The organism is Gilliamella sp. B14448G11 (assembly GCF_016101765.1).
In the GTDB taxonomy this organism is placed as follows: domain Bacteria; phylum Pseudomonadota; class Gammaproteobacteria; order Enterobacterales; family Orbaceae; genus Gilliamella; species Gilliamella apicola_N.
The window spans coordinates 1-230,686 of sequence record NZ_JACFPX010000001.1 but is presented as its reverse complement, the minus strand read 5'-3'; the positions used below and the strand labels follow the sequence as shown (position 1 = coordinate 230,686).

At 33.2% G+C, this 230,686-nt stretch carries 197 protein-coding genes and 5 tRNA genes (1 of these 202 cut by a window edge); 133 read left to right on the top strand and 69 right to left on the bottom strand.

Going from position 1 to position 230,686, the window contains the following annotated elements:
- From surA to pcnB, 3 genes are all read right to left on the bottom strand, one after another.
- Positions 1–721: the 5' portion of a peptidylprolyl isomerase SurA gene (gene surA, locus H3S88_RS01010; RefSeq protein WP_198226333.1), read on the bottom strand. 593 nt of this gene lie to the left of the window's left edge; only the first 721 of its 1,314 coding nucleotides appear in the window; it begins with the start codon at positions 719–721; the stop codon falls past the left edge of the window.
- A gap of 85 nt (positions 722–806) precedes the next feature.
- The gene (gene lptD, locus H3S88_RS01005) at positions 807–3,164 is read right to left on the bottom strand and encodes an LPS assembly protein LptD (protein ID WP_198226335.1); all 2,358 of its coding nucleotides are present in this window, start codon (positions 3,162–3,164) and stop codon (positions 807–809) included.
- A gap of 74 nt (positions 3,165–3,238) precedes the next feature.
- Positions 3,239–4,573: a polynucleotide adenylyltransferase PcnB gene (gene pcnB, locus H3S88_RS01000; RefSeq protein ID WP_256925579.1), complete on the bottom strand. Its 1,335-nt coding sequence runs from the start codon at positions 4,571–4,573 to the stop codon at positions 3,239–3,241.
- Between the two features lie 437 nt (positions 4,574–5,010).
- Here pcnB and oxyR point away from each other — a divergent pair, with 437 nt between their 5' ends.
- The 3 genes from oxyR (at position 5,011) to H3S88_RS00985 (ending at position 7,816) form a co-directional block, all read left to right on the top strand.
- The gene (gene oxyR, locus H3S88_RS00995) at positions 5,011–5,937 is read left to right on the top strand and encodes a DNA-binding transcriptional regulator OxyR (protein ID WP_086327616.1); all 927 of its coding nucleotides are present in this window, start codon (positions 5,011–5,013) and stop codon (positions 5,935–5,937) included.
- A gap of 2 nt (positions 5,938–5,939) precedes the next feature.
- Complete coding sequence (fabR, locus tag H3S88_RS00990) at positions 5,940–6,584, top strand: HTH-type transcriptional repressor FabR (RefSeq protein ID WP_198226337.1); 645 nt, start codon at positions 5,940–5,942, stop codon at positions 6,582–6,584.
- 194 nt (positions 6,585–6,778) lie between these two features.
- Positions 6,779–7,816 (top strand): hypothetical protein, encoded by a 1,038-nt coding sequence (locus H3S88_RS00985; protein WP_198226339.1) that lies wholly within the window; start codon positions 6,779–6,781, stop codon positions 7,814–7,816.
- A gap of 60 nt (positions 7,817–7,876) precedes the next feature.
- Here H3S88_RS00985 and pntB read toward each other — a convergent pair whose 3' ends face one another.
- Together pntB and pntA are read right to left on the bottom strand one after the other, a co-directional pair.
- Positions 7,877–9,265 (bottom strand): Re/Si-specific NAD(P)(+) transhydrogenase subunit beta, encoded by a 1,389-nt coding sequence (gene pntB / locus H3S88_RS00980; RefSeq protein ID WP_198226341.1) that lies wholly within the window; start codon positions 9,263–9,265, stop codon positions 7,877–7,879.
- A 15-nt stretch (positions 9,266–9,280) separates the two neighbouring features.
- Complete coding sequence (gene pntA / locus H3S88_RS00975) at positions 9,281–10,813, bottom strand: Re/Si-specific NAD(P)(+) transhydrogenase subunit alpha (protein WP_086308484.1); 1,533 nt, start codon at positions 10,811–10,813, stop codon at positions 9,281–9,283.
- Positions 10,814–12,102: 1,289 nt separating this feature from the next.
- On the opposite strand from pntA, the gene H3S88_RS00970 reads away from it, so the two are divergent.
- Together H3S88_RS00970 and H3S88_RS00965 are read left to right on the top strand one after the other, a co-directional pair.
- Positions 12,103–12,372, top strand: coding sequence for a hypothetical protein (locus tag H3S88_RS00970; protein WP_198226343.1), 270 nt, complete (start codon positions 12,103–12,105; stop codon positions 12,370–12,372).
- Entirely contained in the window at positions 12,366–13,754 is a 1,389-nt protein-coding gene (locus H3S88_RS00965; protein WP_198226345.1) for an MFS transporter, read from the top strand. The genes H3S88_RS00970 and H3S88_RS00965 overlap by 7 nt, the downstream gene beginning before the upstream one ends.
- A 122-nt stretch (positions 13,755–13,876) precedes the next feature.
- On the opposite strand, the gene H3S88_RS00960 is transcribed toward H3S88_RS00965, so the two are convergent.
- From H3S88_RS00960 to H3S88_RS00950, 3 genes are read right to left on the bottom strand one after another with little or no spacing between them, the layout of a single operon-like run.
- Positions 13,877–14,131 carry a hypothetical protein gene (locus tag H3S88_RS00960; protein WP_198226347.1) on the bottom strand — a complete coding sequence of 85 codons (255 nt, stop codon included), beginning with the start codon at positions 14,129–14,131 and terminating at the stop codon, positions 13,877–13,879.
- Entirely contained in the window at positions 14,100–14,273 is a 174-nt protein-coding gene (locus tag H3S88_RS00955) for a hypothetical protein (protein ID WP_198226349.1), read from the bottom strand. Before H3S88_RS00955 ends, H3S88_RS00960 begins: the two co-directional genes overlap by 32 nt.
- A gap of 30 nt (positions 14,274–14,303) precedes the next feature.
- Positions 14,304–14,600, bottom strand: a complete 297-nt coding sequence (locus H3S88_RS00950) for a hypothetical protein (protein WP_198226352.1) — start codon at positions 14,598–14,600, stop codon at positions 14,304–14,306.
- Positions 14,601–14,920: 320 nt separating this feature from the next.
- On the opposite strand from H3S88_RS00950, the gene mukF reads away from it, so the two are divergent.
- From mukF to H3S88_RS00915, 7 genes are all read left to right on the top strand, one after another.
- Positions 14,921–16,243 (top strand): chromosome partition protein MukF, encoded by a 1,323-nt coding sequence (mukF, locus tag H3S88_RS00945; protein ID WP_198226354.1) that lies wholly within the window; start codon positions 14,921–14,923, stop codon positions 16,241–16,243.
- Between the two features lie 43 nt (positions 16,244–16,286).
- Positions 16,287–17,009 (top strand): chromosome partition protein MukE, encoded by a 723-nt coding sequence (mukE, locus tag H3S88_RS00940; RefSeq protein WP_198226712.1) that lies wholly within the window; start codon positions 16,287–16,289, stop codon positions 17,007–17,009.
- A 2-nt stretch (positions 17,010–17,011) separates the two neighbouring features.
- Positions 17,012–21,430: a chromosome partition protein MukB gene (mukB, locus tag H3S88_RS00935; RefSeq protein WP_198226356.1), complete on the top strand. Its 4,419-nt coding sequence runs from the start codon at positions 17,012–17,014 to the stop codon at positions 21,428–21,430.
- Between the two features lie 376 nt (positions 21,431–21,806).
- On the top strand, positions 21,807–22,025 hold the full coding sequence (locus H3S88_RS00930; protein WP_086326965.1) for a hypothetical protein: 219 nt from the start codon (positions 21,807–21,809) through the stop codon (positions 22,023–22,025).
- 573 nt (positions 22,026–22,598) lie between these two features.
- Positions 22,599–22,820 carry a hypothetical protein gene (locus tag H3S88_RS00925; protein ID WP_198226358.1) on the top strand — a complete coding sequence of 74 codons (222 nt, stop codon included), beginning with the start codon at positions 22,599–22,601 and terminating at the stop codon, positions 22,818–22,820.
- 310 nt (positions 22,821–23,130) lie between these two features.
- On the top strand, positions 23,131–24,423 hold the full coding sequence (locus H3S88_RS00920) for an HlyD family secretion protein (protein ID WP_198226360.1): 1,293 nt from the start codon (positions 23,131–23,133) through the stop codon (positions 24,421–24,423).
- Positions 24,416–26,527, top strand: a complete 2,112-nt coding sequence (locus H3S88_RS00915; RefSeq protein WP_232352480.1) for a peptidase domain-containing ABC transporter — start codon at positions 24,416–24,418, stop codon at positions 26,525–26,527. Before H3S88_RS00920 ends, H3S88_RS00915 begins: the two co-directional genes overlap by 8 nt.
- 667 nt (positions 26,528–27,194) lie before the next feature.
- Here the strand turns inward: H3S88_RS00915 and lepA are convergent.
- On the bottom strand, positions 27,195–28,991 hold the full coding sequence (gene lepA, locus H3S88_RS00910; RefSeq protein ID WP_232352479.1) for a translation elongation factor 4: 1,797 nt from the start codon (positions 28,989–28,991) through the stop codon (positions 27,195–27,197).
- 132 nt (positions 28,992–29,123) lie between these two features.
- Here lepA and H3S88_RS00905 point away from each other — a divergent pair, with 132 nt between their 5' ends.
- Complete coding sequence (locus H3S88_RS00905; RefSeq protein ID WP_198226366.1) at positions 29,124–29,549, top strand: MerR family transcriptional regulator; 426 nt, start codon at positions 29,124–29,126, stop codon at positions 29,547–29,549.
- Between the two features lie 207 nt (positions 29,550–29,756).
- On the opposite strand, the gene H3S88_RS00900 is transcribed toward H3S88_RS00905, so the two are convergent.
- The 3 genes from H3S88_RS00900 to secG all read right to left on the bottom strand — a co-directional run bounded on the left by H3S88_RS00900 (position 29,757) and on the right by secG (position 31,338).
- Complete coding sequence (locus H3S88_RS00900; protein ID WP_198226368.1) at positions 29,757–30,245, bottom strand: hypothetical protein; 489 nt, start codon at positions 30,243–30,245, stop codon at positions 29,757–29,759.
- 625 nt (positions 30,246–30,870) lie between these two features.
- Positions 30,871–30,956, bottom strand: a tRNA-Leu gene (locus tag H3S88_RS00895).
- Between the two features lie 7 nt (positions 30,957–30,963).
- Positions 30,964–31,338: a preprotein translocase subunit SecG gene (secG, locus tag H3S88_RS00890; protein WP_086326976.1), complete on the bottom strand. Its 375-nt coding sequence runs from the start codon at positions 31,336–31,338 to the stop codon at positions 30,964–30,966.
- A gap of 424 nt (positions 31,339–31,762) precedes the next feature.
- Here secG and thiI point away from each other — a divergent pair, with 424 nt between their 5' ends.
- From thiI to trmL, 4 genes are all read left to right on the top strand, one after another.
- Positions 31,763–33,214: a tRNA uracil 4-sulfurtransferase ThiI gene (gene thiI / locus H3S88_RS00885; protein WP_198226370.1), complete on the top strand. Its 1,452-nt coding sequence runs from the start codon at positions 31,763–31,765 to the stop codon at positions 33,212–33,214.
- A gap of 131 nt (positions 33,215–33,345) precedes the next feature.
- Positions 33,346–34,056 (top strand): response regulator, encoded by a 711-nt coding sequence (locus tag H3S88_RS00880; RefSeq protein ID WP_198226372.1) that lies wholly within the window; start codon positions 33,346–33,348, stop codon positions 34,054–34,056.
- Positions 34,057–34,097: 41 nt separating this feature from the next.
- Positions 34,098–35,477, top strand: coding sequence for an envelope stress sensor histidine kinase CpxA (gene cpxA, locus H3S88_RS00875; protein WP_198226714.1), 1,380 nt, complete (start codon positions 34,098–34,100; stop codon positions 35,475–35,477).
- A gap of 22 nt (positions 35,478–35,499) precedes the next feature.
- The gene (gene trmL / locus H3S88_RS00870; protein WP_198226716.1) at positions 35,500–35,985 is read left to right on the top strand and encodes a tRNA (uridine(34)/cytosine(34)/5-carboxymethylaminomethyluridine(34)-2'-O)-methyltransferase TrmL; all 486 of its coding nucleotides are present in this window, start codon (positions 35,500–35,502) and stop codon (positions 35,983–35,985) included.
- 154 nt (positions 35,986–36,139) lie between these two features.
- Here the strand turns inward: trmL and efp are convergent, their stop codons facing one another.
- A complete protein-coding gene (gene efp / locus H3S88_RS00865; protein ID WP_034882790.1) occupies positions 36,140–36,706 on the bottom strand; it encodes an elongation factor P in 567 nt (188 codons plus the stop codon).
- A 32-nt stretch (positions 36,707–36,738) separates the two neighbouring features.
- On the opposite strand from efp, the gene epmB reads away from it, so the two are divergent.
- The 6 genes from epmB (at position 36,739) to nudC (ending at position 41,386) form a co-directional block, all read left to right on the top strand.
- Positions 36,739–37,767, top strand: coding sequence for an EF-P beta-lysylation protein EpmB (epmB, locus tag H3S88_RS00860; protein WP_198226374.1), 1,029 nt, complete (start codon positions 36,739–36,741; stop codon positions 37,765–37,767).
- A gap of 330 nt (positions 37,768–38,097) precedes the next feature.
- Positions 38,098–38,238, top strand: coding sequence for a 50S ribosomal protein L34 (gene rpmH / locus H3S88_RS00855; protein WP_025314679.1), 141 nt, complete (start codon positions 38,098–38,100; stop codon positions 38,236–38,238).
- An 11-nt stretch (positions 38,239–38,249) separates the two neighbouring features.
- Entirely contained in the window at positions 38,250–38,606 is a 357-nt protein-coding gene (gene rnpA, locus H3S88_RS00850) for a ribonuclease P protein component (RefSeq protein WP_198226376.1), read from the top strand.
- Between the two features lie 14 nt (positions 38,607–38,620).
- Positions 38,621–38,896: a membrane protein insertion efficiency factor YidD gene (gene yidD / locus H3S88_RS00845; protein ID WP_198226718.1), complete on the top strand. Its 276-nt coding sequence runs from the start codon at positions 38,621–38,623 to the stop codon at positions 38,894–38,896.
- Positions 38,896–40,524, top strand: coding sequence for a membrane protein insertase YidC (yidC, locus tag H3S88_RS00840; RefSeq protein ID WP_198226378.1), 1,629 nt, complete (start codon positions 38,896–38,898; stop codon positions 40,522–40,524). The genes yidD and yidC overlap by 1 nt, the downstream gene beginning before the upstream one ends.
- A 58-nt stretch (positions 40,525–40,582) precedes the next feature.
- Complete coding sequence (gene nudC / locus H3S88_RS00835) at positions 40,583–41,386, top strand: NAD(+) diphosphatase (protein ID WP_198226380.1); 804 nt, start codon at positions 40,583–40,585, stop codon at positions 41,384–41,386.
- A gap of 37 nt (positions 41,387–41,423) precedes the next feature.
- On the opposite strand, the gene H3S88_RS00830 is transcribed toward nudC, so the two are convergent.
- The 3 genes from H3S88_RS00830 to hemB all read right to left on the bottom strand — a co-directional run bounded on the left by H3S88_RS00830 (position 41,424) and on the right by hemB (position 44,477).
- Positions 41,424–42,224 carry a hypothetical protein gene (locus H3S88_RS00830; RefSeq protein WP_198226382.1) on the bottom strand — a complete coding sequence of 267 codons (801 nt, stop codon included), beginning with the start codon at positions 42,222–42,224 and terminating at the stop codon, positions 41,424–41,426.
- An 87-nt stretch (positions 42,225–42,311) separates the two neighbouring features.
- A complete protein-coding gene (locus tag H3S88_RS00825) occupies positions 42,312–43,082 on the bottom strand; it encodes an IS1 family transposase (protein ID WP_198226384.1) in 771 nt (256 codons plus the stop codon).
- A 381-nt stretch (positions 43,083–43,463) separates the two neighbouring features.
- Positions 43,464–44,477, bottom strand: a complete 1,014-nt coding sequence (gene hemB, locus H3S88_RS00820; protein WP_198226386.1) for a porphobilinogen synthase — start codon at positions 44,475–44,477, stop codon at positions 43,464–43,466.
- A 184-nt stretch (positions 44,478–44,661) separates the two neighbouring features.
- On the opposite strand from hemB, the gene rpsU reads away from it, so the two are divergent.
- From rpsU to H3S88_RS00750, 14 genes are all read left to right on the top strand, one after another.
- Positions 44,662–44,877 carry a 30S ribosomal protein S21 gene (rpsU, locus tag H3S88_RS00815; RefSeq protein WP_034882800.1) on the top strand — a complete coding sequence of 72 codons (216 nt, stop codon included), beginning with the start codon at positions 44,662–44,664 and terminating at the stop codon, positions 44,875–44,877.
- A gap of 130 nt (positions 44,878–45,007) precedes the next feature.
- Entirely contained in the window at positions 45,008–46,789 is a 1,782-nt protein-coding gene (gene dnaG / locus H3S88_RS00810; protein WP_198226388.1) for a DNA primase, read from the top strand.
- A gap of 84 nt (positions 46,790–46,873) precedes the next feature.
- Positions 46,874–48,715, top strand: coding sequence for an RNA polymerase sigma factor RpoD (rpoD, locus tag H3S88_RS00805; protein WP_065737728.1), 1,842 nt, complete (start codon positions 46,874–46,876; stop codon positions 48,713–48,715).
- Between the two features lie 67 nt (positions 48,716–48,782).
- Positions 48,783–49,754: a bile acid:sodium symporter family protein gene (locus H3S88_RS00800; RefSeq protein WP_198226390.1), complete on the top strand. Its 972-nt coding sequence runs from the start codon at positions 48,783–48,785 to the stop codon at positions 49,752–49,754.
- Positions 49,755–49,823: 69 nt separating this feature from the next.
- Positions 49,824–51,338 (top strand): inorganic phosphate transporter PitA, encoded by a 1,515-nt coding sequence (pitA, locus tag H3S88_RS00795; protein WP_198226392.1) that lies wholly within the window; start codon positions 49,824–49,826, stop codon positions 51,336–51,338.
- Between the two features lie 65 nt (positions 51,339–51,403).
- Complete coding sequence (uspA, locus tag H3S88_RS00790) at positions 51,404–51,856, top strand: universal stress protein UspA (RefSeq protein WP_039129723.1); 453 nt, start codon at positions 51,404–51,406, stop codon at positions 51,854–51,856.
- Between the two features lie 190 nt (positions 51,857–52,046).
- Positions 52,047–52,799 carry an SDR family oxidoreductase gene (locus H3S88_RS00785; protein WP_198226394.1) on the top strand — a complete coding sequence of 251 codons (753 nt, stop codon included), beginning with the start codon at positions 52,047–52,049 and terminating at the stop codon, positions 52,797–52,799.
- A gap of 139 nt (positions 52,800–52,938) precedes the next feature.
- A complete protein-coding gene (locus H3S88_RS00780) occupies positions 52,939–53,268 on the top strand; it encodes a hypothetical protein (protein ID WP_025314694.1) in 330 nt (109 codons plus the stop codon).
- Between the two features lie 359 nt (positions 53,269–53,627).
- Positions 53,628–56,084 carry a bifunctional aspartate kinase/homoserine dehydrogenase I gene (gene thrA / locus H3S88_RS00775; protein ID WP_198226396.1) on the top strand — a complete coding sequence of 819 codons (2,457 nt, stop codon included), beginning with the start codon at positions 53,628–53,630 and terminating at the stop codon, positions 56,082–56,084.
- Complete coding sequence (gene thrB, locus H3S88_RS00770) at positions 56,085–57,023, top strand: homoserine kinase (protein WP_086326973.1); 939 nt, start codon at positions 56,085–56,087, stop codon at positions 57,021–57,023.
- A gap of 109 nt (positions 57,024–57,132) precedes the next feature.
- A complete protein-coding gene (gene thrC, locus H3S88_RS00765) occupies positions 57,133–58,422 on the top strand; it encodes a threonine synthase (protein WP_198226398.1) in 1,290 nt (429 codons plus the stop codon).
- 616 nt (positions 58,423–59,038) lie between these two features.
- Positions 59,039–59,491, top strand: coding sequence for a transcriptional regulator NrdR (gene nrdR / locus H3S88_RS00760; protein ID WP_039129891.1), 453 nt, complete (start codon positions 59,039–59,041; stop codon positions 59,489–59,491).
- A 9-nt stretch (positions 59,492–59,500) separates the two neighbouring features.
- Complete coding sequence (ribD, locus tag H3S88_RS00755; protein WP_198226400.1) at positions 59,501–60,610, top strand: bifunctional diaminohydroxyphosphoribosylaminopyrimidine deaminase/5-amino-6-(5-phosphoribosylamino)uracil reductase RibD; 1,110 nt, start codon at positions 59,501–59,503, stop codon at positions 60,608–60,610.
- A 69-nt stretch (positions 60,611–60,679) separates the two neighbouring features.
- Positions 60,680–61,129, top strand: a complete 450-nt coding sequence (locus tag H3S88_RS00750) for a hypothetical protein (protein WP_198226402.1) — start codon at positions 60,680–60,682, stop codon at positions 61,127–61,129.
- A gap of 116 nt (positions 61,130–61,245) precedes the next feature.
- Here the strand turns inward: H3S88_RS00750 and H3S88_RS00745 are convergent, their stop codons facing one another.
- Genes H3S88_RS00745 through H3S88_RS00730 form a run of 4 tightly spaced genes read right to left on the bottom strand, consistent with a single transcriptional unit; the run spans position 61,246 to position 64,955 of the window.
- Positions 61,246–61,683, bottom strand: a complete 438-nt coding sequence (locus tag H3S88_RS00745; protein WP_086326905.1) for a PTS sugar transporter subunit IIA — start codon at positions 61,681–61,683, stop codon at positions 61,246–61,248.
- A gap of 57 nt (positions 61,684–61,740) precedes the next feature.
- Positions 61,741–63,156, bottom strand: a complete 1,416-nt coding sequence (locus H3S88_RS00740) for a PTS fructose transporter subunit IIC (protein WP_198226404.1) — start codon at positions 63,154–63,156, stop codon at positions 61,741–61,743.
- Positions 63,157–63,168: 12 nt separating this feature from the next.
- The gene (gene pfkB / locus H3S88_RS00735) at positions 63,169–64,089 is read right to left on the bottom strand and encodes a 1-phosphofructokinase (protein WP_198226406.1); all 921 of its coding nucleotides are present in this window, start codon (positions 64,087–64,089) and stop codon (positions 63,169–63,171) included.
- An 11-nt stretch (positions 64,090–64,100) separates the two neighbouring features.
- The gene (locus H3S88_RS00730; protein ID WP_086326902.1) at positions 64,101–64,955 is read right to left on the bottom strand and encodes a tagatose bisphosphate family class II aldolase; all 855 of its coding nucleotides are present in this window, start codon (positions 64,953–64,955) and stop codon (positions 64,101–64,103) included.
- Positions 64,956–65,296: 341 nt separating this feature from the next.
- Here H3S88_RS00730 and H3S88_RS00725 point away from each other — a divergent pair, with 341 nt between their 5' ends.
- A complete protein-coding gene (locus H3S88_RS00725) occupies positions 65,297–66,124 on the top strand; it encodes a DeoR/GlpR family DNA-binding transcription regulator (RefSeq protein WP_086326901.1) in 828 nt (275 codons plus the stop codon).
- Between the two features lies 1 nt (position 66,125).
- Positions 66,126–67,091 (top strand): sugar kinase, encoded by a 966-nt coding sequence (locus H3S88_RS00720; protein WP_198226408.1) that lies wholly within the window; start codon positions 66,126–66,128, stop codon positions 67,089–67,091.
- Between the two features lie 251 nt (positions 67,092–67,342).
- Here the strand turns inward: H3S88_RS00720 and hemW are convergent, their stop codons facing one another.
- Positions 67,343–68,476, bottom strand: a complete 1,134-nt coding sequence (gene hemW / locus H3S88_RS00715) for a radical SAM family heme chaperone HemW (RefSeq protein ID WP_232352475.1) — start codon at positions 68,474–68,476, stop codon at positions 67,343–67,345.
- Between the two features lie 197 nt (positions 68,477–68,673).
- On the opposite strand from hemW, the gene H3S88_RS00710 reads away from it, so the two are divergent.
- The 21 genes from H3S88_RS00710 (at position 68,674) to yfbR (ending at position 91,406) form a co-directional block, all read left to right on the top strand.
- A complete protein-coding gene (locus tag H3S88_RS00710) occupies positions 68,674–69,546 on the top strand; it encodes a D-hexose-6-phosphate mutarotase (protein ID WP_198226412.1) in 873 nt (290 codons plus the stop codon).
- 181 nt (positions 69,547–69,727) lie between these two features.
- Entirely contained in the window at positions 69,728–70,012 is a 285-nt protein-coding gene (gene rplY / locus H3S88_RS00705) for a 50S ribosomal protein L25 (RefSeq protein WP_198226414.1), read from the top strand.
- 184 nt (positions 70,013–70,196) lie between these two features.
- Positions 70,197–71,657, top strand: coding sequence for a glucose-6-phosphate dehydrogenase (gene zwf, locus H3S88_RS00700; RefSeq protein WP_198226416.1), 1,461 nt, complete (start codon positions 70,197–70,199; stop codon positions 71,655–71,657).
- A gap of 13 nt (positions 71,658–71,670) precedes the next feature.
- Entirely contained in the window at positions 71,671–72,369 is a 699-nt protein-coding gene (pgl, locus tag H3S88_RS00695) for a 6-phosphogluconolactonase (protein ID WP_198226418.1), read from the top strand.
- Positions 72,370–72,780: 411 nt separating this feature from the next.
- Entirely contained in the window at positions 72,781–73,227 is a 447-nt protein-coding gene (mraZ, locus tag H3S88_RS00690) for a division/cell wall cluster transcriptional repressor MraZ (protein ID WP_198226420.1), read from the top strand.
- 18 nt (positions 73,228–73,245) lie between these two features.
- The gene (rsmH, locus tag H3S88_RS00685) at positions 73,246–74,184 is read left to right on the top strand and encodes a 16S rRNA (cytosine(1402)-N(4))-methyltransferase RsmH (RefSeq protein WP_198226422.1); all 939 of its coding nucleotides are present in this window, start codon (positions 73,246–73,248) and stop codon (positions 74,182–74,184) included.
- A complete protein-coding gene (ftsL, locus tag H3S88_RS00680; RefSeq protein WP_198226424.1) occupies positions 74,174–74,551 on the top strand; it encodes a cell division protein FtsL in 378 nt (125 codons plus the stop codon). Before rsmH ends, ftsL begins: the two co-directional genes overlap by 11 nt.
- On the top strand, positions 74,551–76,329 hold the full coding sequence (gene ftsI, locus H3S88_RS00675) for a peptidoglycan glycosyltransferase FtsI (RefSeq protein WP_198226426.1): 1,779 nt from the start codon (positions 74,551–74,553) through the stop codon (positions 76,327–76,329). Before ftsL ends, ftsI begins: the two co-directional genes overlap by 1 nt.
- 13 nt (positions 76,330–76,342) lie before the next feature.
- Entirely contained in the window at positions 76,343–77,893 is a 1,551-nt protein-coding gene (murE, locus tag H3S88_RS00670; protein WP_198226429.1) for a UDP-N-acetylmuramoyl-L-alanyl-D-glutamate--2,6-diaminopimelate ligase, read from the top strand.
- Positions 77,890–79,245, top strand: a complete 1,356-nt coding sequence (gene murF, locus H3S88_RS00665) for a UDP-N-acetylmuramoyl-tripeptide--D-alanyl-D-alanine ligase (protein WP_198226431.1) — start codon at positions 77,890–77,892, stop codon at positions 79,243–79,245. The genes murE and murF overlap by 4 nt, the downstream gene beginning before the upstream one ends.
- 18 nt (positions 79,246–79,263) lie before the next feature.
- The gene (mraY, locus tag H3S88_RS00660) at positions 79,264–80,346 is read left to right on the top strand and encodes a phospho-N-acetylmuramoyl-pentapeptide-transferase (protein ID WP_065737704.1); all 1,083 of its coding nucleotides are present in this window, start codon (positions 79,264–79,266) and stop codon (positions 80,344–80,346) included.
- 21 nt (positions 80,347–80,367) lie between these two features.
- Positions 80,368–81,702: a UDP-N-acetylmuramoyl-L-alanine--D-glutamate ligase gene (gene murD / locus H3S88_RS00655; protein WP_198226433.1), complete on the top strand. Its 1,335-nt coding sequence runs from the start codon at positions 80,368–80,370 to the stop codon at positions 81,700–81,702.
- A complete protein-coding gene (gene ftsW, locus H3S88_RS00650) occupies positions 81,699–82,850 on the top strand; it encodes a cell division protein FtsW (protein WP_198226435.1) in 1,152 nt (383 codons plus the stop codon). Before murD ends, ftsW begins: the two co-directional genes overlap by 4 nt.
- A complete protein-coding gene (murG, locus tag H3S88_RS00645; protein ID WP_198226437.1) occupies positions 82,850–83,902 on the top strand; it encodes an undecaprenyldiphospho-muramoylpentapeptide beta-N-acetylglucosaminyltransferase in 1,053 nt (350 codons plus the stop codon). Before ftsW ends, murG begins: the two co-directional genes overlap by 1 nt.
- Positions 83,903–84,050: 148 nt before the next feature.
- Positions 84,051–85,499, top strand: coding sequence for a UDP-N-acetylmuramate--L-alanine ligase (murC, locus tag H3S88_RS00640; protein WP_198226439.1), 1,449 nt, complete (start codon positions 84,051–84,053; stop codon positions 85,497–85,499).
- Positions 85,500–86,408, top strand: a complete 909-nt coding sequence (locus tag H3S88_RS00635; protein ID WP_198226441.1) for a D-alanine--D-alanine ligase — start codon at positions 85,500–85,502, stop codon at positions 86,406–86,408.
- Positions 86,409–86,570: 162 nt separating this feature from the next.
- Positions 86,571–87,251 carry an FtsQ-type POTRA domain-containing protein gene (locus tag H3S88_RS00630; protein ID WP_198226443.1) on the top strand — a complete coding sequence of 227 codons (681 nt, stop codon included), beginning with the start codon at positions 86,571–86,573 and terminating at the stop codon, positions 87,249–87,251.
- Positions 87,252–87,272: 21 nt separating this feature from the next.
- Positions 87,273–88,526, top strand: coding sequence for a cell division protein FtsA (gene ftsA / locus H3S88_RS00625; protein ID WP_198226444.1), 1,254 nt, complete (start codon positions 87,273–87,275; stop codon positions 88,524–88,526).
- Between the two features lie 81 nt (positions 88,527–88,607).
- Positions 88,608–89,747 (top strand): cell division protein FtsZ, encoded by a 1,140-nt coding sequence (gene ftsZ, locus H3S88_RS00620; RefSeq protein WP_065737696.1) that lies wholly within the window; start codon positions 88,608–88,610, stop codon positions 89,745–89,747.
- Between the two features lie 67 nt (positions 89,748–89,814).
- Complete coding sequence (gene lpxC, locus H3S88_RS00615; RefSeq protein ID WP_065737695.1) at positions 89,815–90,729, top strand: UDP-3-O-acyl-N-acetylglucosamine deacetylase; 915 nt, start codon at positions 89,815–89,817, stop codon at positions 90,727–90,729.
- An 83-nt stretch (positions 90,730–90,812) separates the two neighbouring features.
- Positions 90,813–91,406 carry a 5'-deoxynucleotidase gene (gene yfbR, locus H3S88_RS00610; protein ID WP_025314730.1) on the top strand — a complete coding sequence of 198 codons (594 nt, stop codon included), beginning with the start codon at positions 90,813–90,815 and terminating at the stop codon, positions 91,404–91,406.
- Positions 91,407–91,494: 88 nt separating this feature from the next.
- On the opposite strand, the gene H3S88_RS00605 is transcribed toward yfbR, so the two are convergent.
- The 11 genes from H3S88_RS00605 to H3S88_RS00555 all read right to left on the bottom strand — a co-directional run bounded on the left by H3S88_RS00605 (position 91,495) and on the right by H3S88_RS00555 (position 103,242).
- Entirely contained in the window at positions 91,495–93,942 is a 2,448-nt protein-coding gene (locus H3S88_RS00605; RefSeq protein WP_198226446.1) for an autotransporter outer membrane beta-barrel domain-containing protein, read from the bottom strand.
- A 123-nt stretch (positions 93,943–94,065) separates the two neighbouring features.
- Complete coding sequence (locus tag H3S88_RS00600; RefSeq protein WP_065737692.1) at positions 94,066–94,737, bottom strand: response regulator; 672 nt, start codon at positions 94,735–94,737, stop codon at positions 94,066–94,068.
- Positions 94,715–96,358, bottom strand: a complete 1,644-nt coding sequence (dcuS, locus tag H3S88_RS00595) for a DcuS/MalK family sensor histidine kinase (RefSeq protein ID WP_198226448.1) — start codon at positions 96,356–96,358, stop codon at positions 94,715–94,717. Before dcuS ends, H3S88_RS00600 begins: the two co-directional genes overlap by 23 nt.
- A gap of 117 nt (positions 96,359–96,475) precedes the next feature.
- Complete coding sequence (locus tag H3S88_RS00590) at positions 96,476–97,639, bottom strand: NADP-dependent malic enzyme (protein WP_370528580.1); 1,164 nt, start codon at positions 97,637–97,639, stop codon at positions 96,476–96,478.
- A gap of 114 nt (positions 97,640–97,753) precedes the next feature.
- On the bottom strand, positions 97,754–99,049 hold the full coding sequence (locus tag H3S88_RS00585) for a 2-hydroxycarboxylate transporter family protein (RefSeq protein WP_198226452.1): 1,296 nt from the start codon (positions 99,047–99,049) through the stop codon (positions 97,754–97,756).
- Between the two features lie 158 nt (positions 99,050–99,207).
- Complete coding sequence (locus H3S88_RS13470) at positions 99,208–99,435, bottom strand: substrate-binding domain-containing protein (protein WP_198226720.1); 228 nt, start codon at positions 99,433–99,435, stop codon at positions 99,208–99,210.
- Positions 99,436–99,544: 109 nt separating this feature from the next.
- A complete protein-coding gene (locus H3S88_RS00575; RefSeq protein ID WP_086327327.1) occupies positions 99,545–100,210 on the bottom strand; it encodes a DUF799 domain-containing protein in 666 nt (221 codons plus the stop codon).
- A 3-nt stretch (positions 100,211–100,213) separates the two neighbouring features.
- On the bottom strand, positions 100,214–100,573 hold the full coding sequence (locus tag H3S88_RS00570) for a DUF4810 domain-containing protein (protein ID WP_198226454.1): 360 nt from the start codon (positions 100,571–100,573) through the stop codon (positions 100,214–100,216).
- A 34-nt stretch (positions 100,574–100,607) separates the two neighbouring features.
- Positions 100,608–101,279 (bottom strand): CsgG/HfaB family protein, encoded by a 672-nt coding sequence (locus tag H3S88_RS00565; RefSeq protein ID WP_198226456.1) that lies wholly within the window; start codon positions 101,277–101,279, stop codon positions 100,608–100,610.
- Between the two features lie 486 nt (positions 101,280–101,765).
- Positions 101,766–102,353, bottom strand: a complete 588-nt coding sequence (locus tag H3S88_RS00560) for a hypothetical protein (protein ID WP_086327326.1) — start codon at positions 102,351–102,353, stop codon at positions 101,766–101,768.
- A gap of 184 nt (positions 102,354–102,537) precedes the next feature.
- On the bottom strand, positions 102,538–103,242 hold the full coding sequence (locus H3S88_RS00555) for a lipopolysaccharide core heptose(II) kinase RfaY (RefSeq protein WP_039127007.1): 705 nt from the start codon (positions 103,240–103,242) through the stop codon (positions 102,538–102,540).
- 565 nt (positions 103,243–103,807) lie between these two features.
- Here H3S88_RS00555 and H3S88_RS00550 point away from each other — a divergent pair.
- From H3S88_RS00550 to H3S88_RS00510, 9 genes are all read left to right on the top strand, one after another.
- Positions 103,808–104,542 (top strand): GntR family transcriptional regulator, encoded by a 735-nt coding sequence (locus tag H3S88_RS00550; RefSeq protein WP_039127009.1) that lies wholly within the window; start codon positions 103,808–103,810, stop codon positions 104,540–104,542.
- Between the two features lie 9 nt (positions 104,543–104,551).
- Positions 104,552–105,400 carry a class II aldolase gene (locus tag H3S88_RS00545; protein ID WP_025314740.1) on the top strand — a complete coding sequence of 283 codons (849 nt, stop codon included), beginning with the start codon at positions 104,552–104,554 and terminating at the stop codon, positions 105,398–105,400.
- Positions 105,401–105,420: 20 nt separating this feature from the next.
- Positions 105,421–105,879, top strand: a complete 459-nt coding sequence (locus tag H3S88_RS00540; RefSeq protein ID WP_198226458.1) for a PTS sugar transporter subunit IIA — start codon at positions 105,421–105,423, stop codon at positions 105,877–105,879.
- Positions 105,880–105,890: 11 nt separating this feature from the next.
- Positions 105,891–106,178 (top strand): PTS sugar transporter subunit IIB, encoded by a 288-nt coding sequence (locus H3S88_RS00535; protein WP_025314742.1) that lies wholly within the window; start codon positions 105,891–105,893, stop codon positions 106,176–106,178.
- Positions 106,179–106,180: 2 nt separating this feature from the next.
- Positions 106,181–107,527, top strand: a complete 1,347-nt coding sequence (locus H3S88_RS00530; protein WP_039127019.1) for a PTS galactitol transporter subunit IIC — start codon at positions 106,181–106,183, stop codon at positions 107,525–107,527.
- Between the two features lie 190 nt (positions 107,528–107,717).
- On the top strand, positions 107,718–109,226 hold the full coding sequence (locus H3S88_RS00525) for an L-fuculokinase (protein ID WP_198226460.1): 1,509 nt from the start codon (positions 107,718–107,720) through the stop codon (positions 109,224–109,226).
- Between the two features lies 1 nt (position 109,227).
- Complete coding sequence (locus H3S88_RS00520; protein WP_198226462.1) at positions 109,228–110,262, top strand: zinc-dependent dehydrogenase; 1,035 nt, start codon at positions 109,228–109,230, stop codon at positions 110,260–110,262.
- A 74-nt stretch (positions 110,263–110,336) separates the two neighbouring features.
- The gene (locus tag H3S88_RS00515) at positions 110,337–110,708 is read left to right on the top strand and encodes a hypothetical protein (RefSeq protein WP_025314746.1); all 372 of its coding nucleotides are present in this window, start codon (positions 110,337–110,339) and stop codon (positions 110,706–110,708) included.
- A gap of 222 nt (positions 110,709–110,930) precedes the next feature.
- Complete coding sequence (locus H3S88_RS00510; protein ID WP_025314747.1) at positions 110,931–111,227, top strand: GIY-YIG nuclease family protein; 297 nt, start codon at positions 110,931–110,933, stop codon at positions 111,225–111,227.
- Between the two features lie 81 nt (positions 111,228–111,308).
- Here the strand turns inward: H3S88_RS00510 and H3S88_RS00505 are convergent, their stop codons facing one another.
- From H3S88_RS00505 to H3S88_RS00495, 3 genes are all read right to left on the bottom strand, one after another.
- On the bottom strand, positions 111,309–112,298 hold the full coding sequence (locus H3S88_RS00505) for a serine/threonine protein kinase (protein WP_198226464.1): 990 nt from the start codon (positions 112,296–112,298) through the stop codon (positions 111,309–111,311).
- A gap of 16 nt (positions 112,299–112,314) precedes the next feature.
- A complete protein-coding gene (yihA, locus tag H3S88_RS00500; protein WP_039127030.1) occupies positions 112,315–112,926 on the bottom strand; it encodes a ribosome biogenesis GTP-binding protein YihA/YsxC in 612 nt (203 codons plus the stop codon).
- 67 nt (positions 112,927–112,993) lie between these two features.
- Positions 112,994–114,205 carry an aspartate aminotransferase family protein gene (locus H3S88_RS00495; RefSeq protein WP_039127032.1) on the bottom strand — a complete coding sequence of 404 codons (1,212 nt, stop codon included), beginning with the start codon at positions 114,203–114,205 and terminating at the stop codon, positions 112,994–112,996.
- Between the two features lie 216 nt (positions 114,206–114,421).
- Between H3S88_RS00495 and H3S88_RS00490 the strand changes: the two genes are divergently transcribed.
- The 5 genes from H3S88_RS00490 to pflA all read left to right on the top strand — a co-directional run bounded on the left by H3S88_RS00490 (position 114,422) and on the right by pflA (position 120,202).
- On the top strand, positions 114,422–114,691 hold the full coding sequence (locus H3S88_RS00490; RefSeq protein WP_039127035.1) for an oxidative damage protection protein: 270 nt from the start codon (positions 114,422–114,424) through the stop codon (positions 114,689–114,691).
- An 8-nt stretch (positions 114,692–114,699) separates the two neighbouring features.
- A complete protein-coding gene (mltC, locus tag H3S88_RS00485; RefSeq protein ID WP_039127038.1) occupies positions 114,700–115,770 on the top strand; it encodes a membrane-bound lytic murein transglycosylase MltC in 1,071 nt (356 codons plus the stop codon).
- A 198-nt stretch (positions 115,771–115,968) separates the two neighbouring features.
- The gene (gene focA, locus H3S88_RS00480; protein WP_039127041.1) at positions 115,969–116,817 is read left to right on the top strand and encodes a formate transporter FocA; all 849 of its coding nucleotides are present in this window, start codon (positions 115,969–115,971) and stop codon (positions 116,815–116,817) included.
- Between the two features lie 68 nt (positions 116,818–116,885).
- Positions 116,886–119,168 carry a formate C-acetyltransferase gene (gene pflB / locus H3S88_RS00475; protein ID WP_039127042.1) on the top strand — a complete coding sequence of 761 codons (2,283 nt, stop codon included), beginning with the start codon at positions 116,886–116,888 and terminating at the stop codon, positions 119,166–119,168.
- Between the two features lie 275 nt (positions 119,169–119,443).
- Complete coding sequence (gene pflA, locus H3S88_RS00470) at positions 119,444–120,202, top strand: pyruvate formate lyase 1-activating protein (protein ID WP_039127059.1); 759 nt, start codon at positions 119,444–119,446, stop codon at positions 120,200–120,202.
- 48 nt (positions 120,203–120,250) lie between these two features.
- Here pflA and rarD read toward each other — a convergent pair whose 3' ends face one another.
- From rarD to recA, 10 genes are all read right to left on the bottom strand, one after another.
- The gene (gene rarD, locus H3S88_RS00465; RefSeq protein WP_144091834.1) at positions 120,251–121,147 is read right to left on the bottom strand and encodes an EamA family transporter RarD; all 897 of its coding nucleotides are present in this window, start codon (positions 121,145–121,147) and stop codon (positions 120,251–120,253) included.
- A gap of 79 nt (positions 121,148–121,226) precedes the next feature.
- On the bottom strand, positions 121,227–122,519 hold the full coding sequence (gene serS / locus H3S88_RS00460) for a serine--tRNA ligase (RefSeq protein WP_086326723.1): 1,293 nt from the start codon (positions 122,517–122,519) through the stop codon (positions 121,227–121,229).
- 156 nt (positions 122,520–122,675) lie between these two features.
- Positions 122,676–122,752: transfer RNA gene (locus H3S88_RS00455), tRNA-Arg, on the bottom strand.
- A gap of 19 nt (positions 122,753–122,771) precedes the next feature.
- A tRNA-Arg gene (locus H3S88_RS00450) sits at positions 122,772–122,848 on the bottom strand.
- 18 nt (positions 122,849–122,866) lie between these two features.
- Positions 122,867–122,943 (bottom strand) — tRNA-Arg (locus H3S88_RS00445).
- 19 nt (positions 122,944–122,962) lie between these two features.
- Positions 122,963–123,055: transfer RNA gene (locus H3S88_RS00440), tRNA-Ser, on the bottom strand.
- Positions 123,056–123,180: 125 nt separating this feature from the next.
- Entirely contained in the window at positions 123,181–123,381 is a 201-nt protein-coding gene (gene csrA / locus H3S88_RS00435) for a carbon storage regulator CsrA (RefSeq protein WP_025314757.1), read from the bottom strand.
- A 152-nt stretch (positions 123,382–123,533) separates the two neighbouring features.
- Positions 123,534–126,167 carry an alanine--tRNA ligase gene (gene alaS, locus H3S88_RS00430; protein ID WP_198226466.1) on the bottom strand — a complete coding sequence of 878 codons (2,634 nt, stop codon included), beginning with the start codon at positions 126,165–126,167 and terminating at the stop codon, positions 123,534–123,536.
- A gap of 212 nt (positions 126,168–126,379) precedes the next feature.
- Positions 126,380–126,880, bottom strand: a complete 501-nt coding sequence (locus H3S88_RS00425; protein ID WP_198226468.1) for a regulatory protein RecX — start codon at positions 126,878–126,880, stop codon at positions 126,380–126,382.
- A complete protein-coding gene (gene recA, locus H3S88_RS00420; protein WP_025314760.1) occupies positions 126,880–127,926 on the bottom strand; it encodes a recombinase RecA in 1,047 nt (348 codons plus the stop codon). Before recA ends, H3S88_RS00425 begins: the two co-directional genes overlap by 1 nt.
- A gap of 549 nt (positions 127,927–128,475) precedes the next feature.
- On the opposite strand from recA, the gene H3S88_RS00415 reads away from it, so the two are divergent.
- The 3 genes from H3S88_RS00415 to H3S88_RS00405 are packed head-to-tail and all read left to right on the top strand — an operon-like array spanning position 128,476 to position 131,958.
- Complete coding sequence (locus tag H3S88_RS00415) at positions 128,476–129,729, top strand: PqiA/YebS family transporter subunit (RefSeq protein ID WP_198226470.1); 1,254 nt, start codon at positions 128,476–128,478, stop codon at positions 129,727–129,729.
- Positions 129,730–129,736: 7 nt separating this feature from the next.
- Positions 129,737–131,374, top strand: coding sequence for an intermembrane transport protein PqiB (pqiB, locus tag H3S88_RS00410; RefSeq protein WP_198226471.1), 1,638 nt, complete (start codon positions 129,737–129,739; stop codon positions 131,372–131,374).
- Entirely contained in the window at positions 131,374–131,958 is a 585-nt protein-coding gene (locus H3S88_RS00405; protein ID WP_198226473.1) for an ABC-type transport auxiliary lipoprotein family protein, read from the top strand. The genes pqiB and H3S88_RS00405 overlap by 1 nt, the downstream gene beginning before the upstream one ends.
- A 52-nt stretch (positions 131,959–132,010) precedes the next feature.
- Here the strand turns inward: H3S88_RS00405 and pabB are convergent, their stop codons facing one another.
- Complete coding sequence (pabB, locus tag H3S88_RS00400) at positions 132,011–133,750, bottom strand: aminodeoxychorismate synthase component I (protein WP_198226475.1); 1,740 nt, start codon at positions 133,748–133,750, stop codon at positions 132,011–132,013.
- 7 nt (positions 133,751–133,757) lie between these two features.
- A complete protein-coding gene (locus tag H3S88_RS00395; protein ID WP_086300788.1) occupies positions 133,758–134,327 on the bottom strand; it encodes an aminodeoxychorismate/anthranilate synthase component II in 570 nt (189 codons plus the stop codon).
- Between the two features lie 495 nt (positions 134,328–134,822).
- Between H3S88_RS00395 and yiaK the strand changes: the two genes are divergently transcribed.
- The 8 genes from yiaK to yccX all read left to right on the top strand — a co-directional run bounded on the left by yiaK (position 134,823) and on the right by yccX (position 144,261).
- Positions 134,823–135,836, top strand: coding sequence for a 3-dehydro-L-gulonate 2-dehydrogenase (gene yiaK / locus H3S88_RS00390; RefSeq protein WP_198226477.1), 1,014 nt, complete (start codon positions 134,823–134,825; stop codon positions 135,834–135,836).
- An 87-nt stretch (positions 135,837–135,923) separates the two neighbouring features.
- Positions 135,924–137,432, top strand: coding sequence for an MFS transporter (locus tag H3S88_RS00385; RefSeq protein ID WP_198226478.1), 1,509 nt, complete (start codon positions 135,924–135,926; stop codon positions 137,430–137,432).
- A gap of 380 nt (positions 137,433–137,812) precedes the next feature.
- Positions 137,813–139,027, top strand: a complete 1,215-nt coding sequence (manD, locus tag H3S88_RS00380) for a D-mannonate dehydratase ManD (RefSeq protein WP_198226480.1) — start codon at positions 137,813–137,815, stop codon at positions 139,025–139,027.
- A gap of 15 nt (positions 139,028–139,042) precedes the next feature.
- Positions 139,043–140,059 carry a Zn-dependent oxidoreductase gene (locus H3S88_RS00375; protein WP_198226482.1) on the top strand — a complete coding sequence of 339 codons (1,017 nt, stop codon included), beginning with the start codon at positions 139,043–139,045 and terminating at the stop codon, positions 140,057–140,059.
- Between the two features lie 52 nt (positions 140,060–140,111).
- Entirely contained in the window at positions 140,112–141,452 is a 1,341-nt protein-coding gene (locus H3S88_RS00370) for an MFS transporter (RefSeq protein ID WP_370528579.1), read from the top strand.
- 19 nt (positions 141,453–141,471) lie between these two features.
- Positions 141,472–142,953 carry a mannitol dehydrogenase family protein gene (locus tag H3S88_RS00365; RefSeq protein WP_198226486.1) on the top strand — a complete coding sequence of 494 codons (1,482 nt, stop codon included), beginning with the start codon at positions 141,472–141,474 and terminating at the stop codon, positions 142,951–142,953.
- 183 nt (positions 142,954–143,136) lie between these two features.
- Positions 143,137–143,820 (top strand): GntR family transcriptional regulator, encoded by a 684-nt coding sequence (locus H3S88_RS00360; RefSeq protein ID WP_198226488.1) that lies wholly within the window; start codon positions 143,137–143,139, stop codon positions 143,818–143,820.
- 162 nt (positions 143,821–143,982) lie between these two features.
- Positions 143,983–144,261, top strand: a complete 279-nt coding sequence (yccX, locus tag H3S88_RS00355) for an acylphosphatase (RefSeq protein WP_198226490.1) — start codon at positions 143,983–143,985, stop codon at positions 144,259–144,261.
- A gap of 105 nt (positions 144,262–144,366) precedes the next feature.
- Here yccX and H3S88_RS00350 read toward each other — a convergent pair whose 3' ends face one another.
- Positions 144,367–144,960, bottom strand: a complete 594-nt coding sequence (locus H3S88_RS00350) for a CHAP domain-containing protein (RefSeq protein WP_198226492.1) — start codon at positions 144,958–144,960, stop codon at positions 144,367–144,369.
- A gap of 281 nt (positions 144,961–145,241) precedes the next feature.
- Between H3S88_RS00350 and lptC the strand changes: the two genes are divergently transcribed.
- From lptC to H3S88_RS00330, 4 genes are read left to right on the top strand one after another with little or no spacing between them, the layout of a single operon-like run.
- Positions 145,242–145,805, top strand: coding sequence for an LPS export ABC transporter periplasmic protein LptC (gene lptC, locus H3S88_RS00345; protein ID WP_198226494.1), 564 nt, complete (start codon positions 145,242–145,244; stop codon positions 145,803–145,805).
- Positions 145,806–145,809: 4 nt separating this feature from the next.
- Positions 145,810–146,361, top strand: a complete 552-nt coding sequence (lptA, locus tag H3S88_RS00340; RefSeq protein ID WP_198226496.1) for a lipopolysaccharide transport periplasmic protein LptA — start codon at positions 145,810–145,812, stop codon at positions 146,359–146,361.
- 1 nt (position 146,362) lies between these two features.
- On the top strand, positions 146,363–147,088 hold the full coding sequence (gene lptB, locus H3S88_RS00335; protein ID WP_198226498.1) for an LPS export ABC transporter ATP-binding protein: 726 nt from the start codon (positions 146,363–146,365) through the stop codon (positions 147,086–147,088).
- A complete protein-coding gene (locus H3S88_RS00330) occupies positions 147,088–148,503 on the top strand; it encodes an RNA polymerase factor sigma-54 (RefSeq protein WP_198226724.1) in 1,416 nt (471 codons plus the stop codon). The genes lptB and H3S88_RS00330 overlap by 1 nt, the downstream gene beginning before the upstream one ends.
- A gap of 48 nt (positions 148,504–148,551) precedes the next feature.
- Here H3S88_RS00330 and H3S88_RS00325 read toward each other — a convergent pair whose 3' ends face one another.
- The 5 genes from H3S88_RS00325 to leuA form a co-directional block, all read right to left on the bottom strand.
- Entirely contained in the window at positions 148,552–149,322 is a 771-nt protein-coding gene (locus tag H3S88_RS00325) for a class I SAM-dependent methyltransferase (protein ID WP_370528578.1), read from the bottom strand.
- Positions 149,323–149,359: 37 nt separating this feature from the next.
- Positions 149,360–149,962 (bottom strand): 3-isopropylmalate dehydratase small subunit, encoded by a 603-nt coding sequence (gene leuD, locus H3S88_RS00320; RefSeq protein ID WP_198226502.1) that lies wholly within the window; start codon positions 149,960–149,962, stop codon positions 149,360–149,362.
- Positions 149,963–149,973: 11 nt separating this feature from the next.
- The gene (gene leuC / locus H3S88_RS00315; protein ID WP_198226504.1) at positions 149,974–151,374 is read right to left on the bottom strand and encodes a 3-isopropylmalate dehydratase large subunit; all 1,401 of its coding nucleotides are present in this window, start codon (positions 151,372–151,374) and stop codon (positions 149,974–149,976) included.
- A 159-nt stretch (positions 151,375–151,533) separates the two neighbouring features.
- Positions 151,534–152,613: a 3-isopropylmalate dehydrogenase gene (leuB, locus tag H3S88_RS00310; RefSeq protein ID WP_065737645.1), complete on the bottom strand. Its 1,080-nt coding sequence runs from the start codon at positions 152,611–152,613 to the stop codon at positions 151,534–151,536.
- A 62-nt stretch (positions 152,614–152,675) separates the two neighbouring features.
- Positions 152,676–154,223 (bottom strand): 2-isopropylmalate synthase, encoded by a 1,548-nt coding sequence (leuA, locus tag H3S88_RS00305; RefSeq protein ID WP_065737644.1) that lies wholly within the window; start codon positions 154,221–154,223, stop codon positions 152,676–152,678.
- A 606-nt stretch (positions 154,224–154,829) separates the two neighbouring features.
- On the opposite strand from leuA, the gene nfsB reads away from it, so the two are divergent.
- Entirely contained in the window at positions 154,830–155,474 is a 645-nt protein-coding gene (gene nfsB / locus H3S88_RS00300) for an oxygen-insensitive NAD(P)H nitroreductase (protein WP_198226506.1), read from the top strand.
- 259 nt (positions 155,475–155,733) lie between these two features.
- Entirely contained in the window at positions 155,734–157,401 is a 1,668-nt protein-coding gene (gene ettA / locus H3S88_RS00295) for an energy-dependent translational throttle protein EttA (protein ID WP_065737642.1), read from the top strand.
- Between the two features lie 166 nt (positions 157,402–157,567).
- Here the strand turns inward: ettA and H3S88_RS00290 are convergent, their stop codons facing one another.
- The 4 genes from H3S88_RS00290 to H3S88_RS00275 form a co-directional block, all read right to left on the bottom strand.
- Positions 157,568–159,196 carry a DUF2813 domain-containing protein gene (locus H3S88_RS00290; RefSeq protein ID WP_198226508.1) on the bottom strand — a complete coding sequence of 543 codons (1,629 nt, stop codon included), beginning with the start codon at positions 159,194–159,196 and terminating at the stop codon, positions 157,568–157,570.
- Between the two features lie 14 nt (positions 159,197–159,210).
- Positions 159,211–160,014, bottom strand: a complete 804-nt coding sequence (gene rfaP / locus H3S88_RS00285) for a lipopolysaccharide core heptose(I) kinase RfaP (RefSeq protein ID WP_198226510.1) — start codon at positions 160,012–160,014, stop codon at positions 159,211–159,213.
- Positions 160,007–161,128: a glycosyltransferase family 4 protein gene (locus tag H3S88_RS00280; protein ID WP_198226512.1), complete on the bottom strand. Its 1,122-nt coding sequence runs from the start codon at positions 161,126–161,128 to the stop codon at positions 160,007–160,009. Before H3S88_RS00280 ends, rfaP begins: the two co-directional genes overlap by 8 nt.
- Positions 161,129–162,164: 1,036 nt before the next feature.
- The gene (locus H3S88_RS00275) at positions 162,165–163,091 is read right to left on the bottom strand and encodes a TIGR01212 family radical SAM protein (RefSeq protein ID WP_198226514.1); all 927 of its coding nucleotides are present in this window, start codon (positions 163,089–163,091) and stop codon (positions 162,165–162,167) included.
- 1,047 nt (positions 163,092–164,138) lie between these two features.
- On the opposite strand from H3S88_RS00275, the gene H3S88_RS00270 reads away from it, so the two are divergent.
- From H3S88_RS00270 to H3S88_RS00225, 10 genes are all read left to right on the top strand, one after another.
- Positions 164,139–164,777 carry a nitroreductase family protein gene (locus H3S88_RS00270; RefSeq protein ID WP_198226516.1) on the top strand — a complete coding sequence of 213 codons (639 nt, stop codon included), beginning with the start codon at positions 164,139–164,141 and terminating at the stop codon, positions 164,775–164,777.
- 15 nt (positions 164,778–164,792) lie between these two features.
- Entirely contained in the window at positions 164,793–165,992 is a 1,200-nt protein-coding gene (locus H3S88_RS00265) for an FTR1 family protein (protein WP_198226518.1), read from the top strand.
- A 214-nt stretch (positions 165,993–166,206) separates the two neighbouring features.
- A complete protein-coding gene (locus H3S88_RS00260; RefSeq protein WP_198226520.1) occupies positions 166,207–166,770 on the top strand; it encodes an iron transporter in 564 nt (187 codons plus the stop codon).
- A 98-nt stretch (positions 166,771–166,868) separates the two neighbouring features.
- Positions 166,869–168,119 carry a Fe-S-containing protein gene (locus H3S88_RS00255; RefSeq protein WP_198226522.1) on the top strand — a complete coding sequence of 417 codons (1,251 nt, stop codon included), beginning with the start codon at positions 166,869–166,871 and terminating at the stop codon, positions 168,117–168,119.
- A 21-nt stretch (positions 168,120–168,140) separates the two neighbouring features.
- The gene (locus tag H3S88_RS00250) at positions 168,141–169,427 is read left to right on the top strand and encodes an ABC transporter permease (RefSeq protein ID WP_198226524.1); all 1,287 of its coding nucleotides are present in this window, start codon (positions 168,141–168,143) and stop codon (positions 169,425–169,427) included.
- Between the two features lie 17 nt (positions 169,428–169,444).
- Positions 169,445–170,587 carry an ABC transporter permease gene (locus H3S88_RS00245; protein WP_198226526.1) on the top strand — a complete coding sequence of 381 codons (1,143 nt, stop codon included), beginning with the start codon at positions 169,445–169,447 and terminating at the stop codon, positions 170,585–170,587.
- A gap of 10 nt (positions 170,588–170,597) precedes the next feature.
- Entirely contained in the window at positions 170,598–171,257 is a 660-nt protein-coding gene (locus H3S88_RS00240; protein ID WP_039130581.1) for an ABC transporter ATP-binding protein, read from the top strand.
- An 18-nt stretch (positions 171,258–171,275) separates the two neighbouring features.
- Positions 171,276–171,743 (top strand): DUF4418 family protein, encoded by a 468-nt coding sequence (locus tag H3S88_RS00235; protein ID WP_086326597.1) that lies wholly within the window; start codon positions 171,276–171,278, stop codon positions 171,741–171,743.
- 37 nt (positions 171,744–171,780) lie between these two features.
- Positions 171,781–172,992 (top strand): ABC transporter permease, encoded by a 1,212-nt coding sequence (locus tag H3S88_RS00230; RefSeq protein WP_198226528.1) that lies wholly within the window; start codon positions 171,781–171,783, stop codon positions 172,990–172,992.
- The gene (locus tag H3S88_RS00225) at positions 172,992–173,657 is read left to right on the top strand and encodes an ABC transporter ATP-binding protein (RefSeq protein WP_198226530.1); all 666 of its coding nucleotides are present in this window, start codon (positions 172,992–172,994) and stop codon (positions 173,655–173,657) included. The genes H3S88_RS00230 and H3S88_RS00225 overlap by 1 nt, the downstream gene beginning before the upstream one ends.
- A 63-nt stretch (positions 173,658–173,720) precedes the next feature.
- Here H3S88_RS00225 and H3S88_RS00220 read toward each other — a convergent pair whose 3' ends face one another.
- Positions 173,721–174,302 (bottom strand): nucleoside triphosphate pyrophosphatase, encoded by a 582-nt coding sequence (locus H3S88_RS00220; RefSeq protein WP_198226532.1) that lies wholly within the window; start codon positions 174,300–174,302, stop codon positions 173,721–173,723.
- Entirely contained in the window at positions 174,299–174,709 is a 411-nt protein-coding gene (locus H3S88_RS00215) for a GNAT family N-acetyltransferase (protein WP_065737628.1), read from the bottom strand. Before H3S88_RS00215 ends, H3S88_RS00220 begins: the two co-directional genes overlap by 4 nt.
- Before the next feature lie 220 nt (positions 174,710–174,929).
- On the opposite strand from H3S88_RS00215, the gene H3S88_RS00210 reads away from it, so the two are divergent.
- Positions 174,930–175,358, top strand: coding sequence for a universal stress protein (locus H3S88_RS00210; RefSeq protein WP_086326599.1), 429 nt, complete (start codon positions 174,930–174,932; stop codon positions 175,356–175,358).
- Positions 175,359–175,488: 130 nt separating this feature from the next.
- Here H3S88_RS00210 and rlmKL read toward each other — a convergent pair whose 3' ends face one another.
- Positions 175,489–177,609 carry a bifunctional 23S rRNA (guanine(2069)-N(7))-methyltransferase RlmK/23S rRNA (guanine(2445)-N(2))-methyltransferase RlmL gene (rlmKL, locus tag H3S88_RS00205; protein WP_198226534.1) on the bottom strand — a complete coding sequence of 707 codons (2,121 nt, stop codon included), beginning with the start codon at positions 177,607–177,609 and terminating at the stop codon, positions 175,489–175,491.
- 545 nt (positions 177,610–178,154) lie between these two features.
- Here rlmKL and H3S88_RS00200 point away from each other — a divergent pair.
- The 14 genes from H3S88_RS00200 to H3S88_RS00135 all read left to right on the top strand — a co-directional run bounded on the left by H3S88_RS00200 (position 178,155) and on the right by H3S88_RS00135 (position 193,969).
- Complete coding sequence (locus H3S88_RS00200; RefSeq protein ID WP_198226536.1) at positions 178,155–180,569, top strand: type VI secretion system Vgr family protein; 2,415 nt, start codon at positions 178,155–178,157, stop codon at positions 180,567–180,569.
- Positions 180,569–181,126 carry a DUF4123 domain-containing protein gene (locus H3S88_RS00195; RefSeq protein WP_144093123.1) on the top strand — a complete coding sequence of 186 codons (558 nt, stop codon included), beginning with the start codon at positions 180,569–180,571 and terminating at the stop codon, positions 181,124–181,126. The genes H3S88_RS00200 and H3S88_RS00195 overlap by 1 nt, the downstream gene beginning before the upstream one ends.
- Before the next feature lies 1 nt (position 181,127).
- Positions 181,128–181,961 (top strand): hypothetical protein, encoded by an 834-nt coding sequence (locus H3S88_RS00190; protein WP_198226538.1) that lies wholly within the window; start codon positions 181,128–181,130, stop codon positions 181,959–181,961.
- A 100-nt stretch (positions 181,962–182,061) separates the two neighbouring features.
- Positions 182,062–183,570, top strand: a complete 1,509-nt coding sequence (locus H3S88_RS00185; RefSeq protein ID WP_198226540.1) for a hypothetical protein — start codon at positions 182,062–182,064, stop codon at positions 183,568–183,570.
- A 15-nt stretch (positions 183,571–183,585) separates the two neighbouring features.
- On the top strand, positions 183,586–184,527 hold the full coding sequence (locus H3S88_RS00180; protein ID WP_198226543.1) for a hypothetical protein: 942 nt from the start codon (positions 183,586–183,588) through the stop codon (positions 184,525–184,527).
- A gap of 19 nt (positions 184,528–184,546) precedes the next feature.
- The gene (locus tag H3S88_RS00175; protein ID WP_198226545.1) at positions 184,547–185,038 is read left to right on the top strand and encodes a hypothetical protein; all 492 of its coding nucleotides are present in this window, start codon (positions 184,547–184,549) and stop codon (positions 185,036–185,038) included.
- Positions 185,039–185,150: 112 nt separating this feature from the next.
- Entirely contained in the window at positions 185,151–186,650 is a 1,500-nt protein-coding gene (locus H3S88_RS00170) for a hypothetical protein (protein WP_198226547.1), read from the top strand.
- A gap of 296 nt (positions 186,651–186,946) precedes the next feature.
- Complete coding sequence (locus H3S88_RS00165; protein ID WP_198226549.1) at positions 186,947–188,101, top strand: hypothetical protein; 1,155 nt, start codon at positions 186,947–186,949, stop codon at positions 188,099–188,101.
- 289 nt (positions 188,102–188,390) lie between these two features.
- The gene (locus tag H3S88_RS00160) at positions 188,391–189,383 is read left to right on the top strand and encodes a hypothetical protein (protein WP_198226551.1); all 993 of its coding nucleotides are present in this window, start codon (positions 188,391–188,393) and stop codon (positions 189,381–189,383) included.
- Entirely contained in the window at positions 189,358–189,924 is a 567-nt protein-coding gene (locus tag H3S88_RS00155; protein ID WP_198226553.1) for a hypothetical protein, read from the top strand. The genes H3S88_RS00160 and H3S88_RS00155 overlap by 26 nt, the downstream gene beginning before the upstream one ends.
- A gap of 3 nt (positions 189,925–189,927) precedes the next feature.
- Entirely contained in the window at positions 189,928–190,920 is a 993-nt protein-coding gene (locus H3S88_RS00150; RefSeq protein ID WP_198226555.1) for a hypothetical protein, read from the top strand.
- 11 nt (positions 190,921–190,931) lie between these two features.
- The gene (locus H3S88_RS00145; protein WP_198226557.1) at positions 190,932–191,240 is read left to right on the top strand and encodes a hypothetical protein; all 309 of its coding nucleotides are present in this window, start codon (positions 190,932–190,934) and stop codon (positions 191,238–191,240) included.
- A gap of 286 nt (positions 191,241–191,526) precedes the next feature.
- Positions 191,527–193,032 (top strand): hypothetical protein, encoded by a 1,506-nt coding sequence (locus H3S88_RS00140; RefSeq protein ID WP_198226558.1) that lies wholly within the window; start codon positions 191,527–191,529, stop codon positions 193,030–193,032.
- Positions 193,033–193,042: 10 nt separating this feature from the next.
- Positions 193,043–193,969, top strand: coding sequence for a hypothetical protein (locus H3S88_RS00135; protein ID WP_144093096.1), 927 nt, complete (start codon positions 193,043–193,045; stop codon positions 193,967–193,969).
- Positions 193,970–194,506: 537 nt separating this feature from the next.
- On the opposite strand, the gene H3S88_RS00130 is transcribed toward H3S88_RS00135, so the two are convergent.
- The 6 genes from H3S88_RS00130 to glmU form a co-directional block, all read right to left on the bottom strand.
- On the bottom strand, positions 194,507–195,058 hold the full coding sequence (locus H3S88_RS00130; RefSeq protein WP_086326003.1) for an MltR family transcriptional regulator: 552 nt from the start codon (positions 195,056–195,058) through the stop codon (positions 194,507–194,509).
- A 7-nt stretch (positions 195,059–195,065) separates the two neighbouring features.
- Positions 195,066–196,226 carry a mannitol-1-phosphate 5-dehydrogenase gene (locus tag H3S88_RS00125; protein WP_086326002.1) on the bottom strand — a complete coding sequence of 387 codons (1,161 nt, stop codon included), beginning with the start codon at positions 196,224–196,226 and terminating at the stop codon, positions 195,066–195,068.
- Between the two features lie 83 nt (positions 196,227–196,309).
- A complete protein-coding gene (locus tag H3S88_RS00120; RefSeq protein ID WP_198226560.1) occupies positions 196,310–198,184 on the bottom strand; it encodes a PTS mannitol transporter subunit IICBA in 1,875 nt (624 codons plus the stop codon).
- 882 nt (positions 198,185–199,066) lie between these two features.
- Positions 199,067–200,377 (bottom strand): AbiH family protein, encoded by a 1,311-nt coding sequence (locus tag H3S88_RS00115; RefSeq protein WP_198226562.1) that lies wholly within the window; start codon positions 200,375–200,377, stop codon positions 199,067–199,069.
- Between the two features lie 272 nt (positions 200,378–200,649).
- Positions 200,650–202,482: a glutamine--fructose-6-phosphate transaminase (isomerizing) gene (gene glmS, locus H3S88_RS00110; RefSeq protein ID WP_198226564.1), complete on the bottom strand. Its 1,833-nt coding sequence runs from the start codon at positions 202,480–202,482 to the stop codon at positions 200,650–200,652.
- A gap of 3 nt (positions 202,483–202,485) precedes the next feature.
- The gene (glmU, locus tag H3S88_RS00105; RefSeq protein ID WP_370528577.1) at positions 202,486–203,865 is read right to left on the bottom strand and encodes a bifunctional UDP-N-acetylglucosamine diphosphorylase/glucosamine-1-phosphate N-acetyltransferase GlmU; all 1,380 of its coding nucleotides are present in this window, start codon (positions 203,863–203,865) and stop codon (positions 202,486–202,488) included.
- Between the two features lie 610 nt (positions 203,866–204,475).
- Between glmU and hemG the strand changes: the two genes are divergently transcribed.
- Positions 204,476–205,009 carry a menaquinone-dependent protoporphyrinogen IX dehydrogenase gene (gene hemG / locus H3S88_RS00100; RefSeq protein WP_086325998.1) on the top strand — a complete coding sequence of 178 codons (534 nt, stop codon included), beginning with the start codon at positions 204,476–204,478 and terminating at the stop codon, positions 205,007–205,009.
- Between the two features lie 155 nt (positions 205,010–205,164).
- Entirely contained in the window at positions 205,165–206,991 is a 1,827-nt protein-coding gene (gene typA / locus H3S88_RS00095; protein WP_025314826.1) for a translational GTPase TypA, read from the top strand.
- 61 nt (positions 206,992–207,052) lie between these two features.
- Here typA and H3S88_RS00090 read toward each other — a convergent pair whose 3' ends face one another.
- Both H3S88_RS00090 and H3S88_RS00085 read right to left on the bottom strand, forming a co-directional pair.
- A complete protein-coding gene (locus H3S88_RS00090; protein WP_198226568.1) occupies positions 207,053–207,472 on the bottom strand; it encodes an RnfABCDGE type electron transport complex subunit B in 420 nt (139 codons plus the stop codon).
- Positions 207,472–209,172 (bottom strand): formate--tetrahydrofolate ligase, encoded by a 1,701-nt coding sequence (locus H3S88_RS00085; RefSeq protein ID WP_198226570.1) that lies wholly within the window; start codon positions 209,170–209,172, stop codon positions 207,472–207,474. Before H3S88_RS00085 ends, H3S88_RS00090 begins: the two co-directional genes overlap by 1 nt.
- A gap of 153 nt (positions 209,173–209,325) precedes the next feature.
- Between H3S88_RS00085 and sohB the strand changes: the two genes are divergently transcribed.
- The 6 genes from sohB to H3S88_RS00055 all read left to right on the top strand — a co-directional run bounded on the left by sohB (position 209,326) and on the right by H3S88_RS00055 (position 219,023).
- The gene (sohB, locus tag H3S88_RS00080) at positions 209,326–210,381 is read left to right on the top strand and encodes a protease SohB (protein WP_198226572.1); all 1,056 of its coding nucleotides are present in this window, start codon (positions 209,326–209,328) and stop codon (positions 210,379–210,381) included.
- Positions 210,382–210,611: 230 nt separating this feature from the next.
- Positions 210,612–211,628 (top strand): hypothetical protein, encoded by a 1,017-nt coding sequence (locus tag H3S88_RS00075; protein ID WP_198226574.1) that lies wholly within the window; start codon positions 210,612–210,614, stop codon positions 211,626–211,628.
- A 434-nt stretch (positions 211,629–212,062) separates the two neighbouring features.
- Positions 212,063–213,763, top strand: coding sequence for an aspartate-alanine antiporter (gene aspT, locus H3S88_RS00070; RefSeq protein WP_198226576.1), 1,701 nt, complete (start codon positions 212,063–212,065; stop codon positions 213,761–213,763).
- 28 nt (positions 213,764–213,791) lie between these two features.
- A complete protein-coding gene (locus H3S88_RS00065) occupies positions 213,792–215,393 on the top strand; it encodes a bifunctional aspartate transaminase/aspartate 4-decarboxylase (RefSeq protein ID WP_086301680.1) in 1,602 nt (533 codons plus the stop codon).
- Positions 215,394–215,603: 210 nt separating this feature from the next.
- Positions 215,604–217,622: a TonB-dependent receptor gene (locus H3S88_RS00060; protein WP_198226578.1), complete on the top strand. Its 2,019-nt coding sequence runs from the start codon at positions 215,604–215,606 to the stop codon at positions 217,620–217,622.
- A 186-nt stretch (positions 217,623–217,808) separates the two neighbouring features.
- On the top strand, positions 217,809–219,023 hold the full coding sequence (locus H3S88_RS00055; RefSeq protein WP_198226580.1) for an MFS transporter: 1,215 nt from the start codon (positions 217,809–217,811) through the stop codon (positions 219,021–219,023).
- Positions 219,024–219,577: 554 nt separating this feature from the next.
- Here the strand turns inward: H3S88_RS00055 and H3S88_RS00050 are convergent.
- The gene (locus H3S88_RS00050; protein WP_198226582.1) at positions 219,578–220,273 is read right to left on the bottom strand and encodes a helix-turn-helix transcriptional regulator; all 696 of its coding nucleotides are present in this window, start codon (positions 220,271–220,273) and stop codon (positions 219,578–219,580) included.
- 316 nt (positions 220,274–220,589) lie between these two features.
- Between H3S88_RS00050 and H3S88_RS00045 the strand changes: the two genes are divergently transcribed.
- The 9 genes from H3S88_RS00045 to H3S88_RS00005 all read left to right on the top strand — a co-directional run.
- A complete protein-coding gene (locus tag H3S88_RS00045) occupies positions 220,590–220,934 on the top strand; it encodes an antiterminator Q family protein (RefSeq protein WP_086327768.1) in 345 nt (114 codons plus the stop codon).
- 1,026 nt (positions 220,935–221,960) lie between these two features.
- The gene (locus H3S88_RS00040; RefSeq protein ID WP_198226584.1) at positions 221,961–222,269 is read left to right on the top strand and encodes a phage holin family protein; all 309 of its coding nucleotides are present in this window, start codon (positions 221,961–221,963) and stop codon (positions 222,267–222,269) included.
- 233 nt (positions 222,270–222,502) lie between these two features.
- Positions 222,503–222,940, top strand: a complete 438-nt coding sequence (locus tag H3S88_RS00035) for a lysozyme (RefSeq protein WP_198226586.1) — start codon at positions 222,503–222,505, stop codon at positions 222,938–222,940.
- Between the two features lie 20 nt (positions 222,941–222,960).
- Positions 222,961–223,308, top strand: coding sequence for a DUF2570 domain-containing protein (locus H3S88_RS00030; RefSeq protein WP_144093075.1), 348 nt, complete (start codon positions 222,961–222,963; stop codon positions 223,306–223,308).
- Positions 223,309–223,870: 562 nt separating this feature from the next.
- Positions 223,871–224,710, top strand: coding sequence for a hypothetical protein (locus tag H3S88_RS00025; protein WP_198226588.1), 840 nt, complete (start codon positions 223,871–223,873; stop codon positions 224,708–224,710).
- Positions 224,711–225,416: 706 nt separating this feature from the next.
- A complete protein-coding gene (locus H3S88_RS00020; RefSeq protein ID WP_086336721.1) occupies positions 225,417–225,734 on the top strand; it encodes a hypothetical protein in 318 nt (105 codons plus the stop codon).
- Between the two features lie 214 nt (positions 225,735–225,948).
- Positions 225,949–227,409, top strand: a complete 1,461-nt coding sequence (locus tag H3S88_RS00015; protein WP_198226590.1) for a sialate O-acetylesterase — start codon at positions 225,949–225,951, stop codon at positions 227,407–227,409.
- 92 nt (positions 227,410–227,501) lie between these two features.
- On the top strand, positions 227,502–228,344 hold the full coding sequence (locus H3S88_RS00010; RefSeq protein ID WP_198226592.1) for a hypothetical protein: 843 nt from the start codon (positions 227,502–227,504) through the stop codon (positions 228,342–228,344).
- A 1,368-nt stretch (positions 228,345–229,712) separates the two neighbouring features.
- Positions 229,713–230,686: type VI secretion system Vgr family protein (locus H3S88_RS00005; protein WP_198237255.1), on the top strand; the 974-nt coding region annotated here is incomplete at its 3' end.

Genomic DNA, 230,686 nt, shown 5'->3' with positions numbered 1-230,686 from the left:
TGAGTTTATTCCAACCCATATCGCCACCTTTTAAAGCGAAATCATCATTTGAATATGTCGTTGCTAATTTTGCAAAACTTTCACCTTTTTGTGCCCGATTTATAATATCATTTGCTTTGTTAATTGCAGTGTCAATTTGTTGTTTAGATGCTTTTTCTGGTACTGATATTAGAATATGACTAATTTTGACATCTTTATTGTTGGCTGGTTGTTCAGCAAGATTTTTAGTCAATGTTTCAACTTCTTTTTCTGAGATTTTAATTCTAGGTCTAACCTCATTCATTCTGGTCTGTTCAATTAACATGTCATTATGAATTCGCTCCCGATAACTGCTATAACTAATACCCATTATTGAAAGTTGACTTCTGAGTTCATCAATCGTCATACCGTTTTGATCTGCAATTCTGGCAATAGCATTGGTGACATCATCATCATTGATTGTGATCTTGGCTTTCGCTGCTTTTTGTAAAATTAAATTTTCAATAATTAAGCGATCCAGAATTTGTTCTCTTAATACTTTATCATTAGGTAGATTGCTCGCATCTGTACTGGCCTTAATAGTTTTTAACATGTCGTTAATATCACTTTCCAAAATGACATTATTATTAACTACTGCAGCTACTCGTTCAATAACCTTAGGTGCGGCAACGGTTGATAATGGAGTAAGTAGTCCTATGGTTAAACTTAAATTTAAAGTAATCAATAGTTTTGTTAGTTTCATATTTGCGCTACTCATATTGTTTGTTACAGTATAAATATTACTGTATTAATTTAATTAGTTATATTAAGTAAAATTAATATATTCATTAAAATGTTGTTGTGTATGGTAGTTTACCAAAGTTTAACATTTTTGCTTTCGCATCACGGTTACGCCCTAAACCTTGTAATTCAAAATTAACCGAGAGTTTATTTTCGTATTTACTACTACGCGTAATTGAGTCCCAATCTGTTAACTTCCGCCCATATTGTATGGTCATTCCCCAGCAACAATCACTGTAATGTAACCCTATTGAGCTATCGGCTGTTTGCCCTAAATTGATGTCGTAATAGTATGAACCTACTGCATTGATGGTTTGTGACAATGGCCACGCCGTAACAAATCCAGCTTGTGAGATATCTTGTTTATAATTCTTATATAAAGAGTTTAAATCAACCGTATTGATATAATTATGGTTAGCATAACGATAAGATAGCTGTAATAATTTTTCACTTGATGGGCGATATTCAAATATTGCATTAGCTAAGGATACGGTATCAATTCGAGTATCATACTGTATCCCACTTCTGAAAATCATATCATTAGTAATCCGCCAAAAATTATCTGAAGCCCAAGTGATACTACCAGTATCCGAATTCTCGTCTAATCCAGTATTATGTTCACTGGTTTTTGATTTAGTAAAATAAGTAATCTGTCCTATGGATAAATTAAACTTCTCAACTTTATTGTTATCGTAAAAACGAGTTGTTACCCCTGTGGCTATATTATTAGCAGAAGCAATTCGATCTAATCCACTGTATGGTTGATCTCTAAACAGACCTACATAATCAAATTGTAATAAGGTGGAATCATAAGTTCCTATATTAGACTGATTTCGGTATGGAATATAGATATATTTTACGCGCGGTTCTAATGTCTGGGTATAACCATTAATGAAATTGAAGTCACGTTCAAATATAATTTTACCGTCAATACTAAATTTAGGTATAAAGCGGTTTACATTTTTATCTAACTGTTTATATCGATCAATATTTCTTTTTATATTATCTTGATTATAATGGGTTGCCATTATACCGGCTGAAGTTGTTAATATTGTCCAAGAATTAGTTAAAGTATAATTAATTGATGGCTCAATATGAGTGCGCCAAGCTTTAGGATTATTCTTTCCAGAGCTTATAAAATGAGATACTTGGGAAAATGTTTTAAATTTTAGCGGTCCAAAATCATAATTATAATAATTAATATTTAGTTGTGGTTGAGTTTGATACAATGAATCTTTCACGCCATCTTGAAAGGCTTGAAAATGTCTATAGCCCAAGGTAATATCCCAGTTAGGATCATTATAACCCAGTTTATAAAACTGAGTGAGATATCCTGCTGTTTGGGATGTATATCTAGAATCTAAATCTGCTAAATATTGATTATCACTTACACGTGTCGAATCAACAGTAAAACGCCAATTGTAATTAATTAATTCATCGTTTTTCCAATAGAATAACCAGCGATGACGATTGTCGTCATAGTTATCACCGTTTAATAACCTATCCCTATCTTCATCATATTTTGCATCATGTTGTAACCAATCGAATGCAAGTGTACCTAAACCAAGCTCATTTAAATAACGGAATTCAGTTTGCAATTGAATACCTCGACGTTGCAATACCCTTGGAGTGAATGTAACATCATAATTAGGTGCAATATTCCAATAAATAGGTAAAGCAAAATCAATACCACTGACGCTGTCATAACTTATATTAGGAATTAATAAACCAGAGCGACGCTTATTACCTGTAGGTAATTGTAAGTAAGGCGAATAGAGCACGGGAACTTTACCAATACGAAATACTGCATTCCATACTTCAAGTAATTCTTCTTCATTATCGTGAATAATCGTTGAACCTTTAATACTCCAAGTACTGTCATCGACAGGGCATGAGGTAAAACTGCCATTTTTTAGAATTATCAATCGATTTTTCTCAAGTTTCATCTCATCAGCATCACCACGACCAAGACGATTGACAAGATGGTACTCACCAGGGCTAATTTGAGTATCATTATTATTAAGATTCATTGATGCATTATTGCCTTTTATATTGATCAAATTATCTTGATAATTAATGTTACCTTGTAAGATTGCCATACGATTATTTTTATTCGTTGAGTCAATTGTAACTTTATTCGCTTGTACTGTGCGGTTTCCTTGTTCTATTGAAACATCACCTTGATAAATGACTGTATTTGGATAAATAGCTTTAAATTGGTTTGCTTCGGCATTAACTGGTAATGTGTTAATATCACCTTTAACTAAAGGCCGATCAAATTTAGGAACATTGGCAAGACATTGTGGATTATTACTTTCAGCTTTAGGTAAACCTATAGCGTAACAGCTATTAGACAATGAAAGGGTAACGGTAATTGCAATAAATGACGGCGTTAATTTTTTCATCAATGATTAAAGGTAGTTATGATTATTATATGCTAAACATTATAACGATTATTTACAAAAGTGCGAACGAAAAATTAATGTTTGGCTCTTCGCTTATTTGTTTTACTCAATTGCTTAACCATTACTATTCTTTTGTCAACAGAAGTATGCTGAAATTCATCCCACCATTTAGCCAGAGCTAAAAGCTCACCTTTTTCGATGGATGCACGCATTTCTAATAAGTCATAAGCTGCACGGAATTTAGGATGTTCCAAAATTGCAAATGCACGTTTACCTTCACGTTTTTTCATTCGTAATTGTAAACGCCAGATATCTCCCATTATTGTTGTCAACCTTTTAGGTATTGCAATAATTCGGCATTGTTCACTTAGTACATCATTAATAGCCATTGAAAATGCATCATGAAATAATAAACCACTTTCAACGCAAGTTAATTGTGCCTGTTCAATAATTGGATACCAAAAAAAAGCGGCAAATAAAAATGCTGGATTAACACGTTGCTTATTAGTTATGCGGTAATCAGTATTTTTTAAAACTTGCTCAATCATTTTTTCTAAATAGCTATTATTATTTTGAGTAAATAGCCGTTCAATGACAGGAAATAGCTGCTCAAAAAGATGATATTTTCTTAATAATAAATAAGTGTTATAACCATTGCCTGATTGTAATAATTTTAGCGATTCATCAAAAAGTCTTGCTGACGGAATATTTTTTAACAAAGGTGCAAGATGTTTAATTGGTTCAGAGGTTGATGGCTCAATTTGCATATCAAGTTTAGCGGCAAAACGAATCGTTCTTAACATCCTAACTGGATCTTCTCGATAACGAACTTTTGGATCACCAATTAAACGAATGATTCCATTTTGTAAATCTTTTAAGCCACCACAATAATCACGTAATGTAAAATCTTTTATACTATAATAAAAAGCGTTCATTGTGAAATCACGACGAACGGCATCTTGTTCAATTGTTCCGTATACATTATCACGCAGTAACATTCCCGATTGGGAACGTTTGGCGATATTGTTTTGTTCATCTTGGTTGCTGTGTTCACCACGAAAGGTTGCTACTTCAATAATCTCTTTACCAAACATAATGTGTGCCAAACGAAACCGTTTTCCCACTAAACGGCAATTGCGGAATGTTTTTTGCACTTGTTCTGGTGTCGCATTGGTTGCGATATCAAAATCTTTGGGTGTTTTACCAAGTAAAAGATCACGAATACACCCACCAACTAAGTAAGCTTCATACCCTTGTTTGTTTAATCTATAAAGAACTTTTAATGCATTTTCACTAATATCTTTACGTGAAATATTATGTTCATTGCGAGAAATGGAAATATACCGAGATTTTTTTTGTTCTTCAATGTGAAACATTTTACGGCAAAAGCGAGAGACATGTTTAAAAATAGTGCACCTCTGAAAGTGTATTTACTCAAGTGATATTGCGCGAAATTATATCTCAATTACTTATAACTTTCCATTTTTCTTCATTTGTTAACTTTAACTATAGTAAAATTAAATATTTTATGATTTTAGTTTAATATTGTATTTAAATTTTTAAACATAATTATCAACAATAGCACTTTATATAGTACAATTAGCAATATTGCTGTAGAAAGCAACATTATCTATTTACATGTATTTTATGTGTAATTTTACTATCTAATTATGATTAACTAACCTATATTCAAAGATTTTTAATTTATTGAAAGAAATAGTTTGTATAAATAACATGATAAATATGTGAGTTATATTTTTAATATGTTAATTTTTTCAAAACAGAATTAGTCAATAAAAATCGTTTGAGTATATACCATTAACTGATAACTTATTTTGGGGACATTATGAATATTCGTGATTTGGAATATTTTGTTTCGTTAGCTGAATTTCGTCATTTTCGTAAAGCTGCTGATGCTTGCAACGTGAGTCAACCAACTTTAAGTGGGCAAATCAGAAAATTGGAAGATGAACTAGGCGTAATGTTACTAGAACGTACTAGTCGCAAAGTTTTATTTACTCAAACAGGAATGATGCTTGTTGAGCAAGCAAAAGAGATATTACGCAATATTCAAATCCTTAAAGAGATGGCTAGCCGCCAAGGTGAAGAGATGTCTGGGCCGATGCATATCGGTTTAATACCAACTATTGCCCCTTATTTATTACCACATGTAATAACGGTACTACATGAATCTTTTCCTCAACTAGAGCTTTATTTACATGAAGCACAGACTGCTAATATTGTCGCTCAACTTGAAAGTGGTAAGTTGGATTGTGCGATAATTGCGCAAGTAAAAGAAACAGCGCAATTTATAGAATTACCGTTATTTAATGAGCCAATGTTTTTAGCTGTTCCAGCAAATAATGAGTTAGCAAATAAACAAACAGTTAAACTCTCTAATTTAAAAGGTGAAAAATTCTTAATGTTAGAAGATGGGCACTGTTTACGTGAACATGCTATGGGATATTGTTTTCAAGTAGGTATTGACGAAGATAAACAATTTAAAGCAACCAGTTTAGAAACCTTGCGTAGTATGATTTCTGCTGGTCGAGGAATAACCTTGTTTCCTGAGCTAGCAGCTCCAAATGAAAGAATACGAGATAATATATGCTATATTCCATGTACTGACCCTGTTCCAGTACGTAGTATTGCTTTGATTTATAGACCTGGTTCACCTTTGCGTTCACGTTATGAAACAATAGCAAAAACGATTCGTGAACATATGCCAAAAGTATTTGCTGAAAAAGAACGTTTATTAACATCAACAAATTAAAAATGAAAAATATTAAAACCAGTGGTGTACGCGCACAGCAGAAACAGAGAACTCGTCGGTCACTAATTGATGCAGCTTTTAATCAATTGAATGCAGAGCAGGGATTTGCCAGTTTGAGTTTGCGTGAAGTTGCTCGAGAAGCAGGTATTGCTGCAACATCATTCTATCGACATTTCCGTGATATGGATGAATTAGGTTTAGCAATGGTTGATGAAAGTGGTTTAACTCTTCGCCAATTGCTGCGCCAAGCACGAAAACGTATTGAAAAAGGTGGTAGCGTGTTGCGTACTTCAGTAACAACGTTTATTGAGTTTATAGATAAAAATCCCAAAGTTTTTTTACTATTACTTCGTGAAAAAGCTGGGACTTCATCGGCCTTTCGGTCAGCCATTGCGCGTGAAATTCAACATTTTATTGAAGAATTGGTTGACTATTTGGATAATGCTAACCAAATGCCTCATCATTATAACGTAGCACAAGCAGAAGCAATGGTAACCATTGCTTTTAATGCAGGAGCAGAAGCGATTGATTTTGATATCATTCAACGTCAAAAATTAATCGAAGATCTTATTTTCCAGCTTCGAATGGTTTCACGTGGTGCCTATTATCTTTATCACAAAGAATTAATTAAAGAAGGAAAATTTTAATTATAAGTTTTTATACTCAAACGTATAGTTAACCTGAAACTTTTTGACAAGAATTAAATTACCATTCTGTTTATTCATTGCGTAGCCTAATAAAATAAACTATTGATTAACAATTTGTTAAATTTATTATATCGTTAATTAAGCGTAATTGTTAAAGTTAAAAATAGCTGCATATTTTAATAGGAATTAATTTAATGGTTAAACTATACTTTTTGCTTAATTTTCTTATTTTATTTTTTCCATTTATCTGTTCTGCATCAGAAAATATAGGTTTTAAGAAAATTCATTATGATAAACAAGATGGTAGACCTATAGATATTGCCGTTTGGTATCCTACTAACAATAACCATGGCGCTGTTACTATAGCTGAAAATGCTATTTTTTATGGTCATGAAGTTATTCCTGATGCTGTACCGAAAATCAGTACGACTAAATATCCATTAGCTTTGCTTTCACATGGTTATGGTGGAAGTTGGCAAAATCTAAGCTGGCTTGCTAATGAACTTGCTTTAAAAGGTTATATTGTTGCTGCTCCCAATCATCCAGGAACAACAATATTTGATCGCAATATTGAACAATCATCTAAACTATGGTTACGTCCACAAGATTTAAGTAAAACAATTGATGCTTTAATTAGCAATCAAACATTTTCAAATATTGTTAATTTTAATCAGATTGCCGCTATAGGGCATTCTCTCGGTGGTTGGTCTGTAATAGCGCTTTCTGGCGCTAGATTTTCGACTAATTCCTTTAATCAGGATTGTAAGATACATTCTTATTTGAAAGGTTGTCATTTGCTATCTGAACTTGGTTTAGCAAATTCAGATCTGAATAAAAGTATGTTAGACCCAAGAATAAAAGCTTTCATATCTTTAGATGCTGGTTTGACAAGAGGATTTACAATTGAAAGCTTGCAAGAAATTAAAATACCTTCACTTATTATTGGTGCAGGCGTTGATCTAGATGATACAAATGCTCAACTTGAATCGGGCTACTTTCAACAATTTTTAGTAAAGTCATCTTCCACTTATATTACTATTCCGGATGCAATGCATTTTAGTTTTATCCAAATGTGTAAAACTAATGCAATAGAGATATTAAACCAAGAAAAACATGGTGAAGGAATTATTTGTAAAGATGGAGGAATTCGCCAAAGAAGTGAAATACATAGTGAAATCACACGTCTTGTAGTTAACTTTTTGTCAGATATATTTTCAAATAATAAAAATTAATGCTCAAAAAAACTGCGACAAAAGTCGCAGTTCATTTAGCATGTTTATAATAGTTAATTATTATAAATTTTGTAATACTTTCTCAACACTATCTTTGGCATCGCCAAATAACATATAGCTATTTTCTTTAAAGAATAGTGGGTTTTGCACGCCAGCATAGCCGGTATTCATTGAGCGTTTAGAAATAATCACTGTTTTTGCTTTCCAAACTTCAAGAACAGGCATACCTGCTATAGGGCTATTAGGATCTTCTTCAGCCGCTGGATTAACAGTATCATTTGCACCAATAACCCACACAACATCGGTATCAGGGAAGTCGTCATTGATTTCATCCATTTCAAGAACGATGTCATAAGGTACTTTTGCTTCTGCTAATAATACATTCATATGACCCGGTAAACGACCAGCAACAGGATGGATACCAAATCTTACTTCAATACCTATTGCACGCAATTTTTCAGTAATATTACTTACTGCACCTTGTGCTTGAGCTACAGCCATACCATAGCCAGGAACGATGATAACAGAACGGGCTTCTTTTAATGTTTGTGCAACTTCAGCAGGTTGCATTTCACGATACTCACCTTGTTCTTCATCAGATGAACTCGCTGCGCTACCATCGCTCCCAAATCCACCAGCGATAACACTGATAAATGAACGATTCATTGCTTTACACATGATATAAGAAAGAATTGCACCAGAAGAACCCACTAACGCACCAGTTACAATTAGAAGATCGTTTTGTAACATAAAGCCTGCCGCTGCTGCCGCCCAACCAGAATAGGAATTAAGCATTGATATAACAACAGGCATATCCGCACCACCAATTGATGCTACAAGGTGGAAACCGAATACTAGTGCAATAATTGTCATGATAAGTAAACAAACTAGGGCGCCTGCACCAGTTTGTGCATTGATAAATGTAAACATCAAGATAACTGATACAACTATTGCCGCTAGATTTAGATAGTGTTTATTTGGAAGAGATAATGGTTTTGAACTAATTTTACCATTTAACTTTCCAAAGGCTACAATTGATCCAGAGAAAGTAACTGCACCGATAAATACACCTACAAAAATTTCAACTAAATGAATTGTTATTTCATTCGCTGCAACTGTGTGTGGATCTAAAAAGCTGTTTATACCAACAAGAACGGCTGCCATACCCACAAAGCTATGTAACAAAGCAACCAATTCAGGCATTTGTGTCATTTCAACATTTTTCGCTAGATACAAACCAATAGCAGCACCGATAATCATGGCAATAATGATCCAGTGTAATCCACCATTTATGCTGGCAATTGCTGCGATAAGAGCTATTGCCATACCGATCATACCGTAGATGTTTCCTGATTTAGCTGATTCTTGATTGGAAAGACCTCGTAAACTGAATATAAAAAGTAATGCAGCAATAACATAGGCTGCTTGAATAATTCCGTTACTTAACATTATTGATTCTCTCCTTTATTTGCCGCGTTGGAACATTTTTAGCATTCTTTGGGTAACAAAGAATCCACCAAAAATATTAATACTAGCAATCAAAATAGCAATAAATGCAATTGCCGTAGTTAAGCCATTATCATCACCGACTTGTAATATAGCCCCAACTAATATAATTCCGGAAATAGCATTGGTTACAGACATAAGTGGTGTATGTAGAGAATGGGTAACATTCCAAACTACGTAATAACCAACAACGCAAGATAGCGCAAATACAGTAAAATGTCCTAAAAAGCTTTCAGGTACTGAGTTTGCTAACCAGAAGTAAGCAATAATGATTAACGCTAAAATCCCATATTTTTTCTGAGGATCCATTGGTTTTGGTTCTGGTTTTGCAATAGGTTCGGCTGCTTTTTTCTGAGGCTGAGCCGATACTTGAATTGGTGGTGCAGGCCAAGTGATTTCTTTATCTTTGACTACCGTTACACCACGGATAACCACATCTTCAAAGTTAATATCAATGCTGCCATCTTTTTCTTTAGTAAGCAGTTTTAATAAATTAACGATGTTAGTCCCATAAAGTTGAGATGCTTGAGCTGGCATACGATTAGCTAAATCAGTATAACCAACAATTTTTACATTATTGTCTGTTTCAAATACTTCGCCTGGTTTTGTTAACTCGCAGTTGCCTCCCGTTAAGGCTGCTAAATCAACGATAACGCTACCAGGTTTCATTGATTCAACCATTTCTTTCGAAATAAGTTTTGGTGCTGGTTTTCCAGGGATTAATGCTGTAGTAATAATGATATCTACGTCTTTTGCTTGTTCAGCAAATAATGCCATTTCAGCTTCAATAAAGGCAGCAGACATTTGTTTTGCATAGCCGTCACCAGAACCGGCTTCTTCTTCGAAATCTAACTCTAAGAAGTCAGCACCCATACTATTAATTTGTTCTGCAACTTCTGGGCGTGTATCAAATGCACGAACAATTGCACCTAAACTAACTGCTGCGCCAATTGCTGCAAGGCCTGCAACTCCTGCACCAATTACCAAAACTTTTGCTGGCGGTACTTTACCTGCAGCCGTTACTTGACCAGTAAAGAATCGACCGAATTGATTTGCTGCTTCAATAACAGATCGATAACCAGCAATATTAGACATTGAGCTTAATGCATCAAGGGACTGAGCGCGTGAGATACGTGGAACACAGTCCATAGCCATAACAGTTATATTTTTAGCTGCAAGCTTTTCTAAAAGTTCTTGATGTTGGGCTGGATAAATATAGCTAATGAGAGTTAATCCCTCTTTCATTAGTAAAATTTCTTCATCTGTTGGTGCATGAAATTTTAAAATAAGGTCATTTTGCCAAATATCATGATTATTTTGAATTGTTGCTCCAGCATCAATAAATGCTTGATCTTCAAAATGAGCAGCGTGTCCTGCGCCTTGTTCTACAGAAACTGTAAATCCAAGTTTTAACAGTTGTCCAACTGTTTGGGGAGTTGCTGCAACTCTAGCTTCATTGGCTAACCGTTCTTTGGGTATACCTATATGCATTGCATTTCATCCTTATGTTAAAGTGAGTTGGTAATAGTACTTTGATTCTAGCATAAAATAGCGTCAGAGCGAGTAAGTAATTTATTTTTTATCATTCAATCCACATTATTATTTTTTATAATATTATATGATTATCTCGATAAATACGTTAAATAGTAAAAAAGCAATTGTAGATATAAAATATCTGTTTGTTTATTTTTAAGTCAAAATTGTTACTTTTTTAAGATGTTTTTCTATTTTTAAAGCAATTAACCATATTTAAGCTTTGTTCTGTTTGCTTCTGTTTTACTTCATAAGATATGATAATTAATATTCTTTTAATGATTCAATTCAGATCTAATCTAAATTAGATATTTAGAAGAAAAACAAAAAACGAAGTGAAAATATGAATAATAGCATGTGTGTTTTGAGGCATTTAATTAATATTAGCATTGTCGCTCTAATATTTAGAGCCATTAAAAGGTAGTATGGTAATATTAGTTAAACAAATATGACAAACCAAGCTGGTAAAGCATACTAATCTATCTTTTGTTATTAGTTATGTTAAAGAGAAAGTTTATTTTGTTATCTAAATTGAAACAATTTAATTTATTTAATTTGGACATAATCTTCTCATACTAGCAAAAATTAATACGTTTAATTTATATCAATCTAAGAAAGAATCGATAAGTAATGCAGTTATTTATATTTCAGATGAAAGTATGATTGCCATTTATCTTAGGGGAATTTAACAATTACTAATAAAAAAATTGTAATCTTAGAACCTTATTTAAAAAAATCTGATATTTTATTAGTTCAACTTGAAAATATTATTAATACTGTTTTTAATGCAATGAAATTACCTAAATCTGTAGGAGAAAAAGTTGTATTTAATCCTACTCCACACTCTAAAAATATCATTCAACTATTATCCCAAAACAGCACCGAGGCGAGTTTAATGTGACTAATTTAGATACAGTAAAACTTGTTGCTTAAAAAATATATTCAGTAGGTATTCAACCCATTATTTTTACTTTAGTTAGTAAAGATTCACTGATTTTTAATGGTAAAGATCATCAATACATTAACGCTTTTTAGCCATAACTTTAGATATAACAGGTGCAAAAGATACTTTTTATGGAGAGCTTTGTGTCTCACTAGCAAAAGGCGAATCACTTTACTACTCAGCAAGTTATGCTTCTGTTTTTGCTTCTTTGACAATAAATAGTGAAGAAGTTCTCAATATGCCGTTTCATCAAAGTTTACTTTAAAAAATGGCTAATAAATAAATTTACTAGAGGAAACGATTTATGACAAATCAGCCGAAAAAAATTATTTTAGATTGTGATCCCTGTCATCATGATACTAACGCGATTTTATTGGCACAGGGTAATCCTAATATTGAATTAATTGCTGTTAAACCCTTTGTCAGAAAAGTCGACAGAACACTAAATATTAATAATGATTCAGTATTAGATGTTCAAGTACGACCAGAAGCATCTATACAATTAGGCTCAAAATATTCAATTGATTTAATTCTTGATTCTTTAGAACGCTCCTGTGAGGTAAATGTATGTTAGATCAAAGTAAGGAAAAGAAAAATATTATAACATTAATGGTTGCGTTACTTGCAGCTTGTGTTGCATTTCAACTTAATGCAAGCATGTTAAGTCCAGTATTAGTAACAATAGCTAAAGAATTAGGAACCAATGATGCAGCTGTTGGTTTATCGCAAACCTCTTTTTTTACTGCTGCCGCTTTATTTTCACTATTCTTACCTCGTTTGAGTGATATAAAAGGTCGTAAAAAAGTATTAACCTTTATGTTGCTTATTATGACATTAGGTACCATACTTGCAGCACTAGCACCCAATATAGAAGTATTGTATGCAGCCCGAATCATACAAGGTGTATCAGGTCCTGTTGTACCACTCTGTTTATTAATGCTTAGTTATGAAGTTAAAGATGCCAAACAATATGGTATGTTAATGGGAATTATTACAGCTGTAAATGGTGGTATTGCTGGTGTTGATGCAATTGCAGGTGGCTTACTTGCTACTTATTTTGGTTTCCGTTCAGTATTTTGGGTTATTGCTGTCGTTGCTGCTATTTCTACCTATTTTGTCTATCGTTTTGCTCCAGAATCAAAACCGTCAGCTGGAACTAAAATGGATTGGATAGGTGTTCTATTCATTGTTCTTACTATTGCAGCTTTGCTATTAGCACTTAATGAGGCTGGTAATATTGGCAATGCCAATTGGCTTTATGTCACTGGACTCACATTGTTTGCTATTGTTTGTTTTATGTTATTTTGGCGTACCGAAAAACGCAATAAACAACCTTTGGTTACAATCGAACATTTAAAAAGAAGAGCGACGTGGGCTTTATTATTAACCACAACATTAACCATGACAGGTATTTTTGCGATAGTAAATGGTTTAGTTATGTCAATAGCACAAAATCATGAAATAGGTTTTGGACTTGATCCTGATTGGGCTTCACTTATTCTTCTTACTCCATATGCATTAATTGGTTGGTTTATTGGCCCATTCTCAGGTCGTTTAGCTCCAACGATGGGATATAATAAAGTATTAAAACTAGGTTTATTGGGTTGTATTATTGGTATTTTAGTAATCATGTTTTATGGTATTCATTCCTTAACAATTTTATCTATTTGCGTTATAGCATTAGGTATTTTTTATGCAGGAATGGCTAATATTATCTTAAATGGATTAGGTATCGTTTTATCGCCATCAAATAATCCAGGGTTTTTACCGGGTATGAATGCTGGTGCATTTAATCTAGGTGCAGGTTTAAGTTTTGCATTGTTACCCGCTATACAAATGGTAAATGCAAATACATTAACTGGTTATTTCAACGGTATGTTATTGGGATTAATTATTACCATTTTAGCTTTACTTTCTAGCTTTCTAATTCCTAGACCTATTAATGCAGAGTTATAAAAAATATTAAACTTTCAGCGAATCCTAGATAATACTATCTAGGATTTTTAACTCTGAGTGCATTTAATAAATAGTCTCTTTATTGGTTTACTGCTGTTTAATGTTTTTCGAAAACTTATATTCTACTCTTCTGATATTAAAGTAAAAACTAATGTTGTGAAGAATTTATCTTGGGTAGCTAACTTGCTATTTTTAATTGGAAAACCAATTTCAACACCAATGACATTTAAACCTTGGTTAGGAACAATAATATCAACTTCTCCGTTATTATCGGTTTTTATAGTTTGATCTAAATTATTTACTACATCAATAATTACAGGAACATTTGCAAGAGGTTGACCGTCTTTATAAACAGTAATAGGTAATGTGTCCCCCACGTTTTAATTTAGTTGGATCAATTTTAGGTACAATTTGTAATGGAATATTTTTAATGATTTTAGGATTAGTAACAGATGATAAATAATTTACACTATATTTTATGGTATGAGTACCAGTAGTGGCACCTTGGACTTGATTCATGGGTAAATTAACATACTTTCCATCTGCATTTTATGTCCAGTATCCATAATCAAAATCAATTGTCACAACTGATATTTTGTCGGATGGCTCAATGGTCACATAGTTACTGTGTTCTTTTTTTATGATAGATGATGGCATCCAATCGTTTGTGTAGGCATGAATTTGTTTTACCGTATCTGGGTTATAACCGTTATCCAATGGGCCTTCACCTAAAATAATCTGTTTTTGATCAACTCGATTGGCAATCCAGATACCATGGGCAGAGACTGTTTGAGTTATAAAGCAAGTAGCAAATCCTACTAGAGTTAAAAGAAATATTTTACGCATATATTCACCTTTATTTTAAATATAAGTGATAATGATTATCATTATTTTTTTGATGTTTGGTAATGTTAAGCTGAGTATGGGTGATGGATAGGATAAATTTGATAAAAGCAATATAGAATCTAAAATGAAGCTAGATAAATAAATGTTCACTTACTGTTTATATTCAATCACCTAATGATAAATCTTAAGTTTGGTTATTTTTAACTATTACAAATTGTTATATAATCTGTAATATTTTGTCTTTAAAACTATATATTGCGTTTATTAAACTTTTTAAGGTACTTTTACATAAAACGATACGTTAATCTAAGGAAACCTCTATGATGGATTTTTCCCAATCAGTACCTGAACTGGTCTCTTGGGCAAAAAAGAATGATTTTTCAATTACGTTACCTGTTGAAAGGTTAGCTTTTTTATTGGCTATTGCTGTATTAAATAGCGAGCGTTTCGATGGTGAAATGACTGAGTCGGAATTAATTGATGCTTTTCGGCATGTTTCACAGATTTTTGAACAAAGTGAAGATACTATCACTGTAAGAGCCAATAATGCCATTAATGATTTAGTGCGTCAGCGTTTAATTACACGTTTTGCAAGTGAAATGACTGATGGTTATTCGATTTATCGTTTAACTCCCCTTGGAATAGGGATCTCTGATTATTATATTCGACAGCGTGAATTTTCGTCACTCCGTTTATCCATTCAATTATCTATTGTGGCACAAGAATTGAAACGTGCTGCAGATGCAGCAGTCGAGGGAGGAGATGATTTACATTGGCATCGAAATGTCTTTGCCCCTTTAAAATATTCGGTTGCTGAAATTTTTGATAGTATTGATATAACACAACGAGTTATGGATGAGCAACAAGCTGAAGTTAAGCAAAATATATCTGCTTTATTAAGCCAAGATTGGCAAGCAGCAATTAGTAGTTGTGAAGAATTGTTAACAGAGACATCACAAACACTTCGTGAGTTGCAAGATACTTTAGCTGCAGCAGGCGATAAACTACAAGCCAGTTTGTTATTAATTCAAGATGCAACGCTTGATAATCCTGAACTTGATAAAATTAACAATGTAGTACTAGATTTACAAAGTAAATTAGATCGAATTATTGGTTGGGGGCAAAAAGCGATAGACCTTTGGATAGGTTATGATAGACATGTTCATAAATTTATTAGAACAGCGATTGATTTAGATAAAAACCGTGTATTTTCTCAACGATTACGTAAATCAATTCAGAGTTACTTTGATTTACCATGGTCTCTTACGTTTGCAAATGCTGATCGTTTACTTGATATGCGTGATGAAGAACTCGCATTACATGAAGCAGAAGTTACAGGTGAATTACCTTCAGAACTTGAATTTGAAATGATTGAAGAGATTCAAGAACATATTATTAAACATATTGAACAAAATTTATTGATTTTTAAACAAGAAAATAAACCACTTGATATTGGTATTGCAATTTGTAGCTATTTAGCACAATTTCCACGCGAACAACATTTTGATATAGCAAGGTTATTTATCGATCAGGCTATTCGACTTGGTATTGCCGAAGATGATTTGCTCGGTATACCTAACGAATGGAAACCTATTAACGATTATGGAGCTAAGGTACAAGCACATGTCATCAACAGATACTAAAGATTTTGAAACACAACAAACAGCACATCATCTTGATGAAGTTATGGGACGCATAGCGGCAAGTTCACAAGCATCCATTGATAAATATATGCCAGTTAAATTGGCGCAAGCAATTGCAAACCCAATTTTTCCTGAGCTTGATAGTACTTTGCGTTCTGGGCGTCATATTGGCATTGATGAGCTTGATCATCATGCATTTTTAATGGACTTTCAACTAGAACTTGAACAATTTTACCAACGTTATAATGTTGAATTAATAAGAGCACCAGAAGGTTTTTTTTATCTCCGACCTCGCTCAACAACGTTAATTCCTCGCTCGGTATTATCTGAGTTAGAAATGCTAGTTGGCAAAGTGCTTTGTTACCTTTACTTAAGTCCAGAACGATTAGCTCATGAAGGGATTTTTACGTTGCAAGAGTTGTTTGATGAACTGATATCATTAGCTGATGAAAGTAAATTGCTTAAATTAGTTAATCAGCGATCTACTGGATCTGATTTAGATCGTCAAAAGTTATTTGATAAAGTCAAAACTGCTTTAAATCGATTACGTAGACTTGGTATGATTTTCTTCATTGTTGGTAATGACAGTAGCCGTTTTCGCATTAATGAATCAATTTTTCGTTTTGGTGCAGAAGTTCGTAGTAGTGATGATGTGCAAGAAGCTCAATTGCGTTTAATCCGTGATGGTGAAGCAATCAAGATAGAATCATCACTTACCTTAGATGATAATAATGAAGACCAAGATGTTAATGAGGAGATAGAATAATTATGATTGGGCATGGTAAATTTCACTCATTGACACTGATAAACTGGAATGGTTTTTTTGCTCGAACCTTTGATTTGGATAAATTGGTTACAACTCTTTCTGGTGGTAATGGTGCGGGTAAATCAACCACAATGGCAGCTTTTGTTACTGCTTTAATTCCTGATTTAACTTTATTACATTTCAGAAACACAACTGAAGCAGGGGCAACATCTGGTTCACGAGATAAAGGTTTACACGGAAAATTAAAACCTGGTGTCTGTTATTCTATGCTTGATGTAATTAATTCTCGTAATCAACGTATAATTTGTGGAGTACGTTTACAGCAAGTAGCTGGTCGAGATAAGAAAGTCGATATTAAACCTTTTTTGATACAAGGTTTATCTGTTGGTATTACTCCAACAGAATTAGTCACTCAACGTTTAAACGATAAACAAGCACGAATCCTTTCATTACCTGAGTTAAAAGAAAAAATTGAGGGAATGGATGGCGTAATTTTTAAACAATTTAACTCAATTACTGACTATCATTCGGTGATGTTTGACTTTGGTATATTACCAAAGCGTCTGCGTACATCGTCCGATCGTAGTAAATATTATCGCCTGATCGAAGCTTCTCTTTATGGTGGTATTTCAAGCGCTATTACCCGTTCACTACGTGATTATCTATTGCCCGAAAATAGCGGTGTACGTAAAGCTTTCCAAGATATGGAGGCCGCACTACGTGAAAATCGAATGACATTAGAAGCTATTAGAGTTACGCAATCTGATCGAGATTTGTTTAAACATCTTATTACCGAATCGACTAACTATGTAGCTGCTGACTACATGCGTCATGCTAATGAACGTCGTGTGCACATTGAATCCGTGCTAGGCTTACGCCGAGATATGTTTAAAACACAAGATCTGCTTTTAAGTAATCAATTCCGCCAAGTTGAAATGGCGAAAGAGTTGAAAGAATATCAAGAAGCACAAAGCGATTTGGAAACTGATTTACAAGCAGCCAATGATCATCTAAATCTTGCACAAACGGCATTGCGTCAACAAGAAAAGATTGATCGCTATCAAGCAGATTTAGATGATTTAAATGTAAAGCTTGAAGAACAAAATGAAGTAGTACTTGAAGCTAAGGAACAATATCAAATTTATCGTGATCAATTTGAACACACAGAACAAGAAGTTGATGAAATAAAAACACAACTGGCTGATTACCAGCAAGCGCTTGATGTTCAACAAACCCGAGCTATTCAATATCAACAAGCACTGCAAGCTCTTAAAAATGCGCAGTCTTTATGCCAATTACCTAAATTAGGTCTTAGTAATATTGAAAATCATTTTGAGGAGTTTGATGAAAAACAAAAAGAGATAACTGAACAAGTATTAGAACTTGAGCAAAGACTCAGTGTTTCTGATGCTGCGATCAATCAATTTGATAGAGCTTATCAACTTGTTGTCAAATTAGTAGGTGATGTGGTTCGCAGTGATGCATTTGTTGCAGCCAAAGAAGCATTAAGGATATGGCCGTCACAATGTTATCAAGCTGATCAAGCTGAACATTTACAATTACAACTAGATGAATTAGAACAACGTTTTTTTGAGCAAAAAGAAGCAGAATCATTATTAACCCAATTTTGTAAACGTATTGGACGTCAAGTTAATTACGATGATCTGGATGAATTAAAACAAGCGCTTGAAGTACAATTAGAAGAAAGTGCGGAGCTGGCTCATGAATCAAGTGAAAAACGAATTGAATTTAGACAAGAACTGGAACAAATTCAAGCGAAGATTACTGAATATCGGCAAAAAGCACCTACATGGTTAAAAGCGCAAGATGCTTTAATTTCTTTGCAAGAACAAACTGGTCAAACATTTACTCATAGCCAAACGGTCACACAACATATGCAGCAATTGCTTGAACAGGAACGCATACTTGTTACTGAACGTGATCAAATCAATTCTAGACGTAATCAACTGGATATACAAATTGAACAACTTAATCAACCAAGTGGGGTTGATGATGGACGATTATCGGCATTGGCAGAACGATTTAATGGTGTATTACTATCTGAAATTTATGAAGATGTCACTATTGATGATGCCCCTTATTTTTCAGCAGTATATGGTCCATCAAGGCAAGCTATTGTGGTGCCCGATTTATCCTTAGTAAAAACACAACTTGAAACTCTTACTGCAAGTGAAGAAGATTATCCTGAAGATATCTATTTTATTGAGGGTGACCCATCATCATTTGATGATAGTGTATTTGACTGTGAAGAAATGGATAAAGCAGTATTGGTTAAAACGGGGGAGCGCCAGTGGCGTTTTTCTAGCTTTCCTAAAGTACCATTATTTGGCCGGGCTGCGCGCGAGGTTCATCTTGAAAAATTATCAGTTGAACGAGACCAACTGCATGAACGTTATGCAACTGTATCATTTGACTTACAAAAGTTACAACGAATTGAGCAAAATGTTGGGCAATTTATCGGTCAGTATTTAGCGGTAGCTTTTGATATTGATCCTGAAGCTGAAGCACAAAAATTAGCAACTAGGCGTACTGAAATCGGACGTCAGTTATCATCACAAGAAAGTATTGATAAACAAAATCAGCAACAAGTATCAAGCCTTAAAGAACAATTAACTATCGTTAATCGACTTGTTGCACAAATGCATTTATTGGCTGATGACGATCTTGCAGATCGAGTTGATGACTTGCGTGAACAATTAGCAGAAGCACAAGAAGCAGTACAATATGTCAGTCGGAACCATAATACAGTTTCAGAGCTGGAGCCAATTGTTGCAGTTTTACAAAGCGATCCTGAACAAAATGAAGCTTTACGCGAGCAATACAACACCGTAAAAGCGCAACAACAAACTATTCGCCAACAAATATTTGCGTTAACTGAAGTGATGCAGCGTCGATCTCACTTTAGTTATGAAGACTCGGCTGGTATGTTAGGTGAAAATACTGATTTAAATGAAAAATTGCGTTCTCGATTGGAAGTGGTTGAAGCACAAAGAACTGAATCTCGTCGTCAAATGCAGCAATATCAAGATAAATATAATCAGTATAATCAGACATTTGCCTCATTAAAAAGTGCTTTTGAAACTAAGCGAGATATGCTTAATGAACTACAGAATGAGATAGAACAAATTGGTGTAAAAGCCGATGCGATTACCGAAGAGCGTGCCAGAATACGACGTGATGAAATTCATCAAAAACTTAATAATAATCGTCAGCAATGTATCTCACTTGAAAAACAATTGATTGTTTGTGAAGGCGAAATGACACAAATGCAAAAACGTTTGACCCAAACATTACGTGATTACAAGCAATTACGTGAACAAGTGGCACAAGCTAAAGCTGGGTGGTGTTTAGTATTAAGATTAGTCAGAGATAATAGTGTTGAACGTCGATTACATCGCCGGGAACTTGCTTATCTAAGTGCTGATGAGCTACGTTCTATGTCGGATAAGGCATTGGGTTCACTACGTTTGGCTGTGAATGATAATGAACATCTGCGTGATGTATTAAGGCTATCCGAAGATCCAAAACGGCCTGAGCGTAAAATTCAATTCTATATTGCAGTTTATAAACATCTGCGAGAACGAATTCGTCAAGATATAGTGAAAACTGATGATCCAATTGAAGCTATTGAACAAATGGAAATCGAATTATCTCGCTTAACTGAAGAACTTACTTCGCGTGAGCAGCAATTAGCGATAAGTTCCAAAAGCGTGGCAAATATTATACGTAAAACTATTCAACGTGAGCAAAATCGTATCCGCATGTTAAATCAAGGTTTACAAGCAGTGGCATTTGGTCAAGTTAATGGTGTACGTTTAAACGTAAATGTTCGTGAGGCCCATTCTTCATTATTAGCTGCTTTGTCTGATGAGCAAAGTGAACATCAAGATCTGTTTAGCAACAATCGAATCACTTTCTCAGAAGCTTTAGCTAAACTGTATCAACGCTTAAATCCACATATTGATATGGGGCAACGTACTGCGCAGAATATCGGTGAGGAGTTGCTTGACTATCGAAACTATTTAGAGATGGACGTTGAGGTTAATCGTGGCGCTGATGGCTGGTTACGTGCCGAAAGTGGTGCTTTATCAACTGGTGAAGCGATTGGTACTGGTATGTCAATTTTATTGATGGTAATTCAAAGCTGGGAAGAAGAATCTAAGCGCCTGCGTAATAAAGATATTTCACCATGCCGACTATTATTTTTAGATGAAGCCGCTCGTCTTGATGCTAAATCAATTGCAACGCTTTTTGAGCTATGTGAACGATTAGAAATGCAGCTCATTATTGCAGCACCTGAAAATATCAGCCCAGAAAAAGGGACTACATACAAATTAGTTCGTAAAGTTATTAATAATCAAGAGCATGTTCATGTTGTTGGATTAAAAGGCTTTGCTTAATAATATTGCTGGTGATTGCCAGCAATATTTTATTTTTTAAGAAATTTAGTCGTATATGATGTATGCTAAAGTAGAAAAATATTTTATCGTTTAATTTTGTATTTATGCAAAAAATAGTTCTATTTTTGTCAAAAAATATATTTTTTTTATTTAAAAAAGTTAAGGTTAAGTAAAAAAAATATCATTTCCCTTAAAATACTTATAATTAATCAAAAGGTTATTTATTTTCATGTGAAAATTAACTGTAATCATAATTGACTTGATTCAAATTTTATTTTCTGTTTAAATATTTATGAGTTTAAACAGTACCATGTATTAATGGTATTTTTTAGATTCTAGTATTGAAAATAACTATTGTGGAAAAAAGGAACACATTATGAAAGAATTAAATTTAGTAGAAGTAGAACAAGTTTCTGGTGCTGGCTGGATCGCTGATGCAGGCGGTGCTTTAGGTGCTGGTATTGGTGCTGTTGTTGATGCAGCTCATCATAACGTAAGCACTGCTGGACAAGATTCAGGTAGATTATTAGGCCAAGGTATCGGTCAAGTTGTTGAAGCTATTATCGGCTTACCTTTCCCAACACTTCGTCCTTAATTAATGTCTTAAACGGGAAGCGATGATTCGCTTCTCGTTTTATTGTTAAAAATCATATAGGAATGAAATATATACCTTAAAGGTAAAATTTAGCGTTTTTATTTTGAAATCATTAATAATTGTTAAATTAAAATATCAACTAACATGTTAAATGGTTTATTTCTATATGGATTTTATTAGATATAAATTATCCATGAATATGAAAGTAAAAATTTTGTCATTATTTCCTTATTTATCATCAATTAATTTGAAAAGGAAAACATGTATATGAAATTATTTTTCTTGTTTACCTTCATACTATCAAAAAAATAACAACCTCCTTTTGTGCTTACCTAACATTAATTTTTTATCTATAAAAAGTTAATATTAAGTAAAAATAATCATTAATTTTAAAACATTTATGCTCAATTAAACGTTCATTTTTTTCATGTGAAAATTATGCGTAATAATAATTGACTTGATCGATATTTTATTTTCTGTTTAAATGATCATGAATTTAATTGATACCATGTAATAATTGGTGTTTTTTAATTCAAATTTGCAAAAAATTATTATGGAAAAAAGGAACATATTATGAAAGAATTAAATTTAATTGAAGTTGAACAAGTTTCTGGAGCTGGTGCTATTATGGATGCAGCAGGTGCTTTAGGTGCTGGCATTGGTGCTGTAATTGATGCAATCAATAATGATTTAACTCAATCTTCCCAAAATGCAGGCCAAATATTAGGCGAAAATATTGGTAAGATTGTAGAAACTCATTTAGGTCTACATTTTCCAGGTTCTGTTCGTTTTTAATTAATATTGTTTAATATAGTTAAACGAGAAGCGATTGTTCGCTTCTCGTTTTGTTTTAAAAAATGATCTAGTTATTTGAAAATAAACAAAAAGTTAATTAAGAACTTATTTTATTTGGTTGGTCATATATTATGGAATCGATCTGATTTTTAAGTAAATTATATTCAGTAATAGACTTATTAATATATTTTAAACGTGATTTTTTTATCAAAATTAAAACTCATATAATTGAATAATTTATTGAAATAATTAAATAATAAAAATTATTATTAACAACTAAGTATAAAAGTACAAACAGGTAAAATATTTTATGGAAAATAATGGATTGTTTCGTCAAGAAGCTATTAATTACCAGAAAGCAAAATGGATGGGAAAAGCATTATTAATAAAAGGGTATTCTGCATGGTTTGTCTTTTTATTATCGATTGTTTTTATTATCGTTTTAGTACTTGCTGCCATATTCGGTACTTATACTAGACGAATTAATGTACCTGGTGAAATAACTACACAACCAAGAGCGATTAATTTATTTTCAACACAGCAAGGTTTTATTATTAACTCTCATGTAAAAGTAGGCGATAAAGTTAAAAAAGGTGACCCCATTTATGATTTAGATGTTAGTCAAACTACGCAGTTAGGTAATGTCACTCAAAACACAATCGAATCAATTAATAATCAAATCAATAATATATACGAAATTATCGAAACTCTAAAAGAAAATAAACTAATCACATCAAATGCATTGAAACAACAAATAGATGAATATAATAGATTTCATCAAGATTCATTATTACTCGTCAAAAATGCAGAAAAAGGTATGAGTGAAATGTTTGAAAGCATGCAAAACTATGCTGATTACCAAAAAAAGGGACTTATTAATAATGAACAATTCAATAATCAAAGATATTTATATTATCAGCAACAAAATTCTTATCAATTTTTACAAAATCAAATAATACAAGAGAACTTAAGTATCATACAACTCAATAGCGAATTAGTTACAAAAATAGCTGATTTTGATAACAAAATATCTGAATACCAATTTCAATTAAATGCTCTACAACGTCAATTAACAGAAGTAAATGCTAAAGGAACATTAATTATTAGCGCTCCTAGTGATGGGCGAATTGAATCACTTAGTGTAACAGACGGTCAGATGGTAAAAACAGATGATAGTCTAGCACAACTTATCCCAGCTAATGCTGATAGTTACTATTTAGTTCTTTGGGCACCTAATGAAAGTGTTCCTTATATTTCAGTTAATGATAAGATTAATATTCGTTATGAAGCTTATCCTTATCAAAAATTTGGGCAGTTTTCAGGTGAAATTATGTCAATATCCAATGTGCCTGCCTCTAGCCAAGAAATGTCAACGTATAGTAGTTCGCCATTATCTCAAAATAATATTAATTATCAAGCTTACTACAAAGTAATGGTTTCGCTGGATAAACAACAAATGGTTAAATTTAATAGTAAAATTAAATTAACAAATGGAATGAAAGCTGACATTACTCTATTTTTAGAAAAAAGACCTATTTATCAATGGATGCTATCACCTTTTTATGATATTCAGAAAAGTATTACAGGACCAATCAATGAATAGAAATCAGTTTCAGCATATACTTCAAAGTTTACATTTTGGTTGGAAAAGAAAATTACCACAAATTATACAGACAGAAGCAGCTGAATGTGGTCTTGCATGTTTAACTATGATTTGCCGTTATTATGGGATGAACGTAGATTTATTTAGTCTAAGGAATCAAATTGGCGTGTCATCACATGGAGTAACTCTTGCTACATTAATTAATATGTCAGCTTCTGTACATTTAAGAAGCCGTCCACTTTCCTTAGATTTAAATGAGATAAAACAGTTAAAAACCCCTTGTATTTTACATTGGGATCTCAATCATTTTGTTGTATTAGTTGCGGTTAAAAAAAGTAAATTTATTTTACATGACCCTGCATTTGGTCGCCGTGAAGTAGGTCTTAATGAAATGTCAAAACATTTTAGTGGGATAGCGCTTGAGTTGTGGCCAGATAAAGAGTTTAAACCTCGCACAGAACGCAGTCAACTTAGTTTGATTAAAATGCTCTTTCAAATTGATGGTTTAAAAGGGTTTTTAGTTAAAATTTTATCACTATCTATCATTATAGAATCCATTAATTTATTGCTACCCGTTGGAACTCAATTGGTCATGGACCATGTAATTATGGCAAAAGATCATAGTTTACTCGGATTAATCTGTGTAGGATTACTGTTTTTTATATTATTTAGAACATTTATTGCTATGTTACGTTCTTGGTCATCATTAATTATGGGATCTTTAGTCGATATTCAATGGAAAGCAGGTCTTTTTGGTCATTTAATGAAGTTACCATTAGCTTATTTTGAAAAAAGAAAACTTGGTGATATTCAGTCTCGTTTTTCATCCTTAGAAATAATTTGTAAAACACTAACTAATAATATAGTAAAAAGTATTATTAATATTTTGATGTCAATTGGTGTTTTTATCATGATGTTTTTGTATGGGGGCTGGTTGGTATGGATTGTCTGTGGTTTTACTCTAATATATATAATATTACGTGTGGCAACCTATCAGCGTTATCGACAAGCATCAGAAGAAAAAATAGTGAAAGAGGCAAAAGCTAATTCCCATTTTATGGAAAGCTTATATGGTATTGATACCTTAAAATCACTGAAACTCACTGAGTCAAGGGCTCAATATTGGCTCAATATGAATATTGATACAACTAACGCAAATATTCGTCTTACTAAATTAGAAATGATATTTAGTGGTGTTAACACATTGATTATGATGATTGAGCAAACGTCAATATTGTGGATTGGTGCTGCACTTGTTATGGATGATAAGATGACGCTAGGTATGTTTATCGCATTTACTGCATATCGAGCTCAATTCTCAGAACAGGCTGCAAATTTGATAAATATGGTATTAGATTTGAAAATGCTAAATTTACATACTGAACGACTAACCGATATTGTGTTAACTGATACTGAAAATGATATTGAATCAAAATACTCATTCCCTAAAGATATTCCTGTTGAATTTGAATTGCGCGATATAGCGTATCAATACGATAATCTTTCTAAACCTATTTTTACTAATATAAACATGAAAATTCGAGCAGGTGAAAGTGTTGCAATTATTGGTCCATCAGGTGCGGGTAAAACAACATTGATGAAAGTTATGAATGGATTGCTTACACCTACACATGGTGAAGTTCTTATAAACGGAATTGATATTTATAAATTTGGTGTCAATAATTATAGAGATATTATTGGTAGTGTATTACAAAATGATAAACTTTTTGCTGGTTCTATATCTGATAATATTTCAAGTTTCGATACTGAAAAAAATTATGAATGGCTTGTTGAATGTGCAAAATATTGCAATATTCATAACGAAATTATGAGTATGCCTATGGGATACGAAACGTTAGTGAGTGAGTTAGGAAATAGCTTATCTGGTGGGCAAAAACAACGGTTGCTAATTGCAAGAGCATTGTATCGTAAACCTTGTTTATTATTTCTTGACGAAGCAACAAGTCATCTAGATGAAGATAATGAATTTACAATTAATAAGGCAATATCTTCATTAAAAATAACGCGTATTATTATCGCTCATCGAAAATCAACAATAGAAAGTGCTGATCGTATTGTTGATATTGGTTCAGTAAACCGTTAAAAATTAGCAAGTAAAATAGACAAAAATAAATAATGAGAAGCAAAAATTTTCACATATAAATAGGTAATAAAGTTTTTTAAAATTAAAGAAGTAGTTTGAGATGATAAAATACTTCAATTTATTAACAATAATATGTGATTTATAATTTTGGATGACAAAAGAATTAAAGCTAGTATAAACATTGTTACTACCATGTTTAATTAGAAAATTTTCTGCAATAGTAATATTCCTGATATTTTTCGCTTCTCATTTTCACTTCTCTATTTGCAGAAAGTTGCACATTAAAATTAAGAGTAAAAAAATTATTTAAGTTAGTTTATTCTGAATATTGAGATTCAATAATTAAAAAAATAGTTATTTAAGTTTTTTTGTTTTAGTTATGTTCAGAATACTAAGTCTATAGAATATGATAATTATATAAATACAAAAATAAAGATATAGTAAGAACACAGTAGCTAATACCACAGGTATATAATGTCATCATTAATTTTCTGTTATCGAGAACTTTATATTGTTGTGTTAAGTGGGATTACATAAAAAATAATTTATATTATGTACGATAAAAAGTTTTGCCAACGATTGTCAGCAAAACTTTCTTTATCCGAGTTTATTAGAAAATAACAAAATATTAAATTATATACAATTAATACAGCAACTATTAGTATTATCAATGAATATCCAATACCGCATGAAATGCTTCTTGTGGGATATCAACACCGCCAAACTTACGTTGCCTAATTTTATTTTCCTTAATATTTTTAGCTATCTTTTTCTTTTTGGATGCAGATCCGGAATAGCCACGTCCTGTTACACTTTTACGTAATGGTGGAATGTCTTCCCTTGCAATGACTTTATTTTCAACTACTGATTGTACTGGCATTGGGTAGAGTTTACGAGGTATAACATGTTTCATTTTTTGAACTATTTGTTTACCGCGTTCAAAGCTCTTATCTCTTGGCAAAATAAAGGAAAAAGCATCGACAATTTCATCATTCAGCCAAATATCCATTTTAACCAAATCAGTTACAATATAACATCGGTCTCGATAATCTATTGATGCATATCCATGAGTAATTGATTTAAGTGAATCATAAAAATTATAAGCAATTTCTGAAATTGGCAGTTTAAATGTCAACTCGGCCATTTTATTATTCAGATAAATCATATCGACATAAATACCGCGTTTTTCCTGACAGAGTTCCATAATCTCGCCAATATTTTCCATAGGAATAATAATTGCTGCATCAATAAATGGTTCTTCAATATACTCGATCTTTTCAAAACTCGGCAGTAACATAGGGTTGTTAACGCTAATAATTTCACCATTTTTTAACGTTACACGATATTCAACGCTAGGAAATGTAGATAGAATTTCGATTCCATATTCTCGTTCAAGTCTTTCTTGAATAATTTCCATATGCAAAATACCTAGAAATCCACATCGAAATCCCGCTCCAAGTGCCATTGAATTTTCTTGTTTATAAATGAATGCTGAATCGTTAAGCGATAATTTTTCAACGGCATCTTTCAGTTTTTCTTGATCTTCATTTTTTATTGGAAATAGGCCGGCATAAACCATTGGTTTAACCTCTTTATAACCAGGCACTGCATTGGTATCAGGTTTATTGGGTTCAATTAATGTATCACCCACTTTTACATTTGACACAATTTTAATATTTGTAGAAATAAATCCTACTTCACCAGTCATAAGTTCTTCGACCGATTTCATGGCAGGTAAAAATACCCCTACTTGTAACGCTTCAAATTCAAGCTCACTTTTGAGCATTTTAATTTTCATTCCCGTACGAATTGAACCATTAAAAATGCGAACATGTAGCACAACACCTCGGTAGACATCATAATGGGAATCAAATATTAATGCCTGAAGAGGTTTATCTTTGTTGCCTTCAGGTGCAGGAATATTTTCAATGATGGATTCTAAAATGTTGTCAACTCCAATCCCAGTTTTAGCCGAAGCTAAAATAGCATTGTCTAAATTTATACCCTCAAGTTCTTCAAGTTCCTTAATTACACTTTCAGTATCAGCATTTGGCATATCAATTTTATTAATAACAGGAATGATAGTTAAATGTTGTTCTTGAGCTAATTTCAAATTTGCAATAGTTTGTGCCTGCACGCCTTGGGTAGCATCAACAAGTAACAATGCACCTTCACAAGCAGCTAAACTCCGTGAAACTTCATAATTGAAATCTGTATGGCCAGGGGTATCAATTAGATTTAATTCATATTCAATACTATCAGATGCTTTATAATACATACGAACAGTTTGAAGCTTAATAGTTATACCACGTTCTCTTTCAAGATCCATGTTATCTAATAATTGCTCTTTCATATCACGTTCAGAGACCGTATTTGTCATCTCAATTAATCTATCAGCTAGAGTCGATTTACCGTGATCGATATGGGCAATTATACAAAAATTTCTTATATTATTTGGGTTCATTTTAATTTCTCCCATACTTTTATTAAATATTGGCGTGAACTATAATGGTTAGAGTAACTCTAAGTCAAGTTTATCAAATCATTATGATTAATAAGCTATTTAATTGATTTTTATGAATACATGGGTATAAATATGGTAAATATAAATGACTGTATTGCATCAATAGCTCAAAATGGTGAACTAAACCAAACACCTAAGTATACAGTGACTAAAGCAGCTAAAATGTTAGGCCTATCAGTACATACACTAAGGTATTATGATTCATTGAAATTATTTCCATTTCTACAACGCGATCAGAACGAAAAGCGACTTTTCTCTGATGCAGATTTGCAATGGGCAAAATTGATTGAATGCTTACGTAATGCGAATATGTCAATTAAAGAGGTACAACATTATGTTAAGTTATGCTTACAAGGTGATGAAACATTGGATGAACGTCTAACTATCATTAATCAACAAGAAAAGATTTTAATCGATACCATAACTGAACTAAATGAGCAATTAGCATTATTAAGGTTTAAGAAAAGTTATTACAAAAAGAGTAATAGTCTTAAATAAAAAAATAAGTTATTATTGATAAAATTTATAACTAAAAAGAGACGAGACCTTTTATATTGTATCTTTAAGTATAATTGGTTAAGAATAAATAATTTTTAGTTTTTTAAAAGGTATAAGCTAATATAATTGATAAAAATCTGCTTAGAACTCAGTCATTATCTCAATTATATTAACTTATTTATCTTATTCGAGAATCATAAGGTAATTTTAGAAATTACTTAAGTCAGATTGCCAAAGAATATAAGGATCATAGTCGTCATCACCATTTGGTAAAGCTCCTGTTTTCGGAGGAAGCATAAAATCAGTAGTGACTAGTTGATTGTTATCAATATAATCTATTTTCCATTCTAATAAATCTTTTTTATTTTCTGGTTTATCAAAGTTAAAGGTAATTTTGGAAAGTGAATTATGATAAAGGAATTGTCGCCAACATTCATCAGAATCTTTAACACAAAATTCAACACTCAACGGTTGATATTTTTTACCATCTTTAAATAATACAGGTATTGCCTTTTGCTCTTGGTTATCGACAAAAAATGATAAAAAAACATTATCAGCCAACTGAGCTTTATACTCTATGTATTGGTTATTATTTTGTGACTTAGGTTGTTTTTGAAAACTACTTTGGTTTTCATTAGCATAACTATGACTGCAAAATAAACTACTTAACAATAATATTGATATTAATTTTTTCATAATATATTCCATTGATGAGTTTAGTAATTATTTTGATAAAAAAAGAGAATAAAGACTAATAGAAAAACTATTAAATGAACTTTTATAGCATAGCCGAAAATAGAGGTGATATATACTTTTTTATATTTTTCTTTCGTTTTTTTAATAATAATTGATTTCTTATGATTTAAACAAAAAAATAAACCTTCATAAAAAGTATCATCAATTTATATCTAAAAATAAGGGTAGGTCATATTTCAAAAATTTACTAATGGTGGTTTATATTCTAAAAATTAATTATTCTAAATAAAATAATTTTTAGATATTATGTTTTATTAGTGAGAATTGCTAAGTAAAAAATATAATAGTATGTTTAATAACATGATTAATTTAGTATTATATATTTTTATTTGTTGACAAAATAACGTTTTGATTTGGATATTAATTAACGAGGTGATTATACGTACCATAGTTACACGATTTTTAGTTATATTGCATCCGTATAACTATTCATATACCTAAAAAATTTGGTTGTAAATGTGTATTTTACTGATGCTTAATGAATAACAAAATAGACGTTAAGCCTTGTGTTTGTTAGTTTTGATGTGTTTTAAAGAATTTAAAAGAATGTTGCTGTTTATTGATTTGGTGCCGTGGGCGGGACTTGAACCCGCATGCCCTTAGAGCACTACCCCCTCAAGATAGCGTGTCTACCAATTTCACCACCACGGCGCCGTTTTTATTCAGGAATATCTGATGTTGGATTTATTTGTCCAGGTTGAACAACAGGATCTGTTGTTGGAGTAATGCCACTCTCGCTTTGCTGAGTTGTTACCGGAGCAGTATCTTCGAGATTATCAAATTCACCAGTTGAGGTGATGTGAGCACGACTACCTAAATTAGATAAAACAATACTTATCACAAAAAATAATATACCTAATAAAGTTGTTGTGCGAGTCAAAAAGTTCCCACTTCCTGATGAACCAAATAAAGTTGCTGACGCACCCGCACCAAAAGAAGACCCCATATCGGCGCCTTTTCCTCGCTGAATTAAAACTAATACGATTATTGCTAGTGCAATGATCAAATAACTTATAATTAAAAGTCCGTACATTTCAACCTGTCAATTTTATGTTTTATACAACAGAATTTATTGAAGCGAAATATTAACGAAAGACAGAGCAACAAGCAAGTAAAATTTAAGGTATTGTTGGTATAATTTGAGTTTCGACGTTTTAAAACTATTATCAATATTAATTTTTATACAAAAAAATTATATTCGTTTACTGTTTTTAATCGGTAGGGTAGTTGATTTATAGAAATTCTTTATTTTAGATACAAAATAAAACTTTATTACATCAATTATGATCAAGTTACAGTAATAAATATCATTTTAAATTAATATTTTCAAATGATTTGATATAACAAATTGTTTTTCTAATCCATTTTAGATTCAATATTTGTTGGATTAAATTGTATGTTTTTTTAGAAAAACAGTATAATGACCGCTATTTTTATTTAGAACATATCTTAGTTTTATGAAATTTATTGTTAAACTCTTTCCTGAAATCACGATTAAAAGTGATTCCGTTCGTTTACGTTTTATCAAAATATTAACTAGCAATATTCGTAATATATTAAAACATCATATAGAAGATGTTGCTGTTATTCGTCATTGGGATTTTATTGAAGTTCGTCCAAAAATAGCAAATAGTGAAACCTTAATTCTAGAACTACTAACCCGAATCCCTGGTATTCATCATATTCTAGCTGTCGATGAACTAACTTATGTCGATATGCATGATATTTTCGAAAAAGCTTTAAATTACTATGCCCCTTTAATTGAAAATAAAACTTTTTGTGTAAGGGTTAAACGCAGAGGAAAGCATGACTTTACTTCAATTGATGTTGAACGTTACGTTGGTGGTGGACTTAATAAATATGTGCCTTCAGCTAAGGTAAAGCTAACACGCCCTGAGGTTACGGTTAATTTAGAAATTGACAATGATAAGTTATTACTTGTTAAAGGTCGACATGATGGTATTGGTGGTTTCCCAACTGGTACTCAAGAAGATGTTATCTCACTTATTTCTGGTGGATTTGACTCAGGTGTATCAAGTTATATGCTGATGCGACGAGGTAGTCGAGTTCATTACTGTTTTTTTAATCTTGGAGGAAAAACTCACGAAATTGGTGTAAAACAGATGGCTCACTATTTATGGGAACGTTTTGGAAGTTCACATAAAGTACGTTTTATTGCTATCAATTTTTCAGATGTTGTTGGTGAGATTTTGGAAAAAATTGATGATGGACAAATGGGTGTAATCTTAAAAAGAATGATGATCCGTGCCGCATCTAAAATAGCTCAGCGTTATAATGTACAAGCTCTTGTGACAGGTGAAGCTCTTGGTCAAGTATCAAGTCAAACATTAACTAATTTACGCTTAATTGACAATGTTAGTGATACATTGATTTTACGTCCACTAATCACTCACGATAAAGAAACCATTATCAATCTTGCTCGACAAATCGGCACTGAAGATATTGCTAAAACCATGCCTGAATTTTGTGGTGTAATATCTAAAAGTCCAACTGTCAAAGCCATTAAAGAAAAAATTGAAGCAGAAGAGTTGAATTTTGATTTTTCAATACTTAATAAAGCTATAGAAGATGCAGAAAACATTGATATTCGTGAAATAGCTAAACAATCAGACACAACAATTCAACAGGTTGAAACCGTATCGACTCTTAATAACGATCATATTATTATTGATATTCGCCCATCAGATGAACAAGAGGATGATCCTTTACTATTAGGCGATAATGTTGAAATTAAAATAATTCCTTTTTATAAATTAGCCTCCCAATTTGGTGATTTGGATCAAAGCAAGCAGTATTTGCTTTATTGTAACCGTGGAGTGATGAGTAAATTACAAGCACTTTATCTTATTGATCAAGGTTTTTCTAATGTTAACGTATTAAAATTGTAGAACTTAACAATTATTTACTATATTGTTAGTATTGATAGCATTTTTTGCATATATAATAATTTGGCAAAGTGTGAAACCTTGATGTAATTCGATAAAAATAAATATGATATATGAGTAAACAGAGGATTGTAATGAACAAATTACTTGTAGTGGATGATGATCCAGAAATCGCCTCGTTGTTATCCGAGCTTCTTGAACTAGAGGGGTTTGAAGTTGAAACGGCGAATAATGGCGTGCAAGCTTTAGAGAAGTTTGATATGTCATTTGATTTGGTTCTGCTCGATATAATGATGCCTGAAATGAATGGATTAAATGTGTTATCTCAACTTAGAAGCAAATTTACTGTCCCTGTTATTTTTTTAACGGCTAAAGATAATGAATATGATAAAATTATTGGGCTTGAACTTGGTGCTGATGATTATATTTTAAAACCTTTCAATGATAGAGAACTTATAGCTAGAATCAACGCGCTATTACGTAGAACGCGCTGGGATAATTTAGTTAATGAAACAGATGATCTTCCTCAACAGTATACAGTTGATAAATTGGTATTAAATCGAAAACAGCAGTCAGTTTATTATGATAATAAGTATATAGAATTAACTGGTACGGAATTTCAAGTATTACTTAAATTTCTTGAAAATGGTGGTAAAATCATATCTAGAGATACGTTGAGCGAAACAGTCTTAGGTAAGGAATTTATTCCGCTTGCTCGCTCAATTGATGTCCATGTATCTAATTTAAGGAAAAAACTTCCTCCTCGTAGTGATGGTTTACCGTGGATTAAAACCTTACGTTCTAAGGGATATTTATTTGTTATTGATAATCATGATGATGTATAACGAAATCAGTATAGTTTTAAATTAGGTGTGGTGATATGTGGATTTTTGATCGTTTAACTGTTCGAATTTTCACTATCTTCCTTTTGACGATAGCTTTTTTTTTAGCATTAATCATTTTATTACCAAATTTAGATTCTAGAAACTTAACTTACATTGCAAATAAAGAGCGAGAAACCGGTAACGAGTTAGCTAAACAAATAGAAAAAGATCTATCCAATGTACCTAAAGATAGCTTTCGTTGGTGGATGCGTTTTATTGTTGTAATGGATACTTACCAAAAATCTGGTCAATTTTTATTTATTGTCACTCCAAATGAGCAATATATTACTGCCGACACCAAGAATATTGATTTAGTTAGAAATTTTAGCGAAATATCACATAATATTTCAGATCCAGCTAAGAAGATTTATGATTTCCAAGAAATTATAGGACCATTTTTGGTTCATTATGCTGATGAACCATATCAATTATATGTTTTACAACCAGCATCCGATGTTCAATCTCAATTTGTTAATTTACTTTTTGATCATCCTCTATTGTTATTAACACTAATGATGTTAATCAGTTCTCCTTTTTTACTATGGTTATCATGGAGTATCGCTAAACCTGCAAGAGGATTAAAAAAAGCGGCAGATCAGGTTGCTAAAGGTAATTTACAAGAGTGGCCTGAGCTAGAAAAAATAGGATCTACTGAATATAAAGCAACAGGCGCTAGCTTTAACCATATGTTAAGAGAACTTAAACGGATGCAAGAAGTACAACAACGTCTATTTTCCGATATTTCCCATGAACTTCGTACTCCTTTAACACGTTTACAACTTGCAACTTCTTTATTACGACGTAAACAAGGCGAAAGTAATGAAGTTATACGTATCAATAATGAAGCATTAAAGCTTGATTCTATGATTGGTGATTTATTGTCATTAGCAAGACAGCAATATGATAATAATGAAATTCGTCAATTTAAGAAAATTAATCTATTATTCAAACAAGTACTTGATAATGCTACATTTGAAGCAGAACAAATAGGGAAAAAGTTTTTAGTGACTAACTTTCCAACTAGTCATACTATTTTATGTTATCCTATGGCTTTATGTAGTGCTCTTGAAAATGTTATACGTAATGCATTCCGCTATTCTAATCATGAAATCGTTGTTAACTTTATTGCGCAGCAAAATCAGATAATAATTAGTATTGACGATGATGGAATTGGTGTAGCTGACAAGGAACTTGAGCAAATTTTTAGACCATTTTATCGTACTAGTGAAGCGCGAGATCGTCAATCCGGAGGAACTGGTTTAGGGCTAGCTATTGTTGCTAATGCCATCATGCAAGATCATGGCAATGTTAAAGCAGAGAAAAGTCATCTTGGAGGACTTAGAATTGTGATAGTATTACCAATTCAGAAATATAAACAATAGAAGAGAAAGTATTGTGTCAAACATTGCCTTAAATATCGTTTTATTTGAGCCAGAAATTCCAGCTAATACTGGTAACATTATCCGTCTTTGTGCTAATACAGGTTTTAATTTGCATATTATAGAACCAATGGGATTCTTTTGGGATGACAAAAAGCTGAGAAGAGCAGGTCTTGATTATCAAGAATTTGTCAACGTAACGCGTTATAAAAATCTTACTCATTTTTTAGAGATAAACCAACTTAACCTAATCACACAAGTTTATGCATTAACGACTAAAGGTCAAAAATCTCATAGTGAAGTGAATTTTAAGTATAATGATTTTTTGATGTTTGGTCCCGAAACTAGAGGTTTACCTGCATCAGTTCTTGATGCATTACCACAAGATAAAAAGATTCGTATTCCTATGTTAGCTAATAGTCGAAGTATGAATTTATCTAATTCTGTTGCGGTGGTGGTTTATGAATCATGGCGCCAATTAAATTATTTTGGTGCAAAACAATTTAATTAATTCATTATTAACAATGAAGTTATCACAATTAATATAAAGATTAATCTGTTGTCATTGAATTAAATGTATACCATTTAAAACTACTTAAAACAAAAAAGAGGTTAACGTAACCTCTTTTTTTGGTTAATAATATTTTTGTATAAAACCACCATCATTATTTAACACGTGATACATATTCACCTGAACGAGTATCCACTTTAAGCACTTCACCAATTTGCACGAATAATGGTACACGAACAACCGCACCAGTTGATAAAGTTGCTGGTTTTCCGCCTGTTCCTGCAGTATCACCTTTTAAGCCTGGATCGGTTTCAATAACTTCTAATTCAACAAAATTTGGAGGTGTAACAGCGATAGGTTGACCATTCCACAATGTTAAGATACATTCAGCTTGATCAACTAACCATTTTGCATTATCACCAACGGCTTTAGCATCGGCAGATAGTTGTTCAAAAGTATCATTATTCATAAAATGCCAGAATTCACCATCAGTGTATAAATATGTTAAATTCATATCAACAACATCAGCGGCTTCAACTGATTCACCTGACTTAAAAGTTTTATCAACTGTTTTGCCTGAAAGTAGTTTTTTAATTTTTACTCGGTTAATTGCTTGTCCTTTACCAGGCTTATAAAATTCATTTTCAACAATTACACAAGGCTCGCCATCTTGCATTATTTTAAGACCAGCTTTAAACTCATTTGTACTATAAGATGCCATAAAAGCTCCAACTATCATTCTGAATTACAAAAATGAGTCATATTATACAGCAAAAAATTGAACAACCAAATAATAAAGATGAATGGATATTAGATCTAAACAATGTCGTGACAGATATCAAGGAACTTTATTCTTATTTAGAATTAGATCCTAATTCCATTTCAATTACTATGTTACAAGCGAAAAAACAATTTCCGCTTCGTGTTCCTATAGCTTTTATAAATCGAATGAAAAAGGGGAATTATAAAGATCCATTGTTATTACAAGTTCTTTGCGATGATCATGAAATGATTAATGTAGATGGATACAGTAATGATCCTTTGGATGAACAACAAAATACTATTCCAGGATTACTACATAAATATCATAATCGTGCTTTATTAATTACTAAAACAGCTTGTGCCATAAATTGTCGTTATTGTTTTAGGCGACATTTTCCTTACCATGAAAACCAAGGAAATAAAAAGAATCTTAGCATTGCGCTTGATTATATTACCAATCACCCAGAACTTGATGAAATTATTCTTTCTGGAGGAGATCCTTTAATGGCTAAAGATCATGAGATTGAATTTTTGATAAAAGAATTAGAAAAGATACCTTACATCAAACGGTTACGAATTCATACTCGTTTAGCCGTTGTGATACCATCACGAATTACATCAACACTTTGTCAGCTATTTGCTAAAAGCCGATTACAAATTATCATGGTTACTCATATCAATCATCCAAATGAAATTGATGAAAATGTAGCTAAAGCTATTTCACTGTTAAAACATCAAGGTGTAACTGTGTTTAATCAAAGCGTTTTATTAAAAAATGTTAATGATAAAGCCGAAACATTAGCGCAATTATGTAATAAACTATTTGATATTGGCATTTTGCCTTATTACATCCATTTACTTGATAAGGTGCAGGGGGCCGCTCACTTTATGGTAAATGATGAGAAAGCCAAACAAATAATGAAACAACTAGCAGCTCAAGTTTCAGGATATTTAGTGCCTAAATTAGCGCGTGAAATCGGTGGTGAAAAAAGTAAACGTGTCATTGCATTTAATAATTAAGAAATTTAATTTTCGTATCTCTTTTTTGGAGTTGTTTTTGATACATGATATCAGCCTATAAAGAAGATAAATTAATCTCATAAACTATTATTTTGCTGATTATTTATCGACAATAAGGATTAAAATATATGCTTAAATTAATAGGGTATGTATCAGTTTTTTATATAATTGTATCTTAATCAGGAGTTAATGGATTTCTTAAAAATTTATCTGTTAAAATCTCATTGACGACAAAGGAAATAAACACTATAATTCCGACCTCTTTAATTAATGCTGTGGAGTTTACACTCTACAACCTTGTTGATAAATTAGATTTGGATATAAATCGTCATGAAACGCACATTTCAACCATCAGTATTAAAACGCAATAGAACTCACGGTTTCCGTGCTCGTATGGCAACAAAAAACGGTCGTCAAGTTCTTGCTCGCCGTCGTGCTAAAGGCCGTGTTCGTTTAACTGTTGCTAGCTGATTTAAAGTTGAGTGATTAAATTCACTTATCCTCGGGAGTTGCGATTGTTAACTCCCTTTGATTTCAGTTATGTTTTCCAAGAATCCATCAGAGCTGGATCTCCTTTCCTTACGCTTGTTTCACGTAAAAATAATTTAGCACATGCTCGTTTGGGATTTGCCATAGCTAAAAAGCAGGTAAAGCGTGCCCATGAACGTAACCGTATCAAACGGCTTGTGAAGGAATATTTTCGTTATCATCAACATCAATTCCCTAATATTGATTTTATTCTAATGGCTAAATCTCCTGTTATTGACTTAGATAATCAACAAATAGTTGAGATATTTGATAAACTATGCCAACGAATCATAGCCAAGCAAAAAATTTAAATAAATTAAAATTAATGATAAAAAGGCATGTTTGTGCATTTAATTTATTGATAATTAATATTTTTATATTTTTTATTCGGATATATCAACGTATCCTTAGTCCCTTATTTGGTCCTAAATGCCGTTTTACGCCGTCATGTTCACAATATGCTGTAATTGCATTAAGACGCTTTGGAATAATAAAAGGTGGTTGGCTAATGGTTAAACGTGTATTAAAATGTCACCCTTTACATGAAGGAGGAGAAGATTTTGTTCCTCCTAAAATTAAAACCAATAGAGAAAAACACTAATGGGATCTCAACGTAATATTTTAGTCATTGCTTTACTTTTTGTATCTTTTTTTATTTGGAAAGCGTGGGAAGAAGATCATGCTCCCAAGCCGCCTGTGATTAACCAGTTAACACAACAGCTAGGGGAAGATAATTCAACTAATAGTGCCGTGCTTGGTAAAACAATCACTGTAAAATCAGATGTATTATCACTTACTATCAATACTTATGGCGGCGATGTGCAAGCTGCTCAATTATTAAAATATGAGCAAACACTTCATTCAGGTACTCCTTTCCAATTATTAACATCAAGTCCTGATTTTGTTTATGTTGCTGAAAGCGGCTTAACTGGTAAAGATGGCCCTGATAATGCAATTCAAGGATCAAAACGACCAGTATATCAAACAGAACAAACCGAATACGTATTAGCTGATGGACAAGATGAATTGCGTGTACCACTGACTTATCAGGTTAATGGTGTTAGCTATACTAAATATTATATATTACATCGAGGTAATTATGCTATAGATGTACAATATGACATAAATAACCAAAGTGGAAGTCCTATTGATGTTTCGATGTATGGTCAATTAAAACAAACTATAGAGTTACCTAAAGGTACTGTGACTGAAGGTGGCGGAGGGTTAGGCCTAAATGCTTTTCGCGGTGCGGCTTATTCTAGTTCTAACACTAACTATAGTAAATATAGTTTTGATGATATAAAAGATAAAGCTTTAGATGTAAGTACCCAAACAGGTTGGGTTGCAATGCTACAGCACTATTTTGTAACGGCATGGGTGCCAGCTCAGGATCAAAACAATTTATTTTATTCTCGGGCTACAGCTAACAAATCTCAAGCAACGATTGGTTTCAAAGGTGAATCAACTATTATTCAACCAGGTAATAGTCAAACTATTGGTGCAAAATTATGGTTGGGACCTGAAATTCAAGACCAATTGAAAGAGACAGCCAATCATCTTGATTTAACCGTTGATTATGGTTGGTTATGGTTCTTATCACAACCACTATTTTATTTGTTAAAATTTATTCATAGTTTTGTAGGTAACTGGGGCGTTGCAATTATTATTATTACTTTTATTGTCCGTGGTATTTTATTCCCATTGACACGTGCACAATATCGTTCAATGGCAAAAATGAAGTTATTACAACCTCGTATAGAAGCATTGAAAGAACGTTATGGTGATGATAAACAAAAAATGAGTATGGAAACCATGGCGATTTATAAACAAGAAAAAGTAAATCCATTAGGTGGTTGTTTGCCAATATTTATTCAAATGCCAATTTTCTTATCACTATTCTATATGTTAGGTAATGCTGTAGAGCTACGTCATGCCCCATTTGCGCTTTGGATTTATGACTTATCCGCACAAGATCCTTATTATATTTTTCCTTTATTAATGGGCGGTACCATGTTTTTAATTCAGATGATGTCTCCAACACCAGCGGCTGACCCATTACAAAAAAGGTTAATGACTTATATGCCATTAATCTTTACGGTATTCTTCTTATGGTTTCCAGCAGGTTTAGTTTTATACTATATCGTAAGTAACTTATTTACAATTGCCCAGCAACGCATCATTTATTGGGAACTTGAGAAAAAAGGACTTCACGAGAAGAAAAAGAAATAATATTGATAATAAAGGAGGTTAAGACCCTCCTTTTTCGTTGTTTTTGGTGTAAATTGATATGAATATACAGCAACAAATAAATTTGAATGGTAATGAAACAGGTTATTGGTTTGTCAGTAAAAATGGACGACTATGGTTACCAAATGGTGAAGTTCCTGTTGGAAATGCCAGACAATTAGGTTTTACAAATCTAATTGCCCAACCTATTGGTGAGTGGAATGGTCAAACAGCTTGGCTTATTTGCCGAGAAATGAAAACAGCAATGAGTTCAATTCGAACTTTGCTTGGTAATAATGAACAATCATTATTTTATATGGCTGGACGAGCCGTTCAATTATCAGAGTTTTATCGTTCTCATAAATATTGTGGTTATTGTGGGCACGAAATGCATATTAGTACAACAGAATGGTGTTGTATGTGTCGCAACTGTAATGAACGCTATTATCCACAAATTTCGCCATCTATCATTGTCGCTATTCGCAATAAAAATAAAATATTATTGGCAAAACATGTTAGGCATAATCAAGATAGTTTATACACTGTTTTAGCTGGTTTTATTGAAATTGGTGAAACGATGGAAATGGCAGTTAAGAGAGAAGTATTTGAAGAAGCAAAAATAACAATTAAAAATATTCGTTATGTAGGTTCGCAGCCTTGGCCATTTCCTAATTCATTGATGATGGCTTATTTGGCAGACTATGAAAGTGGTGAAATTCATGTAGATACTAGCGAGTTAGTTGAAGCAAATTGGTATCATTACTCTCAGTTACCTAAGATTCCCGAATATGGGACTATTGCTCGGCGCTTAATTGAAGATACCATTATACTTTGCCGAGAATATGATGAGTATGGTAATGATTAATCATATTCTCTTTAGTATTAAAAAATAATAAATAAATCTATTGATATTCAATGGTTCTTATTAAATTAACGGTTTTTGACTCATTACCAGTCGTTACACAGATTGCTTTTGTCCAATCTCGGTTTTCATTATAATCAGAATAAGTACAAGTTTCAGTTATTTCAACTTCTTGTTCGTTTTTGTTATTAATTATGATGTCACCATTCGATGATAGTTTAAATGACTTAGTGATAGTTTTTTCTAATTGATTATTATCATTGTAAATAATATCTTTTTCTTGTACTAACACAGGAAATTTGGTTTTTTCATTAACTGGAATATAAGCATTATATAAAACCATCTCAACTCGATCTTGTTCATAAATTATTTTGCTATTAAAAATAATATTATTTTCTGCAAAGTGAGATAAAGTTGTTTCTACTAAATGGCCTTGCTCATCAAATTCAGAAATAGCAACGATATCTCCATTACTATTTTTCATGCCAAGAATGTTTTTTGCATTGTCAAAGGTAATTCCATATTCATTTCTAGTTTCTTTCATCCCGTAAATGTATTTGGCTTTATCATAATTGATTTCACCATATAATCCTTCTAAATTATAATTATCTACATAGCCTAAATTATTATAGTTAATTAATTTATTCGATGAACCTTCAATTTTTTGCTGTTTAAATAATTTGTTATCTGGTAATAATTCTGGTTCTGTATGAAAAAGATAACTGTTAATAACCGCAATTTGAGTTGGGTTTCTATTAGTTAGTTTTTTGTCATCACAACCACTAATTAATAATATACTGCTACATAAACTTATATTTAAAAGAGAAATATATTTTTTCATAACATTATCTTCCATTATTAGTATTATTGTTTAAAAATATTTAGAGTAGAACATCAAACTATAACTCATCGTACTATGTTTACTGTTTTAATGACCTTTACACCAAATAGATAGGGCTTCACAATTCCAATTTATCATCATTTCACACCATACAGCTCGCCATCGCCTTACGGTATTGTTCGTTAATTTTAGTTTTTTTTCTATTTGTGTATTGTCTTGCCCATCTATAAGTAAATCAATAAAGCTCAACCATAATTCAGATTTGGGTAAACGGTTTAGTTTAGTATTGCTTAAAAGATTAAAACTATGTCGACATCGTTTACACCGGTAACATGTTCGTTTGCCTATTTTGACCGTTTCTGTTGAGTTACAGTGTAAACAAGGGGGCGTTTGTGTATTAAGTAAAGTATTTATTTTTGATTTGATATAATTATGTTGTTCAATTAAGATTGGATTTAAGGTTGTCTGTTGTTTATTGATATACCATTTATATAATGGTAAATAATGTAGCTTTAAGTGATTAATTATTGCATGGTCACGGCGCATTATTTTCTCAGTTGAACATTCAAATATATTTGCTATTGCCTGATAACTGTAATTTTTTATACGGCTAACAAAAATGGTATCTAACCAATTAAAAGGTGTTAGACGGTTAAAAGGTGTATTCGTTGCTGCCGTAAAATATTTATAGCAAGCTTTACAACGGTAAGTGGTAGTTGGTTTTGAACGGATTAAATAAAATTCCTTTTTATCACAAAAAGGACAAACCTCAACATGTTGTGAGGCTATTCTCTCTAAATCATTACGAAAATCATTAAGCTCTTTATGTAATTCATTCGGTATGAGTTTATAAATCATTTTTCATTCCTTTGTAACTAATCTGATGAAATATTACCAAATTTTTACATAAACATATAGTTTTCCTGAAACTTTTTTACATGCTTTATGAAACACAGGTTGTTAATTTTATATTGGCATTAAATCATTTTAATTATTAATATTTACAATTGATAGACAAAATAATTATGAAAAGAGTGAAGCTATAAAATTCAAGCCATGATAATAAAATTGAAATACCATTAGTCATTTGGGGAAACTTGAAAATTTTTTTGTATTTAATAGCTAATTTTGTAAAAAAATAGAATGAATAAATCCGATAAAATAAATGAATTCTTTTACTTTTTTGATAAATATCCCCACTATATAAATATGGGGACTTTATTGTGAGTTCATTAAATTTTATTGTTTTTGAACTAACCATTCAGCTACTTGTTTAGCGAAATAAGTTAATATTCCATCTGCACCAGCGCGTTTAAAGCAAAGTAAGGATTCCATAATTACGGACTGTTTATCTAACCAACCGTTTTCAATTGCTGCGCACAGCATGGTATATTCGCCAGAAACTTGATAAGCAAATGTTGGAACGGCGAAGCTCTCTTTTACTCTTCTAACCATATCAAGATAAGGCATACCTGGTTTTACCATGACCATATCAGCCCCTTCGCTAAGATCTTGATAAATTTCTTGCAAAGCTTCATTACTGTTGGCGGGGTCAAGTTGGTAAGTTTTTTTATTACCGCCTTTTATATTTGGAGCGGATCCAACGGCATCACGAAACGGACCATAAAAACTTGAAGCATATTTTGCTGAATACGCCATGATTTGAGTGTTAACAAAATTATACTTTTCTAACTCATCGCGAATTGCGCCGATGCGTCCATCCATCATATCACTTGGCGCGATAATATCTGCACCAGCTTGGGCTTGAATTAACGCTTGTTTAACAAGAATTTCGACAGATATATCATTTTGCACATAACCATGTTCATCAATAATACCATCTTGTCCGTGCGTTGTGTAAGGGTCAAGGGCTACGTCAGTTAGAATACCTAACTCAGGAATTTCTTTTTTTAATGCTCGAATCGCTTTGGGTACTAATCCATTTTCATTATAAGCTTCCTGTGCGAGTAATGATTTTTTTGCTGGTTCAATGGCTGGAAATAATGAAAGAACAGGAATACCTAGTTTAGCTACATATTCAGCTTCTTTTAATAGTATATCAATACTCATTCGATCAACGTTTGGCATGGATGAAACGGGTTCAATGATATTGTTTCCTTCAACGATAAAAACAGGATAAATTAGATCATTAATCGTTAGCTGATTTTCTGCAACTAAACGGCGACTAAAATCATAAACACGATTGCGGCGTAAGCGGCGCTTGGGGTACTGACCGGTAATAAACGATGACATAAAAATACCTATCTATATTAATAAAAATGGTTTTATTATCTAATTGAGTAGGGAGATTAGCAAATTAATTTGTTATGATACAATAATTGGATATTTTACTTTACAACATATATCCATTAGAGGTAAAATTGCGCACTAATTTTTAGTCCTTTGTGATATTAAACAAATTTGAGGTGAGAGGCACATGCCAGTAATTAAAGTACGTGAAAATGAACCTTTCGATGTAGCGTTACGTCGTTTTAAACGTTCTTGCGAAAAAGCAGGAGTTTTAGCTGAAGTCCGTAATCGTGAATTTTACGAAAAACCAACTACTATTCGTAAACGCGCAAAAGCAGCTGCTGTTAAACGTCATGCTAAAAAATTAGAAAGAGAAAACGCTCGTCGCACTCGTCTATATTAATATTTATACTAAAAGTTTAAATTGATATAAAATTCAATTTTATCTATTTTTTATAAAAAATTTTTACAAGCCGTACATATACATACGGCTTGTTGTCTTTGCGTATAGTGCCAATATCGGTTGAATTATCATGAAAGGTCTTATTCCTCGCGATTTTATTTTAGACTTGATTGCTCGCACAAGTATACTTGATGTGATCAGCAAACGTGTCAAAATGAAAAAAAAGGGGAATAATTACTTTGGTTGTTGTCCTTTCCATGATGAGAAAACTGCCTCTTTTTCATTGAATGAAAAAAAACAGATCTACTATTGTTTTGGTTGTGGGGCATCTGGTTCGGTTGTAAATTTTTTAATGCAATATGAACGTTTGTCTTTTCCTGAAGCTATTGAAGAATTAGCCAGTATGCAAGGAATTCGAGTTCCTTATACGGATAATGAAAATAACCAAATAGATCAATCAAAACAGATTGAATCACGAAATATTCGCCGTGATCTGTATACGTTAATGGCTAAAATAACCAATTTTTACCAACAGCAATTAGCATTATCAACCTCGATTGATGCACATAAATATCTAGAACAACGTGGGCTAAATACGGAAATTATAGCTAGGTATAAAATTGGTTACGCACCTAATTCAAGCCAATTAGCTTTTCAAACTATTGTAAAGACAAAAAACGAAGCAGAGTTATATGATAAAGCAGGGATGTCAGTTAATAATGATAGAGGTAATCGATTCGATCGCTTTCGCGGGCGAATCATGTTCCCAATTCGTGATAGACAAGGTAATGTGATCGCCTTTGGGGGAAGAACTATTATTAATGACTCAGCAAAATATTTAAACTCACCAGAAACGCCTATTTTTCATAAAGGTTTTCAGTTATATGGACTTTATGAAGCTTTGGAAGCCAATCGTAACCCGAAACAATTAATAATTGTAGAGGGTTATATGGATGTTGTATCTCTGGCCCAATATGGTATTGATTATGCGGTAGCAGCTCTAGGGACAGCAACATCAGAAGAACATATTAAACTTCTATTTAGAGCTACAGATTCTGTTATCTTTTGTTATGATGGAGATAATGCAGGAAGGAATGCTGCTTGGCGAGCATTAAATGTTTTATTACCCTGCTTGATTGATGGTGAAGAGATAAGCTTTGCTTTTTTACCTCAAGATGAAGACCCAGATAGTTTTGTACGTAAAGTCGGTAAAACAGGTTTTGAAGATTACCTGAAAACCGCACCAAACTTGTCTAAATTTTTATTTGATGAATTACTAAAACAAGTTGATTTGAAAACACCGGAAGGGAAAGCTAAATTAAGTTCATTGGCGCTTCCTTTACTTGATCAAATAAAAGCAAAGGCTTTCCGATTAAATTTATTACAACAACTTGGGCGTTATTTAGGATTACTTGATTTGTCTCAAATAGAGCAATTGATGCAATCTAATCGCCAAAAATATGAAAGTAAGGTTCCAGAAACTGCACCAATAGCACAAATGAAGTTAACAACAATGCGTATTTTGATCGGTTTATTACTTCAATATCCTAATCTTGCGCAGCTTGTTTCCGATATTAATGCTATTGGTCAAGTGAAAATGGCTGGTATTGATATTTTTATTGAACTACTTGAATTATGCCAGCGCTATCCTAATATAACTACTGCACAAATATTAACTGAGTGTTTAGAAAGGCCGTTTTATAAGCAAATTAGTCGTTTATCAACCTGGGAGTTTCATTACCAAGATGATGATATAGAATCTATTTTTAAACATACTTTAAAAGAGTTATATGATAATATACTCGCCCAAAGACAAGATGAACTAATCGCAAAAGAGAGAGTCTCCGGCTTAAGTACCGCAGAGAAAAAAGAATTAGCGACATTAATACTTGTTTTATCAAAAAAAGACTAAATATATAGGGTATACGTAGATAACAGCTAATGTTCTACATATATAATATACACATGACCAAATAACTAAAAGTGGATACCTTTTATGGAGCAAAATTCTCAATCACAGCTAAAACTCCTAATTATTCGTGGTAAGGAGCTAGGATACCTAACCTATGCTGATGTCAACGATCACTTGCCTGAAGAGATTATTGATTCAGATCAGATTGAAGATATTATCCAAATGATTAATGATATGGGGATTCAAGTTCTTGAAGAAGCCCCTGATTCTGATGAGTTATTACTTTCAGATAATGTCCCTGATGAAGAAGCCGTTGAAGCAGCAACAGCATTAGTATTATCTAATGTTGAGTCAGAAATAGGTCGAACAACCGATCCTGTTCGTATGTATATGCGAGAAATGGGAGCGGTAGAACTTTTAACTCGTGAAGGTGAAATTGATATTGCCAAACGTATTGAAGATGGCATTAATCAGGTTCAAACTTCAGTGTCTGAATACCCAGAGGCGATTACTTATCTACTTGAGCAATATAACTTAGTCGAAAGTGGAGAAGTTCGTTTATCTGATTTAATTACCGGTTTTGTTGATCCAAATGCGGAAGAAGTAACAGAAGAATTACCTGAAGATTTAGAAGATAGTGAAACCGAGATCGAAATCGACGATAGTGACGATGAAAATGAAGATGAGGATGGTGATTCATCTGCAGATGAAGATGTTTCGATTGATCCTGAAGTAGCTAGAGCAAAATTTGCTGAATTACAAGAACAGCATAATAAAACTTCTGAAGCTATTAAAAAATATGGAAGAGGTCACAAAAAAGCACAAAAAGAGATCGAAAATTTATCAGAGATTTTCAAACAATTTCGTTTAGTTGCTAAACAGTTCGATATACTTGTCAACAATATGAGAAGTATGATGGATCGTGTAAGAGCACACGAACGTGTAATTATGAAGATCTGCGTTGAACAATGTAAGATGCCGAAAAAACAATTTATGAATTATTTCACTGGAAATGAAAATAATATGGATTGGTATAATAAAGCATTAACTTCGAAAAGTGCTTTTGCGGCTAATTTAAAAGATTTCGAGGAGCAAATTGCTGCACAAGTTAACTTGTTGCAACAAATTGAAACGGAAACTAATCTTTCTATTGAGCAAATTAAAGATATTAATCGTCGTATGTCTATTGGTGAAGCAAAAGCACGACGCGCTAAGAAAGAAATGGTTGAAGCAAACTTACGTTTAGTTATTTCTATAGCAAAAAAATACACTAACCGTGGATTACAGTTCTTAGATCTGATTCAAGAAGGTAATATCGGTCTAATGAAAGCTGTAGATAAGTTTGAATACCGTCGAGGTTATAAATTCTCAACTTATGCAACTTGGTGGATTAGACAAGCTATCACACGTTCAATTGCCGACCAAGCAAGAACAATTCGTATTCCAGTACATATGATTGAGACGATTAATAAGTTAAATCGTATTTCACGCCAAATGTTACAAGAAATTGGTCGCGAACCGACACCAGAAGAGTTATCTGAACGTATGCAAATGCCAGAAGATAAAATTCGTAAAGTGTTGAAGATTGCTAAAGAACCAATTTCAATGGAAACACCAGTTGGTGATGATGAAGATTCACATTTAGGTGACTTTATTGAAGATACCGCACTAGAGCAACCATTAGATGCAGCAACATCTGAAAGCTTGCGCAGTGCAACACGTGATATCTTATCTGGTTTAACGCCACGCGAAGCAAAAGTATTACGTATGCGATTTGGTATTGATATGAATACCGATCATACGCTTGAAGAAGTTGGTAAACAATTTGATGTAACACGTGAACGTATTCGTCAAATTGAAGCTAAAGCGTTACGTAAATTACGTCATCCAAGTCGTTCGGATGTTCTTCGTAGCTTCTTAGAATAAGTGTTCTTACACGTAAACTATATCGCCACTATTGTGGCGATTTTTTTAGCAAAAAAGATTGGTAACTATGAATATACTCCAACGTTTGAAGATTGATCCATTCTTATTGACTTTAATTTGTGTTGTTATTACTGCAAGTATTTTGCCTTGTAAGGGACAAACTAAAATATTCTTTGAGCACCTTACAACTTTTGCCATTGGATTGTTATTTTTTATGCATGGCGCTAAACTTTCTTTTCAATCCATTATTATTGGCATAAAAAATTGGCGATTACATTTGTTAATATTTGCAACGACCTTTGTGGTTTTTCCTATCTTAGGCGTTATGATGCAATTTTTAGTGCCAACTTTTTTATCGCAAGAATTTTATTTAGGCTTTGTGTACCTTTGTGTTTTACCTGCAACAGTACAATCAGCAATAGCATTTACTTCGATAGCAAGAGGGAATGTAGCTGCTGCAATTTGTAGTGCCTCAGCATCAACATTATTGGGTGTTTTTATTACTCCTATTTTAGTTGGGTTACTAATGAATACTCAAGCTGTTGCTTCAATGAATATAGTCGATGCAATTACCTCAATAATGTTAAAATTGATGTTACCTTTTATTATTGGTCATTTATCTCGTCGCTTTATAATAAAATGGATAGAAAAATACAAAAATATCATTTCTAAAACTGATCGTTTATCAATTTTATTAGTGGTTTATGTTGCTTTTAGTGATGCAGTTATTAATGGCATTTGGGCACAAGTTGGCTTTTTATCATTATTAAACATAATATTTTTCTCAATTGTATTATTAGTTATTGTTTTATTGATTACGACCTATAGTGCAAGACTATTTGGTTTTAGCAAAGAAGATGAAATTACAATCGTATTTTGTGGTTCAAAAAAAAGTTTAGCTAGTGGTATTCCCATGGCCGGTGTTATTTTTCCAATGTCGATTATGGGGATTATGATTTTACCTTTAATGATCTTTCATCAGATACAATTAATGATCTGTGCTTTTTTAGCTGCCCGCTATGCTAAACGAAAAATGTAAAATTTGTTTTGCTCATTATCCTATTCTAAAGGATAATAGAGTCGTTAATTAACAACAGAAAGATCTATTATGTTTCATCTATTTTCTGATTTAGAATTTTCAACTATTGTATTATTAGTCTTCGCATTGTTATTTGTGCTTTTTTACGAGGCTATAAATGGATTTCATGATACAGCCAATGCTGTTGCAACGGTTATTTATACCAGAGCATTAAAAGAGCAACTTGCCGTTTTTATGGCAGGAGTATTTAATTTCTTCGGTGTGTTGCTTGGTGGCCTTAGTGTTGCTTATGCGATTGTGCACTTATTACCAACCGATTTATTACTCAATGTAAGTTCTACACATGGGCTTGCAATGGTATTTTCTATTTTATTCGCAGCAATTATTTGGAATTTAGGAACTTGGTATGTTGGCATCCCTGCATCAAGTTCTCATACCTTAATTGGTTCCATTATTGGTGTAGCACTTGCTAATGCATTTATTATGGATACATCAATTATTGATGCGCTTAATATTCCAAAGATGATTCAAATCTTTTTATCATTAATTATTTCACCAGTAATTGGTCTTGTTGTTGCTGGTTTGATGATTTTTTTACTACGTAAATATTGGACACGTAAAAGTCAAAGCAAAAAAAGTAGTAAAAAAAGAGAACGTATTTTCATGACACCAGAGCAGCGTGAAAAACTCTATGGTAAGAAAAAGCCTCCATTTTGGATTCGCATAATGCTTATTATATCAGCAGCCGGTGTAAGCTTTTCACATGGTGCTAACGATGGGCAAAAAGGAATTGGTTTATTAATGTTGGTGCTAATGGGCATTGCTCCCGCAGGTTTTATTGTTAATATGAGTGCTTCAACTTATGATATTACCAATACTCGCAATGCTATCCACAATATTGAAGACTATTTTGTTACTCATAATCAAGATTTAACGACTGTAATTGGCTCTCAATCTACAGTTGACTCTAACGTGCCTATCAGCGATTTAAATCAATATCATTGTGATTATTCGCGTTCTTTTATTACATTAAATATTGCTAATAATCTATTTAATAAAATGAATGATTATGAATCTCTTACTGTTGAGCAACGCTCACAAGCTAGACGTATTCTACTTTGCTTGTCCGATACTGTTTCACATGTTGCTAAACAACCAAATGTTTCGTCAGAAGATAAACAATATTTAAATTCGGTCAATAAGGACTTACTTAAAACAATTGAATATGCACCTATTTGGATCATCATCTCAGTGGCTTCAGCGCTTGCTATTGGTACTATGATTGGATGGCGTCGAGTTGCTGTTACCATTGGTGAAAAAATTGGTAAAAAAGGGATGACTTATGCTCAAGGTGTTTCGGCGCAAATTACCACAGCACTTTCAATTGGTATTGCTAGCTATACGGGTATGCCAGTATCAACTACTCAAGTCCTTTCATCATCGGTGGCTGGAACAATGATTGTTGATGGTGGTGGTGTACAAAGCAAAACAATTAAAAATATTGCATTAACATGGATTTTGACATTGCCGATTTCAATTTTGTTATCTGGGTCACTTTTTTGGCTTGCTCAAAAATTAATTTAGTAGTAAAAAGAGAGTATAAATTCAAAATTTAACCTGAGCGTCAAAATAGGAAGGAGTAAAATATCATGGCTTATAAACATATATTAGTCGCAGTGGATTTATCACCTGAAAGTGAAGTTCTTGTCGAGAAAGCGGTCTCTATGGCAAGGCCATATAATGCTCAAATCTCTTTGATTCATGTTGGTATTAACTATTCTGATCTATATACAGGGTTGGTTGACATTAATATGAATGATATGAAAGACAAAATCACAGAAGATGCACACATTGCTTTGAATAAACTGGCTGATGATGCAGGATATCCTATTGCACACACACTTTCAGGAAATGGTGAATTTGGTCAAGTATTAATTGAAGCAATTCACGAATATGGCGCAGATCTTGTTGTATGTGGTCATCATCAGGATTTTTGGAGCAAGTTAATGTCTTCTGCTCGTCAATTAATCAATAATACTCATATTGATACACTGATTGTTCCATTAAAAGACGAAGAACCATCAGAAGAATCTGCTAAATGAAATTTAAATATTAGCCCGCTTTTTTAGCGGGTTTTTTATAAAAGTTATTTTGCATTATTGTCAAGAAGTTTCAGGTTAACTATACGTTTAAGTAAAATTATTTATTTACCACTTTTTGCATATTTATCATATTGATTATGAGAATATACTCGTATCTATATTGTCTTTAAGCCTATAAGGAGTTTTTACTATGAATATTACTTTAGTTACTGGCGCTTCCTCTGGATTTGGACAAGCTATTTGCTGCAAGCTAATAGCAGATGGCTATAAAGTTATTGGTGTCGCTAGGCGAACCGATAAACTACAAAAGATAGCTGATGAATTAGGTTCAAACTTCTTACCATTGTCTTTAGATGTAACAAAAAAAGATGCGGTGGAATCAATTTTGTTACAACTTCCTAAAGAGTTCCAACCAATTGATATTTTAATTAATAATGCCGGATTAGCTTTAGGATTAGAACCAGCATACCAAGCAGACTATAATGATTGGGAAACCATGATTGAAACCAATATAATAGGCTTGGTACATTTAACCCACCAAATTTTGCCAGGAATGGTCGAACGTAATTTTGGATATATTATTAACCTTGGTTCAGTAGCTGGTAGTTATGCTTATAAAGGCGGTAATGTTTATGGTGCATCGAAAGCATTTGTTAAGCAGTTTAGTGCAAATTTACGAACAGATCTTTTAGGAAAAAAAATTAGAGTTACCAATATTGAGCCTGGTTTGTGCGGTGGTACAGAATTTTCAAATGTACGGTTTCATGGAAATGATGAACAAGCGGCGGAAGTATATAAAGGTGTAGATTATATCACGCCCGAAGATATAGCAAATACCGTATCTTGGTTAGTTAATACACCAACGCACTTTAATGTTAACTCAATTGAGATAATGCCTGTTGCACAAGCTTCAGCCGGATTATCTGTTTGCAAGGATTTATAATAATAAACTTATTAGGTATTAATTGGTATATGCTGTTTATTAAAAATAAAAAACTATGTTTAATAAACAAAATACACTTGCACTTCTGCTGACGGGTTGCTATCCTTTCATCTTGTGATTTTGATTGGGGTTTATTGCAATGACATTTTCTGAAGTAACGAAAACATTTGCGACAAGTTTGCCGGGTACGGATAGCTATGTAAAACTACGCAAGGCAATGAGAGCATTAATTCAAGAAGATCCGAAAAATGCATCGGTCTATTTTTTGATCTTTGGGTTTGCCCGTACTTATGTCATGTTATATGAAGATCAGGAAGTATCACCGCAGTTTGCCGAAGACAATCAGAAATTAATGTTGTCGTACCTCAATATTCTTGATGAAGCGTTAAATAAACAAGATGCGCAAAGTATATATCAAGCTTTGAATAAAGTTGTTAATGAGTACGAAAACAGCAAAAAAGTTTTTTAGAATTACAGCCTGACATGAAAATGTCGGGCTGTTTTGTTTAGAGTTTAAGTGAAAAAGTTTTAGGAAAAATAATGATTATTTCAATCCGTATGACAGGCATTATTGGCACCTTAGGTACTATTACGCGATCTAGGGCGGGTTGATTTTTCCCAAAAAATATAAAAAACCCGCCCCTAAAAGGCGGGTTTTTTTATTGTGTAATAAATATTTTTATTAAAATTTAACTATAGTTTGAAAATAAAATTATAACTAATGTTATAACACTAAAGGGTTTTCATAATACCTATCGATGTAAAAAAGTCGAATAATTGTATTTTGAATCGTAATGGCATAAATAAAAAAGATAAGTAAGGTGTGATATGAAAGTTTTAAAATTTGGAGGAACATCTGTTGCTAACGCAGAACGTTTTTTGCGAGTAGCGGAGATAATTGAAAATAATGCTAAACAAGAACAAACAGCGACTGTTTTATCAGCACCTGCTAAAATCACTAATCATTTAGTTGCAATGGTTGAAAAAACAGTTGCCGGACAAGAAATCAAAAACAATATTTATGATGCGGAAAAAATTTTTGCTGATTTATTAGCGGGGCTTGCAAAAGTACAACCTAATTTTGCTTATGAAGAAATGAAACGTTTTGCGTTAAATGAATTAAATCATATTAAGCAATTGCTGGAAGGAATTCGCTTATTAGGTCAATGCCCAGATAGTATTAATGCATCAATTATTTGTCGTGGTGAAAAACTGTCAATTACTATTATGCAAGAGCTGCTTAAGGCGAAAGGTCACACCATTACCGTAATCGATCCTGTTGCAATGCTTATTGCTGAAGGTGGCTACTTAGAATCTACGGTTGATATTCCCGAATCAAGTCATCGAATTGCACAGATGTGCATTCCACAGCAAAATATTATTTTAATGCCTGGATTTACAGCGGGTAATGACAAAGGGGAGTTGGTTGTACTTGGTCGTAATGGTTCTGATTATTCGGCTGCAGTTCTTGCAGCTTGTTTAAGAGCCAATAGCTGTGAAATTTGGACCGATGTTGATGGTGTTTACACTTGTGATCCTCGCACTGTTCCTGATGCCAAATTACTAAAAACTATGTCATATCAAGAAGCGATGGAACTTTCTTATTTTGGCGCTAAAGTTCTTCATCCTAGAACCATTTTACCTATTGCACAGTTCCAAATTCCATGTTTAATAAAAAATACCAATAACCCTGATGCACCAGGTACACTTATTGGCGCCAATGTTGTTGATTCAACCACTCCTGTAAAAGGGATTACTAATTTAAATAATATGGCGATGATTAACGTTTCTGGTCCTGGTCTAAAAGGCATGGTTGGTATGTCGGCTCGGGTTTTTTCGGCGATGTCTTACGCAGGTATATCTGTTGTTCTTATTACACAATCATCATCTGAATACAGTATCAGTTTTTGTGTACCACAATCTGAACTTTATCGTGCAGAAGAAGCTTTAAGTGATGAATTCTTCTTAGAATTAAAAGATGGATTACTTGAACCGATTGAAATTATTGAAAGACTGGCTATTATCTCAGTTGTGGGCGATGGTATGCGCACATTACGTGGATTATCAGCCAATTTCTTTACTGCATTAGCTAGAGCAAATATTAACATTGTCGCTATTGCACAAGGATCATCTGAACGTTCAATTTCAGTTGTGGTTGATAATGATGTTGCGGTAATGGGCGTACGAGTTGCTCATCAAATGCTATTTGGAACAGATAAAATGCTTGATGTTTTTATAATTGGTGTTGGTGGTGTGGGTGGCGCACTTGTCGATCAAATTGGTCGCCAACAAAAATGGCTTAAAAACAAACAGATTGATTTACGGGTATGCGGTTTATTTAATTCAAAACATAGCGTGCTTAATCGAGATGGTATTATTCTTGATAATTGGCGTGAACAAATCAAACAGAGTGAAATGAAATACACATTAGATAGTATTATTGAATTTGCCAAAAATAACCGACTGCTTAACCCAATTCTAGTCGATTGTACTTCAAGTAGCGAAGTATCCGACAAATATGCTGACTTTTTAGCTAATGGTTTCCATGTGGTTACTCCAAATAAAAAAGCAAATACCAGCTCTATGGCCTATTATTTACGCTTACGCCAAGAAGCTGCAAAAAGTAAACGCAAATTCCTATATGATACCAATGTAGGTGCAGGCTTACCGGTAATTGAAAACTTACAAAATTTACTAAATGCGGGTGATGAGCTTATTAAATTTTCAGGGATATTATCAGGTTCGCTTTCTTTCATTTTCGGTAAGCTTGATGAAGGAATGTCATTGTCTGAAGCAACTAAACTAGCTAAAGAGAAAGGTTTTACTGAGCCAGATCCTCGGGATGATTTATCTGGAACAGATGTTGCTAGAAAATTACTTATTTTAGCGCGAGAAGCTGGATTACAACTTGAACTCGATCAAATTAATGTTGAATCTGTTTTACCCGCTGAATATTCCCAAGGCAATATTGATGAGTTTATGACTAAATTACCGCAATTAGATGCTGAATTTAAAGCAAAATCTGAACAAGCAGCCAAAAACGGAAAAGTATTACGATATGTTGGTAGTATCGAAAATAATCAATGTAGTGTTAAAATTGAAGCAGTTGATAGTGAAGACCCTCTTTATAAAGTTAAGAATGGCGAAAATGCTTTAGCATTTTATACTCGTTATTATCAACCAATTCCATTAGTACTACGTGGTTATGGGGCGGGTAATGACGTGACTGCAGCGGGTGTTTTTGCTGATATTTTACGCACTACATCAGGTAAAATCGGAGGTTAAATGAGTCATAAATCTTTAACAGTATATGCGCCAGCATCAATGGCGAATATCAGTGTTGGTTTTGATATTTTAGGTGCTGCCATTAATCCGATTAGTGGTGTGATGTTGGGTGATCTGATCACAGTTGAAACCGCAACAGAATTCTCTCTTACTTGTAAAGGAATATTTGTTCAAAAGTTACCACGCGATCCTAAATACAATATTGTATATCAATGCTGGCAGCGTTTTTGTGAAGCGATGGGTAAAACGCTCCCAGTTAGTATGACACTTGAAAAAAATATGCCTATTGGTTCAGGATTAGGATCCAGTGCATGTTCAGTAGTAGGGGCATTGGTTGCTTTAAATGAATTTTTTGATAAGCCATTTAGTGAGTTTGAAATGCTTTCTATGATGGGAGAACTTGAAGGTCGGATTTCTGGAAGCGTTCATTACGATAATGTTGCACCTTGTTATTTGGGAGGAATGCAACTTATCCTTGATGAAATGGGGATTATTAGTGAATCCATTCCACATTTTGACAATTGGTATTGGGTGATGGCCTATCCAGGTATAAAGGTATCGACAGCTCAAGCACGAGCTATTTTGCCTGCACAATATCAAAAAGCGGATTGCGTCGCTCATGGTCGATATGTTGGTGGTTTTATTCACGCTTGTTACACAAATCAACCAAAACTTGCTGCAACAATGCTGCGCGATAATATTGCAGAACCTTATCGTAAACAACTATTACCTAACTTTGATGAAACGCAAAATCGGGTAAAACAACTTGGTGCTTTAGCATCGGGTATTTCTGGATCAGGACCGACCATGTTTGTCATTGCTGACAAACTTGAAACAGCGCAGCAAATTGAATTGCTATTAAAAAATTGCTACTTACAAAATGAGGAAGGTTTTACGCATATTTGTAAGATAGATAACCAAGGCGCAAGAGTTATATAACTCTATCTACGATATAAAGCATGAAAGTTTCCAGAGCGTTATCAATAGGTCAATAAATGACTAACAGATAAAGTAAACAATATAAGCATAAAGATAATCGGAAAATATTATGAAATTGTACAACTTAAAAGATCACACACAGCAAGTTAGCTTTGCACAAGCAGTACAACAAGGATTAGGAAGAGGACAAGGTCTATTTTTTCCTCAAGATTTACCAAAATTTTCGCTAAATGAAATTGATGCATTATTAAAACTAGATTTTGTAAGTCGTAGTGCCAAGATTTTATCCGCTTTTATTGGTGATGAAATTGGTGATACTGATATGCATAGATTGGTAAAAAATGCATTTCAGTTTCCTGCTCCAGTCAAATCAGTAGAAAAAGATATAGGTTCATTAGAGTTATACCATGGCCCAACATTAGCCTTTAAAGATTTTGGTGGTCGCTTTATGGCCCAGGCTTTGGTGCAAGTTGCGGCTGATAAAAAAATTACGATTCTAACTGCGACATCCGGCGATACTGGAGCAGCGGTTGCTCATGCATTTTATCATTTACCGAATATTCGAGTAGTGATTTTATATCCAGAAGGAAAAATTAGTCCATTACAAGAAAAGCTATTTTGTACGCTTGGCGATAATATTCATACTATTGCGATACAAAGTGATTTTGATGCTTGCCAAGCGTTAGTTAAAAAAGCATTTGATGATGAAGATTTAAAAACAGCCATTGGCTTAAATTCAGCTAATTCTATTAATATAAGTCGATTATTAGCACAAATTTGTTACTATTTTGAAGCTTTTGCTCAGTTAACCCCAGCACAACGTGAGCAATTAGTGATTTCGGTACCAAGTGGCAATTTTGGTGACTTAACAGCAGGTCTACTTGCTAAGACAATGGGATTACCAATTAAACGTTTCATTGCTGCAACCAACGCCAATGATACTGTGCCACGCTATTTGGAAACAGGTAAGTGGGAACCTCATGCAACGGTAGCAACGCTATCCAATGCTATGGATGTTAGCCAACCTAATAATTGGCCTCGTATTGAGGAGATTTATAAAAGAGAAAGGTGGTCGCTTAAATCACTTGGTCATGCTGCAGTCTCTGATGAAGTATCCAAAAAGACGGTACAGGAACTTGACAAAAAAGGTTACCTTTCTGAACCTCATGGTGCAATTGCTTATCGTGCACTGCGTGATCAGTTACAAGAAGGGGAATATGGACTATTTTTAGGTACTGCACATCCAGCTAAATTTAAAGAAGTGGTAGAAGACATTCTTGGTAAATCAATTCCTTTACCGAAAGCACTCGCAGAACGTGCAGATATGACATTGCTTTCCCATTATATGCCAGATGATTTTGCTAAATTGCGTGATTTTTTAATCAAATTAGATTGGTAAATCTTTATTTCCGTCGTTAATTTGGCGACGGAATTTTTGTTTTATTATTTTTTTATTAACTTAATCTATTGGATTATTGTTTAGTTTTCTTATAATTGGTGAGTCCTTAATACCTTTCTAATATTAATATTGAAGCTAAAAATTTTTCCTTAATAGTTTAGATTAGGTAATGCCAATTTCGACTTACCACAAGTTTTTTATTTTAAGAAAATTATGATTTAATGTGTCTGCGTATTTTTCGTTTCTGTTGATGTGTTTACCGTCAATTATTATTGTTGATCTAGATTATAATTATTTGATTTCTTATTCTTTCTAGCTTTTCTTGTTATGCGACCTTAAAACTATAACTAAAAAACGTTAGAATTTTTAAACATTTATCAATGTTATAGCATAGTGGCAATAAATGTAATGAAATGATAAGAATAATAATGTATATATTCATTAATTTAATAGTTTTTTTAATAAATTAATGAGGATTATTTCTTAATTTTAGTTATGTTTAAAATGAATAGAATCATAAATTTATTAATGTAACAACCATTCATTATTGAAACCTTGTTTTAATTGATATTTTCAGCTATTGTAGTGTTAGTTGTGACATTATTAGGATAATTTTATGCACTGTCCGTTTTGTAATGCTGATGATACCAAGGTGATTGATTCACGTCTTGTTGGTGAGGGTTTTCAAGTTCGTCGCCGTCGACAATGTGTAGAATGCAATGAACGTTTTACTACATTTGAAGTTGCTGAATTAATTATGCCTAATGTTATCAAAAGTAATAAAGTTCGTGAGCCGTTCAATGAAGATAAATTACGCAATGGTATAAAACGCGCATTAGAAAAGCGCCCAGTTGGTCTTGATGCAATTGAAGACGCAATTACGCGTATAAAATCAAAAATTAGAGCAACCGGTGAACGTGAAATACCAGCTAAACTTATCGGTAATTATGTTATTGAAGAACTAAAAGATCTAGATAAAGTTGCCTATATCCGTTTTGCTTCAGTCTATTTTAGTTTTCATGATATTGAGCAGTTTAGTAATGAAATTGCTAAACTACAACAAAAATAATTACGTGATATGATAAGAGATAAAGATCAATTTTATATGCAGCAAGCAATTGAGCTTGCTAAACTCGGACGCTTTACTACCCCTCCCAATCCTAATGTCGGTTGTGTTATTGTTAGAGATGATCAGATAATCGGCAAAGGTTATCATCAAAAAGCTGGTGAACCTCATGCAGAGGTTTATGCGCTAAAAATGGCTGGCAATAAGGCACAAGGAGCAACCGCTTATGTGACATTAGAACCATGTAGTCATTTTGGTCGAACTCCTCCCTGTGCTGATGCATTGATAAAAGCAGGTATAACTCGTGTTGTTGTTGCTATGCAAGACCCTAATCCCAATGTTGCGGGTAACGGTATTAAACGATTAAAAGATGCTGGAATTGAAGTTATTGTTGGTGTTTTATATGAACAAGCTGAAGCCATTAATAAAGGTTTTTTAAAATGTATGCGTACAGGCATACCTTATGTCCAACTTAAACTCGCTTCTTCGTTAGATGGTAAAATTGCTATGGCATCAGGCGAAAGTAAATGGATCACTTCAAGTACAGCAAGACAAGATGTACAACAATATCGAGCTCAAGCCAGTTGTATTTTAAGTACTCGAGCAACGGTTCAGGCTGATAAGGCAAGTTTAACGGTTAGATATGACGAATTACCTAATGAGATTAGAAAAATCTATCCAGCAGAAAATATTCGACAACCGATTCGCATTATCATAGACAGTCAAAATCGATTAACAGGGGATGAAAATATTTTCAGACAATCAGGTGAGACATGGATCGTGCGTAAACAAAATATCCCAATTATTAAACCCAATACCAAGTTAATTATTGAATCTTCAGATCAAAATTACATAGATCTAGTCCAATTATTAAAGGAATTAGGTAAAAATCAGATTAATTCTGTTTGGGTTGAAGCGGGGGCACATCTTGCTGGTGCGTTGATTGAACATGATTTAGTTGATGAACTCATTATTTATTATGCGCCTAAATTGCTAGGTCATAATGCAAAAGATTTATGTGTTTTACCTAATCTTAAAAAATTATCCTTAGCACCCCAATTTCAATTTGAATCCGTAAAAGCAATAGGTGATGATTTAAGGATTATTTTAAAAAGAAAGTAAACTGCTTTGGTCATGATTCAATAAGTTAAATAAGATGAAAACTGGAAATAGAAAAGCGATTTAATTGATATGTATGATAAAACAAAATTTAGTATGCTCAATATTGATGATTTTTTTTGTTCAAATCAATATCAAACTTTTGAAGATTTTAGTTACGCTGATGTCCAAGGCATAGGAAAAGGTGGTTATCAAATTCTATTTTTTTATATTTTAGATCGTGTTGAGGCATTATCAATTGAAGAAGTTACAAATAACGCTTTTTTAATTGATAAAGCTAATCAAATTTTAAGTTACCTTGGTTTTGATTTTAAGATTGGTCACCCGTTTGAGTTAACTGATGAATTTAATCATAACTATAGATTTAAAGATAGTATTATTGAAGATCAGATACGTTATTATTATGATTTTAAAGGAATGTTAATTGTTCTAGGTATTACTTGGGAAGGCATTTTGGACTCATTTGAAATGGTTAACAATGAAACAATTATCAATAATCGTCTGGAGTTTTTTACTACCTAATATTCTTCATATAGTTTAAAAACTAACTGTATTAACCGATTTAATTGATTAATCGTCAATCAGATGGAGATAACCTCCCATGAGTTCACATCATTTCTTCTCATGGGATGATTATATTAGTTTCCTTGAAGGATTGTTAATAGTTCTTCTGGTTTTTTAACTGATTGAATTCGCTCTATTGTATTTTCAGCAATAACCGCTCGCGTTAATTGCCGTAAAATATCTAAATGTTCATTATTTTTAGCTGCTATACCGACTACCACATAAGCAATATTGTTATCTTCATCCCATTTTATGCCTTGCGGATAATATATTACTTTCAAACCAGTTTCAATGACACTACTTCGTTTATCTGTAGTGCCATGTGGAATGGCAATACCGTTACCCAAAAATGTGGAAATTTGTGCATCACGGTCAAACATGGCTTGAGTATAGTCATCTTTGACTAAACCAGATTTAATCATGTTTTCTGCTACAGCTTGAATTGCCTCTGATTTAGAATAATATCCATTAATGATTGAAATATCATCGGCTGTTAATTTTAAATTGCTCATTTTATTTCCTTGTTGATTTAGATAAATAGAATATTAAATGATATATCAAAGGGTTAATTATTTAGTTGTTTTAGTCGCTATTTGTCGGTTTTGATGAATACGCAATAAACCTAACAATATTGCTCCAACTAATGCCCCAGTAAAAATACAACCGACCCATAAAAATGGTTTATTGACTAACGGAAGTACTAAGAAACCACCATGAGGTGCAGGTACTTGTATTTGACTAATAAATGTTAATACTGATGCGATAGCTGAAGATAACATCATAATAGGAATTACGCGTAGTGGATCTTTTGCTGCGAATGGAATGGCTCCTTCGGTGATATGGGTGGCTCCTAAAATATAATTTACTACACCTGCGGCACGTTCTTCTTCAGTAAAAGCCTTACCTCGAAAAATAGTAGTGGAAAAAGCGATAACAAAAGGAGGAACAATACAAGCTGCTGAAACACCCGCCATAAAGTAGAAGTTGCCCTCACCTAATAACATCGTACCTGTTACATAGGCAGCTTTATTAACAGGCCCACCAAAGTCGAATGAACACATTGCTCCAATAACCATACCAAGTAAAACAGGATTAGCAGATTGTAATGACTCGAGGAATGATTTCATTGCATTGTTAATATCTGCTATTGGACCACCCAGTAAGAACATTCCAGCGCCGATTACAAATACACCAATTAATGGCATAATAAATATGGATTTAAGGCCTTCAAATGAACGAGGTAGTCCATCAAGTAATTTTTTGACAAAAAGCATCAAGTAACCAGCAGCAAAGCCAGCTATAATGCCCCCTAAGAATCCTGCACCAGTGACATTGGCTATTAATCCGCCAACAAACCCAGCAACCATCGCAGGCCTTCCGCCTATTGAGTAAGCAATAAAACCAGTAAAGATTGGTACCATTATGCCAAATGCTTGTCCTCCTATTTTCATCAATAACGCTGCAAACTCATTGTATTGAGCATTATTGGGATCGGCAGAATAGATTCCCCATAAAAATGATAAAGCAATCAAGACTCCACCAGCTACCACAAAAGGCAACATGTTTGATACACCACTCATTAAATGTTTATAGATTTGACGTCCAATCGACTCTTTTACTACCACTTGATTTGATGATGTCGTGTTAGTAGTACTATTTTGCGTCCCTTTACGAATAGGAATCGTTCCAGAAGTAATTTGTTCAATTAATGTCACAGCTTTATGAATACCATCTTTAACGGGAACTTCAATAACAGGTAATCCATTAAATCGATCGGGATTGACGTCTTTATCTGCTGCGATAATCACGCCAATCGCATTTGCAATATCAGCATCAGTAATAGCATTATCAACACCTCCAGCACCATTTGTTTCAACTTTTATTTCTATTCCTGATTTTTGGGCTGCAGTTTTCAACGCTTCTTCTGCCATATAAGTATGGGCAATGCCTGTTGGGCATCCTGTAACGGCTAATATCTTCTTCATAACATTCCCCTTTTATTTAATTTTGGTTACTGCTAGTTTGTCCATATAGACGTTGATTTTATCAAGTAAACCTAAGCCATCTGATTCGGCAACATTAGCGCCCGTTGCGGAAGCCTTTTTCATTGCATTCTCAATATTTCCTTGTTCTGATAACCACTCGCTTAAAAAAGCTGCCAGTGATGCATCACCCGCACAAGCAGAGCTAACCAATTTGATTGTAACGGCATCGCAAAACCAAATGTGTTGCCTATTTGAAAAATAGAGACCTTTAGATCCCATCGTTAATAAAATATTTTGAGCACCGAATGAGTGCAATGTTTCTATAGCTGTAATGACTTGTTCAATTGTTTGGGTTTTCAATCCAAAAATATCATTTAATTCATCATCATTTGGTTTAATTAACAAAGGATGATAAGTGAGTAATTGTTTTAATTTTGGATGGCTGATGTCTAAAATAACTTGTATATTCTGTTTATGACATAACTCTATGATAGATTGGTAATAATCAGATTCAATATTATTTGGTAAACTACCACTAATGACCAAATAACTATTTTTTTCAAGATTACAGATAATATTTAGCATTTCTGCCTTTTTGTTATCTGGAACAAAGGGGCCTTTACCAACTAATTTATATTCTTTCTGTCCATCATTAATAAAAACATTAATACGTGTGATATCGTCAATAAAGCAAGGCATTGTTTGAATTTGCATCTTAGTTAATTCTTCAACGATATATTTACCGGTAAATCCTCCAAAAAATCCTAATGCACACGTTGGTTTGTTAAATTTATGCAACACTATTGAAACATTGACTGCTTTGCCATTTGGACTGTATTCAGTATGTGATGTACGATTGACAGAATATGGAATTAATCCTTGGCAATGTATATTCATATCAATCGCAGTATTAAGTGTTAATGTATAGATCATTATATTGGCCTCTACAATTTACCTGCACATCCACAAGTAGTGATAATTTTTTTAACAATCTCTTTCATTGCCGCTTTTGCGGGTTTCATATAATGACGAGGATCATTAGCATCTGGATGCTCAATAAAATATTCTTTTAATGCATCAGAAAAAGCGATTTTCAATTCTGTTGCTACATTGACTTTACATATACCCCGTTTAATACATTCACGAACATCTTTATCAGGAACACCTGAAGCGCCATGTAGTACCAGTGGAATATCTACCATAGAACGGATCTCTGATAAACGCTCAAAGTCAAGTTTTGGTTCAGATTTATAAAGCCCATGAGCTGTACCTATTGCAATTGCAAGTGAATCAATACCTGTCTTTTCAATAAAATCTACCGCTTGTTTGGGATTTGTATATAAGGCATCTTTAGCATCGACCATTAGATCATCTTCTATTCCGCCAAGGCGTCCTAGTTCTGCTTCAACACTGACATCATAACGGTGAGCATATTCAACAACTTGTTTTACGATGGCAATATTCTCTTCATATGGAAAATGTGAACCATCGATCATTACCGATCTTATGCCAGCGTTAATTTTGTAAGCGATATCGTTATATTCTTCATGGTGATCTAGATGCACAGCTAAAGGAATGTTGTGTTTTTTCGATAACTCTTCAGCAATGGCGATGATATTTTCCGTACCAGCATAACTATAGGTACCGGGTGTTCCAGCTAAGATAACTGGAGACTGTAATTCAGAAACTGTTTCAACAACAACTTGTATCGTTTCTAAATTATGGATATTAAAGGCAGGAACAGCATAATGTTCTTTTTGTGCTTTTTTTAACATGTTATGACTGGAAATGATAGACATGTGTTTTCTCCTTAAATTTCTAAAAATTGTAAAAATTATAACTTTCAATTCGAAACTTATAATTTAAAATTATGCTTACAAAACGAAAGTTGTGCTAGTGTTAATCGCGTGAGGAAGATCACAAAAATGGATTTTAATATTCAAAAAATAATAAATTTGTTGCCAAAATTTAGTTTTGGCGGTTAACTATTTACTACCTAGATTAGGTTGTAAGAACAATATAATTATTCTTGATTTTTTTAAAGAATTAAGTAATTATTCGATCAATTGATATTGACCACTAGTATGATAAATTTTATTATCTTTGTTTTAATAATTATCAGTTATATAGGAAGTAAAATTTGGCTAGAGCGTCTTCAGCCCTACTAAAACGACGATTAGATATTGCCGAAATCGTACGCAAACAAGGTGAAGTAAAAGTGGATAAGTTATCTGACATGCTTCGAGTCTCGAATGTTACGATTCGACAAGATTTGACTTATTTGGAACAACAAGGATATCTAAAACGTTCTTTTGGGGGAGCGATTTATATTTCACCTGAGAATTTGATTAATCATACAACTATTGAACCACTAAATTACACTAATATAGGTATGGAAAGAGGTGAAATAGATTTAGTAAAAAATTGTTTAAACTATATTAATGATGGCGATACTCTTTTTTTAAGTCATGGCAATTTGATTCGAAAACTTATTCCTTTTTTGCATAACAAAAAGTCATTAAGATTGATTATGAATGACATTAATAATGCTCAATTAGTTAAAGAATTTTCTGATGCAGAAGTTATTCTTGTTGGGGGTGTTTTACAAGATGGAAATACTCTTCAAAATAGTAATACATTAACTCCTATCCTTAATCAATTTCATATTTCGCATTTCATTTTTGAACTAGCAGCTATTAATGATAATAATCATTTGATTATAGAAAATAGTGAACAACAAAATACGTATCAACAGATATTTAAAAATGCTGATCACACCATCGGTGTTTTGCCTCAACGATTTTTATTACCTGATAACTATAGTATTGGAAAATTAAAACATATGGATGTCGTAATATTATCAAAAGCAGCTGTTACTGAATATCATCAACAATTAATAGATTCAGATTTTAAGCAACGTGCTATAAACAAATACTGCATAACTTATCACAATTCAAAGGTAACTTAATATGCAATTTAAAATTTGTACTATTGGAGAATTACTTGTTGAGTTTTTAGCAAAAAAGCAAAACCAACGTTTTGATCAAACTGGTGAATTTATTGGGCCTTTCCCAAGTGGCGCACCTGCAATATTTGCCGATCAAGTAGCAAAATTAGGTTTTCCTGTCATTTTTTTTAGCTGTATAGGTAAAGATCCTTTTGGCAATATGTGTATTAAGCGACTTAAGCAAGATGGGGTTATTATTGATGGTATTACTACTCATAATAAGGCGAATACCGGTAGTGCTTTTGTAACTTATAAAGGTTCAAATGATAGAGACTTTATTTTCAATATTCCTAATAGTGCATGTGGCTTACTTTCGTTCAATCATATCAATGAGAACTTATTAAAAGACTGTACTCATTTACATGTTATGGGCTCATCACTATATTCTTTTCGGGCAATTGATGCGATGCGTAAAGCACTTGATATCATTAAAAGTAAGGGTGGTACAATTTCGTTCGATCCTAATTTACGCAAGGAAATGTTTAATATTCAAGAGATGGAGCAATCTTTTGACTATATTATGGAATATACTGATATATTTTTACCAAGTGAGAGTGAAGTCAGTTATTTTGCTAGTAGTAACGATGAAAGTGAAGATCAAACAATGTTTGCATTGCTCAATAAGGGTATTAAACACATTGTGGTAAAAAAAGGTAGTAAAGGTGCTAATTATTATGGTCGAGACGATAACAATAATTTATTAACATTGCATGTTGACGGCTTTATTACAACACCGGTTGATCCAACTGGAGCTGGGGATTGTTTTGGTGCGACATTTATCAGTCTGATGTTGGCTGGGTATTCAGTTGAGCAGGCATTGCAATATGCTAATGCCAGTGGTGCGTTAGCGGTATCGAAAACAGGCCCAATGGAAGGAACTTCTACATTTGCTGAATTAAAACAATTTATAGCTCAGTATAAGCAATAAATAAAAGTGTTGTATTATTGTTCACAAAGAAACTTAGGTAAAAAAATCCCAATAACAAAGTTATTGGGAAAACATAAGGAATAGGAAAACAATGAAATAAATGCATTGTCGAGCGTTAGTATGCGCTTTTTTTCCAAGAATGTATGTAAAAATAAATAAATTATTAATTAAATGGTTAGTATTAATATCGTTAAATAAGTGTAAATTTTAAAAATTATTTTCTAATAAATTTATATTTATTATATAATTATTCATAAAAATATTTCTAATAACGAATTTAAAAATAGTTTACCTCGTTCAGTTATTTGCCAACCCAGTTCATTTTCAATTAAATAATTCTGTTCAATAGCAAAATTAATTTGTTTGTTTACAGTCTGTCGAGGTAAAAAAGTTCGTTGCTCAAATTCATGTTTAGGTACAATTTCAAATAACCGAAAACGATTCATAAAAAATTCAAATGGTAATTCTTCTTTTGCAACAATATAAGATCTATCTAAATAACGTCCTTCCAAATAACCTCTAGGATGACGTGTTTTTATTGTACGAATAATCTCACCATTCGATCGCGTAATTTTGCCATGAGCTCCACAACCAATACCTAAATAATCGCCGAAACGCCAATAATTTAAATTATGTTGACATTGAAAATCTGGTTTAGCATAAGCTGAAGTTTCATATTGTTGGTATCCATGATCCGTTAACAATTGGTGACCTTGTTGATAAATTTCCCATAGATTATCGTCATCTGGTAATACAGGTGGTTTAGAGCCAAATAATGTATTGGGCTCTATCGTTAATTGATACCATGATAAATGGGGGGGAGCAATCTCAATTGCTTGTTTTAAATCATATAAAGCATCATCCACACTTTGATTAGGTAAACCGTGCATTAAATCTAAATTAAAGCTACGTAAATTTAGGTTATGAGCAAGCGTTCCTGCATTTATGGCTTCCTCTGGATTATGTATACGCCCTAAGTTTTTAAGTTTATTGGCTTGAAAACTTTGAACACCAATTGAAATTCGATTAATTCCTGCTTGTTGATAACCATTAAATCTATTCACATCAACAGAATTGGGGTTAGCTTCAATTGTGATTTCTGCATCCTTTTTTATCGGAATGATTTGGTTAACCTTTGTCAAAAGTTTAGCAATTAGTTCAGCAGAAAACAGGCTTGGTGTACCGCCACCAATGAAAATTGAGTGAATTGAACGATCAGAGCACAGAACAACATCTTGTTGCAGATCTTTAATCAAATTATCAATATATGCTTCATAATCAGGGATTTTTTTCACAGTATGTGAATTAAAATCACAATAAGGGCATTTTTGCACACACCATGGCATATGAATATATAGGCTTATTGGGATTTTATACTGAAACATATACATTTCCTGAAACTTTTTGACAAATAATAAATGATGATTTAATGAGTGCGGGGTATATTACTCTAATTAACTAAAAAAAGCTTATTTACGTTATATCGTTTTTATAATGCGCTCAAAAAGCGTAAAATCAATACCAGTATTTAAATTAATTTTTTAGACATTGATCGTCGATCAAGTTAAATATAGGAGTCAATATGAATATTTATAAACAAATTTTAGATAGTACTACAGAATCAAAATTATTAAGCTCATCTGTAAAACAGACAAAATTTGGTGAATTACCTATTTTAGTTATTCAGCATAAAAGTTGCTATGCTGCTGTTAGTTTGCAAGGTGCACATTTATTATTCTGGCAACCTTCAACTGAGCAGACGCCTGTTATTTGGTTAAGTAAACAATCAAAATTTGAAAAAGGTACCGCAATTCGTGGCGGAGTGCCAGTTTGTTGGCCTTGGTTTGGACCTTTAGGAACACCTTCTCATGGCTTTGCTCGTATTGTTGAATGGACTTTAGACTCATGTAATGAAGATGATAACGGTGTCGATCTTGTATTGGTACTCTCTAATAATCAACAAACAAAATCTTATTTTGACAAACCGTTTAATGTATCTTTAAAGATCCATTTAGGTAAAACTTGTGAGGTGACTTTGAGCTGCTCAGGCGACTTTGAAGCAACCAGTGCGCTACATACTTATTTTGGCATTGACAATATTAGTCATGTTGTTGTTAGTGGATTAGGTGATACTTATCAAGACCGACTTACTGTTGAAAATAAACCAGTTACTGTTGGTCAAATGACTTTTAATCAAGAAGTTGATCGTATTTATACAAATGCCAATACTGAAATAACTATTAATGATAATGTTCGAACTATTAAGCTTACCACTACTAATGCAAGCGATGTGGTTACTTGGAATCCATGGATAGAAAAAGCTAAAGCAATGGCTGATTTTGGTGATGATGAATATCAATCTATGGTTTGCGTTGAAGCAGGACGCATCAATAAACCGTTAAAATTGTCACTAAATGAACAATCAACTTATGGTTTCAAGATAGAATTGATTTAATTATTTTTTGATTATAGTTGTACACGCAATCAATATGATACAAAGTCGATAGTATTATTTGATTGCGTTTAATCGGATTAAACTTTATAATCGCTAGCGCTTTTTAAAGCACCTATTTTATAGCCAACTACTGGGTCGCCTGTAATTGGTTTTTATTTTAAAATAATTAAGAGAAATGAAAATGTTTAAACTTAAAGCAGAAGTTAGAAAAGAGCATGGTAAGGGTGCGAGCCGCCGCCTGCGTCACGCTGGTAAATTCCCAGCCATTATTTATGGTGGAACTGAACCTGCAATCTCTGTTGTGCTTGATCACAACCAAGTCTTCAATATGCAAGAAAAACCAGAATTTTATTCTGAAGTTTTAACTATTGAAGTTGACGGTAAAGCCGTTAAAGCGAAAGTGCAGGCGGTACAACGTCACGCGTTCAAGCCAAAACTAGTTCATATGGATTTTGTTCGCGTATAATTATATTTTAATTGGATATTATCCAATCAAAGATTTAAGATAAAGGTCACCTACATGGTGACCTTTTATTTTAGAAAAAATAAGGCAAATGCCTATTATTATGATTTACCCCATTAACTAGGTATACATAGGTAATACAACAGAATAGAATTAAAAGTATATTCTACCACCTTAGGAGAGAACCATGTCTGATATCCCAGCTTGCAATTTAGTTATTTTCGGTGCTAAAGGGGATTTGACAAGACGCAAATTATTACCGTCTTTATATCAATTAGAAAAATATGGAAAATTGCCAACACAGACCAAAATTTTAGGTGTCGGGCGTGCAGATTGGGATCATGCCGCTTATGTTGAAGTTGCGAAAGATGCATTAACCACCTTTATGTCAGAACCATTGGATGAAAATATTTGGCAAAGATTTAGCCAAAGGCTTAACTTCCATAAATTGGATGTTAATAATCTTTCAGGTTTTAATGCACTCAAAAATGAGCTTGATCAAACTAGACCTACTATTTTTTATTTTGCGATGCATCCAGGGGCTTTTGGTACTATTTGTCAAGGTCTAGCTGAAGCTGGATTAAATCAAGATCAGAATCGAATCGTCATGGAAAAACCGCTGGGTACTGATTTACAATCATCGCGTGAAATCAATGATTCAGTGGCAAAATATTTCAGTGAATCACAAGTGTATCGTATTGACCATTATTTAGGTAAAGAATCCGTTCTAAATCTATTGGCATTACGTTTTGCTAATCCACTGTTTGCCTCATTTTGGGATAGAAATTCGATCGATCATGTGGAAATAACGGTAGCCGAACAAGTTGGTATTGAGGGTCGATGGGGATATTTTGATAAAGCTGGTCAAATGCGTGATATGGTGCAAAATCATTTATTACAAATTTTAACTATGATTGCTATGTCGCCTCCTGCTAACCTAGAAGATAATAGCTTACGTAATGAAAAAATAGCAGTTCTTGATGCACTTAGACCAATAAATAAAACGAATATTCGTGAGAAAGTTGTAAGGGGTCAATATACTGCAGGATTTGTAAATGGTATTAATGTCCCTGGTTATTTAGAAGAAGATGGAGCAAATAAAGAGAGTAATACCGAAACATTTGTAGCCATTCGTGTTGATATTGATAACTGGCGCTGGGCTGGAGTACCTTTTTATTTGCGAACAGGTAAACGTTTACCAAGCAAATGCTCCGAAGTTGTTGTTTATTTTAAACCATTACCACTTAATTTATTTAATGAATCTTATCCAGAGTTACCACAAAATAAATTAACCATTCGGTTGCAACCGGATGAGGGAATGGATATTGAAATTTTAAATAAAGTCCCAGGATTAGATAGTACGCATACGTTACAAACAACTAAGCTTGATCTCAGTTTTAATGAGGCTTTTCATCAACATCGTGCTGATGCTTATGAACGATTATTACTTGAGGTTATGCGAGGAAGACAAGCTCTATTCGTCCATCGTGATGAAGTCGAAGCCGCATGGAAATGGGTTGATTCGATTATTAGCGCTTGGGAATCAGACAAAGAGTCACCAAAAACTTATCAGGCAGGTACATGGGGGCCGGTTGCATCGGTTGCCTTAATCACTAAAGATGGGTATTCATGGCATGAATTTGAATAAAGGAAAATTAAATATGTTTACGTTAAACAAATATGAAAATAGTCAGTTGTTGATTAAAGATTTAACCTCACATATTGTTAATGCTTTAAAACAAGCAATTGAAAAAAAAGGTCATGCTTCTATTGCTGTTTCTGGAGGTAAAACACCTATTCCATTGTTTACCTTACTAAGTCAACAAGATCTAGAATGGAATCGAGTTTTTATCACGTTAGTTGATGATAGATGGGTTGATGATACTGATGATGCCAGTAATGAAAAATTAGTAATGACATACTTATTACAAAATAAAGCAAAATTAGCTAATTTTATAGGACTAAAAAATAGTTATGACAATCCATTTGATGGATCTGAACTTACCGACAAAATTTTAGATAAAGTACCAATGCCATTTGATGTGGTCATTTTAGGTATGGGGGAAGATGGTCATACAGCTTCATTATTCCCTGGAGCAGATAATTTGCAAGCGGGCTTAGATATGAAATCAGGTCGTAAGGTTGTTGGCATGACTCCGTTGACCGCTCCTCTTGATCGTATTACCTTGACTTTACCAACTATTTTGAATAGTACAAATATCTATTTGCATTTAGTTGGAGAAAGTAAAATGGCTGTATTAGAGCAAGCAGAAAATGGCGATGACGTTAATGAAATGCCAATTCGAGCCATTTTGCAGCAAAATAAAGTTAAAGTAACTGGATTTTGGTCAGCTTCTTAAATTACATATATTAGCCGACAAATGTCGGCTAATTATTTTCAGATAAATTAATCCTTTGTAATATTTTGTTAATTCTTATCATTACTAAAGCAAATATTTCTACTCATTTAGCCCCATATTGTTAATCAGTTTGTGTGATTTTTATACTCAAAAGTAGCATGATCATTCGAATGTTATCTTTAACACTTTGTTATTATTTAAAATAAAAACTTTGGTGATTTTTAGTTTATTTTTAAAAAATAAAATAGAACTGTGTTGTTAAACAATGAGAAATTAATTAATTAAATGCCTATTAATTTTGTGACTTTTGTGGTAAAAAGTGGGGTTAAGTGGCAAGAAAGTCATAATTATTTAACTAATTGATTATTAACAAATAAAAAATACTAAAAATTTATAACTAACGGTGCTTTTATGTTCAGCGGTGCAACTTCAGTCACTTTAGATAGTAAAGGGCGGATGGCTATTCCTACTCGCTACCGTGAATTTTTGTCTGAAGGTATGGTTTGTACTATTGGGTTATACCATCCTTGTCTTACTCTTTACTCCATGTCTGAATGGAAAAGAATTGAGCAACAACTTTCGACACTTTCCACTGTGGTTGAGGCTGAACGTAGAGTTAAACGATTATTATTAGGTTATGCAATTGAGTGTCCAATGGATAATTCAGGCAGAATTTTGTTACCGCCAACGTTACGCATATATGCCAAACTAGAAAAACATATCATGTTTGTTGGACAATCTAATAAATTCGAGATTTGGGATGAAGTAATATGGTATCAACAAATTAGTGATGATATTGCAGCATTATCAACCGATATCGCAAGTTTATCTGATAATTTGAAAAGTTTAACTATTTAACAAAGAGTAAAAAAATTAATGAGCTATCAACATACAACAGTTTTATTGAATGAAGCCGTAACAGCATTGAATATAAAAAAAAACGGCATTTATGTTGATGGAACTTTCGGTCGAGGTGGGCATTCTCGTCTGATACTAGAACAACTTGGAGAGCAAGGAAAGTTAATTGCTATTGATCGTGACGCGTTAGCACAGCAAGCCTCAGCTGAAATAAAAGATCCTAGATTTACCTTTATTCGTGGAGAATTTTCTAATGTTTATCAATATATTGATAATTTAGGATTACTCGGTAAAGTTGATGGTTTTTTATTAGATCTTGGTGTCTCATCACCACAATTAGATGATCCTCAAAGGGGATTTTCATTTATGCGTGATGGTCCTCTTGATATGCGAATGAATAGTCATAAAGGTATGACTGCAAGTGAGTGGTTATTAACTAGCGATGAAGCTGATATTGCTTGGGTGCTAAAAACATTTGGTGAAGAAAAGTTTGCTAAACGTATTGCTCGGGCAATAGTTGAACAAAATAGAATTACGCCAATAACTCGAACCTTAGAATTGGCGAATTTAATTGAAAAAAACACACCTAAAAAAGATAAATATAAACATCCTGCAACTCGGAGTTTTCAAGCGATTCGTATTTATATCAATAGTGAATTAGAAGAAGTTGAACAGGCATTAAATAGTAGTTTGTCAGTACTGGCCGATAAAGGTAGATTGGCAATAATTAGTTTTCATTCTTTAGAAGATAGAATAGTTAAACAGTTTATTAGTAAAAATAGCAAAGGACCAGAACTTCCTGCTGGATTACCACTAACAGAACAACAAATTAAACAATATGGTGGGGCTAAACTAAAAACACTTGGTAAAGTTAAGCCAGGTGCTGATGAGATTAACCACAACCCTCGTTCACGAAGTGCAATATTAAGGATAGCTGAAAGGAAAAATGAATCGTAATCAAAGTAATGATTTTGATAACTTACATGCTGAAATCGATAGCCAAAAAAGGCCAAGAAATAGTCTATTTGGTTTAATTATTGGTGATCTGATTAAGAATCAAAAATTTTCATTACTATTACTAGTTCTTATAATTTTGTCGGCTAGTGCTGTATTAATCACAACTCAACAGGTTCGTAAACAGCTATTTGAACGTGAACAACTTTTATTAGAGCAGGATGTCTTAGAGAGTGAATGGCGTAATTTAGTCATCGAAGAAAATGTACTTGCAGATCCGAAACGTGTTGAATATAGAGCAAAAAATCAATTAGATATGTCTTATGTGACACCAGAAAATGAAACCGTCATTGTGATAAAGAGTAAATAATGAAACCTGTTAAAAAAAATAATAAAGATAAATCTAAAAAGGTTTTTAAGACAACTAAAGTAAACAAACTGAATAATAAAAAACAGTTTTTTACACCTAATCGTTTTTATGTGGTATATGGTCTTATCATTTTTGCTATTGTTTGTTTGATTATCCGAATGGCAATTTTGCAAATCATAGAACCAGATAAACTTATTGCAGAAGGTGATAAACGATCAATTCGATATCAAGAGATGGATGCGCCAAGAGCTATGATTACTGATCGTAATGGACGAGCCTTAGCTGTGAGTGTACCAATGTTTGATGTGTGGGCTGATCCAAAAATTGTTGTACAAAAAGGTGGTGTAAAAACTGATGATATAAGGTGGCAAGGATTAGCAAAAACGCTAAATATTCCGATATCAACGCTTGAGCAAAAACTGAGTAATCCGTCTATGCGCTTTGTTTATTTATCTAAACAAATAACACCGACAATCTCAAATTATTTAGAACAATTAAAATTGCCAGGGATTTCGTTTGCAAAAACGTCAAAACGCTACTATCCGGCAGCAGAGAACATTGCTCAGCTTATTGGTTTAACGGATATCGATGAAAATGGTACGGAAAAAGGTGCTGAAGGCATCGAAAAAAGTTTTAATAAATGGTTAACGGGTGAATCTGGGCAAAGAGTTATTAGACGTGACCGAGTAGGACGCGTCATTGAAGAAATAGAACGAACAGAGAGTGAAGCAGCAGAAGATTTAATATTAAGCATTGATGAACGGTTACAATCTTTAGTTTATAGCGAGCTTAGTCAAGCAGTCGCATTTAATAAAGCGGATAGCGGTACAGCCGTTTTAATTGATGTACACACGGGTGAGATTTTAGCGATGGTAACTAGTCCTTCTTATAATCCTAATAATCGCTCATCAATTGATTATAATTTGCTGCGCAACAGGGCTGTAACGGATGCATTTGAACCAGGTTCTACGGTAAAACCTTTGGTTGTGATGGCTGCATTAGAGAAAAAAATCGCTGATTTGAATACCGTTATTGATACTAGACCTTTTTTAGTGAATCGTTACGAGATTAAAGATGTGTCATATCAAAAATCATTAAATTTAGCAGGTATTTTGGAGAAATCGAGTAACGTTGGTGTGAGTAAATTGGCTTTGCAAATGCAATCTGGCGAACTTGTTGAGTATTATAGTCGTTTCGGTTTAGGGCAGCCAACAGGACTCGGACTAGGTGGGGAAGTCAATGGATCAATAGCTGCAGATAGAACCAGAAAATGGGCAGATATTGAAAGAGCAACATTTGCATTTGGATATGGATTAAGTGTGACACCGCTACAATTAGCAAGAGCCTATGCAACGATTGGTAGTTATGGCATTTATCGACCTGTTTCTATTTTAAAAGTTAATGAACCTATCGAAGGTCAGCGAGTTGTACCAGAAAAAATAGCGAAAATAGTTGTTCAATTAATGGAAGCGGTAGCTGTTTCAGGTGGTGGGGCAAAAGCATCTGTGCCTGGTTATAGTGTCGGGGTTAAAACCGGTACTGCTAAAAAATTATCAAGTGGGCGCTATGTCAATCAATATTTGGCGTACACGGCAGGGATTGCACCAGCAACAAGGCCAAAATATTCGTTGGTCGTAATTATTGATAATCCGAAAGCTGGTCAATATTACGGAGGTTCTGTTTCTGCCCCAGTTTTTAGCCGCATTATGGGGGGCGTACTTAGAACTATGAATGTTAAACCAGATCGGCAAGTTGACGGTCAAACGATTATTTATTAATAGGTGGTAAATGATGGCTACAAGCACATTTAAAACATTATTTAAATTATTAGGGGGGGATGAAACTCTAAAACTAAAAAATTTCCCGCTTAATAATTTGCGAATTGATAGTCGCAAAGTGAAAGAAAATGATGTATTTGTTGCTATTAAAGGTTATTCAGTTGATGGGCGAAAATTTATTTCTGAAGCTATTTCAGCGGGCGCTGTTGTTATTTTAATTGAAAGTCATATAAAATCGAATGATTTAAAAATTGATTATTTGAAAAAAGATGATCAATCAGTTATACCACAGATCAGTGTTTTTCAACTTTCACAGCGCTTATCTGTTATTGCAAATGATTTTTATCATTCTCCATCAAAAAAATTATCGGTTATTGGCGTAACAGGTACGAATGGAAAAACTACGATTACGCAACTTATTGCTCAATGTACAACATTGCTTAATGATAAAACAGCTATATTAGGTACCATTGGAAACGGAATTTATAATCATCTAGAACCATCAATTAATACAACGGCATCCGCTATAGATGTTCAATCATTATTAGCTGATTTTGTGAAAAAGCATGTTAAAGTTGTGGCGATGGAGATCTCATCTCATGGACTTGCGATGAATCGAGTAAAAGGCTTAAATTGTGCCGCAACGGTATTTACTAATTTAAGTCGTGATCATCTTGATTACCATAAAACCATGAGTAAATATGCTAAAGCAAAGTGGTCGTTATTTAATCCTGATGAAAAAGAAAAACACGTTTCAAACTCGGGTAAGTCAATTATTAACTATGATGACAAATATGGTAAACGTTGGATTGAAAAGCTTTCACAAGTGACGGCTGTATCTTGTCAACCTAAATCTTTAAGACGATTAAAAGCGTTAAATACTCCTTATGTTGGCGTATCTATGATTGAATATCATGATAAAGGTGCCAAAATTCATATGGAGTCTACTTGGGGTAATGCCATTATCAACAGTCGATTATTAGGTGAATTCAATGTGTCTAACATATTGTTAGCTATAGCAACATTATTAACGCTTGATTATCCATTTTTTGCTGTAATTAATATGGCATCTTTTCTTAAACCAATTTGTGGACGAATGGAAGTCATACATTCAAACAATAATCCAACAGTCATTGTTGATTATGCCCATACACCTGATGCATTACAAAAAGCGTTACAAGCAAGCCGAATTCATTGTAAAGGATCTTTATGGGTAATTTTTGGGTGTGGTGGAGATAGAGATACAGGCAAAAGACCTTTAATGGCTGAAATAGCTGAGCAATTTGCTGACAAAGTAGTATTAACTAATGACAATCCTCGTACAGAAGATGAAATGAATATTATTCATGATATACAGCAAGGTTTCCATGATAATAAAGAGATACAAGTGATCACAGATAGAGCGCAAGCTATTACACAAACACTTGCACAAGCAAAGCCAAATGATGTGATATTAATTGCAGGAAAAGGCCATGAAGATTATCAAATTATTGGCAAAACAAAATATCACTATTCGGATCAAGAAACAGTCAGACAGCTTTTAGGAATTGAGAGTCAATTATGATCCCATTAAGTATTGAAAAAATTAAGCAACTGATAAATGGAAAATCTTATCATATTGATAATGAAAATTGGGTAGTTGAATCTATAAGTACCGATTCGCGTAAAATTTCTAATAAGTCACTATTTATAGCGCTTATTGGCGATAATTTTGATGGACATGAATTTGCCGAGCAAGCGATAAAAAATGGCGCTATAGCGGTGATTGTTAATCATAAAATTGATCATGAAATACCACAAATTATTGTAAGCGATACTCATCAGGCTTTAGGCAAAATAGCTGCATTTATTCGTCAACAAAGTAAAGCAAAAATTGTAGCGCTTACTGGTTCTTCGGGTAAGACATCAGTTAAAGAAATGACCGCTTCGATTTTACAAAATTGCGGACAAACACTTTATACACAAGGTAATTTCAATAATGATATTGGTGTACCATTAACACTATTTCGTTTAACACAACAAGATGAGTTTGCTGTAATAGAATTAGGCGCTAATCATATCGGTGAAATCGCCTATACAACCAATATTGTTAAACCTCAAACAGCTTTAATTAATAATATTTCTGAGGCGCATCTTGAAGGTTTTGGTTCACTTGAAGGTGTGGCAATAGCTAAAGGTGAGATTTTTCAAGGGTTACCTAAAGATGGTATTGCAATAATTAATTTGGATAGTTGCAGTGATAAATGGATTACTCAATTAACGAATAAAACTGTCTGGACTTTTTCATTGAATAATTCATCGGCAGACTTTTATGCTAGTAATATTCATATTTCAGAACATACTCGATTTATTTTACATTCCCCTCATGGCGAATGCGAAATTATATTACCATTAATTGGACAGCATAATGTTTCTAATGCTATTGCAGCTTCAGCTTTAGCTATTTCGGTAGGCGCCAATTTTGAACAAGTGGTTAAAGGTTTATCTACTTTAAACCCTGTAAAGGGGCGATTATTTCCAATAAAATTAAATGGAACACAATTAATTTTAGATGATACTTATAATGCCAATGTTGGATCGATGTCTGCTGCGATTAAAGTTTTAGCAAGCCAACAAGGGTATCGAGTGTTTGTCGTTGGTGATATGGCTGAACTTGGATACGAAGCAGAAAAATATCATCAAAAAATAGGTGAAATAGCTAAACAAGAGCAAATTGATTGTGTTGTAAGTGTTGGAAAACTCAGTCAGAGTATTAGTGAGTTTAGTGGTGTAGGTCACCATTTTAGTAATAAACAAGATGCGGTTAGCTATTTACTAACTTTACTTCGTCAGTATCCAAAATTAACTATGCTTGTTAAAGGTTCGCGTAGTGCAAAAATGGAAGAACTCATCGAAAAAATACAATTTAAACAATAGTGAGTCAGGATAAAAATTATGTTGGTTTTATTATCAGAATATTTAGTAAAATATTTTACATTTTTTAATGTTATCTCTTATTTAACGGTAAGAGCTATTCTAGGTTTATTAACTTCATTAGCCATTTCGTTAATTATGGGACAAAAAGTCATTGATTGGTTGCAAAAATTACAAATCGGTCAAGTCATTCGTAATGATGGCCCAGAATCTCATTTAAGTAAAAAAGGCACTCCAACTATGGGTGGGATTTTAATTTTGGCATCTATTTCGTTATCCGTATTTCTATGGGCTGATCTTCGTAATCCTTATGTTTGGATAACACTATTTGTATTAATTGGTTATGGAATAGTTGGCTTTGCTGATGATTATTTAAAAGTAATTCGTAAAAATAGCGCAGGACTGATTGCAAGATGGAAGTATTTTTGGCAATCGGTTATTGCTTTAATTGTAGCGTTTGTTCTTTATGCTTATGGTAAAGATAGTTCAGTCACAGTGCTCGTAGTACCATTTTTTAAAGATGTCATGCCACAATTAGGTATATGTTTTATTTTACTTACTTATTTTGTCATTGTAGGGGCAGGTAACGCTGTTAATTTAACTGATGGTCTTGACGGACTTGCGATTATGCCAACTGTTTTTGTCGCCGCGGGTTTTGCACTGGTTTCTTGGGCGACAGGTAATGTCAATTTTGCCGCTTATCTGCATATTCCGTATATAAAATTTAGTGGTGAATTAATGATTATTTGTACCGCTATTATTGGAGCAGGGCTAGGTTTCTTATGGTTTAACACCTATCCTGCCATGGTATTTATGGGTGATGTTGGTTCATTAGCTTTAGGTGGAGTATTTGGCATTATCTCTGTGTTATTACGGCAAGAATTTTTATTACTGATAATGGGTGGTATTTTTGTTATTGAAACATTATCGGTCATATTGCAAGTAGGCTCCTTTAAATTACGGGGAAAAAGAATATTTCGCATGGCACCTATTCATCATCACTATGAATTAAAAGGTTGGCCAGAGCCTCGAGTTATTGTGCGTTTTTGGATAATCTCATTAATGTTAGTTGTAATTGGTTTATTAACTTTGAAATTACGCTAATCAAAATATCAGGATTGAATCATGGTTAACTATCAGGGCAAAAATGTTGTTATTATTGGATTAGGCATCACAGGTTTATCTTGTGTTGATTATTTCCTTGCTCAAAATGTTATTCCCAAAGTCATTGATACGCGTCTACATCCACAAGGATTAGAACAATTAGATAAGCGCGTTGATTACTATTTAGGGGAATTAAAAATTGATTGGCTATTAGCTGCTGATTTAATTATTGTCAGTCCTGGTATTGCGCTATTCACACCAGAATTGAAACAAGCCGCTGACAAAGGTATTGAGATTATTGGTGATATTGAGTTATTTTGTCGTGAAGTGAATCTACAAAATAATAAAAAGATTGTCGCGATTACTGGTGCGAATGGAAAAACGACGGTGACGACTTTAGTCGGTGAAATTGTTAAGTCTGCAGGTATTAAAGTAGGGGTTGGGGGTAATATTGGTCAGCCGGCATTATCTTTATTGAATCAAGACTGTGAAGTATATGTACTTGAGCTCTCAAGTTTTCAGTTAGAAACAACAAGCAGTCTAAAAGCCACTGCAGCAACAATTTTAAATATATCCGAAGATCACATGGATCGTTATCCACTAGGTCTAAAACAATATACAGCGGCTAAACAACGAATTTATCATAATGCAAAATATTGCATAATTAATCATGATGATCAATTAACCTTTCCAATATCTAAACATCATTATACTGTTTCATTTGGATTAAAAGAAGGTGATTACCATTTAGATGAACAATGTAAATATTTAATTGCTCAAAATCACGCAGTATTATCAACTAAAGATATGAAACTGACAGGTAGTCATAACTATCTTAATGCTTTGGCTGCATTAGCTATTACTGATAAATTAAATATAGATAGGCAATCCAGCTTAGCTACAATCATGAACTTTCAAGGTTTACCGCATCGCTTTGAGTTAGTTTTAGAGCAAAACGGTGTGAAATGGATTAATGATTCTAAAGCAACAAATGTTGGTAGTACAGAAGCCGCATTGAAAAGTGTTGTCTGTCATGGAAAATTATATTTGTTATTAGGTGGTGATGGTAAATCAGCTGATTTTTCACCTTTAATTCCTTATTTACAAAATAAAAATCTCGAAATTTTCTGTTTTGGTCGAGATCGCGATTTATTAGCTAAATTAGCGCCTAATTTAACTACTGTTACAGAAACAATGGCAGAGGCTATACAAATTATTGCCCAGAAAGTACAATCAAATGATGTAGTCTTGCTTTCCCCGGCTTGTGCGAGTTTAGATCAGTTTAAAAATTATATTGAACGAGGAAATCAATTTGCCAATGTAGCCAAACAGTATGTTCTAAGGAGTGAAAAATGACACTTTTTGGAATAAGAAAACAAGTTAATCCAAATATACCATTTGATAATTCATTACTTTGGACTGTGATTAGTTTAATGGTATTTGGTTTGATAATGGTAACATCTGCATCAATGTCATTTAGTGAAAACGATCCTTTTTTTTATACGCAGCGTGAATTGATTCAAATAACAATTTCATTGTTATTAATGATTATTACTTTATATATTCCTATGCAGCGCTGGCAACAATTTGGATCTGCATTATTAATTATTGCCATTATAATGTTAATTGTAGTTTTAGGTATAGGTGCTTCAATTAATGGCGCTTCAAGGTGGATTCCATTAGGTGTATTTAATTTTCAACCAGCAGAGTTAGCTAAATTATCACTGTTTATCTTTTTGGCAGGATATTTATCAAGAAAGTCAGATGAAGTGCAAAATCGATTTTGGGGATTTTTTAAACCTATGGTCGTAATGACTGTTCTTTCTATTTTGTTGCTTAAACAACCTGATTTAGGGACAGTTATTGTATTATTCATGGTAACAATCGGCATACTATTTATTGCTGGAGCCCAATTATGGCAATTTATTGCTATTTTATTAACTGGTGTAGGTGCGGTAATTTGCTTGATATTGTTTGAGGCTTATCGTTTAACTCGTTTACTAACTTTTCTTGACCCCTGGCAAGATGCTACAGGTTCAGGGTATCAATTAGTTGCATCATTAATGGCAATCGGTAGTGGCGGTATCACCGGTCAAGGAATGGGTAATTCTATTCTTAAATTGGGTTATTTACCAGAATGTCATACTGACTTTATTTTTTCAATTATTTCTGAAGAATTTGGTTATATTGGTGTAATTACTTTATTAATTTTACTTTTCTTTTTGACATTTAAAGCATTAGCCATTGGATACCGAGCGTTAAATGATGGTTCTTTGTTTTCAGGATATTTAGCTTGTGAAATAGGTATATGGTTTGGTTTTCAAACTTTCGTCAACATTGGCGTTACATCAGGTATGTTACCAACTAAAGGATTAACATTACCATTTATTAGTTATGGTGGTTCAAGTCTTATTGTAATGAGTATTGCTGTAGCAATATTATTGAGAATTGATTTTGAATTTAGACAAAAACAGGCGCAAGCAAGAATAAGGATTATAAAGTAATGAAGAAATTGTTAGTTATGGCAGGCGGTACTGGTGGCCATGTTTTTCCTGGTATTGCTGTTGCGCATTATTTGATGCAACAAGGTTGGCAAGTGAAATGGTTAGGTACTGCAGATAGAATGGAAGCACGCCTTGTACCTGAAAATGGTATAGATATTGATTTTATCGAGATTTCAGGACTACGTGGTAAAGGGGTAATGGCATTATTAAAAGCTCCTTATAAAATTTTAAAAGCAGTGTTACAAGCCAGAAAAATCTTAAAAACTCATCGTCCTGATGTTGTTCTAGGTATGGGTGGATATGTCTCTGGTCCAGGTGGTATAGCTGCTAAAACTCTTGGTATACCTGTGGTATTGCATGAACAAAATGGCATAGCAGGTTTAACAAATAGATACCTTGCAAAAATTGCAACAAGAGTGTTACAAGCATTTCCAACAGCATTTCCTAATGCTCAAGTAGTTGGTAATCCAGTAAGAAGTGATTTGTTAACTATTGCTAAACCTGAGGACAGATTTAAAGATCGAAATGGGCCTATTAGAGTATTAGTGATGGGAGGCAGTCAGGGAGCAAAAGTTATTAATGACATAATACCTCAAGCGATAACAAAACTATCTGATAACTTTGAGGTATGGCATCAAACGGGTAAAGGTATGTTGAATTCAGTCATTCAATCTTATCAAAATTGTGATATGACAAAGATTAAGGTTACTGAATTCATTTCTGATGTAGCCGAAGCTTACAGTTGGGCAGATATCGTAATTTGTCGTAGCGGAGCATTAACTGTGAGTGAAATTGAAGTTGTAGGTATTGGAGCAATATTTATTCCATTTATGCATAAAGATCGTCAACAATATTGGAATGCAAAATCCTTAGCTGATGTCGGTGCGGCGCACATTATAGAACAACCAAATTTTAATGTTGAAGCGTTATCAGATTTATTATTAAATTTGAATCGTGATAAGTTAATAGATATGGCCGTTAAAGCAAAAAGTTTATCTATTGTCGATTCTACAGAAAAAGTGGCTGAAACTATTTGTTCAGTGGTAAAATAATAGTTTTTACATAATGTTATGTAATGGTTTTGGTTAATTTAAAGTGTTGGGATAAATGTTTAATTGAATTTAAAAATTAGTATTATGATTTCAATTTTCAATAAAGATTTGACGATAGACACTAAATAAAATGATTAGGAGTTAAATTGTGAATACTAAGGAATTAGCTGAATTAAGGGCAATTATTCCCCAAATGAAACGTGTCAAGCATATCCATTTTGTTGGAATTGGTGGCGCAGGAATGGGGGGTATTGCTGAGGTTCTAGCTAATGAAGGGTACCAAATTAGTGGTTCAGACATTGCTGAAAATGCGGTTACTCAACACTTAGAAACATTAGGTGCAAAAATTATTATTGGGCATGCTGCTGAAAATGTTCTTAATTCAAGTGTTGTCGTTATTTCTTCAGCCATTTCACAAGATAATATTGAAGTAATCGCAGCTCGTGAAGCTCGTATACCTGTTATTCAAAGAGCAGAAATGTTAGCTGAATTGATGCGTTTTCGATATGGTATAGCAATCGCTGGTACTCATGGTAAAACCACAACAACAGCAATGGTGACAGCCATTTATGCTGAGGCAAAACTTGATCCCACATTTGTTAATGGTGGTTTAGTTAAAGCTGCTGGAACACATGCAAGATTAGGTAGTAGCCGATATTTTATTGCAGAAGCAGATGAGAGTGATGCCTCATTTCTTCATCTACAACCGATGGTATCTATAGTAACAAATATAGAGCCTGACCATATGGATACTTATAACGGTAGTGTTGATAATCTTAAACAGACATTTATTTCGTTTTTGCGTAATCTTCCGTTTTATGGTTTAGCTGTTATGTGTTATGACGATCCCATTAATCGTGAATTATTGCCGATTGTTGGACGTAAAATCATTACTTATGGATTCAATGAAGAGGCAGATGTCGTTATTAAAAATTATCGTCAGGAAAGAGGTGTAAGTTATTACACCGTTTGTCGCCCTGACCGTGAAGATTTACAAATTGAGTTAAATGCACCAGGAAAACATAATGCCCTAAATTCAGCGGCCGCTATTATTGCTGCAACTGAAGATGGTATTGATGATGAATCGATTGTAAAAGCATTAGCTAAATTTGCAGGTACTAGCCGACGTTTTGATTTATTAGGTATTTTCCATAATTCGGATGGAGGCGATATCATGATGGTTGATGATTATGGTCATCATCCAAGTGAAGTTAATGCAACAATTCAAGCTGCAAGAAATGGTTGGCCTGATCGTAGATTAGTAATGTTATTTCAACCACATCGATATACGCGTACACGAGATTTATTTGATGATTTTGCACAAGTATTATCACAAGTTGATGCACTTGTCATGTTAGATGTCTATTCAGCTGGTGAGCAACCAATTGCTGGTGCTGATAGTCGTTCATTATGTAGAACTATTCGCAATCGAGGTAAAGTTGATCCAATTTATGTGTCTGATTTAAATTTATTACCTGAAATTATGCAAGAAATATTAAAAGGTGGTGATCTTTTATTGACACAAGGTGCTGGTAGTGTTGGTCGAGTAGCACGTCAGTTGGCCAATACACAATTATTTACAAAAGAGGAATTATAAATGGTTGATAAAGTTGCCATATTATATGGTGGTACCTCTGCAGAGCGAGAAGTATCGCTTAAATCAGGTAATGCGGTACTAAATGGTCTATTAGCAAATGGTATTGATGCACATCTTGTTGATACTAAAGATCACTCTATTACTAATTTAAAACAAAAAGGATACACAAAGGCTTTTGTTATTTTGCATGGGCGTGGTGGTGAAGATGGTATTGTTCAGGCAATACTGACTTATCAAAATATTCCTTATACTGGTAGTGACGTATTGGCTTCAGCATTAACGATGGATAAATTAAAAACCAAATTAGTTTGGAAATCATTAGGTTTACCTGTTGCTGATTATGTAATGGTAGAAAAAACACAATCTTTTGATATTGACGCTATTGTTAAACAATTGGGCTTACCATTGTTTGTCAAACCAAGTCATGAAGGTTCTAGTGTAGGTATGACTAGGGTTAATCAAGCATCGGAATTAAAAGCTGCACTTGAGGTTGCCTTTAAATATGATAGTGTTGTGATGGTTGAATCATTTTTAGCAGGGCCAGAATTTACAGTAGCAATAGTCGGAGATGAAGTTTTACCTTCAATTTACATTAAGCCATCTACCCAATTTTATGATTATGATGCAAAGTATTTATCAGACACAACTCAATACTTTTGTCCAAGTGGATTATCCGATGAAAAAGAACAAGAGATTCGTAAATTAGCTTTAGATGCTTATAAAGCTGTTGGTTGCAGAGGTTGGGGGCGAGTCGATATTATGTTTGATGATAATCAAAAACCATATTTACTTGAAGTTAATACTGCTCCGGGCATGACGGATCATAGCTTAGTGCCAATGGCAGCTAAACAACATGGTTGGTCATTTAATCAACTAGTTAGCGAAATATTACAACTAGCAGCAGTTTAACTGGCTAATTTTATGAAACAAGTTAGACAAGCAGCACATAGAAGAGATGAAACTAGAAGAAAGCTGCTTATTTTTCGTAGTAAGGAACAATTGATAGGATTTTTGTTCTTTATTACGATTATTCTAATAAGTGCTTGGATTGTACAAAGTGTTAAAAACTGGATGGATGATCCCGAACAAATGGTACTGTCACAGTTAACATTAAGTGGTGAACACATTTTTACAACAGAAGATGATCTTCGGGAAGCCATTTTAGGATTAGGATTGCCTAATACTTATGTTGGGCAAGATGTTGTTGATATTCAGCAAGAAATAATGAGATTTCCATGGGTTAAGCAAGCGAGCGTACGAAAACAATGGCCAGATAGGTTAATTGTCTTCGTAGAAGACTATAAACCAACATATTATTGGAATGACTTGTTTTTTCTTGATGAAGAAGGGAATGTTTTTAGTGTGCCATCGGATCGTATTGCTGATTTAAAGTTATCAAGGCTTTATGGTCCAGAGGGTAAAGCTAAGTCTGTACTTGAAAATTATTCTAAATTAGAAAATCTTTCTAAAAAATTAGCTAACAATCAGTTGGCATTAAAGATTAACGCTATAATATCAGATGAGCGTAATTCTTTACAACTGAAGGTAATACAATGTATAGCTGGTGTATGTGAAGACAATCAGGAAATGAAATTAGTGTTGGGAAATAAAAATATTGAAGCACGTTATGAACAATTTATTAAATTGTTTCCTGAAATTCAGTCAAGAACACCGGTTGATGAAAGAATAACGGTCGCTGATTTACGTTATGAAAATGGTATTTCAGTACAAACAGAGAAAATAGCGCAGTAAGGAATCAATAAAGGCTGAAATATGAAAGCAACAGAAAAAAAATTGGTTGTTGGATTAGAAGTTGGTACCTCTAAAGTACTTGCTCTCGTTGGTGAAGTTCTTCCCGATGGTATTATTAATATTATCGGTGTAGGTCATTGCCCATCAAAAGGTGTTGATAAAGGTGGTGTTAACGATCTAGAGTCGGTAGTGAAATCAATCCAACGAGCAGTTGATCAAGCAGAGCTAATGGCTGATTGCCAAATATCTTCCGTTTATTTAAGCCTTTCAGGAAAACATATTCGTTGTCAAAATGAGATTGGTATGGTGCCAATAGCAGAAGAAGAAGTGACAGCAGAAGATGTTGAAAATGTTGTGCATACAGCGAAATCAGTTCGAATTTTAGATGAACACCGTATACTGCATGTGATTGCCCAAGAGTATTCTATTGATTTACAGGAAGGGATTAAAAATCCAATTGGTTTATCCGGTGTACGAATGAAAGCAAAAGTACATTTAGTTACTTGCCATAACGATATGGCAAGAAATATTGTAAAAGCCGTTGAACGCTGTGGATTAAAAGTTGATCAACTTATTTTTTCTGGTTTGGCTTCTAGCTATGCTGTATTGACTGACGACGAAAAAGAACTTGGTGTCTGCGTCATTGATATGGGTGGAGGTACAATGGATGTGACTGTCTATACAGGTGGCGCATTACGACATTCCGTTGTCATACCTTATGCAGGGAATGTAGTTACTAGTGATATTGCTTATGCATTTGGTGCGCCGCCTATGGATGCTGAAAATATTAAAATCCGTTATGGGTGTGCCGTAGGTTCATTAATTGGTAAAGATGAAGTGATTGATGTGCCAAGTGTAGGTGGAAGACCATCACGTTCTTTGCAAAGACAAACGCTTGCTGATGTAATTGAACCTCGATATTCAGAACTTCTTTCATTAGTACAAAAAGAGTTGCTTACTTTACAAGATGAACTGAAGAAACAAAATGTCAAATACCAATTAGCAGCAGGGATTGTATTAACAGGTGGTGCAGCACAAATTAAAGGAATGGTTGAATGTGCTGAGAAAGTTTTTCAAAATCAAGTGCGTATTGGTCAGCCTTTAAATATTTCGGGGTTAACTGATTATGTACAAAAACCTTATTGTTCAACGGCAGTAGGATTATTGCATTATGGAAAACAAAGTTTATTAAATGATGATTCGAAAGATTGTGATAAATCATCATTAAAAGGGATAGCTAAACGTTTGACCGGTTGGTTTAAAAAAGAATTTTAGCTAATATATTACAAGAACTTCGTGGACATTGCAGGCGGTTATCTGTACAATGTTCATAGAGCGTAAATTTGGAGATAAGTTATGTTTGAGCCTATGGTTGCAGATGATGAACCAGCAGCAGTCATTAAAGTTATTGGTGTAGGTGGTGGTGGCGGTAACGCTGTCGAACATATGATTGCTGAACATATCGAAGGTGTAGAGTTTTTTGCGGCAAATACAGATGCACAAGCATTGCGAAGAATTAAGGTAGGTCAAACTATCCAAATCGGTACCAATGTTACTAAGGGACTTGGTGCTGGAGCTAATCCAGAAGTGGGTAGAAACTCTGCAGAGGAAGATCGTGAAGTAATTCGTAGTGCTATTGAAGGTGCTGATATGGTATTTATCGCAGCTGGAATGGGTGGAGGCACCGGAACAGGTGCAGCGCCAGTAGTTGCCGAAATAGCCAAAGAGTTAGGTATTTTGACTGTAGCTGTTGTGACTAAACCTTTCGGTTTTGAAGGGAAAAAGCGCATGGCTTTTGCTGAGCAAGGTATAGCTGAATTAGCAAAACATGTTGATTCGCTTATTACTATACCAAATGATAAATTATTAAAAGTGTTAGGTCGTGGTGTTAAACTACTTGATGCTTTTGCCGCGGCTAATGGTGTGTTAAAAGGTGCGGTACAAGGTATTGCTGAACTGATTACTAAACCAGGTCATATCAACGTAGACTTTGCTGACGTTAGGACTGTTATGTCTGAAATGGGTTATGCCATGATGGGTTCAGGCTGTGCTAGTGGTGATAATCGCGCTGAGGAAGCAGCTGAAATGGCAATTTCTAGTCCATTACTAGAAGATATTGATTTATCTGGAGCACGTGGTGTCCTTGTCAATGTAACAGCTGGTTTAGATCTTGGATTAGAAGAATTTGAAACAGTGGGTAGTACAGTTAGAGCTTTTGCTTCTGACAATGCGACTGTTGTAGTTGGTACAACTTTTGATCCAGACATGTCCGATGAAATTCGTGTTACAGTTGTAGCAACAGGTATTGGTATGGACAAACGTCCAGAAGTAAAAATAGCTAAACCAATGACCCAAAATCCATTATTTGGTCAAACTAGTAACTTAGGACAACAAGAAGAGAGATTAGCTAAAGTTGTGAATGAACAAGGTATTTCTCCTCTTGAAGAAAATAAAATTTTAGATATTCCTGCTTTTATTCGTAAGCAGGCAAATTAGTATTGAACTTAGTTGAGTTTTTATTGTCTAATACGACAGTAAAAACAAATAGAATAGTAGGTGCAAAGTGAAACAAAGAACATTAAAAAAGACAATACAAGCGACAGGTGTAGGTTTGCATACTGGCAAAAAAGTTACTTTGACCTTACGTCCCGCACCTGAAAATACAGGGATTATTTATCGTCGTACTGATTTAAATCCGTATGTAGATTTCCCTGTTGATGCTAAATCTGTGCGTGATACTATGCTTTGTACGTGTCTAGTGAATGAAGATAATGTTCGCATTTCAACTGTTGAGCATATTAATTCAGCACTAGCCGGTCTTGGTATTGATAATCTTATTATTGAAGTTAATGCGCCAGAAATTCCAATTATGGATGGTAGTGCAAGTCCATTTGTTTATTTATTGCTTGATGCAGGTATTACCGAGCAAAATGCATTAAAAAGATTTTTACGAGTTAAAGAAACCGTTCGAGTTGAAAATGGTGATAAATGGGCTGAATTGAGACCGTATAATGGTTTCAAATTAGATTTTACTATCGATTTCCAACATCCGGCTATTGATAGTAGCTCACAGCGTTATCAATTAGATTTTTCTTCTGAATCTTTTATTCGCCAGATTAGCCGTGCTAGAACATTCGGTTTTATGCGTGATATTGAAGCGTTACAATCAAAAGGTTTGTGCTTAGGTGGTAGTTTGGATTGTGCTATTGTTGTTGATGACTACAAAGTACTTAATGAAGATGGTTTACGTTTTGAAGATGAGTTTGTTCGTCATAAAATGCTTGATACTATCGGTGATTTGTACATGAGCGGTCATAACATGATTGGTGAAGTTGTTTGTTATAAATCAGGCCATGCTTTAAATAACCAATTATTACAAGCGTTATTGGCAAAACAAGAAGCATGGGAATACGTGACATTTACTGAAGAGCAAAGCGTTCCACTTGCTTTAGGTACGCAACAACTTGTTTTAGCATAAAACTCTAAATCAATATAATTTTAATCAATTGAACGCTTCCATTTAATGGAGGCGTTTTTATTTTCTAAAAAAGAGAATTTTATATGAACGGCAGCCATTTTTTTGCTCACTTATCACGATTAAAATTAATTAATCGTTGGCCATTAATGCGTAATGTAAGAACTGAAAATGTATCTGAACATAGTTTGCAAGTTGCTTTTATCGCACATGCCTTAGGGATTATAAAAAACAAAAAATTTAATGGTAATGTTAATCCTGAACGAATTGCATTATTAGCTATGTATCATGATGTTTCTGAAGTGATAACAGGGGATTTACCAACGCCAACAAAATATTACAATCCACAAATTACGATTGAATATAAAAAGATTGAAAAAATAGCACAACATAAACTTATTAATATGCTTCCTGAAGAGTTACGGGATGATTTTAAATTATTGATCGATGATGACTATTACGATGAAGCAGAAAAAAGTATAGTAAAACAAGCAGATGCCTTATGTGCGTATTTAAAGACGATTGAGGAACTCAGTGCTGGTAATAACGAATTTAGATTAGCTGAACAGCGTTTAAAAAAAACCTTATCAGAACGTAATAGTCCTGAAATGGACTATTTTTTAGAAGTCTTTGTTCCTAGTTTCAAATTATCTTTAGATGAGATCACCATGGATAATTAATACATTATTAATATCTAAAAATTTAATATTGAGATCTATGATGCTCATAAATAATATATATGTAGCATCATATTTTTATTTTAAATTATTAAAAACCGAATTTAGCAAGTGCTGTAATATAGTTTGAGTTTTTCTTGCTTTCACCATAATATTGATAGTCAATATTAAAATCAAAAAGATTATAGTGATAGGTTAGTCCAAGACCTAGATTGTATTGATTGTTGGAGCGATTGGCGGTATGAGCACTCATTTTTGCTAATCCATTCACTCCATTGATAGTGATATCACTATCAAATTCATTATGACTTAAATTTACTATATATCCTGTTTTAGCTCTTAATGATATTTGATTATCCTGATCTTTGAAAATTGAATAATCAATGGTCATATCCATTGGTATTAAAAATGCCGAATTCGACGCTTTACCATATTTAACTAAATCAATTTTATTATAGCTAGCATTATGGGAACTGTTTTCAGTATAGAGGTAATTTAAACTAATACTCGGTATTAAAGTTAACTTTTCTTGGACTTGCCAATTATATCCAACAGTACTTCCAACATTCCAAGTATTACTGTGGAATTTTTCATTAATTGAATAATAATTGTCATGGGAATCTAGGTGATTTTTTCCATAATTATAGCCAACATAAGCAGAAGTAGTAATATTATTAGAAAAACGATAACCAGAATATAATTGGATCTGATAATTATTTATATCAGAATCATTTGAGGATGCCGCTTTATCTTTATATTTACCCGAAGTATAACTAAATGTTGTGCCAACTAAAAAATTATCTATTATTTGTTTATCATATCCCACGATGAAACCATTAGACGTATATTTGTATCCAGAGATACCTTGGTAATTATTTGCACTCTGATGATGATTAATTAAATTTATCCAAAGATTATCCTCCATTCCTTTGTTAGTTTGATCAAACTGTTCAATACGTTTATTTAATGTATTTCGAGTATAATTAAACGAACTCAGTGCGATTTCTGTTAAATGCAACCCATGATTATTATTATATAATCCTGCTAAATTCCGATTGAAATATAATGTAGTATTTTTATTTTCAATAGCCAAATTTCCTCTTCCTATGGCAGCTAGAATATCCCAATTTAAATCACCAGCTAAAGATTTATCAGAACTTACATTGCCATTTGTGAATGTATTGTAAAGTGATTGGTAGGATACTTTTGCTAAATTTTGTGCAAAACCTTTGGCAATATTTTTAACTTTTGTTCCAACTTGCTCGTAGTAACGAGAAATTTGTCGTTCTGCTGCCAATTTGGTATGTTGCATATTACTAAAGTCGGTGACATTACTTGCATTAACAAATTTGAGTTCATTTCCAATTTTTTTAAAGTTTAGGTCACCATAAATATTCTGAATTAGCGCTTTAGTTTCGCCATCTTTAATATTAGAAATATTTAAGGAATTATTTGCAGATAATACGGTGGCATTTATTTCAGAGGAAATGTATTTAAGACTGTTTTTAATAAAGTCATCAGTTGCAGAGATTTTAGCGGAAGATAGAATATTAACATTATCTCCATGAATAGTATTATATTGTTTGGTATCTGATATACCAAAATTAATGGTTCCAGCAATATTCAGATGAGAGGTATTATTATGTTGATTACTTATATATAGCGAACCTTTAGTTGACTCAATTGTGGCTTTTTTATCAATATTAAGTTGTCCATTAGATGAAAGTTTAACAAAACCATCCCCTCTACTAGCCGTTAATATACCTTTATCAATAACATCAAAGTTACCACCATGACTTAAATCAACAGTACCTCCGCGCATAATGATCATTTTTCCGGTTTTACCTATTACAACAGAAGATTTTTGAATATCATTATTAGTTGTTTCTAATACTGTTTTAGCGCCGATAATTTCAATATCGCCACCCGTTATATTAAAACTACGTGTAATTAGTTTTGCTGGCGATGATGATGTTCCCGCTAAATGGTTATCACCACTACGGATATTGGTATCACCATCTACTTTCACTGTTATTTTTCCAGTAGTTATAGGGCCTGTTCCCATGACATTACCAGATAAAATCATGAGTCCGCCTCTTTTTTTGTCAGCGCCTAATTCGACATTAATGTCTCCAGTTACATGCAAATCAATATTATGATCAACAGGATTATATGGAAAATCAGCATGTAACCCTAAATACTCAGTAAAAAACTTTGTATCGAATTTGCCAATCCAAGTATCATTATAAATTTGAAAATTACCGTTAACTTTCATATTGATATCACCGTTAGCAATCGAAGCAGGTTCTGTTGCGGTTTTACCGGTAAAACCGAGATGAAATGATCCTTCACTATTAACGGTCAAGTCATCAGATGTCGTAATATTGATAGGTAGATTACTGCTGTTTGTGAGAAAATAGCGTTCATTGATCTGGTTAAAGGGTAACTTTATATCTGTTGATGCATCATAATTATATGCTTGAGCATAACTTGCGCCAAATAAAGCTGTTATTAGAAAAGAAATTAGTTTGATTTTCATTGTTTTATTTAAAAATTATTATAAGAAAATAAAATAATAAACTATTGAGAATGATAATCAATGAGTTTCAAGTTGTACGTTTATTGGTTCAGCTTAATATCTACTTATTTGATAACAAAAAACTTACTTTTGATAGATATAACGTTTTACCGGTCGGCCAATTGATAAATAAGTTAAATAACTTTCAAGTTCGCCTAGTTCTTCCAAATAATCAAGATATTTTTTTAATGATATTCTTGATAAAGTAATTAATTCAACAATATCACTCATTGAGAATTCATTATTATAGCTAATGATTACCTCTCTAACCTTTTTTAATGTTTGGCTATCGATACCTTTAGGTAGATTTTTATAATGAATAGTTGGTTTTGCAAAGATACGATCGTCTAGCTGATGTTGATTAAGTATTTTTGATGATGATAATAAACGAATTCGTTCTTGGTATGAAATGAGTGCTGTTCTTAATCGTTCAAAAGTAAAAGGTTTAACAATGTAATCAATCACACCTAACCGTAATGCTGTTTGGATATCGCCAGTATTACATGCGGCTGTAACCATAATTATATCGATTTGTGGATAACTAATACGTATATGTTGTAAAAGTTCAAGACCATTTAATTTTGGCATAAAGACATCAAGTAAAATAAGATCAATATGGTTATCATGGATAAAATGTAATGCTTGTTCTCCATTATTGACATTGGCAATAAGATTGAAACCTGAGATCATTTGTAAATATTTTTTGTTTAATTCAGCAACCATAGGGTCATCTTCAACTATTAAAACTTCTATCATGAATTTCTTTCTCCCTGTAGATCTCTTTTAGAGGCAATAATACTTTAAAACAGGCGCCTTTTTTATTATCTACATCACATAATTGAATATGACCATTTAACTCATCGATGCTTGCTAAAACTAAATAAAGTCCAATACCTCGATTATCCCCTTTAGTTGAATATCCTTTTTGAAAAATGTATTGTGTATCTTCTTCTGAAATACCATTTCCGTTATCAATAATCTCTATTTGAAAGGTATTATTGGATATAACTAAATTTACATTTATCTGTTTCTCATCTAAAAATTGAACAGCATCTAAACCATTATCAATAAGATTACCAAGGATTGTTATTAAACTATGAGTCACAGAGGTATTGGGAATAAGTTTTAATTCACCATCCACATTTAAAGATAGACAAACACCTAATTCTCTCGCTCTGCTAAATTTGCTATTTAAAAAACCAGCAATAATAGGATCTTTTATTGTTTGACTAATCACATTTGATTCGGCTTGTTTATTTCCTATTATTTCTTCTAAATAATCAATTAGTTCTTGCTTGTTATTGTTGAATGCTAAACCATAAATTACATGCAATTTATTGTTGAACTCATGGGATTGAGAACGTAATGCATCAGCATATCGATTCACTCCGGTAAGATTTTCGGCCAATTGTCGAACCTCAGTCATATCCCGAAACGAAGCAATGGCTCCAACTAAAGATTCTTTTACAAACAAGGGGGTTCTATTGGTAAGAATCACGACACCATTGATATTTTGCTCACAATCATATTGAGCAACACCCGTCATCATGACTTCATATAACCGAGTATTGGGAATGATGTCGTCAATCTGTTGTCCAATGATATTCTCTTTACTATTACTAATGCGTAATATGCGCCTTGCTTCATTATTAATTTGGGTTATATCCCCTTGACGATTAACCACAACAATCCCTTCTTTAACCGTTCTGATGATTGCATTTCTCTCTTCAAAAAGCTGCGCTATTTCTAATGGCTCAAGTCCATATAGGATTTTTTTTATATTACGGGATAATAATGAGGCTAAAATGATGGCAATGACTAGGGATGCAACTAATGATAACCAAATAGGTTGACTTGTCCTTGCTGCTAAATGGTCAATTTTTTTTAAGGTTTGACCTACTAGTACTCCGCCAATTTGCTGATGATGCTCATTAAAAATAGGGCTAAATGCACGAACAGAATCACCTAATGTTCCTTTAGCGATCGATGTATAAGATTCACCTTTTAATGCTCTTTGCTCATCCCCCCCAACAACGAATCGACCTATTTTATTTTTATCAGGATGAGAATAACGAACACCTTGCATATTGAAAATGACAACAAAATCAACTTGCGTCAACTTTCTAACTTGCTCAGTATTTGTTTGAATAAAATCTAGATTTAGTGGGATTGGGTTTTGTATTCTATCAATAAAATCAATTGAATTTGAAATTATATTAGCAACATTTTCAACTTGTTGACGAGAATTAGTTAAATATTCATCGTTCACAATGTGGATAATATAAATATTTTGCGCAATAACTGAAAGTATAAATACTAGACAAATTAAGCTAATGAGTTTAAATTTTAACGTCAATCGATTAAAAAGATATTTCATTTTATTATTCAATTTATTAATACTAACATCATTGTACTAAGGTATTAAATACCTACTAACAAAAAAGATTATTAGTAGGTATATTTGAAATAAATTAGATAATTTTAGAATGGTCAATTAATATTTAGCTGCATTTTTTACACTTTCTGCAACTATTTTTGCTACATTTGGTTCAAAGGCATTTGGTAAAATACAATCTACTGATAATTTATCATTCGATACAATGCTTGCTAAACCTTTGGCTGCGGCTAATTGCATTTCTAACGTAATATTTTTGGCTCTTGCATCTAAAGCCCCTCTAAAAATACCCGGAAATGCTAGAACATTATTGATTTGGTTAGGATAATCACTACGCCCTGTACCAACAATATAAGCTCCAGCCGCTTTGGCTTCTTCTGGAAAGATTTCAGGTGTTGGGTTAGCCATAGCAAAAATAATCGATTTTTCTGCCATTGTAGAAACCCATTCAGGTTTTAATACACCTGGTGCTGAAACACCGATAAATACATCTGCATTTTTTACTGCATCTTGTAAGGTTCCTCGTTGTTTTGAACGATTAGTTCTTTTTGCCATTGCCATATGATGAGAAGGTAAAGAACTATCATCTTCAGATAAAATTCCTATTTTATCGACTACTTTTAGATCTGTTACCCCAGCAGCTAATAGCATATCTGCAATAGCAATACCTGCCGCGCCTCCACCGTTTATTACCACTTTGGCTGATTCAAGTTTTTTATTTGCAACTTTCAGGGCATTATATAATGCAGCTAAAACAACAATTGCAGTGCCATGTTGGTCATCATGGAAAACAGGAATATCTAAAATTTCTTGTAAACGTTTTTCAATTTCAAAACAGCGTGGAGCACTGATGTCTTCAAGATTAATGCCACCAAAGGATGGTGCAAGCGCAGCAATATGTTTAACAAGTTCATCTGGGTCTTGAGTATTTAACGATAAAGGAATTGCATCTACATTGGCAAATTGTTTAAACAATATCGCTTTACCTTCCATAACCGGAATCGCTGCTTCTGGTCCAATATTACCAAGTCCTAATACCGCAGAACCATCGGTAATCACTGCCACTAAATTACGTTTACTTGTATATTCATAAACAGATTCAGGATGTTGTGCGATCTCTGTACAAACCGCTGCTACTCCAGGCGTGTAAGCAACACTAAGATCCGACATTGAATTAACGGGTACTTTTGAGTTGATTTCAAATTTACCATGCATTTGTTTACTAATGGCTAAAGCTTTTTCTTGAACTGTTTTCATGATTATTCCTTTCTGATTACACTTAAAAACTATTAAATTAATAACTAATATTTTTGTTGTTTATATTGTATTAATTACTTTTAAAATCATAGTTCTCATTACTTTTATAATATTATACAACTACATATGTAAGTATCTTAATAATGCTGTGGTACATATTACCATTAAAGCCCCTCCTAATCTTGTTGCAACTTGTGCAAATGGCATTAAGTTCATTCTATTTGCTGTTGACAGTATCGCTACATCACCCGTTCCACCCATACCACTTTGACATGATGAGATGATTGAAGCTTCAACAGGATACATTTTTAGGAAAAAACTACAGACAAAACCTGTCATTGATACGGTAAATACTACAGAAATAATGGTTATAAAATAAGGAATAGTTAAAACATTTACAACACTGTTTAAATCAATATATAGTAGACCTAGGCCAGTCATTAAAGGGAAAGTAAAATTACCCGAGATAAATTTATACCATTGTTGGCTACCACGTTCGACACTTTCAGGTAATAAACGAAAATATTTAACAAATGCAGTGGCAATAATCATTAATACCGGACCAGGGAAATGAGTTATCTTTTCTAAAATCATACCAAATATGAATAATGTGGCTAAAATCATCACCGCCCCACTCATTGCTCTGGCGTCTAATGGCGTTTTATCTTCTTTTAAAGCATCAGCTAAACCATCAAATTCAATTTTTACTAATTGCCCATGGCCACTTAAATGAGGTTTAACTTCACCAATTCGACTCATTATGGCGGTAAAGGTAATTGCAAAAAAGTTACCTACTACGGTTGCAGGAATTAAAGCACTTACAAATTTATCATAATCCTGCTCAAGGATATTACTATAAGCGTTAGACAGTTGTAATACGCCTTCACCAATTCCTCCAGCCATAACGGGCGAAACAGTATAGAAAAAAGCATGTTCCCAAGTATCACCAAAAGCAACGGCAACACAGACACCGACTAAAGCAGCTAGACACATACCAAGTAACATCGGAATCATCATCCGAATAAAACCTTGTATTAAAATGACTCTATGCATACCTAAAATACTACCACATACTAAGCTGGCAATATAAAAGAGTAGGAAATTAGAGTTTCTCATTAACATGTTGGCCGCAGATAAAGTATTTTCATCAAAAACACCGCAGTAAACTAATAGTGACGGTACAATTAACGATAAAATTGCCGGAGCTCCAAATTTTTTAAAAAAAGGTATATTTTGACCTACTGTTCCTAAAAACCAACCTAATGGTAAAATAACAGCAAATCCCCCAATCAGTGTTTTTGGCAACATATCTAATTGGGCAGCAATAATCACAATAATTGAACAAATCGCAAAAATGGGTAAGGGTAGCGATCCTATGTAAATTTTGTTAATTTTGAAATCCTTCGTCATGCTCATAACTCAACCTTTTGTTGTTTAACTTCGCTTTGGAATCTTAAACAGTATAGTTGTTGATGAAAAATTCAGAAGAATAAGAAAGTTATATAACTAATTATGTAATTAATGTAAGTCATTTAACTATCTTTCAAAACATTAAATTTTTAAATAATAGTCATTTAGGAAAAACCGTATCTAAGTAAGCACTCTTGCACTTGCTTTTTTTGTAAAAAATCGATAAATAATTTTGCATCAATATTTGTTGGATTGAGTAGGGCCATACTGTATTCAATAGTAGGAAAAAGGTGATTAGGTATTTCAATAACCGTTAATTGGGCATTTTGTTGTATTAAGGGAGCATAATTAGCATAACCAATATAAACATTTATCGTATTATTTAAAAATATTGAATAAAAATAAAGTACAAAATTACTTTCTTAATAAAAAAGCGGTAATTAATACCGCCTTGAGTTTACTATAAAGTTATTAATTTATATGGAGTTAGATTAAATTAATCTATTTTTCTACTTTAGTCGTTGCATAAGGTCCATATAATATTCCATTTGCTTTTATTGGATTTGGTGTAAATAATCGTGCCGTAGCAACTCCAGAAATTGCAATACTGTGATCTCTGACAGTATCGGTGATTTGTGTAATTGCAGCAGAAATTAAACTCGATATTAGACTATTGCTAGATTGTTGATTTTCTAAACTTGAAGCAGATGCAAAGCCAGTCCAAAGAATCTTTTCAGAGCGGGCATCGACTAGTTTTGCGTCTAATGTTACCCGTGTGTCACTTTGAATGACTTGATAATTCGTTCCATAATTTTGGATATTGATATATAAAACAGCATCAGGATTAAAGATTTGTCGTATTTTTGCTAGGCTAACCGATTGTATCTCATCCGCAACGGTTAATCCATTTTGTTTAAATACTTCATTAGTTAAGTTAACTGGAAAAACATAGTATCCAGCTTCTGATAGTGGCAATGTTACTTGTGAAAAAACCCCAAAGCTGGCATTAATTTCGTTTGACTGATTGGTTGGTAATAAGACCAATATAGAAGCGGGTTTGCTTTCTTTAAATGCGGTGTAATCGTAGTTTTCTTTTTGTGTTGAACAACCAACTAGCATAAAGAGTGCGAATAAAGTTCCTAATAGAGCAATAAATTTATTATTCATTAATTAACGTCCTTGATATTTGCGTTCAACAAACTCAATAAAGTTTTTGGATTCTGGAAAAAGTGTTTTTTCCAATTCAAATTGTTCCATAGCTTTATTGTTGTTTCCTTGAGTTGTATATAATAATCCCAAGTGAGCATGTAACCCCGGGGGAATAGGTTTATTGGCTGATTTTGCTTTTTCAATGGATTTTTCTAAAGCTAAGATTTGTTCAGAATAGCTTGATTTATCAGGTTGATTATAGTTATAAAGATTTTCTTGATAACCATCCCAATAATAGATTGTATTTGAAGATTGGCAGCCACTTAATAACAACAAAACTCCTGAAAACAATAAATAGGTAATATATTGTTTTTTTAACATTATGATAATCCTTTAATAATTGATTTTTAATTTTTTATTTTGTTGCAGGTTTCCATGCACCATTATTTAATCCATTAACTAGATTATTAATCGCTTCTCGAATAGCGAGATCCAATACTTTTCCGTTGAGAGTTGAATCGTAACTAGCTGTGCCACCAAAACCTATAACCTCACGGTTGGATAAACTGTATTCACCTGCGCCTTGCACGCTATAAACCACTTGAGATGTATTAATATCTATGATGTTCAAATTAACTTTGGCATAAGCAATCTGCTGTTTACCCTTTCCAAGAATTCCCCATAACTGATGATCCCCAACTTCTTTGCGTCCAAACTCAGTGATATCACCAGAAATAATATAATTGGCGCCGATTATGTTTTGCTTTTGTTTTTTATAATTTGCTTCAGCAGCCAGTTCCCCCATATTTGTTCTATCTAATACATTGAAATGATTAGTTTGCTGTAAATGACTAATGAGCAATGTTTTTGATTGATTACCTAACCTATCAACTCCATCTGAAAATATACCATTTTGATAATTAGAACGGTTTTCAAATTTACCTACAGCAATACTGGTTTTCACACCGTTATATTGTGAATTATAACTATTGACTGTTGGGGAAACGATGGTTTGTGATGACTCTTTAGCACAACCAATTAATAAACTACTAAAAATAATAATTCCAACTAATTTTTTTGTATCCATGTCTATCTTGTCCTTTTTTATTAAATGATGAATATTTACCCATAAATAATATAATAATAATGACCATTATCAATAATAATTTAGTCATTATCATTAAATTTTAATAATTCGACTGTTAGATTAATTATTGTAATATTCAAGTCGGCGATGAATTTGTTAAACAGTTATATTATTTAAATGATGGCATTACTATAAACTACATTCTTAATGTTATTTAAATTCGCAATAGCATAACAACAATCATGATGCTAAAGATTCCTTAAATAAAGTAACAAGAACTTTAATAAGAGGGAGGGATTGATATTGGTGTCATCTGATTTACAATGGAAAGTAAGTATAATCTACAACAATAATAATTATACTAACAATATATTGTATTGAATGATTTTATTTTTTACTAAAAACAATTACATAATTAAATAAAATATACTCAAACGTATGCTTAACCTCAAACTTTTTTACAGAATTTTATACATTACGGCAATCTTATTGGCGTACTAAACACTCCTGAATTTTATCTACTTCTTTATTTAGAGCCTCAATAACCAAGTCTGGATGAGCTCTTTCAACCGTTTTGATATACTCAAATCCATCATTTATTGATGAGCCAGTATATTGCTGAGCTTGCTTAATATTACTAAATAGGTAATTAATACCATTTTTATTACGAGTAGTCGTTAAAGTATAACTTATAAAATATTTTGAGTAATATTGATAATCCGTTACAGCATTAGCAACAACATTATTACCTTCAACAAGTTTTATTGTGTCACCACCACTGACAGTAATTGATTGATGATTATTCATATTGTAATAAGACCACCAATTTGAACCATAATAATTTTCATTAGTAAGTACTACAGGACTATTATCAAGTTCTTGAGCGATGCAGAGTGATAATGAAGAGCGAAGTATGGTGATAGGTCTTGATGTACTATATTTCTTCAATATATCTATTCCTGACGAGTTTTGACCAATTTCTACTCCTTCAGTTTGATAAATTGACATCATTTTTTGAGATGTACAGCCAGTTAGCAAAGCAAATATTGTAAAAATTCCAAGTAACTTTTTCATGTAACGCCCTTTTTAGGATAAGCTAATTAATTCTAGCTGTTTACGTATTGATTTGCTAGTGTTTGCATAAGGAATAAGACTATTAATCAAAAATAGAACGTTTATTGATATTAATTCAATAAGATATACTGTTAAAGTGCAAATTAGAAATGTGAGAGAAATAAAATTTCTCTCATTTGTTATATTAGACTTCTTTACCTCGTAATTTACGAGATAATTTTTTAAATCCGTGAGTAAATTTTTTAATTGCCATTGCCATAACGGGTACTTTAATTTTGATATTGAAACGTTCTTTTAGCTCGATAGCATCATTGGCCTTAGTTAACCAAATAAAGCCCGAATTGGTCAAATCAATTGCTTTAATCTTTCCTTCTGGCGTTAAAATAAAATTACCACCATGTACGTCATTCGAAACCAAATTATAACTATGTAATTTTTCAATACAATCCTTTACTTGATCGCCATATTTATTCATTTCTTCCCATTTCAAGGAACGACCTTCAACAAAATTGAATATCATATAGTGACGTTTGGTTTTTTTATCAAATGCGACCAAATACAGCTCATAAGCGATGTCGCATTTATCAAGTGAAATTTTTGCTAACTTATGAATTAAATTGAAATAAAAATCACCTGTAATTTTAGCAATAATTCGACGCTCTAAACGTTCTTCTACTCCACCATCAATTTTAAAAATAAATTTGCTTTGATTATGATTAATTAGATAAGTATATCGTTCTAATTTATCGCTGGGATCAAGTAACTCATGATGTCCTTCTTCCGCTAAAAACTGATCAAAAAGTTCTAAATAATTTATTTCATTATTTTCTACATAAGCGAACTTCATATCGCCGCGTTCAATTTCAATAATGTTTGCAAAGTTATTCAAATTTTAAGTCCCAAGATACATCAAAAAATTGGTTTATCTTAAACACTATCAAGCTTAAAGTAAATGAAACTGTCAATTTTTAAGAAGATACGAATTAGGACAAACAATAGAGATCAATGAGTAATTTTCAATTCTACTCCTTAAAGTTAATAGAAAAAGATATATAAATTGACAAAATAAAGAACCAATTATTAATAGTCTATTGGTCTAGTCTGATACCCAATCATCTAAATCTTCTAAATGGAGATATGAGTCATTGATTTTTGCATAAACTTAAAAGTGTTGGCTTTGTTAATGATTCATAATAAATTTGTTTTTAATTTTTGTCAAAATTGATACTTTTCATTTGCAAAAAAAAGATATTTCTTCAACAATTCTATATTGTTATTTAGTTACAAATTATTTTTTATTAGATGGATAGCTAAATGCTATCCATGTTCTGAATATTATCAATTAACAATAAAATGTGATTAAGTTCACATTTTGTTTAAAAACAGGTTGTCCATAGTTGTACATAGTTGTCTATGGATGTATATTTAACTTAACCAATATTTTGGGGTAACCAATGAATATAAACAAATTTTCTAGCACACCACTTTACGTACAAGTGAAAGAGTGGATAAGAAATCAGATATATCGTAATGATTTGAAAGCTGGAGATAGAATTCCTTCAGAAAATGAGATTATGAGCATACTTTCTGTTAGTCGAGGCACAGTTAGAAAAGCGGTTGAATTATTGATTAATGAATCTGTTTTAGAACAAATTCAAGGAAAAGGAACTTATGTAAAAGCTGAAAATATCTCCTATCAATTAGGCTATGGTTTACAGTCATTTGCAGAATCGTTAGAGATGCAACATGTTAAGTTCACTACCGAAGTTATTACTAAAAGAGTTGAAAGAGCAAACGAATATATTAGTGGAAAATTACAAGTTCCAGTTAATTCGAACATTTTTTATATGGAACGGGTAAGAAGCGTTAATGGCGAAAAAATTATGTTTATAGAAAATAGAATCAATTTGTCTTTATGTCCAGAAATAGAGCATGTGGATTTTACAAAATATAGTTTATTTAGTGAATTAGAGCGGATTAGTCATAAAAAGATAGATCACTCGGATTGTCGATATTCAGCCCGAGTGGTAGGAAAAGAACGCGCAGATATATTAAATATTAGCGATATATCTCCAGTTCTTCATTTAGAACAATTAGTTTACTTTGATGATGGTCAGCCAATTGAATTTGGTAATGTATGGTTAAAGTCAAATGTTAACTACTTGGGGACAACACTTAGACGAAAGTAGGAGTAAATTATGGCATTAGTCAATGGGTATACTTTAATAGGTGAAGCTAAAAAACAGAAAACTTTAGCTGGCGCATTTAATACAACAAATTTGGAAACAACATTAGCCATATTAGATGCAATTGAGGAAAGTAATATTCCAAGTATGGTTCAAATTGCACCAACAAACATTGTGTTATCTGGTTACAAATATATTGTAGATATGGTACGTAATCGAGCTAGTACGATGAAAACACCCTTTTGTTTACATTTAGATCATGGAAAAACTTTTGAGGATGTAAGGCAAGCCGTTGAAGCTGGGTTTACCTCAATTATGATTGATGGTTCTCATTTACCTTTTGAAGAAAATATTCAATTGACGAAAAAAGTTGTCGACTTTTGTGGTGGATATAATATCCCTGTAGAAGCTGAATTAGGTGCTATTACTGGAAAAGAAGATGATGAGGTTAATGAAGCGGATCGTAAAACAGATCCTAATCAAGTCCTTGAGTTCGTGAAAAGAACTGGCTGTGCAACACTTGCCGTATCAGTTGGTAATGTTCATGGATTTGAACAACAACCGAAAATTGATTTTGATTTACTGGGTAAATTATCTGATATATCGCCAGTCTCACTAGTTATTCATGGAGGTTCAGGAATTGATGATCAAACTTTACAAAAAATTAGTCAATATAATGTAGTCAAACTTAATATTGGTGGTGATTTGCGTAGAGCTTATATTAGTTCAATTGGTAAACAATATGTTGCTAATAATAATGAATACAATCTTATTAAAGTTCTACTTAAAGCAAAAGGTGATGTTCAGCAAGTAGTTTACAACAAAATATTATCTATGAATTTATTAAACATCCATCATTAAAATAAAAATAGGTGGTCATTATGGAATTAGAACAATTGGATGACAATATTATATTTTTAAACAAAAACTTTTCAAGTCGAGAAGATATGTTTAAATCTATAAGTCATGAATTATTAGATAACAATTATGTGACTGAGCAATATTTAGAAAAAGTTATTCAAAGGGAAAATGAACATCCTACAGGATTTAAGTTGAAAACACTAAATGTTGCTATCCCTCATGTAGACTGCGAATTTGTTAAAAAAGATGGCATGTTTGTTGTAACCAGTAAAGAAGGCATTATTTTTAAAAATGCAGAGACTGATGAGGATCTACCCGTCAATATTATATTTGGATTGTTACTTAAACAATCCGATACACATTTAACTTTTTTAATGAAATTAGCATCATCGTTCAGCAATGACATGATTTTGCAAAAGATAGTTGAAAGTAATAACAAATTTGAAATTAAAAATATTTTAAAAGATATTTTGAAATAAGGAGCATCATTATGAAAAAAAGAATTATTTTTGCCTGTACTAGCGGTATTGCTACTTCAACTATTGCAACGGAAAAAGTCAAAAATTATTGTGCTGAACACGGAATTGAAGTCGAAAACATTCAGTCAGATGTGGCAACGGTTCAATCTCAAGATGGTATGGCTGACTTAATTATTGTGACTTCTAAAGTATCCTATAAGTTAGAAAAAACACCAATTATCAATGGAGTACCTTTAATCACTACAATAGGTGAAGAAGATGTCCTGGCCGAAATCGTTAGGATTTTGAAAGGGGATTGATTATGGCTGACAAACTACTGGAAGTTGTTCAATACATATTAGGATTTGGTCCGACCGTCATGTTGCCTGTTGTGATCTTTATTATGGCACTTTGTTTAGGTGTAAAGATAGGTCGGGCAATTCGTTCATCATTAACCATTGGTATGGGTTTTGTTGGTATTTTTGTTATCTTCGACCTATTGGGTACGAGCCTAGGCAGTGCCACCTCGGACTTAGTTGAACATGCAGGAATTCATTTACCAGTAATCGATTTGGGATGGCCTCCATTGGCAGCAATTGCTTGGGCATCTCCGATTGCACCTTTTGTAATACCAATGACCATTATTATTAATATTGTAATGTTAACCCTAAATTGGACTAAAACAGTTGATATTGATTTGTGGAATTTTTGGCATTTTACCTTTGTTGGTGCATTAGTTTACAGCAGTACTGGTAGTTTTATGTATGGGTTAATTATAGCAGGCATAACTGCAGTAATAACCTTTATTCTTGCTGATTGGTGTGCCCCTATGATTCAAAAATATTTTGAATTACCGGGTATATCATTACCGACACTTTCTTCTGTCATTTTCTTTCCTATCGGTGTATTAGGCAATCTAATATTAGATAAAATACCAGGATTGCAAAAATTACATGCTGATCCCGAAACTATTCAAAAAAGATTTGGTATATTTGGCGAGCCGATGATGATTGGATTTGTGATAGGAGGGGCAATAGGAATTGCAGCAGGTTATGATGTTAAAGGTATTTTAAATTTAGCTATCAATCTTGGTGCTGTAATGTTAATTATGCCGAGAATGGTTAAATTGTTAATGGAAGGATTATTGCCATTGTCTGATGCGGTAAAACAATTTTTGAATAAAAAGTTTCCTAACAGAAAAAACTTATACATCGGCTTGGATATTGCTGTTGCTGTTGGTCATCCGTCCGTACTTTCCACTGCATTATTATTAATTCCTGTCGGCTTGATTTTATCAATTATTTTACCTGGCAACCGACTATTACCATTAGGTGATTTAACAAATATTTGGGTGCCTATATCAATGGTGGTATTAGCTTGTCGTGGTAATATCGTCAGATCATTTATCATAGGTATACCTTGTTTAATTGCTAATCTTTATGTTGCTTCATCTGTAGCACCAATTATTACCAATATTGCAAAAAGTATTAATTTTCCAGTAAAAACCGACGGTGAATTTTCAAGTCTATTAGATGGTGGCAATCCTTATCGTTTTTGGGCAGTCAAAGTATTTGAAGGAAATTATATTGCTCTAGCTTTAATTCCAATAATATTTGTGACTTGTTTCATATTGTATCGTCATACAAAGAAATCTTGGGATATAGCCTAAAAAATAACGTACACCCATATTATTAATCAATGTATTAAATCAGATAAGTTAACTTATCTGAATAGGGAAAGCTACAATTTTTTTAAAGATAAGTTGTTTCAAATATATAAATAAATTGAATTTTTTATTTTGGGTGTACATTTGATTTGCTTGAAAATAATAGACAAAAAGAGTAAATAAGGAGGTTAATATGTATTCAATTGGCGTTGATATTGGGACGACAAATTGTAAATTGTGTGTTTTTGAATTGCCATCTTTAAAACTAGTAAATAGCTTTTCTTTTGTTACACCAAAAGTAATCACAAAATATGGTTCTGATTTTGATATTACAGAGTTATACAATCAATTAGAAAAAGGGATAATTGAGATAATTGGCTCACTTTCTGATCCTGAACAAGTAAAAAATATTGCGATTGCTAGTGTGGGTGAGTCTGGTGTTCTTATTGATGAAAAAGGAGATGTTGTAGGTCCTGCTATCACATGGTATGACACAAGGACAAAAAATAATCTCGCGGATATTAATACAAAATTTAGTGATGACGAACTTTATACCATTACAGGTATTCCTATTCATAGTAATTATAGTTTAACTAAAATTTTATGGATAAAAGAAAACTGTGATATTAACCTAAATAAAGTTAAATGGTTATGCATAGCCGAATATATTGCATATAAATTAACTGATGTTAAAAAAGCTGAACCTTCATTAGCATCAAGAACCTTGGTTTATGATTTAAAAAACCATTGTTGGTCAGAAAAAATTTCGTCAATTTTTAAAATTAATAACTTATTTTCTGATTTTGTTCAATCAGGTAAAAATATTGAGAAATTAAAGTCATCATTAGCAAGTAAACTTAATTGTAGTCAGCCTATTTATGTATCAATTGGTGGTCATGATCATATGTGTGGTTCTATAGCCGCTAGACTTAAATCAGGAGAAATACTTAATTCGACTGGTACTACTGAAGGATTGTTGCTTTTACTTAAACAAGCTAATTTTGATAAAAGCTTTTTAAACAGTCATTTGTCAAACGGTCAATATGTAATTGATGATTTATATACTCTTTATGCATCTCTTCCTTCGGCTGGATATAGTATTGAATGGTTTAAACGGACTTATTGTGTAAGTAATGAAGATTTTGATCTACTTATCGAATCACTATTTAATAAACTCTCCGATATTAACTATATAAAGCAGAAGTTAAATATTTTCATTCCACATTTACGTGGTAGTGGCCCTCCGAAACGTAATATTGATTCTAAAGGCTTATGGTATGGTTTTGCTGAAAACAGCTCTTTACAAGACACATTGTTGGCTATTTTTCAGGGATTATGTTTTGAACTAAAAAATATACTTATAACTATTGAGAAACTAACTTCTACTCATCATCCAATAATAAAAGTGATAGGAGCAGCTGCAAAAAATCCAGTTTGGTTGCAGTTAAAGGCCGATATTCTTGGAAGAGAAATAGTATCTTGTAATATCAAAGAAGCCGTATGTAAAGGGGCAGTTATGTTAGCGGGGTATCAAAATCATTATTTAGATAAAGATATTGATAATCAATTTGAAAATCAAATAGTCAGATATATGCCTAATCAACAAATAACGCAATATTATGACCAAGTATTTAATAACTATTATCAACCATTTTATGATTTAAAAACTCAATTAGAATTCCATCGAAAAAAGGGTAATTAAAATGAAAGCGTCAGTGTGTTATAAGCAAAATGATTTAAGAACAGAAGATCTTCCTATTCCTGAAATTTCCGATAATGAAGTATTAATAAAAATGCTTGCATGTGGTTTATGCGGTACTGATATTCAAAAGATTCGTGGTGATTCAGTCAATAAACCTACAGTTTTAGGACATGAAGTTGTCGGTGAAATTGTCAAAAAAGGTAAAAATGTTAGCAAGTTTGAGATAGGGGATAGAGTGATCACTGCTATACATGTCCCTTGTTTTACTTGTCACTATTGTAATAAAGGACACTATACGATTTGTGAACAATTTAGAACCAATAATATCGATCCCGGTGGATTTGCTGAGTTTATTCGTATCCCTAAATTACATTTGAACCATTTAACTCATAAAGTTTCAAATAATGTAACCGATGAAGAAGCTACATTAATCGAACCTATTGCCTGTTGTTTACATGGATTAAAGCAAGCAGATATTAGACCAAATGATAGTGTTTTAATCATGGGAGCAGGAACAATTGGGATATTACATGCTCAATTAGCCAAGATTAAAGGCGCCAATAAAGTGATTGTCAGTGATATGTCAGAATTTAAATTACAAAAAGCACTAAAAGTTGGTTGTGATTATGCAATAAATATTAAGGAAAAAAATATTAAAGATGAGGTGAATAAAATCACTGATGGTCAAGGTGTCGATGTAATAGTTATTGCTGCTGGTGTTTCCTCTTTAGTTGCAGATGCTGTTAATATGGTGAGAAGAGCTGGTAAAATAATTGTATTTTCAGGATTTGATAAAAATAAATTAGTCACACTTGATGTCAGTCGTTTTTTCAAAGATGAGATATCCATTATTGGAACCTATTCCGTTACACCGTATGAGTTTCCAGAAGCGTTAGATCTGCTTGAAAAAAGGAAACTCAACACAGAAGAGATGATAACCCATGTTTATCCATTAAAAAAATTGAGCGAAACTATTGATATATCAACGAATCCTGAGCAGCCAGTATTAAAAGTTATTATTAAAGCTGAAGTTTAGAACAGTATTATTATTTATATTTACTAGACTTTTGAAATTATGAAATGAGTAAAATTTAAAGTAAGGTAGCACCGATGAAAAAGATACCGATTATTCTGATTTTAACAGTATTATTGTTTAACTTTTTTTCTATTAGTTATGCTTTATATTTAAATTTTACTGAATATCAATTTGATATTTTGTCAACGTTACTCTATTTAGTGATATTGTCTTCTATCGTATTTTTAATCAATTTAATCATTAAAAAAAATACTAAAGCACCGATTTTTCTATCTTATTATTTTGTTCTTTGCTTAATTACCACTATGGCAGAAATTACTTATCTGTCTTACCAAGAAATAGGAACTAGTAATAACATGATCTACTTTCTAATCTATTTTTCACTTTTTATTTATGTCACTAAATCAATTAGTCTAAAAAAATATTTTTCTACTAAAAACAATTAATAATGATTTTTCTAGACTGAAAAATATCAATTTTTGCTTTATCAGCCATGGTTCAACAGATTTGAATCAACTACAATAATTTTAATAATGTTTGTAAACTTCTCGACTTCTTTTAAAAGAAATACATCGGATTAAGTTAATAACTAAAGCATATAAAAATATATTTATACACAATCAGTGTTATCATACCCAATTTGTATCTTAGTTATAAAAAATATTATTATGCAAAATAACGCTGTAACATGGTTTTTATATATTATTAGAACATCTAACCAATCATTGTATACTGGAATCACAACAGATGTATCTAGGCGGTTACAGCAGCATCAAAATGGTCGTGGCGCTAAATATCTAAAAGGTCATAAAGATATTTATGTTGTTTATCAAATAAAAGTTGGCGACAGGTCTACCGCTTTAAAATTAGAGTATCGTATAAAGCAACTTTCCAAGCTGAAAAAAGAACAATTGGTTGCAAACTCTCCAGACTTAACTAATTTATTAACATTACTCAATCAATAATCGACTAATTAATTTTATGCAAAGTTTTGGATTTATAACCGCAATCTATTTGGATTTATTATTTACTTTATCAGTTAATATTTAGAATATCGACATCAATTGTAATGGTGGCGCTTTAAGGGCATTTATCTGTTGGTTGAATTCAGATAGTTGTCGTTTCCAAAAATCAATATCAGTTATCCATGGAAAGGCAATAGGAAAGGCTGGATCTTGCCAACGCCCAATAATCCATGCCAGATGATGAATTATTCGCATTGCTCGTAAAGGCTCAATCAATTTAAGTTGTTCTTTATCGAAATCATAAAACTCTTGATACAATTCAAGCAGTTCATCTAACTGTAGGCGTTGTTCTTGTTGATTACCATAGAGCAACATCCAAAGATCTTGAATTGCTGGGCCATTACGAGAATCATCAAAATCTAAGAATATAGCATTATCATCACGCCACAAAATATTACCAGCATGGCAATCAGCATGTAATCGTATTGGTTGCCAATCATTATGCCAATATTGTTCAATCGTTTTGATCAGCTTGCTCAATACTGTTTTGAGATCGAGTTGAATGCTATTGGGAATATAGGTTGAGGATAATAAGATCTCTTGCGGGCGATAAACATATTCCTCAAGTCCAATAGTTGGGCGGTATGAAAAAGTTTCAGTTGCACCAATTTGATGTATACGACCAATCATCGTACCTACCGATTCCATTTGATTTGGATTATCCATTTCATAGGGTCTACCACCCAAACTAGGAAATAAAGCGAATAGATAGCCTTGATATTCATGTAATGTCTTATTATTGATTACGAGTGGCGACACTACAGGAATATCAGCACGGTATAATTGTTCAGTAAATTGGTGTTCTTCAAGTATTTGTTCTCGACTCCAACGATGAGGACGATAAAATTTTGCAACATAACGTTTATGTTCTTCATCGTGAAATTGATAGACGCGATTTTCATAACTATTTAAAGCCGTTAAACCCGAATCTATATAAATGCCAATTGAAGCCAAACTCTCGACAATAAGATCGGGTGATAATAATTGAAATGAAAATGCTGAACTATCCATTGAATGATTCCTCTAGTTACTGTTGATTAAACCATTCATCTAGTTTTTGTTTTAATGCTTCAAGTCCAACTCGTTTAGGTGATGAAAATGGTGCAACAGTAATATCACCTTGGAAAGGTAAAATGGCTTCTTTTACCATATTAACTTGCTTCTTAACAGCACCAGAGGCAAGTTTATCCGCTTTAGTCAGTAACAACATGACTGGAATTTCAACCGAAACTGCCCATTGAATCATCTGTTGATCTAAATCTTTTAAAGGATGTCTTATGTCCATTAAAACAACTAGCCCCAATAAACTTTCGCGTTTTTGTAAATATTCTCCTAGCGATTTTTGCCATTGGCGTTTTATCGCTTCAGGAACTTGGGCATAGCCATAACCCGGTAAATCCACTAAACGGCAATTTTTTTCTACCTCAAAAAGATTGATTAATTGGGTTCGCCCAGGTGTTTTACTCGTACGAGCTAAAGACTTCTGGTTAGTTAATGTGTTGAGTGCGCTGGATTTACCTGCATTAGATCGACCAGCAAATGCTACCTCTACACCACTATCACTGGGTAAATGAGAAATATCTGGAGCACTTAAAATAAAATGTGTTTTTGCATAATTTAATGGACGAATATCAGTCATAAAAAGTATCCTTTAAATGCTTTAACGGCACTTAATTGATTTAAATGCCGCTACTGTATAGAAAAACTCAAGCATTGACAACTTTTTCGACTGCTTTTGTAAATCGCATCATGCCTTCTCGAATCTCTTCTTCCGAAATAATTAACGATGGCGTGAAACGCAACACATTTGGCCCTGCATTTAATATCATCACTTTAAATTCTGTTGCAACATTTAAAAAATCACGGGCTTTATGGTGGAATTCTGGTTGTAACTCTGCCCCTAATAATAGACCTTTACCCCGATATTCTCGAAATACTCTAAATTTATCATTAATGTTTTCAAGATGCTCAATGAAGATTGCACGACGTTTTTGTACCCCCTCTAAAACCTCTGCGGTGTTAATGATATCGAATGCTTCACAACCAACTGCACAGGCCAAAGGATTACCGCCATAAGTTGTACCATGGACGCCGGGATGCATTACTGTAGCAATGTCTTCTGTTGTTAACATAGCACTAATTGGAAATCCACCCCCAAGCGCTTTGGCAGAAGTCAAAATATCAGGTGTTACACCATATTGTTGATAAGTATATAAGCTTCCAGTTCGGCCCATTCCACATTGAACCTCGTCAAAAATGAGTAAGGCATGATATTTATCACAAAGTTCGCGAACACCTTGTAAAAACTCAAGTGATGCGCAGGTTAATCCACCTTCACCTTGTACAGGTTCTAGCACAACGGCACAGGTATGATCGTCTATCACTGCTTTTACTGCATCCAGATTATTAAATGGAACATGGATAATGTCAGCAGGTTTTGGACCGAAACCATCTGAATATTTAGCTTGACCACCGACAGAGACTGTAAAAAATGTTCGTCCATGAAAAGATTGATGAAAGGCGATAATTTTAGTTTTATAAGGATTGTATTTTTCAATAGCATAATAGCGAGCCAATTTGAAAGCCGCCTCATTTGCTTCTGCTCCAGAATTGGCAAAAAAGATGCGATCAGCAAAAGTATTATCAATAAGTTTTTGTGCTAAATTTAAGGCTGGCTCATTGGTGAAAACATTACTAACATGCCATATTTTTTCACTTTGTTCATGCAATGCTTTAACTAGTCTAGGATGGCAATGACCAAGGGCATTGACTGCAATACCACCAGCAAAATCAATATATTCTTCACCATTTTGATCCCATACTCGGCTACCTTTCCCTTTAACTGGTATAAATTGGGCTGGCGCATAAACGGGTAAAATGATCTTATCAAATAGTTGGCGTGTGATCTTTGGCTGCATTGTTAAATCCTTATCTGTTTTTATTGAATAAATTACCATTTATTTTATGCTAATTAATAGCAGAGTAAAGTAAATAATTATTCAAATATAATGAATTAATATTCATCTGTAAAAAATTTTTAAATTCAAAACATATTCAATAATTTACTTATTTTCTTTAATTATTTTCAGGTATAATCGAATTCTGTTGGTTAATTGCATCTAAAAGAGTTAAAAATGAGTCGTATTATTTATTGCCATTATTTAAAAAAAGAAGCAGACGGTTTAGATTTTCAGCTTTATCCTGGTGAACTTGGTAAACGTATTTTCAATGAAATATCAAAGCCTGCATGGCAAGAATGGCTCAAAAAGCAAACCATGTTAATTAACGAAAATAAACTTAATATGATGAATCCAGAGCATCGTAAACAGATTGAAGCAGAAATGATTAAATTTTTATTTGAAGGTGAAGAAGTTGTTATTGATGGATATAAACCCCAAAACTGAGGTATAACATGAAAAACAATAAAAAGATCATTACGTTGTTTATAGCAATGAGCCTTTTAAATGGATGTTCAGGTGGTAATTCATCTAAGAATAATGAAGATTTTTATATTAAAGACACTAATGCTTTCAATATTTTAATTGGTCAATATGCGAATAATATAGAAGAAATTTGGGGGCCTCAGGAAGTCCTTATCGCTGGCCCAAAAGATTATGTTCAGTATGAGGATAATTTACAAACTCGAGTTCATATCAACTTTGTTTCTGGTGTGATAACAATTGAAACTTTGTCTGATTCTCCCATAGAATCGTTAAAAGAAGCGATAGTTTCAACATTACTAATGCCCGAACCTGTCGATATCATACGTCATGATAAAATTAGTCAAGATTTGTCACAAGAGCCTTTCTTATACAATCAAGTATTAGACCAAGAACGGCAACCTATTCGTTGGAGTGGTCGAGCGAATAATTTTGCTGATTATGTGCTGGCTAATAACTTGAAAATTCGCCCATCGGGCATGCACAGCATTACTTATGTGGAAATTAAATTGGTTCCGAATCACATTAATGAACGAGCAAGAAAATTCTTACCATTGGTGACGGAAGCTTCAAACCGCTATTTCATTGATGAGCGTTTAATTTTAGCAATTATGGAAGTCGAGTCTGCTTTTAACCCTTATGCGGTAAGTCGCTCGGATGCGCTTGGGTTAATGCAAGTTCAGCAGCATACTGCAGGACGTGATATTTTCCAATTACGTGGTAAATCAGGAGAACCAACGAGGAAATATTTACTTGATCCTCGTAATAATGTCGATATGGGTACCGCTTATTTATCATTATTAAAAACGAAATATTTGGCAGGTATTAATAATCCTGTATCTTTAAGGTATGCAATGATTACTTCTTATAATGGTGGGGCAGGTAGTGTATTGCGTACGTTTTCTAATGATCGTGATCGCGCAATTGATATTATAAATTCAATGACACCACAACAAGTTTTTCGAAAATTAGTCACATCACATGTTTCTCAAGAATCACGTAACTATTTGATAAAAGTAAGTAATATATTAGATAACAGATAACATTATGTTATCTAATAATAGCTATCACTGATAAGATAAGGAACCAAGAATGAAATTATAGTTTTATCGGCAGTAATATCTTTAAAAAAATAAGATTTTTGTGGTTTAAAAATTTTTTAATAAAAAAAACGTGATCTACTTCAAATTTTGAGTATACTATGCGTCTCATAAAACCCTAGTTTTTTTGAGGATGTTAGTTTGAGTACCGATAAACTTGTGGATTCATATTCCCCCGCACAAATGACACAAATTGCCGAAGACCTTGGCAACTACAAATTAAGTAAACACCCATGTAGTACGATTTTATCTGCTATTATTGCAGGTGTGTTTATCTCTATTGCTTTCGTATTTTATATTACCGTAACAACTGGCACCGCAACTGTTGCTTTTGGTTTAGCCAAACTAGTTGGTGGCATCTGTTTCTCATTAGGATTAATGTTGGTTGTTTGTTGTGGAGCTGATCTGTTTACTTCAACGGTATTAACGATATTACCTAAAATGACTCATAAAGTTACGTGGAAGAAAATGATCCGTAATTGGATTTTAGTCTATGTTGGTAACTTTATTGGTGCTATACTGTTTGTAACAGTTATTTGGTTTTCTGGTCAATATATGGTTGCTAATGGATTGTGGGGATTAAATGTCCTGCAAACAGCGGATCATAAGTTACACCATACTTTTATTGAAGCCGTCTTTCTTGGTTTATTGGCTAATTTGATGGTTTGTTTGGCAGCTTGGTTAAGTTATGCTGGACGTAGCTTACTTGATAAAATGTTAATTATGGTTTTACCTGTAGCAATGTTTGTTGCTAGCGGTTTTGAACATAGCATTGCAAATATGTTTATGATCCCTATGGGAATTGTGATTAATAATTTTGCATCTCCTGAGTTTTGGACTGCAGTAGGGGTATCACCAGATACATTTAAAGATCTAACTGTAGAGCATTTTATTCTAAATAATCTAATTCCTGTAACAATTGGGAATATTTTAGGTGGGTTAGCTGTTGCGCTACCATATTGGGCTTTATATTTACGTAAACCACATTGATTTTAAGATATTTATCCTCATATTGGAGAGGATAAATAGGTATTTTTGTAAACCTGAGGTTAATAATTATGAGTAATTTAAACGAAGTACAAGCAAAGGCTTGGAAAGGATTTAAAGAAGGTGATTGGCAAAATAATGTCAATGTTCGTGATTTCATTCAAACAAATTACACACCTTATGAGGGTGATGAATCTTTCTTAGCTGGCGCTACCGATGCTACCACTAAATTGTGGGACAAAGTGATGGAAGGCATCAAATTTGAAAACTCCACTCATACACCAGTTGATTTTGATACAAGTGTAATCTCTACTATCACTGCTCATGATGCGGGTTATATCGAAAAGGATTTAGAGAAGATTGTTGGTTTACAAACTGAAAAACCATTAAAACGAGCTATTATCCCGTTTGGTGGTATCAAGATGATTGAAAACTCTTGTAAAGCTTACGATAGAACTTTAGATCCATTAGTCAAAAAAATCTTTACTGAATATCGTAAAACCCACAACCAAGGTGTGTTTGATATTTATACTCCAGATATCCTTCGTTGTCGTAAATCAGGTGTTATTACTGGTCTTCCTGATGCGTACGGCCGTGGTCGTATCATTGGTGACTACCGTCGTGTGGCACTTTACGGTATTGATTACTTAATGCAAGATAAATTTGCTCAATTCACTTCTTTACAAGCTGACTTTGAAAATGGTGTTGATTTACCAATGACCATGCAACGTCGTGAAGAAATTGCTGAGCAACATCGTGCACTTGGTCAAATTAAAGAAATGGCTGCAAAATATGGTTTTGATATTTCAGCTCCAGCTACAACGGCACAAGAAGCTGTTCAATGGACCTATTTTGGTTACTTAGCTGCAGTTAAATCTCAAAATGGTGCAGCAATGTCATTAGGTCGTACTTCGACTTTCTTTGATATTTATTTCCAACGTGATTTAGAAGCAGGTCTAATCACTGAGCAAGAAGCACAAGAAATTGTTGACCATTTCGTGATGAAATTACGTATGGTTCGTTTCTTACGTACACCTGAATATGATGAATTATTCTCTGGTGATCCAATTTGGGCAACTGAATCTATCGCTGGTATGGGTATTGATGGCCGTACATTAGTAACTAAGACTTCTTTCCGTTTCTTAAATACTTTATATACAATGGGTCCATCACCAGAACCAAACATGACTATCCTTTGGTCAGAACACTTACCAAGTGGATTTAAAGAATTCGCATCTAAAGTATCAATTGATACTTCATCATTACAATATGAAAATGATGATTTAATGCGTCCAGACTTTAACAACGATGACTATGCAATTGCGTGTTGTGTAAGCCCAATGATTGTCGGTAAACAAATGCAATTCTTCGGTGCTCGTGCTAACCTTGCAAAAACTCTTCTATACGCAATCAACGGCGGTGTGGATGAAAAATTAAAAATGCAAGTTGGTCCTAAAGAAGATCCAATCACTGACGAATATCTTGATTTTGATAAAGTGTTCGCTCGTTTAGATCACTTTATGGATTGGTTAGCAAAACAATACGTGACAGCTTTAAATGCTATTCACTATATGCACGACAAATATAGCTATGAAGCATCATTAATGGCGTTACATGACCGTGATGTTATTCGTACTATGGCTTGTGGTATTGCTGGTCTATCTGTTGCAGCTGACTCATTATCTGCAATTAAATATGCGAAAGTGAAAACGATCCGTGATGAAGATGGTTTAGCAACTGATTTTGAAATCGAAGGTGAATATCCACAATTCGGTAACAATGATCCGCGTGTAGATGATATTGCTGTTGATTTAGTTGAACGTTTCATGAAGAAAATTCAAAAACTTAAAACTTATCGTAATGCAATTCCTACTCAATCAGTATTAACCATTACTTCAAACGTTGTATATGGTAAGAAAACTGGTAATACTCCAGATGGTCGTCGCGCTGGTGCTCCATTCGGACCAGGTGCTAACCCAATGCACGGACGTGACCAAAAAGGTGCGGTTGCTTCATTAACATCTGTTGCTAAACTTCCGTTTGCTTACGCTAAAGATGGTATTTCATATACTTTCTCTATCGTTCCAAATGCTTTAGGTAAAGATGATGATGCACGTAAACGTAACCTAGCAGGTTTAATGGATGGTTATTTCCATCATGAAGCTACTGTTGAAGGTGGTCAGCATTTAAATGTTAACGTATTAAACCGTGAAACATTATTAGATGCGATGGAACACCCTGAAAAATATCCACAATTAACAATTCGTGTATCTGGATATGCAGTGCGTTTCAATTCATTAACTAAAGAGCAACAAAAAGACGTTATTACACGTACTTTCACTCAATCAATGTAATTTGGTTAACTGAAAAACTAAACTTAAATAGCGCCTTTAAGGCGCTATTTTTTTATTAAGTAGCAAAAATAGCTGTTTTAAAGTTAACAAAATTGTAGTACAGCAAGCATTATTAAATATGGTTGTTTTTTGTATAATTTAGTCAAAAACAAAACATATCAATTAATGCAATTGGTGTATGCAAAGTATTATCTGAGTTAGAATAAGAATTAAAATATAAAGCAAAAAGCAATGTGAGTAATTATTAGAGAATATTTATGGAACAAAACATTATTATGACAACGAAACTACCTATAAAAGGTCGTATTCATTCTTTTGAATCCTTTGGTACTGTTGATGGTCCTGGAATTCGCTTCATTGTTTTTTTTCAAGGCTGTTTAATGCGCTGTTTGTACTGCCATAATCGTGACACTTGGGATTTAAAAGCTGGGCGAGAAGTCACTGTTGAAGAACTGATGAAAGAAATTGTTTCTTATAAAAGTTTTATCATGCCTAATGGCGGTGGTGTTACAGCATCAGGTGGCGAAGCTACCTTACAATCTGAATTTATCACTGAATGGTTTAAAGCCTGCCATGAAGAAGGCATCAGTACGTGTTTAGATACTAATGGTTATGCTAGACAGTTAGACCAAACGGTTGATGATCTTTTAGATGTCACAGACTTAGTGATGCTTGACTTGAAACAAGTCAATGATGAAATCCATCAAAAACTTGTCGGAGTACCTAATAAACGTGTTCTTGAATTTGCCAAACATCTACAAAAAATTAATAAACGGACTTGGATCCGTTACGTAGTGGTTCCTGGATGGACGGACGACGACGACTCAGCACATTTACTGGGTAAGTTTATTGAAGGTATGGATAATATTGAACGAGTGGAACTACTTCCTTATCATAAGATGGGCGCTTATAAATGGGATACCATGGGGGATGAATACAAATTACAAGGAGTAGAAGCGCCTCCTCGTGAAACACTTGATAGAATCCAAGCGATTATAGAAAGTTATGGTCAACCAGTAACATTCAGTAAGTAATAAGCTATCGACACTTAATAGGCACCTATAATGGTGCCTTATTTGCATTTATTTTAATTTTTTGCGCTTTACCGCACGTAATAGATAAATACCACCTTCTAAAGCCAAAACACAAACGGATAACCAAATAAGCCCATATGGAACGATGTGCTCTTTAGATACCGATTCATGCAAAAATAACACCGAAACAAGAGTTAGCAGTACTGGCTCTACGTATCCCAGTAATCCAAATAAACCAAGCGGTAATAACCGTCTAGCAACAAAATACATGGCAAAAGCAATGGCAGTAATGATACCGAGCATTGGAATAAAAATATGAAAGTGAGATAAGTCACTTATAACCTGATTAAAGGAATAGTGTAAAATAAAATAAATAAGACAGCCTACAAAGATAAAAAAGAAATCGGAAAATGTCCCTGAAATGCCCTCTATTTGCAATTTACGGCGCGTCATAAAGTAAATTGGGTAACCCAATGCAATAACGGCTGTTTCCCACGAAAAAGCGCCAGTTATATAAATTTCCAAAACAACACCTATGCTGGCGAGCACGACTGCTATTTTTTGAAAAATACTTAGCTTTTCTTTATAAAATATTTGCCCGAAAATGACCATCGTTAATGGCAGTAAAAAGTAGCCTAATGAAGCTGATAATCCATGTCCATTGATCGGAGCCCAAATAAAAATTAACATTTGGATGGTCAACAGAAATGAAGAAAATATTAGACCAATTAAAATCAGTGGCTGTTGTTTAATTCGCATAAATAAATTGATAATAGCTGACCACTGTTTTTCGACAATAATTAGTATAATTATTGCGGGAAAGGAGGTTAATAATCGCCAACAAAAAATATCAACAACTGACAATGGTTGTAATAGAACAGGGTAGTAATAGAGTAAACCAAAAAGACATGATGCAAATATTGAAAGCGCAACGCCCTTTATCATTCTTTCACCTTTGTTAATAAAAAATAGCGCTAATGATTAGCGCTATTATCTATATGTAATGTAGTGGAATAAATTTTATTTATCCAATTACCTCAACACCATTCATATAAGGTACTAATACGGATGGAATTCTAATTGTTCCATCTGCTTGCTGATAGTTTTCCATAATTGCAACTAACGTGCGTCCTACAGCTAAACCAGAGCCATTTAACGTATGTACTAAATAAGTTTTATTATCAGCTTTATTGCGATAACGCGCTTGCATACGGCGTGCTTGGAAATCCCACATATTAGAGCAAGAAGAAATTTCACGGTAAGTATTTTGAGCCGGTACCCACACTTCAAGATCATATGTTTTACAGGAACCAAAGCCCATATCACCTGTACATAATACAATTTTACGATACGGTAATTCTAGTAATTGTAATACTTTTTCTGCATGTGCGGTTAACTCTTCTAAAGCTTTCATAGATTCTTCTGGTTTAACAATTTGCACCAGTTCTACTTTGTCAAATTGATGCATACGGATTAAACCGCGAGTATCTTTACCATAAGAACCCGCTTCAGAACGGAAACATGGAGTATGTGCAGTCATTTTCATAGGTAACGCGCTTTCATCAATAATTTCGTCACGAACCAAATTGGTTACGGGTACTTCAGCAGTTGGAATAAGCGCGTAATTACTGCTTTCTGATTCTTCATCTAGTGGTTTTGTGTGAAATAAGTCACCTGCAAATTTTGGTAATTGTCCTGTACCGAATAAAGTGGCTTGATTGACAAGATAGGGCACATAAATTTCAGCATAACCATGCTGTTCTGTGTGAAGATCTAACATAAATTGTGTGATAGCACGATGTAGGCGGGCTATCTGTGACTTCATAACAACAAAACGTGCGCCAGTTAGTTTTACACCTGCAGCAAAGTCTAATCCTCCAAAACGTTCGCCTAATGCAACATGATCTTGGATTGGAAAGTCAAATGTTCTTGGGGTTCCAAAGCGAGAAACTTCGACATTGTCGTTTTCGTCTTTACCATCAGGTACAGAGTCATCAGGAATATTCGGAATAGTAGAGGTGATATCTTTAATTTTAGTTAGTAAGATTTCAAGCTCAGCTTTAGCATTATTCAGTTTTTCACCGAGTTTATTAACTTCTTCACGTACGGCTGTAATGTCTTCGCCTCGAGCTTTAGCTTCACCAATAGCTTTAGAACGAGCATTACGCTGTGCTTGTAAGCTTTCAGTTTCAACTTGCAGTACTTTGCGTTTTTCTTCTAGTTGACTAATAGTATCAACATCTAATTTAAATCCACGACGAGCTAACTTTTTAGCGACAACATTTAATTCATTTCGGAGTAAATTCGGATCCAACATAAATAACGTCCATTCTCATTAATAAGGAAATATCTTTCTACTTTAACAGTTATTCTAATATAGTTAACAAAACATATAAATCAAAAAGTAGATTGATTATAGATATTAAATTTTGTGAGCTTAGTATACTAGAATTATATCGGGATTCAACCGCAATGGCGCACCCGAAGGGATTCGAACCCCTGACCGCTCGGTTCGAAGCCGAGTGCTCTATCCAGCTGAGCTACGGATGCGTGTAAGTTCGTAAAAAAATGGTGCATCCGAAGGGATTCGAACCCCTGACCGCCCGGTTCGTAGCCGGGTACTCTATCCAGCTGAGCTACGGATGCATTTTGAATTTGTTAAAATGGTGCATCCGAAGGGATTCGAACCCCTGACCGCCCGGTTCGTAGCCGGGTACTCTATCCAGCTGAGCTACGGATGCATATTTTAATTTTTTAAAATGGCGGTGAGAGAGGGATTCGAACCCTCGATGCAGCTTTTGACCGCATACTCCCTTAGCAGGGGAGCGCCTTCAGCCTCTCGGCCATCTCACCAAAAACATTATGACTTTGCTTGAACAACAAAATCATAATGTCGTGGCGCACATATTACGTTTTACAAAAAATAAGTCAAACATTTTTTTGCTTACGCGTGCTAGTTGTTTATTTCGTGCCCAAAATTACTCTTTGGGCTCGGGCAATTCATCATTTTTGTTCTGAGATTGATGAATTCTATTGTATATCTCTTCTCGATGAATTGAGACTTCTTTAGGTGCATTAATACCGATTCTGACTTGATTACCCTTCACGCCAAGAATAGTAATAACAACATCATCACCAATAATTAGTGTTTCACCTACTCTCCTAGTTAAAATTAACATTAGATCTCCTAATATCAGTTAAGTATACATCACAATTTTAAGATATAGCTTCGTCAGCCCCCCATCAATAGGACAGAAAGACGGAATTTTACAGAAATATTCAAATATTCGATTAATAAATATCTTATTAACCAATATTAGAATATAACTGGCTAACTTGCTTGTAATTTATTACTGATTTCCTTTTTCATTGAAGACAATGCTTCTGGTAATGCTGACAGATCCATTCCACCTGCTTGGGCGAAATCAGGCCGCCCACCGCCTTTACCACCTACTTTTAATGCTAATTGGGAAACTAATTCACCAGCTTTGACAACATTGATTAAATCATTTGTTACGCCAGCGGCTAAATTGATTTTGTCATCATTAACAGCAGCCAAAATAATTACTCCTGTTTTTAATTGATTTTTAAGATCATCAATCATAGTACGTAATACTTTTGCCTCGACATTATCAAGTTTAGCAATTAGTAAATTTTTATTATTGATTTTTTCACATTGATTAATTAATTGTGCGCTTTGTTGGCTAGCTTTTTGCGCCTTTAATTGCTCGATGTTTTTTTCAAGTAGTTTAGTTTGTTCGAGCAACTGCTCTACACGAACTAAAACTGCTGATTTATCGCTTTTAACCAATTGTGCAATTTGGCTTAATAAATTTGCTTCATGGTGTATAAAATCCATCGCATTTTGCCCAGAGGTTGCCTCAATACGGCGAACTCCAGAAGCGATGCTTGATTCAGATATTATTTTAAATAAACCTATATCGCCCGTTCTATTTACATGAGTACCACCACATAATTCAATTGAGAAATCGCCCATAGTTAGAACACGAACAATATCTTCGTATTTTTCACCAAATAGTGCCATTGCCCCTTTATTTCTAGCTTCATCTATTGGCATCAGTTCAACGTCAACAGGTAGATTACAACGAATTTGCTGGTTAACTAGATTTTCAATTTCAACAATTTGTTCTTGTGTGATGCTTTGATTATGCGAAAAATCAAAACGCAGATAGCTGTCATTCACTAAAGAACCTTTTTGATGAACATGGTTACCTAAAATTCGTTGTAATGCAGCTTGTAATAAATGGGTTGCTGAATGATTGCGTCTAATACGTTCTCTTAACTCAACATCAATTGCCGCTGTTACTAAATCACCAACTTTAAGGGAACCTTTAACAAGGTTACCGATATGACCAATACTTTTGCCATATTTTTGGCTATCTAAAACAGTAAATTCGGCGTTTGCAGAAGTTAATAAACCTTTATCACCAATTTGTCCACCTGATTCTCCATAAAATGGTGTCTTATCTAAGATGATAATCGCTTCATCACCAGCATTGACATTTTCTACTTTTTGACCATTTTGGAAAATGGCAATTACTTTCCCTGATGCTTCGGTAGCTTGATAACCTAAAAATTCGGTTTTATCATCAAGTTTAATCACATTGCTATAGTCAACACTAAAAGTACTTGATTCACGAGCACGTTTACGTTGTTCTTCCATGCATTGATTAAATCCATCTTCATCAATGGTGATATTTTTTTCGCGACATACATCTGCGGTTAAATCTAATGGAAAACCAAACGTATCGTAAAGTTTAAATGCAACATCACCAGGCAATACCGAATCGGTAATTTTAATCAATTCTTGATCAAGTAAAAATAATCCTCGTTCCAATGTTTTTAAGAATTGCTCTTCTTCAAGTTTAAGTGCGTCTTCAACTATTTTTTGATTTTTCGCTAATTCAACTGCTGCACTACCCATTACATCAATGAGAGGTTTAACTAATTTGTAGAAGAATATTTCTTTAGCACCTAACATATGTCCATGACGCACAGCCCGTCGAATAATGCGACGTAAAACATAGCCACGACCTTCATTAGAAGGCAATACACCATCAGAAATTAAAAATGCACAAGAACGAATATGGTCAGCAATAACACGTAAAGATTTACTTTCTAAATCTTTCGTTTGAATTACTTGTGCTGCATCATGAATTAATTTCTTAAATAAATCAATTTCATAATTGGAATCAACATGTTGTAAAACAGCTGCAATTCTTTCTAAGCCCATACCCGTATCGACTGATGGCTTAGGTAATGGTTCCATTGTGCCATCAGGATGACGATTAAACTGCATAAAGACAATGTTCCAAATTTCAATGAATCGGTCACCGTCTTCTTCTGCGCTGCCTGGAGGTCCTCCCCAAATATGATCACCATGATCATAAAAAATTTCTGTACACGGTCCACATGGTCCTGTATCACCCATTTGCCAGAAGTTATCTGAAGCATAGGGAGCCCCTTTGTTGTCACCAATACGCACGATACGTTCTTTGGGTATACCAATTTCTTTTTCCCAAATTGCGTATGCTTCATCATCTGTTTCATAAACAGTGACGGTTAATTTTTCTTTAGGAAGATTAAACCATTTTTCACTGGTTAATAGCTCCCAAGCAAAATGAATCGCATCATGTTTAAAATAGTCACCGAAACTAAAGTTTCCTAACATTTCAAAAAAAGTATGATGTCGAGCAGTATAACCCACATTATCCAAATCATTGTGTTTACCGCCAGCGCGAACACAGCGTTGTGCCGTTGTTGCTCTGGTATAAGGACGTTTTTCTATCCCTAGAAATACATCCTTGAACTGATTCATTCCAGCGTTGGTAAATAATAGCGTTGGGTCATTATGAGGAACAAGGGAACTACTTGCTACAATTTCATGTCCTTTGCTATTGAAAAAGTCAAGAAAAGTTTGACGAATTTCTGCAGTGCTTTTCATTTAGGCATCCATATAAACGATAAATTTTTAAACATAGTAATATACCTGTTACAACTAAAGTTGAAAAGTAAAGAAAAGTAAAATATTCTTTATAATACAGTTGATCTAGCTAATATTACATGCAAATAAAAGGAAAAATAAATTGATTTAGTGAGCTTAACTAATGGGTATTGAATAATTTAATTCTCGTGTATTTTAGATATTATCAAAATTTAAGTCAATAAATTATACACATCTTTTATATCGTCTTGAGTATAACCTCGAGTAACTAAAAATTGCATTACTTTCTGTTTTTCCGAGATATTTTTAACATTAACTTGTTTAAATTTTTTTAATAATTGCTTATGGGCATTATACGACCAATTTATATCTAATATACGTAAAAGTTCATGGATTAAGTCAGTGGATAGACCGCGTTGTTTTAATTCCATAGCAATTTTATATCTTCCATAACCTTTATTAGCACGCATAACAATATATTTTTCAATATATTGTGTATCGTTCATCCAATTTTGATTTGTACAATATTGAATTACATCAGCGGTTTCTATTCTAAGTTGGTTTAATTGCTCATAGTATTCATCCTCTGAACATTTTATTTTCTTTGTAAAAAATTGGATGATTTTATTCGTTAGTTCGTAGGATGAATGATCGCGCTGTGCAAGTAATTGCACAGCTTTATTTAAGATTAATTTATTGAGTTTTTTGTCCATTATTCAAAGCTTTCATCTTCCGATGTAGTATCTACGTCATCCGCAGCAAAAACGGCAGGACTATTTAATAATAAATCACGTAGTTTTGTTTCAAGCTCTTTGGCTATTTCTGGATGTTCTTGTAAAAATTTGATTGAATTCGCTTTGCCTTGACCAACTTTTTCGCCATTGTAGCTATACCAAGCACCTGCTTTATCAACTAATTTATGTTTAACACCTAGATCAATCAATTCACCTTCTTTAGAAATACCACAACCGTAAAGAATCTGGAATTCAGCTTGTCTAAATGGTGCAGCAACTTTATTTTTCACTACTTTTACACGTGTATCACTACCAATGACATCTTCACCTTCTTTTACTGCGCCAATGCGTCGAATATCTAAACGAACAGATGCATAGAATTTAAGTGCATTACCGCCAGTAGTTGTCTCTGGATTACCAAACATTACACCAATTTTCATACGAATTTGGTTAATAAATACCACTAAGCAGTTAGCATTTTTAATATTTGCAGTTAATTTACGTAAAGCTTGTGACATTAAGCGAGCTTGTAATCCCATATGTGAATCGCCCATTTCGCCTTCAATTTCTGCTTTAGGTGTTAATGCCGCTACTGAGTCAACAATAATAACATCAACAGCACCAGAACGAACTAAGGCATCACAAATTTCAAGTGCCTGTTCACCAGTATCAGGCTGAGAAACTAATAGATCATCAACTTGCACACCTAATTTAGCCGCATAAATTGGATCTAAAGCATGTTCAGCATCAATAAATGCGCATGTTTTACCTTCTTTTTGCGCTTGGGCGATAACTGATAAAGTTAATGTTGTCTTACCTGATGATTCTGGTCCAAAAATTTCAACGATTCGACCCATTGGTAAGCCGCCAATACCTAATGCAATATCGAGTCCTAAAGATCCAGTAGAGACAGAATCAACATCTAACGTTTGGGTATCCCCTAAACGCATAATAGAACCTTTACCAAATTGTTTTTCTATTTGACTTAATGCAGCTGAAAGTGCTCGTTGTTTGTTTTCGTTCATATTATAAAATTCCAATGAGTTAGTATATTGATATACATTATACTGTATTGTTATACAGTATCAAGTTTTTTTTATATCCAATAATCATTTAGTTAATAATGGGAAATGCTTCACAATTTTTTTCAAAATATTACTGGTTATCGTCTAATTGATTGTAACAAATGGTGACGAAACGATAATATTCAAGATTAGATGTAAACCGATAAATGGATTTGATAGCGATATAACTTTGTATAAGGTTATTATGAGATTTTATTTATTTTTTCTTTGAGATAAAATTTTAAATTCAGCGTGTAAAAAATATTGTTTAACCAACTGAAATACTCAAAATCAAGTAATCAAATTATGCTAATGGGGGTAGGTAATACTTTCATAAAAAAATGTCATTTGATATGATTAGCAAAGAAGACGTTTTAGTCATTGTTGTATATTAAAAGTAGTTATCCCACTTGCAATTGAGTAAAAGTAATTTATCAATTATTTACTTAAAGGTTATGCTAATCTGAAACATCTTTACACTTAACTGAATTATCAAATTAAAGGGAAATAATGACTGTTGATAAGCAACAATATGTTTTATGCTCGCACTGCGATTTGGTCATAGAATTATCCGATATAACAATAGGACATAAAGCTATATGTCCTCGTTGTAATACTACATTAGCCAAAAAAAGCATTAATATGAAATTTCGAGCCACAATGTATGCTGTTTGTTCACTCATTATGATTATTGTTGCTTGTGGTTTTATTTTTATTGATATTCGCCTAGTCGGTAATTTTAATGGTGTAAGTGTTTTAGATATACCTAAAACTCTTTTTTTTGATAAATATAGTTATATTTCAGCGCTATTTATTTTATTTGTTTTAATTTTTCCCATAATAAATCTATTAATTATTAGTTTGCTTTGTTCAAAGTTTACAGTGTCAAAATATCGCAAAAGAGATTTATTAATTATTTATGAAAAATTTAAACATTGGTGTATGCCTGAAATATTTATAACAGGCATTTTGGTTAGCTTTGTAAAATTAATGAGCTATGGCAGTATAGGTGTTACAAGTACATTTTGGGCGTTTTGTTTATTTGTCTTTTTTTATATAAAAGCACAAGTAATTTTTTCACCTGAAACAATTTGGGAAGAAATTCATACCAATAATTTTGCTCAAGCACCATTAAAAGTTGGTAAGACGGCAATTAGTCAAAATTTGAAGCTGTGTGGTTGTTGCCATGCTATGATGCCAATCGCTTATGCTAAATGCCCAAGATGTAAACAGAAAAGTGCTGTAAGAAATCGCGACAAAATACAATGGACGATAGCATTATTGGTCACTTCACTAATTATTTATATTCCTGCAAATGTATTTGGAATCATGATAACAGTCGTTTTGGGTTCACCGTCAACGTCGACAATTATGGATGGTGTTATTTATATGTGGCAGGCGGGTGATGTACCTGTAGCATTAGTTATTTTTGTTGCCAGCATAGTTATTCCAATTTTGAAAATAATTTCATTAAGTTGGCTTTGCTATTTTGCAATAGCTGTGAAAAAGAAAAATAAACATAATTGCCTAAAAATGAAAAAATTATATGGTGCAGTAGAATTTATTGGCAAATGGTCAATGATTGATATATTTGTTGTATCAGTTGTTTGTTCACTAGTTAGAAATCAACAAATGATGGGGGTTTATCCTGATATAGGCGTTACATTTTTCGCAACTGTTGTGATTATCACTATGATTGCATCGCAAAAATTTGATCCGCGTTTAATTTGGGATCATTCTCCAAATAAAAGTTATAATAAATAGGAACATTATGGCAACATCAAGTAAATTAGCGAAAATCATCAAAATTAGAGCCATTTCGGCGATATGGATTATTCCGATTGTTACTGCAATTGTTGGTCTTTGGATCATCTATTCTCATTTTGCTGATAGAGGGACTTCTTTTACCTTACTTGCCAAAGATGCAAGTGGTATTGTTGCTGGTAAAACCGTTATTAAAAACCGCAGTGTTGATATCGGTATTGTCGATGAAGTAACATTATCAAAAGATTTTGAAAAAGTGGTCATAAAAGGCCGAATCTATAATGATATGGAACCGCTGCTTAAAAATGACTCTATTTTTTGGGTTGTCAAACCAGAGATTGGTCGTGATGGGGTAACAGGATTAGGTACTATTTTATCTGGTGTTTATATTGAGTTAGCATCCGGCAACGATACACATAGTTTCAAAAATAATCCATTTATACTATCAGATAATCCGCCATTATCAGATCCAAGTATTAAAGGTATTCGGGTTAATCTTGAAAGTGATCAAAACGGTGTGATTCCGCGTGGAGCATCTGTGATGTTTCATGGTTATCGTGTAGGTAATGTTGAAACTTCTGAATTTGATATTGATTCACGTAAAATGAAATATCAAATTTTTATCACCAAACCTTACGATGCTTTAGTCACTCAAAATGTTCGTTTTTGGAAAGAAGGGGGCATTGATTTAGCACTTTCTTCATCGGGTGCGAGTCTTAATGTGCCTTCTTTAGATGTATTAATGTCCGGCGGTATAAGTTTTGATTTGCCTGATGGTTCTAAGTTAGGTGCGCCAGCTGAGCAACATGCAGTATATAAATTATATGAAGATAAAAAATCAATTCAAGATTCACAATATACAGAATATAAAGAATTTCTGATTATGCTTTCTGAATCCATATCTGGATTGGTTGAAGGCGCGCCTGTTGAGTATCATGGTATTCGCCTTGGTACGGTATCTAAAGTACCATTTTATACATCTGAAATGTTAAATAAAACATTTATTTTAAATCAAAGAGTACCTGTATTAATTAGGATCGAGCCCGATCGCTTATCTGAGTTGGTTGATGAAAAGATCGATATTGCTACCTTAATTATGGACGAGCAAAAAAATGGCTTAAGAGCCTCGTTAAAAACTTCAAATATGTTTACAGGTGCGCTTTTTATTGATCTTGATTTTTATCCTGAATTAAAAAATAAATATAACGCTAAATCAAGCATTCTATATGGTTATAATACTATAGAAACAACGTCAACAGGTATTGCACAGATTCAAGCTAAAGTGATGCAGTTATTAGATAATTTCAATAATTTACCACTAAATAATACAATGACGGAATTTAATAAATCGTTAGCTTCAACTCAGCGCTTAATGAATTCATTAAATCAAATTATGGCGAGTAATGAAATGCAAAATATGCCTGGCGATCTACAAGAAACGTTAAGAACGTTAAACGAAACCATGAAAGGCATACAACCAGGTTCAGAACTTAATAAGCAAATGAATGAAAGTCTGCAAAAAGTTCAACAAATGATGGATGAATTAACACCATTACTTAATACACTTAATGATAAAAGTAATGCGTTGATTTTCTCTGCTCCAAATAAGAAAGACCAAGAACCGAAAGCGAAAGGTAAAAAGTAATGAATAAAATGATGCGAAATTTCCTTATAACATTTTGTGGAACTGCATTTATGTTACTCGTTGGCTGTTCAGCAAACACGCAAGACAAAAGTTATTTCCAATTAGCTAGTAATTTGCCTGTTCAAACACCAAAAACAATGAAATCAACTAATCGTTTTATAAAGATCGATTCCATTGATGTAGCCAGTTTCTTAAATAAATCTGGTATTGTTTTGCAAACAGAAGATATCAAGTATGTTACAGCTATAAATAATCTATGGGTTTCGACGCTTTCTCAACAGCTTGAAGAACGATTAGTACAAGATTTAAGTTTGTTACTGCCAGATTATTTGATTTCGAGTAAGTCGCTAGCAACTCCAACATTAACCGTTAAACTTTTTATTGATGGTTTTCATGGTAGTTACAATGGAGATGCGATTATAAAGGGGCGTTGGATTGTTACAAACAATAAAAACCATATCGAAACAAAACCATTTGAACGTCATATTCCATTAGCCAAAAATGGTTATGATGCTTTAGTTAAAGCGTTGTCAAAAGGATGGCAAGAAGAAGAGCAAGATTTTGCTAATTCTATAACATATTAAATTAATAAAACATTCCGCCGCCATTCTGGCGGAATGTTTCAATAATAGTAGATCACAACATCTGCTTGAACCGATCAAATACCTTATCATCAATTTCAACCCATTTGCGAACACTATTAATAAAAGCAATTTTATCAGCCTTTAATAATTCATCGATTAAAATTGTTTTTTCAATTATTTGTTTTTGATCCAAATAAAATTGTCGCATAGTACCAGCCAATAATCCCGATTTAATTTTAGGTGTAACCCATTGATTATTAATTAATAGCACAAGATTACCGTTAACAAATTCAGTTATTTCATTGTTTTGATTAAAATTAATATATTCTTTACCTATCGTTAGTTGCGGAAAATGTTCACGGTTTGATGTTTTGTGATACAAATAGATATTTTTATTATTTACACATTGTGGTGCGAGTGTGATTTCATTGATTTCCATTGGTACGTTAATAATGTCTTTGCTAATATCACATCGACCATCTTGTTGTAGTAAAATTCTGACTTTACAAATACTTTCACATTCTGCACTGGCTAATTTAATCAATTGTAATTTGATGGAATCAATATCGCATTTAAAATCAAAATAGTATGCAGTATTAGCAAGTCTAGTTAAATGTTCATCAAGCAATAAAATTTGCCCTTTTTCTAACAGTAATGATTCAATAAGATATTGGGGGAACCTTGCTGTGCGGTTTAATATAGCGGTTTTTGCTAAGATTTCACTATATTCATCGTTTGATGTTGAATCCCAAGTTATCCCACCTCCAACACCATAATGCATCTGCTGATTGTGAATTGTTAATGTACGAATGGGTATATTAAATATTGCAGTTTTCATATAGGGGGTAATGTAACCTATGGTTCCACAATATACACCTCTAGGTGAATTTTCAGTGTCTGCAATGATTTGCATTGTACTTGTTTTAGGTGCTCCAGTAATTGAACCACATGGGAACAATGCTTGAAAAATTTGATATAAACTGATCTTTTCAGCCAACTCGGCTTGAATGGTTGAGGTCAACTGCCAAACGGTAGGGTATTTCTCGGCAGAAAATAATTTTGGGACAACGACCGAGCCAGCTTTAGCAATTCGGCTTAAATCATTACGTAGTAAATCAACAATCATCATATTTTCAGCCTGATTTTTCTCAGAAAATAATGTCTCTAACTGTTGATTATCATGGTGAATATTTAAACCTCGAGCGGCAGTTCCTTTCATCGGTTTTGTTGTGATTGTTTGATTATCTAACTTAAAAAATAGTTCAGGAGAAATCGATAAAATCTGATAATTTTCAAATTCAAGATAAGCACAATAACTCGCTTGGTTATTTTCTTGTAAAAATTTGTAATAATCATCGGCATTATCATTAAATGGTGCACTAAATTGGATCGTGTAGTTGGTTTGATATGTATTTCCCGATTCAATCTGCCCACGAATATAGTCAATTTTTTGATTATATTCTTCAATTGAAGTGTCACATTTTAAATCGAAATGACAAGGTTTATAATCGCTTTTTGTTAATGATTCAACTGTTGAATAATCTTGATAAATACCAAATAGTAGTACAGGTAGCGCATTATCTGATTTTTGGATATTCTTGGTTTTATTTGCTTGATTAAATCCCATTGCACTTTCATAAGCAAGATAACCAACCGCATAAAAACCTTGCTGTGTGAACTTTTCGATTGCATCTAATTGTTGTTTAACCGTGGAGTAATCGTTGGATCTCAAAATTGTAATAGGATCAGAAAAACATTTCTGTTGACCTTCAAAATCAATATAAACTTTCATATTAATATTACTCATAAATAAAATTATGAATCATTTGTAAACCTGATTCTGTTTTAATTGCTTCTGGATGAAATTGCACGGATTCAATGGGTAATGTTTTATGTCGTAATCCCATAATTAATCCTTGTTTGTTACGAGCGGTAACCATGAGAGGTGACTTTGTTTGAGATAAATTATCGTCAGCAATTAAAGAGTGATAGCGAACTACAGAAAGAGGGTTTTTAATGCCTTTAAATAATCCTTGACCATCATGTATAATTTCATCGATTTTACCGTGCATAGGCATAGGTGCTTTGCAAATGGAATAACCATAATACTGTGCAATTGTTTGATGACCCAAACAGATACCTAATATTGGACAACAATTGGCAAATTCGGCAATCACTGTTAGTGATATTCCAGCATTATCGGGCGTTCCCGGACCAGGTGAAATAATTATTTTAGAAAAAGTTAGCTCTTTTATTTGTTCAACGGTCATTTCATCATTTTTTATCACTTGGACTTTTGCACCCAATCGGCATAAATAATCGTAAATATTGAACGTAAAAGAATCATAGTTATCTATTAATAGTATCAAAATATCTTCCGTTAATTAAAAAAGAATTTTTTGTCAACTTGGTGATTATGGAAATCATCATTATAAATGACAAGTCACCATTGCCGACATCATGATTAAAAATTTCATTTCATTGTTTCGATTAATCAAGCTAGATTTAGTTTAAATCCAGCTATTATTGACGCCATTATACAAGCAAGAAGTGCTAATAAGAGATGATTACTAACTTAATATTACTTTATTCCTATTTTTTTACTTAAACGTACCCATAACCTGAAACTTTTTGACAAAAATACCTTCTTTTTGTGATAACTCTCACAAAAGCCTACAGCTATTCTTGTATGGTAGTATATTTTATTATATTTTTCCTAAATTCAATCAACATAGACTTTATTTAATAACAACAACAAACAAATTAGACGTTTTTATGACTCCTTTTTTGATTGAATTATTAAACTCACCAAAACTAAACATTAATAAAAGTTTCGACAGGTCTGTTTATTTGAGGATAAAAATATGCAAAAAATAACATTTGAAGAAATGAAAGCGACTATAAAAAAAGCATTTCTTAATGCTGGATTATCTGAATCACAAGCAGAAATATGTGCACACATACATACCGAATCTACTTCTGACGGGGTTTATTCCCATGGATTAAATCGTGTCGCTCGTTTTGTTGATTATGTCAATAAAGGTTGGGTAGATATTAACGCTAAACCTAGTTTAGTTAAATCACTGGGTGTGCTTGAAGTTTATGATGGAAATCAAGGGATCGGAATAACAAATGCACTATTTGCTTTAGATAAAGCAATTGAATTAGCTAAAAAACATGCTGTTGGCATTATTGGATTACGTAATACAACGCATTGGATGCGAGGCGGAACTTACGGTTGGAAAGCTGTAGAAAAGGGATTTGCAGCAATGTGTTGGACGAATACCGAATCGTGTATGCCTGCGTGGGGAGCAAAAAATACACGTTTAGGCAATAATCCATTCGTGATGGCAGTGCCGAGTTCAGATGGTTCAATCGTTGTTGATATGGCGATGTCACAATATGCATATGGTAAGCTTCAAGTCACTCGCTTAAAAGGTGAGAAACTTCCGTTTCCAGGTGGGTATGACAAAGATGGAAAATTAACTGATGATCCAGGATCAATAGAAGAATCAATGCGAATTCTACCAACTGGATATTGGAAAGGGTCAAGTATGGCTATTGTATTAGATGCGATGGCTGCACTTTTATCGATGGGCAATCCAACTCATGAAATTGATAAGATTCAAAAAGGAAGTTGTACCGGTGCTAGTCAGATTTTTATGGTATTTGACCCATCTCAATTAGGCGGAAAAGAATTTAACGAACAGATGGTTAATAGTATTACTCAATATGTTAATACCTCAACACCAGCTGAAGGACAAAAAGCAGTTTTTTATCCAGGTGAATTATCAAAAAAAACACGTAAAGATCATCTAACCAATGGTATTCCTGTTGATACTGAAGTGTGGCGTGAAGTTGTTTCATTAGCAAATTAGCTGAAAATCAAAATTAATAATTAAAAAATATATAGCAACTCATTAATTTTTAAGCCAAACGAAGAATTGATTAAAAAGGAATAGGATATGAATAATGCGGTTAGTAACAAGAAAAAAGTGACGATTCCAATCGCTATCGGTTATGGTTTAACGGATATTATGGGTGGTGGTGCCTTTACCATCATTGGAGCATGGTTACTCTTTTTTTATACCACCTTTGTAGGATTAACACCTATTGAGGCAGCGTCTATTGTGGCAATTGCACGAATTGTTGATGCAATCGTTAGTTTATTTATGGGTAGTTTTACCGATAATTTTTACAAATACAAATTAGGACAAAAATTTGGTAGAAGGCGGTTTTTCTTACTAATTGGTTCTCCTCTTATGTTGATTTATGTTTTACTTTGGATAACAGGGATGAATTATTGGTTTTATTTAACCGTATATCTAGTATTTGAAATTGTTGCAGCTATTGTATTGATTCCTTGGGAAACATTACCTTCAGAAATGACTAAAGATTATAATGATCGAACCAAATTATCTACAGGTCGGATGTTTTTATCTGCAAGTGGGACTTTCTTAGCAACTTTAGTGCCGGGTATTTTAATTCATAATTTTGGTGAAAATAACGCTTACGCTTATTTTATTAATGGACTTTTCTTCGCGATTATTTTCGCTGTTTGTATATTTATTTCATATAGAGTAACGTGGGAACGAGAACTGACTCCAGAGATGTTGAAGCATCAAGAACAAGGTGTGAAAAAAAAGAGTTTTTCTGAAAAAGTTAGTGCTGTTAAACAACTAGTTAAGGATTATTTATCTACATTTCATATTAGAGCTTTTCGTCGCCATTTAGCTATCTATTTATTTTCATTTACAGCAAAAGATATTTTTAATACGGTTTTTGTCTTCTTTTGTGTCTATTGTTTATGTGTCTCTTCGTCATTTGCTGGAGGACTACTATCGTTAAGTATTATAGGGTTACCAATAACATTATTGGCTGGTGTTGCAATGGTAAAATACGGTCCAGGAAAGCTGTATGTTTTCTCTTATACAACTATGATCATCTGTATTCTTGGTTTTTATGCAGTATATATAGTCGATCCGTCATCCAAAATCTGGTGGTTGTATATTATAGCGATTTGTTATCAAGCTGGTCGTTGTATTTTAGAATTTACCCCATGGAATGTGTTCCCATTTATTCCTGATATTGACGAAATGCTCACCAGACAACGTCGAGAAGGTTTATTTGCGGCGGTAATGACATTTGGTCGCAAAACAACGGTTGCTATCGCAACGTTTATTGTGGGATTAATTCTACAAAAGGGTGGCTTTATACAAGGAAGTACTCAACAAAGTGCTGAAGCAATAAATACCATAAGTATTTTATTTGTTGGTGGTACCGTTGGTTTATTATTAATTGCGTTAATTTATGCTTTAACTTTTAAGTTAAATAAACAAACTCACACAATTTTGGTCGCAGAAATAGAACGTTTAAAAAATAATGGTTCAAAAAATGATGTTTCAGAACAGACACGTAAAGTTGTTGAAAATCTTACTGGTCATAAATATGAACATTTGTGGCGAGATAAATAATGCAATGATGAGGAGATACATCTTCGCTCATGATAAATATTGTTATCTATAAGATCCTCTATCAAATCCGATATTTATAAATATTTTTATAAAAAAATGTAATATTGATTCAATACTACATTTTTTTTATCTATCCCAAATATATCAATATTAATTTTGATAATCTTGTTTAAAATCAACTTAATAATTTGATGATAATTATCTAATTAACTATTTTTTTCAGCATTCCAATCTATAGTTAAAACATTTGTTAAACCTCAATTTTCTTTACGATCTTTCCTTCTTATTGTGATCTTTCTCACAAAAACATTCTAATCTACTTGTATGGTAGTATTTGATCGATTAATTTGATGCTGCACAAATTATTAATGAGGTATTCAATGAAAATTGTAAAAGCAGAAGTTTTTGTATGCAGCCCGGGGCGAAACTTTGTCACATTAAAAATAACTACAGATGAAGGCGTTTATGGTGTTGGTGATGCAACACTTAACGGGCGAGAATTATCAGTAGCATCTTATCTTAAAGATCATCTTTGCCCTCAACTTATTGGGCGTGATCCTCATCAAATTGAAGATATTTTCCAATATTTTTATAAAGGAGCTTATTGGCGTCGTGGTCCAGTGACAATGTCAGCGATATCGGCAATTGATATGGCGTTATGGGATATCAAAGGTAAAGTTGCCAATATGCCACTTTATCAATTATTGGGCGGAGCTTCACGTACAGGCGTAATGGTGTATTGCCATACCACTGGTAAAGATATCGAAGAAGCGTTAGATGATTATGCTAAACATAAAGAGATGGGGTTCAAAGCAATCCGAGTTCAATGTGGTATACCCGGAATGAAAACGACTTATGGTCAAAGTAAAGGGAAAAATCTTGCATACGAACCCGCTACGCGTGGCAATTATCCTGAAGAACAGTTTTGGGCAACGGATAAATATTTAGACTTTACGCCAAAATTATTTGAAGCAGTGCGAAACAAATTCGGTTTTAACGAGCATCTATTGCATGACATGCACCATCGCTTAACCCCAATTGAAGCTGCGCGTTTTGGTAAAAGTATTGAAGATTATCGTCTATTTTGGATGGAAGATCCTACACCGGCTGAAAATCAAGAATGCTTCCGTTTAATTCGTCAACACACTGTAACACCAATTGCTGTTGGTGAAGTATTTAACAGCATTTGGGACTGTAAACAACTGATTGAAGAACAGCTCATCGATTACATTCGAACCACAATAACTCATGCTGGTGGTATTACTCATATGCGTCGAATAGCTGATTTTGCTGCGCTTTATCAAGTTAGAACTGGCTCTCATGGACCATCCGATTTATCGCCAATCTGTCATGCCGCAGCACTACATTTTGATATGTGGGTGCCTAACTTTGGTGTTCAAGAATTTATGGGTTATTCAGAGCAGATGTTAGAAGTCTTTTCTCCACATTGGACTTTCAATGATGGTTATATGCATCCAAGTGATAAACCAGGTTTAGGTATCGATTTTGATGAAAAACTAGCAGCTAAATATCCATACAACCCCGCTTATTTGCCAATTGCTCGTTTAGAAGATGGCACTTTATGGAATTGGTAAGTTAAAGGAGTTTATATGAAAAGTATTGTAATAAAACAACCTAATGAATTAGTAATTGAGGAACGTGAAGTTCCTCAACCTAAATCAGGTGAAGTTAGGGTAAAAGTAAAATTAGCCGGCATTTGTGGTTCAGATAGTCATATTTATCGAGGTCATAATCCTTTTGCTAAATATCCAAGAGTAATTGGGCATGAATTTTTTGGAATGATTGATGCTGTTGGAGAGGGTGTTGATCAATCTAGAATCGGTGAGCGTGTTTCTGTTGATCCTGTAATTAGCTGCGGATGTTGTTACCCTTGTTCTGTTGGTCGTCCTAATGTTTGTTCCTCTTTAACCGTTTTGGGTGTTCATCGTGATGGTGGATTCAGTCAATATGCTGTTGTACCAAGTAAAAATGCTTATGTAATACCAAATGAAATCAATGATGAATTTGCCGTAATGATAGAGCCTTTCACAATAGCTGCTAATGCAACTGCACAACTAAAACCGACCCAAAATGATGTTGCATTAATTTATGGCGCAGGTCCAATGGGATTAACTTCTGTGCAAGCCCTGAAAGGTGTGTATAACGTTAAAGAAGTTATTGTTGTCGATCGTATTGATGAACGTTTAGCTATGGCAAAAAGTAGTGGTGCTGATCGGACAATTAATAACACATCATTATCATTAAAAGATGAATTAGATAAATTGAATATCAAACCAACGGTAATCATTGATGCCGCTTGTCATCCTTCAATTTTACAAGAAGCAATTACAATTGCATCGCCAGCTGCAAGAATTCTCATTATGGGTTTTTCAAGCGATCCATGTCAAATAACACAACAAGGTATTACCAGTAAAGAGCTTTCTATTTTCTCTTCACGACTCAATGCAAACAAATTCCCAATCGTCATTGATTGGTTAACCAAAAAATTAATTGATCCTAACAAACTGATTACTCATCGATTTGATTATACGGATGTGGTTCAGGCAATCCAAACTTTCGAAAAAGATCAGAAACAGTGTTGCAAGGTTTTATTGACTTTTAGTTAGGTCAATTTTTATATACTAAATGATAAGTGAGAGCGAGTAAAATATGAATAAGATAGGAAATAATAAAAGTGAAAGAAATACTTCAGATTTAGTTAAAGCTGCTGTTTCTGGTTGGCTTGGAACAGCATTAGAGTTTATGGATTTCCAATTATATTCTTTAGGTGCTGCACTTGTATTTCATGAAATATTTTTCCCGGAACAATCAGCGATTATGGCATTGATATTAGCGATGGGAACTTATGGCGCAGGATACGTTGCACGTATTGTTGGCGCTTTTGTTTTTGGCCGCATGGGTGATGCAATTGGTAGAAAGAAAGTATTATTTATCACTATCACTATGATGGGTATTTGTACCACATTGATAGGTTTTTTACCCACCTATGCCCAAGTCGGTATTTTAGCGCCATTAATGTTAGTTGTTTTGCGTATTATTCAAGGATTAGGTGCTGGTGCAGAAATCTCTGGTGCTGGCACTATGCTCGCAGAGTATGCGCCAAAAGGAAAACGAGGAATTGTTTCTTCACTTGTCGCGATGGGTACTAACTGTGGGACTTTAAGTGCGACAGCAATTTGGGCAATTATGTTTTTTATACTAGATAAAGATCAACTCATATCTTGGGGGTGGCGAGTACCATTTATTGCCAGTGTCATTGTTATGATCTTTGCCATTTGGCTCAGAATGAATTTAAAAGAGAGTCCTGTTTTTGATGATGTAAATGATGCAACAGCAAAAACAAGTAATGAAAAACCAGCAATTAAACATATTTCATTATTGGAGATGTGTAAAAGTAAATCCTTTTGGTTAGCAACGGGGTTACGCTTTGGTCAAGCTGGGAATTCTGGTTTAATTCAAACTTTTTTAGCCGGTTACTTAGTACAAGCATTGTTATTTGAAAAAAGCATACCGACTGATGCTTTAATGATCAGTTCAATTGTTGGGTTTTTCACAATTCCTTTCTTAGGTTGGTTATCCGATAAGATTGGGCGTCGCGTACCTTATATAATTATGACTTTATCAGCTATTATTCTTGCTTATCCAATGTTATCTATTATTGTTGATAAAAATCATTCAGTGAGTACCATTATGTTATGTTTGATTGTTATTCATAACGTTGCGGTATTGGGACTGTTTGCATTAGAAAACATCACAATGGCAGAAATGTTTGGCGCGCGTAATCGATTTACTCAAATGGCGATATCTAAAGAAGCAGGTGGACTTATTGCGGTAGGATTTGGTCCAATATTAGCGGGAATTTTCTGTAATATGGTTAACGATTGGTGGCCAATTGTTGTTATGATTATTATCTATTCTTGTATTGGTTTAGTTTCTGCGATTTTTATGCCTGAGGTAAAAGATCGTAATTTAGCTGATTTAAAAGATGCAGCAGAATAAATAAAAAATGGGAAAAATAATGAAATTATCAAATCAAACTTTATCACAACTACCTGAAGCGGTAGTTGTACCAAATTATGATAGAAATCAGCTTAAAACTAAAATCGTTCATCTTGGTTTTGGTGCTTTTCATCGTGCTCATCAAGCTGTATTTGCCGATATTTTAGCTGCCGAACATGGTAGTGATTGGGGATACTGTGAGGTCAATTTAATTGGTGGTGAAAAACAAATCGCTGATCTTAAAGAACAAAATTATCTATTTAGTGTTTGTGAAATGTCCTATGATAACTGGTCTACCCGAGTGGTGGGGGTCGCCAAAGAAGCATTACATGCAGATATAGATGGTATAGCAAAAATTTTAGAGGTTATGACACGTCCAGAAATCGCAATCATATCAATAACTGTCACTGAAAAGGGTTATTGTTATTTACCCGCGACAGCATCAATTGATATCAATAATGTTCTTATTCAACACGATATTGACAATCCAACTAATCCTAAAAGTGTGCCGGGGGTCATTGTTGAAGCTTTACGTATTCGTAAAGAAAAAGGCTTAAAACCTTTTTCGGTCATGTCTTGTGACAATATGCCAGAAAATGGTCATGTAACACGTAATGTAGTTTTGGCTTTAGCAAAAATAAGGGATGCAAACTTATCCCAATGGATTGAAAAAAATGTCAGCTTCCCATCTACTATGGTTGACCGTATTGTGCCAGCAGTAACGCCAGATACAATGGCAAAAATACAAAATCAATTGGGTGGCATTGACGATCCAGCTGGTGTTGCTGGTGAGCCATTCAAGCAATGGGTAATTGAAGATAATTTTGTCGCAGGTCGTCCAGAATGGCAAAAATCGGGTGCAGAGTTAGTTAATGATGTTTTACCGTATGAAGAAATGAAATTACGCATGCTAAATGGTAGTCACTCCTTTTTTGCCTATCTAGGTTATTTGGCAGGATATTTACACATAGATGAATGTATGCAAGATCCTTATTATGTAAAAGCAGCTCGTCACCTTATGTTACAAGAACAAGCAACGACCTTACGTGTAAAAGGAGTTGATTTATCTGCTTACGCAGATTCGTTACTTGATCGTTATCGTAACACAGGCCTTAAACATCGTACTTGGCAAATTGCCATGGATGGTACATTAAAATTACCACAACGTATGCTTGATTCAGTTCGTTATCATTTAGCCAATAATACACCATTTGATTGTTTAGCTTTAGGTATTGCTGCTTGGATGCGATACGTTAGTGGTATCGACGATAATGGTAAAGATATTGAAATTAGTGATCCAGCCGCAGAGCAATTAAAAGAGTTGGTATCAAATAGTCCAGATAATGAAGAGCGAGTCAAAGCATTATTATCATTGACGCATGTTTTTGGAAATGATTTATCTAATAATCAATATTTTATCATTCAAGTTACCAACGCTTATTTATCTTTAAGAGATAAAGGTGCTAAACAAACCGTCCAACAATTAGCACAGAGTTTTTAACACAACTAACAATAATTAATAAAATCAAAGTGTAATAATCAGTAATGGTATTACACTTTTCTAACTGTTTAAATATAAAGCAGAACCTAATTTATTATTATGGGTATTTATCAAAAAAACTTTTCTTATACTTAAAAATCACCTACTATTCTTAATTATTTATTCTTTTAAATAAGATGGTATATGTTTAAATCTATCGACTTAAATATTTCTGAACCTGTTAATCAACAAATTTATCGTACATTACGAAAAGCTATTATTACTTGTTATGTATTACCTGGTGTTTTACTTTCAGAAAAAGAAATTTCCAGTCAATTCAATGTTTCTCGCCAACCTGTCCGTGAAGCATTTATTAAACTAGCTGAAGCTGGTCTTGTACAAATTCTTCCCCAACGTGGCACATTTGTAACGAAAATTTCTATCAAGAAAGTGATGGATGGGCAATTTATCCGTGAAGCAGTTGAATGCGCCATCATCAAGCGGGCAGCTATAGAGATTAGCCAATCTGACATTTTACTGTTGCAAAAAAATCTTGCGGAACAAAAACAAGCCAATGAACGTAAAGACATAAGCTATTTTTTGGAAAAAGATGACGAGTTTCATCAAATATTAATGAATGTAATTGATTGCCCGATGGCATGGCAAACAGTTGAAAATATCAAAGCAATGATGGATAGAGTAAGATATTTAACATTAGAAGATGTCTCTCCACCGGAAGATCTAGTTAAACAACATGAAAAAATTTTAATTGCACTGGAAAATCATGATCCAGAGCTTGCAGTACAGGCTTTACATGAGCATTTGTCAGCGATTCTACAAACTATAACAATTGTATCGCAACAAAAAAATGAATGGTTTGTTGATTAATACTGATATTATCTTATCTTTTTTGATTGTAAAACCTGATCATTTATTAATTTTTATATTCATATCTTTAGCTTATTTAGTTAAAAAAATTAATAAAATTACTGGTTATCATTATCACGCTATAATATTTTTTGATCTGAAAAACCAAGGTAAAGTTGTAATATGATTAAACAATTAAAAATTCAAGTGAGTGGACGGGTACAAGGGGTTGGATTTCGTTTTTTTACTCATCAACAAGCAAAAAAACAGGGTTTATTTGGCTACGTTAAAAATTTGGATAATGGTGATGTTGAAATTCTTATTCAAGGAGATAGTTTGCAAATAACTAAATTCACTGAGTGGCTTAACCAAGGGGGTCCTTCTTCTGCCCGAATTAGCAATATTAATATTTGTGAATTAGCACCTAAAAACGATTTAACTTCTTTTTATATCCGATATTAATTTATTTAAATAAGTTAATTTTAGATGATTTTTAATGGTAGTCACCCAGTTTTTCTAAATAATACTTAGATTGTTAATTAATATAAAATATTATTAAATTGGCTTTTAACGCTTACGTAAATAACCTAAAACACGAAAGGCATCTATTTTCCATAACCCATCTTTATAAATTAGCGGAAAAGTAGCTCGACTACTAGCAGTAGGGCCGGGATTTTGCTGAACGATCTCAATATCAGTGTCAGTAACTTTACTGATGATGGCTACATGACCATATCTAGACCAACCTAAGACAATAATATCGTCAACTTGAGGTTTAGTGGGAGAGCCATTATGGAATTGAAGTAAATTCCGTTTAGGATTGAGAGCTCCATCTGGTATCGAATCATCAAAAAAATCTTTAGCATGGCCATAACTGTCAGGCATTTTATGATTAAACCGTTCGTAATAGTAACGTTTAATAAACTCAACACACTGATACTTCAACCCTAAATTATAACCATCTTTTGCTACATTTCTACCACTTACATGGTTTACTGCGCCATTATAATAAACTTTAACACCATTGAATTCATCAACAACCATGCCAATTTTACTTTCATCAACATTTAAATCAGCATAAACAAAATGATAAAAACCAATACCCAATAACATTAATAAAACAATTATTGAAAAAACAATTTTTTTAAAACTTAATAACATCAGGGATCCCTTTTACATATCTTTTTATCTTAAAAACGAAGAATGTTCTAATCCTTGAATGTGTTGTATATTATCATTAAAAGTTATCTGTTTTATAGTAAAAAGAAAATTTATAAGTAAATTATCAATATTTTCAATTATTATTTTGAGATTACTTAACTTCTTTTAATGTCAGATATTAATTTAATAAAAAATAAAGTAAAATAACCAAATTACAGAACTTAAAGATAACGATTTATCCTTGTTATTGATTAAACTTATTCGTGTGATAAAAATATGCTATGAATAAAAAAAATTTAATCTATATCTTACTTATCATTGTGGTGGTTGGTGTTTATTATAATTATCAGAAAGATGATGATTCAGATTCAATGTCAACAATCAGCTTATCGGATACGCCAATATATCAAAGTGATGATATGATAACAAATATTTATGACATATCAGGAGAGATCATCTATAAAATTGAATCAGTTAAAGTCAAACATTTTGATGAATCAAATAATACTGAATTTGATTTCCCCAATTTGACTATTTATGATCGGGAACATTCTGCTACATGGAATATTCATTCTCAAAAAGCAACATTAACCAATGATAAATTGATTTATCTTAATCAAAATGTTCAATTAGATAATTTAACTACTGATGCTCAGTTACAGCATGTATTAACAGATAATGCTATTATTGACTTAACGACCCAAAATGTCACCTCTAAAGATCTTGTTACTATTAAAGGGGTTGGTTTTTTTTCAACAGGGCAAGGATTAATTGGAAATCTACGAACAAAAACCGCAAATATACTTGAAAATATAAAAACTTATTACAACACTGAGGCAAAATAAAAAAATGAGATTGCAAAAACGGTTTATTTATCCATTATTTTTTATGTTATTTATTTCATATGGGTGTTTTGCCGATGAACCAAATACATCAATATCCGAAGAACAAAAAGATAAAAAGATGTTAGTTAATAATAAACCTATTACTATAGATGCAGATAATCAACAGATTGATATTGATAAAAATATCATAACATTTAGTGGTAATGTGCAAATAACCCAAGATGGTTTAACTATTTTAGCTGATAAAGTGATAGTGACAGATATGCAGGATTCCACAAAACAGAAAATTACAGCGTATGGTAATCCAGTAAATTTTAAGCAAATATTACCTCAAAATAATAATGTTGTGACTGGGCATTCCGAACAAATTATCTATGATGTTAAACAAAATATTGTCACCTTACGGAACAATGCAGAATTATTTCAGCAGGATAATCACGTGGTTAGTTCAATCATTACTTATAATGTAAAACAACAGTTGATACTCGCCCAACCCAAAAATGGTCGAGTAAAAAGTACTATTATCCCTAGCCAAGTTAAAGAGATAAATAAATAAAATGTCAATTTTAAAAGCGGAAAATTTAGCCAAAATTTACAAGAAACGTCGTGTGGTTGAAGATGTCAGTTTAACTGTAAACTCAGGTGAAATTGTTGGTTTATTAGGACCTAATGGTGCTGGTAAAACCACCACTTTTTATATGGTTGTTGGTATTGTAACTTTAAATGCAGGTAAAATATTTCTTGATGATCATGATATAAGTATATTACCTTTACATGAACGAGCCCAAAAGGGAATTGGATATTTACCGCAAGAAGCTTCAATTTTCAGAAAACTCTCGGTTATTGACAATATTATGGCCATTTTAGAAACACGTAATGATATTGATAAAAGCGAAAAAATTGACCGAGCAGAAGAACTTCTTGAAGAATTTCATATCACCCATATACGTGACAGTATCGGACAATCTTTATCGGGTGGTGAAAGACGTAGAGTTGAAATTGCCAGAGCGTTAGCGGCTAACCCTAAATTTATTTTACTTGATGAACCTTTCGCTGGAGTTGATCCTATATCGGTTATTGATATTAAAAATATTATTAAGCATTTACGCGATAGAGGACTTGGCGTATTAATCACAGACCACAATGTGCGCGAAACGTTGGATGTCTGTGAACGTGCTTATATTGTAAATAAAGGACATTTAATTGCTGAAGGTTCACCAAGTGATATCTTAAGTAACGAATATGTTAAACGCGTTTACTTAGGAAATGAATTTAGATTATGATAAGACCGAGTTTACAACTGAAAATTTCTCAACAGTTGTCAATGACACCTCAACTTCAACTAGCCATTCGATTGTTGCAGTTGTCAACGTTAGAATTACAGCAAGAAATTCAAACAGCACTTGAAAATAATCCATTACTTGAGATTGCAGATCAATATAATGAAGTAAATATTGAGAAAATTGAGTTAAATGAAAATGTTGACACTCGTGAAGCCTTAGATAGCCGAGAAATTCCAGACGACATCCCACTTGATGCATCATTAGATGATATTTATACGGCAGGTACGCCTTCTGGAACTCATTCTGATTATCGTAATGATGAGTTACCGGTTTACCAAGGTGAAACCCATGAAACATTGTATGACTATTTAAAATGGCAACTTGATTTAACCCCTTTTAGCGACATTGATCGTGCCATTGCGGTGTCAATTATCGATGCGATTGATGAAAGAGGTTATTTGACAGTTTCATTAGATGAAATCTTGGAAGAACAAGGTAATGATGAGATTGAACTTGAAGAAGTTGAAACTGTTTTAAAACGAATTTGGCATTTTGACCCAATCGGTGTTGGTGCCAGAACGCTACAAGAGTGTTTATCTATCCAAATTCAATATTTGACGCCACCAACATTTGTTAAGCAAATCATTGATGACTATCTTGATTTATTGGCAGTTCGCGATTATCGAACATTAAAAAAAATGTTGAATGCAACAGATGAACAACTTAAAGAATCTATCGATTTTATTCAGCATTTACAGCCTTATCCGGGTGATTCGGTTAATACCGCTTCCCCAGATTATGTGATTCCAGATGTATTAGTCAGAAAAATGAATGGGCGATGGATTGTTGATTTAAATAATGACACCATGCCGACTTTACGCATTAATCAGCAATATGCAGCAATGGAAAAAATTGCCAGTCAAAGCGATAGTCAATATATAAAATCACATCTGCAAGATGCCAATTGGTTTATTAAAAGTATTGAAAATCGTAATGAAACCTTGTTGAAAGTCAGCCAATTTATAGTTGAACACCAACAAGAATTTTTTGAGTATGGTGCAGAATATATGAAACCGATGATTTTGTCGGATGTTGCTACAGCGATTGATATGCATGAATCCACGATTTCTCGTGTGACTACTCAAAAATATTTACAGTGTCCAACAGGAATATTTGAACTAAAATTCTTTTTTTCAAGCCATGTTAATACTGAATCTGGGGGCGAAGCATCGTCTACTGCTATTCGTGCTTTAATTAAAAAATATATATCCACAGAAGACAGTAAAAAACCATTGAGCGACAGTAAATTAGTTTCAATGTTAGAAAAACAAGGGATTATTATTGCTCGAAGAACCGTGGCCAAATATCGCGAAAGTTTGTCAATTCCACCATCGAGTCAGCGAAAACAGCTTTGAGCGACAGACTAATTACAAAGCTGTTATCTAACCATTTGAATTGATAAATCAAACAATTCTACTGGTTTCAATAATCATCATATCTGTAGTAAATGAGCCATCAGGTTGCAGTTCAAAATAGTTTTTTGTATCACTAGCAGCTGTTTCTTGATAAGCTCTAATTGCTTCCACTAATTGAGTTGGTGTACGCATGCGTTTAACCCATGTATCAAAAGAGAGTGTTAAACGATGACGAGCAATATTATCGATAGTAAAACCAGCTTCGGTCAAAAAAGTTAACCATTCACCTGCCGTATAGTCACGAACATGTGATGTATCACGCAACGCTTCAATGGTTTGTAACCAGATATCTAATACTGGATGTCCGGGGGATACCACATCCATAATTATCAATTTGCCATTTGGTTTAGTGATCCTATGTAATTCACGTAAACTTTTACCCACATCGTGCCAATGATGTGCGGAATAGCGACTTGCGACAATATCAAATTGACTATCAGCAAAAGGTTGCTGTTCGGCATAACCTTGTACTGTGGTTAGATTATTTAAACCTCGTTCCTTAGCTGTTTGAGAAACGACAGATAACATTTCATCGGATAGATCATAAGCGATAACGTGTTTTACATGCTGTGCGGCAATAAAACTAACATGACCTGCACCGCAACCCATATCAAGTAATTGAGCTTCAGGATAGTTAGCAAGCAGGTTAGATAAATATTGTAGATCGGGACCTTGGGCGTGAACTTTACTGGTCAAATAGGCATTAGCTTGTTCACCAAATTGCTGTTTTACATGATCGTGATGTGTTGCCATAGCGATTTCCCATAATTTGGCGCCAAAAGGGCGCCTTAAATAATTAAGCTAAAAAGGTTGGAATTTTGTTTTCAAATGCGCTAATCGCATCTTCATGCTGTAAGGTTAATCCAATATTATCCAAACCATTTAATAAACAGTGACGTTTAAATGCATCAATTTTAAATGAATATTGTTTATCGCCAGCAATCACGACTTCGTTAACCAGATCGATAGTAAATTCTATCCCTTCGTTAGCTTCAACAATTTTAAATAATTCATCAACATCTTCTTCTGATAAATTAACTAATAGTAACTGATTATTAAACGAGTTATTGTAAAAAATATCAGCAAAACTTGAACCAATGATGGTTTTAAAACCATAATCGGCAAGTGCCCATGGCGCATGTTCACGTGATGAACCACAACCAAAATTTTCGCGTGCTAATAAAATACTTGCGCCTTTATAACGTGGTTTGTTCAGTACGAAATCGGGATTTGGTTGCTGACCAGCATCATCTAAAAAGCGCCATTCATGAAATGCATGTTTACCAAAGCCAGTACGGGTTACTTTTTGTAAAAACTGTTTAGGGATAATTGCATCAGTATCAACGTTAGCCGCATCTAAAGGTACGACTAGTCCGGTATGTTTTGTAAATTTAGCCATGACGAGCCTCCTTAAAATGATTTGCGAATATCAGTAAAATGACCAGTAATAGCTGCCGCTGCTGCCATAGCAGGACTGACTAAATGCGTACGGGCATCACGACCTTGACGACCTTCAAAATTACGGTTACTGGTTGATGCACAGCGGTCGCCCGGTGCCAATTTATCATCATTCATCGCTAAACACATTGAACAGCCCGGTAAACGCCATTCAAAACCAGCTTCAATAAAAATTTTATCTAACCCTTCAGCTTCTGCTTGCTCTCGAACAGGCCCTGATCCAGGAACGACCAATGCTTGCACTCCATCGGCAACTTTACGACCTTTAGCAATTTGAGCCGCAGCACGTAAATCTTCAATACGTGAATTAGTACATGAACCGATGAAGACTTTATTAATTTTTATGTCCGACATTTTAGTTCCAGCTGTTAATCCCATGTAAGCTAAAGCACGTTCTGCTGAATGTTTCTCAATAGGATCAGTAAAATCATTAGGGTTTGGTACTTGAGCATCAATCGAAGTTACCTGACCAGGATTAGTACCCCATGTTACTTGTGGCGCAATATCTTTACCTTCTAACGTTACAATGGTATCAAAATGGGCACCTTCATCTGTTTTTAATGTTTTCCAATAAGCGACTGCTTTGTCAAAGTCTTCACCTTTTGGCGAAAATTGACGACCTTTCAAATATTCAAAGGTAACTTCATCGGGTGCGATAATGCCCGCTTTCGCGCCCATTTCAATTGCCATATTACATAATGTCATACGGCCTTCCATAGATAAGGCTTTTATTGCTTCACCACAAAACTCAACCACATGTCCAGTACCACCCGCACTCGTTGTTTTACCAATAATTGCTAAAATAATATCTTTTGCGGTAATACCATCGGCAACATGCCCTTTAACTTCAATTTTCATGGTTTTGGCTCGACCCTGTTTTAGCGTTTGGGTTGCTAACACATGTTCAACTTCCGAAGTACCAATACCAAATGCTAATGCACCAAAAGCCCCGTGTGTAGCTGTATGGGAGTCACCGCATACAATGGTCATTCCTGGTAAAGTTATTCCTTGTTCTGGTCCTACCACATGAACAATACCGCGTAATGGGCTTTGTAAACCATATAATGAAATCCCAAATTCTTTGGCATTTTTATCCAGTTCGGTTAATTGAATTCGAGCCATTTCACTACAAGCGCTAAGATCATTACTTTTAGTTGAAGTATTATGATCCATCGTCGCAAAAGTTTTATTAGGTTGACGTACTTTACGATTCATGGCTCGTAAACCATCAAATGCTTGCGGGGAGGTAACTTCATGAACTAAATGACGATCGATATATAAGATAGGCGTCTCATTAGGCGCTTCGTAAACGACATGTGCATCATACAATTTTTGATACAGTGTTTTTGACATTGCTGTTTTCCTTGTTATTTCTTATAACGGGTACTAAAAAATTAACTAACATATATCATTCTCTAACAGTTAAATAATCATTAAAACCTGAAAAGGGATATTAAAGAGTGACAAGCCACCAATACTCAAATATCCCTTAATTGGATTGATCAAAAACTATTAAATAAGTTTACAAATAATATCACCCATTTCATCGGTTGAAATCGATTGCTGTTTTTGGGCAAGATCAATTGTACGATAGCCTTTTTCTAATGCTTGATTAACGGCCGTTTCAATCGCTGTAGCAATATCATCGCGTTTTAAACTGTAACGAACTAACAACGCTAATGACAAGATTTGTGCAGCAGGATTAGCTATATTTTTACCAGCAATATCTGGTGCACTACCACCAGCAGGTTCGTATAATCCAAAACCTTGCTCATTAAGACTTGCAGATGGTAACATTCCCATAGAACCAGTAATCATTGCGCATTCATCCGATAAAATATCACCAAATAAATTAGAACACAAAATTACATCAAATTGTGAAGGATCTTTTACTAATTGCATGGTGGCGTTGTCAATATACATGTGTTCAAGAGCAACATCAGGATAATTTTTTGCAACTTCTGTCACAACTTCACGCCATAAAATTGAGGTTTGTAGTACATTAGCTTTATCAACAGAAGTCACTTTTTTACGACGTAAACGCGCAGCTTCAAAGCCCATTTTAGCAATCCGCTCAATTTCAAAGCGGTGATATACTTCGGTATCATAAGCTTTTTCTTGAGCACCACTGCCTTCACGTCCTTTAGGTAAACCAAAATAGATGCCGCCTGTTAATTCACGCATACACAAAATATCAAATCCGCGTTCTGCAATATCCGCTCGTAATGGACAAAGATCCTCTAAACCTTGGTATAAACGGGCAGGGCGCATATTAGCAAATAATTTAAAGTGTTTACGTAATGGCAATAAAGCACCACGTTCTGGTTGTTGATCTGGCGGTAAATTAGTCCATTTAGGCCCACCTACTGAACCGAATAAAATTGCATCGGCTTTTTCACAGCCTTCTAACGTATCTTTGGGTAATGGGCAACCATGAATATCAATTGCAGCGCCACCAACATCATATTCACTGGTTGTTATAGCTAAATTATATTTTTTACGGATGACTTCAAGTACTTTATAGGCTTGTTTCATTACTTCTGGGCCAATACCGTCGCCGGGTAGTACTGCAATATGGTAACTTTGTGTCATTTTCTTATTCCTTAACAATTTAATGAATTGATTAACTTTGCTTCTTAAATCACAAGATAATATTAAACAAGATGTAATTTTTGTTTTTCTTGTGCTACTTGATTTGCTCGATAAACATTATTTAAAACATTAATTAATGCTAATGCCGATGCGTGAACAATATCGGTAGCTAATCCTACACCATGGAAATTGCGCCCTTTATATTCTGCAACAATATCAACTTGACCTAAAGCATTTTCGCCTTGCCCTTTGGAAGCGAGTTGATATTTAACAATTGCTATAGGCTCATTAGTAATTCGATTTATTGCTTGATATACCGCATCAACAGGACCATTACCCGTTGCTGCATCGGAAAATTTTTTATCCCCAACGATTAAGCTAACCGAAGCTGTTGAGACAACTGTTGAGCCAGATTGGACATTAAAATAATCCAAAACATAATGCTCTTTGTCATCTTTTAGTTGATTAATAAAGATAAGTGCTTCAAGGTCGTAGTCAAAGACTTGCCCTTTTTTATCGGCAAGTTCTAGAAATGCTTCATAGACTTGATTTAAGTTATAGTCTTTATCATGATAACCAAGTTCTTCTAAACGGTGTTTCACAGCGGCTCTTCCTGAGCGTGAAGTTAGATTCAATTGAATTTGGTTTAATCCAATTGATTCAGGCGTCATGATTTCATAAGTTTCGCGGTTTTTTAATACCCCATCTTGATGAATTCCTGATGAGTGTGCAAAGGCATTACTACCAATAACCGCCTTATTAGACGGTATTGGTGTATTAGTAATTTGGCTTACGATTTGGCTGGTACGATATATTTCTTGATGATTGATATTAGTGTGAACATTTAAAATATTTTGACGAACTTTAATCGCCATAATCACTTCTTCTAAGGCTGTATTGCCCGCTCGTTCACCTAAACCATTCATCGCGCCTTCAATCTGCCTAGCGCCTTCTTGAATCGCGCTAATCGAGTTAGCCACCGACATGCCCAAGTCATCATGACAATGAACAGAGATAATCGCTTTATCAATGTTCGGGACACGTTCAAATAAGGTACGAATAATGCCACCAAATTGATAAGGGACAGTATAACCGACAGTATCCGGAATATTGATCGTTGTTGCCCCTGCTTGAATTGCTGCTTCAACAATCCGACATAAGTTATCAATTGGGGTACGGCCTGCATCTTCACAAGAAAACTCCACATCATTAGTATAATTACGTGCACGTTTAATACAGTGCACAGCCCTATCAATGACATCTTCAAATGTCATTTTTAATTTGTCTTGCACATGTAAGGTTGAAGTAGCCATAAAAGTATGAATTCGAAATTGATCAGCAACTTTTAAGGCTTCTGCTGCAACATCAATATCTTTGTCAATACAACGAGATAGTGCACAAACACGACTATCTTTTATTGTTTTTGCGATAGTTTGCACCGATTCAAAATCACCAGGAGATGAAATAGGAAAACCAACTTCCATAATATCAACATGCATTCTTTCTAACGCAAGCGCTATTTGTAATTTTTCTTTAACACTTAAACTGGCCTGTAACGCTTGTTCGCCATCGCGTAATGTTGTATCAAAAATAATGACTTGATCGCTCATTGTTTTATCCTTTGTATATTCTAGCGCTATTGCGATATTTCAAGTTAAGAAAACAAAAAACCCGCACTTTAGCGCGGGTTCTTGTTAATTAGTCGAGTTATTTAATAAATTATCTTTACTCCACACACAAGGTATCCGCGCAATAAGATGCGAGGAGGAGAGTGAGCAAAAGGTAATTTGTTTTAATCATTAAAACTCTCAAACTAGTTAATTTAAATTGGTCAAAATATTAACATCATTTTTATCAAATAATAGTTTAAATGTCAAGATTAATATTTATAGAGTATTACTTTTAACGTACTAATTATTGGGTAAAAATTTTGTATGCGTTAATAACAATTGTTCATTATTATTAGCCATGCTAGTTTACCTGTTTAATGGATTTTTTATGTCACCCTATACAGAGATATCATTTAAGCAACAATTACATTATAATTGAACAAAATGTGTGCACAATATTAATCAATGTTTATTAAAAATATACTCATTACTTTAGTTATTTTAATTGTTATCCAATTCATAAATTTGACAAGCGTATCTAATTAATCTAATTTTAAAAATCTTTAAGTTACCTTTCATTAACAATCATTAAGATGGAGTTATGATATGAATATTGTCGAGATTTCCCAAAATCGTTACACAACCAAACATTATGATAAGACTAAAAAAATCCCTAAAGAGAAACTTGAACAATTATTAACGGTTTTACGAAACAGTCCATCATCAGTCAATTCTCAGCCATGGCATTTTTTTGTGATTGATAATGATACCGTTAAAAATAAAATTTTACCGGCAATTGCTGAGTTTAACCAACCTCGGGTCACAGACTCATCGCACACTATTGTTTTTTGTATTAAAACGCCATTAGATGAAGCACATTTGGTTAATTTATTAAATCAAGAAGAAAAAGATGGGCGTATACCAACCGCAGAATTAAAGGATGCTCAGGATCAAGGTAGACGTTATTTTGTTAATTTAAATAGTTCAACTCCTCAATCTCAGCAATGTTGGGAGGGTAAACAAGCCTATCTCGCTTTAGGGCAATTGCTTTTTGCAGCAGCTGCTATTGGTATTGATTCAACAGCCGTTGAAGGATTTGATTCTGAAAAAATGGATGAGATTTTAGATTTAAAAGCAAAAGGATTAAAAAGTTTAGTGATTGCGACTCTAGGTTATCGATCTGAAAATGATGGTAATGCGCATCGTCCTAAATCACGTCTACCAAAAGAACAGATTTTTACTTTTTTATAAATATTAAAATAAAGTAATATTTATGATTATCCCGTCCAATAATGGGTGGGATAATTTAAAAAGACCGGTACTATTTATTGAAAATAATTGTCAGATTTTAAGAAGATATCTTCAGTCATTTGTTGTTGTTCTGGTATAAATTTGTCATTATAAAAAAATAACCCTAGACCATACAGATAGAATCATTACAATATACGCCATCAATTATTTAGCAATACAATAGGTTGCTAGTTTTAATTAATTAAACGGATGATGTTTTATGGCACAATATGTCTATACCATGAATCGCGTAGGGAAGATTGTTCCCCCTAAACGCTATATTTTAAAAGATATCTCTTTAAGTTTCTTTCCGGGTGCCAAAATTGGGGTACTCGGTTTAAATGGTGCAGGTAAATCTACACTATTACGCATTATGGCGGGTGTGGATACTGAGATTGAAGGCGAAGCTCGCCCACAACCCGATATTAAAATCGGTTATTTACCTCAAGAACCTAAGCTCGATCCTAAGCAAACTGTACGCGAGGCGATTGAACAGGCTGTTGGTGATGCAAAAAAAGCACTCGCTCGACTAGATGAAGTTTATGCCGCTTATGCTGATCCTGATGCCGATTTTGATAAATTAGCCAAAGAACAAGCAGAGCTTGAAGCAATTATTCAATCGCAAGATGCCCACAATTTAGATAACCAATTAGAGCGTGCCGCCGATGCTTTACGTTTACCTGATTGGGATGCGAAAATTGAAAATTTATCAGGTGGTGAGCGTCGTCGTGTCGCTATCTGTCAGTTATTGCTTGAAAAACCAGACATGTTATTAATTGATGAACCAACTAACCATCTGGATGCTGAATCTGTAGCTTGGCTTGAACGTTTTCTACATGATTATGAAGGAACCGTTGTTGCTGTAACTCATGACCGTTACTTCTTAGATAATGTTGCGGGATGGATTTTAGAGCTTGACCGTGGTGAGGGTATTCCATGGGAAGGTAACTATTCATCTTGGCTTGAACAAAAAGATCAGCGCTTAGCGCAAGAAGCGGCAACCGAATCAGCACGTCGTAAATCGATTGAAAAAGAGCTTGAATGGGTAAGACAAAATCCAAAAGGTCGCCAAGCGAAGAGTAAAGCCCGTTTAGCTAGATTTGAAGAGTTAAACAGCAACGATTACCAAAAACGTAACGAAACAAACGAACTCTTTATTCCACCTGGGCAACGTTTAGGTGACAAAGTTATCGAAGTAAGCAATTTAAGTAAATCTTATGGTGATCGCGTACTGATTGATAATCTTTCATTCACTATTCCAAAAGGGGCAATTGTGGGGATCATTGGTCCAAATGGTGCCGGTAAATCAACGCTATTTAGAATGTTGTCAGGTAAAGAGCAGCCAGATTCAGGTACTATTACCTTAGGTGATACAGTACAATTAGCGTCGGTTGATCAGTTCCGCGATAGTATGGATGATAAAAAAACCGTTTGGGATGAAATATCCAACGGACAAGATATTATGCGTATCGGTAATTTCGAAATACCAAGCCGTGCTTATGTTGGTCGCTTTAATTTTAAAGGCGTTGATCAGCAAAAACGTGTTGGAGAACTTTCCGGTGGTGAACGTGGACGAGTACATTTAGCCAAATTATTACAAGTTGGTGGTAATGTGTTATTGCTCGATGAACCGACCAATGACCTAGATGTTGAAACATTACGTGCGCTTGAAAATGCGTTATTAGAGTTTCCGGGCTGTGCCTTAGTGATTTCGCATGACCGTTGGTTCCTTGACCGTATTGCAACGCATATTTTGGATTACCAAGACGAAGGGCATGTTGAGTTCTTTGAAGGTAACTTTACTGAATATGAAGAGTGGAAAAAGCGTACTTTAGGTGCAGAAGCTGTCGAACCAAAACGTGCTAAATACAAACGTATTACGAAATAGTTGATATTATTAATTAAGCTTATCCGCCGATGATGATTCGGCGGAATACTAATAAACAAGAAATAATTAGACACAATCGCTATATCTACAACTGACATTTAAAATAATTATTCTATCCATCCCATTAATTAACAAATCTTTTTAACAATACGGATGCAACAAGTGTTTAAGCAAAATTTTTGGATGCTTTAACAATTTTAGCAAATGTATCAGTTAACAAATGTGGTATAGCACTTACGCCACGGGATTTTGCAGCATCACAAACAGCAATAGCTAAATCGGGTTTAGAACTGCGATGAATCGCTTTTTGAATAATTTTAGGTACAGGCATATCAATATGTTGCACAGTATTATACGCTGCCAATTTATAAACATCACTAAAACCATGTTTAAACAAGAAGTTTTCAATATCGCGCGCAGGTAATACGGTTAAATAATCACTTGGATTTTTGCCTTCAGGACATAGTGATTTTACTGTATCAGCATATTTTTTACCTGCCATATCTCCATCAGTTATTACATACCAATGAATGCCCATTCGATTAGCGTATTTTATCAACGGTTTTAAACCGCATTGAGCAAATTCAATTAACTGTACGCCTTCCGAACTTAAATGATAACCACTCTGTTCAGCGAGCTCTCGCAGTAACCAAACTTCGGTTTCGCCTTCTACTAATAACCAACAACGGGCAAATATGGCGCTGGCACGTCGATAGAAAATATGAAACAAAATTCGACGACTATCATCAGTTCCAAAAGAACGTGGCGTAATGTATTTTGCAATGATTTTATCCGGTAGACGAATCAAGCGATAAATGGTATCTAATGGAAAGAGTGATACTAAATCACTTGAATTAGAGGTGATAATTTTTTGCGTTGGTAGATGTTTGAGTAACCGAAATCCAACCGATAAGATGATAGGGTGGATTTGGCTTTCAGGCTCTTCTAAAATTAAAATGGGTACTGAACTTTGTGAAAGTGCAGTATTACCTTTAGCATTAATAAGCGACCCAAATACTCCTAACAAGGTGGCACGTAAGTAATCATCATCTAAATCATCCAAAATATTATTAATGCGTTCAAGGGAATCCCAATCTTCACTGCGTGGGCTGGTTTTTTTTGCCACTTGTTTATAATGATAGCGATGCTGCTGATCCACAAAGTAATATTCTAAAAGTGCACGAGCAGCTTGCAAACCGCGTTGTAATTCATTTTGGCTTAATTGTGAAGAATGTGTCTTTAACTGATTTGACAGTTGCTCAACAAAATATTGCGACAAGGGTTGATTGGTAATGGGTAAATCATCACTATTAATTGTATTTTTTAACGCCATAATTGGGTTGAGTTCAATTAAATGTGCGATCAACAATTTATGATTTTCAACATTAAAAGGCTCACCATTTGCATCAACCAACACATGCTCACTAATAATATTATCACCTTGTTTATCGGCGCTAATATGGTAAGTAATACGGCGCAACTTATCTTGTTCTGAATTAAAGCTAACCGGTATGAGTGAGTGATAAGCTTGCTTATCTAGCTCGTTTAAGGACGATTCACAATAAGTAATTTTGATGCTAATGTGATCTCCATAAACATGATTTTGGTCATGATAAAAGTCAGAATCAACAAATTGATAAAACTTATTGTTGAGGGATAACAACATTAACGCACTAATTAAACTTGAGCGTCCCCAACGGTTCTCGCCAATTAGTACGCTGGAACTTGCGTTAAATTTCAAAGATAATTGGCTAATACCCCGAAATCCTGTAATATCAATTTGCTCAATAAACATAGTATTTCCTTATGTTAAAGTTGATACTTCTGTGTCCGTTTACTAATTCGTTCTGCTTTTTGTTGTGCGCTGGTGATTAATTTATGCTCATCACGTAAAATTGTTTTAATGGATTTATTAAAATAAACTTTCAAAAATCGCCAAATATCCCGATTTGTTAAGCCAATTTTAGTTGATGAAAAATAAAGTCCAATCAGATCTTTATCACGCCAACGAGTAGGTACTTTATCGCGAATTTGGGCTCGGTGTAAATCGATTACTGATAATTTAATTTGCTGATGATTTTCAAATAGCGGTATATCAAGCAAAAAATGACACAAATAGCAGTCACGATGATTTACTCCAGCTGCATGCATTTTAGCGGTCATATTGGCTAAATAAATAATCAATGAACGCTTTAAATGATAACTAGGAGGTTGGTTTGGCCATGGCTTAGTAAAATCTTCTAAACTTATGGTAGGGTTAAGATCTTTGGTAATAATAAACGAGTGACGTGTCAGTGGATTTAATCCCTTTCGTCCAAATGCGCGCCCATCCATAGTATTTACGCCAGCTTGCTCTAAACGATGAATCGCATCCCACTCTTGTTTGGCATCTAAAACAGGTAAACGTAGTGAAATTAGATTCTTTACAATCTCTTTAACGGTGGTGCCGCGGTGGATTTTAATAAAATATGATTCATCTTCTAATTGAAAGTTTAACGTTTTACGCTGTTTGACTGCGCGATAGACTTTACCTGAAATTAATTCAACTTCAGTAAACGGATCTTTTTGTTGCCATAACTGCTCAAAAGGTGATTTAAGTATAATTTCATTCATGATGACATCCTAAAATAATGTCTGCTGCACGCTGCGCTAAATGATATAAATCTTCACTATTACCATAGGCAATGGCATTTTTATGCCAACTTAGCCATTGCTCTTTATCGTTAATTAATTTTGCCAATGCTTGATCTAAAGCACTTTGATGATAAGGTTCACTTAACACAATGCCCGCATTCGCTTGGTTAATATGATAAGCATATCCAGAAATACCTGAAACAATAACAGGTACGCCCGCCGCTAATGCTTCAATCAATACCATACCAGCGGCTTCTTGTCTGGCTGGATGAAGTAATAGATCGGCTGAAAATAAAAAATCAGGAATATCATCACGACCCGAAAAAAATCTCACTTGTTTTGTAATATTTAATTCCTCAGCCAATTTTTGATAGGGTTCAGGTTTATCTTGCCCAACAACCAAATAGATGACTTTTTGTTTTGATTCATTAGTTAAAGCTGCAATGGCTTTCAATGACCGATCCACCCCTTTACGTTTAAAATCTGAGCCAATTTGCACTATCACAAAATCATCTTGATTAATTTGATTTTTTTGTCGAAATTGTTCACGCTTTATTGGGGAGCAAACACTGTATTTACGATCTAACGCAATTCCCGGTGGTAATAAAAAGAATCGTTCATTTTGAGTATGATAATAATTTTTAAAATCTTGAGTTTGTTGTTTAGTCAACACCATGATTTTAGTTTTTGAACTTTGGTCAAAAACGGCTTGTTCAAAGGCTAAATAGTGTTTGCAACGTTTAGAGTGTTTATAAAAAAAGCCCTTGTGTGCTGCTTTTTCAGCAAAACAAGTATCACCTGCAAAATAGACATCTAATCCCGGCATTTTGTTAAATCCTACAACACAATCAGCTGGATTGGCTTGTAAATGCGCTTGTACCCAATGGTAATAAGCTTGATTACGACTATGGTTGGTTAACCCTTTTTTAGGAACAATAATAATATCAAATCCCGCCGGTTTATCTCCCTGCCAGTCTAATACATAAACACGAATTTGATGCCCACGAGCTTGGCAAGCAGTAGCAACTTGCAAAAAATCACGTTGCAAACCACCAAAAGGGAAAAATTTATAAATACAAAAAGCCAGTTGCATGCAGATTATCTCAAATGATAAAACGTCATTATATACTTGTTGTTAATAAAGGTACAAAAATACGCTGATTCAATTAATATTTTTCACTAAATTCGTATAAATAGTATGTAAAAATCTAAAAATGCCTTAAGTTATCACTTTATGGTTTTATATTTAATCGATAATCGATATAGATAATTAAATTTACTTAAAAAATGAATGTGATACTATGTTCAACTTATTAGTGAAATATGAATGTTTATCACAATAAATTAAAAATTATTAATATGTTGAAATGGATTCGGTAGTAAATGTTGTTTATAAATTTAAGCAATCCTTATTACTCACTTGGATAAAATTTAATTATACAATGATTAGGGAATAACCATCGCATCTGCACGGTTTTTGAACTAAACGTTGAATAAAATGAATCACGAATTAAATCATCGCTTAATTCAATATATTAATAAAACAGATTTGAATCAATTTTTTGATAAAAATATTAAAGTAGTTTTCAATAAAACAATTTCTAATAGTAATAAATTAAATTTTACAGTTGGACTTGTTTTATAAGTCGGTCTTGCTGATAGTGGATTATTTTTTACTTTAGGAAATTATATTTTTTGATGTTTGATTTTTTTCTGAAATAGAAATGTCCAATATCAGCATTTTTTATGCTCATACCATGAACTAATAAGTAGGATTAAACAAAAGGTAAGTATTTTATTTTTTGTTATCATGTAATTGACGTGTTAATTGTGGGCAGGAGATAACCTTTTTATTTTGCTTTTTAAATAAACCAAACACCTCAAATTCACTAACTTTATTATCTGTTTTTATTACTTTCATAAACTGGTGTGTATAAACTTGATTTTATAATTCAGCAATTGCATCAATATTAACTTCAAATTTTTTGACAGCTTACGCGAAGTAAACCCATATGTACATCAATTCATTGTATCTTAATAGTTTACATCGACATTTGGTTGCTAATTAATGTCAAAATATTCATTAATAAATTAATTAGTGCTTATTTAACTATATCAATGTTATTTCTTTATCGTTTAAATTGGTAAGTATCACCAATCGCACTACCTTGAACACCAAATTGGCGTAAGTTGTTATCGACAGCATTCATGGATTGCCAATGATTTTCGCACCAATCAGGGGCGAGTAAAGTTGGTTTTCTGGCATTGGCTGAAATTCGATGATATAAAATATTAGCGGGAGTTTGTCGAATAATATCACCAGCAATATCCACATACTCCTCTAATGACAATACCGTTAAGCGACCCGCTCGCCATGCTTTTGCCATAATACTGCCTTCAACAATATGCAAAGGATGCAGTTTTAGCCCATCAACACCACTGGTTAACACGCGATCAAGCGTAATTAAACTATCTTGCTTGTTCTCATTTGGTAAACCAATAATTAAATGAGTACATACTTTTATACCAAGTTTACGGGCTTTTTGTACCGTTTGGTGATAATCGTCAAATGTATGCCCACGATTAATATGATGTAATGTTTTATCATTAGCAGTTTGCAAACCAAGTTCTAACCAAACTTCGTAACCTTGATCTTGATAATGAGCAAGTAAATCTAATGCTTCTTTAGGTACACAATCTGGGCGAGTACCAACACAAAGCCCGACAATATCGGCACTGTTGAGCGCTTCTTGATACATCTTTTTGAGAATTTCAACTTCGGCATAAGTGCTGGTATAAGCTTGAAAATAGGCAAGATAACGCTTTGATTTTTTCATTTGATGCGCTTGGGTTGCAAGCTGGTCAGAAATAGATTTGACTTGGATAGATTCATCGATAATTGACGCAACATTACAAAAAGTGCAACCGCCAACACCAAGAGTACCATCACGATTTGGACAACTAAATCCACCATGTAACGTTAATTTATAGATCTTTTCTCCATAACGACGCTGCAAATCGGATCCAAACGTATTAACCACTAAATGTAATTGCATAACAAACCAAAATAAAAATTTTTTTTATTGTACGAAGATAACCAATGAACATCAAGAACTAACAAAACGTTACTTTAACTGTTCACTTTGCTGAAGTATGGTTTTAATACATTAGTTATTATGTCTCTTGATAACGTATTGCTATCCATCAAATAATTGATCAGTTAACTAGATTAATTTTTTATATTTTTATACTGAAACGTAGGCATAACCTGAAACTTTTTAACAAAAATTAGCAAAATCTTGCATAATACAAAAATCCCTGTGTATACAGGGAACATGCAGATAAAGCAAATGGTACTGAAACTGTAACACGGTTTATCCCTGTGTATACAGGGAACATAGCTATGAGGATAAAAAACATATCTCAGGCTGCGGTTTATCCCTGTGTATACAGGGAACATACCAATTATAACATACTGTTTTATAATTAAAATCTTGACCAACAAATTTCTACCGATTTTTTTGGCTATTTTTTATCAAAATCATAATATATAACACTATGTTTTTATTTGATTAATTAAAACTAATGGAAATTAAAATTAGATTCTACGGGATTCTGCCGATAAATTTATATTTTTCATGCAGTTAAAAAATGGTTAACAATAAAATATAGAATTGCGATTTTTGAATAGCAAAAAATGCTATGTAATATTAACGCCCGCCGATTTATCCCTGTGCATACAGGGAACATGTTTGTCAAAACGGTGAACATATTACGTGGTGCGGTTTATCCCTGTATATACAGGGAACACTCTAATTATAACTTTTTGTTTTATAATTAAAAGTAAGTACATTAAAATTTTTACCAACTTTTTGGTTTGTTTTTTGAGCAAATTGTTTTGATTTAACGAGTATTTTTATTATTGGCATAATTAATGCTATAAAGTTGATGTTAGCGCATTGACCGTTAACGATAACCTTATTGATTATTATAATAATTTTAATTTAGCTTAAAAATGATAATTATTATTATTTGGTATTGATAATTGTGATCATTAGCAATAAGATATCACCACATTATTACCAAAAGGTTAGAGGTATGCTATGCCTTGGGGTTTACGGAAGACCGTTGCTGTTCTATTTTTATCATTGTTTTCTTTATCATTTTGTTATGCCGATATTACCTTACCGACACCGCAAACGAAAGATGGAATGAGTCTGTTTGAAAGTCTAAAAAAACGCGCATCAACGCCAGGTGGTGGTTTCCCTGCTGGGCAAGTAACGGATGATGAATTATCAACAGTACTTTGGGCTGCTAGTGGATTAAACCGTGGTAAGACAGGGTGGACAGTTCCGATGTCGAAAGGCAAAGCTCCTTATGTGCGCATTTACGTTGCAAGTGAAAAGGGGACTTTTTTATATGAGTGGGATGGTCATTATCTGCGTGAAATCAATAAGCAAGATATCCGAGGTGATGTTGGACAGCAAAGCTTTACCAAACGTGCCGCTTATTCATTAATTTTTGTCTCAGATGCGAAAGCATTGACAGATATTAAACCAGACGAAGTCACAAACTTTAGTTATACCGCTGTTGGTGCTATGAGCCAAAACGTATATTTAGCAGCGGCTGCTTTAAAATTAAGTACTCGTTATATCCATTCCATTAAGTCAGAAGCAATAAGCCAAGCATTACAATTGCCAAAAGACGATATACCGTTAGGTATGATTTTGTTAGGAAAGTAAAAGGTAAAGGACGTTATGAAAAAGTTTTTTACGTTAGCTTTATTGCTAATTGCTAGCTTGGTTGCTTTTGCACCCTCATCTTATGCTAATGAAAAACAATACAAAAGCTGGAACGAAATTATTGATGAAATGGATGTTATCTTAAATGATGCTTATGATATCTATTTCATGAAAGACGCCGAACGAGCCAAAGCACGAGTCAATAATGCCTATTTCGGTTTTTATGAAAAGCATGGCGTTGAACGTGCAGTAATGTCTTATATTTCAGGAAAGCGCGGAACGGATACCGAGTATCAATTTGCTAAAATTAAGCGATTAATGACCAATGGCGCACCAAATAAAACCGTTCGTGCTGAAATTGATGTAATTTTAAAAATGTTACATGAAGATGCAAACGAATTGGATGGTAAAAAAGAGAGTGGTTTGAGTGTCTTTTTTGCTTCATTCATTATTATTTTCCGTGAAGGTTTAGAAGCCATATTGGTGATTGCTGCCATTTCTGCCTATTTAGTGCGTACCAATAACAAACCAATGTTAAAAGTAGTATATATCAGCTCAATGGTAGCCATTTTTGCAAGCATTCTTGCAGCTATTGCCTTGCATACTATTGTAGGTTTAAGTGGTGCTAATCAAGAAATTATGGAAGGTAGCGCGATGTTATTGGCGACTGTTGTCCTGTTGTTTGTCAGTAACTGGATGGTTTCAAAAGCTGAAGCCGAGGCTTGGAAGAGTTATGTGGAAGGTAAAGTACAAACCGCGGTAACTACTGGTAGCAGTTTTGCTTTGGGGTTTGCTGCATTCTTAGCTGTATTTAGAGAAGGGGCTGAAACCATTATCTTTTATCAAGCTATGTTAGCTGATGCCAAAGAACATATGGATATGGTGTGGTATGGTCTGGGTGTTGGAACGATCATTTTAACATTTATCTTTCTTGTCATTCGCTTTGGTGCAGTTAGATTACCACTTAAACCATTCTTTATTTGCACAAGCATGCTTATGTATGTAATGGCGATAGCTTTTGCTGGTGGCGGTGTAAAAGAGTTACAAGAAGCCGATATTATTCCTGTCACACCAGTTGATTTTATACACTCGGTTGAAATTTTAGGCATTTACCCAACCGTCGAAACATTGATACCGCAAGTAATTATGGTTCTTGTTGTAGTACTGTCTGTGATGTACTACAAAAAAGGTGAAAATAATATAAAAGCGCAATAAATTAAAATCCACCTTGTTAAGGCCTAATGATTGAATTGCAAAAGTGGAAAAGTAACAGGCTATTTTTAGTTACCTACATTTTGACTACGCAAAAGATGTTCTAAAAAGCAATAGTACTGTTACCAACGAGTAATAACAGGTAGTTAATCAAAAGTAGTTTAAAACGGATCAATAAGATCGTTAAAACACTATTTAAATTGTAAAGGAGTTTTCAATGAAAAAATTAGTTATAGCTGTCGGTGTTTCATCAATACTTGCATTATCTTCATTTGCTCATGCAGCCGCACCAGCCCCAGGCGAACAAAAAGGTTTTGAAGAGTTTCCGATCGGTGACGAAGTAACAGTTGGTCCATTACATATTGGCGCAGTATATTTCCAACCGGTTGATATGGAGCCAGTTGGTGTTGGTGGTTTACCAGCATCAAAATCGGATATGCATCTTGAAGCTGATATTTCAGCTGCGGAAGGCAATAAATTAGGTTATGGTGTGGGCAGTTTTGTTCCTTATTTAACGGTAAAATATAAAATTCAAAAAGAAGGCAGTAATAGAACTACCGAAGGTAACTTTATGCCTATGAGTGCCTCTGATGGCCCGCATTATGGTAATAACATCAAACTTGAAGGTGCAGGTAAATATAAAGTAACCTTTATTATTGAAAACCCAGAAAAACAAGGTTATTTATTACATGTAGATAAAGAGACGGGAGTTGAAGGTCGTTTCTGGAGTAAACCTATTGAAGTTTCTTGGGACTTCGATTATATCCCTCGCGCATGGTAATTTGTTGTAAAAAAGCAGTATAATGCTTTTTAAAATTAGGATGATTTATGGCGAGTATTAAGCTCGCCGATCTATATTGTAATAACCAGGCAATGATTATGCTTCAATATCTTATCAACATTACCGACAATACTTTTATTTCTGTAATCATGATTGCACTACTCAGTGCAGTAATTGCCAAATCAAATATCTTCTGTCATAAAAAAATTATTTCCTTTGGTTTTCTATTAGGATTTATTGCAGCATTAATTTTTGCCATTTTAAAACGTAACACAGGGTTTGCGGTGCGTGAATTTTATGATCTTGGAGTAATTATACCTTGGGTCATTATTGCGTTACCTTTATTAGTTTGCATTTGGATGCAAAAATCTTGGCATAAAACCTTGATTAAGGTTTTATCTATAATGTTATTTGTGCTGGCTAGTGGTTTAATTACGGCACAATGTTTACCGAATTTAATGCTCTATCCATTCGAATTTGCTGTCGGAATGGAGTCCATTTTTAATAATGAATATTTGTTTAAATGGGTTGGGTATGGATTTGCTCTATTGGTTTGTGTCTTAATTGGTTTATTCACTTATCGACTGTGTGGCAGGTTATCCAATAGGCTAGTTACAATAGTAACAACGCTTTCAATCATTATTTTTACCATTCAAAATGGTATTAATATCATGCAAATTTTAATCGTTAGACGGTTTATTGCTTCGCAGAAATGGATGATGGAATTGGTGATTTTTATTTTAGGTCATGTCAATTTTTTCACATTTATTTTTATGGCAATCCTACTGCTGTTGACGATAGTGCTCTATATCAAATCAAAAACAACCTCGTTAGTGGGTAGCAATCCTGCTCAAATCCGCAAACTTAAATCGCAATTACTTCGAGACAGAAGAACTTCACTATTTTTGATGGCTGGCGTTGCTATTACGGCTTATACAGTGACACGAGCACGTTATATTTTTGAAAAAGGGGTAGAACTTACGCCAGCCGAACCGATTTCAGCCAACGCAAACAATCTAATTGTTATCCCTCTTGATAATATCAATGATGGTAATTTGCATCGTTATGGCTACCAAGCAACCGATGGTACTTTAGTTCGTTTTATTGTGATTAAAAAAAGCGAAAATGCCTATGGTGTAGGCTTTGATGCTTGTGATATTTGTGGTGCAAGTGGGTATTACCAACGTGGTAATCAAGTCGTCTGTATTTTGTGTGATGTAGTAATGAACATTGCCACCATTGGTTTTGCTGGGGGTTGTAATCCAGTACCACTTAAATATGAAATTATTGACGGCAATATGGTGATTCGTCCTGCGCATCTTGAAGCTGAAAAAGGTCGTTTTAAATAAAGAGTATCCAAGGAATAGAGTATGTTTCGTAGAATGTTACTAAGCGTGTTAGTACGCCAAAAAAAGAAGCTCTTTTTAATTGCGCTCACTGTTGCCTTAGGTGTCTCATTAGCCACTGCCATGTTAAATGTTATGTTTGATGTTGGTGATAAAGTTAATCAAGAATTAAAAGCGTATGGAGCTAATCTAAATATTGTGCCTAAAAGTACTGCGTTAGTAAGTGAAATGTATCAGTTGGATAATAATGATAATCAACAAGCGGTGCAATACATCAAACAAGATGATCTCGTTAAAATTAAGATGATTTTCTGGGCATATAATATTGTCGATTTTGCGCCTTATCTTAATGCCCCAGCCATGTTAAACGATAAACCCATTACAATTGTCGGAACTTGGTTTAATAAACACCTTAAAATTCCGACTGGCGATGAGGTTGATACAGGTATGTTAGCCATGAAATCATGGTGGACAATCGAAGGCGATCAGATGACTGATGATAATCTGCAAGGTGTAATGGTTGGTAAATCAATTGCGAAACAGTGGAATTTAAAATTAGGTGACAGTATTGAGGTTACATCTGTTCTAACAAAACAAAAAATCACATTAACCGTGCACAATATTTTCCATAGTGGTGGCGCTGAAGATTCACAATTATTTGTATCCCTCCCAATTGCGCAGCAGTTAGCTGATAAAAATGGACTGGTTGAACGTGTTGAAGTAAGTGCATTAACCACCCCTGAAAACGAATTGGCTCGTAAGGCCGCGCAAGATCCTAACAGCTTATCACGCACCGAGTGGGATACATGGTATTGCACTGCTTATATTAGTTCAATCGCTTATCAACTAGAAGAGTTAATGCCAGATGTCCGCGTTAAAGCCATTATGCAAGTGGCGGATTCAGAAGGTTCTATTTTACAAAAAACGCAGTTATTGATGTTATTGTTAACCATTTTATCCTTAATTTGTTCCGCATTAGCTATTTCAAATTTAGTGACAGCAAATGTGATAGAACGCAGTACCGAAATTGGTTTACTTAAAGCACTCGGCGCAACAAATAGTGCTGTTGCCTTGCTCATTTTAACCGAAATCTTAATTATTGCCTTAATGGGCGGTGTTTTGGGTTACTTTATTGGTCTTGGCTTTGCGCAGATTATTGGTCATACCGTATTTGGTTCGTTTGTCGAACCTAAAATGATTATTGTTCCTTTAGTATTAATAATGGTTACCTTAATTACATTTTTAGGTAGCTTACCTGCACTGCGTATTATGATGTTTTTACGCCCTACTGATGTACTGCATGGACGATAAGGGTAAAGGTAAATCTGATGATTAATAAAAATCGACGCTTTATTATTAAAACCATATTGAGTTCGCTCATTCGTCGTCGCTCTCGCATTATTATTGCACTTTTAGGCGTGGCGATTGGCGCAACGGTATTATTAGGCATGGTTACGCTCTGTTTTGACATTCCAAGACAGATGGGGCAGGAGTTCCGTTCTTATGGAGCGAATTTATTATTAATGCCCGCGAATAATCAGTCAACTATGTCAATGACTGATGTACAAAAAGCAGTAAGCTTACTACCACAAGATAAACTACTTGGTGTCACGCCGTTTCGCTACGGCGCAGTGCGCGTTAATCAGCATCCTTATACCATTGTTGGTACTAACTTTAACCAAGTTACCAAAACCAGTCCTTATTGGCATATTGAAGGTAGTTTGCCACAAAAAACACATGAAGTGATGATTGGGACCGATATAGCTAACTTTGCCAATTTAAACGTTGGCAGTGAAATATCCATTTCGGGTAAATCTAAACAAGATTCTCGTTTTGATGAAGAGTTAACTATTACCGGTATAGTTAAAACAGGTAGAGCTGAAGATAATTTTATTTTTGTCGATCTGCATGATTTAGAACAATTCTTTGAAGAGAGTGATCAAGCTGAAGTTGTTGAAGTCAGCATCACAGCATCACAAAATGAGTTAAAGGACTATATAGATACCATTAAAAGTCAATCAACCACAATCGAACCCCATTTAATTAAATGGGTGACACAATCAGAAACCTCAGTATTAGGTAAACTGTCATCACTCCTTTATTTAGTGACCCTTGTGGTTTTAGTTCTCACTATGATTTGCGTGGCAACTACCATGATGACGGTTGTAATGGAGCGCCGTAAAGAAATCGGTCTTAAAAAAGCCATTGGAGCCAATAATAAAAGTATCGCTAAAGAGTTTTTAGCCGAGGGATTAGTTCTTGGTATTATTGGAGGGATTATTGGGGTAATTTGTGGACTTATTTTTGCTCAGGTAATCAGTTCTAATGTTTTTGGTCGTTCAATTATTATTGAATTTTATTTGATACCAAGTACCATTTTAATATCAGCAATTGTGACGGTAATTGCCTGTTTAATTCCGGTTAAACGTGCATTAGATGTAGAGCCAGCATTAGTATTGCGTGGCGAATAGGATGTAAAGTATGAATATACTCGAAGTTAATAATGTATCTAAGATTTATGGTTCTCTTCATGCCTTATCAGATGTGAATTTAGTTGTAGAAGAGAGCAAATGGTTATCCATTATGGGACCATCGGGCAGTGGCAAAACGACCTTGATGAATATTATTGGTTGTATGGATAAACCATCTTTAGGTTCGGTCATTTTAGATGGACAAGATATTACCCAATTATCTCTACCCGAATTAACCGAAATCCGCCGTGATAAAATCGGTCTTATCTTTCAACAATTCCATTTAGTGTCTTATCTAACCGCACTCGAAAACGTAATGGTTGCACAATATTATCACAGCATGGTCGATGAAAAAGAAGCCATGCAAGCGCTGGAAAGGGTTGGACTTGCTGCCCGTGCTAAGCACTTGCCAAATCAGTTATCAGGCGGAGAACAGCAACGTGTATGCATTGCCCGCGCCTTAATCAATTATCCAAAATTAATCTTAGCCGATGAACCTACTGGTAATTTAGATGAAAATAATGAAGCAATGGTTATGAATTTACTGCATCAACTGCACGAAGAAGGGAGTACTATTATTGTTGTGACTCATTCACTTGAAGTATCAAAACATGCTCAAACAACCGTTGTACTTGAACATGGCAAGGTTGCCCGAGTAATTAATAATTAATATTTAAGGTTTTAAATTATGCAAAATCGTGTTGTTTCATCACTCATCTATATCATTATTGGCATATTATTTATTTTATTTCCTCTGTATATTTTACCCGTCTGCCCACATGAAACCGTTAACCTATCAACTGCAACAATGCAAGGTCAAGTAGAACATGTGCATACAGGTGTTGGTAAAATTATGAAATGCTTTTGGACAGGCCGAGCTGAAGTTGGCGTGGGCAGTTTGATTATTGCAATTGGCACTTTAATGCTATTTTGTCGTAAAATTTTTCTGCGAATGGGATTAAGTATGGCAATTGCTTGCATTTCATTATTTGCTTTGGCTATTCCAACCGTTTTAATTGGCGTATGTGATAATCAAATGATGCGCTGCAATATGGGTGCTAAGCCAGCACTCGTTTTATTGTCATTGTTATTATTTATTATTGCGCTGGTGAATACTTTCTATCTTAATAAAGCGGCCAGAAGAAGCATATTTTAAAGATATACAATCTTTAATAAAAAATAGGATCTAAAACATGCAAGAACAACCCATCACCATGGCTAATTTGGCTTGGCAAAACATTCAACGGCGACCATTTCGAAGTTGTTGTTTGATTATCATTGTTATGTTGTTTTCTGCCACACTTTTTGGTGGTAGCGTGATTATGAAAAATCTCAGTTTGGGAATTTCTGGCATGGCTGATCGCCTTGGTGCAGATATTTTGGTTGTTCCATACGGTTATGAAAAAAATCTAGAAGTGGCCTTATTACGGGGTGAACCAAGTAGCTTTTATTTAAAAGTTGATTTGATTGATAAAATCAAAAATATAAAAGGAATACAAGCAATATCACCCCAGCTTTTTATCGCTTCGCTCAGTGCAGGTTGCTGTACTTCAAAAGTGCAATTAATTGGTTTTGATCAGCAAAGCGATTTTGTGATCAAACCTTGGTTGCAATCGCAACTTACTCAGCCACTTACTGATAACCAAGTAGTAGTTGGATCGAAAATTAGTTCAAATATTGGCGATGAGGTCATGTTTTTCAATCATCCTTTCAAAATAGCAGCCAAAATGGATAGTACGGGGATGGGTTTTGACACTTCGGTATTTATGACTATGCAAGCAGCACACACTTTAATGAAAGAAGCTGAATTAGTGCAAGGCGATATCGATCATTTTGCGGATTATGCTTCTTCCATTTTTATCAAAGTCGATCCTGATTATCAGCCTAAAGATATTGTTAATCAAATCATGCCCAAATACGCCATCGACTATAAACTTGATTTTGTTATGACTAAAGGTATGTTAAGTGATATTTCCAAATGGTTAAATGGCTTTTCGACTATTGTATATAGTTTATCGGCAATTTTTTGGGTATTAGCAATAGTGATTATTTTTGTCATCTTCTCGTCAAATTTAAATGAGCGCAAGCGCGAAATCAGTTTATTGCGTATCTTAGGGGCTTCACGTCGAGATTTAGTAAAAATGCTGCTGCGTGAATCTTTAATTATTAGTGCATTAGGTGGCTTAATGGGCATTTTATTAGCAGGTGTGTTGCTCTATGCGTTTAGCTTATTAATCTGCCAAACCATTGGTTTGCCATGCATTAATCTTTCAGTGATTGATGCGTTATGCTATGCAGTAGTGGTATTGGCATTAACCGTAATTATTGGACCATTATCAAGTATCTATTCAGCTTTATCTATGACTAAGTTTGATACTTACAGCACGCTCAGAGAGGGTGAATAATGTTACTGAATGTTCGAAATTTGCGTAAAGATTATCAACGTGGTCAACAAACCTTTGCAGCAGTAAATAATGTCAGTTTCAGTATGCAATCAGGTGATTTTAAATGCATTATGGGTAAATCGGGTAGCGGTAAAACGACGCTTTTGAATATGATTGCGGGTTTATTAACACCAACACAGGGGAAAGTAACATTCAATGATGTAAATCTATTTGAATTAGATGATCAGCAAGTATCGACTTTTCGTAATCAGCATATTGGTTATATTCCTCAAGGCAGCAGTTTACTCCCTAATCTTACTGCGATTGATAATATTCGCTTACCTTATTACTTAACTAAGCGTCCAAATAAAAGTAGCTTGGGTTATGCGAAGAGTTTGTTGGAAAAAGCTAAAGTCAGTTATTTGCAAGATGTTTATCCAGCCAATATGTCAGGCGGTGAAATGCGTCGCATTGCCATATTACGTGCATTAATTTGCCAGCCACAAATCATCATTGCAGATGAACCCACCAGCGATCTCGATGAGGAAAGTTCTACTGATATTATGCAACTGCTAAAAGAAATTAACCAACAAGGTACTGCGTTATTGATTGTCACCCATGATAATGATGTAGCAAGTTATAGCCAAAATATCATGAAAATGTCGGCAGGGCGGTTTATTGATTAAATTAGTCAATGCTCACTGACATAATCTTAAGTGAACACTGACTTATCCATTTTGCCTCACTTGTTAAAGCAATAAGGGATTACAGCCCATTTCAATCATTATGTTATTAAGCTTTAACAGGGGCAATCCGACTAATGAATTAATATCATCTCCCTCTAACTTATCAAACAACGTTATGCCGAGTTCATCACATTTAAAACTGCCAGCACATTGTAGCGGCATCTCTTTAGCAATATAGGCATCGATTTCAGAACTACTGAGTTGCCGAAAGGTGACTTTGAACGGCTCACAAAGAGTAGTGGATTGACCGGAACGGGTATTAATAACTGTCATCCCTGTGTAAAAATAGAATGTTTTGCCACTGCTATTGGCAAGTTGTTTGCGCGCATTTTCAATAGTATGAGGTTTGCAAACAATTTTTCCCTCTAGAACCCCTACCTGATCTGAGCCAATAATTAAACTGTCTGGGTATTTATCGACTAATGATTGCGCTTTGAGATTCGCTAAACGTACCACTAACTGCTCAGCAGACTCACCCGCAAGCGGTGTTTCGTCACAAATAGGCGGAACACATTCAAAAGGGATAGCGAATTTTTCAAGTACTTTTTTACGTGATAGCGATGTTGACGCTAAAATGATTCTCATATTGATTTATCTCTTAAAATCCAAGCGGAAGGATGAGCATTAAATCCGATATGTCCATAATAATCAACCGCACTTGGTGCAGCCAGTAAAGTTATCGAGCAATTTTCATGAGTATTCTTTTTTACTTCTTTAATTAATTGTTTACCAATACCTTGTTTTTGATAATCTTCATCTACAGCGAGATCGGCCAAATAAGTTATATATACAAAATCCGTTAAACAACGCGCTATACCAATTAATTTATCATTATGCCAAGCGGTTATAACTAAGTTAGCATTATCTAACATAGCTTTAAATCGAGTTGAATCGGTAAGAGGTCGGCGTTCGCCTAGTGAACAGTGACGATAAAGTGCAATAGCTTGTTCAAGTTCCGGTTTGATGTCTGAACGGTAAATAATACTACTCATGGTGATCTCCGTCATGAAATGAGTAAAAAAAGGTTTCATTTTTCTAAATTGGTTTTAGGATATTATAGTAAGCATCAACTAACTTAACTATTAAAAATAAAAAAATAAACCCAAAATGAGTATCATAATAATCAAATGCCATGATCCTTAAACCATATGACTGTTAGACCGTATTGTCAAAGATCATTTATCAGGTTTTATTTAGCGAGGGGGTAGTTTTATGTACAACAAAATTTTAGTACCGATTGATGTGCTTGAAGATGAGTTAACCCAAAAAGTCATCCCACATGTCGAATGTTTGGCAAAATTATCAAATGCCGAGGTGATCTTCTTCCATACCTTGCCAGTAGCGTCAGCAATTGTGAATGCTTACTCATTTGGTTTTGATGAATTTAAAGATAAAGCAACTGTACAAACTGAACAGTGGTTACGTAAGTTAATGGCTTCTATTAATTTACCCCAAGAAAAATTGTCGTTTTCTATTGCGTTTGGTAATCCAAGAGATGAAATTCTTCATATTGCGGAAGAATTAAAACCCGACTTAATTATATTAGGATCACGTCGTCCTAATATTACCACTCACTTACTGGGATCGAATGCGGCAGGTGTAGTCCGTAGTGCGCAAACGTCAGTTTTAGTGGTTCGATAGTTGCGAAATTTATTCTTTAAACTAAAACGAGGAGCGAATAACTCCTCGTAAGTAATTTATAATCTGATGCTCTTAGTAAATAACCTAAAAATCCATATCAATACAATCTATGCAGATGGACGACATGCATTTACTTTTGCTGTTGGACAATAAAACAGCAGTGAATTTGCTTATTACGTTTAAAGTCCAAAGATAACGTTTTATTGGTGATATCTTGATAAGTCAATCCAAGGTTTTGCATACCCGCGTTATCCATTTTAAAACCCCGTTTATTGTTCGAAAACACAATAATGCCATTTGGTTTTAATAACCGTTTTAAATTTGTCATTATTTTTAAATGATCACGTTGAACATCAAAAGTATCACTCATTCTTTTAGAATTTGAAAATGTAGGTGGATCAATAAAGATTAGATCGAACTGATCATCACTTTGTTCTAAATACAATAAACAATCAGCTTGAATTAAACGATGCTGTCTACCTGTTAATCCGTTTTGTTTTAGATTACGATCGGCCCATTGTAAATAAGTGCGTGACATATCAACCGTCGTAGTTGACTTAGCACCACCTAGACCCGCATAAACCGTTGCACTACCGGTATAAGCAAATAGATTTAGAAAATCCTTACCCGCACTCATTTCACCAATCATTTTGCGCGCTAAACGATGATCTAAAAACAGCCCTGTATCTAAATAATCGGTCACATTTACCCAAAACTGAGTTTTGCGTTTATTAATGGCATACTCGTGCACCAAAAAATAATCCTGTTTTTGGCTCAATTTTTGATATTGCTGTTTGCCTTTTTGCTTTTCACGTGTTTTTAAAACTAATTGATCAGCAGTGAGTTCTAACACTGACATAGTGGCGTTAATAATATCAAATAGCCGTTGACGAGTTTTTTGTGGATCGATATTTTTAGGTGCTGCATATTCCTGTACGACTACTTTATCTTTATAACGATCGATAGCAACATTGTATTCAGGTAAATCGGCATCATAAAGGCGATAACACTCTAGCTGTTCTTGTGCAGCCCATTTTTCAAGTTTCTGCTTATTTTTTCGTAAACGATTAGCAAAATCAGCCGCTGGCAATATTGGTGTGCTGACTTGTTCAGTAGATCGTTGCGCAATAGTATAATTTTTTTGTACACAATCTAACGGACCATTCTTCGCTTTAAATTGTCTTTCTGCACGCATTTGTAAACAGTCTAACAATTGAGGTGCGCCACTAAATAACGAAAGTCGCCAGCCACCAAAGTATTGCTTAATTTGACGACCAAGCGCTGTGTGCAAGGCAACAAGAGCAGGCTCACTTTCTAATCTTTCGCCATAAGGTGGATTACTAATTATTGTACCTGTTATATCATTAGGCAGTGGATTGGTTAACTGCGTTACATCCTGTAATGCAAATGTAATCAAATCGCCTACACCCGCCTGAATGGCATTTTGTTTTGCTCGCTCTAACACAACGGTATTATTGTCGTAACCGATAAATGGTATATTCGGTTTGCTAATATTGTGTTTAGCGGCAAATAATAGTTCATTCCAAAGTATTGGATTAAAGCCTTTCCAAGCAAAGAATCCCCAATGTTTACGTAATAAACCCGGTGGAATTTTAGCAGCAATCATCGCTGCTTCGATTAGCAGTGTTCCCGAACCACACATAGGATCGATTAATGGCGTATCCATCTGCCAGCCTGAGCGCATAATAATTGCAGCAGCTAAGTTTTCTTTCAATGGCGCTTGTCCAGTTTGCTGACGATAACCACGTTGATGCAAACTATTACCACTTAAATCTAACGAAAGTGTTACACGGTTCTTATTTAAATAAGCATGAATACGAACATCAGGATCTTGCTTAGCCACATTAGGGCGCTCACTAGTATGACGAGTGAAGTGATCAACAATTGCATCTTTAATTTTGAGTGCGCCATATTGGCTATTACGGATGAAATCGTTTATACCAACAAAATTAATCACAAAGGAGTTATCAACTGCAAAAATATCTGGCCATTTAATATTAAAAACACACGAATAGAGATCTAAATCACTGTAAATATCAAACTCAGCAATTGGCAACAATATACGCGATGCCAGACGCGACCATAATAATGATTGATATAATGTCTTTTCATCCGCATCAAAAAAGACACCCCCTTGAGCAATTTTACAATCGACCGAACCTAACTCTTCTAACTCTTTTTTCAATAACTCTTCAAGCCCGCGTGACGTGCTGGCAAATAGTGTTTTCATGCATAATCCACTTAACAATAAAATTGAATGCATTATAGCGAGTTATTTTTATTGTGGGAAATAAAGGATAATCCTTTTTAGGTCTTAAGGATTTTTGAGTATAAAAACAGTAAATTTTGTAAAAAATATTCAGGAGTCTATGCCGTTTGCCGATTGTGTTTTGCTGTAATTTATTTTTAATTCTTATTGTTAACCACTGACTTCTCATGAGTAATTTACAGTTTGATGATCTTGGTAAATAACTCAAATCCATATCAATACGATCTATTATAAATTGTATTTATTATCAACATTAATTTTAGAATGTGTATAAATCAATGTATGTTATAAATTATTGATTATTATGCTTTAATGCAACCATCTGAAAAATAAAAAGCCGAATTAATTACTTAGTTTAATCATTATCTACAATTAATAAAACTTAATAAAAAAATAATTGACTCGTTCAAAAAAAATACTTAATTTATATATCTCAGATTATCGTTAATAAATATCTGTGTTTTTGAAAAAGATCAATTTTGCTATTATAAATTAAGGATTGAAGTATGAGCACAATGGAGCAGCTCGGCGATAGCTTAACTTCGCTTTCTGGACACTTATCACACAATAACTATTCGTTGTCAGTTGATGGATCCGACGCATTATCAAACATTTCTGTTGTATCAATTAAAGGTCAAGAGCGGTTAAATGAACCTTGGCAATATCAGATAGATTTCACTAGCGAAGATAAGCAAATTTCAATTGCATCCATGCTCAGCCAAGCCGCCTCCTTGACTTTTCATCCTAACCAATCACCGCTACAAGTGACACAAATCAGCTCATTTGATCATGTAGCCAAAACAAGAAAGCTTTACGGGATAATCACAGAATTTAGTTTAGTCTCAATCAGCGAAGATGAAGCACGTTATCGGGTGAAACTTGAACCTAGAATGGCATTACTTGCAAATCACCACCAAAGTGCCATTTTTCAGAATAAGAGTGTCATCGATGTGGTCGATGAAGTGTTGCGAAATCACAATTTTATCGGTATTGATTTTCGTTTTGAGTTAAAAGAAACCTATCCTGTACGAGAATTTATTACGCAATGGCAAGAGAGTGATTTAAATTTTATACAGCGTTTGTTGGCAGATGTGGGTCTTTACTTTTACTTTGAAACGCATCCGGAGCACCATTGTGATGTGATAGTGATAAGTGATTATGAAAAAGGGTATGCTGATGGTGGTAAAGTGACCATAAAGCAACCGAGTGGTCTCAATGACCGTCTTCGCTACAGTGTTTGGGATTTACAATTCAGCAGTAAAACTAAACCAAGTCAGGTCAGTGTTAACGATTATAACTATCGGATGTCCGACAGTAATCTTTACAGCAGTGACAACAGTCAGCCCAAAGATATGACAATGCGAGGCGAAGACTATCGGTATGAAGAGCACCACAAAACCCAAGGTGATATACAGACAGTCGAAAGCGGCAATTGGTATGCGCGTATTCGGCATCAACATTATGTAAGCGAACAATTTATTCTAACGGGACAATGTAATGTTTATGAGCTTATACCGGGACAGTTAGTGATTATAGAGGGTTGCCCGATAGCTGAGATTAAAGACGGTGTGGTGATTGTTGCAACCGAATGTTATGGTGACCGAACCGAATCTTACCAAACTCGCTTTACTGCTATCCCTTATGATGTTCTTAAACCGTATCGACCGGCACCCTTACCTTGGCCACAAGTGAGTGGTACCTTACCAGCCCGAGTGACCAGTAAAGATGATGATACGTACGGTTATATTGATACGCAGGGTCGTTACCGAATTAAATTCAATTTTGATTTAAAAAATTGGCAAAAAGGTGAGGAAAGTTTATGGGTCAGACTGGCAAAACCATATGCCGGCGATACGTATGGTTTTCACTTCCCTTTGATAGATTCAACAGAAGTTGCAATTGCGTTCACCAATGGTAATCCAGACCGCCCGTATATAGCTCATGCCATGCACGACAGCAGTCATCCAGACCATGTTACGACAATCAATAAACACCGTAATGTGATACGCACGCCAGCGAATAATAAATTGCGAATGGACGATAAACGTGGTCAGGAGCATATAAAACTGGCAACAGAATATGGCAAAACCCAACTCAATTTGGGGCATTTGGTGGACAGTGAAAAAACGAAACGAGGAGAAGGTTTTGAGCTGCGTACCGATGAGTGGGGCGCAATATCGGCAGAAAAAGGGATTTATATTACCACCGAAACTGAATCAAAAGCAAAAGGTAAACAACTGGATATGGAAGGCACAAAGATCCAGCTTAGTAATGCGCTTTCTATTGTTCAATCATTACAAAAAGTTGTAGAAAATTCAAATGCTCATTCAGCCGATATCGAAAGTCAAACAGAACTTAAAAATACTCTTACACAACTTAACGAAAGTGGAATAGTGGGTTATGCTCAAGAAGGCATTGGTTTGACAAGTCCGAAAAATATTCAATTATCGACTGGCAAAAATATTTCAATCATTGCCGAGAATAACACAGAGATTAGTGTAATTAAAAAGATTACATTGGCGGCTGGTGAAGCATTAAGCTTTTTCGCTCACAAAATGGGAATAAAACTTTTTGCATCTAAAGGAAAAGTTGAAATACAAGCTCAAAACGATGAACTTTCGCTTATGGCTAAAGATGAAATACAAATTAATAGTATCGATAATTCAGTAACTTTGACCGCTCCTCGTGATATTACGTTAATCAGTGGTGGCTCTTATATTAAAATAAATGGCCAAGGAATAGAACTCGGTACGCCAGGAAATGTAGTCATAAAATCTGCTGCGTTACAAAAAATGGGACCAGCAAGTATGAATGTAAGTACTCAGGAAGTTCATTTTATGGATATGCCTCCAATATCTTTGTGCGTAGAGTGTTTAAAACGTGCTGCTCGTAATGCCAATACCATGTTGGAGATAAATTGATGACAACACCTAAAACATCACTACCACAGTTTTCAATAACTGAAAATATACTTGAACCAATAAATGAAGAATTTTCACATCAATATGAGGATGAACCTGTTTATTGCTATGCCATCGTTGATTGCGCGCATTTTGATGCGTGCTTTTACAAAATGTTTATTAAAAATCCTAATATAACGTGTTATTCATTACTTGCTGATACACCTTATTCTAAATCATCCGAGGCAGGACCACTATTAGTAAAAATAGAACCGGATAGAGAAGAGAATCAAGATATTATTAATGAGATTTTATTTGCTCAAGAAGAGAAACCGTCAGTGCTTTGGTTTTGGAGTAAAATCCCTTTTTTCTTTTTGAAAAAATATTTGAAAGAACTACTCTTTGCTGAAAATCAAGATGGGAAAAAATATTTTTTAAGATTCTATGATCCACGATGTTTTATCGATATGTTGGAAATATTCAAAGCTGATAATAACATTGACAGATATCTCAAAAAAATAGAGTGTTGGGCATATTATTTAGATGGTCAATATTATTATATTAATAAGGATAGTTGATATGGTTTTGAAAATTGACGATAAAATAGACAGCATTTTAAAAAAACAGGCAATAGATCTCTATTTGGATAAATTAGTTAAACATTGCCATAGTCATTATCCGTACTTAAAAGAAAAAATAGATTATCATCAACTAAAAAAAATATTAAGTTCATGTTTAATTATCACAAAAGAGATCGGATTTAATCAAGAGGATACCACTCGATTTTACATCGATTTGATCATACTGTTTGGTATTGAGTTTATCCATGATCCCCAATATCGTTGGGCAAAAAAAATTTTAGATGACTATCAAGATTTTACTGAAGTTACACAAGCAGAAGAACTTTACTTTAAAGCTATACCTTTTTTAGAAGGAGCTTATGGTAAAAACTTATCTAAAAAGAATGAAGTATTTAAAAAACTAGACAATTATTTAAAATCACAATCCACAAATTATGTCTTTTCAAAAGAGAAGAGTTTATTAGATAAATCCGACATAAAACAACAAGTAATTACTGCTTTGAATGAAATTGTTCAGTCAAAATTTCAGATTACTGAATCTGAAGATTTTGATCATCTATTTTCATTTGGTATTGATCGAGCCCAAAATCATCTTCTTATGAATCATCCCACAGAAATTGCAACAGCAATCATCTTGATGTTTATATTTGGAAGTCATTTTGATCAAGATCCATTTTTATCAGGCGAACTAATGGACAATACTCAATTAGCACCACAAACAATATACGATGAAAGCATTAACTTTAATTCAATTTACCATCGTTTTTGCCATCAGTTCCCTTGGTTACCTAGTTTGATTGAAATGAATATAAATAAACAGGAATCAATATAATTTTAAAGGAAATAATATATCACTATTTTAGTGTATAAAAGGATTTTAACTCATTTTTACATGATATTTGATTTTATAATAATTAAAAAGGAATTTAGATATGCCAGTATGTAATCCCCCTAGAGCTAGCTCACCAATAGGTCAGGCCTCCACCTCTTGCTTGCGAAAATTTACCATTCATTTTAGGAGGCCAAAGAAACTTAAAGAAAAAAGTAATTACAGTTATCGAGGTGAATATGGTTTTGATTGGTTACGTGATGAGTATATTTATCCGATAAAAAAAGTTGCTTTTGAAGAAGTTGTTAACCCAAATATGCCGACACCTATAGATAAATGTATTGCATTATGCAGAAAACCTGACTTACTTAGGCAAGAATATTTAAAAGATGTAGAACCTCAAGGAAAAAAATTTAAACCTCATGGTCAAGATTATTATCCTGCTTGGTTGTCTATTTTTGCTTGTAATGTGACAAATAAAAAAGCAAATCCAAATGCAGGATCGACAATGCATAAGGATGGTGTTTATTTAGATCTGCAACTTGATGAGATAGATAAGATAATTAATGATGGCACAGAAATTTATTTCAAACCCAGTGAGCCATGTCTAAAAATCACACCCGAAAAGATTTCTATTTCAGAATTTCTAAAAACCTCAAAAAAGAAACGAATACTTAATAATAACATAGATAAACCACCAGTAATTAATTATTATCTGCTACAGAATGCCGTTAGAATTATGTGTCAAGAGGACACACTACAGCAACATGGAAAGATAAAAGTATTTGCCAAACTAGGTTCGACCGAGTATGAAGTTGGTCGACTGATGGTGTATGAAAATAATAATATAGGTAAAGCCGATATTTTTGTAGTCAACGTCATTACAGATTATATTGCCAATAATCAAGTTGCTCCTAAATCACGCCCTCCATTGGATTATTTATATAAATTCCAATCATTTAATCAAGCCATGATTCGTGCTGAAGTTAGAGCTATTGAAAATTTTGATTTAAAGGCCTTAGAAAAAGAAACTAAAGATAGTGATATTACTTTATTCTTAAAAGATGCTAAAAATCCTTTGTATATAGATAATGACAAAGTGCCAGATCCTGAAGACCTTACTAATCAAAGAATGACAAACGGTGCGGTTGCTATACTAAAGCGTCTTTCTGCTTTATATCATAAATATGGAAAACATACTACTGGAGGCAATATAGGTCTTAATGAAAGAAAACATCATAATACTTATTTATTTTTTACTACAATAAATAGTAAAACAAATTCAGGAATAGCATATGGTGATCCGAAAAACAATAACTTTGAATGGGGAAATGTGTATATGATTTTTAATGATGGCCTTAACGATGAGCATACTATTGTTCATGAAGCAGGACATAGTTTTTCATTACCTCATACATTTTCTTTGCGACTTTCTCCACATGTTTTTCAAAAAGGTTATACTGATAATTATATGGATTATCCGTTTCATCTAGGTATAGATCCAAAATCTTCTAAAATAAAAAATGTGGATAGTGAATATAATAATAAAATGTACTCTTTCTTTAAATGGCAATGGGATCTGATGCGTGACGATCCAAGTATTAAAAAATAATATAAGGAATAAGTAATGAATTTTAAGCATTTTTTCTATAATTTTTTTATCCTGTTATTATTAAGCTTTTCATCAAAAGCTAACATACCTAGTCGTCAGGATATTTCGACATTTACTATTGAGAATATTGGTCGTTTTGAAAGTTCGTTATTTATCAAAATTACAACTAATTCAATTATTATTCCACATGGGTTTTGTAATGATAAAAAATGTCCTACAGACGGTCAGGAAATACAATATCTAGGACATCATGATATTTTTAACTTTGTTCCTGAGATATATTTAACAGGATCAAACTTTATTCATCCAATAGAATATGATGGTTGGGGGGGAACTAAAACGGAAATTTGTTTTGTAAATGGTCGTTGTCTTTTGAGAACATATGGGGAGCCATACAATGAAGAGGTAGAAATTTTTAATACTTTATTAAATCAAATATTATCTGGTAAAAGTGAATATCAATTTCATCCAAAAAAGACTCCTCCAATGCCCAAAGTGATTTTTGATAAAAAAAATCTGAAATCAATTAATCTATATCAATTAATTGCTTACCCTTTTACTGAAGTGCTGTTATATACAATTACTGCTGATTCAATAATAGAACATTCTTTTAAAAAATGTTATTTAATTAGTGGTGAATTTCAATGTTGGATAAAAAATGAAAACATTCAATACCAAGATAAATATAATATTTTTAATAGTTTTCCTACACTTTTTTTATCAGGTTCCAATTTTATTGATCCTAGAGAGTATAGTCGAGAAAATAATATAATAAATCCTTTTAAAGTATACAAAATAGAAGCCTGTTTTTCTGATGGTCATTGTAATATATGGAGTACCTCGGTTGCTGAGAGTTATAATGATGATGAAACAAAAAAATTCCTCAACAAAATAAAGCAATTTTTTTCTGATATAACGAAAAGCAAAACTAATAATAAATTAATAGGTAAAAAATAAATAGATAAAGGGAATAATGATGAAAAAAAAGATATTTTTGATTTGGCTATTGGTTTTTTTGAGTTTTGTTGTTAATGCAAAAATATTTGATACTCACAATGCAAGAATAATTATTTATAATTCAACACCAGAAGCACCGGTTGGAAGAATGCGCTTTGAAATTACTGAAAACTATATTGTTAAATACGCAACATTAATTTGTATTCAAAACGAGAATGTTCAAAGCTGTAAAGTTAATGAGCCTGATAGTAAATATACAGGTCATCATAATCTGTTTCAATTAATCCCAGAAAGATTTTTAACAGAAGATAGTTATTATAATATGCAAGAGTATGATGGTTCTGGCTATAAGATTTCCATTTGTGCTGATTCAATTTACGGTTGTAGTTTATTTAGCTCTAACACGCCAGATCGTAAAGATAAAGATGTAGCAGAATTTTTGGATAAAATCGATCAACTTTTAGCTGGTAAAAGTGAATATCAATTTGAACCTATCGTGATGGATAAATAATAGAGAATAAAAAATTTAAGTATCTATACAAAATAAGCAAGTTATTTTTAATAAACAATAATAAAAATAACTTAATGATTAATCATAAATTTAATTAAAAAGGAATGTAGATATGGCAGCATGTAAACCTCCTAGACCTAGCTCAAAAGTAGGTAAAACCCCAACCTCTTGCTTGCGAAAATTTACCATTCATTTTAGGAGACCAGATAAACTTAAGCAAAATCATAATGCTCCTTATAAAGGTGAGTATGGTTTTGATTGGTTACGTGATGAGTATATTTATCCAATGGAAATGGTGGCGCTGACAGGAATATATACTGAATTATGCACAAAACCTATAAATCTTAGAAAAAAATATTTAGAAGATGTAGTGCCTCCAGGAAAAAAATTTCAGATAAATGGTCAAGATTATTATCCAGCTTGGCTCTCTATCTTTGCTTGCAATTTGCAAGGCAATAATGCAGATGCAGGTTCAGAAATGCATAAAGATGGCGTTTATTTAGATTTGCAACTTGATGAGATTGATAAGATCATTGACGATGGTACAGAGATTATTTTTAAACCAAGTGATCCATGTTTAAAAATTACTCCTGACAAAATTTTTATTTCAAAATTTTTGAAAACTACGAGAGAAAAACGAATACTTGATACCAACACTGGTAAACCTGAAATTCATTATTATCTACTAGAGAATGCTGTTAAAATTATTTGTCAAGGGGACACGTTAAAAGAACACGGAAAGATAGAAGTATTTGCAAAACTTGGTGCGACAGAAATTGAAGTTGGTCGACTGATGGTGTATAAAAATAACCAAATAGGTAAAGCTAATATCGTCGTGGTTAATGTCATTACCAAAGATAACAATAACAAAAAAGTTATTCCTCAATCACATTCATCATTGAAATCTTTATATAACAATCATTGTTTTAATCAAGCTCTGATACAGGCTGAAATTGAAACAATTGAAAATTTTGATTTAGCTAAATTATCAGAAAATTCTAAAAATAAAGATGTTATTGAATTTTTGGAAGATATTAATGATACTAACTATATGAAGGGTTATAAATATATAAGAGATGATAATGGATATATTATCGATATTAAACAAGTAGTACCTGATGAAGAGATAAGGGATCGCCTTTGTGAATTATATGACAAATATGGCAAAAATCGCCCTAAAAATCCAGAATATCCTAAAAAACCTAAAAAATTTTTGAGCATTAATGATGGCAAACATTATAAAACTTATTTGTTTTTTACAGAGATATCACCTTATTTGGCGGATAGTGGTAAAGGTGATACATATGGAATGGCTTATGTACGGAGTAAATATTGGGGGAATATGACTGTGATATACAAAAAAGGACTTACTGATGATTATACTATTATGCACGAAACAGCACATTCTTTTTCATTAACTCATACATTTGAAAAGCTATCAGAAACTAAATTTTATCAGGGTTATACAGAAAACGTTATGGATTATTATAAGTATGAATTACCAAATAGTAATAACGAACCAGATGGTCAATATAAAAATAAAATGTATTCTTTCTTTAAATGGCAATGGGATATGATTCGGAAAGATCAAAGCATCGAAATAAAGAAATAATTTATGAAGTTAAAAAGCTTTTTTATCTGGCTTTTTTATATTGTTATTATCAAAGGTTAAGTATCTTGTAGCTAGGTTATTTTAAGGATAAACGTATATTTATTTACCGATAAGTATTGATAATAAAGAAATAAGAAATTTGTTTTATAAATAGTTGATACAGTATCAGGATTTTATATTGCTGATATCGTTCATTATGAAATATAAGAGTATCTATATAAAATAAGTCAGCTGTTTTGAATAAAAAAATATAGGCTATTGATTAATTAGAAATATAATAAAAAAGGAATTTAGATATGCCAGTATTTAATCCCCCTAGAGCTAGCTCACTAATAGGTCAAGCATCAACCTCTTGTATGCGAAAATTTACCATTCATTTTAGAAGACCAAAGAACCTTAAGCAAAAAAAAGATGCTCCTCCTTATAAAGGGGAGTATGGTTTTGATTGGTTACGTGATGAGTATATTTATCCAATTGAATGGGTTTTTTATGACGAAGTTTATGACATGAATAATCCGCCGCTACCTATCAATAAATATAAAGAATTAAGTTTAAACCCTGAGAATCTAAAAAAACCCGGAAAAATAAATGTAATTGCAAAGCTCGGAAAGTGTGAATCTGAAGTTGGTCAACTGATGGTGTATCAAAATAACGAAATAGGTAAAGCTAATATAATCGTGGTTAATGTTATTACAGAATATAAAAATAATAAAAAAGTTATTCCTCAATCACACCCATCATTGGAATATTTGTTAAACTACCAGTCCTTTAATCAGGCAATGATAAAGGCAGAAATTAAAGCAATTGAAAATTTTGATTTAGTTGCATTAAGTAAGAATAAGAACTCTAAAAAAATGAATGATGATGATAATGTTTTACACAATGTTAATGTTTTGCTAAATGAGATTCAAAACCAGCAATTTTTTAAGCGCGATGATGCACCAGAAATTATAGTTGAAGTGATTTCTAAAGCATATAGTAAATATGGAAAATATGTTCCTAAAGACATAAAAAATATTAATGAAGAAGGGCATTATAATACTTACTTATTCTTTTCTACAATACTTTGCAACGCCGATGAGGGTAATTCGCAAGTTGTAATGAATAAAGACGAGACGTTTGTTTTTGGGAATATGTCTCTTATTTTTGGTAATTCTCTCAAAAAGGATTTTACGATTGTTCACGAATTAGGACATAGCTTTTCATTACCTCATACTTTCCAAAGAGATGAGAAAAAATATAAACCACAACATTCGTTTTATGAGGGTTATACCGAAAACTTTATGGATTATGAAAAAAAATATATAAATCCTACTGTTAATAGCAATTTTAAAAATACAATCGCTAGAACATCTAATAACTATAAAGATAATATGTATTCATTTTATAAATGGCAATGGGATACGATGAGAAAGGATAAAAGTATTAAAATAATGAAAAGAAATAATTGATTAATTTTAAGTGTTTTTTATATTGTTATTATAAAACGTTAATTAAAAGGTTAAGTATCTTGTAGCTAGGTTATTTTAAGGATCAACATATATCCATTTACCGATAAATGTTGATAATAACGAAATTAAAAAATTTGTTTTATAAATATTTGTCGCTATATCAGGAATTTTATACTGCTTATATCATTCATAATGAAATATAAGAGTATCTATACAAAATAAGCCAGCTATTTTGGATAAACAAAAAATATAACTTAATGATTAAAAATAATTAAAAAGGAATTTAGATATGGCAGTATGTAATTTTCCCCAAACTAGCCCACCAATAGGTCAGGCCTCAACCTCTTGCTTGCGAAAATTTACCATTCATTTTAGGAGGCCAGAGACACTTAAGCAAAAAAAGGGTGCTACTTATAAAGGGGAGTATGGTTTTGATTGGTTACGTGATGAGTATATATACCCTATTGAAGAGGTATTATATGACAACTGTAATGACTCAAAACCCCCGATACCTATAAATGGTTATCGTGCATTATGCCTAAAATCAGATCAACTAAAACTTGAATATCTGCAAGTAGGTATAGCCGATCCTATTCAACCACATGGTCAAGATTATTATCCAGCTTGGCTCTCTATCTTTGCTTGTGATATGCAAGGTAATAATGCTGACAAAGTCTCAGAAATGCATAAAGATGGCGTTTATTTAGATCTGCAACTTGATGAGATAGATAAGATAATTAATGATGGCACAGAAATTTTTTTCAAACCCAGTGATCCATGTCTAAAAATCACGCCCGAAAAAATATCTATTTCAGAATTTCTAAAAACTTCAATACAAGACCGAAAACTTAATGAAGATACCGGTGAACCAGTAATTTATTATTATCTGCTAAAGAATGCCGTTAAAATTATATGTCAAGGAGACACGTTAAAAGAACACGGGCAGATAAAAGTCTTTGCCAAACTCGGTTCGACTGAAATTGAAGTTGGTCAATTAATGGTATATCAAAATGATTCAATAGGTGAAGCTAATCTAGTCGTGGTTAATGTCATTACAGAATATGACAACAATAATAATAAAGTGATTCCTCAATCACTCTCGTCATTGGATTATTTATTTAATAACCAATCTTTTAATCAAGCCATGATAAAGGTCAAAATTAAAGCAACTGAAAATTTTGATTTAGTTGAATTACGTAATAAAACTAATGATAATGATATTATTGATTTTTTTCATGATATTAAAGATGATATATATGAAAAGTCAAAGAAAAAATCCTAAAGATTCCTCAAAAACAATAGATTCTGCTAGTGATATAAAAAATCGCCTCATTAAGATATATGAAAAATTCGGAAAAAATATTCCTGAGGGCGGTAAAAAAATCCATGATAAAGAACATCAAAATACTTATCTTTTGTTTACAAATTTAAATCCGACAGCAAGCTATGGTATAACACTAGGAGAAACTTATTCTGAATTTAATGAAAAAAATAACGTAATTGAATTGGGGAATGCATTTGTAATATTTAAATCAGGTCTTAAGGATGATTATACTATTATTCATGAAGCAGCACATTCCTTTACATTATTTCATACATTTCAGATCTTTTCAGCGAATTCTTCAATGAAAAATAAGCATATTTTTTATCGGGGTTATACAGAAAACGTTATGGATTATATTGAGTATCTAATTTTAGATAACCCACTTATTGCTGATCCTAATAAATATCAAGGTCAAATGTATTCTTTCTTCAGATGGCAATGGGATTTGATGCGAAAAGATGAAAAAAGTATTAAATTTCCGAAGAAACAGGAGGAATAGGTAATGAGTATTAAAAATATTTTTTATTTAATTTTTAACTTACTTTTATTAAGTTTTACGGTGAAAGCGGACGTATTCAATCGCCAAGATGTTTCGACGATTACTATTAATAGAATTCATCGTTTTGATTATGAAAAATCTTTAATTATTAAAATAACTACTGATTCAATTATTATTCCTCATGGATTTTGTAATGATAAAGAATGTTCTAGAGATGGTTCGGAAATAGAGTACCTAGGACATCATGATATTTTTAAATTTGTTCCCAAACAATATTTAACAAGTTCACACTATATTAATCCAATGACCTATGATGGTATGGGTACGACTAAATTAGAAATTTGTATTTTAGATGGTCGTTGTCATTCATGGAATTATGGAGAGTCTGATGATAAAGAAATGATGCTTTTTTATGATAAATTAAACGAAATAATATCTGGTAAAAGTGAATATCAATTTCATCCGAAAATGACTTCTCCAATGCCGAAGGTTATTTTTGATAAAAAAAATCTGAAATCAATTAATCTATATCAATTAATTGCTTACCCTTTTCATGAAGTGTTGTTATATACCATTACTGCTGATTCAATAACTGAATATCCTTCCAAAATATGCCATTTAAACATTGGGAAACTTCAATGTCGGGTATTAAGTAAAAGTATTCAGTACCAAGATAAATATAATATTTTTAAGTCTTTTCCAAATTTATTTTTATCAGGTTCTAATTTTATTGATCTCAGAAAATATGGTGGAGGATATATTAATGACGATCGATTATTCAAAATAGAAGGTTGTTTTACTGATGGTCATTGCAATATATGGGATTTGTATATTGGGGATCGCGAGATTGATAGCTTTTTTAATCGCTATCTTGATGATATTACTAATCGTTATAATGATGATGAAGCAAAAGAATTTCAAAGCAAAATAACACAACTTTATTACGATACAGTGAGAAGTAATCTTAAATTTAATAGTAAGAAAACAAAAGAATAATAGGAATAATGATGAAAACAAAGATATTTTGGGGTTGGTTATTTATTTTTTTCAGTTTTATTGCTAATGCAAAAATATTTGATACTTATAATGCAAGAATGATTATTTATGATTCAACACCAGAAGCACCAGTTGGAAGAATGCGCTATGAAATCGCTGAAAACTATATTGTTAAATACGCAACATTAACTTGTGTTCAAAACGAGAATGTTAGCAGCTGCACAGCTAATGAACCTGACAGTAAATACACAGGTCATCATAATCTTTTTCAATTAATCCCTGAAAGATATTTAAGAAGTGATGAAGATTATAATATGTAAGAATATGATGGGCCTGGCTATAAGATTTATATTACTAATTATAGAATAAACAACTTATTTAGTTCTAACACGCCAGATCGTAAAGATAAAGATGTCGCAGAATTTTTGGATAAAATCGATCAACTTTTAGCAGGTAAAAGTGAATATCAATTTGAGCCTATCGTGATGGATAAATAATAGAGAATGAAAAATTTAAGTATCTATACAAATTAATTTCGCTATTTTGTATAGACAACAAAGATAAATTAATGATTAATTATAAATATAATTAAAAAGGAATGTAGATATGGCAGTATGTAAACCTCCTACACCTAGCTCAAAAGTAGGTCAAACTTCAACTTCTTGTTTGCGAAAATTTACTATTCATTTTAGACGGTCTGATACACTTAAAGAAAAAAGTAATTATATTTATCGAGGTGAATATGGTTTTGATTGGTTACGTGATGAATATATTTATCCAATGGAAAAGGTAGATGTTGATTTTAAGTCGATTAAGAATTTTGTTTACTTTAATAAAGCGGTACCCTTATGCAGAAATCCTGACGATTTGCGAAAAGAATATAGGTATTATAACGATAAGAAAAATAAAAAAAATCCATTTACACCTTATGGAATAGATTACTATCCAGCATGGTTGTCAATTTTTGCTTGTAACGTTACAGGGAATGCTGGATCGACAATGCATCAAGATGGGATTAATCTAACCCTGCAACTTGATGAAATTGATGAGATTATTGATGATGGTACAGAGATTATTTTCGAACCTAGTAAACCATGTTTAAAAATTACTCCTAATAAAATTTCTATTTCACGTTTTCTACAAACACCAAAGAAACCTCGCTCACTTGATAAAAATACTGGTACACCAACAATTAATTATTATCAACTCGATAGCACCGTAAATATTAAATGTTTTGGCGATACTCTTAAGAAGCATGAAGAGATCAGAGTTTTTGCAAAACAAGGGCCAACGAAAGTTGAAGTCGGTAAGCTAATGGTATATCAAAATGATAATATCGGTAAAGCCAAAATTGTAGTGGTAAATGTGATAACTGAATATGATAAAAAAGGTAATAAAATATATCCTCAGGCGCATAAATCATTGGATGATCTTTATAACTGTCAATCTTTTAATCAAGCTATGATTAGAACGGAAGTTATTTTAGGTGAAGAGTTAGATCTGGTTAAATTATCTAATGTTGAGAGTAATTATGATGTTAGAAATTTTTTAGATGATATAAAAAAGAAAACCTATATAGAAAATAGCGATTCTGCTGTAGATGTAACTATACGCTTACGCGATTTATATGACAATTATGGAAAAAATCGACCAGAAGGAGGATTAGTCGATGGGGATGGACATTTTTATACTTATCTCTTATTTACTACATTATCACCTGGGGATTATTATGGTATGTCTACAGGTGATACGAAAAAAGGAATATCTAGTTCAAAATTTGAGTATGGAAATATTTTAATTATATTTGCACAAGGTCTTAATAATGATCATACGCTTGTTCACGAAGCTGCACATACGTTTTCTTTAGAGCATACATACTCACTTTTTAAAGAAAATAAGTATGTCTTTTATTATGGTTACACTGAAAATTATATGGATTACCATTTCCATCATACATTTAATAATTTAGTCGATAAAAAACTTATTTATACTACTAGTGAAGGTAAAACACTCATACACCAAAAAGATAATCGTTACAGAGGTAAAATGTATTCATTTTATAAATGGCAATGGGATCAGATGCGCGAAGATCGAAGTATTGAAAAAAAATAAGGAATACCTCATGAAGTTAACAAGCCTTTTTTATAAAATATTATTGATGTTTTTTCTAATTAGCTTTATTGCTGAAGCAGATATGCATAAGCGTAAAAATATTATATCCGTCACTATGTATAATTTCATTTTTGAACCACGAGAATATTGGTCGACTGAAATCATAATTTTTCCAAGGGTTAAATTCACTGTTAATTTCTTATTAATAGAAGATAAGGTAAATTGTAATTCATTTTATTGTCCTAAAGAACGCTTATATTTAGTGCATAATAATATTAATGATTTTGTGCCAGATGTTTTTTTAACGAAATCTTATTATGTCACTCCCGAGAATGCTGATAATAATGAGTCGGAATTGGAAATCTGTTTTACGGATGGAAGCTGTAATAGATGGAATAGTGAATCTTATCCACAGGAATTTAATACTTTATATGATGACATGCAAGTGATTTTAATGAATAAGGATTATTTACCTTATCATCGATTTCGTCAACTATATACTAAGGCGATTTTTGATAAAAAGGATTTAACTGAAGTTAATATCTATAAATTGAGCGCTTATCCTTTTAATGAAACGTTATTATACAAAATTACCAATAATGCAATAATTAAATACGCAAACGAAATATGCCAGCTAATTAATGGCGAAATTCAATGTTTAACACAAAATAACGAAACCAAATACAAAGGTAAACATGATTATTTCAAATTATTTCCAACTTTGTTTTTAAAAGGCTCCCATTTTTCAGATCCGAGAGAAAATGGCAAAGATGGATATAAAATAGAAAGCTGTTTTAAACTAAATGATTGCGTTATCTGGAATGACCATTCTCCCTATTATAAGGATAATGAAATTAAACTATTTTTAGATAAACTTGATGAATTGGTAACTGAAAAAACGCAGTATAAATTCGAGCCCGTCGTAATGAATAAATAAAAAAAATTCAATATTTGTTATAGCGAGTTATTTTATTATGGAAAATAAAGGAAACTTCTTTTAACTCTTGATGATTTTTAATATAGATTTATGCAGCAGTAGTAGTTTAATTTTATTGTGAAATTATTTTGAAACGGTATAAACTCCTGAATATTTTTTACAAGAAATTACAATTTTCTATCTATGACTATCTGTTTTATTTGTCATTATAGTGTGTAAATTAAGATTTAAATTAACTTTCTTAACTTTAAGTAAACATGGTAGATGTTGGAAATTAAAAAAATTAATTTTGGGTTAATAGTTTGATAGACACTATCGCATTGTTGTCTAACTGATATCTAATCCAAAATAAGCATGTCACGATTAAATTGTGAATTGAAAATGTAGGTAAATTTTTTTAACATGAATGCGGTTGGCAAGAATACATTATTCACGATACTGCTACTTTTTCATTCTTTGTTAAGATCAGCACTCAGTTAATCAATCAGCCTTTATTCTGTTTTTTTCTTAAATAAATATCTTTTTAGCATTAATCCCTTAAGGAAAATAGTTAATATTCTGCTTATTAATAATTCTGACTGTCAGATCCGTAATGGCAATAATCAATGCAGAGCGTATCATTTGTTGATAACGATTTTGATACATGGATGATTTTAATGTGTCGACAATACCTGACTCTTTGGCTTTTTGATGGTGTGAATCCCAATTAGGCGGTAATACCATATCATGTAATAGACTAATCGGACCTAATATTTCATCGTCGAGGTAGGAGTATTTTTTATCGTCATGGTCAAGTTCATCTAATATGGCAATTAATAGCTCGATATCTTCATACTCCTCGCGCGTTATGATGCCTAGCGCATAAAGTAATTTTAAGCACACGGATGTATCATTGAGTGGGCCATTTTTACCAATTAGTGATGGTATGACAAATTTTATGGCGTGTGGTTCTTTACGAAATACTTTTATAATTAATTGATTAACACTGTGATTAATCATTTTTATAGCTTCAGCCAACAAGCTGTGTATATCAGCTTGCTGGTTAAGTTTTTCAAGTATTGTATCTTCTGCTAATATCGATTCTAGCATCGGCTAATTAATATTGATGATTTTGCATTGCAGTATAAAGTTGTTCAATCTGACTAACAATAGGATTATTGCTTTCAATACCAGAAATATCACAAAATGTTTGAACAACCCCTTTGTTGCTAATTTCTCGGGTTAGGTCGGTGGCTTGATCGTCGTCATCATTGCGATAATTTAAGGCTGCAGCAATGCCGATAAGCAAATTACTATTCTTTAGTTCATACTCAAATGTGCCAAGTAACGGTTTCACTAATCGATCGCCAGATCCTAATTTGCGAATGGGTTGACGACCCACACGAGCCGTATCATCATGGAGATATGGATTTTCAAAGCGTGTGAGGATCTTTTCAATATAAGCTTGATGTTTAGCTGGGTCAAAATTGTAACGTTTTATCAGTACTTGACCGCTTTCCTGCATGGCTCCTTGTACAACAGCGCGAATGCTATCAACTAAAATAGCATCGCGGATGGTCGCAATGTTATTGTAAAATCCTAAATAAGCGGTAATGGCATGACCTGTGTTTAAGGTAAATAATTTACGTTCGACAAATGCCATTAAGTTATCAACTGGCTCCATACCTTTGATTTGTGGAATATCACCAATAAATTGATTTTTATCGACAATCCATTCGGAAAATGTTTCAACTGTGACTTCTAATATGTCCCCTGTTTTAGAGGTTGCCGGTGGTACGATGCGGTCAACGGCTGAATCAACAAAGCCTATATGATTGTTCATCCATTGGTGGAGTTCATGAGGTATATATTTAAATATTTCTTGTTTAAATTGGCTGGTTCCTCGTACCATGTTTTCACAAGCGATGATGTTAAGAGGGGCAGTGTTGGCTTGCTGATGCCTTGCAATTAATCCCTTTGCCATATTTTCAGCAATGCGAGCTAAAATCTGTGGACCCACTGCGGTAGTCACTAAATCAACTTTCGCAATATAGTCACTTACTTCGTTTGATGAGCTATTAATAGCGTCAACATTGTGGACGATTTCGGTGGTTGATTGTTCGCCTACTACATTAACCGGGTACTGGTGACGTTTAGCGATTTCATTAATCACTTGCTCGTTAACATCAGCAAACGTTACATGAACACCTGCATCTGATAATAGTTTACCGATAAATCCGCGCCCAATGTTGCCAGCGCCAAAATGTAATGCTTGCATTTTTTTACCTTTAATTTTTATTGAATGTAATTAATTAAACAACTTTCCCGCAGTAGAGCGGGGAAGTCATTGTGATGTAATATTTAACTTAATATTGCTAACACTTCATTAAAGTGGGTTGTGCTTGATAGTTTGGCAATAATGTTTGGATCATCCAACGCGTTAGTTAATTTGGCTATCACATCTAAATGTTCGTTATTGCGAGCAGCAATTCCGATAACGATTTTGGCTTTGTCATCCGCTTCTTCACCAAATTTTACCCCAGCAGGATATTGGCAAAAGACGATACCAGTATTGATTACACTGTCTTTGGCTTCAATTGTGCCATGAGGTACAGCAATGGATTCACCAAGATAGGTTGATGTTAGCCTTTCACGTTCGAGCATTGCTTCAATATACACGGGTTTAACATAGCCGTTATCCACTAATTTTTGTCCAGCAAAACGGATTGCTTCTTCTTTGTTTTGAGCCGTTAATCCTAAAAAGATATCCTTTTCTGTTAATTTAAATAACGGCTGGTTACTATCTGTTGATGTTGCAATATTACTATTATTCGTATTGCTAACGCCTTGTGCTGCAACCAATTCGTTCACAAGTTGGCTATATAAATCACTATCTAAGAAATTAGTTAATGAGATGTGATGGGCATTTGGTGCATATTGTTTGGCTCGTTGAGTTAAATCTTTATGAGTAATAACAATATCGGCATCGGAAGTTAGATTGTTGATTGCAAGGTTGATAACATTAATATCTAGGTTGGCATCTTGTACTTTTTTACGCAATACACCCGCCCCCATTGCACTCGATCCCATTCCTGCATCGCACGCGACAACAATTTTTGTTACGTTACCAAGATTAAACGTTTCTGTTTTTAATCCTTTGGATTCGTCTTTCATTGCTATAACATCTGATTGCGCATCTTCAAAACTTTTATCTGCATTTTTAGTTGTTTTTAATAATACTACTGAGACAAGGAATGATACCGTTGCTGCGGCTATAACTGAGATACTTACACCAAGCATTGAAGCTTTAGGAGTCACCGCTAATATGGCAATAATTGAACCAGGTGAAGCGGGTGAACTTAGGCCAGAACCAAAAAGGGTAAGTGTAAATACTCCCGTCATCCCACCTAAAATCATGGCAATAATTAAACGAGGATTCATTAACACATATGGGAAATAAATTTCGTGAATACCACCAAAGAAGTGAATGATTGCCGCGCCACTTGCTGAACCTTTTGCCGCACCTTTACCAAAAAACATATAGGCAAGTAATAATCCCAAGCCTGGTCCAGGATTCGCTTCAATTAAAAAGAAAATGGATTGTGCATGCTCGGCTGCTTGTTGAATACCAAGTGGTGAAAATATACCATGGTTAATTGCATTATTTAGAAATAAGATTTTTGCTGGTTCAACAATAATAGAGGTAAGTGGTAATAAATTATGTTGTACCATAAAGTCAACGCCACTCGCCAGTACACTAGATGCGACAACTACTGAAGGTCCAATGGCAAAGAATGACAGTAAAGCAAGGAGCATACCGATAATACCTGCTGAAAAATTATTTACTAACATTTCAAAGCCACTTTTGATTTTACCGTCTACGGCTTTATCAAATTGTTTAATCATCCAGCCGCCTAATGGGCCAACAATCATTGCGCCTAAGAACATTGGAATTGATGCACCAACAACCACCCCCATGGTCGTTATAGCGCCAACAACGCCCCCGCGTTCGCCATGAACTAATTTACCGCCACTGTATCCAATTAATAATGGTAATAAATACGTAATCATTGGGGCAACAAGTTTGGCAACATTTTCATTAGGATACCAACCTGTTGGAATAAAAATTGCGGTAATAAATCCCCAAGCAATAAAAGCCCCGATATTAGGCATCACCATATTACTTAAGAATCGCCCAAAGTTTTGGACCTTTAATTTAATGTTTGATGTTGTCATAAAATTAATCTTTCCTTGTTGATTGATATAATCATGATGCTGTTATTGTAGAGGGGTTTATTAACCATATTCATCTAAAAAAAATAGTAAATGTGATCTTTATCACACTTCAAAATATAGGGTATTTTATGGTTTTGTGATTTAGATCACATTGTTAGTACGGATAAATGATTTTAAGAAAGTTTGGCATAGATTTTATGCTAATGGTTTTAGATGGTTGTTTGATTTTAATCGATAATAACTCATAGTAATTAAACCATTATCGGCTTAATTTGCTTTTGATTTTAATTTTCTTTACTGATGATTAATCAAAAATTGTTTGTGCTAATTTCAAAGTGTTTTTTTAATGTATGCAACGGGCATTTGTCATTTATATTATTTTTTAATACTTCTTTAAATTGTGCTCCTTTTTTGGCTGAAAAATAATTTATTCCAGTTACAATAAAGATTCTAACAATTCCCAATAGCTGTCAATTTAAGACAAAATAACAGACTAACGAAATAATTATTGCTACGAGTATTAATAAACCTTTAATTGTTTAATGATTAGTTTTCATTAAATCTGTTTATAATGCATTATTAATTTTTTTGCATAATAAATTGATTTATCATCCATTTTATTTAAAATAAAGGTTAATTATATTTTTTAAATAACTTATTTTTAATGGGACAGAAATATTGACTCATCTATACAATAAAAAAATTTTATGCTTAAAATGAAAACATTGCAGTATGATCTGTTTTATTCTTTTTTGTACTAAAAAACAGATCATTAAATAATTCGATGAATGAATAAAGCCTTTTGGATTGGTGTTTATAAAAAACTAATTTTTAATTTTAGCAAAGCTTTTAATAGTAAAAATTCCGAATGAATAACTTAAGTTAGGTTAGTGGTTCACAATATTCTTTATTTACTACTAAATCTCTAAATTTCTTTTTATCAGTAAAACTTCGGCTGATATTGGCACATAAATCCGCAAAATTATCATTTCCTTTTTTATCTTGATAATAAAAAGGTTTAATGCTGACACAGTTTTTATGTTCAAATATTGTTTGCAGTAAAACACGGTCAGAAGTCGCACAAGAGTGTCCCCATATATAGACTTGATAACTATCTCCCTCTAAAAAATCTAATAATTTTTGATAATTGTCTTGATATAAATAATGTAATGATTTTGAATATTTTAAATATCGATTATCATTTTTATCTTCTAATTCTTTATATGAACTATCTAATTCGTCACCATAACCAAAGATAATTCCACTAGCAGTATCTTCTAGTCTGCCATGTATTTGAACATGCATTAAATCATGTTTTTCTTCAACGTTTACTGGACTTTTTGTTATATATTTCTCTACCGTATTGGTATAATTAAAATTCAAAAACATATGTCTTCTTATCACAATAGGCAGTTGATCAGTTGGATCTCTAAGTTGAGTAGATAATTCGTCGTCATTTACGGGTTGCATAAGATGTTTGGCAATTTTTGATAAAATTTCAGTCTTTTGCTTAGATACAACCGTTTTCATATAATAAATAAAACAGTCAATTATATTTTTAAATTCTTTATTTAGTTTATCTATTTTTTTACTTTGTGTATTCTCTTCTTTATAAAATTCCTCAACATTAAGCAAAGTTTGATAAAAGTCATGTTCAATGCCACCCCAATTTTTATCGACTTTACAATTATAAAAAATAAATTTGAAAAGTTTGTTCTTTATTATTTCACCATTTAGATAATTCAATGTGTGTCCATATTCACCATAAAAACTTTTAAATTGCTTATGAAAATTTTCATCAGAATAAATTTGATTAAAATGCTCAGAATAATTTCTATCTGTAAAATATTTAGCATATTTTTTATCCAAATTAAAATATGAGAATCTTTCTTCTAATTTTCCAATGAAAGATTCTTCTCCTTTCTCTAAATCATTGAAACGTATTGAATCTCTTACGTAGTCTAAAATATTTTTTATATTTTCAGCATTCTCATTAATGGCTTTAATATCAACTATATCATTTGAAACTAAAAAGTGATTATCTATATTCCTTTTTTTATATTTTTCACTTATTACATTTAACATTTCAAAAGCGCAATAATTAATGAAATCGTAAAAAGACGTTTTCAATCCATGTGCCAAATCAAACCCATTTCCAATTAATATTAATCTATTCATTTCTACTTCACTCATTTCTTCCTTTCAACAAAACATCCCAATAAGAATATTATTTTATATTTGTTTTAACAAAAAAATCTAATTTTTATACAAAATAAAAATTAGATTTATTAAGTTAACCAATTTTTGTTTGAAAGAACTCGCAAGTTATTGGTAAGTAAATACTGACAGTTTAATCAGCAAAAGAGGGTTGTTATTCATAGTTTTTTAATGAGTGAATTTGAGAACGTTAGTTTTAATTTCATATCAAAACTATAAACTAAGTTCTCAAATTTTATTTAGCAAATTTACTCAACCGTTACCGATTTTGCTAGATTTCTTGGTTGGTCGACGTCTGTGCCTTTGATTAATGCAACATGGTAAGCCAGTAATTGGGTTGGCACCGTGTAGTAGATTGGCGCAGTGATCTGTTCAATATGAGGTAAATTGATGATATGCATGGTATCGTCGCTGACGAAACCTGCATCTTGCTCAGCAAATACATAAAGTTGACCGCCGCGGGCACGAACCTCTTCAATGTTGGATTTTAGTTTTTCCAACATTTCGTTAGTAGGAGCCATAACTACTACTGGCATATCTGCATCAATTAATGCTAAAGGACCGTGCTTGAGTTCACCAGCAGCATAGGCTTCGGCATGAATGTACGAGATTTCTTTTAGTTTTAGTGATGCTTCCATGGCGATTGGGTATTGATCGCCTCGTCCTAAAAATAGAGTGTGATGCTTATTAACAAAATGGCTTGCTAGTTTTTTAATTTGCGGTTCACACATTAATACTTGTTCAATACGATTTGGTAAGGTCTGTAAGGCGTGTATAATGGCTTGCTCGGTGCTTTCTGCCATGTCATTTAGGCGCCCTAATTTGGCAACTAATAACAGTAATACCGTTAATTGAGTCGTAAATGCTTTTGTGGATGCAACGCCTATTTCTACCCCAGCTTTAGTTAATAGTACCAATTCAGCTTCACGTACAAGGGTTGAGGCTGCCACATTACAAACTGCGAGTGTACTTAGGTAATTGTTTTCTTTCGCTAGCCTTAGGGCAGCTAAAGTGTCAGCAGTTTCGCCTGATTGCGATAACGTGATAAATAAGCTATTTTTTCGACGTGCTGGGTTGCGATAGCGGAATTCTGAAGCTATTTCAACATCACAAGGAATACCTGCTAATGCTTCAAACCAATAACGAGCAACCATACCTGCATTATAAGCGGTACCACATGCGACAATTTGTATATGTTCTACCTGCTTTAAAATATTTTCGGCATCTTCTCCGAGTTCTGATAAATCCACTTTGCCATGTGCCATACGACCTTCAAGGGTATTTTTTATGGCATTAGGTTGTTCGTAGATCTCTTTTTGCATATAGTGGTTGTAACCCGCTTTACTACCTGCGTCGTATCTAGCATCGGATTCAATACGAGGGCGGGTGACTTGCTGATAGTTTTTATCTAAAATTGTGATTGTACGATGACTAATGAGGGCAATATCACCTTCTTCCAAAAAGATAAATTGACGTGTTACAGGAAGTAATGCAAGCTGATCTGAGGCAATAAAATTTTCGCCCATACCACAACCAATGACTAATGGGCTACCAGAACGGGCAGCGACTAATATATCAGGATTACGAGTATCCATTATCACAGTACCATAAGCTCCGCGCAACTGTGGTATGGCTTTTTGTACAGCCTCAAATAATGAGCAATCTTCAGTGGCAATGATGTCATGAATTAAATGAGCAATAACTTCTGTGTCGGTTTCAGAACGGAACTGGTAACCTTTAGCAATAAGTTGTTCTCGTAATGTTTCAAAGTTTTCAATAATACCGTTATGCACTACAGTAATAAATCCAGAAACATGTGGATGGGCATTATGTTCGACCGGTTCACCGTGTGTTGCCCAGCGAGTGTGAGCAATACCGATTGAACCTTTCAGTGGGTGCACTTCAACAGCATCTTTCAGAGCTTGAACTTTGCCAACACGACGAATACGTTGCAGTTCACCTTCTGGAGAAATAATAGCAAGCCCCGCAGAATCATAACCGCGATACTCTAATCTTTTTAAACCTTCTAATAATATTTCTGCTACATCACGCTTGGCGATAGCGCCCACAATACCACACATAGTTTATCCCTCGTTTTTTATTTTGGTTGGACGTTTCCAACCACTTAATTGCTTTTGTCTAACTCGGCTTACGACTAATTCGTTATCATTAACATTATTGGTTACAGTGGTGCCCGCAGCAATAGTTGCGCCTTTACCAACTTTAACTGGGGCAATGAGCTGGGTATCTGAACCCACAAATACATCATCTTCAATGATAGTTTTAAATTTATTGGCACCATCATAATTACAGGTAATAGTGCCTGCACCAATGTTGACATTACAGCCAATTTCGCTATCACCAAGATAGCTTAAATGTCCAGCTTTGGTTGCTTTACCTAAGTGTGCTTTTTTAAGTTCAACAAAGTTGCCAACGTGCACTTGTTCATCAAGCTCTGAACCAGGTCTTAATCGTGCAAAAGGCCCGATTGTACATTGCTGTGCAATGGTTGAATGTTCAATTATGCTGTATGGACTGATGATTGAATCATCATCAATGCAACAATCTTTTAGGATACAGCCTGCGCCAATAGTAACGTTGTTACCTAGTTTGACATTACCTTCAATAATGACGTTACAATCAATTACCACATCTTTGCCATGGGTTAGTGTGCCACGTAAATCAAAACGGTTAGGATCAAGCAGTGTGACGCCAGCAAGCAATAAGTTTTGTATTTGTTGATGTTGATAGTGTCGTTCTAATGTGGCTAACTGTAATCGATTATTCACACCTTCAACTTCAAATTGCTTTATTGGATGAGAGGTCAATATCTCGTATCCGTCCTGATAAGCAAAAGCAATAACATCAGTCAAATAATACTCTTTCTGTGCGTTATCATTGGTTAAGCGCGCTAGCCAGTTTTTTAACAGTTTGCCCGTCACCAACATAATGCCAGTATTAACTTCATTAATTTTTTGCTGCTCTGGTGAAGCATCTTTTTGCTCAACAATCGCAACAACCTTGCCATCTTTTCGCTCAATACGCCCATAACCAGTAGGGTCATCAAGTATAACGGTCAGTAATGCAATACCTTGTTTGGGTTTACTCGCAATTAAATTTTGTAGGGTAGGTAGTGATATAAGTGGAGTATCACCATATAAAATTAAGATATCTTCGTCATCTTCAATATAAGGAATAGCTTGTTGTACTGCATGCCCAGTACCAAGCTGTTGAGCTTGATAGACCAATTGTACAGGCTGATCTTTAAGTGCATTTTCAAGCTGTTGTTTACCATGACCGTAAACAATATTGATGCGATTGGTGTTAAGTTGTTCAACTGTATCAATTACATGTTGAAGCATTGGTTTAGCACCGATTTTATGTAAAACTTTAGGAAGGTTGGAATACATCCGAGTGCCTTTTCCTGCCGCCAAAATAATTGCACTAAGTTTTGGGGTTGAAATTGCCATATTTATTTCCGCTCAGGTTAAATTAGCATAATACTATAATCAAAGTTTTTTATTAAATCATCCACAATTTATTAATTTTTATCATAAAAAAAGTTAAATGTAGTTTTATTATTATCTTTCTTAATTGTGAAATTAGATTCTAAAAAATATTATCAATATAGATTCTAGAGTTAAGTCGATATTTCAATTTCGATAAAAATAGAGGCAATATTTGGATGACTAATAAAAAAGCAATGGAGGTTGTTTCCATTAAGATCTATCCAAAGTTATATAAAAAATGATAAGCACGATAAGAAAGTTATTATGATTTATCTAAAATGCTTGGTTAACGCTTAAACAGACGATAATCTCAATCCATGTATCAATTGAAAATTGTTCCGATCTATATTCTACTTTTTAAACAAAAAAGATAATGAATTCCAAAAAAGGGGAGTCAAGTTAGTCGTACTTACTGAGTTGTGATGATATAAGTACAGATAAAGTACTGATTAATTTTCAATGTTTATATATAATAGTTTACGCTTGCAATCCTTATAATCAGTTAACCACTATCAAATGAAATAAAAAGAGGCAGGTATAAACCCTTTAATAGGAAATTTAAAAAATGAAAGTTTTATTACTCTATACTACTCACGAAAAGCAAACATTTAAAATTATGCAGCGCATCGAAAATCAACTAGCCAGTAAATGTGATTGTGATGTGATTGAGCTTTTACCTAGTACTAATATCGATCTTACCAAGTACCAAGCCGTTTTGTTGGGTTGTTCTATTCGTTATGGATTTTATAGTAAAGTAATGAAAAAATTTATTGATGATAATTATCAGCAATTAAATAAAATGAGATCGGGTTTTTTTGGTGTGAATGTTGTAGCCAGAAAGCCACATAAAAATACTCCTGAAACGAATTCATATACAAGAAAATTCTTAGCTAAAATTGCATGGCAACCAACCATTAAAGCCGTTTTTGCTGGTGCGCTTTATTATCCAAAATATAATTGGTTTGACCGTAATATGGTTCGTTTCATTATGTGGTTAGGTAAAGGCGATACAGATGTGACTAAACCTATCATTGAATATACTGATTGGGCTAAAGTCGATCAATTTGCCGCACTATTTTATACTCAAACGTGTAGTTAACCTGAAACTTCTTGTCAAAATAGATTAGTATTTTTCTGACTTTATCAAATGATAATGCTCTTTTAAATAAACTTTGTGATATAGATCAACATTTGGGCTAAAAAGGTGTACAATATCGCGCCTAAAGAATCTATCTCCTAATTGGGATTTTAATTGTGATTGAAAATTTAAGAAATATTGCCATTATTGCGCACGTTGACCATGGTAAAACAACTTTGGTTGATAAATTATTAAAACAGTCAGGTACGCTAGATAATCTGCGTGGTGACGACAACGAACGTATAATGGATTCTAATGCGCTTGAAAAAGAGCGTGGTATTACTATTTTAGCTAAAAATACAGCGATTGACTGGAATGATTATCGTATCAATATCGTTGATACCCCAGGCCATGCTGATTTTGGTGGTGAAGTTGAACGTGTTATGTCAATGGTCGACTCAGTATTACTGTTAGTTGATGCGATGGACGGACCAATGCCTCAAACCCGTTTTGTAACGCAAAAAGCGTTTGCTTATGGTTTAAAACCAATTGTGGTTATTAATAAAGTTGACCGTCCGGGTGCTCGTCCTGATTGGGTTGTTGATCAAGTATTCGATCTGTTTGTAAATTTAGGTGCAACTGACGAACAGCTTGATTTCCCTATTGTTTATGCTTCTGCATTAATGGGGATCGCTGGTTTAGATCATGAAGATATGGCTGAAGATATGACGCCATTATTTGAAGCAATCGTTAAACATGTTGAGCCACCAAAAGTTGATTTAGATGGACCATTCCAAATGCAAATTTCTCAACTTGATTACAATAATTATGTTGGGGTAATTGGTATTGGTCGAATCAAACGTGGTCGCGTAAAACCAAATCAACAAGTAACTATTGTTGATAGTGAAGGTAATAAACGTACTGGTAAAGTTGGGCAAGTACTGGGTCATTTAGGCTTACAACGTTATGAAGCAGAAGTTGCCGAAGCGGGCGATATTATTGCGTTAACTGGTCTTGGTGAGTTAGGTATTTCTGACACGATTTGTGATAACAGTTGTGTTGAAGCGCTACCTCCATTAACCGTTGATGAACCAACTGTTACGATGTTCTTTAATGTTAATAGCTCACCGTTTGCGGGTAAAGAAGGTAAATTTGTAACTTCTCGCCAAATCCTTGAGCGCTTGAAGAAAGAGCTTGTACATAATGTGGCACTTCGAGTTGAAGAAACGCCAGACCCTGACGCATTTAGAGTGTCTGGTCGTGGTGAATTACACTTATCCGTATTAATTGAAAATATGCGCCGTGAAGGTTATGAACTTGGGGTTTCTCGACCTAAAGTAATCTTCAAAGAGATCGATGGTAAAAGACAAGAGCCATTTGAACAAGTAACTCTTGATATTGAAGAGCAACATCAAGGTTCTGTGATGGAAGCACTTGGTTTACGTAAAGGTGATCTAACCAATATGTTACCTGATGGTAAAGGTCGTGTGCGTTTAGATTATGTTATTCCAAGCCGTGGTCTTATCGGTTTTAGAACTGAATTTATGACGATGACATCAGGTACTGGTTTGCTTTATTCTACTTTTAGTCATTATGACGATGTACGCCCAGGCGAAATTGGTCAACGAATTAATGGTGTTATGATTTCAAACGGTACAGGTAAAGCACTAGCTTATGCGCTTTATAGCTTGCAAGATCGTGGTAAATTATTCTTAGGTCATGGTGCTGAAGTTTATGAAGGTCAAATTATTGGTATTCATACACGTTCAAATGATTTAACCGTTAACTGTTTAACTGGTAAAAAATTAACTAATATGCGTGCATCTGGTACTGATGAAGCAACGACACTTTCACCACCAGTCAAAATGTCATTAGAACAAGCGTTAGAATTTATTGATGATGATGAATTAGTGGAAGTAACGCCACTGTCTATCCGTTTACGTAAACGTCATTTAACTGAGAATGACCGTAAACGTGCGTTTAGAAATAATAATAAAGACTAACCTGGGTGAATAATCTGTAATAGATTAATTACAGGTTATAACTACTGAATAAAAGACCTCGCTATTTAGCGAGGTTTTTTTTGGCTTTAACTCTGGCAATCGCATCAGCAATAGATTGTTTACGATCTTGTTGACTCGTTTGGTTACTGTGATTAACAGCCATTGTGCGCGGAAATAGTATGGTTGGTGGCACAAGTTGATTGTAATTTAATCGTTGCTGTTTTCTCTCAGTGAGTTGTAATTCTTCATTTTCACTTAGCGCTGTACCTAAGGTACTTAATGTAATACAGTCTGTTGGGCAAGTATTGATGCAATTACTGCACGAAGTACATAACTGCGGTAATATGGTGTGTAATACTTGTTTACTGCCGACAATGGCATCGGTCGGGCAAACGCGAATACATTTGCCACAGCCAATACAATTTTCTTCATCAATAAAAGCTTTATATTGTTGTTTGGTTTGCATAATAACTTCTTGCATTAACTTAAACCTACAATATTACCATCCTTGTCAATATCAATTTGTCGATAAGCTGGATTAGTACCAAGTCCTGGCATCGTCATAACATTACCAGCATAAACGCGAATAAATCCAGCACCAGCAGAAATGGCTAAATGACTGATATCAACATCAAAATCAGTTGGTACATTTTTTAAATTCGCATCAGCACTGATTGACATAGGGGTTTTGGCAATACAAAGAGGTAGATGATCCAGTTTTAATGCTTCAATCTCTTTGATATTTTCGAGCGCCTTTTCAGAAAGATTCGCTTTGTTGGCACCATATTTTTTTACCATTGTTTGAATTTTGTCGATTAAAGGCATGTTATCTGGATAAGGTAGCTTAATTTCACTTGGCATATCACATGCTTTAATAACATGTTGTGCCAGTTTTTCAGCACCTTTACCTCCTTGGGTAAATACTTCACTAACTTCACAAGCAAACGCACCATGTTCAATGGCATATTTTTGTAAGAAAGCAAGTTCTTCATCACTATCATGAGGAAAACGGTTGATAGCAACAATCACCTGTAAACCATAACTTTTCGCATTGTTAATGTGCCATGCTAAGTTAGCGGCACCAATTTCGAGTAGTTCGACATTCGATTCTGATATCTCTTTTGGAATGGCTTGTCCTGGTTTAATGTTATATTTACCACTGTTTGATTTAAGGCTGCGTACGGTTGCAACTAACACCACACAAGATGCTTTGATACCTGCTTGACGATATTTGATATTGAAGAATTTTTCCATGCCCATATCCGATCCAAATCCAGCTTCAGTAATCACATAATCAGCAAGTTGTAAAGCAATGCGATCAGCAATCACAGAAGAGTTACCATGGGCAATATTAGCAAAAGGTCCAGCATGAATTAATACAGGGGTATGTTCGACAGTTTGCATTAAATTCGGATTGATGGCATTTTTTAATAGTACCGTCATTGCACCCGCAACTTCAAGTTGTTCTGCGGTAATGGGTTCACCTTGAGTATTATAGGCTAAAATAATTCGACCAATACGCGCACGCATGTCATGTAAATCAGACGCTAATGCTAAAATTGCCATCAGTTCTGATGCAGCAGTGATTTCAAAACCATCACGGCGTTCAATACCATTTACACCACCACCAACGCCAACATTGATATGACGTAGTGCACGATCATTGTGATCAATAACACGTTTCCAAACGATACGATTGACATCAATATTTAAACGCTGTAAACCCGTATGTGCTGTAAACTCATTGCCCAAACGTTCTTCATGATAAAGGCGTGCATCTAATGCAGCTGATGCTAAATCATGAGCCGCTGTGATAGCGTGAATATCACCTGTTAAATGTAAATTTAACGTTTCCATAGGTAAAACTTCGGCCTGACCACCCCCGGCAGCACCACCTTTTACACCAAACACTGGACCTAAACTTGGTTGACGAATACAGGCGATGGCTGTTTTACCAATGTAATTTAATCCTTCACTCAGTCCAATTGTATTAACGGTTTTACCTTCACCAAGAGGGGTTGGGGTAATGGCGGTAACTAATATCAATTTACCTTTTGGTTTGTTTTGATTTGATTTAAGAATAGATAAATCGATTTTTGCGACATGTTTACCATAAGGTAAAACGTATTGTTCAGGAATATTATATTGCTCTGCAATTTCAGTAATTGGACGTAAGGACATAGTAATTCTCATTTAATTATAATTTTGAAGTATCAGTATAAATAATTTAAATTGCCGAATAAAGCGACAATTTTATCTTTGTCGATTTTCGGCACAATTCTTAATTATATTGTTATAATAATGCAATACATTCAATCAAAGGAAAATTGTTAAATGAATTGGTTTTCACAGTATGCTCTCTTCTTGGCAGAAACAGCAACAGTGGTAATTGCTATTTTGTCCATTCTTATTTTTATATTAAGTCAACGTCGCAAATTATCAATCGTTGCGGGGCGTTTATCTGTTAAAGACATTAGTCAGGAATATGAGCAAATTAAAGATGATATATTGATGTCGAGCATGGATGAACTTGAAGCTAAGCAATATACGAAAGATCTTAAAAAACAGAAAAAACTTGAGAAAAAGCAGGCAAAATTAGCCGTCAAACAAAAACAGAAACAGGATAAAAGTAGTAACCAAGATGCTGGTGCTAAACCTAAGCTGTTTGTTTTATCATTTAACGGTAGTATGGATGCACATGAGGTTGAAGAATTACGTCAAGAGATCACAGCTGTTCTTGCTATTATCAAACCAGAAGATCAAGTCGTCATTAAATTAGAAAGTCCTGGTGGTGTTGTTCACGGTTATGGATTAGCCGCTTCACAATTATTACGTTTTAGAACGCGCAATATTCCTTTTACTGCTGTCGTTGACAAAGTGGCTGCAAGTGGCGGTTATATGATGGCGTGTACCGCCAATAAAATTGTTGCTGCGCCGTTTGCTATTGTTGGCTCAATTGGTGTAGTGGCTCAAATTCCAAACTTTAACCGCTTACTTAAAAAACATGATGTCGATATTGAACTACAAACAGCTGGTGAATACAAACGTACACTGACGATGTTTGGTGAAAACACTGATGAAGGACGCCAGAAATTTAAGCAAGAATTAGAAGAGACTCATCTATTATTCAAAGATTTTGTTAAAGAGTACCGTCCTAATGTTGATATTGAGCTAGTAGCAACAGGCGAACACTGGTTTGCAGCCCAAGCAAAAGATAAAGGCTTAGTAGACGAAATCAGTACCAGTGATGATTTTATTCTATCGCATCTTGATACACATAAAATTATTTCAGTTAGCTTTCAACGTAAACAAAAGCTGTCTGAGAGAATTTCCAAAAATGTGGTTAAAAGTGTTGAAAGATTATTGTTTAGACAAGGAAACGGGCTTTAGTAGCCCTTTTCTTTATTCTGTAAAATTAAGAGGTTTATTCATTAAATATAAGTAAATATTTCAGCTCTCATAACGGTTTACTTAAACTTCACTAATAAAAAATATTACCGACCATTATCTTTTTTATCTATTCATTCAAAATTCTGGATAGGAATGGGATTTTTTATTGCCAAAAAAGCTTAAATAACATACTATTACCAAAAAATAAAAAGGTTAAGGATAATAATGGTATGAAAAAGGTTTTTTGTTGTTTGTTTCTTATATTAAGTGTTGTTTCATTTTCTTCATCCGCAATCAAAAAAGAAAAATATAATCCAGTAGATAAAGATATTTTTGTTTTTGATCAATATTCCGCTGATGCTATTAACCTAAAAAAATACAGTGGGTTATATTCTGAACCAAATTCACGTTCACTATTTTATCCTTCTTACAAAAAATATAACGGAATGGAAGGTTATTTGGACAAAGAGGTCAAAGTTGGAAATAAAATTTACTATAAAATAGTTTTGAAAAATGGAGAAGTTCTTTATCTTAATAACCTCAATTCTTATGATCAGATAGTGAGTGTAAAAAATTATCAAAAGCGATTAGATGAGATTGAGAAGTTGAAAGAAATTAAATTTCCCAATATAGACGATTTATATGTGGCTAAGGTAGAAACAGACCCAAAATCGAAGGATATTTATATCATTACATTTTCAAATGGTCTAAGACTACACAATGCTAACCTTAATGGACTGTTATCCCTATCAGAAAAAATAACTAATCCAAATGATTTACATCAATTCATTGATATTATTAATACTGATAATATCAATTTTACCTATAATTCTCAAAATAATATGATCAAGGTCGAGTTAGAAAGTGAACCTTTGAGTATAGAAACTTTTATTTTTAAAGAAAAATTATATACGACAACCGTTACTGCCGTATTTAGCAGTAAGGAACGATTATTTATTGATAATTTTAAAATATTACAAAACGATAATATATATGAACCATCCAGTGACTTAACTTTCAAGAGTAAAAGTGGTACCACTGTATCTGAGTGGACTAAATTTATTTTAAATAATCAATTCGTATCTTATATCAATTCACTTAATGATAAAAATGATGTGAAAGTAAGATTTTATGGTTCACGAAAAAATGTGGAAAAGAAAATAGATTCAAAAACTATTGCTAAAATCAAGAAACTATCAACATTAAATGCTCTATTGGCTAAGTATTTTAAATCGGGTCTAGAATAACATTTATGCAATAATTGTTTATTCAATCATTTAAAAATAACCCGCTTCTGCGGGTTTTTTATTGTTTATAATGCTCAAATTCAAACCTGAATAATTATTAAACAAATAAAATCTTTATTATTAAATAAAATATTTTGTTCTATTTACCGCCCTATAAATTAGTCATTCTTTTCTTTAAAATTTTGGTAATCGAATATGTATATCAATGAATATTGACTATTTTTAAGTTCAATATCTCTTCGTATTTATTCATCTCATTTTTTCTAAGGATTTTGTTATTTTCTAGCAATAATATTAATCGTTAAAATTGACTTTCTATTCTTTGCATTGAAGTTTAATATATGTTCATATTCATACATTCCCATGAATATCGTTCCATTCCTTTATTTATCTTTTCTATAAATCATTAATCATAGCGCTTGAGGACAATTATTATGTTTCAATGGCTTTTTAACTGGATTTTAGATGGACTCAAACACTCACCAGAAATACTTTTGTTTTTATCATTAAGTTTAGGGTATTTAATCGGTGGTATTCGGATTGGTAAATTTCAACTAGGTGGCGTAGCAGGATCGTTATTAGTTGCTGTTGCTTTAAGTGTTTTTGGCGTTACCGTTGATGCTGGCGTTAAAGCCGTTCTTTTTGCTCTGTTTATTTATGCGGTTGGATTTGAAAGTGGTCCACAATTTTTCCGTTCATTAGGTGTTAAAACACTTCGTGAAATTTTTTTAGCACTTTTTATTGCGGTTGCAGGTCTAATTACTGTAGTTGTGCTTGCCAAAGTATTTCATTTAGATAAAGGGCTTGCAGCAGGTTTAGCGGCAGGTGGTTTAACACAATCGGCCATTATGGGTACAGCGTCTGATGCATTAACTCAATTAGGTGTTAGTCCTGAAGAACTTAGCCGATTACAAGGTAATGTTACCATTGGTTATGCGGTAACTTATATTTTTGGTTCACTCGGTGCGATCATCATCTGTGTTAATATTTTACCAAAAATAATGGGGCGAGATATTGGCGATGATGCTATTAAAGCTCAAGCTGAACAGCTTCATGGTTCGCTATTATTAGGTGCTAACCAAAATTTTGCTTTATCCGATATTAGTGGTCGATTATATCGTGTCACTAATAAGATTAACCAAAGCGTGTCTGATATCGAAAAAACAGTTAATGGTATTAGTATTGAACGTATCAAACGTAGCAATAAAATTTTGGAAGCATCACCTGATACCTTAATAAAAGCTAAAGATATCATTTTGGTGGTCGGTCACCGTGATGCCATGATACAGGCCAACGATCTTCTTGGTTCGGAAGTGGATTCTGCTTCAGGTATGGATGTTGTGATGAATACACAAGATGTTGAAATGCGTAACTCTCGTTATGTCGGTCAAAGTTTATCACAAGTGTTATCATCTGATGAAGTAATGCAATTAAAACATGGCATCTATCTTGTCGCTATCCATCGTGATGGACAAACACTGCCGCTTAATAACGATTTTCATTTCAAATTAGGTGATGTAATCACCATCTATGGTACCGATAGTGATCTTCGTCGTGTGATTGATAAAATCGGTGCACCAATCACAAAAAGCGAAAAAACAGACTGGATATTCCATGGTTTAGGTTTAGTAGTTGGTCTGATAATTGGTTTAATTGTTATCCGTGTTAGTGATATTCCAATTACTTTAGGTGCTGGTGGTGGGGCGTTGCTTTCAGGTTTGTTATTCGGTTGGTTCCGTTCACTTCATCAAACTATTGGTAATATTCCAACCGGTGCGGTGCAATTGTTAAAAGATTTTGGTTTAGCTGGCTTTGTTGCGGTAGTAGGGTTAAGTTCAGGCCTGCAAGCTATCAATACTATTCGCGAACAAGGATTGTCATTATTCTTAATTGGTGTTGTGGTCACCGTGTTACCAATGTTGCTCGCAATTTACTTTGGTAAATATATTCTTGGTTACAAAAATGCTGCTGTATTTGCTGGTGCTCTAGCTGGAGCTCGTAGCGCTAATCCTGCTTTTGGTGAAGTTCTTAACAAAGCGGGTAACTCTACACCAACAAACTCTTTTGCTATCACTTATGCTTTGGCTAATGTCTTCCTGACTTTATTAGGACCATTGGTTGTGGCCTTTGTTTAATTACAATCTTACTTTAAGGATACAGAATATGAAGAACCAAACACAATATGCTAAGTACGCTAATTTAAGTCCTTTTGAGTTAAAAGATAACTTAATTAAACTGGCACAAAGCCATGCTGATCGAGCCATGTTAAATGCAGGTCGAGGTAACCCTAACTTTTTAGCCATTTGGCCAAGACAAGCATTTTTCCAATTAGGGATCTTTGCAACGCAAGAATCTGAAATGTCTTATTCTTATCTAAATGAGGGGGTTGGCGGATTTCCAATTAAAGCAGGATTAACAGGGCGCTTTGAACATTTTATTCGCCAAAATTATAATAAAGAAGGCGTTTCGTTTTTAGGTAAAGCGTTTTCTTATATTCGTGATCAACTTGGGCTTGATGAAAATGCTTTTTTACAAGAGATGGTTGAAGGCATTTTAGGTTGTAACTATCCTGTTCCTGATAGGATGCTCCGTTTTAGCGAAGAAGTGGTAAAATCTTATGTTCTACAGCAGATGGGTGCCCAATACCTTGATCGAGATGATCTTGACTTGTTTGCTGTTGAGGGCGGTACCGCCGCTATGGCATATATATTTAATTCTATGAAAGAAAATAATTTAATCCAAAAAGGGGATAAAATTGCCATTGGTGCTCCGATCTTTACACCTTATCTTGAAATTCCAGAACTAAACGATTATCAATTGGTTGAGGTGTTGATCAACTCTGATCCTGATGCTAATTGGCAGTATCCAGAGTCAGAATTGCGTAAACTTGAAGATCCCTCTATAAAAGCATTCTTTTTGGTCAACCCTTCCAATCCACCATCCGTAAAAATAGATGATAAAGGATTAAAAATCATTGCTGATATTGTTAAAAAACGTCCAGATCTTATTATATTAACCGATGACGTTTATGGTACCTTTGCTGATGATTTCCAATCTTTATTTGCGATTTGTCCTAAAAATACCATTTTAGTTTATTCATTTTCTAAATATTTTGGGGCTACAGGATGGCGTTTGGGTGTTATTGCAACAACAAAAGATAATGTTTTAGATAGAAAAATTAAAGCATTGCCTAGCAAAACCAAGCAAGTCTTAAATAAACGTTATAGCTCAATTGTAACTGAACCCGAAAATCTTAAATTTATTGATCGTTTAGTTGCAGATAGCCGAGCTGTTGCGTTAAATCACACAGCTGGACTTTCAACACCACAACAAGTGCAGATGGTTTTATTTGCATTATGTGAAATGATTGATACCGATCAAAGTTACAAAGCTGCATTAAAATCATTGATCCGTCGTCGTGCTGCGTCTCTTTATCAACATTTAGGCCTTAAACACACTGTGGATAAAAATAGTGTTGATTATTATACTTTAATTGATCTTGAACATATTTGTCGTGAATTATATGACGATAAATTTGCTAAATGGATCTTAAAAAATAAAAATCCGTCTGAAATGTTATTTAGAATAGCTGATGAAGCTGGGGTAGTTTTATTACCAGGTAAAGGTTTTGCTGTGCAACATCCTTCTGCTCGTGCATCTTTAGCGAATTTAAATGAATATCAATATGCAGCGATTGGTTTGTCAATGCGTAAACTTGCACAAGAGTATTATGATGAGTACAAAAGTAAAGCAAAGAAAAAATAGTTAATCATTTAATCTGATTACTTATAAAACCCTAGTTTATCTAGGGTTTTTTTATTCTAATTGATTAGTTAGTATAAATCTTATTTATTTAAATTGACTAAAAACAAATTAATTTAATATTGTTTTTTAATTCTAATTAGTTATTTGACAGCTTATTTTTTAGTCTATAAGATTGTAAATGAAAATCATTATCAACTATAGCGTGTTCGGATGAAAAAAATAACTGCAAAATTTAGTCTATTTAGTTTGTGCCTTATGAGCTGTTATAGTTCTATTGTTCTAGCTGAAAATAATATCAAAGATATCAAAGAAGATAGTGAAAAAGATAAATTGGACACAATCACTGTTATTGGTGAAGGGGTACAACGTAGTGAATTACAAACGAGTTCAAGTTTAAGTGTTATAATCAATAAGGATATCGAAAGACGTCCCGATCTTTACTCTTTAACAACTGTACTTAAACAAACTTCCAATATATTAGAAACCGGATTAGGCAATCAATTACCCACAATTCGAGGTGTTGAGGGCTCATCAGCTCATGGTGCAATATCTTTTTTAGCGGGTGCTCGCCCTAGAGTTAATGTACAAGTTGATGGTGATAATTCTAATTATAATGAATTAGCGTTCGCAACTAAATCGCTATGGGATATCGAGCAAGTCGAAGTTTATCGTGGGCCACAAAGTTATGCTCAAGGACGTAATTCTATTGCTGGTGCTATTGTTATGCAAAGTAATGATCCCATCAATAAATTTGAAGCGGCAGCAAAAACGGATTATGGTAATCAAAATAAACGTCAATTTGCTGCCATGTTGTCTGGTCCATTAGTTGATGAGCAATTACTCTTTCGTTTTACGGTTGATGATCAAGGTCGTAAATCTTATGAACATTTAGCAAATTATCATCCAGCAGGTGATTCAAGGAAATTTAAAGCCACCACAACTAAGGCTAAATTACTTTGGTTACCTTCAGCTATGCCAGATTTTTATAGCCGTTTAACCTTTAAACATGTAGATTCACGAAATCCTCAGGGTGAGTTTAAACCAACAACAGATTATGATACCTATCGCTCTGTATTCAAAATTCGGACTTCAAGCACAATTTGGGATGCAGGTTATCAATTCAATGATACATGGGAATTTGAAAATAAAGTTGTTTATTCAAATTATATTCATGACCGTTTTTCTCTGCCCTCTGGAGCACCATCAAGAGTTGAGGGGCATAAATGGCAAGTTCAGCCAATTTTAAGATACAACAATGGTACATACAAAGGTTTATTGGGTCTATTTTATTTTCAGTCACCACAAGATGACAGTATTTTATTAGGAGTCCGCAATCGTTATCATGATGTTACTAAAACTAAAGCGGTTTTAGGGGAGTTTACCTTTAGACCAATTGAAGTTATCGAAGTTAATCTATCCGCTCGTTATGAGCAAGAAAAACATACCCGCAAAGGTGGTAGCTTATTTCTTTTAAATTATGATAATAAAACAAATGTTTTCTTACCGAAATTTGATATTGCTTATCTAATCAGTGATGACCAGCGTATTGGCGCTAAAATTGCTCGTGGTTATAATCCAGGAGGGGCTGGAATTACATTTACATATCCTTTTTCCACATACAGTTATGGTACTGAATATCTTTGGAACTATGAACTTTATCACCGCTGGCTTTCAGACGATAAACGTTTAAAAATTAATACTAATATTTTCTATAACGACTATAAAGATATGCAAATTGAGTATTCTCATCCACTCGGTATCACTATTGCTAATGCCGATAAAGCTATAACTTATGGTGCAGAATTTAATATTGAGTGGCAAGCAACACAAAATTTAAATTTAACCACCAGTTTGGGCTTACTTAAAACCAAAATAAAAAAATACAGTGATAGTAAAAGTTATAACGGTAATAAGTTAACACGTGCTCCTGGTTATACATTTAACTTAGGCGGTTATTATAACCTACCATATGGATTGGAAACCGGATTAAATGCATCGTTTGTAGATAGTTACTTTACTGATGCATCAAATAATAAGACATCTAAAATTGATAGTTATTATCAAGCAAATGCTTATTTAGCTTATAACTTCAAACAAGGTCGAATTATGCTTTATGCTGATAATGTTTTCAATTCTCATGACAAAATAAGTCTTATGTCCTCATCTTCTCGTTATAGTACTTATCAGCAACCACGACAAGTAGGTATTTCTGCGCAAATAAACTATTGATAAATTAGTTAAATATTATATTTAAGAAAGATTTAAGTTTGTTTTAGTTTAACAAAACAGATTGTTTTAAATTTACCAAATCATGGGTGGTAATGGGTTATTAAAATATTTTTTTACTATTAAATAATTATATTAATAAATATGTTAGGAACACAAAGTTAGTACTTCAAAAGGAAAAATGAATAAATGAATGACAAAGCAACAATTAAATTGCCCAAAAATGTTTGGTTATTATTTGTAAGCCTTTATATTACAGAATATGTGGGTACTGGTTTTTTGACCATCGCCTTAGCATTAATCTTAAGGAAAGATGGCATGGAGTTAAACCAATTAAGTCTGATTCCTTTAATGATGTTACCAATAGGGTTGAAAATTTTATGGGCACCTATTGTTGATAAATATTTAAAAAGACGATTATCTCATTATCGTAATTGGTTAATCATCTCTTTAACCTTTATGTTAATTTGTCTGATGAATATCGCTTTCCTAGATCCTATTAAACAATTTTACATCATTCTACCCATTGTCTTTATTTTTTCGATAATGACAGCTACTCAAGAATTAGCCATATCCGGATTGGCCTGTAATATTTTTTTAGCCGAGCAGCGTTATCTTATTTCAAGTATCAAGACGAGTGGTTCAATGATCGGTAATATTTTAGGTGGCGGTGTGATATTGCTACTTTATGCTTATATTGGTTGGATGTGGTGCTTATTATTGATTACTGTTTTAGTGGGTTTTACATTAATTCAACTTTTCTTTTTTGAAGAGTACCGTTACAGCCAAAATCAGCCTATTGCCGAAAGTAATGATCCTCAATATTGGAAAAATCTGATTACCATTTGGAAAGGTAAAATAAATTGGTTAATTATCTTAATACTTATGCCGTTTAGTTTCCTCCCCGCTTATAATCTATTATCGCCAATACTTGTTGATGATGGTTGGTCGTTGCCAGATATTGCTATTTTATTAAAAGTATTTGGCTCAATTGTGAGCTTAGTGGCAGTTGTGTTAATTTCAAAAATCCTAAAACGTTTAACAAGAAAACAGAGTCTAGTCTATTCGTTGCTTTGTCATGCTTTTTGTTTACTATCATTTATACCGATTTCGTTAGGATATGTGAATGTATTTAGTGTCTATTTAGCCTGTTTTCTTTATTTCTTTAGTTTACCTTTAATGTCGATAGCGATTACTGCCATTATCATGGACAATTCGGATAGCTCACAGGCTCGTTCCACTGCTTGGAATGCCCAATTGGCACCAAGTTACTTTTGTGGATTTGCGGTAATATCATTAAGTTATTATCTTGCACAAAATTTTGGTTATTTTCCTGTTGTCATTGGTTCAATAGCACTTGCATTTTTCAATGGGGTTTATGCAAGTAAAGTGATAAAAAATTAAAATAATAATGAATTGTTTAATCATCATTTTTCAAAAAAGCCCCGACTAGCGGGGCAGATGATGTACCATTCCCTGTCTTTGTAACAACTTATATCCCTAAAACAGTTGCGTTTTATTTGCTCATTGGAAGTTAAACTGGCTGTTTTAATTGTTATCGAATCAAAACAGCCAATTAGACCGTTTACCGTCATGCCTAAGACGTTCATCAAAACCGCAGTATGTTCATAAGCCCCTGCTAGCTACTTGAATCTTATTAACCCACTAAATAACTCGTAGTATTGTTTAATGACTCTGTTAACTCGATTGGTTTTGATGCAATAATGATAATATAAGTTATCATTATTGTCAATAATATAAGTTATTGATTGAAAATTTAAGTTATGAAAAAAAGTTATCATTTGTAACCGAGTTAAGCGAAAATGTAGTATAAAAAAAGCCCATCTAAGGGCTTAATAAGCATCATCAGACATTAATGCCATGCGTTTTAGAGATAGAACCATAACAAGCTTAATGAATATAAATTAACATATAGATCTGTATGATGAATAGACCAATTAAATGAGTATTGATGATTGCCACCACACACGTCCTAAGATATTAATTTCATCTTGTGGGATAACTTCATCTTCATAATCAGGATTGTAACTTCTGATTTTGATTAGGTTATTGGGCAATCTTTCAAGTATTTTAATTCTTAGTAAACCAGCGTGATTAATAGCATAAATTTTACCATCGCGAATATTGGTATCAGCTTGGTCAATAGCAACCGTTGCTCCATCTTGGAAAACTGGCTCCATACTATCTCCATAAACAGTTAAACAGACCGTGCAGTTTTTATCAATACCATATCTACGCATGGTTGAACGCGACATGCGTAATTGATAACCATTGTAATCTTCAATATCATCAGCAAAACCATCTCCAGCAGATAATCTGACATCTTTATAAAATGGTACTTCAATTTCGTCATCGTTAAGTGGTGTTTTACTATCCCATTCATCCATCGTTCCCACTATTTTTGCATTAGACAAGTTTTTACCTATATCAGGTTTTCCAATTCCTTTCGTTAACCAAAGGAGATCAACGTTCAAAGCAGAAGCAATCTCAATAATTTTACGGGATGTGCTGGATTTACCAGAAATAAGTTTTTGAATGGCTGGTTGACTAATTTTTACCATTTCAGCAAGTTGATGCTGAGACATGCCTGATGCTTCTAAAGCCCAATTAATTCTATCAGTAAAGGTATTCATATCGTTATCTCATGGTTTTAGTGTTGTAAGTATATAATTTAAGTTATCACGCATCAAATAACAATAGTTATTGATTTATTCGATAATATTGGTTATAATTTGAAAACATAAGTTATCAAAAATAAGTTGCCGATTAGAAGATAACTTATAATTTCTTTTTCAACAATAACCAAAAAATAGCCGTGAAATTTAGTGAGCAATTTAAACGAATGTCTAAATGGTTTTTTGGGATATAAAGCAAATTAAATTCTTATAAGAAAAATAACTATAAAACCTATAGATAATAAAATAAAAGCATTAATTATAAGAGGTAACAATGAAAGAGACTAAAGAGATTTTAACAGCATGGAAAAATACTCGTGTACTTAAACGTATCGGAACTGAGTATCCTTCACAATCAGCTGTTGTTACTGGTGCTGCTAGAAGTTTTGATTATCGCCAATATCTGACAGAGGAAGAAGCAGAAATAGTGGATAAAGCTATTTTAAATTTAAAAGAATACAATCTTGTTCAATGGACTGTTTTAATGACTTACTATTTAAAAAATGTCTCATGTAATGCACAAGCTAAAGTTATAGGTAAACGTCCTCATGATATTATTAATATACTCAATCAAGCAGAAAGTTTTATTGGTGGTTACATTTACCCATTTTTCAAATAAGTTAGATCAAATGCAGAGCACCGCGCAAATTAGTAATATACAATAACTCTATAATACAATTTTATATTTAAATAAAGCCTAGCTAAAAATCGCTAGGCTTTGTTGTTTCTAGACAAATTTTAATTATCGCTAATATCTGACAAAAAAGAATGAAATAATCAATAATATTATTTTTAGACTAAAGTTTATTAACTTTGAATGGTGGGGTGTTTTAATTATTTATTATTTGAAAAATATTTTATTTGATGAATAAATAAAAACCATAAACAAATTTTTTCATAACAACATTTGAGTCTTTTATTAGTCTCGTTAGTTTAATTGACGATTAGATTTGGCTTGCTAAAGATAAATCATATTAACCTATTGACATTGCGCAAATTAGCATATATAATTACCCCATAATGCAATTTAATATGCATGCAAACAAAGCCCAACTAAAACTAGTTGGGCTTTTTTATTTCTAAAAAAATTATTTTTATTAAATTAGTTCTAGAAACCATAAAGTTAGTATTGATTAATATGTCTAAAACAATACTCAAAAGTTATCGATTCTTTTATTATAATTAACCCATTTCAATTTTATTGTGATTTTTCATAACAATCGTTTATAAATATTAATACTCATTGACGAATATAAACTTTTAAAATTTTAAATCTTATAAGTTGCAAAAATTAAAACCAAGAATGGTAATACAAGATTTATGTTTATTAATAAACTTTTCTATTTTTGAAAAATAACATGGCTGATTAATATTAAAATAATTTACTAATAAAATATAACTGAATTTCCAAATAATATAACTAATAAATTTATTAATGTTCATGATAACTCTAGAATAGTAATGAAAGATAAAACGTTCAATAAAGAATAAATGCTAAATACTACTAGTCAAACAAATCATTCATCGCATCATCAACCTTAATTAACAGCCTATTAATATAGAAATATAGTTTTCATATTAGTGGAATCTTAATTTATATTCTTTTTAACTATTAAAATTTAAATACATAAAAGGGTCAAATAGTATGCCAATAAAAGATCCAGACAACATAAATTGGACCGTTATCGTCTATTTATTTTTCATCACTTTTTTAGGCTCATTAGCCAGTTATTGTTACCATTTACTCAATGGTAATAAATTCTTTCTATGGACACTTATCGCTCAAATTTTTATATCTATTTTTGCTGGTGCTTTGGTTATCTTTATTGCAAGTTATTTTAATTGGGCATTTGAAGTAGCGGGAGGTATTGCTGGTTTAGCTGGTTGGTCAGGTGCTAATTTAATTAAAGTTCTTGAAGAAAAATTAATAAAACAAATTAATAATAAACAATAAATTATTAATTAAAATGTTTTACTAATACAAATTTATCCGCTAATAAATTTATATAAAAGTTGTCTTTAGAGTTATTAAAAAATGGTGTTTTTTAACATTACTTAAAAAGTCAATTTTAATCATTACTTATCTTTATATGAACCAATCTAAGTCTTTTTTAGTTTCCATTCATTATCAAAATAAACTTCTTATTTAACGAATCACTCAAAAATTATCAAACATAAGGAAAATAAATGAATATTAGTCAAGAAGGTATCGATCTGATAAAAAGCTTTGAAAGTCTAAAATTAGAAGCATATAAATGTCAAGCAGGTACATGGACTATTGGTTATGGTCATACTAAAAATGTTAAAGATAAAGACATAATCAGTAATTCTCAGGCTGATTGTTTTTTAGTACAAGATCTCTATTTTATTGAGCAGTCAATTAATCAATTGGTTAAAGTTGAACTGAATCAAAATCAATATGATGCATTATGCTCTTTTGTCTTTAATGTAGGTGTTTTAGCATTTAATCAATCGACATTGTTGGCAAAATTGAATATGGGTAATTATATTGGCGCTTCAAATGAGTTAGAACGTTGGAATAAAATTACGGTTGATGGCATCAAACAATCTTCTACTGGCCTGACAAATCGCAGAAAAGCAGAAAAGAACCTATTTAATAAATAATAATTAATAGGATAGAAAAAATGAATAAATTTATTGGCATTTTTATCTTTCTTTGGTTAGCGTTATTTTATAAGTATATCGAAGAAGTTCGTATCTCAAAAGAAAGACATGCTCAAGTACAAGAATTAACGAGTAAGCTTTTTCAACTTGAGCAAAAAAATATAATTGATAATCAAATTATTGCCAATAATGAACTAACAAAAAGAAATCTTGAAAACCAATCATTACAAATGCAGGAAAAACTCGATGATTTACTTAAAAATAACAATTGCGCTAATGAGTATGTTCCTGATGATATTGCTAACAGGTTGTACGAAAGAGCGAAAGGTATACGTCAATCAACCGATATCCGAAAATCTGTTAACTGATTGTCTACCATTATTACCGCCTAAACCATTAACATTTGCTGGTAGTATTAAATATAACGAGCATTTATTAAATGTTATTGAAAAATGCAATCAAGATAAACAATCCATTAGAGCTTTAAACAAGTCTATTTATTAAAATAGTTATACTATCTTGACCATTTTTAATAATTAATATTTTTCTGTGATGATATCACTATGTCAAATATGAATAAATGTTAAAACTTATTTCAGCATTCTTCACAAAGTAAATTAATCTAATCTAATTAATCAGTACAATTTCTTATCCCATAGAAACTGTAATTGAAGCCGAATAATCTCATTTTGGCTAATAATCTATTTAAATCTTTTTTTCTCAACAAAAGAGAGCCTAGTAACGAATTGTGCAATAACAATCTCGTTATCTACCCTATCGATAGAGCTGACTGAAATTTACCAATCAGTCAGCAATTTCGATTATTACCTTGAGTAATAACAGTAGTAAAACATTGCGCAATAAACTTTAGTTCAAAGTTAAACGCAAATATCTTTTTAATTTAAATTTTTTTAAAAATGGAGAAAGTTTATGTCAAATTCACAAAATTTAATTCAAAACAATACATTATTTTGCTTGGCTGATATTGAAAAATTGGTTAGTCTCGAAGCTTTTAAAATTTATAAGAAATACATTGAAAAAACAGGTGATACAAGTAATCAACAAAACGCCCGCCCACACAATTTAGCTTTAGCATTGTTAATTAATAAGTTAGTCTTAGAAGGGTTGCATCAAAAATGCACAGGCTTGTTTTATCTAGCATCACCTAAAAATAACTTTGAGCATATTAAGTATAGTATAATTGGTGAAAATGTTATAGATCGATATACAGATTATCCAACAGTTCGATATAACGGAACGAAGATTGAAAGTCGTGCAGATCTTTATGATCATCAAGAAATTGATGGTTCAAAAAATGATTTATGTTTGATGTTTATGATGTCAGAACCTTCTAAAGGTGGATTTGATTGGGGGGGCGAAGATGAAGTGAATCATATACATGCTTTTTCTTCTGCGGGTAATGCAGATTACTTCGAAAATGCTATATTTAAATGGAATAGTGGCTCTCGTTATTCAGCTGTAGCAAAATCTGAAGATACACAAGCTCCTATCGGAGTTTATGTTATTCATGTTAATGGAACTTCATTACAATACCATCATGGTGCCGTTAATTTAACTAAGCAGGTTGCGCAGTCATATGCTAAATTCTGTCCATCATTATTAAATTACAAAACAATAAAGAATCCAGGTAATGGTACAATGAAAATGTATGCTACATTTAGTAATGGTAGAATTGGGGGAGATGCTTTAACTTCAGCTGAAATTAATAAGATTCAACAAATTTTTACCGAATTTGAAGCGTTCCTATAATTAGTTAATTCATTTTAAATTTAAAAGCCCAAAATTATTATGGGCTTTTTTCTTACAGACAAATAGTTAAAAATATTTTAACCTATTTAATTGATTGAAAATATGACAAATAAATTTTTATGTATTGTTTGGGCTATATAAAAATAGAGTCAAAAAATTTATTTTTATGACGTTTTATAAATGTCTCTTGAGAATATCCACAATAGCTTATATCAGCTTATCCACCACACATTTAACCAATTAATATTAGTGATTGTTGTTGGATATATTAGACAATTATTACGAATTCTTTAAAAGAGCAATTCTAATCATTAAGTGAGCCAAATTTTAAGGAAATATACTCATATCTATATTTAATAGTTAAATATTAAGTGAATTATCGTATTAATTATTTTTAAGTAGGTATAGTTTATAATTTAGTTATATTTAATAAAAATGGATGATTATAATAATTTTCTCCCTTTTTCTCAAAGCAAGCATGACCAATCAAAATTCTAAGAGTTTTCATTTTTAAATTAGAAGTATCTACATTTTTTGAAAAATAATTTATATACATCAAAGCACCGTCAACCTAACAGCTTTAAAAATATAAAAGAGTACGAATATAGTACAGGTAAATGGTATCTTCATTTTTGTAAAAAGTAATAACAAATCTGATTTAATTATTTAGCTGTATTTTTTATAGGAAAACAAAGGTAAAAATAATATGACAAATGTAAATGAAACATTGAACGATTTTTCAGATCAAACAAACTGTAACCCACAAAATTTTTATGATGTAAAAGAGGATGGTCATTATATCTGTTATGGTAACGGTGATTATGTTTTAAAAATTGACAAAGACGGTAATTTTCATTTTACCAATAAAGAACCCTCTTTATTTACAGATACTCAAAATAGTGGTTTTTCAATTATTGATAGGTTAGGTAATGTTGTATTTAGAATTGATGAAAAAGGATTTACGGAATTTAAAATCAATCGTCAATTTGCTGCTAGATTGAAAGTAATTTTAAATCAATTATAACAATATACACTTTCAACACTAATTTCTAATAAAAATAATTTAAAACTTTAAAAGCAAATCATATAGTTGTGTCTACTATTCATTTTAGTTTTCTCAAATCTGAAATTTCATTAAAAGTAAAACAGGTTTATTTGCTTGTTTTTTATAACATATTTTGTGTAATTGGATAACTATATTTTGCTTTTTTATATATAACAAAGGACAAATAGCAATTATGGTAAATTTAAACGATTCATTGGATGACTTATTGAATCCTGAAAAGTTAATTCCAGAAAATTTTTATAATTCTAAAGATAGTAATAATTATGCGTTGAAAATAGATAAAGAAAACTATGCTCAATTTGTTAATAAAACAACTTTTTCATTTAATAATATTCAAAATGATGGCTTCACTATTGCTGATGAACAAGGCAATGTTTCTTTTAAAATTGATAAGGATGGTAATACGGAATTTAATATTGATCGATTGTTTGCTGCTAAGTTGAAAACATTAATTTATCCAATTGATTCAGGGCTTGCTGATATTAATCATATTATAGCTTATGGTCAATCATTAGCGGAAGGATCTAACTCCGTACCACTACTTACTAAAACTTCATTTTCTGAATATGCCAAAATGTTTAATCATGGCATTCGAACTCGTTATGCTGTCTATAATAAATATCAATCATTAGTAAATCATATTGAATCACAAAATGAAGTTAATTATGAGTCACCATCTGCTGGTACTGCAGATATGTTTATTCGTGAGATTAAACTAGGTAATTTTAAAAATAAAGTGATTCTTTCTTCAAATTGTGCTCATGGTGGTATGTCAATATTTAATTTGTCTAAAGGCTCAAATGACTATAATAATATTATCAATGATGTCGAGAATGGTAAACGAATTGCAGATGAACAAGGTAAATCATACAGATTAATTGCAATAACCTACACTCAAGGTGAAGCCGATTATAAATGTGGTGTAAATAGCTATAAAGCTGCTCTTAGAAAATTACGGGCAGATTTAATTGAAAAAATTGAAAATATTACTGGCGATGACTATTCTAATCTGCCTTTTATTACCTATCAAATTTCATCTTCGTTTAATGCCTATGGTGGTGCCGCACCTTATCCTGATGTTGCTTTAGCACAATTAGAGTTAGCTCTTGAACAGGATAGTGGATTTTATCTAGCAACACCAATATATCAGTTAAAATATCAAGATATATGGCACATAGATGGACCTAGTTCTAAATTACTAGGCGCATATTACGGGTATGTTCTAAATAAAATAATGTCGGGTGAAGACTGGCGGCCATTACATCCAATTTCCCACACCATAAGCGGCAATGTTTTAAATCTGAAATTTAATAAAACAGGGTTGACTTTTGCATGGCCTGAAAATTTATCAAGGAATAAATATTTAAAAAACAGAGGGTTTTCTATAAAAAACTCATCAGGTGAGGATATTATTCAAAATGTTGAACTACTCAACAACAGTAATAATTGTAATACGCTTAAAATCACTTGCAAAGAAAGCCCAGCTAATCTTTTAATTAATTATGGTTTTTCAAATATTGACGGAAGAAATGCTGGTGAGTTACGAGATAATAATAACGTCGTTTATAGTATAGATGGGAAAGATTACTATTTATATAGTTGGTGTGTCATTTTTCAATATTATTTAGGTTAATAGCTAAATTAATTCATTATGACTTATTACTAGAATTAAGAATGGTAAGTCAAACAAGTCTTTTAATAAACAAAAAATTATGGAGATTTTTTATGTCAGGTTTAGCAATTAAAGTTGCAAATGTCGATTGGAGTAAAAATAATTTAGGTGCTGTTAATTATGGTAGTGATAATAATGGTAATATTAATACAATTAGCACTGTAACTGAAAAAGCCTATGCAATTTATAAGGATTATATCACAAAATCAGAGAGACAAGACAGTCAATGTCTATTATTACTCATTAATGATTTAGTAAAGGAAGGATTAGATCAAAAGTGTAAAGGATTATTTTATCTTTCATCAAAACATCAAAACATTAATCACATCAAGTATAGTGTGATAGGAAATAATAATTTAGACTCTTACGCTGATCCAGAGATATCAGTTAATGGGATTAAAGCTAATAATAACGTTTCTTTATACGATCATTATGAGTATGATATGAAGAATGTTGATTCGAATCTATGTCTAGTTTTCCTTATGTCTCAAGCTTCAACTAGAGGGCTTGAATGGGGTGGAGAAGATACTTCAGATTATGTACATTCATTCGCTTCTGCTGGAGATGCTGATTGGCATGACGGAGTTATATTTAGATGGGGTAAGAAAGATAATACTATCAGTAAAGGTCAAGATAATCAAAAAAATGATGGAGTCTATGTTATTCATATTAATAAAGATTTATTAGTATATAAACATAAAACACTCACAATAACTAAAAAACTCTCACAACAATCCACAGCTAAGTTTTGTCCTCGTTTGATGGGTTATAGAACAATACAAGATAATTCTAGAGGAACAATGAAATTGTATGCGACATTCAGTCGTGAAGATTTAACTACTACAGATGTAAATAAAATTCATGAAATTTTCACAAAATATGAACGTTTACTATAAAAAGTAAATTAACTTCCAACATTGAAAGTCCATAGTTGATATGGGCTTTTTTATCACTTAATTCTCTTTTAATGATTTACCTATCTAAAATCCTCCCATCTTCCCTCATTTTAATTCCTTTCAAATATACTGAATTTTAGTTTTTATAAAAATAATTATATTGTTTATAAACAAACTACAGTTTTATTGCTATAAATTCATTTCTCTATAATTTAACTCTATAATAAATATTAATTAAAAAGTGATTCATTTTGCCATTTAAATTTATTTTTTATAAATCATCAATTACATAAAGAATAATTCTATCCATTTTTTTTATAATATTAGTTAAAATTTCAATCGTACAATTATTTATTAATTTCTTTAAATAATGATTGTTTTTTATAATGTTATTATTCTTAGTATTAGAGAAAACATATTATAATCAAATTTTAGTTCTGGTTTTAAAAGTTTATTTTTGCAATACGAATTAAGGCAAAATATGGGTCTAAGTTGAAATTGTAAGGATGATGCGGTATTGAAAAGTTTTTTTCATACGTTAAAAGAACATATTATTCATCATAGTAATATAAAATAAAGGCATTAGCCGATAAAGTATAATTTGAATATATTGAAATCTATAATAATCGTATTCGTCGTTATTCAGTTAATGGCTGGATATCGTCGTTGCAATATGAAAAACAGTATCATTTAAACAACATTATAGAGGTGAGTACTGTTTAGTAGTTTTGCTAGAACCATCCATTTGCATTTGTCCCTGATATACAGTGCGTTTTTAATAACGAAACAGTATAGACTCCGGAATATTTTTTACAGAATTTATTGTTTTAAAATCATATTGTTATATTTATCTAAATTTAATTATTTAATATTCCCTATATTCTATTCATTCTCTTAGTAATCGTTTTAAAAATATTTTTTACTGTTGTACTGACAGTTATTTGTGTCAAAAAGTTTCAGGTCATGGCTATATATGAGTAAAAATGATTTTTTAGTTACAAATCTTAGTAAAAATTCTGTGCAAAATACTCAATAAAAAATCTGCAAAAGCCAAATTCTACTAATCCTTTTTTGATCATGTTTAGGCGACAATTTGTTATCTATATTTTGATGATATTATTATTAATATCAGTCAGTTATCTATCTAACTTAAATTTAAAAATTTTTTTAAAAAAAGGTTGCAAAATACCCTAAACAGTGTATTTTATATTCTTTTTTAGATTATTTTTAAATCTGACTGATTTTAACTCCTTACTGACTATTGGCAATTTTTATAATAATAATTAACCGGTCAGATAAAAATAATAATAAATAGTTCAATAAAACAAAGTTGTATTTGCTATATACATGAAATATATCGAGGATAACATGGATAAAGGATTAACCAATTTGGTGGATCAATTGGGTAATGGTTTAAGTCGTGGTTTAAAGAATGGTTTGGTTAATGGAGTCGGTCACAATCGCTATACGTTAAATATTGATGGTTTGCCTGCTGAGGTTTCAATCTTACAAGTCGAGGGTAATGAGCAACTTAACCAGCCTTGGCATTACACGATTAATTTCACCAGCTCGGATAAACAACTTTCTGTTGAGTCATTTCTTAACCAAAATGCCCGTTTGAGTTTTAATCCTGCTAATTCTGGCAGTTTAAGCGACTTTGCAACTCAAGGACTTAATGCACTTAATTCCTTAACTTCGGCTAATCCATTAGATGCATTAAAACAGTCTGAGCCATTAAAACAGTTAGATAAACTTAAACAATCTAATCCACTTAATTCTTTAACCCAATTTAATCCGCTTAATCCGTTAAATTCACTATTATCTCAAGGTGGCTCACGCACTCTTTATGGTGTGATTACCCAGTTCAGTCAATTATCAGTCAGTAATGATGAAGCCCGTTATCAGGTTGTCTTATCCTCGCAATTAGCCAAACTATCATTAAGTCATAGCTGTGCTATTTTTCAGAATCAAAGCGTTATCAGCGTCGTTGAAGAGGTCTTGCGTGGTCATGGTTATACCGGGATTGATTATCGTTTAGCACTTAAAGAGCAATACCCGGAGCGTGAATTTATTACCCAGTGGCAGGAGAGTGACCTTGAGTTTATTCAAAGACTGCTTGCTGATGTGGGGGTCTATTTTCGGTTTGAAACCCATGGTGAACATAATTGCGATGTGATGGTCATCAGTGATTATGAGCAAGGTTATCAGCAGGTGGCTGATATTGTGTATAAACAACCGAGTGGCACACTGGATAATGGCGTTGAAAGTGTCTGGGATATAACCTTACACAGTCAGATGGTGGAATCTTCGGTACAAGTACAGGATTATAACTACCGCGATGC

Coding starts and splice junctions, on each gene's coding strand:
- lptD (WP_198226335.1), bottom strand. CDS start 3,164: ATGAAAAAATTAACGCCGTCATTTATTGCAATTACCGTTACCCTTTCA.
- oxyR (WP_086327616.1), top strand. CDS start 5,011: ATGAATATTCGTGATTTGGAATATTTTGTTTCGTTAGCTGAATTTCGT.
- fabR (WP_198226337.1), top strand. CDS start 5,940: ATGAAAAATATTAAAACCAGTGGTGTACGCGCACAGCAGAAACAGAGA.
- H3S88_RS00985 (WP_198226339.1), top strand. CDS start 6,779: ATGGTTAAACTATACTTTTTGCTTAATTTTCTTATTTTATTTTTTCCA.
- pntB (WP_198226341.1), bottom strand. CDS start 9,265: ATGTTAAGTAACGGAATTATTCAAGCAGCCTATGTTATTGCTGCATTA.
- pntA (WP_086308484.1), bottom strand. CDS start 10,813: ATGCATATAGGTATACCCAAAGAACGGTTAGCCAATGAAGCTAGAGTT.
- H3S88_RS00970 (WP_198226343.1), top strand. CDS start 12,103: ATGACAAATCAGCCGAAAAAAATTATTTTAGATTGTGATCCCTGTCAT.
- H3S88_RS00965 (WP_198226345.1), top strand. CDS start 12,366: ATGTTAGATCAAAGTAAGGAAAAGAAAAATATTATAACATTAATGGTT.
- H3S88_RS00955 (WP_198226349.1), bottom strand. CDS start 14,273: ATGAATCAAGTCCAAGGTGCCACTACTGGTACTCATACCATAAAATAT.
- H3S88_RS00950 (WP_198226352.1), bottom strand. CDS start 14,600: ATGCGTAAAATATTTCTTTTAACTCTAGTAGGATTTGCTACTTGCTTT.
- mukF (WP_198226354.1), top strand. CDS start 14,921: ATGATGGATTTTTCCCAATCAGTACCTGAACTGGTCTCTTGGGCAAAA.
- mukE (WP_198226712.1), top strand. CDS start 16,287: ATGGGACGCATAGCGGCAAGTTCACAAGCATCCATTGATAAATATATG.
- mukB (WP_198226356.1), top strand. CDS start 17,012: ATGATTGGGCATGGTAAATTTCACTCATTGACACTGATAAACTGGAAT.
- H3S88_RS00930 (WP_086326965.1), top strand. CDS start 21,807: ATGAAAGAATTAAATTTAGTAGAAGTAGAACAAGTTTCTGGTGCTGGC.
- H3S88_RS00925 (WP_198226358.1), top strand. CDS start 22,599: ATGAAAGAATTAAATTTAATTGAAGTTGAACAAGTTTCTGGAGCTGGT.
- H3S88_RS00920 (WP_198226360.1), top strand. CDS start 23,131: ATGGAAAATAATGGATTGTTTCGTCAAGAAGCTATTAATTACCAGAAA.
- H3S88_RS00915 (WP_232352480.1), top strand. CDS start 24,416: ATGAATAGAAATCAGTTTCAGCATATACTTCAAAGTTTACATTTTGGT.
- lepA (WP_232352479.1), bottom strand. CDS start 28,991: ATGAACCCAAATAATATAAGAAATTTTTGTATAATTGCCCATATCGAT.
- H3S88_RS00905 (WP_198226366.1), top strand. CDS start 29,124: ATGGTAAATATAAATGACTGTATTGCATCAATAGCTCAAAATGGTGAA.
- H3S88_RS00900 (WP_198226368.1), bottom strand. CDS start 30,245: ATGAAAAAATTAATATCAATATTATTGTTAAGTAGTTTATTTTGCAGT.
- secG (WP_086326976.1), bottom strand. CDS start 31,338: ATGTACGGACTTTTAATTATAAGTTATTTGATCATTGCACTAGCAATA.
- thiI (WP_198226370.1), top strand. CDS start 31,763: ATGAAATTTATTGTTAAACTCTTTCCTGAAATCACGATTAAAAGTGAT.
- H3S88_RS00880 (WP_198226372.1), top strand. CDS start 33,346: ATGAACAAATTACTTGTAGTGGATGATGATCCAGAAATCGCCTCGTTG.
- efp (WP_034882790.1), bottom strand. CDS start 36,706: ATGGCATCTTATAGTACAAATGAGTTTAAAGCTGGTCTTAAAATAATG.
- epmB (WP_198226374.1), top strand. CDS start 36,739: ATGAGTCATATTATACAGCAAAAAATTGAACAACCAAATAATAAAGAT.
- rpmH (WP_025314679.1), top strand. CDS start 38,098: ATGAAACGCACATTTCAACCATCAGTATTAAAACGCAATAGAACTCAC.
- yidD (WP_198226718.1), top strand. CDS start 38,621: ATGATAAAAAGGCATGTTTGTGCATTTAATTTATTGATAATTAATATT.
- yidC (WP_198226378.1), top strand. CDS start 38,896: ATGGGATCTCAACGTAATATTTTAGTCATTGCTTTACTTTTTGTATCT.
- nudC (WP_198226380.1), top strand. CDS start 40,583: ATGAATATACAGCAACAAATAAATTTGAATGGTAATGAAACAGGTTAT.
- H3S88_RS00830 (WP_198226382.1), bottom strand. CDS start 42,224: ATGAAAAAATATATTTCTCTTTTAAATATAAGTTTATGTAGCAGTATA.
- H3S88_RS00825 (WP_198226384.1), bottom strand. CDS start 43,082: ATGATTTATAAACTCATACCGAATGAATTACATAAAGAGCTTAATGAT.
- hemB (WP_198226386.1), bottom strand. CDS start 44,477: ATGTCATCGTTTATTACCGGTCAGTACCCCAAGCGCCGCTTACGCCGC.
- rpsU (WP_034882800.1), top strand. CDS start 44,662: ATGCCAGTAATTAAAGTACGTGAAAATGAACCTTTCGATGTAGCGTTA.
- dnaG (WP_198226388.1), top strand. CDS start 45,008: ATGAAAGGTCTTATTCCTCGCGATTTTATTTTAGACTTGATTGCTCGC.
- rpoD (WP_065737728.1), top strand. CDS start 46,874: ATGGAGCAAAATTCTCAATCACAGCTAAAACTCCTAATTATTCGTGGT.
- H3S88_RS00800 (WP_198226390.1), top strand. CDS start 48,783: ATGAATATACTCCAACGTTTGAAGATTGATCCATTCTTATTGACTTTA.
- pitA (WP_198226392.1), top strand. CDS start 49,824: ATGTTTCATCTATTTTCTGATTTAGAATTTTCAACTATTGTATTATTA.
- uspA (WP_039129723.1), top strand. CDS start 51,404: ATGGCTTATAAACATATATTAGTCGCAGTGGATTTATCACCTGAAAGT.
- H3S88_RS00785 (WP_198226394.1), top strand. CDS start 52,047: ATGAATATTACTTTAGTTACTGGCGCTTCCTCTGGATTTGGACAAGCT.
- H3S88_RS00780 (WP_025314694.1), top strand. CDS start 52,939: ATGACATTTTCTGAAGTAACGAAAACATTTGCGACAAGTTTGCCGGGT.
- thrA (WP_198226396.1), top strand. CDS start 53,628: ATGAAAGTTTTAAAATTTGGAGGAACATCTGTTGCTAACGCAGAACGT.
- thrB (WP_086326973.1), top strand. CDS start 56,085: ATGAGTCATAAATCTTTAACAGTATATGCGCCAGCATCAATGGCGAAT.
- thrC (WP_198226398.1), top strand. CDS start 57,133: ATGAAATTGTACAACTTAAAAGATCACACACAGCAAGTTAGCTTTGCA.
- nrdR (WP_039129891.1), top strand. CDS start 59,039: ATGCACTGTCCGTTTTGTAATGCTGATGATACCAAGGTGATTGATTCA.
- ribD (WP_198226400.1), top strand. CDS start 59,501: ATGATAAGAGATAAAGATCAATTTTATATGCAGCAAGCAATTGAGCTT.
- H3S88_RS00750 (WP_198226402.1), top strand. CDS start 60,680: ATGTATGATAAAACAAAATTTAGTATGCTCAATATTGATGATTTTTTT.
- H3S88_RS00745 (WP_086326905.1), bottom strand. CDS start 61,683: ATGAGCAATTTAAAATTAACAGCCGATGATATTTCAATCATTAATGGA.
- H3S88_RS00740 (WP_198226404.1), bottom strand. CDS start 63,156: ATGAAGAAGATATTAGCCGTTACAGGATGCCCAACAGGCATTGCCCAT.
- pfkB (WP_198226406.1), bottom strand. CDS start 64,089: ATGATCTATACATTAACACTTAATACTGCGATTGATATGAATATACAT.
- H3S88_RS00730 (WP_086326902.1), bottom strand. CDS start 64,955: ATGTCTATCATTTCCAGTCATAACATGTTAAAAAAAGCACAAAAAGAA.
- H3S88_RS00720 (WP_198226408.1), top strand. CDS start 66,126: ATGCAATTTAAAATTTGTACTATTGGAGAATTACTTGTTGAGTTTTTA.
- hemW (WP_232352475.1), bottom strand. CDS start 68,476: ATGTTTCAGTATAAAATCCCAATAAGCCTATATATTCATATGCCATGG.
- H3S88_RS00710 (WP_198226412.1), top strand. CDS start 68,674: ATGAATATTTATAAACAAATTTTAGATAGTACTACAGAATCAAAATTA.
- rplY (WP_198226414.1), top strand. CDS start 69,728: ATGTTTAAACTTAAAGCAGAAGTTAGAAAAGAGCATGGTAAGGGTGCG.
- zwf (WP_198226416.1), top strand. CDS start 70,197: ATGTCTGATATCCCAGCTTGCAATTTAGTTATTTTCGGTGCTAAAGGG.
- pgl (WP_198226418.1), top strand. CDS start 71,671: ATGTTTACGTTAAACAAATATGAAAATAGTCAGTTGTTGATTAAAGAT.
- mraZ (WP_198226420.1), top strand. CDS start 72,781: ATGTTCAGCGGTGCAACTTCAGTCACTTTAGATAGTAAAGGGCGGATG.
- rsmH (WP_198226422.1), top strand. CDS start 73,246: ATGAGCTATCAACATACAACAGTTTTATTGAATGAAGCCGTAACAGCA.
- ftsL (WP_198226424.1), top strand. CDS start 74,174: ATGAATCGTAATCAAAGTAATGATTTTGATAACTTACATGCTGAAATC.
- ftsI (WP_198226426.1), top strand. CDS start 74,551: ATGAAACCTGTTAAAAAAAATAATAAAGATAAATCTAAAAAGGTTTTT.
- murE (WP_198226429.1), top strand. CDS start 76,343: ATGGCTACAAGCACATTTAAAACATTATTTAAATTATTAGGGGGGGAT.
- murF (WP_198226431.1), top strand. CDS start 77,890: ATGATCCCATTAAGTATTGAAAAAATTAAGCAACTGATAAATGGAAAA.
- mraY (WP_065737704.1), top strand. CDS start 79,264: ATGTTGGTTTTATTATCAGAATATTTAGTAAAATATTTTACATTTTTT.
- murD (WP_198226433.1), top strand. CDS start 80,368: ATGGTTAACTATCAGGGCAAAAATGTTGTTATTATTGGATTAGGCATC.
- ftsW (WP_198226435.1), top strand. CDS start 81,699: ATGACACTTTTTGGAATAAGAAAACAAGTTAATCCAAATATACCATTT.
- murG (WP_198226437.1), top strand. CDS start 82,850: ATGAAGAAATTGTTAGTTATGGCAGGCGGTACTGGTGGCCATGTTTTT.
- H3S88_RS00635 (WP_198226441.1), top strand. CDS start 85,500: ATGGTTGATAAAGTTGCCATATTATATGGTGGTACCTCTGCAGAGCGA.
- H3S88_RS00630 (WP_198226443.1), top strand. CDS start 86,571: ATGGATGATCCCGAACAAATGGTACTGTCACAGTTAACATTAAGTGGT.
- ftsA (WP_198226444.1), top strand. CDS start 87,273: ATGAAAGCAACAGAAAAAAAATTGGTTGTTGGATTAGAAGTTGGTACC.
- ftsZ (WP_065737696.1), top strand. CDS start 88,608: ATGTTTGAGCCTATGGTTGCAGATGATGAACCAGCAGCAGTCATTAAA.
- yfbR (WP_025314730.1), top strand. CDS start 90,813: ATGAACGGCAGCCATTTTTTTGCTCACTTATCACGATTAAAATTAATT.
- H3S88_RS00605 (WP_198226446.1), bottom strand. CDS start 93,942: ATGAAAATCAAACTAATTTCTTTTCTAATAACAGCTTTATTTGGCGCA.
- H3S88_RS00600 (WP_065737692.1), bottom strand. CDS start 94,737: ATGATAGAAGTTTTAATAGTTGAAGATGACCCTATGGTTGCTGAATTA.
- dcuS (WP_198226448.1), bottom strand. CDS start 96,358: ATGAAATATCTTTTTAATCGATTGACGTTAAAATTTAAACTCATTAGC.
- H3S88_RS00585 (WP_198226452.1), bottom strand. CDS start 99,049: ATGAGCATGACGAAGGATTTCAAAATTAACAAAATTTACATAGGATCG.
- H3S88_RS00575 (WP_086327327.1), bottom strand. CDS start 100,210: ATGAATAATAAATTTATTGCTCTATTAGGAACTTTATTCGCACTCTTT.
- H3S88_RS00570 (WP_198226454.1), bottom strand. CDS start 100,573: ATGTTAAAAAAACAATATATTACCTATTTATTGTTTTCAGGAGTTTTG.
- H3S88_RS00565 (WP_198226456.1), bottom strand. CDS start 101,279: ATGGATACAAAAAAATTAGTTGGAATTATTATTTTTAGTAGTTTATTA.
- H3S88_RS00560 (WP_086327326.1), bottom strand. CDS start 102,353: ATGAAAAAGTTACTTGGAATTTTTACAATATTTGCTTTGCTAACTGGC.
- H3S88_RS00550 (WP_039127009.1), top strand. CDS start 103,808: ATGAATATAAACAAATTTTCTAGCACACCACTTTACGTACAAGTGAAA.
- H3S88_RS00545 (WP_025314740.1), top strand. CDS start 104,552: ATGGCATTAGTCAATGGGTATACTTTAATAGGTGAAGCTAAAAAACAG.
- H3S88_RS00540 (WP_198226458.1), top strand. CDS start 105,421: ATGGAATTAGAACAATTGGATGACAATATTATATTTTTAAACAAAAAC.
- H3S88_RS00535 (WP_025314742.1), top strand. CDS start 105,891: ATGAAAAAAAGAATTATTTTTGCCTGTACTAGCGGTATTGCTACTTCA.
- H3S88_RS00530 (WP_039127019.1), top strand. CDS start 106,181: ATGGCTGACAAACTACTGGAAGTTGTTCAATACATATTAGGATTTGGT.
- H3S88_RS00525 (WP_198226460.1), top strand. CDS start 107,718: ATGTATTCAATTGGCGTTGATATTGGGACGACAAATTGTAAATTGTGT.
- H3S88_RS00520 (WP_198226462.1), top strand. CDS start 109,228: ATGAAAGCGTCAGTGTGTTATAAGCAAAATGATTTAAGAACAGAAGAT.
- H3S88_RS00515 (WP_025314746.1), top strand. CDS start 110,337: ATGAAAAAGATACCGATTATTCTGATTTTAACAGTATTATTGTTTAAC.
- H3S88_RS00510 (WP_025314747.1), top strand. CDS start 110,931: ATGCAAAATAACGCTGTAACATGGTTTTTATATATTATTAGAACATCT.
- H3S88_RS00505 (WP_198226464.1), bottom strand. CDS start 112,298: ATGGATAGTTCAGCATTTTCATTTCAATTATTATCACCCGATCTTATT.
- yihA (WP_039127030.1), bottom strand. CDS start 112,926: ATGACTGATATTCGTCCATTAAATTATGCAAAAACACATTTTATTTTA.
- H3S88_RS00495 (WP_039127032.1), bottom strand. CDS start 114,205: ATGCAGCCAAAGATCACACGCCAACTATTTGATAAGATCATTTTACCC.
- H3S88_RS00490 (WP_039127035.1), top strand. CDS start 114,422: ATGAGTCGTATTATTTATTGCCATTATTTAAAAAAAGAAGCAGACGGT.
- mltC (WP_039127038.1), top strand. CDS start 114,700: ATGAAAAACAATAAAAAGATCATTACGTTGTTTATAGCAATGAGCCTT.
- pflB (WP_039127042.1), top strand. CDS start 116,886: ATGAGTAATTTAAACGAAGTACAAGCAAAGGCTTGGAAAGGATTTAAA.
- pflA (WP_039127059.1), top strand. CDS start 119,444: ATGACAACGAAACTACCTATAAAAGGTCGTATTCATTCTTTTGAATCC.
- rarD (WP_144091834.1), bottom strand. CDS start 121,147: ATGATAAAGGGCGTTGCGCTTTCAATATTTGCATCATGTCTTTTTGGT.
- serS (WP_086326723.1), bottom strand. CDS start 122,519: ATGTTGGATCCGAATTTACTCCGAAATGAATTAAATGTTGTCGCTAAA.
- csrA (WP_025314757.1), bottom strand. CDS start 123,381: ATGTTAATTTTAACTAGGAGAGTAGGTGAAACACTAATTATTGGTGAT.
- alaS (WP_198226466.1), bottom strand. CDS start 126,167: ATGAAAAGCACTGCAGAAATTCGTCAAACTTTTCTTGACTTTTTCAAT.
- H3S88_RS00425 (WP_198226468.1), bottom strand. CDS start 126,880: ATGGACAAAAAACTCAATAAATTAATCTTAAATAAAGCTGTGCAATTA.
- recA (WP_025314760.1), bottom strand. CDS start 127,926: ATGAACGAAAACAAACAACGAGCACTTTCAGCTGCATTAAGTCAAATA.
- H3S88_RS00415 (WP_198226470.1), top strand. CDS start 128,476: ATGACTGTTGATAAGCAACAATATGTTTTATGCTCGCACTGCGATTTG.
- pqiB (WP_198226471.1), top strand. CDS start 129,737: ATGGCAACATCAAGTAAATTAGCGAAAATCATCAAAATTAGAGCCATT.
- H3S88_RS00405 (WP_198226473.1), top strand. CDS start 131,374: ATGAATAAAATGATGCGAAATTTCCTTATAACATTTTGTGGAACTGCA.
- pabB (WP_198226475.1), bottom strand. CDS start 133,750: ATGAAAGTTTATATTGATTTTGAAGGTCAACAGAAATGTTTTTCTGAT.
- yiaK (WP_198226477.1), top strand. CDS start 134,823: ATGCAAAAAATAACATTTGAAGAAATGAAAGCGACTATAAAAAAAGCA.
- H3S88_RS00385 (WP_198226478.1), top strand. CDS start 135,924: ATGAATAATGCGGTTAGTAACAAGAAAAAAGTGACGATTCCAATCGCT.
- manD (WP_198226480.1), top strand. CDS start 137,813: ATGAAAATTGTAAAAGCAGAAGTTTTTGTATGCAGCCCGGGGCGAAAC.
- H3S88_RS00375 (WP_198226482.1), top strand. CDS start 139,043: ATGAAAAGTATTGTAATAAAACAACCTAATGAATTAGTAATTGAGGAA.
- H3S88_RS00365 (WP_198226486.1), top strand. CDS start 141,472: ATGAAATTATCAAATCAAACTTTATCACAACTACCTGAAGCGGTAGTT.
- H3S88_RS00360 (WP_198226488.1), top strand. CDS start 143,137: ATGTTTAAATCTATCGACTTAAATATTTCTGAACCTGTTAATCAACAA.
- yccX (WP_198226490.1), top strand. CDS start 143,983: ATGATTAAACAATTAAAAATTCAAGTGAGTGGACGGGTACAAGGGGTT.
- H3S88_RS00350 (WP_198226492.1), bottom strand. CDS start 144,960: ATGTTATTAAGTTTTAAAAAAATTGTTTTTTCAATAATTGTTTTATTA.
- lptC (WP_198226494.1), top strand. CDS start 145,242: ATGAATAAAAAAAATTTAATCTATATCTTACTTATCATTGTGGTGGTT.
- lptA (WP_198226496.1), top strand. CDS start 145,810: ATGAGATTGCAAAAACGGTTTATTTATCCATTATTTTTTATGTTATTT.
- lptB (WP_198226498.1), top strand. CDS start 146,363: ATGTCAATTTTAAAAGCGGAAAATTTAGCCAAAATTTACAAGAAACGT.
- leuD (WP_198226502.1), bottom strand. CDS start 149,962: ATGGCTAAATTTACAAAACATACCGGACTAGTCGTACCTTTAGATGCG.
- leuC (WP_198226504.1), bottom strand. CDS start 151,374: ATGTCAAAAACACTGTATCAAAAATTGTATGATGCACATGTCGTTTAC.
- leuB (WP_065737645.1), bottom strand. CDS start 152,613: ATGACACAAAGTTACCATATTGCAGTACTACCCGGCGACGGTATTGGC.
- leuA (WP_065737644.1), bottom strand. CDS start 154,223: ATGAGCGATCAAGTCATTATTTTTGATACAACATTACGCGATGGCGAA.
- nfsB (WP_198226506.1), top strand. CDS start 154,830: ATGAATATTGTCGAGATTTCCCAAAATCGTTACACAACCAAACATTAT.
- ettA (WP_065737642.1), top strand. CDS start 155,734: ATGGCACAATATGTCTATACCATGAATCGCGTAGGGAAGATTGTTCCC.
- H3S88_RS00290 (WP_198226508.1), bottom strand. CDS start 159,196: ATGTTTATTGAGCAAATTGATATTACAGGATTTCGGGGTATTAGCCAA.
- rfaP (WP_198226510.1), bottom strand. CDS start 160,014: ATGAATGAAATTATACTTAAATCACCTTTTGAGCAGTTATGGCAACAA.
- H3S88_RS00280 (WP_198226512.1), bottom strand. CDS start 161,128: ATGCAACTGGCTTTTTGTATTTATAAATTTTTCCCTTTTGGTGGTTTG.
- H3S88_RS00275 (WP_198226514.1), bottom strand. CDS start 163,091: ATGCAATTACATTTAGTGGTTAATACGTTTGGATCCGATTTGCAGCGT.
- H3S88_RS00270 (WP_198226516.1), top strand. CDS start 164,139: ATGCCTTGGGGTTTACGGAAGACCGTTGCTGTTCTATTTTTATCATTG.
- H3S88_RS00265 (WP_198226518.1), top strand. CDS start 164,793: ATGAAAAAGTTTTTTACGTTAGCTTTATTGCTAATTGCTAGCTTGGTT.
- H3S88_RS00260 (WP_198226520.1), top strand. CDS start 166,207: ATGAAAAAATTAGTTATAGCTGTCGGTGTTTCATCAATACTTGCATTA.
- H3S88_RS00255 (WP_198226522.1), top strand. CDS start 166,869: ATGCTTCAATATCTTATCAACATTACCGACAATACTTTTATTTCTGTA.
- H3S88_RS00250 (WP_198226524.1), top strand. CDS start 168,141: ATGTTTCGTAGAATGTTACTAAGCGTGTTAGTACGCCAAAAAAAGAAG.
- H3S88_RS00245 (WP_198226526.1), top strand. CDS start 169,445: ATGATTAATAAAAATCGACGCTTTATTATTAAAACCATATTGAGTTCG.
- H3S88_RS00240 (WP_039130581.1), top strand. CDS start 170,598: ATGAATATACTCGAAGTTAATAATGTATCTAAGATTTATGGTTCTCTT.
- H3S88_RS00235 (WP_086326597.1), top strand. CDS start 171,276: ATGCAAAATCGTGTTGTTTCATCACTCATCTATATCATTATTGGCATA.
- H3S88_RS00230 (WP_198226528.1), top strand. CDS start 171,781: ATGCAAGAACAACCCATCACCATGGCTAATTTGGCTTGGCAAAACATT.
- H3S88_RS00225 (WP_198226530.1), top strand. CDS start 172,992: ATGTTACTGAATGTTCGAAATTTGCGTAAAGATTATCAACGTGGTCAA.
- H3S88_RS00220 (WP_198226532.1), bottom strand. CDS start 174,302: ATGAGAATCATTTTAGCGTCAACATCGCTATCACGTAAAAAAGTACTT.
- H3S88_RS00215 (WP_065737628.1), bottom strand. CDS start 174,709: ATGAGTAGTATTATTTACCGTTCAGACATCAAACCGGAACTTGAACAA.
- H3S88_RS00210 (WP_086326599.1), top strand. CDS start 174,930: ATGTACAACAAAATTTTAGTACCGATTGATGTGCTTGAAGATGAGTTA.
- rlmKL (WP_198226534.1), bottom strand. CDS start 177,609: ATGAAAACACTATTTGCCAGCACGTCACGCGGGCTTGAAGAGTTATTG.
- H3S88_RS00200 (WP_198226536.1), top strand. CDS start 178,155: ATGAGCACAATGGAGCAGCTCGGCGATAGCTTAACTTCGCTTTCTGGA.
- H3S88_RS00195 (WP_144093123.1), top strand. CDS start 180,569: ATGACAACACCTAAAACATCACTACCACAGTTTTCAATAACTGAAAAT.
- H3S88_RS00190 (WP_198226538.1), top strand. CDS start 181,128: ATGGTTTTGAAAATTGACGATAAAATAGACAGCATTTTAAAAAAACAG.
- H3S88_RS00185 (WP_198226540.1), top strand. CDS start 182,062: ATGCCAGTATGTAATCCCCCTAGAGCTAGCTCACCAATAGGTCAGGCC.
- H3S88_RS00180 (WP_198226543.1), top strand. CDS start 183,586: ATGAATTTTAAGCATTTTTTCTATAATTTTTTTATCCTGTTATTATTA.
- H3S88_RS00175 (WP_198226545.1), top strand. CDS start 184,547: ATGAAAAAAAAGATATTTTTGATTTGGCTATTGGTTTTTTTGAGTTTT.
- H3S88_RS00170 (WP_198226547.1), top strand. CDS start 185,151: ATGGCAGCATGTAAACCTCCTAGACCTAGCTCAAAAGTAGGTAAAACC.
- H3S88_RS00165 (WP_198226549.1), top strand. CDS start 186,947: ATGCCAGTATTTAATCCCCCTAGAGCTAGCTCACTAATAGGTCAAGCA.
- H3S88_RS00160 (WP_198226551.1), top strand. CDS start 188,391: ATGGCAGTATGTAATTTTCCCCAAACTAGCCCACCAATAGGTCAGGCC.
- H3S88_RS00155 (WP_198226553.1), top strand. CDS start 189,358: ATGAAAAGTCAAAGAAAAAATCCTAAAGATTCCTCAAAAACAATAGAT.
- H3S88_RS00150 (WP_198226555.1), top strand. CDS start 189,928: ATGAGTATTAAAAATATTTTTTATTTAATTTTTAACTTACTTTTATTA.
- H3S88_RS00145 (WP_198226557.1), top strand. CDS start 190,932: ATGAAAACAAAGATATTTTGGGGTTGGTTATTTATTTTTTTCAGTTTT.
- H3S88_RS00140 (WP_198226558.1), top strand. CDS start 191,527: ATGGCAGTATGTAAACCTCCTACACCTAGCTCAAAAGTAGGTCAAACT.
- H3S88_RS00135 (WP_144093096.1), top strand. CDS start 193,043: ATGAAGTTAACAAGCCTTTTTTATAAAATATTATTGATGTTTTTTCTA.
- H3S88_RS00130 (WP_086326003.1), bottom strand. CDS start 195,058: ATGCTAGAATCGATATTAGCAGAAGATACAATACTTGAAAAACTTAAC.
- H3S88_RS00125 (WP_086326002.1), bottom strand. CDS start 196,226: ATGCAAGCATTACATTTTGGCGCTGGCAACATTGGGCGCGGATTTATC.
- H3S88_RS00120 (WP_198226560.1), bottom strand. CDS start 198,184: ATGACAACATCAAACATTAAATTAAAGGTCCAAAACTTTGGGCGATTC.
- H3S88_RS00115 (WP_198226562.1), bottom strand. CDS start 200,377: ATGAGTGAAGTAGAAATGAATAGATTAATATTAATTGGAAATGGGTTT.
- glmS (WP_198226564.1), bottom strand. CDS start 202,482: ATGTGTGGTATTGTGGGCGCTATCGCCAAGCGTGATGTAGCAGAAATA.
- hemG (WP_086325998.1), top strand. CDS start 204,476: ATGAAAGTTTTATTACTCTATACTACTCACGAAAAGCAAACATTTAAA.
- H3S88_RS00090 (WP_198226568.1), bottom strand. CDS start 207,472: ATGCAAGAAGTTATTATGCAAACCAAACAACAATATAAAGCTTTTATT.
- H3S88_RS00085 (WP_198226570.1), bottom strand. CDS start 209,172: ATGTCCTTACGTCCAATTACTGAAATTGCAGAGCAATATAATATTCCT.
- sohB (WP_198226572.1), top strand. CDS start 209,326: ATGAATTGGTTTTCACAGTATGCTCTCTTCTTGGCAGAAACAGCAACA.
- H3S88_RS00075 (WP_198226574.1), top strand. CDS start 210,612: ATGAAAAAGGTTTTTTGTTGTTTGTTTCTTATATTAAGTGTTGTTTCA.
- aspT (WP_198226576.1), top strand. CDS start 212,063: ATGTTTCAATGGCTTTTTAACTGGATTTTAGATGGACTCAAACACTCA.
- H3S88_RS00065 (WP_086301680.1), top strand. CDS start 213,792: ATGAAGAACCAAACACAATATGCTAAGTACGCTAATTTAAGTCCTTTT.
- H3S88_RS00060 (WP_198226578.1), top strand. CDS start 215,604: ATGAAAAAAATAACTGCAAAATTTAGTCTATTTAGTTTGTGCCTTATG.
- H3S88_RS00055 (WP_198226580.1), top strand. CDS start 217,809: ATGAATGACAAAGCAACAATTAAATTGCCCAAAAATGTTTGGTTATTA.
- H3S88_RS00050 (WP_198226582.1), bottom strand. CDS start 220,273: ATGAATACCTTTACTGATAGAATTAATTGGGCTTTAGAAGCATCAGGC.
- H3S88_RS00045 (WP_086327768.1), top strand. CDS start 220,590: ATGAAAGAGACTAAAGAGATTTTAACAGCATGGAAAAATACTCGTGTA.
- H3S88_RS00040 (WP_198226584.1), top strand. CDS start 221,961: ATGCCAATAAAAGATCCAGACAACATAAATTGGACCGTTATCGTCTAT.
- H3S88_RS00035 (WP_198226586.1), top strand. CDS start 222,503: ATGAATATTAGTCAAGAAGGTATCGATCTGATAAAAAGCTTTGAAAGT.
- H3S88_RS00030 (WP_144093075.1), top strand. CDS start 222,961: ATGAATAAATTTATTGGCATTTTTATCTTTCTTTGGTTAGCGTTATTT.
- H3S88_RS00025 (WP_198226588.1), top strand. CDS start 223,871: ATGTCAAATTCACAAAATTTAATTCAAAACAATACATTATTTTGCTTG.
- H3S88_RS00020 (WP_086336721.1), top strand. CDS start 225,417: ATGACAAATGTAAATGAAACATTGAACGATTTTTCAGATCAAACAAAC.
- H3S88_RS00015 (WP_198226590.1), top strand. CDS start 225,949: ATGGTAAATTTAAACGATTCATTGGATGACTTATTGAATCCTGAAAAG.
- H3S88_RS00010 (WP_198226592.1), top strand. CDS start 227,502: ATGTCAGGTTTAGCAATTAAAGTTGCAAATGTCGATTGGAGTAAAAAT.